Origin of the sequence: Streptomyces cellostaticus, assembly GCF_001513965.1 — a bacterium.
GTDB classification, from domain to species: domain Bacteria; phylum Actinomycetota; class Actinomycetes; order Streptomycetales; family Streptomycetaceae; genus Streptomyces; species Streptomyces cellostaticus.
In genome coordinates, this window is record NZ_KQ948021.1 from 78,562 (window position 1) to 306,364 (window position 227,803).

Sequence of the window (227,803 nt, forward strand, 5' to 3'; positions counted from 1 at the left end):
CTGGTTCTGCTGGTTCTGCTGGTGCTGGTTCTGCTGGTTCTGCTGCTGCTCGTGGTCGTGCTTGCCCGGATTCTGCGGGTTCTGCGGCTTCTGCGGATTCTGCGGCTCGCCCGGCTTCTGCTGCTGCTCGTGGTCGTGCGGCTTCCCGGGCTTGTGCGGCTCGCTCGGCTGCCACGGGGCCTGCGGCGGTTGGACGTGCTGGTCGTGGCGGCCGGTGTCGCCGGTGTGACGGTGGAACCAGTCGTCGCGGTGGGTGTCGTAGACCACGAAGACCTTGACAACGATGGGCGCGGGCACCACTACGACGAGCTTCGAGGGTTGGTACGACGCCCAGTGGTCCCCGGTCGGCTGCAGGGCGATGTGCTGGGCGACCGGCGGGGTGAGGGGGTTGCCGCAGGCGCAGCGGACCCGGGGCACGCCGTGCCCGTCGACCAGAACGGCGGTGCCCGCCTGGAGGACCGCCTGGTAGCTGGTGGGCGCGCCGTCGCGGTAGCCGTGGTTGGTGACACGGGTGTCCGAGCGCAGCTGAACAGAGGTCAGCGAGCGCAGATAGGCGGGAACGCCCGAGGCCCTGACGCCGGCCACGGTGGCGAACGCCCCGCTCTTGGCCGGGTCGGCCTGGAGTGCCTTGATCTGCTTCTCGACGTCGCAGCTGGATGTTTTCTGAGTGCCCCCGTACAGGCCCGGCGTCCCGCCGTCCACGCCTTGCACCTGGCTGATCGCCCCGGAGGAAGCGCCGGGTGTGGGGGACGTCCCTTGCGGGACTGAACCCTCCTTCACCGTCGAGTCCGTATAGGGGTCGGGGCCCTTGTTGGCCGCGGACTGGAGGAACACCTCGCCGCCCTTGGCCGTACCGCCGCCGCCGAAGCGGGTGAAGACCACCGCCAGCACCACGGCGGCGACCACGGCGACGGTGAGGACCGCCACGCGCGGCGCGGACCTCCACCATGGCAAGTGAGGCCCTCCCGCAGCGGAGCCGCCGAGGGGCGGCGGGGGCGGGCCGGAGGGCGGTTTGGACGGGCCTGACAGAGGGCCGGAGGGCGGCCCGCTGGGGTTGCCGGAGGACGGCGGTTCGACACTCACAAGCACTCCTTCCCGTCGCAATGCGCGGCTTCTGTCGATAAATGTGATATTGGAGGCTTTTTTTCCATTGTGCGCCCTGGCCCGGCCCCCCTGGCAAGCCGACGCCGGACGGCCCACCCAGCAGGCGGCGTGCCCGGATGCTGCCTAGCGTGGCTGGCGTGAGCCCTCCGACCGTCTCCGCGCGGCCCGTCGCCCGCCACGGCTGGGGGCAGGCCGTGGCGGCGGTGCTGACCGGGCTGGCCGTCATGGTGGTGCTCGCCGCGCTCGGGCTGTGGGCGGCCGGAGCGGCGGATCTGCCGGACGGGGCGTTCGCCCGGGTGGTGGTGGCGACCGTGGTGACCGCGGTCGGCGGCACGCTCGAACTCTCCGGGAACGCGGGCGAGCTGGCGCGGACCCGGGCCGGTCTCACCGTGCTGCCCCTGTCGGTGACCCTCGCCGGTGCCCTGGTGATCGGCGCGGGCTTCCTGCGGCCGCTGCGGCACCGGGCGGTCGCCTCGGCCGGGGAGCTGGCCGGCTGGGCCGCCCGGTTCGCGGTGCTGTGGCTGCTCGCGCTGATCGGTCTCGGCCTGGCCGCGCGGGACACGTTCGCCGTCGACGTGGGCAACGGCACGCTCAGCGATCTCAGCGACCTGTTCGGTCTGGCGCCGAAGGTCGGGTTCACCACAGACGTGCCGCTGACCGTGCTGTTCGGACTGCTGTGGCTGGCCGGGGTGCTGGTGCTGGCCCTGCTGGTCGCGCCCGGCGCACCGCTGCCGGGGCGGCTGCTGCGCTGTCATGAGTCGGTGCGCCCGGCGGCGCACGCCATGGTCGTGCTGCTGCTCGGTTACGTGGTCGCGGGACTCGTCGTCGCGCTGGTGTCGGCGGCGACGCGCGGGCAGCCCGCCCAGACCTTCGCACTGATCCTGCTCGGCCTGCCCAACCTGGTCTGGCTCGCCCTCACCCTCGGCCAGGGGGCCACCTGGCACGGGCGCGTGGACGGCCCGTTCGGCCTGCCGATGCCGCATGTGCTGGACGAGATCCTGCGCACCCCCGGCATCGCCACGCTGAACCTGCGCACGCTCACCGAGTACGACAGCGGGATGTGGTGGCTGGTGGTCACGGACGTGGTGCTGCTGACGGCCGTCGCCTTCGGGATGGCGGCGCGTTCCCCGGCGCGCGTGCGGGCCTGGCAGCACGCCGTGCACCTGGGCGTCGCCCTGGCCCTGACGGTGTTCATGGTCTGTCTGCTGTGCCGCATCTCGGCCCACTACGGCCTGCCCCTGCTCGGCATCGGCGATCTGGGCGGCGGCCTGTCCGGGGAACTGCTCCTCAGGCCCCGGCTGTGGCAGGCGGTGGGCCTGGGCGCCCTGTGGGGGCTGGCTGCCGGCTTCCTGGGCGCGCTGCTGGCCCGGCCGCTGCGGCGGCGGGGCGAGGCCGGGACGGCCTAGCCGAGGACGGGTCCGGCCCATCCCGGCGGCTGTGGGGGTGCGACCGCGTCCCTGGTGTCCGCCTCCGGGGGCGGTGGGCCGGCGCCGGGGCGGGCGGCCGGGGCGGAGCGCAGGGCGGCGACGAAGCCGAGGCAGGTGTCGTAGCGGGCGTCCGGACTCTTGGCGAGGGCCCTGGCGAAGACCGCGTCGACGGCCGGGGGCAGGTCGGGGCAGGACCCGCTCGGCGGGGGCGGCTCGTCGTACTGGTGGGCCCACAGCAGAGCCATGTCGTCCTCGCGCTGGAAGGGCGGGCGTCCGGCCAGGGTCTCGTACACGACGCAGGCGAGGCCGTAGACGTCGCAGCGGCCGTCGACGGGCCGGCCGGAGATCTGCTCCGGGGCCACGTAGTCGAGGGTGCCGACGAACTGGCCCACAGTGGTGAACCCGGTCAGGGACAGCGACTTCTTGGTCAGGCCGAAGTCGGTGAGGTAGACGTGCTCGGGGTGGTCGCTGTCGGTGCCCCGGGCGACCAGGACGTTGCCGGGCTTGACGTCGCGGTGGACCAGACCGTGCTCGTGGGCGGCGTCCAGCGCGGAGGCCACCTGCGCGGCGATGCGCACGGCGGCCTCGAAGGGCAACGGCCCGTGCTCGTCGAGGAGATGACGCAGATCGCTGCCGGAGACGTACCGCATGGCGATGTAGAGCACGTCGTCCGTCTCGCCGGCCTCGAAGACGGGCACGATGTGCGGATGGTCGATCGCGGCCGCCACCCGGGACTCGTGGATGAACCGCTGCCGGAAGGTGTCGTTGCGGGCGAGTTCCGGGGCGAGCAGCTTGAGGGCGACCGTGCGGTCCAGGCGCAGATCGCGGGCCCGGTAGACGACGGCCATGCCGCCGCGGCCGACCTCGCCCTCGACCAGGTAGTTCGCCACCTGGCACCCGATCAGTTGCGAGGGCCTGCCGGAGGACAGGCTGGTCCGGCGCGTCATGAGGGCTCACCCTTGGGGGCGGCGAGCCGGGTGGGGGCGTGCCCGATGTCCTCGCCCGCCGCTGTCCGGTCGGTGGCGTACGTGCTCAGGTGCCGCCCGTCGCCGTACAGCCAGCGTCCTTCCTCCGGGTCGTAGACCCACATGGACTCGCCGTCGACCACGAGGCCGATCCGCAGTTCACGGGTACGGTCCTGGAAGGACTCCCCGTCAAGGCCGCCCCCCGCCAGCTCCTCCACCGCCGAGCGGTAGTCGGCCAGGGCCTCCTCGACACTGGCCAGCAGGGGGCGCGGGTCGACAGCCGTGGCGGGCGCGGCGTCGGCGACGGGCGGGTCCTGGGGTACGGCGACCAGGTGCCGGCCGTCGACCCAGGCGGCCCAGCCGTTGGCGCAGCGGATGTGTCCCCAGTCGCCGAGCCGCTCCACCAGCTGTACGGGCAGCAGCGGATCGAGGGGCACCGTGGGCCGGGCGGGGTCCGGGGCCTCCCAGGCGGGCATGCCGTGGGGCGGGACGACGTGCGTGGGCCGGAAATCGGCGGTCCGCGGGTGCGTCAGTTTCGGCATCGCGCCGCCTCCTTCCGCATCACCACGGGTTCGTGCCGCCGCAGCAGCCGGGCGACCATCAGGCCGTAGCCGGCGGACAGCACCGGCAGCATGGCCAGGTTGAGCAGCCAGACGCCGGCCACGTGCCGGAACAGTGGGTCGGAGGTCAGGTCGCCGGGCACGAGCCGGGCGAGCCCGATGGTGCCGGCCATCGCGCCGAGCGCCCAGCGGGAGGGCACCAGCCAGGAGATCTGCTGGAGGACGGGCTCGCCGTGCAGCGGGAGCAGCGCGCCGCAGAAGACGACCTGGACGACGACGAGCAGCACCAGCAGCGGCATGGTCACCTCCTCCTTGCGTACGAGCGCCGAGATCAGCAGGCCGAGCGTCATGGCCGCGAACGCCAGCAGGGCGACGGCGACGGTGATCTCGGCCAGGGGAGGCAGCAGGACGCCGCCGGGCGTGTTGAGGTCGACGCCGACCAGGGCGACCAGGGTGAGGACGACGGCCTGGACGACCGTGACGGTGCCGAGCACCACGACCTTGGACATCAGGTACACCGCTCTGGACAGGCCGACGGCGCGTTCGCGCCGGTAGACCACGCGTTCCTTGACGAGTTCGCGCACCGCGCCCGCGGCACCGGTGAGCACGCCGCCGATGCACAGGATGAGCAGCGTGTTCAGCGCGGTGGTCTGGGTCAGCTTCCCGCGCGCGAGGGCCCGGGCCATGGCGCCCATCACGAACGGCAGGCCGACCATGACGGCGAGGAAGGTGCGGTCGGCGGCGAGGACGGCCGTGTAGCGGCGGATCAGGGTGCCGAGCTGGGCGCCAGGGCTGCGGGGGCGGGGCGGCGGCGCGGGGGCGGCCGGTGCGGAGTCCGGGCGGCGGGGCTGGGTGCCGGCCTCGGTGACGTAGCGCCGGCGGAACGGCGATGCCTGGTACTCCCCCGCCCAGTCCCGGTCCTGGTCGCGCTCGAAGGCCTCGAATGCCTCCGGCCACTGCTCGAAGCCGAAGAAGGCGAGGGCGTCGTCGGGCTGGCCGTAGAAAGCGATCCGACCGCCGGGCGCGAGAACCAGGAGGCGGTCGCAGACGCCGAGGCTGAGGACGCTGTGCGTGACGACGATGACGGTGCGGCCGTCGTCGGCGAGGCCGCGCAGCATGTGCATCACCGACCGTTCCATGCCGGGGTCGAGGCCGGAGGTCGGCTCGTCCAGGAAGAGCAGCGAGGGCTTGGTGAGCAGTTCCAGGGCGACGCTGACCCGTTTGCGCTGTCCTCCGGAGAGGCTGTGCACGGGCTGTCCGGCGCGGTGTTCGAGGCCCAGTTCCCGGATCACCTCGTCCACCCGGGCCCGCCGTTCGGTCTGGTCCGTGTCCTCGGGGAAGCGCAGCTCGGCGGCGTAGCAGAGGGCGGCGCGCACGGTGAGCTGGGGGTGCAGGATGTCGTCCTGCGGGACCAGGCCGATGCGGTGGCGCAGTTCGGCGTAGTCGCGGTACAGGTCGCGGCCGTCGTACAGCACGGTGCCGTGGTCGGCGGGCCGCTGTCCGGTCAGGGCGTTCAGCAGCGTGGACTTGCCGGCGCCGCTCGGTCCGACGACGGCGAGCAGGCACTTCTGCCCCACCGGGAAGGAGACGTGGTCGAGCAGGACCTTGCTGCCGCGGTCGACGGCGACCGTGAGGTCCTGTACGTCCAGGGAGATCTCGCCGGTGTCGACGTACTCCTGGAGTTCGTCGCCGACCAGGCAGTACGTGACGTGCCCGATGCCGACCAGGTCACCCGGGCCTGTCGGGGCGCGGGTGACGGGCCGGCCGTTGAGGTAGGTGCCGTTGTGGCTGCCGAGGTCGACGATCTCGTGGCCGCCGTCCGCGCGGGCGCGCAGCTCGGCGTGGTGGCGGGAGACGGTCAGGTCGTCCACGACGAGGTCGTTGTCGTCGGCCCGGCCGATGCGGATCGTGCGTGCGGGCAGCGGCCGTACGCTGCTCGGGGAGCGGTAGGTGCCGGTCAGCTCGGGATGCGCGACCGCCGAGGGGCGGCCGGGGGCGGGCGGGGGCCGCCCGGTGAGGACGGCGCAGGGGCCGTCGTCGGGGTTGCCGAAGCGGATGACGCTGCCGGGGCGGACCTTCCAGGCGTGGATGCGGCGGCCGTCGGCGTAGGTGCCGTTGGTGCTCCGCGCGTCTTCGAGGGTCCAGCGGTCGTGGTCGCTGCGCAGCACCGCGTGGTGCCACGAGACCCGGGCATCCTCGAACACGATGTCGCTCGACGGATCACGCCCTACGCGGTAGTCGTGGCCCGGGCTCATCACCGTGGAGCCCGTGTCGGTCTCCAGAACGAGTTCGCGCGCTGTCGGGGCGACCGGTCGCTCCGCCATGGCAAGAATTCTACCGATTTGCCCATATGCGTGCTCGCGCGGCTCGGGCGGTCCGGGCACGTGAGGTGCCCGCCGTGGCACGTGTCAGGCGACGGGTACGACGAGCGCCGGGAGGGTGCGCTGCATGCGCAGCGCGTCGACGGACTCGGCGAGCAGTTCGTACTCGGTGGTCTCGTCGCTGGCGGCGATCCGCACCAGCCTGCCGCCCGCCAGCTCCTCCGCGACCAGCTCCTGCCCGCCGGCGTCGGCACACCAGGCGCGCAGCAGTGCAGGGACGTCGGCCACCGTGTCCGCGACCGGGACGAGCGCACCGGCCGGGAAGGCGGGATCCTGCGGGCTCGGGTCGAGCCGCTCGGCGATCCAGGATGCCCGGTCCCGCAGCCACCACAGGGCCAGCGCCAGGGTCGGCGCGCGGTAGGTGCCGAGCGGTACGCCGATGCGCTGTCCGCCGCACACGCCGTACGCGGTGACATGGCACAGGAATTCGTCGTGCACGATCACTCCCCCGAACGCATCGCTGATGTGCCGGCCGTGGCCTCGCTTTCCGTGCGGCTCCTGTGCGGTGAAGTGCCCCTGGCGTTCGAGTATCGCCACTCCCGAAACACTGTCACCATGCCTTTCCGGCCAGTCTCTTGGCATATTCCGCGCCCGTTCTGGCCAAAAATGCGCGAGGTGTGCGACGCCCTGGCATTACCCGGGAGGTAATCGACCCGCCCCGCCTTTACCCGGCATGGTGTTCACACCGGATCGGCGAACACCCGGATCCGGCTCCTGACCAGCAGATACGACCTCGATGGAGGCTGATTCGCCATGACCGTGAACACCGAAGGTTACGAGAGCGCCGTCGCCCGTTACTTCGAGGCCTGGAACGCCACCGAGCCGGAGGCCCTGACGAAGGCGGTCGCCGCGGCCTGGACCGCGGACGGCAGCTACACCGACCCGCTCGCCGACGTCCGCGGGCACGAGCAGATCGCGGCCGTGATCGCCGCGGCCCACGAGCAGTTCCCGGGGTTCGCGTTCCGGCTCACCGGCGCGGTGGACGGGCACCACGACACCGCGCGCTTCTCCTGGGAACTGGTGAACGAGGCGGACGGCTCGGCGCCGGTGGCCGGGTTCGACGTGATCACGCTGGACGGCGAGGGCCGCATCCGCCAGGTGCTGGGCTTCCTGGACCGGCTGCCCGGGGCCTGAGGCCCGGGCCGCGACGGGTTTCCCCGCTCGCGGTGATCAGGCTGGGGAAAAGCCCGCGGCACGGATCCACGGGCCGCCCGGAAAAGATCACCGCGAGCGGCACCGCGGGGAAAGTGAACGAGGAATTCACCGCGGTGCTGGGCAAAAGCCCGGAGACGGGCGACTGGACGTATGTGGTCCGTCCGCGGTCCGCGGAATTCTTCGGCGCATGAAAGCCGAGGTGAGCGGCTCAGCTCCGGACCGTCTCCCGGTAACGGCGGGGTCGACGGTGCGTTTGAAGGCAATGCCGTTGACAGCTCAAGACCGTCCCGCACTAAGCGGCGGCCACCAGCTCACCGGGCAGCTCCGCCTGACGGCCTCTGGCCGCCGGGCGTTCTCAGCCCTTCACGATCGCGTCGATCCGCGCCATCTCCTCGGCGTCGAAGTCCAGGTTGCGGATCGCGCCGACGCTGTCCTCGATCTGCTGCGGGCTGCTCGCGCCGACCAGGGCGGAGGTGACCCGGCCGCCGCGCAGCACCCAGGCCAGCGCCAGCTGGGCCAGGGTCTGGCCGCGGGACTTGGCGATGTCGTCCAGGGCGCGCAGCCGGCCGACCAGGTCCTCGGTGACCGCGTCCGACTGGAGGAAGGGGCTGTCGCTCGCGGCCCGGGAGTCCTCCGGGATGCCGTCGAGGTAGCGGCCGGTGAGCAGGCCCTGCTCCAGCGGGGAGAAGACGATGGAGCCGACCTGGAGCTCGTCCAGGGCGTCCAGCAGGCCCTCGTCCTCGGGGCGCCGGTCGAGCATCGAGTAGCGCGGCTGGTGGATGAGGAGCGGGGTGCCGAGTTCGCCGAGGATGCGGGCGGCCTCGCGGGTCTCCTCCGCCGAGTAGTTGGAGACGCCGGCGTAGAGCGCCTTGCCCTGCTGCACCGCGGTGTGCAGGGCGCCCATCGTCTCCTCCAGCGGAGTGTCCGGGTCGGGGCGGTGCGAGTAGAAGATGTCGACGTAGTCCAGGCCCATCCGCGCAAGGCTCTGGTCGAGCGAGGACAGCAGGTACTTGCGCGAGCCCCATTCGCCGTACGGGCCGGGCCACATCAGATAGCCGGCCTTGGTCGAGATGACCAGCTCGTCGCGGTACGGCGTGAAGTCGGCCTTCAGAGCCTCGCCGAGCGCGGACTCGGCGGCGCCGGGCGGCGGCCCGTAGTTGTTGGCCAGGTCGAAGTGGGTGACACCGAGGTCGAAGGCGCGGCGCAGGATGGCACGCTGGGTCTCGACGGACCGGTCGGGCCCGAAGTTGTGCCACAGGCCGAGCGACAGCGCGGGAAGCTTCAGTCCGCTGCGCCCGGTGCGCCGGTAGGGCATGTCGGCGTAACGGTCGGGGTGTGCGGTGTACAACGCGACTCCAGAAGGGTTGGCACACGGTCTACCGGTGCCACTCTTCCGCGAGCCGCATGCAGCGGTCCAACAGAAGAATCCGATGGAATTGTGCGGCTAGGCTTCTCAATCATGGAACTGCGTCATCTCCAGCACTTCGTCGCGGTCGCCGAGGACCAGCACTTCACCCGGGCAGCCGAGCGCCTCATGGTGTCCCAGTCCGGCCTGTCCGCCTCCATCCGGGCCCTGGAGCGGGAGCTGCGGGCGCCGCTGTTCGTGCGCACCACCCGGCGGGTGACGCTCACCGAGGCGGGGCGCGCGCTGCGGGCGGAGGCCGAGCGGATCCTCGCACAGGTGCGTTCGGCGCACGAGGCGGTGGCCGCTGTGCAGGGCGTGCTGCGCGGCACGCTGGCGCTCGGCACCGAGCAGTGCATCGCCGGGGTGCATGTGGCGAGCCTGCTGGCCGCCTTCCGGCGGCGCCACCCGGACGTGGAGATCCGGCTGCGGCAGGCCGGCTCGGGCGCCCTGGCCGAGGAGGTCGCGGCCGGGCGGCTGGACATGGCCTTCGCCTACCGCACCCAGGCGGACAGCGACCAGCTGCGCTCGGTCTCGCTGACCAGCGAGCCGATGACCGTCCTGTGCCACCCGAGCCACCGGCTCGCCTCGCCGGGCGCGGCGCTCACGGCTCAGGATCTGGCCGGTGAGGTCTTCGTGGACTTCCACCCGGACTGGGGTCCGCGCCGCACCACTGACGCCGCCTTCACCGCGGCCGGCGTCCGGCGCACGGTCGCCCTGGAGGTCAACGACGTGCACAGCCTGCTCGATCTGGTCGACGAGAACCTCGGCATCGCCGTCGTACCGCGGCACTTCCGGCACAAGCGGCCCGCGCTCACGGCACTCCCGCTGAAGGGCACGGGCGAGGCGGAGTACGAGACCGTGGCCCTGCTGCCGCCGGAGCGGGCCACCAGCCCTGCCGCCCGCGCGCTGGTAACCCTCCTCGAAACAGGGGGGTTGGCACCACCCCAGGACGGTCCTCAGGCCTCCTGATTCCGGCCGCCCGCCGCCGCAGACTCGTACTCGTCGGCCACGTCAACGGCGAGCAGGAGGACGGAAGATGGCAGAGCACACACGGCGGACGGTGCTGCGGGGCGCGGCCGGGATCGCGGCGGCGGGCGCGCTCGTCGGGACGACCGGACCCCAGGCTGCGGCCCGGCAGGTGACGGGGCGTCACCATCCTTTCCTGGAGGGCGCATTCACGCCGGTCACCGAGGAGCTGACGGCCTTCGACCTGCCGGTCACCGGCCGCATCCCCCGCGAGCTGAACGGCCGCTTCCTGCGCAACGGCCCCAACGTCCTCGGCCTGGAGGACCCCCGCGCGCACCACTGGATGCTCGGCGAGGGCATGGTGCACGGCGTCCGGCTGCGCGACGGGAAGGCGGAGTGGTATCGCAACCGGTGGGTGCGGTCCTCCCAGGTGGCGAAGAAGCTCGGCGAGCCCTACCCGGGTCCGGTGCCACCGGACGACTTCCCGTGCAACACGCATGTGATCCCCTACCGGGGGCGGATCCTCGCGCTGCAGGAGAGTGGCCCGCTGCCGTACGAACTCGACGGCGAGCTGAACACGGTGGGCACCCACGACTTCCGGGGCACCCTGGAAGGGGCGTTCACCGCCCACACCAAGTACGACGCGCACGCCGGGGAACTCCACGCGATCGCCTACTACCCGGCCTGGGACCACGTCCGGCACCTGGTCGTGGACCCCGCCGGGCGCGTCTCCCGCACGACACGGATCCCGGTGGCGGACGCGCCGATGATGCACGACTTCGCGCTCACGGAGAAGCACGTCGTCGTCTTCGACCTCCCGATCACCTTCGACCCGGCCGCCGCCGAACGCGGCGACCCGGTGCCGTACGTCTGGAACCGCGAGCATCCGACCCGGGTGGGGGTCATGCGGCGGAGCGGCGGCCCGGTGCGCTGGTTCGGCATCGACCCGGTCTTCTCCTCGCACACCCTCAACGCCTACGACGAGGGCTCGTCCGTGGTCGTCGACCTGACGACCTATCCGGCGCCGTTCTACGTGGCCGGGCGGGGCTCCGACGGGCCGTACGGGGCGGGCACGGCGCAGCTCGAACGCTGGACGATCGACCTGCACCACGGGCGCGTACGGCAGCGGGTCCTGGACGACCGGCCGCAGGAATTCCCGCGTGTGAACGAGGCGTTGGTCTCCCGTCGGCACCGCTACGGCTACTCCGCCGCGGCCGCCGACATGACGCTCGCGTATCTGACCCCCGACGGCGGCAACCCGCCCGACCGGGCCTTCTCCAACGCGCTCATCAAGCACGATCTGCTGCGAGGTACGCCCCAGGTGCACCGGCTGCCCCGGGACGCGGCGGCGGGCGAGGCGGTGTTCGTACCGAGGGATCCGGGCAGCGGGAAGGCGGCAGAGGACGACGGATACGCGCTCGCGTACGTCCACAATCCCGACCGGGGTGCCGCCGATCTGGTGATCCTCTCCGCGCAGGACTTCACCGGCGAGCCGGTGGCGCGGGTGCAGCTGCCGGGACGGGTCCCGCTCGGCTTCCACGGGAGCTGGATTGCGGACGCATGACCGCACGCGATGCGCGATGGTGGACGCATGCATGCTAAGGACATCCTCATCGACGGCTACGGCCGCATCCAGGAAGAAGTCCATGCCGCCCTCGACGGCCTCGGACCGGACGGGCTGCACTTCCGTCCGGACCCCGGCGCCAACTCCATCGCCTGGCTGGTCTGGCACCTCACCCGGGTGCAGGACGACCACATCGCCGACGCCTTCGACCTCGACCAGGTGTGGCTGTCCCAGGACTGGCAGAAGCGCTTCGGCCTCGACCTGCCCCGCCACGACACCGGCTTCGGACACAGCCCCGCGAAGGTCGCGAAGGTGCGGGTCGAGTCGGCCGACCCGCTGACCGGGTACTACGACGCCGTCCACGAGCAGACGCTCGGGGCCCTGCGCGGCCTCGCCGCCAAGGATCTCGAACGCGTCGTGGACGAGCGCTGGGATCCCCCGGTCACCCTGGGCGTACGCCTGGTGAGCGTCCTGTCCGACGACCTACAGCACATCGGACAGGCCGCCTACCTGCGGGGGCTGTTTCAGAGCGCGGCCGCGTAACCCGGCAGGACCACGTCCTCGATGAGGGCCTTGCGCTCGTCGAACGGGATGAACGCGCTCTTGAGGGCGTTCACGGTGACGGTGCGCAGGTCCTCGACCGTCCAGCCGGCCTCCTCGACCAGCAGGGACATCTCCCGGGTCATCGTCGTCCCCGAGACCAGCCGGTTGTCCGTGTTGAGGGTGACCCGGAAGCCCAGGTCCTTCAGCGCGGTGATGGGGTGCTCGGCGATCGAGGTGGCGCAGCCCGTCTGGAGGTTGGAGGTCGGGCACATCTCCAGGGCGATGCGGCGGTCGCGCACCCAGCCGGCCAGGCGGCCGAGCTTGCCGTCCACGATGTCCTCGGTGAGGCGCACGCCGTGGCCGATGCGCTGGGCGCCGCACACCTGGAGGGCCTGGTGGATGCTGGGCAGGCCGTGCGCCTCGCCGGCATGGATGGTGAAGGGCACGCTCTCGCGGCGCAGGTGCTCGAAGGCGGCCAGGTGGTCGGCGGGCGGGAAGCCGTCCTCGGCACCGGCGATGTCGAAGCCGACGACACCGGCGTCGCGGTAGGCGACGGCCAGCTCGGCGGCCTCGCCGACGCGGTCGAACATCCGCATGCCGCAGAGCAGGGTGCCGACGCGGACGGGGGTACCGGCGGCGGCCGCCTTGGCCATACCGGCGGCGAGGCCCTCCTGCACGGTCTCCACGACCTCGTTCAGCGTCAGCCCGCCGTTGACGTTCAGCTCGGGGGCGTAGCGCACCTCGGCGTAGACGACACCGTCGGCGGCGAGGTCGAGGACGTACTCCTCGGCGACACGCAGCAGGCCTTCGCGGGTCTGCATGACGGCGAGGGTGTGCTCGAAGGTGGCTATGTAGCGGACCAGATCGCCGGAGTTGGCGGCCTCGAAGTACCAGGCGGCCAGCTCGTCGGGGTCGGTGGTGGGCAGGGTGTGCCCGACCGCGGCCGCGAGCTCGACGACGGTGGCGGGGCGCAGGCCGCCGTCGAGGTGGTCGTGCAGGACGGCCTTGGGCAGGCGGCGGATCACTTCGGCGTCTACGCGCGTAGCAGTCATGGCGGGTCTTTCTTTGAGCGGGCGGTTCGAAGCGGTGGTGGGAGCGTGCGGCGGGGAGAGGCTCAGTCGGCGGGCTGGAGCAGGTCCCAGCGGTTGCCGTAGAGGTCCTGGAAGACGGCGACCGCGCCGTACGGCTCGTGGCGCGGCTCCTCCAGGAAGGTCACGCCGGCGGCGGTCATGCGGGCGTGGTCGCGGGCGAAGTCGTCGGTGTGCAGGAAGAACCCGACCCGCCCTCCGGTCTGGTCCCCGATCCGGGCCTGCTGGTCCCCGCCCTTGGCGCGGGCGAGCAGCAGTCCGGTGCCGTTGCCTTCCGTGCCGGGTTCCACGACGACCCAGCGGGAGCCGTCCGGCCGGGGCGCGTCCTCGGCCAGCCGGAATCCGAGGGCCTCGGTGTAGAAGCGGATGGCCTTGTCGTAGTCGTCCACGACGAGGGTGACCAGGGCAACGCGTCGCATCGGGGCCTTCCGGTGGGGGTGGTTAGCGGGAGAGGTTATACGTAAAACCCCGCAGGCGCCAGTCATCTTCGCGGGCGTCTGCCGCAGGGCCTGAGCGAGGCGGTTCGGCTGTACCGGTGAGGGGCGTTTCGGCGCTCGCGGGTGTGGGTTCGCGCGGGTCCGGGCCCGTGCTGTCCCGGCGGCGCCGGTCAGGGCCTCTCGTCGCCCTGGGCGACCTCGACGCGGTGGTGGAAGTCGGCCATCCCGGTCACGGAAGCGACACAGGAGACGACGGTGCAGGCGAGCAGGAGGGCGGCGATGCGGCGGCCGGCCCGGTGGGGGGCGCGGGGTGCGGCCAGGAGGGCCTGGACGCGCTGCGGTACCGGGCCCGTCGTCGCGGCGGCGGCGAAGTCGGGGCGCTCGGAGCGGGCGGCCTGGCCGGCCAGGGCGGCCCGGGCGATGGCCCGGGCGGTCAGGCGCCGGTCGCCGACGCTGGCGGCGGCGGCCTCGTCGGCGGCGCGCTCGACGGCGAGGCGGATCGTCTCGCGGACCGGGCGCAGGGCGGGGTGGCAGTGGGCCGCGAGTTCGGCGGCGGCGAGGAAGTAGTGGTGGCCGCCTTCGTTGTGCGCCCGCTCGTGCGCGAACAGCGCCTCCCGCTCGGGGCCGTCGAGGCTGCGCAGCATGGCGGTGGTGACGACGATGCGGTGCGGGCGGCCGGGCAGCGCGTACGCGTCGGGACGCGGCGAGTCCACCACGCACAGGTCGCCCGCGACGGGTCCGCGCCCGGCTTCGGTGCGGGCGGCCCGGAAGGCGCGGGTCTGGTGCAGGACCGAGCGGACGAGGGTCCAGCCGCACACGGCGAGGGCGCCGACGGAGGTCGCGGCGGCGGGCAGGACGACGAGGTCGGAGGCGGTGTGCAGCGGGTGGACCAGTTCGCCGAGGGCGGCGAACAGCGGCAGTTTGAGCAGGCCGGTCAGGACGAACGCGCCGAGCGCGGCCAGCGAGCAGCCCGCGAGGACGACCGCACAGCCGGTGACCGCCCACAGCGCGGCCGCCGGGGCGAGCCGGGCGAGGGCCCGCCGGGCCAGTGCCGGGAGCGCGAACGGCAGCAGCAGCGGCAGCAGGAGCAGTGCGGTCATCAGGCGTCGGATTCGAGCAGGTCCCGCAGGATGCGCTCGTCGTCGGGGCTGAGCTGGGCGACGAAGCGGGCGAGGACGGTCTCGCGGTCGCTGTCCCGGTCGAGTTCGGTGTGCATCCGGCGGGCGGTGAGGCCCTGGGCGTCCTGGAGGGGGAAGTAGGCGTAGCCACGGCCCTGGCGCTGCCGCTCGACCATGCCCTTGTCGTGCAGGCGGGTGAGGATCGTGGTCACCGTCGTACGCGCGAGGTCCGCGCCGAGGCTCAGCTGGACCTGGCCGGCCGTCTGGGGCGCGCCGGCGGCCCAGAGAGCGGCCATGACGCTCGCTTCGAGTTCGCCGGCCGGCCGGCGTTCGTCCTTGTCGTCGGTCATGGGAACGTTCCTCACCCCGTCTTCGTCTACAGTTCGGAAGACCGTCTACACGATTGTAGTCAGCCGGGTGCCGTCCTTCGGCCGTGCGCCCGCACGCCCATTATGAAAGGGGCCGCCGACGATGTCCGAACGGCTGTGTGGAAACCGCCCGCTGCCTTCCCTCGACGGCTCCTGTCTGTCCCACGCGGCGCACGTCTTCGCGATACGCACCTTCCGTCTCAGCCCCGCCCCGACGACGGAAGAGCCCCTCCCCCATGCGCGCCCTGTTCCCTCACCCCTCGGTGCCGTCCGCGCACCAGGTCCACGGCCTGCTCAGGCACCGTCTCGGCCGGGCCGTGGCCGTGACGTACGCCGCCGCCGCGCTGCTGCCCGGCCCGGGACTGTGGCTGCGGCACCCCCATACGGCCGACTTCGCCGGCCTCGCTGAACTGCGGCTCGCCCTGCCGCAGCTTCTGCTGGCGCTGGTCCTGTTCAGCGCGGGGCTGCAGGTTCCGCTGCGGGAGCTGGGGCTCCTGGTGCGCCGTCCGGCCGCGCTGCTCGCCGGACTCGCGCTGCACGTCCTGGCGCCGCTGCTGATCGTGCCCGGGGTCGCGCTCGCGCTGCGGCAGTCGCCGGACCAGGACGGCGGCAGCGGCATGGTGACCGCGATGATCCTGGTCGTCGCCATGCCGGTGGCGGCCGGGGCGACGGTGTGGACCGCCAGAGGCGAGGGGGACCAGCCCACGGCCGTAGGAATGGTCCTCGCCTCCACCCTGGTCAGCCCGCTGACGGTGCCCCTGACACTGGCCACGCTGGGCCCGCTGCTGCACGGTTCCTACGCGGGCCGGCTGGCCGCCACCGCCTCGGCCGCCGGGAACTCCTTCGCGCTCACTTCGGTGGTCCTGCCCTGCGGACTCGGCCTGCTGGGCCGGCTCGCGCTGCCTGCGGGCGCCCGCGACCGGCTGCTCGGCGCGGTGGTGCCGACGGCGCTGCTGGGCTCGCTCCTGCTGACGTACCTCAATGCCAGCGGGGTCCTGGGCCCGTTCCTGCGGCATCCGCGTCCGGTCCTGCTCGTGGCCGCGCTCGCCGTGGCCGCCACCGTGTGCGGCCTGTCCTTCACCGTGGGCGGCCTCACCGCGCGGCTCCTGCGGCTGGACGCGCGGGCCGGCGCCTCGGTGACGCTGGCCTGCGGGATGAACAACAGCAGCGCGAGCGCCGTGCTGATCACGACGGCCCTGCCCGACCGCCCGCAGATCCTGCTGCCGGTGCTCGCCTACGGGCTGTTCCAGAAGGTGGCCGCCGACCGGGTCGTACGGAGCGCGGCGCCGAGTCGGCGCCGGGGAGTACCAGGGCTGCGGACCTAGGCCGAAGGCCTCAGGTGCGGTGCGGCGGCCGCCGGTAGCGTTCCGGGCATGAAGATCACCGCACCGGCCCGCACCGCAGGGCAGCGCAAGCACGACGTACTGGCCCGTCTGGAGCAGGAGGTCGACATCTGGGTGGCCACGGCGGACGCGCACGGGCTGCCGTGTCTCGTGCCGCTGTGGTTCGTCTGGGACGGCAAGTCGCTCTGGCTGTCCACCCGCGGCACCAACCCCACGGGCCGTAATCTGCGCGACGGCGGCCGGACCCGGCTGGCCCTCGGGCACACCCGCGACGTCGTGCTCGTCGACGGCGAGGTGCGGGCCTTCGGCGCGGCGGACGTGCCGGAGGCGGCCGCCGACGCGTTCGCGGCGAAGACCGGCTGGGATCCGCGCACGGACAGCCCGTCGTACGCCTACTTCCAGGTGCGGCCGCGCGCGATGCAGGCGTGGCGCGAGGAGCACGAACTGCGCGGCCGGCATCTGATGCGGGACGGTGTGTGGACCGTGTGAGGGCGAGGACTGCTCAGCCTGTCTGCGTCCGCGCCTTGTCGAGCCGTGCCAGTTCCTCGTCGGTGAGTCGCAGCGCGCCCGCGGCGACGTTCTCGACGAGATGGTCGGGGTTGCCGGTGCCGGGGATGGCGAGGACGTGCGGGCCCTGGTGCAGGGTCCAGGCGATGCGGATCCGGGCGGGGCTCACGCCGTGCGCGCGGGCGACGGCGAGCACCTCGTCCTCGTGCTGCGTCCCGGCGGCGCCGCGCTCGCCGCCCTCGCCGGCGACCGCGTAGAACGGTACGAAGGCGATGCCCAGCTCCCCGCACATCCGCAGCAGTTCGTCGGCCTCCGGATCCGGGGCGTCCACCGCGTACCGGTTCTGCACGGACACCACAGGGGCGATCTCGAGCGCCTCGGCCAGGTGCCGGGGTGCGACGGCGGAGATCCCGAGGTGGCGGATCAGGCCCGCCTCGCGCAGCTCGGCGAGGGCGCCGAAGTGTTCGGCGACGGAGTCCTGGCGCATCCGGCGCAGATAGACGACGTCGAGGTGGTCGCGGCCGAGCTGGCGCAGGTTCTCCTCGACGTGCCCGCGCAGTTGGTCGGGCCGGGCCGAGGTGGCCCACTGACCGGAGCAGTCGCGGAAGGGGCCGACCTTGGTGGCGATGACCAGGTCGTCGGCGTACGGCGCGAGGGCGGTGTTGATGAGTTCGTTGGCGGAACGCAGGGCGGAGAAGTAGAAGGCGGCCGTGTCGATGTGGTTCACACCGAGTTCGACGGCCCTGCGCAGGACGGCGATCGAGCGGGCGCGGTCGCTGGGGGTGCCGAGGTGGAAGGCGGCGCTGCCTGTCAGCCGCATCGCGCCGAAGCCGATGCGGTGGACGGGCAGGCCGCCGAGGTTCCAGGTGCCGGAGGCGTCCGCGGTGATCGTTTCAGCAGTCATCGGCGGAGTTTCGCACATCCCGCCCCCGGCACCAGGGAGTTCAGTTCATCGGCTTGGCCAGCACGGCCTTGCGGTGGCTGAACGTCTCGATCGAGTAGCGCCCGTGATAGCTGCCCATGCCACTCTCCCCCACGCCGCCGAACGGCAGGTCGGAGACGGTGAGATGGGCGAGCGGCAGGCCGTAGCCGAGTCCGCCGGAGGAGGTTTCGGCGGCGATGCGCCCGCGGGTCTCCTCGGACTCGGTGAAGACGTACAGCGCGAGCGGCTTGTCGCGGTCGTTGATGAAGGCGATCGCCTCGTCCAGGCCGGGCACGGTGACGATCGGCAGGATCGGGCCGAAGATCTCCTCCTGCATCACGGGCGAGGCGGGGTCGACGTCCGCGAGCACGGTCGGCGCGATGTACTTGACCGTGCGGTCGCCGGCGCCGCCGACCGCGACCCGGCCGGAGTCGAGCAGGGCGGAAAGCCGGTCGAAGTGGCGCTCGTTGACGATCCGGCCGTACTCCGGCGAGGCCTGCGGGTCGGTGCCGAAGAGGGCCTCGACGGCGCGGACCAGCGCGCCCTCCAGGGCGGCGGCGGTCGCCGGGTCGGTGAGGACGTAGTCGGGGGCGACGCAGGTCTGGCCGGCGTTGAGGAACTTGCCGCGCGCCAGCCGGTCGGCGACCACGTCGACGTCGGTGTCCCGGTCGACGAACACCGGGGACTTGCCGCCCAGTTCGAGGGCGACCGGGGTGAGGTGCTCGGCGGCGGCGCGCATCACGATGCGGCCGACGGTGCCGTTGCCGGTGTAGAAGATGTGGTCGAAGCGCTCGGCCAGCAGGGCCGTGGTCTCCGGGACACCGCCCTCGACCACGGCGACCGCGTCGGTGTCGAGGTGGGCGGGGATCAGCTTGGCCAGGGCGGCAGAAGTGGCCGGGGCCAGTTCGCTCGGCTTGGCCACGACCGCGTTGCCCGAGGCCAGCGCGCCGACCATGGGGGCAAGCAGCAGCTGGGCCGGATAGTTCCAGGGGGCGATGACGAGGACGACGCCGAGGGGGTCGTACTGCGTCCAGGCCGTCGCGTCACCGCCGAGGTGCGCCGGGACGGGCGCGGACTCCGGGCGCAGCCACTCGTCCAGGTGGTCGAGGGTGTGGTCGATCTCCCGGATGGTGAAGTCGATTTCCGTGCGGTAGGCCTCGGTGCTGCTCTTGCCCAGGTCGGCGTGGAGGGCGGCGGCGAGGTCGGCGCCGTTCTCCGTGAGCATCGTGCGCAGGCGCCGGAGCTGGCCGGTGCGCCACTCGACGGTCTTGGTGCGGCCGGTGCGGAAGGTGGCGCGCAGTCGGGCGACGACGTCGGCGGGCTGCTCGGGCGTGGAGTGGTTCACGGGTGCCTCGCTGGTGGTGCACGGGCTGGTCGGCCCGGGCCCAGGGTCTCGTAGAGTCAGATGTATATGCCAACCTTTCAGGTGCCCAAGTAAATTCCGGCGGTCGGCAGAGGTGACGAGGGTCACGTCGTCCGGTGGTCGAGGTCCCGTCGACACCGGTCCAGATACGCCCGCTCGGCTGCGCTCTCGGCCAGTTCGGCGGCCCTCGCGTACTCGCCCGCGGCCTCGGCGGGCCGGTCCAGGCGGCGCAGCAGGTCGGCGCGGATGGCGTGCAGAACGTGGTAGCGGGGCAGGTCGAGGGAGTCGACCAGGTCCAGGGCCTTGGCCGGGCCCGCCACCTCGGCCACCGCGACCGCCCGGTTCAGTGCGACGACCGGCGTCGGGGCGAGGGCCGTCAGCTGGTCGTACAGGCGCAGGATCTGGCCCCAGTCGGTGGCGGCGGCGGTCGGTGCGTCGCTGTGTACGGCGTTGATCGCGGCCTGGATCTGGTACGGACCCGGCCGGTCGCGGCGCAGGCAGCGGCGGACCAGGCCTTGGCCCTCGGCGATCAGGGAGCGGTCCCACAGGGCGCGGTCCTGCTCGGGCAGCGGCACCAGGACGCCGTCCGCGTCCTGCCGGGCCGGCCGGCGCGCCTCGATCAGCAGCATCAGCGCGAGCAGGCCGGTGACCTCGGGTTCGTCCGGCATCAGCTCGGCCAGCAGCCGGCCGAGGCGCACGGCTTCCGTGCACAGGGCGGGATCGCCGGTGTAGCCCTCGTTGAAGATCAGGTAGACGACGGCGAGGACGCCGCCGAGCCGGTCCGGCAGATCGGCGTCGCGCGGCACGCGGTACGGGATGCCCGCGTCGCGGATCTTGGCCTTGGCCCGCACCAGGCGCTGGGCGAGGGTCGGCTCGGGGACCAGGAAGGCGCGGGCGATCTGGGAGGTGTTCAGGCCGCCGAGCAGGCGCAGGGTGAGGGCGACCCGGGACTGGAGGGCGAGCGCGGGGTGGCAGCAGGTGAAGATCAGACGGAGCCGGTCGTCGCGCACGGGGCTCTCCTCGGGCGCTGCGTCGGGCGCGTACAGCCGGGCGGCCTCGGCGTGCCGGGCGTCCCGGGAGGACTCGCGGCGCAGCCGGTCGACGGCCCGGTTGCGTGCGGTGGTGATGATCCAGCCGGCCGGGCTCGGCGGTATGCCGGTCTCCGGCCACGTGCGTACAGCGGTGGCGAAGGCGTCCTGCACCGCTTCCTCGGCGAGGCCGATGTCACCGAGGAAGCGGACGAGGACGGAGACCGCGCGCCCGTACTCGGCGCGGAAGACGGCCTCGATGTCGGGCGCCTCGCCCATCAGTGCCGGTCCACGAACGGCCGTACCTCGATGGGGAGGGTGGTCGCCAGGGCGGCCTTGCGCCCCCACTCCAGCGCCTCGTCCAGGTCGGCGGCCCGGATCAGGCAGAGCCCGCCCAGGTACTCCTTGCCCTCGGCGTAGGGACCGTCGGTGATGAGGACGTCGCCGTCTTGGGGGCGGAGCACGGTGGCGGTCTCCGGGCCGTGCAGTCCGCCGGCGAAGACCCAGGCCCCGGCCGCGCGCAGTTCGTCGTTGAAGGCCTCGACGTTGCGCATGATCTCGGCGAGCGCGTCGGGGGCGGGGGGCTGTCCCCCGGTCGGCTGGACCACGCTGAGCAGGTAGTGCTTCATGACGTCCTCCTGGGCTTCCTCCCGGGCGTCTTCCCGGTGTCGGGGGTGTCTGTCACCTCCTACACGAACGGCCGAAGCCCGGATCGACACCCCGCCCCACCGATCCGGAAGAAAAAATCGGCGGCGATCTTCGGAAGAATCTCCCGCATGACCGACACCGCACATCCGCTCGTCACCCGCGCCCGGCGGCTCGCCGCCGAACTGCTCGTCCCCGAGGCCGAGCGGGTGGACCAGGAGGGCGTCCCCGCGAGCCACATCGAGGCGGTGAAGCGGTCCGGGCTGCTGGGCGTGGTGGCACCCGTCGAGTACGGCGGCTCCGGCGCGCCGCCGGCCGTGCTGCGACAGACCGCGGAGATCCTGGCCGGGGCGTGCTGCTCGACGTGGTTCGTGCAGACGCAGCACCACACGCCGGTGCAGACCCTGGCGCAGAGCGAACTGTCCGTGCGGGAACGGCTGTTGGGCCCGCTGTCGCGCGGTGAGCAGCTGTCCGGGGTGGCGTACGCGCACCTGCGCTCGCATCCGCGCGTCCCGGTGCGGGTCCGGCGGGCGGGCGACGGGTGGCGGTTCGACGGGACCGTCCCCTGGTACACCGGGTGGGGTCTGAACGACGTGATGCTGCTCGCCGGGGTGACCGACGCGGACGAGGTGCTGTTCGCCTTCGTCGAGGCACGCGACCAGCCGGGGATGCGGGCCTCGGCCCCGCTGCGCCTCGCGGCCCTCACCGCCGCCCGCACGGTGTCGCTGGAGCTGGCCGGCCTGCGGGTGCCCGACGAGGCGGTGGCCCTGCGGACGCCGTACGAGCGGTGGGCGCCCGGCGACCGGGCCAGGACGCTGAATGCCAACCCGGCGGTCTTCGGCATCGCCGAGGCCGCGCTGGCCCTGCTGGACGAGGAGCCGGCCGGCCCGCTCCGCGCCCGCCTCGCCGATGTCCGCCGCCGCGCCTACGCCCTGGCCGACCACCCGGTGCCGCACGAGCGGGCCGAGGAGCGGCTGGCCGCACGGGCGCAGGCGTTCGAGGTGCTGGGTGCGGCCACCACCGCGGCGGTGGTGGCCGGCGGCGGCCGCGCGATGGCCCTGACCAGCCGCGCCCAACGGCTGGCCCGCGAGGGCCTGTTCCTGCTGGTGCAGGGGCAGACGCCCGAGACCCGCCGGGCCCACCTGCGGGCACTGGCCGAGGGCGCGAGCGGCGCGTGAACCGCAAGCCGGTGCAGCGATCAGCGGCGATGGGCTACACGGCGCGCCAGCGCGTGCGTGCCCGCCGTGGCGGCCGCGGCGAAGGCAAGGCCCTGGAGTGCGTCGCGTGGGCGGGTGGGGCCGAGGACCCCGGCCCGGCGCAGGCGACCGCGGGCTCAGAGCACCAACGACACAACCACCCGCACAACCCGCGAACCGAAAACCCTGCCCCCCCTCACCAGCAGCACGCCAGCACATGCGTCCCCACCGCAGCAGCCACAGCGAAGCCAACGCCCCAGAACCCGTCCCGCACCCCGGCGGCACAGTGAACCCCGACCCAACCCAGGCAACCACCAGCCCAGAGCACCAACGACACAACCACCCGCACAGCTCGTGAACCGAAAACCCTGCCCCCCTCACCAACAGCGCCCCAACACATGCGCCCCCACCACGGCAACCGCAGCGAAGCCAACGCCCCAGAACCCGTCCCGCACCCCGGCGGCACAGTGAACCCCGACCCAACCCAGGCAACCACCAGCCCAGAGCACCAACGACACAACCACCAGCACAACCCGCGAACCGAAAACCCTGCCCCCCTCACCAACAGCGCGCAACACGGCGCGCCAGCGCGTGCGTGCCCGCCGTGGCGGCCGCGGCGAAGGCAAAGCCGTGGAGTGCGTCGCGTGGGCGGGTGGGGCCGAGGACCCCGGCCCGGCGCAGGCGACCGCGGGCCCAGAGCGTGAACGGAAGGACGACCAGCGGGGTGGTCACGGAGCCCGGCGTGTACCCGCGGAACGCGGCCGCCTGGGCCAGGTGCACCACGCCGTGCAGGCCGAAGGCGTTGAGCGCGGTCCGGTAGACGGCGGAGCGTCCGCCGGTCCGGTGTCCTTCGGCGGCGGCAGCCGCGACCACGACGGCCATCGCGCCGACGGCGGTGGTGAACTCGCGTCCGTCCACTGCCTCCAGTTGCCGCCACGCCCTCTCCGGCACCCGGGGAAACCTCTTGCGCAGCTCCGGGACTCGCGCCCGCACCCACCGCGGCACCATGACCACTTCCTCGGCGTCGTGCACGGCCCAGGCGGCCAGCAGCCCGAGGGTGACGGACGCCCCCACATCCAGCGGTTCTCGTGTCATGAACCCGCAGTCTGCCAGGCCGAGTTGCCGCTCAGCTCGCGAACGGCACCTGGGCCGAGGACGCGGCCGTCTCACCGTCGGGGTGCCGCCACAGCCCCTGCGCAGCCAGCCGGGGCAGTACGCCCTCGCCGAACCAGTACGCCTCCTCCAGGTGCGGATAGCCGGAGAGCACGAACTCGTCGATGCCGAGGGCGTGGTACTCCTTGATCCGCTCGGCGACCTCGTCGTGGCTGCCGACCAGGGCCGTGCCGGCGCCGCCGCGCACCAGGCCGATGCCGGCCCAGAGGTTGGGGTGGATCTCCAGGCCGTCGCGGCTGCCGCCGTGCAGGGCGAGCATGCGCTGCTGGCCCTCGGACTCGCTGCGGGCCAGGCCCTCCTGGACGGACCGTACGGTCTCCGCGTCGAAGCCGTCGAGCAGGCGGTTCGCCTCGGCCCAGGCCTGCTCGGAGGTGTCCCGGGTGATGACGTGCAGCCGGATGCCGAAGCGCAGGGTACGGCCGTGCCCTGCGGCCAGTGCCCTGAGCCGGGCGATTTTCCCGGCGACCTGCGCGGGCGGTTCTCCCCAGGTCAGGTACACGTCGACGTACCGGGCGGCGATCTCTTGAGCGATGGGCGAGGAGCCGCCGAAGTACACCTCGGGCACCGGATCGGGCACCCGGCTCAGCTTCGCGTCCTCCACCTGGAGGTGCTGCCCGTGCAGGTCGACGCTCTTGCCCTCCCACAAGTCCCGGACGATGTGCAGGAATTCTCCGGTGCGGCGGTAACGGTCGTCCTTGTCGAGGAAGTCGCCGTAGGCCCGCTGCTCCTGGCTCTCGCCGCCGGTGACCACGTTCAGCAGCAGCCGTCCGCCGGTCTGCCGCTGGAAGGTGGACGCCATCTGCGCGGCGAGCGTCGGCGAGACGAAGCCGGGCCGGAAGGCGACCAGGAACTTCAGCCGCTCGGAGTTCTGGCTGACCATGGCGGTGGTCAGCCACGCGTCCTCGCACCAGGCCCCGGTCGGGGTGAGCGCGCCGACGAACCCCAGATCCTCGGCGGCCCGGGCGATCTGGCTCAGATAGGCCACCGTCGGCGGCCGGTCCCGGCCGGAGGCGGTGGCTGGGGTGCCGTGACCGCCGCCGACGACGTGCCGGCTGTCACCGTTGGTGGGCAGGAACCAGTGGAAGGTGAGGGGCACGTGGGGTCTCCGATCAGAGCAGGCCGTGACGGGCGGCCGGGTGCGGCGCGAAGCGCCTGGTCGAGGGGTGGTGGTCGGGCGACGGACGAGCGGGTGCGGGCACGCGGAACTCCCGTTGCGGAATGACTCGGCGAGGCTTTCGGGTACGCCGAATTCAGTACGCGCCGAACGCCGGAGCATTCAGGCGGTACCGGAAGGGGGGAGAAACGCGGCGGATCGGAAGGCGAGTCGGGCGATCAGGCCGCGGCGCAACAGGAGGCGCTGGAGACGCGTGCGAGGTCGACATGGCGTCGCCGCGTGAGGTCCAGTCGCATCGTCATGCCGTCGATCGTGGCAGCCGCTCACCAGGGCCGTCAAGGAGAACCCGACCGGTCCCGTATCGCGGACCGTTGAATTCATACAGGTGTGACAGGGGTCAGGGCCGCCCGTCCTCCTCCGGCCCCTCGACCACGACGAGGAACGTGTCGGACATCAGGTCCATGACCACGGTCGCGGGCTCACCCTCCGCGCGACGGGCGGCCGCGTACTCCTCCGCGGGCCATGATCCACGCGGGGCTCCCGCAGGGAACCGCTCCAGCACCCTCGCACCCATGACGGCGGGTCACCTCCAGCGTTCACAGCCGAACGGGATGCACATCCCGTACGTCTCCGACTGCCCGGGATCGGCGCGGACATGTCACCCAGCAGGTGTTCCGCGTTCGATGCGCCGACCTCTACACATAAAGGACGAATAAGAGCAAACTGGGAAGGCGGCGCTTACCGCACACCGCACCAGACGCGGTCTGGCCTGGAAGTCACAAAGGAGACGAAACATGGCCAACGTCTCGCACAGGGGTGACATGGCGACCCACCCCGATGTCTCCGAAATGCGGGCACGCTACGCCCGCATGCTCGGCGGTCGTGATGTGGCGCTCGTGGACGGGCCGGTGTTCCTGCTCGGCCTGTACTGCTCGGCGTCCCCGTGGATCCTGCACTACACGACGAGCCAGCCGGCGCTGGTGACCCACAACCTGATCGTGGGCATCGCGATAGGCCTGCTGGCGCTGGGATTCACCACGGCTCCCGCGCGGATGTACGGCCTTAGCTGGGCCATGTGTGCCATGGGTGTCTGGATGATCATCGCGCCGTGGGTCGTGGGCAGCAGCCCGGACACCGGCGTGATCCTCAACAACATCATCATCGGCGCGCTGGCCATCGTCCTCGGGCTGATGTGCGCCGGTACGGCGGCGAAGAGCGTCCCCAAGCCATAGAGACAGGTCACGAGGTAAGGAGGACCACCTGAAGAAAGTGAAGGCCACGAAGAATGCGAGGCCGGTCCGCCCGGGCGGACCGGCCTCCCCCTGCCAGGCCCCCTCGGAAACCGAGGCGAGACGGCAGGATTCCCCGTCGATTCAATTGTTGAGAGGCGAATAATTCGACGATTCGAGCGGAACGCTACAAATATCTGTTACACGACGGATGGGCGACCTTGATGCACGGTCCGTAGCGTCGAAGACACGACGAACGAACCCGAACGAAGGACAGCTCACCGATGCGTGCACTTCGCACCCTGCGCACCACCCTCGTCGCCACCGGCGTCGCCGCCGCCCTGGGCGCGTCGGCCACCGGCGCCTTCGCCGCCACCGCCGCGCCGACCGCTCCCGCCGCCCACGCCTGGGCCCACGGCAAGGCCAAGCGTGCCCCCATCAAGACGGTGCGGCTCGCGGACAAGGTCTCCGTGGCGAAGGTCTACAAGACCGGCAAGCACCGCTACGAGGCGGAGATCTGGGCCAAGGGCGCACAGTTCGGGACCCTCGTCACCCAGGGCAAGCCCGCGCACGGCACGAACAACGGCCTGCACGTCACCCTGCACCCGAACGGCAAGGTCACCTCCTGGGTCGAGCAAGCCAAGCCGAAGCCCCGGCCGAAGCCCGCAGGCAAGCCTGTCCTCGTCGCCTCGGCGACGCTGGCCGACGGCGCCTCCACGGCGAAGGTCTACCGGATCAGCACCAACCACTACGTGGCCGACGTCTCCGCGAGCGGCGTCTGGCTCGACACCCTGGTGGCCAACGGCCGTGCCGCCTACGGCCAGAACAACGGCCTGCACGTCGTCCTGCAGCCGGACGGGCAGCTGAGGTCCTGGGTGGACGACGCCCGGTGACGGAGCCGGCACAGCAGCCGTCCGGCACTCCGCAGGCGGGCTGACCCGTCCCGGCGGACGTCAGGCCCGGGCCCGCACCGCGAACGAGATCCACAGGTCCGGGGGCACCTCCGGCCGGTCGGGCACCGGCCGGAGCTCACGGGTCCAGGCATCCCCTGCCAGTTCCCGGGCCACGCGCGGCCAGAAGCGCACGGCGGCCGGGTTGTCGTGCTGGAACGCGATCTCCCAGGGCCCGGGATGCCGGAGCAGCACCTCCCGCACGGCCTGCAGTCCGACCCCCTGCCGGCGGGCGCCGCGTACGACGAAGAAGCTGTTGAGCACCCGCACGGGGCGGTCGAGGCCGCGCACGAACGCGAAGCCGACGGGGCGATCACCGCAGGTCATCAGGTACGGCGCCCAGCCGGGCTCGGTGAAGGCGGAGGCGACCCACTCGCTGCGGAAGGTGCCGTCGGGAGCGGGCAGTGCGCCCCGGAACTCGGACAGGTCGTGGCGGAACATCGGCCACAGCCGTTCCACGGTGGGCCGGTCCTCGGGAGTGGCGGGACGGACGATCACGTCCGGCAGAAATGTTTCGGTCATAAATGAAGCCTCCCCGGCGGACTCGGGGTCCGGACCGGGGAGGCCTGCACAACTGGTCTTGATTCTAGCCCACTTCAAGGGCGGTGTACTCCTCGGCGATCTCCTTCGCCCCGAACGGCCACACCTTCTCCAGCCGCGCCCAGACCCAGAAGGCCGCGCAGCCGAGGGCGAGCCAGGCCAGGGACCACTCGATGGGGTGGCGCCCCGGGGAGTTCCTGTCGGCGTACCCGTAGATCACGCACCAGCCGGCGAAGGCGACGATGCCGGGCAGCGGGTACAGCCACATGCGGTACGGGCGGCGCAGGGCCGGCTGCCGCCTGCGCAGAACCGTGAGCGCGAGGATCTGGGCGAGCGCCTGGACGATCACCATCACGGTGGTGAGCAGCTGGATCAGGGTGGCGAGGTCGGTGTGCCGGCCGATCAGGAAGCCGATCGCGGTGATGACGCCCATGGTCGCCAGGCCCAGCGTCGGGAAGCGGTGCCTCGGGTGCAGTTTCTCGTAGGGGCGGAAGAAGACCCGGTCGCGGGCGGCGTCGTAGGGGACGCGGGAGCCGCCGAGCAGGCCGGTGAAGACCGAGGCGAAGGCCGTGATCAGGATGAGGACGGTGACCGTGTCGGCGGCGCCCTTGCCCCAGGTCTTCTCCAGCACGGCGGAGGCCACGGAGGTGGAGGCGATGTCGTGCGGGTCGCTCATGCGGTGCCAGTCGACGACGCCGAGGGTGCCGATCTGGAGCAGCAGGTAGATCGCCATGATGCCGAGGATCGAGAAGAGGATGGAGCGCGGCAGGGTCCGGCCGGGGTCCTTGATCTCGGCGCCCATGTAGGCGGTGGTGTTGTAGCCCAGGTAGTCGTAGATGCCGATGGTCAGGCCCGCGGCGAAGCCGGGCCAGAAGTGGCTGCTCGTCAGGTCGAAGGCCCGGGCGGGGTAGGTGAAGGCCAGGTGGGGGCTGAAGTCGGTGGCCGCGGCGACGATCACCAGGAGGACCGAGGCGATCATCACCGCCCACATCACGGCGGTGATGCGGGCGATGTGCTCGATGCCGCGCCACAGCAGGAGCACGACCAGCGCGATGACACCGAGGCCGGTCAGGTCACCCGAGGTCCTGCCGAGACCGGGGGCTAGATAGCCCAGGTACTGGACGAAGCCGACGACGCCGGTGGACATGATCAGCGGGATGAAGAGCATCGCCGTCCACACGAACAGGAACGGCATCAGACGGCCGGTGCGGTACTGGAAGGCCTGGCGGAGATAGACGTAACTGCCGCCGGAGCCGGGCAGGGCGGCGCCCAGCTCGGCCCACACCAGCCCGTCGCACAGCGCCAGCACGGCGCCCGCGACGAATCCGATGACCGCCTGGGGGCCGCCGAACGCGGCGACCATCAGCGGGATCGTCACGAACGGGCCGATGCCGCACATCTGGCTCATGTTGATGGCCGTGGCCTGGAACAGGCCGACACGGCGGACGAAACCACCCGCAGGTGGCGGACTACCGGACATGGGGACTCCTGACGCGACGGGCGCACGGACCGCGGACTCGGCGGCGAGCGGCCCGGCCGGGCTGACTGGCCGATAAAGTTAAGGAGCCTTACTAGAGGCGTCAAGTATGCGACGGGAATGCATGAGAATGGTGCGATGGCCGCCCGTGACGTCGTAGCGCAGCAGGACCAGCCCTGGAGCCGTCGGCGCCTGCGCAGCACCAACGAGCGGCTGCTGCTGGACCGGCTGCGCGGCCTCGGCGCCGCCTCGCGTGCCCAACTGGCCCGTGAGACGGGCCTGTCGAAGCCCACGGTGTCCAGCGCGCTGGCCTCGCTGGAGGCGGCCGGACTGGTCCACGAGGTCGGCACCCACGCCCCCGAACGGGGGCGCACCGCCGTGCTGTACGCCCCGGACCCGGCCGCCGGGTACGCACTCGGCGTGGACATCGGCCGCGGCTGGCTCAGGGTGGCGGTGGTCGATCTGGACGGCACGGTGGTCGCCCGGTCCGACGTGCGCAACCGGGCCCGCGCGTCCGCGGCCATGGCCGACCTGGTCGTGGGCACCGCGCGCCAGGTGATCGGCAACTCGGGTGTGGACCCGGCCGAGGTGGTGCACGGGGTGGTGGGCACACCGGGGGTGTACGACGAGAAGCAGCGGCGGGTGCGGTACGCGATGCACCTGCCGGGGTGGGGCCGCGCGGGGCTGTTCGACCGGATGCGCGAGGAACTGGGCGTCCCGCTGGAGGTGCACAACGACGCCAACCTGGCAGCGCTCGGCGAGTACACCTACGGTGTCGGCGCCGGCAGCCGGCTCTTCGCGTACATCCTCATCGGCACCGGCCTCGGTATGGGCGTCGTGAGCGAGGGGCGGCTGTTCACGGGGGCGCACGGGCTGGCCGGGGAGATCGGGTTCCTGCCCTGGCCGGGGCGGCAGAAGCCGGAGCGGCTGGAGGACGCGGTGTCGGGGGTGGCCGTGGTGGAGGCCGCCCGGCAGTTCGGGATGAGCGGACAGCTGACCGCGAAGGCCGTGTTCGACGCGGCCCGGCAGGGCAACCCGGCCGCGGTGCGGGCGGTGGAGCTGGAGGGCGAGCGGATCGCGCACACCGTGGCAGCCGCGGCCGCGGTGCTCGACCCGGACCTCGTCGTGCTCGGCGGCGGGGTCGGCCACAGCGTGGACCTGCTGCTGCGGCCGGTGGGCGAGCAGCTGCGCACCCTGACCCCGCTGCGGCCGCGGATCGCCCCGAGCCGGCTCGGCGAGGACGCGGTACTACTGGGGGCGGTGGCGACGGCGCTGGGCACGGCGCGGGACCTGGTGTTCGAACGCAGGACGGGCGAGGGCCGACCTGTGCGCGGATGACCTGTGCGCGCCCGACGCCAAGCTCCGTGGCGGCCATGGTCGTTGACACGGCCCGCACGGCCCCCTACCTTGAGGCGAGTTAGTAAAGTTTCCTAACTTTACGAGGCTGGAGACCATCGTGTTCCCTCGCCCCGCCTCCGGACACCGGCTCGCCACCGCGGCCGCGCTCCTGGGCCTGCTCGGCACGCTCACCACCAGCGCCTGGGCCGGATCCCGGGACCGGAACCCGGCGCCGCACGAACGGACGACGGTCACTCGTGTCCCGTCCGCCGCGGGCTCCGCGACCCCGCTCGCCGGGTACGCGATCCAGTCCACGGCGAAGGTGACCGACTCCGCGGCGGCCGTCTCCTCCCCCGGCTATCCGGCGGCCGGCTGGTACCCGGCGGGCCCCCGCTCCACGGTCCTGGCCGCTCTCCTGGCCGACGGCCGGTACGCCGATCCGTTCCACTCCACCGACCAGAAGAAGATCCCGAGGGCGGACTTCGAGGTGCCCTGGTGGTACCGCTCCGACTTCACGCTCGAGGACACCTCCCGCCGTACCCGGCTCGACTTCAGCGGTGTCGTCTCGGCGGCCGACGTCTACGTCAACGGCAGGCAGGCGGCGAAGGCCGCGGACGTGACCGGCGCCTACACCCACCACGAGCTGGACATCACCTCGCTGGTGAGGTCCGGCAGGAACACGGTCGCCTTCCGGATCCGGCCCAACGACCCGAACAAGAACCTGACCATGGGCTGGATCGACTGGCTCCAGCCGCCGCCCGACCGGAACATGGGCATCGTCCGTGACGTCCTGGTCCACCGGGACGGCCCGGTGACCCTGCACGACGCGCACGTGCTGACCAAGCTGGCGGTGCCGTCGCTCGCCACCGCCGACCTGACCGTCAGAGCCGAGGCCCGCAACGACACCGGCACGGCGGTCACGGCCCAGGTCACCGGCAGCATCGGCCGGACGGGCTTCACCAGGTCCGTGCCGCTCGCCGCGCACGAGAGGAAGACCGTCACCTTCTCCCCCGCCGACGTCCCCGGCCTGCATCTCAGCGACCCGCAGGTGTGGTGGCCGGCCGGCCTGGGCGGGCAGCCGCTGTACGGCCTCGACCTCACCGCGTCCGTGTCCGGTACGGCCTCGGACACCGCCCATGAGAGCTTCGGCATCCGCGACGTGCGGGCGCCCCTGAACTCCGACGGCGCCCGCCAGTACCGGATCAACGGCCGCAGGCTGCTGATCAAGGGCGGCGGCTGGTCCCCGGACGAGTTCCTGCGCTGGGACCCCGGCTATGTGGCGGACCGGCTGAAGTACGCCCTCGACCTCGGGCTGAACACCATCCGCCTGGAGGGCCACATCGAGCCGGACGAGTTCTTCGACCTCGCCGACCGCTACGGCGTGCTCACGCTGCCGGGCTGGGAGTGCTGCGACAAGTGGGAGGGCAACGTCAACGGCAAGGAGACCGTGGACAAGTGGACCGACGCCGACTACCCGGTCGCGAAGGCGTCCATGGCCGCCGAGGCCGCCCGGCTGCGCGACCACCCGAGCGTGATCTCCTTCCTGATCGGCAGCGACTTCGCGCCCGACGCGAGGATCGAGAAGACCTACCTGGGCGCCCTGAAGGCCGCCGACTGGCCCACCCCCGTGGTCTCCTCGGCCTCCGACAGCTCCTCGCCCCGGCTGGGCAGTTCGGGCTTGAAGATGTCCGGGCCCTACGACTGGGTCCCGCCGGGCTACTGGTACGCCAAACGCGAGGGCGGGGCCACCGGCTTCAACTCCGAGACCAGCGCGGGCCCCGACATCCCGACCCTCGACACCCTGCGCCGGATGATGAAACCCGCCGAGCTCGACACACTGTGGAAGAACCCGGACGCCCAGCAGTACCACCGCTCGCCCTCGGCCGTCTTCGGCACCCTCAAGATCTACGACGCCGCCCTCACCGGCCGCTACGGCGCCCCGACGAGCCTCACCGACTACGTGCGCAAGGCACAGCTGGCCCAGTACGAGAACGTCCGCGCCCAGTACGAGGCCTACGAGCGCAACGCGACGGACGCCGGCAAGCCCGCGACCGGGGTGATCTACTGGATGTTCAACAGCGGCTGGACGTCCCTGCACTGGCAGCTGACCGACCGCTATCTGGACCAGGGCGGCGCCTACTTCGGCGCGAAGAAGGCGAACGAGCCGCTGCACATCCAGTACTCCTACGACAACCGCTCGGTCGTCGTCGTGAACAACCGGCACACCCCCGTCGGCGGACTCACCGCGCGGGCCACGCTGTTCAACCCCGACGGCACCCAGAAGTACGACAGGACCGTCACCGGGGTGGCGGTGAACGGGGACGGCGCACACCGCACCGCACTCACCCTGCCGTCGTCGGTGGGCGGACTGTCGAGCACGTACCTGCTCCGGCTGACCCTGAGCGATGCGGACGGCAAGGAGGTGAGCCGGAACGTGTACTGGCTCTCCACCAGGGCCGACACGCTCGACTGGGCGCACACCGACTGGTACCACACGCCGACGACCGGCTACGCCGATCTGAAGGGGCTCGGCTCCATGGCCCAGGTGCCGGTGTCGGCGACGGCGTCGACCGAGTCGTCCGGCGGTACGTCGACCACGACGGTGACCGTGCGCAACACGGGCAGCGGCAGGACGCCGTCCTTGTTCACGGACGTCCACCTGGTCGACGCGCACGGGAAGCCGGTGCTGCCGGTGCGATGGTCGGACAACGAGGTCGGTCTCTGGCCGGGCGAGTCGGTGACGCTGACCGCCACCTACCGGACCGCCGAACTGCACGGCTCGGCGCCGGGTGTGCGGGTCTCCGGCTGGAACACCCCGGAGCGGACGGTCCCGGCCGCCTGAGGTGACGGGGGCGGGCCCGGCGGCCCGCCCCCGCACGGCTCAGCCGACGTTGAGCGCGGTGTCGTCGACGACGAACGACGTCTGGAGCTTGGAGCCCTCGGTGCCGGTGAACTTCAGGGTGACGGTCTGCCCGGCGTAGCTGCTCAGGTCGAAGCTGCGCTGGGTGTAGCCGGAGGCGGCGTTGAGGTTCGAGTACGTCGCCAGGGTGCCGAGCACGGTGCCGGAGCTGTTGAGGACCTGGACCTTCAGGGTGTCGTAGGCCGTGCTGGTCGTGGTCTCCGCGGTGTCGACGTGGAGAGAGAAGCTGAGCGTGGCACTCGTGCAGGCCGACGGGATGGTCACCGACTGGGAGAGGGTGTCGGTGGTGGCGGCTCCGTTGCCGTCGAGCCAGGCGTAGTACGAGCCGGAACGGGCGGACTCACCAGTGGTGTTGGTGATGACGCCGCTGGTGGCGCTCCAGGTGGAGTTGCCGGACTCGAAGCCGTTGTTGCCGAGGAGCTGGGCCGCGGTGCAGGTGCCGGTGCCGCCACCGCCCCCACCGCTGCTGCTGCCGGAACCGGCCAGCCAGGCCGTGGCGTTGAGGGCGAGGGCCGCGTTGGTGGCACTCGAGTCGTTCCAACCGTCGTACAGGGTGTTGCCGGACTGGCCGGTGCCGTCGTCGATCGGCGAGCTGTCGCCCCAGAAGGCGACGCGGCCGCTGCCGAAGGTGGACGTCAGGAAGAAGGCGCCGGTGTTGCCGGAGTAACCGGTGCGGTAGAGCAGGCCCTTGGCGGAGGAGTTGTCGGCGGGCTTGAGCGTGGCGGTCGTGCCGCTGGCGATCAGGCTCTTGGTGACGGTGCCGAAGGAGCCGTGCAGGACCGGGTCGCTGCTGTCGCTGATCGCCGACGGGTGGTCGGAGCTGATGCTCAGCGAGTCGATCGAGAAGCCGAACGGGTCGGTGGAGTCGACGCTGTTGTTCGTCATCAGGTCGTTCAGGATCTCGACCGCGTCCTCGCCGTCGTTGTTGCGGTCGGCGCCGGTGTGGTCGGAGATCATGAACAGGCCGCCGCCGTTCTTCACGAAGTTCATGATCGCCGTCTTCTCGGCGGTCGTGAACAGCGTGTTCGGCTCGGGCAGGACCAGCGTGTCGAAGTTCGACAGGTCGGTGGTCGACGAGCCGCCGTAGCTGAGGCTGGAGCCCGACGGCAGCGTCTTCAGGCTGTAGCTGCCGGTCTTCTGCAGGGCTACGCCCCAGGAGGACAGGGCGCCGGTCCAGTCCGTCTCGGCGGACGGGGAGGAGTCCTCGCCGAGCGGGTCGGGCTGGCTGGTGGAGACGATCCAGTCCGCGTTGCCGGCCGTCTCGGCGTGGGCGTTGTCGAACAGGATCCGGTGCGTGGTGGCCGCATGGGCGGGGGTGGCGCTGGTGCTGACCTGCAAGGCTGCCGAGGTGACGAGCAGCCCGAGTCCGGCCAGGGCGGTGGTGAATCTGCGGCGGGATCTTCTCGATCCGAGCATCCGGCGAACCTCCATGAGGGGTGGGGAGAGGCGGTGCGGGCGCCAAGTCTGCGCGCGTAGAACCCGCTTGAGGGTTCTACACGCGTCGATTGGTTGAAAGGTACATGGCATGTCGGCTCGGTGAACAGAAAGTCCCGGCAATAACCGGAACGGACCGGCTCCGGTGGGAGGGTGTCGCCGCCGCCCCTCAGCTCCCGTACAGATAGGGCGTCGTGGTGCTCAGTGCGTGGAAGCCGAGGCGTTCCAGGATCGGGCGGCTCATGGGTGAGGCGTCGACCTGGAGGTACGGGTAGCCGTGGGCGGAGGCGACGCGGGCCCGGTGGGCGACCAGGGCGCGGTAGATGCCCCGGCCCCGCCAGGCCTCGACGGTGCCGCCGCCCCACAGTCCGGCGAAGCGCGTGCCGGGCACCAACTCCATGCGGGCGGCGCTGACGGGCTCGTCACCGGCGAGCGCCACCACGGCGACGACGGTGCCGGGGTCGGAGGTCAACCGGTCGAGCAGCCGGTGGCGCAGCCGGGTGCCGTCGGTGCCGAAGGCCTTCTCGTGCACGTCCACGACGAGGTTGACGCCTGCCGCATCGGTGGCCTGCACGAAGCGGATCCCGGCGGGCGGCTCGGTGTCCAGGGCGAGCCGGCCGACCTCGCCGATCATGAGCGTCTCCTCGGGCTCGGCCCGGAATCCGGCGGCGGTGAGCCGGGAGGCGAGGTCCACCGGCCGGTCGTGCCCGTACAGCTTCCACTCGAAGTCGCGGCCCAGGCCGGTGAAGTACGCGATCTGTGCGCCGATCACCCGGTCCGCACTCGCCGCGTCCAGGGCGGACCACACGACGCCGTTCCAGCCCTGCGCACCCGCGACCTGGCGCACGACGGCGCCGTCCCGCTCGATGCGGGCCCCGGGCCCGTCGGGGCGGGCGCCCTCGCGCATGTCCTGGTCGTAGCGGGCGAGCACCGCGGCGTGATCCATGGCCTCACTCCAGCATCCGCACCCGGGCCGGGCAACCGGATTAGGGCCTGCCCGGCGGATCAGGCCGGCTCCGGGCAACGGTGCCTCATCAGCACAGGTGAGCGGAGCCTGGTGCGTGCAGACGGGCGTGCCAGGCCCCGCGATTCCGGCATGATCCGCCGGACCGGCCCTAGCTGTCGCCGGCCGGTCGCACGACGGACAGGTAGGTGGTGAGCCGGTCGCGGTTGCGGGCCAGGCAGTCGATGCGGGCCTGGATGCGGTCGATGTGCGCCCGCAGCAGGGCCGCCGTCTGCGGGGTGACGCACTCGGCGGGCGGATGCAGTTCGTCGGGCCCGGACAGGTACGGCAGGATCGCGCGGATCATCTCCGTGGTGAGGCCGGAGTCCAGCAGGCCGCGGATCTGCCGGACGTCCTGGACGGCGGAGTCGGCGTAGCTGCGGTAGCCATTGTCGGCGCGTTCGGGGTGGAGCAGGCCCTGCGCCTCGTAGTAGCGCAGCAGGCGGGTGGGCACGCCGGTGTGCCGGGACAGTTCGCCGATTCTCATCCCCGCCTCCAGGGTCCGCGCTTGCCTGCACACTGATGTCAACGTTCGACCATGGTCGCATGTCCCTGTCTTCCCAGGTCAAGGGCGGTCCGCTGCCGTGGTCGGGGCTGCTTGCCCTGTCCAGCGCCGCCTTCACGGCCGTCCTGACCGAACTCCTCCCGGCGGGTCTGCTGCCCGCGATGGCACCCCGGCTGGGGGTCGCCGAGTCCCGGATCGGCTTCCTCGTCACGGCGTACGCGGCAGCCTCCTTCCTGGCCGCCGTTCCGCTCACGACGGCGCTGCGCGGGCTGCCGCGGCGGCCGGTGCTGTGCGGTGCGCTGCTGGGGTTCGCGGTCAGCAACGCGCTGGTCGCGCTGTCGTCGTCGTACCTGCTCACCTTCGCGGCCCGGCTGCTGGCCGGGGCCATGGGCGGCACGCTGTGGGCGATGCTCGTCGGCTACGCGGCCCGTATGGTGCCGGCCGCCCGGCGCGGCCGGGCCATCGCGGTCGTGCTCGCCGGGATCACGCTCGCCCTGTCCCTGGGCGTGCCCGCCGGTACGGCGCTGGCGGGTGCGGTGGGCTGGCGGGCGGCCTTCGGGGCACTGTCCGTCCTGGCCGTGCTGCTCGTGGTGTGGGTGCGCCTGCGGGTGCCCGGTTTCCCCGGCGAACCCCCGCACGCGCGCGTGCCGCTCGGCCGGGTCGCCGTACGGCCCGGGATCCGCCCGGTGCTGTGTGTGACGCTGTTCCTGCTGCTGGGGCACCAGGTGATGTACACGTACGTCGCCCCGTTCGCCGCGGACGCCGGTTACGGCCGTACGGGCCTGCTGCTCGCGGTGTTCGGGTGCGCCACGGTGGCCGGGATCTGGCTGACCGGTGTGCTGGTCGACCGGCACCTGCGGCCCACCCTGCTCACGGCGCTCGCCCTGTTCGTGACGGTCCTGCTGGTGCTGGGCCTGGGCGCCGGTGCGCAGGCGCTGCTGTTCTGCGCCGTAGCCCTGTGGGGCGTGGCCTTCGGCGGGGCACCGACGCTGATCCAGACCGCGCTGGTCGATGTCTCCGGGCCGGGCGACGCCGACGTGGCGACCTCGCTGCAGACCACCGTGTACAACGCGGGGATCGCCGCGGGTTCGCTGAGCGGCGGTCTCGCCCTGGACGCCCTGGGCCCCGGCGCGCTGCCGTGGACGACACTGCCGCCCGCCGTGCTGGCGCTGGCGACGGTCCTCCTCGGGCGCCGGCACGCTTTCCCTGCCGTACGGCACGGTGCGGCCACGGACGGGGATCGGGTGGTCGCGGCGCCCTCGGCGGCCGTGGCCTGCGGGTCCGGGGACCATGCTGCGAGGAGGCCGGAAGGCCATGGTGAAGGGCAGTGAGCTGCGCCGTTCGAGTCGGCGGGTGGGGCTCGGCCGCATCGCGTACGTCGCCTCGTCGGATCAACTCGGTTCCTGCAAGGCCGAGTTGGCGGCACCCGCGCCTGCCGGAGGTGGTCGAGGAGGTGCGGGACCTGCACCTCCGCTGCCACGGCACCACGCGTCGGCCGGACGTCTCAGCCGAGTTCCAGCGTGGTGACGCCGAACACCCGCTCCCTGGCGTGGTCGCGGACCCGGCCGGTGTACATGCGGGCCGTCTCGAACGAGGCGCTGAATCCGGCCTCTTCGGCCAGCGCGACGCCGGCCGCGTTCGGTTCGGGGACGTCGATCGCGACCTCGCGGCCGGTAGCGTCGGCGGTGAGTGCGGCGAAGAGGGCTCGGGCGTCGTCGGCGGTGTCCGCGAAGAGGGGGCCGATGCGCAGGGTGTCGTGGCCGGGGCGGATCACGCCGTAGCCGGTGAGGCGGTCGCCGTCATGACGGACGAACGCGCGGTGGCCGGGGCCGGTCAGCCACTCGGCGAGGAACCGCGGGCGGTCGGCCGGGGTGCAGGCGCTGTCGTAGGCGGTGAGCGCGGCGAGGTCGGCGGGCCCGGCGGGGCGGACGCCGGCGGGTGCCGAGGTCTCGGCGGCCGTGCCGGTGAACCGGATGGTGCGGTGGGCGAGTTCGAAGCCGGACTGGCGGTAGTTGTCCTGCTGGGCGACGACTCCGTCCAGCCCGACGGTGCGGTTTCCGGCGTGGGCCAGGGCGGTCTTCCAGGTGGTGAGGCCGTGGCCGTGGCCGCGCAGATCGGGACGGACGAGGTAGCAGCCGAGGAAGGCGTAGTCGGAGCCGTAGGTGACGACGGAGATGGCCGATACGGGCTCCCCGCCGACCCGGCCGAGGAAGAAGCCGTCGGGGTCCTGGGCGAAGAAGGCCGGACCGTCGGACAGCCCGGGATTCCAGCCCTCCGCCGCCGCCCACCCGCTGATCACCGGCCAGTCGGCGAGGGTGGCCTGGGTGACGACGAGGTCCTGGGGGGCCGGAGAGGTCATCGGTGCGCTCCATTCCGTGGGGGGGTCGGACTGCCGGACGGCGCCGTGCGGCGGCCGCGCCCGCAGCATCCTTGCCGATCACACCCGGCCCGCGCCACGTCCGGATCAGCCGTTTCGTGCCTCAAACCGCCCGGCTCGAAGCGGTGTTGGGCATGCGTAGGGCATGAGCGCCCGCTGCCTCCGGGAAGCCGACCGCGCACAAGGCGACCCGGCGCATACCGAAGGCCCCACCGGGCCGGCGTCCGGTGGGGCCTGGCGGGTGGGGGGTCAGCGTCCTCGGCCGGGGCGGAAACGGCGGTACAGGACCGCGCCGGTGAGGAGGAGGGCGGCGCTGCCGGCGACCGCGGGGGCGGTCAGGTCCGTTCCCGTGTGGGCCAGTGTGGCCACGGACGGGTGCGGGGCGGGGCGCGGGGTGCGCGGGCCGGGGTGCCTCTTGACGGGGGCCGGCGCCTTCGGGGTGGCGGTGGAGGTGTTGGCGGAGCGGTTGTCCACGGCCGCGTTGCCCACACCGACCACGTCGACGCTGTTGCCGCTGACGTTCACCGGCAGGTGGACGGGCAGCTGGATGCCGTTGCCGGAGAGCACACCGGGCGAATCCTGCGCGTCGCCGTGCGCCGAGGCGCCGCCGGACGTGGCCGAGCGGCCTTCGTCGGCGCCGCCGCCGTTCGCGCAGGCGTTGCCGGCAGCGGGATTGAGCAGCCCCACGACGTTGACGGTGTTGCCGCACACGTTCACCGGAACGTGCACCGGCAACTGGACGGTGTTGCCGGAGATCAGTCCGGGCGAGCCGACCGCCGAGCCGTCGGCGGCGGCGCCGTCGGCCGCGGAGGCCGCGCACACCGGCATCGCCACGGCCATCGCGCCGGAGGCGGCCACGACGGCGAACACACCGTTTCGGGTAGCCCGTCTCATAGGTTTCCCTGCCTTCCAGACATCTCGCGGGCGCTCACCCGCATCGGATAAAACGCGGGCGACCCATATGAGTTATGCCTTTCCGGCGTTTCACCCCATCGGGTGTCATGATCACTCGAACCGCACGTAAAGTAATCGAATGATCACCAATCGCAAGGGAGTGCGCGAAGGATAGATCATCGGGCGCCGTCCCGCTCGTCCGGAGGCGGCCCCCACCGGGCCCGCTTATGGTGATCGAGGGCGCCGCCCCGGTCCGCAGCGGGTGCGCCCCGGGAGGCGATCCATGCTGGCCAAGTCGTCCACACGACCCGTCGTGCGGCGCTGCGCGGGTGCCGGGGCGCTCACCCTGGCGCTGCTCGGGGCCGGGCTGCCCGCGGCTGCGGCCGACCGGCCGCAGCCCGACCTGTCCCGCTTCTACCGGCAGAAGGCGGTGTGGGCTGCTTGCAAGAGCGCGGACACCCCCAAGGATCTCCAGTGCGCGAAGGTGACCGTCCCGCTCGACTACGCACGCCCCGGCGCGGGCACGCTCGACCTGGCGCTGGCCCGCTACCGGGCGACCGGCCCGTCGCGGGGCTCGGTCCTGCTGAACTTCGGCGGGCCCGGCGGCCCGGGCGTCAGTGAACTCACCACCGGCGGCGAGCAGTACATGGACCTGACCAACGGCTACGACGTGGTCACCTTCGACCCGCGCGGCATCGGCCAGTCCTCCCCCGTCAGCTGTGGCGACGGGGGGGACGGGATATCGGTGGCGACGCAGAGCAATGCCGACCTCAGCCGCCCGCAGGCGCTGCTGACGCATCTGCGGCAGGCCGCCGGCCAGTGCGCCAGACACTCCGGCCCGGTCCTGTCGCACATAGGCACCGTGAACGCGGCCCGGGACATGGACGTCATCCGCCAGGCCCTCGGCGACAAAAAGCTGAACTACCTCGGCTTCTCCTATGGCACGCGGCTCGGTGCCGTGTACGCGGCGCAGTTCCCGCATAAGGTGGGCCGGATGGTCCTGGACGGTGTGGACACCCTGACCGAGCCGCTGTCCGAGCAGGGGCTGGCGGGCGCCGAGGGACAGCAGACGGCGCTGGACGACTTCCTGGACTGGTGTACGGCGGACATCGCCTGCCCGTTCGGACAGGACGCGCGGGCGGCCGGGGACCAGGTCGTCCAGCTGGTGCGCTCGCTCGACGAGAACCCGGTGCCCACGGACTTCGGGGGCTCGTTCTCCGGGCAGGACCTGGTGGGCGCCATCGGGCAGGCCCTCTACAGCAAGGAGCTGTGGCCCTCCCTGGAGCGTGCGCTGGCCTTGCTGATCGAGGACGGCGACACACGGCGCCTGCTCAGCTTCTCCTCCGGCGGCGATTTCGCCGTGCCGGTGCGGCGGGACGGCGAGGGAAAGCGCCATGACGAGAAGAAGCAGGACGGCGGGGTCGTGGACGCCCAGGACGTCCCGACGGACAACCTGCCGGCCGCACTGATGGCCGTCAACTGCGCGGACGACCCCGACCGGCCCACCGCGGCACGGATCGCCAAGGATCTGAAGAATCTGCGGGCTGCCTACGACGAGGCGTCCCCGGTCTTCGGCCGCTTCCGGCTCACCCAGCTGCTGATGTGCTACGGCCGCCCCAAGGGCACGGACTTCATCCGCGACCGTGTGAAGAACGTCCACTCGGCCAAGATGCTGCTGGTGGGCACGCGCGGCGACCCGGCGACGCCGTACCGCTGGACCGAGGAGACGGCCCGCCGGCTCGGCCCGTCGGCCGTGGTGCTCGACAACAAGGGCGAGGGACACACCGGCTACTCCTCGTCCAAGTGCGTGCACCGCAAGATCAACGACTTCCTGCTGTACGGCTCCCTGCCGGCCAGCGGCAGCTCCTGCCCGGCCGACGCCTGGAGCTCCACCGCGAACACCACCAACTGATGACAGGAACGGCGCAAGCGGGTAACAGGGTCGATTCCGGCACAACCTCTCGGCCGTCCCTGACGTCACACCAGGCAGGCGCGCCTCGGCCCGCCGTGCCCGTACCCGACCGTGACAAGGGAACCCGCCATGCGCATCCGCGCCGCCATCTCCGTACCCGCCGTCTTCGCCGCTGCCGCGGCCCTGCTGCTGGCCGCGCCGCAGAGCCAGGCCGCCGCGGGGCACGCCAAGCCCGCCCGCTGTACGGAACAGGCGCTCACCCTGCGGGCGAAGGCCGCCGCCGGCGATCCGTCCGTGGTGCGGGTCAGCGTGACCAACCGGGGCGCCCGCGCCTGTGTCGTCGACCGCGTGCCCACGGTCACCTTCGCCGACCTGGACGGGGCCGCGCTGCCGGTGCCGCAGGGCGGCAGCGGCACGTACCTGCTCGGGGCGGGCCGGACCGCCTACGCGGCCATGCGCACCATCGCCGACCCGGCGGACCCGGAGGCCCGCCGGACGAACGCGATCACGGTGGCCGCATCGGCGTCGCAGTGGGGTCGCCCCTTCAGCGCCGCGCAGCTCGGCGCCGGACGGGAGGTCCGGGTGTGGGAGCCCGTGACGACGTGGTGGCAGCCGACGGCGGCGGCCGCGGACCGGGCCCTCGGCGTCAGCTGAGGATCACTTCCGGGGAGTAGAGGTCCAGCCACTGGGCGAGGTCCAGGGTGCGCTCCAGGCCGCGCCGGGCCACCTGGGTGCTGACCGGGGCATCACGTTCGGCGGCCTCCCGGACCCGCTCCCGGTCGACCAGGTCGAAGACCGGGTGGGAGGGCCGGCCCAGGAGGTCCTTGGCCTGGTCCTGGAGGGCGCGGCCGTACCGCGGGTCCTGCGTGGACGGGTACGGGCTCTTGACCCGCTCGTACACCGACCGCGGCAGGACGTCCGCGGTGGCCTCCCTGAGCAGGCTCTTCTCCCGGCCGTCGAAGGACTTCAGCGACCAGGGCGTGTTGTAGACGTACTCGACGAGCCGGTGGTCGCAGAACGGCACCCGGACCTCCAGGCCGACGGCCATGCTCATCCGGTCCTTGCGGTCGAGCAGGGCCCGGACGAAGCGGGTCAGGTGCAGATGGCAGATCTGCCGCATCCGGTACTCGAAGTCGCTCTCGCCGTCCAGGCGGTGGATGGCGGCGACGGCGGTGCGGTAGCCGTCGGCGATGTATCCCTCCAGGTCCAGCGCCTTGGCCAGGTCGGGCCGCAGGATGTCGGTGTCGTCGCCGAAGTGGCGGCCGAAGTGCAGCAGCCAGGGAAAGGTGTCGGCGCGGCGGACGTCCTCGTCGAAGAACTGGAGGTAGCCGCCGAAGACCTCGTCGGCGGACTCGCCGGACAGGGCGACCGTGGACTGGTCGCGGATGGCGCGGAAGAGCAGCAGCAGCGAGGCGTCCATGTCGCCGAAGCCGGCCGGCAGGTCGCGGGCGCGGATCACCTTCTCGCGCACGGCCGGGTCGGCGAGGGACTGGGCGTCGAGGACGATGTCCTGGTGGTCGGTGCGGGCGAGCCGGGCCACGTCGTGCACGAAGGGCGTGTCCGGGGTGCCGCGCAGCTCGTCGGCGACGAAGTTGTCGGCCTGGCCGACGAAGTCGACGGCGAAGCTGCGGACCTTCTCCCCGTGCCCGGCGAGCTGCCGGGCGGCGAGCGCGGTCATCGCGGAGGAGTCGAGGCCGCCGGAGAGCAGGGTGCAGCGCGGTACGTCGGCGACCAGCTGGCGGCGCACGATGTCGTCGAGGAGCGAGCGCACGGTGGCGATGGTGGTGTCGCGGTCGTCGGTGTGCGGGCGGGTCTCCAGGCGCCAGTAGACCCGGGTGCGCAGACCCGAGCGGTCGACGGTGACGACGGTGCCGGGCTCGACCTCGCGCATGCCGTCCCACACGGCGTGTCCGGGCGTCTTGACCAGGGTGAACAGCTCACGCAGGCCGTCCAGGGCCACGCGCGGGCGGGCCAGCGGGTTGGCGAGGATCGCCTTGGGCTCGGAGCCGAACAGAACACCGTCCGGGGTGGGGTGGTAGGAGAACGGCTTGATGCCCATGCGGTCGCGGATCATCACGAGCCGATCGTGGCGGCCGTCCCACACGGCGAAGGCGTACATGCCGTTCAGCCGCTCGGCGACGGCGTCGCCCCATTCGAGGTAGCCGTGCAGCACGACCTCGGTGTCGGAGTCGGTGGTGAACGTGTGGCCGCGGCCCACGAGTTCGCGGCGGAGTTCGGTGAAGTTGTACGTCTCTCCGGAGTAGACGAGGGCGACGGTGCCCTCGGGGGTGCGCACGGACATCGGCTGGCGGCCGCCGGGCAGGTCGATGATGGCGAGCCGGCGGTGTCCCAGGGCGGCCGGGCCCTCGGCCCAGGTCCCGCGGTCGTCCGGGCCGCGGCAGGCCATCGTCTCGGACATCGCATGCAAGGTGGCCGACTCGGTGGTCAGGTCACGGTCGAAGGAGACCCATCCGGTGATGCCGCACATGCGCTACCTCCTGCCTCCGGTCGGCGGCCGACCCCTCGCTCACCTGCGCATTCCTGGGTGGACGGAAGACGACCACAGAACCAGTTGTATCGAGCACCTATATGACGAAGCCTCCGTCAGGCACTCGCGGCGGTCAACGCGGACGTCACGCGGACGGCCCCCACTCCCCCGCTGTTTCGGCCGCGTTTTGCCGGCGCGAGATCCAGGGACCGCCGTACGACCGGGCCGGGTCGGCAGGAACCGGCCACGGGCAAAAACTTCACCAAGCGGCTCGGGCGCTACGGCTTCACGGTCAGGAACGCGTCGAGTGCCGCGGTCAGCTCGGCCGGCTTCTCCACGGGCAGCTCATGGCCCGCGTCGAGGATGCGGACGACCGCGTCCGGGTAGGCCTTGGCCATCCGGAGCATCTGCCGCACCGGCAGCTGGATGTCGTGGTAGCCGTGCACCATCAGGGTGGGCGTGCGGATCTCGCCGGCGCGGTCGAGGATGTCGAAGGCCCGCATGGCGCCGTACAGCGTCATGACGACCTCGCGCGGGGTGCCGGCGGAGGCGCGGATGTACTCCCGGACCTCCTCGCGCGGATGGCCGGGGGCGAAGGCCCGCTGGATGTTGGTCGCGATGAACAGCTTGTACGGCACCAGGGTGGAGGCCGCCATGAGCAGGCCCCGGCCGCGGCTGTACGCCATCTTGCCGATGGAGTTGACCAGCACCATGCGCTCCACCCGCTCGGGGTGCAAGAGGGCGATGGTCTGCGAGATCATCCCGCCCATGGAGTGCCCGACCAGCACGAACCGCTCGACCTTCAGATGATCGAGGAGGGCGAGGACGTCCCTCGCCAGCTCCGCGATGGTGCGCACCCCGGCCCCGCTGCTCTCGCCGTGCCCGCGCAGGTCCAGCCGGATCACCCGCCGGCCGGTGGAGAAGTGCGCCAGCTGGTGGTCCCAGCGGTGCCGGTCCGCCGTCCAGCCGTGGACGAACACCAGGGGCACGTCCTCGGCGTCGCGGGGGCCCTCGTCGTCGTAGGTGAGGGCCGCTCCGTCGACTTCGAGCTGCGGCATGGGGCCTCCTGGGGTGCGTTCCGGTTACTGACCGGTACGGTAACGGGCTGTACGGGCCGCCGTCACCGGCGTTCGCCGAGGAATTCTCACCGTCGGCCGCCGAGGAAGTCGAGGATGTGCCCGAACACGTCGAGGGCGGCGCCCCGGCCGAGGAAGGTGTCCAGGTGGCCGTAGCCCGGGATCTCGGCGTAGGAGACGTCCAGCTGCGGCTGCCGGTGGGCCAGCACCTCGTGGCAGAGCCGCTGCGAGTCCAGCCACAGCCCGTTCTCGCTGCCCGCGAGGAGCAGCACCGGGGTGTCGATGCGGGCGGCGGCGTCCAGCGCGTTGGGCGGCAGCGCCCGGTAGCGGTGGTCGGTGTCGTGCCAGCGCACCACGCTGCGGGCCAGCTCGATCCGGCGCAGATGGGGCAGGATCCACAGCGGTGCGGGGCCGAGGAGTTCGGCGAGCCGGTCGTGGGTGGCGCCGTCCAGGTTCTCGTGCACGAAGAGCGAAGCGCCCGTGCCCCAGGCCGAATTGTGCAGGATCTGGCAGGTCGGGTCCGGGCAGCTCGCCCTGCGGGAGGCCAGTGCGAACAGCGGCGTGTACTTCGACCACAGGCCCACCTTGCGGAAGTCCACCGGGATGTGGTCGATCCGGGTCTTCAGCAGCTCCCCGGCCACGGACATCCGCAGCGAGGTCCGGCCCCCCAGCTTCGGCGTGAGGAACACCCCTTGGGAGACCACACCGGCCAGGCCCGGGACCAGCCCGGCCGCCAGGCTCATCGAGAGGGTGAGCGAGCCGATGCAGTGCGCGACCACGAACAGCGGCCGTTCTCCGATGCGCCCACGGATGTGAGCCACGGCCTCGGGGATGTCGTACAGCGCCACGTCGTCGTACGTGTAGCGGCGGCCGGTCTCGTTGTACGGCAGCCGGCAGCTGCCCCGCCAGTCCAGCAGCCAGGGCTCGTAGCCCTCGTCGAGCAGGACGTCGACCAGGTTGCGGGTCTCGGGCAGCAGGAACATGTCGGCGGAGGCGGTGTGCCCGTGCAGGAGCAGGACGGCCGGGCGGGCCGGGTCGCCGGTGTCCACGCGGGTCAGGCCGAGGCGGACGCCGTCGCTCGTACCGAACGGGATCTCCTCCATGCGGGCCGGGTCCAGGCGGTGGCGCAGGGGGCGGAGGGCCGCGGCGGTGCGGACCCTGCGGAGCGCCGGCCGGGCCGTCCGGGAGGGAGTGGTCCTGAAGATCATCGGTGGTGCTCCGTGAGGGTGGGGGTGCGACGCAGGTCGAGCAGGTCCGCGGCGGCCCGGGCGAACGGGGCGACAAGGCCGCGGCCCATCTCCAGGCCGAACCAGGCGAGCCAGGTCAGCTTGGCGGCACGCTTCTCCTGGCCGGTCAGGCGCGGGTCGACCTGGATGCCGTCGATCTGGTCGCGGACGTAGGAGTCGGCGGGTACGACGACCTCGCCCAGCAGACTCGCAGCCTCGCCGTCGCGGCCGATCTCCACCGTGAGCGCACGGGTCTGCCGCCACAGGTCACGGCGGGCCCGGGCGTACTTGCGGCCCTCCAGCCACCACAGGCCGCCGTCCGCGTCCCGCAACGCCAGCCGGTAGCGCAGGAGTTGGTGTCGCAGGCCGTGCTGCTGCGGGATGCCCTCGTCGGGGCGGACCCAGACGTCGCCGCGTTCCACGGTCAGCGGATCGGGGTGGATCGCGGCACAGGTCACCTCGCCGGTGACGTCCACGCGGCGCTCCTTGACCAGCTGGTACATGCTCGCGATGGACAGGGTCAGCGCCATCGAGCAAGGGGTCTGTGCGGCGGTGCCGACCGGGCCGACCGCGCCCTCGGTCGTCTCGGCGAACCAGAGGTAGGGCTGGTCGTCCTTGTGCGGGAGGCGGGCGAGGCCGTCACCGGCGAGCTGCTCGAAGGTCTTCAGCTGGGCCTGGGCGTCGTAGCGGGCGGCGGGCGTGAGGCCGAGCGCGGCGACCAGGGCGTCGGTGCGTTCGGCGCCGGCGGCGGGGCCCTTGAGGGTGGCCTCGCACAGCTTCAGCGCGGTGGGACTCTGCAACACCCGGGAGAGGAAGGCGAGTTCGGGTACCGGCTCGGCCTCCAGGCGGGCGAGGGTGTCGGTGCGCCACTCGTCCCAGTCCTGGACGCGTACGTGCATACCGCCCAGGGCCATGTCCCGTACGACGTCGTCGAGGGTGTTGGGCACGCCGGTGAGGTTGTAGTCGAAGCCCCAGGCGTCGGGCTCGCAGATCGCGGCGACCGCGACCCGGCTGACCCAGTCCACCGGGGCCGCGTTGAGGTGGCGGAACGCCGGTACGGTGCGCAAGCGGCCGAAGGCGGAGATCAGGCCGCTGCTGAGGTCCTGCGGGTTGTACGCGCCTGTCCTGGTGTGGCCGCCGATACCGCCCGGGCGGAGTGCGGTGACGACGAGTCCGTGGTCGCGGGCGCGGCGCAGGGCGACCTCGGCGGCCCACTTGGACTGGTCGTAGCCGGAGATGAGCCGGTCGACGTGGGCGAGGGGGTCGTCCTCGCCCATCGAGGTGATGCCGACCTCGTTGAACACGGCGATGGACGAGATGTGGTGCAGCGGCTTGGGGCGGCCGGTGGCGGCGAGTTCGGCGAGGGTGAGCGCGCCGAGGACGTTGCTGCCGCGCAGCGACGGGTAGCCGCGCAGGAAGTCCACGGCGGCCGCCACGCCGACGACGCTGTCGAGTTCGTGCGCGAGGGTGTGCCACTGCTCGTCGGTGAGGCCGAGGCGGGGATGGCGGATGTCACCGGGGACGACGGTGATGCGGCGGCGCACCTCGGACGACCACGGCAGCTTGTAGCTGCGCAGCTGTGCGCCGAGCCGGGCGGTCGCGGCCTCCTCGTCGGCCGCGCGGACCAGGCAGTACACATGCGCGTCGCTGTGCCGCAGCAGGTCGAGCAGCATGTGGCTGCCGAGGAAGCCGGTCGCGCCGGTGAGCAGGACCCGCCGGGGCGGCAGCGGCTCGGGGACGTCGGTGAACGGCAGCCGGTCGGCGAGCGCGAGGTCGGCCAGGATCTGGTCGAGATCTTCTGGGCGGGCGCGGGTGTGGCGGGTGTCGGCGGAGGAAGAGTCGCCGGCTCGGGACGGGGTGGCCGGGACGGCGGGCGGGGTGTGCGGGGCCGGGGCGGGGAAGGTGCTCGGGGCAGGGGCAGAGGTGGGGGCGATGCCCGCCGCAGGTGCCGGGGCAGCAACGACGCTCGCTGCGGGCGCCGAGGCAGCGAACGTGCTTGACGCAGGGACGGGGCTGGGGGCGATGCCCGCCACAGGGACCGAGCCACCTTCGACGCTCGCTGCGGGCGCCGAGGCAGCAACGCCACTCGCCGCCGACGCCGAGGTAGCGAACGTGCTTGACGCAGGGACGGGGCTGGGGGCGATGCCCGCCACAGGGACCAAGGCACCTTCGACGCTCGCCGCGGGCGCCGAGGCCGCAACGGCGCTTACTGCGGGCGCCGAGGCAGGCGGGACACTCGCCGCCGACGCCGAGGTAGCGAACGTGCTTGACGCAGGGACGGGGCTGGGGGCGATGCCCGCCACAGGGACCGAGCCACCTTCGACGCTCGCCGCGGGCGCCGAGGCGGCAACGGCGCTTACTGCGGGTGCCGGGGCAGGAAGAGTGCTCATTGCGGGCAGCGGCGGCGATGGCGTAGCCGCCGGTGTCGTCCCGTCCCCCACCAGCGGCAGCCAGCGTCGGGCCAGGCTGGCCGGGCGGGCGTCCGCGAAGACCTCGTCGAGGTCGACCTCGATGCCCAGCTCGCGCTCCAGTTCGGCGACCAGCTCCACCGCGTCGACGGAGGTGCCGCCCGCGTCGAAGAAGTCGGCGTCGGGTGCCAGTCGGCCGGAGGGCAGGTGGCGCCCGGCCACGGCGGCGATGGTCGCTGCGAGAGAGTCCAGGTCCGGGGCCGGGTGCACCGGGGTCGGGGCGGGCTCGACCGCAGCGACGGTGGCGGTCGTCCGGCCCTCCCGGTCCGGGTCCGGCGCCGCGGCCGGGGTCGGGGCGGGCTCGACCGCGGCGGCCATGGTGCTCGTCAGGCCGTCCAGGTCCGGGGCCGGGGCAGGCTCGGTCGCCGTGCCCGCCGCCCGCACCTTGGCCAGCAGGCCGGCCACGTCGAGTCCGCCGCCGCCCCGTTCGATCGACTCGGCGACCGCCCGCCGGCCGTCGTAGGCCGGATCCTCGTTCACGTCACGCATGAGAGCCCTTCAGGTTGTGCTTGGTCGTGTTCCTCACTGCTGCTCCCAGGAGCGGAACGCCCGCAGGTCTTCGGGCGTGGCGACGACGTCCAGCCGTTCGTCGTCCGGGTCGCCGCCGCCGAGCGCGGCGAGCAGCCGGCGGGCGGGCGCGTTGCGCGAGGTGCGCTGCGCGGTGAGCCGGACCTTGGCACAGCCCAGCTCCTCGGCCCGGTCGGCGAGCCGGGCGAGCAGTCGTTCCTCGACGCCCCGGCCGAGGGCACGGCAGCTCATCAGCCAGGCGAGGACGTCGAGTTGGTCAGCGTCGGCACTGACCGCGAGCAGGGCGATCTGGCCGTAGTCGCCGAACCGGTCCCGGGCCGCCGCTGTCCACACCTCGCCCCGCTCCCGCCACCGGGCGAGGTCGCCGCCGTCGGCGGACCGGGCGCGCAGGGTGAACTGGTTGGTGCGGCGCACGAGTTGTTCGCCACGCTCGACGTCCTGTTCGCCCAGCTCCCTTATGTCGACTTCGAGGTTCAGCCGGGCCAGGAACTCCTCGAAGCCGGCGCCCGCACGGACCGCGTCCCGCTCCCGCTCCTCGGTGTAGAACCGGGCCCGCAGGGCGTCCTCGGCGGTCGCCGCCGCAGGGACCAGGGGCCACAACCGGCCGATGAACGCGGCTAGTTCGGCGCCGGGCGGGCAGGTCACGGACAGCACCTGCGGGAGCGCCGAGCGCATTTTGGCGATCTCGGCCGGGTTGTCGTCCAGGAACAGGAAGCTGTCCGGGCCGAGGTTGAGGGTGCGGGCGGCCTCGGCGAGACGGCCCGGCTTGGGGTCCCAGGCGGCGGACAGCACGCTGAAGTGCTCGGCCTTCAGCAGGCTGTCGGGTCGGTCCAGGACGGCACGGACCGTGGCCTCGTCGTTGTTGCTGACCAGCATGAGCAGTGCGCCCGCGTCCCGCCACTGGAGCAGCCTGCGGGCCAGCAGGGCGCGGGGGCCGGTCAGGTCCACCGTCTCCGGGCCGGTCTCCCCGGCCACTCCGCCCCACAGGGTCTCGTCGCCGTCGACGGCGATCACCTTGGGCGCGGGACGCCGCAGCGCCCGTACGATCTCGGCCAGGCGCAGTGCGACCGCCGCCTGAAAGGCCGGGGTGAAGGGCAGGTGGGCGAGGCGCTCGGTGCGCTCGTCGAAGCGGTCCCCGACAGGGTGGTGCCGGGTCCACTCGTCGGGGCCGAGCACCGCGATGCCGGGCAGTTCGGCCAGGTCGGCGGCGATCTGACGCTCCCAGGCGAGGAAGCGGTCCTCGGCCCGGGCGGTCGGCAGGATGCCGACGACCAGCGGCCTGCGGGTGCGCTCGGCGAGGGACTTCAGCGCGGCCGGGTAGGCGCTGCCCAGTTCGGCGAGGACCCTGTCGTCCACCGGTCCGAAGCGCTCCAGGTCGGCGGCCCGCAGCAGGACGACGCCCACCGCGGTGGCCGGGTCGGCGAGGACGCCGGACGGGTCCTGGAGGGCGGCGAGGACCTGGTGGTACGGCGCCTCGGTGACGGTCGCCCGGTCGTCCTCCAGGGCCGCCTCGCACAGCAGGGGCAGGTTGCCGAGCGCGAAGGTGGCGGCGAGGGCGAGGCGCGGTCCGTCCATGGGTGCCTGGTGTACGGCCGTCGGGTTCTCCCGTACGGCCCCGGTCGCGTCCTCGGCGGTCCGGGCGAGCAACCGCAGGAACTCCTCGCCGAGTTCGGTCGCGGTGTCCGCGTCCAGGATGTCGAGGTTGTGGTCGAGGCGGACGGTGCCCGCGTCCGGAGTCATGGTGATCATCAGGTCGAGGTCGGTGTGACCGGCCCCGGCGGGCAGCACCTCCAGATTCCGCAACCGGCCCGAGAAACGGACGTAGTTGAAGTACACCTCGACCAGGGGTGCGTTGGCGCGGTGCAGGCCCTGGCGGGCGAGGGTGGCGAGGACGTCGGAGAACATGGCGCCCTTCGCCAGGATCTGCCGCAGGCGGCTGTCGGTGCGGACCAGTACGTCGGCGACCCGCTCGCCCGCCGCCGCCTGGGCGGGGAAGGGCACGGGGACGCCGAAGAAGCCCACCGCGCCGTGGGCGTCGGCGTGGATGCGGGTGTCCACGGGCACGGCGAGCACGAACCGCTCCCGCTCCCGCTTCCTGGCCAGCAGCACGGTGAGGGTGCCGAGGCAGAAGGCGGCGGGCGTGACGGCCAGGCCGCTCGCCGCGGCCGAGATGCGTTCGACGAGCCCGTCGGGGACGGTCACGGTGACGCTCCCGGCCCGGTAGGAGCGGGTGTCGGGGCGCGGGCGGGCGAGGGTCAGGTCGAGCCGTTCACTGCCCTGGAAGGCCGCGCGCCAGTCGTCGCCGGGGCCGTCGCCGCCGCCTTGCTGGGCCTCGATCAGCAGGTCGATGTCCCGGTTGGTGACGGCGGCGTCCAGCGGGGTGCCGGAGAGTTCGGCGTCGATCTCCGCAGCCACCAGGAGCAGGGACTGCAGGTCGCTGACCGCGTGGTGGGCGCCGAAGACCAGGATCTGGCCCTGCGGGTCGCCGTCGACGAGTTCGAACCGCCACAGCGGCGGGGTGGCCAGGTCGAAGGGTGGTTCCAGGAGCAGGCGCAGCCGCTCGGCGGCGTTCACGTCCGTGGCGTCGGTCCACCGCAGCAGCGGCCGGGGCAGCGCGCGGTCCACGCGCAGCTGCCGTGCGCCGTCGGCGCCGGTGACGACGGCGGTGCGCAGGGCCGCGTGCCGGGCGGCGAGCCGGTCGAGGATGCCGGTGAGGGATTCCCGGGTGGCCGGGGTGGTCAGCCGTACGGCCAGGCCGACGCCGTGGGCCGCGTCGGGCATGTCCGGCTGGGCGCTGCGCAGGAGTCGTACGACGTCCCGGGTCGCGGGCCGCAGTTCGGTCTCGGGCACGTCCTGGGCGGGTGCCCTCTCGGCCCGCTCGGCCGGTGCGGCGCGCTCGGGCAGGGCCTCGCCGAGGGCGCGGGCGAGGCCGCGGATGTCGGCGGCGGCGAACATGTCGGCGGCCGGGAGTTCGACGCCCAGCTCGCGGGCGAAGGCATTGCGCAGCCGGACCAGCATCAGCGAGTCCAGGCCGAGTTCCTTCAGGGCGGTGGTGGCAAACACGTCCACGGCGCCGCCGGAGACCTCGCCGACGCGGGTCCGCACATAGGTGTCGAGCCATTCGGCGCGTTCCTGCTCGGTGGCGGCCGCGAACACCTTCTGCACGAGGTCGTCGGCGTCGCCGCCGCCCGCCGGGACGCTCACCAGGTCGGCCAGGAGGGGGCGGCTGCGCGCGGCGTCCGGGTCCAGGGCGAGCAGGTCCCGGTCGAGGGCGATCGGGGCGAGCTGGCGGCGGTCGGTGGCCAGCACCCGTTCGAACAGCTCGCCGCCGTCCTGCGGGGAGAAGGCGACCAGGCCCGAGCGGCCGGTCTCGGCGGCCCGGGTGCCGGACTCGGCGACCATGCCGACGCCGGCCCAGGCGCCCCAGTCCAGGCTCAGCGCCCGCCGGCCGGACCGGGAGAGGTGGTGCGCCCAGGCGTCGAGGAAGGCGTTCGCCGCCGAGTACGGGCTCTGCCCCGCCGAGCCCAGCAGTCCGGCCGCCGAGGCGAACAGGATCAGATTCCGGGCTTCCGGGACCAGCTCGGTGAGCAGGGCGGTGCCGAGCACCTTGGGTGCGAGGACGCGCCGCACGCGCTCGTCGGTGAGGTTGACCAGGGTGGCGTCGTCCAGGACACCGGCGGCGTGGACCACGGCGGCGATGGGGCCGGCCTCGCGGCGTACGGCGTCCAGGGCGGCGGCGAGTGCGGGGCGGTCGGCGACATCGGCGCGGGCCAGCTGGACGGTGACCCCCTGCTCTTCGAGGCCCCGGATCCAGGCGGTGGCGGCCGCGTCGGGCGTGCCGCGGCTCAGCAGGGCGAGCCGCCGGGCGCCCCGGCGCACCAGCCGTTCGGCGACGATGCGGCCGAGGCCGCCCAGGCCGCCGGTGATCAGGTGCACGCCGTCCGGCTGTGCGGGGTGGCCGCCCTCGTCGGGGCGGGTGCGGGCCAGGCGCGGGACGAGGCGGCCGGCGCCGCGCAGCGCGACCAGGCGTTCGTCGTCCGCGTGCCACAGCTGGGTCCACAGCGCCTCGGTGCCGCCGTCGGCGGGCAGGTCGACCAGGGTCGTGGCGAGTTCCGGGTGTTCCTGGGCCACGGCGAGCCCGAAGCCCCAGGCGAGGGCCTGCTGCGGATGTGTCACCGCCGTGCTGTCACCGGCGGCCTGGCTGCCGCGTACGACGACGAACAGGCGCGTTGCCCGGCTCGGCGGCCGCTCGCGCCCGGCGAGGGCGCGGACCAGGTGCAGGGTGGTCAGGCAGCACAGCCGGGCCGCTTCCTCGGCGCTGTGGTCGTCGGAGACCGGCGGGGCGTCGAGCGCGGACAGCTGGACCACCCGGGCGGGCGGCGCGTCCGTGAACGCGTCGTCCAGGAGCCGGGCCAGCTGGACCGGGTCGGCCGGGTCGAGGACATAGCGGCCGGGGCCCTCGGTGCCGTACGCGGTGCCTCGGCGGGCGACGACATGCGGCGCCGAGTCGCCGAGGCGGTCGGCCAGTTCGTCGGCGACCCCGCTCTCGTCGGCGAGGATGAGCCAGCCGCCCTCGGCGGACTGCTCCTGTGCCGCGGGGCGGGGCTGCCAGCGGGTCTCGAACAGGGCGCCGTCCAGCGGGGAGAGCGCGGCGAGCCGGAACTCGTCGGCGGCGAGGACGAGTTGGCCTTTGTCGTCCCACAGGCGCAGGTCGAGGAGGGCGCTGTCGCCGTCCACCGAGCGCAGGTCGCAGCTCACCCAGGCCGGTGGGGTGCCGAGGCCGGTGAGCCGTACGCGTCCGGCGCCAGCGGGCACGAAGGCCCGGCCGTCGGGTGCGTCGGCGGGCAGCGCGGCCGCGTGGAAGGAGGCGTCGAGCGTGGCGGGGTGCAGGAGGTGACCGGCGGCGGGCCGGGCGGTCAGGCGGGCCACCGCGGTCGCGCTGCCGTCCCGGTGGCCGTCCTCCAGGCCCCGGAAGGCGGGGCCGTAGTCGATGCCGAGGGCGGCGAGGCCGGCGTAGAGGGCGGGCAGGTCGACCTGCTCGGTGCAGCGCTCGCGCAGTGCGGCGAGCCCCGGCTCCGCTGCCGGGCCGGGCTCCGGCGGGCCCGCGATCCGCCCGGTCACGTGCCGTTGCCACTGCCGCTCACCGGCGGGCGCCGAGGCGATGGTGAAGTCCCGGAAGCCGTCCTCGGCGGGTTGCAGCACCAGTTGCAGCCGTACCGGCCGGTCGGCGTCCAGGCGCAGGGGCTGGACGAACCGGACGTCGGACAGGTGCACCTCGTCGCCGTCCGAGACGGTGGCCGCGGCCTCCAGCGCCAGGTCGAGGAAGGCGGCCCCCGGCAGCCACACCTCACCCGTGACCCGGTGGTCGGTCAGGTAGGCGAAGCGGCTGTCGGTCAGGTCGATCTCGCTCTGGAAGAGGTCCCGGCCGGGCTCGTCGCTGGCCTGGACGTGGGTGCCGAGCAGTGGTGAGCCGCCGGTGGAGGCAGCCCGGACGGGGGCGAGCCAGTGGCGTTCGCGGGCGAAGGCGTGGGTGGGCAGGGCGGCGCGGCGGCCGCGCGGGAAGAGCGCCGTCCAGTCGGGCGTGTGCCCGGCCGTGTACAACTCCCCCAGCCTGCCGAGGAGTACGTCGTGGCCGTCCCGTCCGCGGCGCAGTGAGCCGATACCGGCCGCGTCGATGCCGGCTTCGGCGGCGACCGCCTCGATCACCGGGGTGAGCGAGGGGTGCGGGCTGAGCTCCACGAAGTGGCGGAAGCCGTCGTCCAGCATCCGGCGGATCGTCTGCGCGAAGCGGACCGGCTGCCGGAGGTTCGCGAACCAGTAGGCGGCGTCCAGGCTGTCCCCGGGGACCGGTTCGGCCAGCACGGACGAGTACAGCGGGGTCTGGGTGCGGGTGCCGCGGATGCCGGAGAAGCGGTCGAGGAGTTCCGCGCGCAGGGGTTCCATGAGCGGGGTGTGCGAGGCGAACGGCGTCGACAGGACGCGGCTGGGGATGCCGCGCTCCTCCAGGTGGCTGCCCAGTGCGGCGAGCGCGTCGGCCTCGCCGGAGACGGCGGTGGCGCCGGGGCTGTTGACGGCGCCGACGAAGAGCCGCCCGGCGTAGGGGGTGAGCAGGTCCTCGACGTCCGCGGGTGGCAGTTCCACGGCGAGCATGCCGCCGTGCCCGACGAGCGGCACCACCGCCGCGGCCCGCCCGGTGACGGCCGTCACGGCCTCGTCCAGAGTGAGGGCTCCGGCGCTGTAGGCGGCAGCGATCTCGCCCAGGCTGTGGCCGACGACCGCGTCCGGGGTGACGCCGAGTTCCCGCCAGGCGGCGGCCAGGGCCGCGTTGACGGCGAAGAGGACCGGCTGGAGGTATTCGGTGCGGTCGAGCGGGGAGAACTCCTCGGGTGCGCGCAGCACGTTGAGCACCGACCAGCCGACGTGCCGTTCGACGGCCGCGTCGATCCGGGTCAGCTCGGTCCGGAAGGCCTCGCTCTGGGACAGCAGCTCAAGGCCCATGCCGGTCCACTGGCCGCCGTGCCCGGCGAACACGAAGGCCACCTTGCCGCCCTGGTCCTCGCGGGGCGCGGGCACGGGCTTGCGTCCGCTGCCCAACGCCTTGAGGGAGGAGAGCAGTTCGTCCCGGTCGCCCGCGACGAGTGCGGTACGCCACTCGAAGTGACTGCGGTGCCGCGCCAGGGTGTGGGCGACGTCCGGAAGGGCGGTGTCGGCGGTGACGTACCGGGCGAGCCGGGCCGCCTGCCCGCGCAGCCCGGCCTCACTGCGTCCGGAGAGCACGAACAGCCGCTTTCCGTCCGGGAGTTCTTCCTCCGCTGCGGGCGGCCCGGCCGGGGCCTCCTCGACGATGACGTGGGCGTTGGTCCCGCTGATGCCGAAGGCGCTGACCCCGGCCCGCCGCACCCGCCCCGCCGTCGCCGGCCAGGCGACCGGCTCCTGGAGCAGTTGCAGCCCGCTGCCCTCCCACTCGACGTGCCGGCTCGGCGTGTCGGCGTGCAGGGTGCGCGGGAGGCTCTGGTGGCGCAGCGACTGCACGACCTTGATCAGACCGGCGACGCCCGAAGCGGCCTGCACATGGCCGATACTGGACTTCAGGGAGCCCAGGTACAGCGGCCGGTCCTGGGGGCGGGAGGCCGCGAAGACCTGGGCCAGGGCATGGGCCTCGATCGGGTCGCCGAGGGTGGTCCCGGTGCCGTGCGCCTCGATGTGGTCGATGTCGGCGGGTGCCAGCCCGGACCGCTCCAGCGCGCGGCGGATCACCTCTTGCTGGGCCGGGCCGTTGGGCGCGGACAGGCCCTGGCTGCGGCCGTCCTGGTTGACGGCGGTACCGCGCAGCACGGCCAGCACCTCGTCGCCGTCCCGCTCGGCGTCGCTCAGCCGCTTGAGGACGAGCATGCCCGCGCCCTCGGCCCAGATGGCGCCGTCGGCGTCGTCGGAGAAGGAGCGGCAGCGGCCGGTCGGGGACAGTCCGCGCAGGCGGCTGAACTCCACGAAGGTCTGCGGGGTCACCATCAGCGTCACCCCGCCGGCCAGGGCCAGATCGCACTCTCCCAGGCGCAGTGCCTGGGCGGCCAGGTGTGTCGCCACCAGGGAGGACGAGCAGGCCGTGTCCACGGTCAGCGCCGGTCCGTGCAGGCCGAGCGCGTACGCCAGCCGTCCGGAGGCGACGCTGAGCGCCGAGCCGGTGCCGACGTAGCCGTCGAGCTGGTCGAGGCGGGAGCCCGCCAGGTAGTCGCTGCCGAACATGCCGACGTAGACGCCGGTGGTGCTGCCCGCGAGCCGGGCGGGCACGATGCCGGCGCGTTCCAGCGCCTCCCAGGACGTCTCCAGGAGCAGCCGCTGCTGCGGGTCCATGGCGGCGGCCTCCTTCGGGGTGATGCCGAAGAACCCCGCGTCGAAGGACTCGATGTCGTCCAGGAAGCCGCCCTCGCGGGCGTAGGACTTGCCCGGGGCGTCCGGGTCGGGGTCGTACAGCGCGTCCACGTCCCAGCGTGCGGCGGGGAACGGGCCGACGGCGTCCCGGCCCTCGGCGACCAGCCGCCACAGGCCGTCCGGGTCTTCGACTCCGCCGGGCAGCCGGCAGGCCATGGCCACGACGGCGATCGGTTCGTCGGTGGCGGGCGCGGTCGCATGAGCCCGCCGGCCCTTGCGTGATGGGTGACCCAGCACGTCGGCCAGCAGGTACCCGGCGAGCCGGTCAGCGGTGGGGTGGTCGAAGAGGAGGGTGGCGGGCAGGCGGGTGCCGAGCCGGGCGCCGATGCGGTTGCGCAGTTCGACGGCGGTGACGGAGTCCATGCCGAGGTCGCGCAGCGGCCGGCCGGGGCGTACGGACTCGGCCGAGCGCAGGCCGAGGGCGCGCGAGACCTCGTCGCGGACCAGGGCCAGGACACGCTCGGCCCGCTCGGCCTCGGGCAGCCGGGCCAGGCGGTCGGCGAGGGCCTCTCCTCCGGTGCTGCGCGGCGCGGGCAGCAGCGAACGCCACAGGGCGGCGTGGGCGGCGCCGGACCCGCGCAGGCGGGGCAGGTCGAGGGCCCAGGCGACCAGGTGCGGGGCGCCCTGCCGCAGGGTCAGCTCGACCAGGTCACGGCCCTGGTCCGGGGTGAGGGCGCGGTGGCCGAGCCGGGCCATGCGGTCCAGGTCGGCGTGGGCGGCGGCGAGGCCTTCGCCGGCCCAGGCGCCGAAGGAGACGGAACTGCCGGGCAGGCCCAGGGCCCGCCGGTGGTGGGCGAGTTGGTCGAGGAAGACGTTGGCGGCAGCGTAGTTGCCCTGGCCCGCGTTGCCGACGACTCCGGCGGCCGAGGACACCAGCAGGAAGAGGTCCAACGGGGCGTCCGCGGTGAGCCGGTGCAGATGGGCGGCCCCGTCGACCTTGGGCCTGAGCACCCGGGCCAGCCGCTCGGGCGTCAGCTCCGCGACCACGCCGTCGTCGAGGATCCCGGCGCAGTGCACGACACCGCGCAGGGGCAACTCCTCGCCGACACGGGCGAGTACGCGGGCGACCGCGGCCGGGTCGGTGACGTCACACGCGACGACCTCGGTCTCGGTGCCGAGCGCAGCCAGTTCGGAGACCGTCTCGGCCGTGCGGGGGTCTTCGGCACCTCGACGGGCCGTCAACAGGAGCCGGGGAACACCCCGTTGAGCGAAGAGGCCCGCGATCTGGCGGCCGACGGCTCCCAGACCACCGGTGATCAGAACGGTTCCGTCCGTGGGGATGTGTGCGGCCCCGCGGTGGTCGGGTCGGGCACGCACCAGCCGGGGTGCGAACAACTTGCCTTCACGGAGGGCGAGTTCAGGTTCGTCACCCAGGGCGGCGACCGCCCTGAGTGCCGCCGCGGGGTCGCCGTCATCGAGGTCCAGCAACGTCAGCCCGAGGTCCGGGTGTTCGGCACGGGCGCTACGGGCCAGGCCCCACAGCGCCGACTGGGCGTATCCGGGAACCGGGTCGCCGTCGGTGGCGGCGACCGCGCCACGGGTCACCCACACGGTCCGGGCGGGCGTCCGGTCCTCGGGGAGCGCAATGAGCCGCTGCAGCTCGGCGAGCGCGGTGGCCGCCGACTCGTGGGCGCCGGAGACCGGTTCGTCGGGGCGCGGCCAGAAGCGTACGGCGACGTCGGCGCCCGGCTCAGGACAGTCCGGGCCGCCCAGGGCAGCCGCGACCTGCGGGTCGGCCGGCTCTCCCGTCACGGCCCAGGTGAGGTCCGGCGCGGCGGCGGGCGGATCCTCGGTGACGGCGGTCCACGCCACCTCGTACAGGTGCCGCGCGGTCTCCGGCCCGGCGGCGAGGTCGGCCGGTTCGGCGGCGCGCAGCCGTACCGCCTCCAGGCGCCCGGCGGGCAGGTCGTCGGCGTCCCACAGGGTGATGTCCAGGGTGAGGTCCGTGGCGGATCCGCCGGTGCGCCGCACCTGCGCGGTCAGCTCGCCCGTGCCGCTGCGGGGCAGGACGCAGCGGCCCACGGCGACGGGGAGCAGGGCGCGCCCTTCGGCCGCTTCGAAGGCGGCGGTCACATGGAGGGCTGCGTCCAGCAGGGCCGGGTGGACCGGGTACGGGTCGGCGACGTCATGGGCGACGGGCGGCAGGCAGAGGCGGGCGAGGAGTTCTCCGTCGACGGTGGTGACCGCCGATCGTACGGCCCGGAAGGCGGGCCCGTAGCCGAGGCCGAGAGCGGCGAGACGGTCGTATGTCCCCCCGGTCCAGGCCTCTTCGGCGGTGTCGGGCCACGCCGGGGGGTGACCTGCGGTGGGCGGGGCCGGCTCGGCTGCCGAGGCGGTGGCGTGCAGGGTCCAGCCGAGGGCGTCGTGGCCGCGCGGGCGGCTGTGCACGGTGATCTCGGGTACGGCTCCTGCGGTGACGACCTCGACGGAGACCTCGACCGTGCCGGAGGCCGGCAGTACGAGGGGGCTGAGCAGGAGGAGGTCGCCGAGGTCGGCCGGACGGTCCGGGCGGGCCACGGCGAGCGCGGCGCGGCACAGCTCCATCAGGGTGGTGCCGGAGACCACGGTGCGGCCGAACACGGTGTGGTCGGTCAGCCAGTCGGCGGTGGCATGCGACCACTCGTTGCGGAAGGTCCAGCGGGTCTCGTCGGCGGACTGGAGCTGGATGCCCAGGAACGGGTGTGCGGCGCGGTCGAAGAGGGCGGGGCCGCCGGTGGCGGTCTCGGGTTCGGTCCAGTGGCGCTGCGGGTCCCAGGCGTAGGTCGGCAGGTCGGCGCTGTCGCCGTCGGGGACCAGGCGGCGCCAGTCGATCCGCCGTCCGTGGACGTGGAGTTCGGCGGCGGCCCGGTCCAGGCAGGCGGGCCCGTTCTCGTCCCGGTGCAGCGAGCCGACGGCGGTCAGGTCGTGGCCGGTGTCCTCGCCGATGGTGCGCAGTGCGGTGAGCAGGGCCGGGTGGGGGCCGAGTTCCACGAAGTGGCGGTAGCCGTCGGCGAGCATGCGCTCGACGGTGGGTGCGAAGCGGACGGTGTCGCGGAGGTTGGTGTACCAGTAGCCGGCCTCCAGTTCCCCGGTGACCGGTTCGGCGGTGACCGTGGAGTACCAGGCGATGTCCGTCGGGCAGGTGGTGACGCCGTCGAGTTCGTCGAGGATCCGTGCGCGGACCGGTTCGACCTGGGCGCTGTGGGAGGCGTAGTCGACGTCGAGCCGGCGGACGAACACCTGGCGCGCTTCGAGGCCGGCGAGCAGGGCCTGGAGCGGTTCCACCGCGCCCGCGACCACCGTGGCGCGACCGCTGTTGACGGCGGCGACCGAGACACTCCCGTCGAGCAGGGCCTCCACCTCGGCGTGGGGCAGCGCGACCAAAGCCATGGTGCCGGTGCCGGACAGTCCGGTCAGGGCCTGGCTGCGCAGGGCGACCACGGCGGCCGCGTCGTTGAGGCTGAGCGCCCCGGCCACACAGGCCGCGGCGACCTCGCCCTGGCTGTGCCCGATCACGGCGTCCGGGCGGACGCCCCGGGCCCGCCACACGGCGGCCAGCGACACCATCACGGCGAACAGGGCAGGCTGGACGACGTCCACCCGGTCCGGCGACGGGGCGCCGGCGTCGCCGCGCAGCACAGCCGCGACGGACCACTCGGTGAACGGGCGCAGCGCCGCGTCGCAGCGGTCGAGCTCGTCGGCGAACACGGGGTCCTGGTCCAGCAGGTCGCGGGCCATTCCGGCCCACTGGCTGCCCTGCCCGGGGAAGACGAATGCCAGTTTTCCGGCGGGGGCGCCCTGCTCGGGGCCCGCGGTGAGGTCCGGATCGGGATGCCCGTCGGCGAGGGCCCGCAGGGCGTCCAGGAGCCGGGCGCGGTCGGACGCCTGGACGACGGCCCGGTGGTCGAAGTGGGTGCGGTGGTGGGCGAGGGTCGCCGCGACCGCGGGGAGCGGCAGCTCCGGGCGCGTTTCGAGGGCGTCGAGCAGCCGGGCGGCCTGGCCGTGGAGGGAGGGGAGGCTGCGGGCGGAGAGGGGGAAGAGGGCGGGGGTGGGCTGCTCTTCGGGCGTGGGCTGCTCTTCAGGAGTGGGGGCGCCCGGGGGCTGCGGTGCCTCCTCCAGGACGACGTGGGCGTTGGTGCCGCTGATCCCGAATGCGCTGACCCCGGCCCGGCGCACCCGGTCCCCGCCGCGCGGCCAGGCCTGTCGGGCGCTCTGCACGTGCAGGCCGCTGCCGGTCCAGTCGATGTGGTCGGTGAGGCGCTCGGCGTGCAGGGACGCCGGGATGTGCTCGTGGCCGAGCGCGAGGACGGTCTTGATGACGCCGGCGATGCCCGCGGCCGCCTGGGTGTGGCCGATGCGGGACTTCAGGGAGCCGATGCCGAGCGGCCGGCCGGCGGGGCGGTCCGGCCCGAACACGTTCGCCAGTGCCCGGAGTTCGATCGGGTCGCCGAGCGGGGTGCCGGTGCCGTGGGCCTCGACGTGGTCCAGGTCGTGCGGGGCGAGCCGGGCCGCGTCCAGGGCGGCGCGCAACACCCGTTCCTGGGCCGGACCGTTGGGGGCGCTCAGACCCTGGCTGCGGCCGTCCTGGTTGATCGCCGAGCCCTTGACGACCGCCAGGATCCGGTCGCCGTCCCGGCGTGCGTCCGCGAGCCGCTTGAGCAGGACGAGACCGCAGCCCTCGGCCCATACGACACCGTCCGCGTCGGCGGAGAAGGGACTGCACCGCCCGGACGGGGACAGCCCGCGCAGCCTGCTGAACTCGACGTGCCCGCGCGGGGTGACCAGCAGCGTGGCCCCGCCGGCCAGGGCGAGATCGCACTCCCCGCCCGCCAGGGCGCGCGCCGCCAGGTGCAGGGCGACCAGCGAGGACGAGCAGGCGGTGTCGACGGTGACCGCGGGTCCCTGCAGGCCGAGGGTGTAGGCGATGCGTCCGGAGGCGACACTGGCCGCCGTGCCGGTGCCGACGTGCCCGTCGAGCTGGGCGAGCGAGGCGGAGGCGAGGTAGCCGCTGTCGTACAGGCCGAGGTAGACGCCGGTGGAGCTGCCGTTCAGGGACTGCGGGAGGATTCCGGCGCGTTCCAAGGTCTCCCAGGTGGTCTGGAGGAGCAGCCGCTGCTGGGGGTCCATGGCGGCGGCCTCGCGCGGGGAGATGCCGAAGAAGGCGGCGTCGAAGCGGTCGATACCGCCTTCGAGGAAGCCGCCGCGCAGGGTGTAGGCGAAGCCGGTGGCTTCGGGGTCGGGGTCGTACAGCCCGTTCGTGTCCCAACGGCCCGCCGGGGCTTCGCAGATGGCGTCCTCGGCGGTGGTCAGCAGCCGCCACAGGGCCTCGGGGTCGTCGGCTCCGCCGGGGAAGCGGCAGGCCATGGAGATGATCGCCACGTCGTCGCCGGGGTCGCCGGTCCGGTCCACGGCGGGACTCGGCGAGGGCACCTGTGCGGGCGGCTGTGGGAAGACGGCGTCCGCGACCGCGGCGATCGTGGGGTGGTTGAAGACGAGGGACGGTTCCAGGGGGCGGCCGGTCAGTGCGCCCAGTTCGGCGGCCAGGGTCACCAACTGGCGTGATCCCAGGCCGAATTCGGCCAGCGGCCGGTCCGGGTCGACGTGGGCCTGATCGGTCCCGGCCGCCTCGGCGACAGCCGATGCCAGCCAGGCCCGGACGCCCGCGGAGGTCGTCAGGGACGGCTCGGGGGTGTGCTTCGGGGTCTCGTGCGCAGGCATCTGGGCAGGTGTCCTCGTGAACTCGGGCTCAGGGTGGATTCCGCACCGGGCGAGGGGTGCGCGGTACGGCGAAAGGGAGGGGCCACGGCCCGCACCGGGGCCGCAGGGACCAAGAGGTGCCGGGCCGCCGGCTCCGACGAGCGCACCGGCGGCGGGGGTGTTTCACCCCACGGCGGCCGCGGCCGTCACCAGGGAGAGGGTGCCGTCGAGGTACGCGGTCCGGGTGGCGCGGCGCTGGATCTTCCCGCTGGAGGTCTTGGGGATGCTGCCGGGCCGGACGAGGACGACGTCGCGCACGGACAGGCCGTGCACGTCGCCGACCGCGCTGCGGATCAGGTCAGTGATCTTCTCGGACTCGCCGGCCGTGTCGGGGGTGATCTCGGCGACGAGGACGGGCTGTTCGCCCTCCGCTCCGGTGTCCACGGGGAAGGCCGCGGTGCAGCCGGGGCGCAGGGCGGGATGGGTCAGTTCGGCGGTCAGCTCCAGGTCCTGCGGGTAGTGGTTGCGGCCGTCGACGACGATGAGGTCCTTCAGCCGGCCGGTGACGAACAGTTCACCGTCCCGCAGGAAGCCGAGGTCGCCGGTGCGCAGGAACCGGCCCTCGCGGCCGGTTCGCGAGCCGCGGAACGTCTGGCGGGTGGCGAGGGTGTTGCGCCAGTAGCCCTTGGCGACACTCGCCCCGCCCACCCAGATCTCGCCGGCCTCCCCCTCGGGCAGTTCCTCCAGCCGCTCGGGGTGGACGATCGCCACGCTCACGCCCGCACCGGGGCGGCCGCAGCCCACGGCGGCCGCGTCGGCCTCGCCCGCGTTCGGGGCCCCGTCGGCGGCGGCGAGCAGCGTCGGCGGGGTGTCCGGCGTGCCGCCGGTGACCATCAAGGTGGCCTCAGCCAGGCCGTAGCAGGGGTAGAGGGCCTCGCGGCGGAATCCCGCGCGGCCGAAGGTGTCGGCGAAGCGGCGCAGCGTGGCCGCGCGCACCGGTTCGGCGCCGTTGAAGGCGACCTTCCACGCGCTGAGGTCGAGGCTGTCGAGGAGGTCCGGGCCGGCGTGCTTCAGGCACAGCTCGTAGGCGAAGTTGGGGCCGCCGCTGGTGTGCGGGCGGTAGCGGCTGACGGCGGTGAGCCAGCGGGCCGGCTGCTGGAGGAAGTGCAGGGGTGAGAACAGGGTGGCGGTGGCGCCGAGGTACACCGTGTTCAGGACCGGGCCGATGAGCCCCATGTCGTGGTAGACCGGCAGCCAGCTGACGAACATCTCGTTGTCGTGCGCGGCGATCGCCTCGGGTGTGTGGCCCATGCGCTCGGTGATGACCCGCTCGTTGGCCAGCAGGTTGCCGTGGGTGATCGCGACCCCGCGCGGGGCAGAGGTGGACCCGGAGGTGTACTGGAGGAACGCGACGGTGTCCGGGCCGAGTTCGGGTTCGCGCCAGGCGGCCGCCGCGTCGTCGGGGATGTCCTCGGTGGCGACGCGGGCGATCACGTCGAGTTCGGGCAGCTGCCCGGCCGTGCCGTCGAGCGCGGCGATCACGTCGCGCCCTCCGAGGACGACCTTGGCGTCCGCGTCGGCCAGCAGGCGCTTCATCCGGCTCAGCGCACGGTGGTTCTGCGCGCGGCCCTGCGGGGGCACGCCCGGTACGGCGACCACACCTGCCGAGAGGCAGCCCAGATAGGCGCAGATGAACTCCAGGCCGGGCGGGTACAGCAGCATGGCGCGCGAGCCGGCCAGTCCGCGCTCCTGCAACCAGGCGGCGACGGCCCGGGAGCGGGTGGCCAGCCGGTCGTAGGTGAGTTCCTGGATATCTCCGTCGCAGTCACCGGTCACGAGATGGCGGTACGCGGTGCGCTCGGGATGGTTCGAGGCGTGCACGGTCAATAAATCGACCAGGGAACGTGCCATAGGGCGAGTCTCACCTGTCTGCGTGGGTGGGCGAGGAAACGGGAGTGCGGGCGGCGCCGTGCGCGACCGGACGGAGCGTGGTCAACCCAGCTTCGTTGCAGGGTCGTTGGGCTCGGCTCCCCGCACTGGGAGCCATGGACCGGACGGCCGCTGGCGATCCCCCCGCAACAGCTTGCTACCGGTGAGTAACACCATAGCAGTCCGAGTGATCGAAGAGTCGAACACACGTAAACGCTTTGTAACCAAGCGAGTTGACGCACCCCATCCAGCAGGCCACGCAGCGTAACCGAATATTCCCTTTTGACCCCGAATGCCGGACGCGTGAATCCGCCCTATCGTGCTGTCATGGAGCACGCACTGAGTCCCGCAATCCTTGCCGAACTGCGGCGCCCGCGTCCCTACCCGGCGGTGTCGGTGCTGACGCCGACGCACCGCCGCGAACCCGAGAACGGCCAGGATCCGGTCCGGCTGCGCAATGTGGTGGCCGAGGCCAGAAAGCGGCTGGAATCCGACCCCTCGGTCACTCGGGAACGACGCGCCGAAGTCGTGGCACAGCTCGACCGCGCGCTGGCGGAGGTGGACCTGGCGCACGCCGAGGACGGCCTGGTGATCTTCGCCGCCCCCGGTGAACACCAGGTCTGGTCGCTGGCCCGCACCGTCCCCGAGCGGGTGGTACTCGCGGACACCTTCCTCACCCGCAACCTGGTCTCCGCGCAGGCCGCCGAGCGGCCCTGCTGGGTGCTGTCGGTCTCCGCCGACCGCGCCACCCTGTGGAGCGGCGGCCCCGACCGGGTCGTGGAGGACCGCTCCGGCGGCTTCCCGCTCCGCCACGGCCGGGAGAACTTCGACGCCGAGCGCCGGGAGCAGATCGGTGACATGCCGAGCACCTACGTCGACGAGGGCACGCGCCAGTTCCTGCGCGAGGTGGACACCGCCTTGAGCACGGTCCTGCGCGACCAGCCCCGCCCCCTGTACATCACCGGCGAGCAGGCAGCCCTGTCCCTGCTGGACGAGGTCGGCAGTGCCGCCAAGGCCGCCGTGCACGTCCCGCACGGGGGCCTCGCCCACGCCGGCCCGGAGGCCGTGTGGCAGGCCCTGCTGCCGGTCCTCGAGGCCGAGGCCCGCAAGGACGCCACGTCCGTCGTCCGGGAACTGACCTCGGCACTCGGGCACAAGACCTTCGCGGCCGGGGTGGACGAGCTGTGGCAGAACGCCCGCGACGGCCGCGTCCGGCTCCTGGCCGTCGAGGAGAACTACCGCGTGACCGTCCGGGACGACGGCGACCATCTCGTCCCGGCCGAGGCCGGTGACCTGGACGCCCGTGACGACATCGTGGACGAGATCGTCGAGCAGTGTCTGGAGACCGGCGCCGACGTCCGCTTCGTCCCCGACGGCACGCTGGGAGACGCGAACGGCATCGCGGGGGTGCTGCGGTACTGAGGCACCCCCCGGACCCCCCGGACAACGCCCGCGCCGCCTCTCGCCTCGGCGTACGCTACGCCGTGATCGTCGGCGAGAGGGAGCGCGGGCATGGGTGAGCTGCTGGGTGTGGCGGTACTGGGTGCCGGGCACATGGGAGCCGACCACATACGACGCCTCGATCAGGTGGTGAGCGGGGCCAGGGTGGCCGCCGTGGCCGATCCCGCTGCCGAGCGGGCCGAGGACGCGGTGGCCGGCCTGGACAGCGTCACCGTGCACACGGAGGCGGCGGCCGCGCTCGACGCGCCCGGGGTGGCGGCCGTGCTGATCGCCTCTCCTGGCCCCGCGCACGAGGAGGCCCTGCTCGCGGCCTTCGACCGCGGCCTGCCCGTGCTGTGCGAGAAGCCCATGGTGCCGGACTCCACAGGTGCGCTGCGGGTGGTGGAGGCCGAGGCGCGGCTCGGCCGCCGGCTGGCGCAGATCGGTTTCATGCGGCGCTACGACACCGAGTACCGGCGTCTGAAGGCCCTGCTGGACGGCGGCAGCCTCGGCCGCCCCCTGATGCTGCACTGCACCCACCGCAACGTCTCCTCCCCCGCCGGCTTCACCAGCGCCATGCTGATCAACAGCTCCGTCTCGCACGAGATCGACGCGGCCCGCTGGCTGCTCGGGCAGGAGCTGACGGCGGTCACCGTGCTGCGGCCGGCGTCCTCGGCGGGCGCGCCCGAGGGCCTGATCGATCCGCAGTTCGTGCTGTTCGAGACCGAGCGCGGCGCGCTGGTGGACGTGGAGGTCTTCGTCAACTGCGGCTTCGGCTACCAGGTGCGCTGCGAGGCCGTGTGCGAGGCCGGCAGCGCCCGGATCGGCGACGAGCACACCATGGTGGTCACCTCCCGGGGCAGCGCCGCCGAGGAGGTGGCGCAGGACTACCTCGTCCGCTTCGCCGACGCCTACGACCGCGAGGTGCAGGCGTGGGTCGACGCCACCCGGCGCGGCCAGGTCACCGGCCCGGGCGCCTGGGACGGCTATGCGGCCTCCGTCGTCGCCGAGGCGGGGGTCCGGGCGCTGGAGACCGGCGGGCGGGTGGCCGTCGAGCCGGCCCCGCGCCCGGACCTGTACGCCGAGGTCAGCCGCTGACGCTCGGGGCGCCCGTCTCCAGGTGCCCGGTGAACCGGCGTGACCAGGTCGCGTCGGAGCCGACGGTCACCGTGAAGTCGTACCAGCCGTCCTGGTACGCGACGGCGTTGAAGTAGTCCTCCGTCGAGGCGCCCGAGGCGACGGTGTAGGTCCAGGGACCGTCGGTGCGGTAGTGGTGGGAGGTGATGGTGAACGTCACCGACGACGACCCCGAGTTGGTCATCTTGAAGTAGATCGCGAGCTTGCCCGTGCCGGGCTCCACGGCGTAACGGGTGCTCACCTCCGCCGACCTGCCCGCCTTGGTGGCGTCGCCCTGGAAGCGGCGCAGGAAGCGGTTGGGGCCGACCATGGTCAGGTCGTACGTGCCGGAGCCGAAGCCCGTGCCGATGTTGAAGGAGTCGGAGGCGGTGGCGCCCGGGGCGACGGTGTACTGCCAGGGCGTGGTGTCGCGGTAGGCGTTGGGGTGGATCGAGAAGTGCGCCGCCCTGGCCGCCGGGCCGCCCTGGTTGGCCATGGTGAACCAGGCGAGGATCTTTCCGGCGGACCCGAACTCCAGGTGGTCCAGGTATCCGTTCGGCTGGTACGGCAGCGCGCGGGCCGGGCGGGTGCCGGGCTCCTGCGCGGGCAGGGCGTTGTCGGTCGGCACGGGGTTGGGCAGCGGGCCGCAGGTGCCGATGCCGAGGACGCTCGTCGCGGGCAGCGGGACGGGGCCGTGGACCGGGTTGGCGAAGTCGAAGACACCGGTCAGGTCGCCGCTCACCTTGCGCCGCCAGTCACTGATGTTGGGGCAGTCGGCACGCTTGCCGAGGGCCGCCGTCCAGGTCTCCAGGAAACGCAGCACCGACGTGTGCTCGAAGACCTCCGAAGAGACCCAGCCGCCGCGTGTCCAGGGCGAGATGACGATCATCGGGACGCGGAAGCCGAAGCCGTACGGCACGCCGTTGAGGAACTCGCCGGCGGTTCCGGTGGGCGGGGCCGGGGGCGGGACGTGGTCGAAGTAGCCGTCGTTCTCGTCGTAGTTGAGGAACAGGACGGTCGAGTCGAAGACGTCGCTGTCGGCGGCGAGGGCCTGGTACACCAGGTTGACGAAGTGGGCGCCGTCGCCGGGCGGGGCGTACGGGTGCTCGGAGAAGGCCTGGTTGGGCACCACCCAGGAGACCTGCGGGAGGGTGCCCGCGAGCACGTCGGCCTTGATGGCGGCGGCTATGTCGTCCGGGGTCGAGCCGGTCGCCTTCGGGACGGAGGACATACCGCGGTCGTAGAGCGGATCGCCCGCCTTGGCGTTCGCGAAGTTCTTGAAGTAGGCGCAGCCGTTGTCACCGTAGTTGTCGGCCGCGTTCTGGTAGACCTTCCAGGTCACCCCGGCGGCCTGCAGCGCCTCGGCGTAGTTCTGCCAGGTCAGGCCGGACTCGTCGCCGCCGTCGTAGCTGGAGGGGTCGACCTTGCCGCTCCACAGGTAGGTGCGGTTGGGTCCCGTCGCGCTGAGGGCGGAGCAGAAGTAGGCGTCACAGACGGTGTAGTTGTCGGCGAGCGCATAGTGGAAGGGGAGGTCGGAGCGGTCCAGGTAGCCGAGCGAGCGGACGTTGCCGACACCCGAGACCCAGTTGTCGAGGCGGCCCTTGTTCCACGCCGAGTGCTGCGAGGACCAGGAGTGCGGCAGGTCTCCGCTGCACTGGGCGAGGGTCTCGCCGTCCTTGCCGCCCGCGGCCGGGGTCGCGCTGAGCTTCCACGGGTACTGGCGGCCCGGTCCGTTCGGCTGGTTGAAGACCGAGGAGCCGCCGCTGAGGGTGAGGCCGCTGCGGTCGTCGAAGCCGCGGACGCCCTTCAGCCGCCCGAAGTAGTGGTCGAAGCTGCGGTTCTCCTGCATGAGGATCACCACGTGCTGCACGTCCTTGATCGTGCCGGTCGCCGCGGTCGCGGCCGCGGCCGCCGTGCGCGTGCCGGCGCTCAGTGCCACGCCCGCCGCCATGGAAGCGCCGAGCCCCACGAAGCCTCTTCGGCTGATCGGTGTCATTCGCCCCGTCCTCGTCACCGGAGTGCCCCTGCGGCACACCGCGCGCCAGGGTGCACGCGGTGACAGTCGAGATCCATAGCGGTGCGATGAGGCATGGGTGAACAAAAGTCAAAGTCGTTGCCCGGCAGGCCCGCCGCCGCTCAGACGCCACCGAACAGGGCGCTCAGCCCCTGCTCCACGACCGCCGCCACGTCCTCCTGCCCGGCCGCCACCACGGCGTAGGTGTTCAGCAGGAAGCGGCGCAACGCCGAGGTCGGGAACTGGATCAGGGCCAGGCCGCTCGGCGAATGGAACTCCAGAACCGTCCGGGTGCGGCCGTATGGCCATATCTGTACGTCCCCGTGTCCCGCCGGGGCGCGCAGCCCCTGGTCCAGCAGGGAGCGTGCGAAGGTCCAGGTGACCTCGTCGCCCGCCAGGGTGGCCTCGGGCGGGAAGTCCACGAAGACGGCCAGCGGATCGTCCCCGGTGTAGCGCAGGGTGGCCGACACCGGGACCTCCCGGTCCTCGGCGGTGATCAGACGGGCATGGGCGGGCTGTTCGATGATGACGTCCATGCCTATAAGGAGTCTGCGAAGGCCCTTCACAGGACGCTGAATCCGGACAGAGTTGACGAGCGGCGACCGGTCTACGGCACCATGGAACACCAGAGCGACGAACACCCGATGGAGCGCTACACCGAAGCGTCCCCAAGTCGGTCATCTCCCGTAGTACGCCTACGACTTGACGCCTCTCGCGCGTACGTCATCCGTGCCCTCGGATCACGCCAGGAAGACTCTGGCATATGCCGGAAGCACCACCGTATCGTGTGTTGCCAAATCCCTTACAGGGCGTCGCGGGCTGTGCGAGAGTCGTAACGGTCCCTCCGCCCCTCCCTGGCCGTACCGTCCCCATCGGAGTGCGTCATGCCGTCCCCAGTCTCCGCGGACCGCTCAGCCGCCCAGCCGCCCGGGCGCGGCTCGGTCGAGGCGTTGATAACGCAGACGCGGCGGCTCAAGGACGACGTGGACGCCGTACGACGGGACGCCCAGAACGAAGCCTCGGACCCTCAGGAGCGCTGGCAGCAGGCTCTGTACGACCTCGCGCTGCACCAACTCGACGACCTGGACATCCACTTGGCGCAGCTGCGGGACGGCCCGGAGCCCGTACCCGCCGAGCCCGTCGGCACCCCGGTCCTCCGACCGGCACCGGCCGCCTCCGCAGACGGGTCGCTGCTCAGCCGGGTCGGCAGCGCGGAGTGGAACCTGCTCACGGACGAGGCGAGCTGGTCCGGGGAGCTGTACCAGATCCTGGGCCTCGACCCGGCCGCCCCCGCGCTCACCCTGGACGAGCTGCCCTCCCTGGTCCTGGAGGAGGACCGGCCGAAGCTGACCGCGATGGTGACGGACTGCCTGGTCGACGCCAAGCCGATCGACGGCGAGTTCCGCATCGTACGGCCCGACGCCGCCGTGCGGACCGTACACATGATGGGCGAACCCGTGCTCGGCGCCGACGGCAGCACCGCCTCGATGTGGGCCGTGCTGCGGGACGTCAGCGAACTGCGGCACAGCCAGCGGACGGTGCACGAGACCCGTGACTCCTTGCACCACCACCGCCGGCAGGCGCAGACCGAGCACCGGCTCGCGGTCGAACTGCAGGAGGCCGTGCTGCCGCCATGGCGCGGCTCCCTGCGGCTCCCGCACCGGGGGCAGCAGACCCTCGACCTCGCCGCCCACTGTCTGCCGGCCGCGACCAGCGCACTGATCGGCGGCGACTGGTACGACGCGCTGGAGCTGTCCGACGGCGCGACCCTGCTCAGTGTCGGCGACCTCACCGGGCACGGCGTCGCCGTCGCCTCGGGTATGGCGATGCTGCTGGGGGCCGTGCGCGGGATGGCGATGGCCGGAACCGAACCCGGCCCGCTGCTCGCCATGCTGAACCAGTTACTCGACGCCACCGTACAGCCCGCCCTCGGCAGCGCCGTCTGCTGCCGCTACCGCCCCGAGACCCGCACCCTGGTATGGGCACAGGCAGGACACCCCGCCCCGCTGCTGTACCGCAACGGGACGGGGCGCGTGCTGAACGCACCGGACGGCGTCCTGCTCGGCGCGACGACGGGCGCCACCTACGGGCAGGCCGAGGTGACCCTGGAGCCGGGCGACCTCCTCCTGCTGTACACCGACGGACTGGTGTCCGGGCAGAGCGCGGCGACCGCCGTGGCCCCCCTGCTCGACCTCGCCCCGCGCTTCGGGGCGGCGCGCACCGCGCAGGACTGTGTGCGCACGGTCGTGGAGGAGTTCGGTGGAGCCGAGCGTGAGGACGACGCGTGCGTGCTCGTCGCCAAGGTCATCGCATGAGCTGACCTGTCGAGTTCACCACATGAGCTGACCTGCTCAGATACTGCAGCGCACAGGCCCCTACGCCTGTGCGCCGTTGTCGTCCCTGCCCTTGGTCTTCGGCAGGGCGAGCCTGATCTCCTCCCGCAGTTCATGGATCTTCGGGCAGCCGGAGTACTCGGCGGTGAGCCGGTACATCTGGCGCAGCCGGTCCCAGGTGCGGCGGGAGGAGTTCGAGCCCATCGACATCAGGGCCAGCCGTGCGTAGCGGTTGGCCTGTTCGGGGTCGTCGGCGATGAAGCAGGCCGAGGCCATGGAGAGATGGTCGAAGATCTTCGACCGCTCCCGTCCGTCGACGCGCAGGGCCAGGGCCTTGTCCGCGTAGTGCTGGGCGTGCACGGCCGCGCCCGGGTCGAACTCCGCGAGCGTGCGGTAGGCGAGGGCCTGCATGCCGTACAGATCCTCGTCCTTGAAGGTCTGCATCCAGTCCGGCGGTTCCAGGTCTCCGCGGTCGGAGACGAAGAGGTCCTCCGCCTGTCCGAGCGTGCGGCGCATCGCCTGGCCCTTGCCCATCGCCGCCTGTGCCCAGGCCTCGATGGTGTGGAACATCGCCTTGGTGCGCGGCTGGAGGCGCTCCCCCGAGCCGGAGTGGGCGAGCTTCATCAGGTCCAGCGCGTCGTCGGGCCGGCCGAGGTGGACCATCTGCCGGGCCGCCCGGGACAGGGCCTCTCCGGCCCGGGGCCGGTCACCGCCCTCGCGGGCGGCATGGGCGGCGATGACGAAGTACTTCTGGGCCGTGGGCTCCAGACCGACGTCGTGCGACATCCAGCCCGCGAGGACGGCGAGGTTGGCGGCGACGCCCCACAGGCGCCGCTGGAGATGGGGTGGATGGTGGTAGGCGAGCATGCCGCCCACCTCGTTGAGCTGTCCCACGACCGCCTTGCGCTGGAGCCCGCCGCCACGGGCCGCGTCCCAGGCGCGGAACACCTCGACCGAACGCTCCAGTTCCTCGATCTCCTGGGACCCGATGGGGGCGGCCTCATAGCGGTCGAACCCAGCGGGGTCGGCGTGCAGGGGGTCGTCGAGGACCGGGGCGTCGGTCTTCAGGGTCGGGTCGGAGTGCAGCCAGTCGTACATGGCTGCGCTGGTGAGTGTGGATCCCGCGGCGAGCGCGGCACCCGCGCCCACCAAGCCGCGTCGGTTGAGCATGAGGTCCATTCCCGTGAATTCGGTGAGGACCGCGGCGGTCCGTTCGGGCGCCCACGGCACTCCGTCGGGATGTTCCGCATTCCCGTCGCCCTGCCGTTTCCCTGTGCGCCCGTGCCGTACCAGACCGAGGTCCTCGATGGTCACGACACGGCCGAGACGCTCGGTGAACAGAGCCGCCAGCACCCGCGGTACGGGATCGCGCGGGATCTCTCCCATGTCGATCCAACGCCGCACCCGGGAGGTGTCGGTCGACAGCTGGGGGTGGCCCATGGCCGCCGCCTGCTTGTTGACCAGCCTCGCGAGTTCGCCCTTGGACCAGCCGGCCAGGCCGAACAGGTCCGCAAGGCGGGTGTTGGGTTGTCCGCTCACGTCAAGCCCCCAGGTTCTCGGCTGAGTTGACAGTAGCCCCGTGGAGGTTGCCGGGCGACTATTCGCCACGGTTCGCCAGGGTGCGCCAGATGGTGTGCCACTGGGCATCGGGTGTCAGGTAGGAAAGCGCCACCCCGACCCGGTCGCTGCTCTCAGCGTCACTGCTCCAGGTGTCACTGCTTGTTGTGTCACTGCTGTATGTGATGGGTGCATTCCCCAGGGTGCACCCAGGCGGCCGGGCCGGGTGGGCGTATGCAGGCGAAGCCACTCCTTCGGGCGGGGACTTCGAGCATGGACTTACAGGCAGGCACCGCAGGCACACGAAGGGATCTGTATCTCCCATGTACGCAGCATCATCCTCCGTGTCCGCTCCGCCCCGGCCGCTGCGTCCCCGCCCGGCGGGCGGCGGGCCGTATCTCGAACCGGCGGCGCGGCCGGGAGCCCCAGTGCTGGGCGGGGGCCGACCGCGGCGCGTTCCGGGACAGCCCGGTGGCCAACCGCTCAGCGGGAGACTCGACTTGTCCGGTCCCCAGGGAGCGCAGCTGCGCACCGCGATCGCCTCGGTGCACCGGATCTGTCCGGAGTTCGCGCCGGTGCAGGTGCTGCGCCGCAGCGGGCGGTCCGTCCTCCTCGTGGGGACGACGGGACGCAGCACGGCCGTGGCCAAGTGTCTCCTGGACCAGTCGCCCGCCTGGTCGGAGCGGATCCGCCACGAAATAGCCGCATACCGCTCGTTCGTCAGGCACCGGCCGCCGGTCCGGGTGCCCAGGCTGATCGCAGCGGACCCGGACAACTGCACCCTGGTGATCGAGCGCATGCCGGGCCGGGTGGCGGCGCTCCAGCGGCATCCGGTGGAGGCACCGCCCCGGCCGGACATCCGGACCGCGCTCGGCGCGATCTGCCGGCTGAACGCCTGGCGGCCCCCGGCGGGCACCTTCGACGCCCCCTTGGACTACGCGGCCCGCATCTCCCGGTACCACGAGCTGGGACTGCTGACCGACCGGGACCTCGGCGACCTGCAGAAGCTGCTGCACGGCATCGCGCACGCGGCAGGCCGCCAGGGGATGGGCCAGTTCTGCCACGGCGACGCCCTGCTCTCGAACATCCTGCTCTCACCGGCCGGTCCAGTGCTGGTGGACTGGGAGCACGCGGGCTGGTATCTGCCGGGGTACGACCTGGCGACGCTGTGGCTGGTCCTCGGGGACGCGCCGGTGGCCCGGCGTCAGATCAGCCAGATCGCCCAGTCGGCGGGCCCGGCATCGAGGGACGCCTTCCTGGTGAACCTGATGCTCCTGCTGACCCGGGAGATCCGTACCTACGAGACGGCCGTGCAGCGTTCGATGCACGACACGACCCCGGCGGCACCGGGCATGGCCCACCCGGGCGCTGCGCCGTCCGGCGAGGAACAGCGGCTGCTGCTCAGGCGGCTGCACGACGACTGCCAGCTGGCCCGCCGGGCCGTGCGCGCTGCGGTCGGCACTCGCTGACGGGGACGACGGTTCCGCGGTGTGCCCAGAGCGGCGGCGCACCGCGGACCTTCGTGTGTACGGCCCTGGCCGACGGGCGGCCAGTGGTGTACGCCACTGACGCCCCGCAGGCCCGCGCACCGCCGCCGCGAAACTCGCCGAAACCCGCCGTGACATGGGAAATCACTGGTGTGAGGGCATCATTGACGGATCGTCGGCAAGCCGGTACCACTGACCCAGCTCGGCGCCGCACTGCCCCGCCACGCCCGCCCGTCACAGGAGGCCGCATTGCGAGGTTCCGCCACCGACCCCACGTCCACGCCCGGCCACAGACACGTGCGGCGGACCGCCGGCACGCTCGCCTCCGCGGCCCTGCTGTTGCCGCTGCTCGGCGCGGCCCCCGCCCAGAGCACCCCCGCGCCCTCCGCCGACCGGCTCCAGCGTGCCTTCGCCACCGCGGCCGCCGAGTACCACGTGCCGCAGAGCGTCCTGCTGGCCGTCTCCTATCTCCAGTCCCGCTGGGACGCGCACGCCGGGGCGCCCAGCGTGACCGGCGGCTACGGCCCGATGCACCTCACCGACGCCCGCACCGCGCTCGCCACGACCGAGCACCTCGCCGAGGGCACCGAGGACGCCCGTGGCGATGCCGCCCGCGCGGCCCTGCACCCCGACATCAAGCTGCCGGCGAACCCGGCGCTTCCGGCCCGCCTCAGGACGCTGCCCAAGGCGGCCGAGCTGACCGGACTCCCGGCGCAAGAGCTGCGTTCCGACCCGGCCGCCAACATCGCGGGCGGCGCCGCCCTGCTCGCGGCCGCCCAGAAGCAACTGGGCGAGCCGCTGAGCGCCGACCCGGGCGACTGGTACGGGGCGGTGGCCCGCTTCTCCGGCGCGGACGACACGGCGACCGCGGCGGCGTACGCGAACGACGTGTACGACGTGCTGCGCACCGGCGAGGAGCGCGTCACGGACGACGGGCAGCTGGTCCTGCTCGCGGCACAGCCGCACCTCGCCGCCGTCACCGCCCAGCTGAAGCGGGCCGGTCTGCGCACGCTGCCGGCTGACGGTACCGAGTGCCCGCTGTCGGTGTCCTGCGAGTGGATCCCGGCGCCGTACGCCCAGTTCGGGAACGACGACTACGGCAACCACGACCTCGGCGACCGTCCGGTGTCGCAGGGCATCAAGTACATCGTCATCCATGACACGGAGGGCCACTGGGACGGGGTACTCAACCTGATCCAGGACCCCACCTATGTGTCCTGGAACTACACCATCCGGTCCACCGACGGTCTGATCGCCCAGCACGTCAAGGCGCAGGACGTGGCCTGGCACGCGGGCAACTGGTACCTCAACGCGAAGTCCGTCGGCATCGAACACGAGGGTTTCCTCGCCTCGCCGGACGCCTGGTACACGGAGGCGATGTACCGGTCCTCGGCGCGGCTGGTGCGGTATCTGGCCCGCAGGTACGACATCCCGCTGGACCGGCAGCACATCCTGGGCCACGACAACGTGCCCGGTCCGACCGCCTCCGTCATCCCCGGCATGCACACGGACCCGGGCCCGTACTGGGAGTGGCGACACTACTTCGAGCTGCTGGGCCACCCCTTCGAGCGCACGGGCGGCAGGCACTCCTCTCTGGTGACGATCATGCCGGACTACGCCGCCAACCAGCCGGTGTACACGGGCTGCACCGCCAAGGGCGAGCCCTGCGCGGCGCACGGATCGAGCGAGGTGCGGCTGTACTCCGATCACGACGAGAACGCACCGCTGCTCAAGGACATCGGCCTGAAGACGGATCCGACCGATGGGGTGAACGACCTCTCCTCCCGGGTCTCCACCGGTCAGCAGTACGCGGTCGCCGACCGCTGGGGCGAGTGGACGGCGATCTGGTACCTCGGGCAGAAGGCCTGGTTCGAGAACCCGCGCAAGGAGCCCACGGCGGTGCGGGCGTCCGGTCTTGTCGTCACTCCGAAGGACGGCGTGGCGAGCGTCCCGGTGTACGGCAGGGCGTACCCGGAGAAGGAGGCCTACCCGGCAGGGGTGCCCGCGCAGTCGGTGGTGGCGCTGCCGTACACGATTCCGGCGGGGCAGAAGTACGTGGTCGGTGACGTGGTGCCGGGCGAGTACTACTACGCGGTCACCTTCACCACCGACTCGCACCGGGTCGTGGTGGGCAAGGATCTGTACTACGAGATCCAGTACGGCCACCGGGTGGCGTTCGTGCGCGCCGCGGACGTCCGTCTGGAGGGATCCGCCCGCTAGCCCGGCCCCTGCTCAGCCCTGCTGGAACAGCTCCGCCGGGAGCGGCTTCAGCAGGGCGTACAGGTCGTCGGTGATGGGGCGGTCCCAGGCGGCGATGGTCACGAGGATGCCGTCGCTGCGGTCGAACTGGACGCAGGAGATACGGCTCTCGGAGAGCTTCAGACGGCGCACGATCAGCAGGTTGTCGCCCTGGAGGACCGGGGTGTCCTCGGTGCCGACGACAGTGACCTCCTCGTCGTTCTCCAGCGCCAGCAGCAGCTGGCCCACCTCGAAGGGGATCTCGCCCTCGACGACGTCCCGGGCCGGGGAGCCTTCGGGGAGATTGCCGATGATCATGGCGGGGCCCCGGCCGCCGAACAGGTCGTAGCGCAGGAAGACACCCTGGCAGGTGCCGTCGGGGGCGGGCAGCAGGCCCGCGCCGAGGTTGCCCGGCCAGTCGCCCGGGTCCATGGCCAGCACGTCGAAGTCGGGCCCGGCAGGAGTGGCGCTACGGCGGCGGAGGAACGACATGCGGCCATGGTACGTGTACGCGCGTGGTCGGCGACGTGCGGGCGCCCCAGGGGCGCCCTTCCCGCGTCGCCTCGCCCAGCGCCGCCGTCGGCCCCGACCAGTCGTCCCCACCTTCCGGTACAACGCCGAGAGCAGGCGTACGACGGCCTGCTGAGGCGGTCGGCGAGCCGGGTGAGGCGGCGGGAGCGGGATGGGTGGTCGGGCTCGTCGGCGCGGAAGGCGTCCCCCCATGAACTGCTCGGCGACCATGCACATCCTGACCCCGCGCGTCGCTGGTCGGACGGATCTCGCGGGCGAGCGTGTCGCAGGCCTCGGCGAGGTGGTCGCTGTGGGCGAGGACCGGGGAGAGGCGGTAGACGATGTTGTGCCGCAGCTCGGGTGCGGCGATGGGCTCTCGAGGGCGGCCCGCAGGTGGTGGCCGGTGGTGGCCGGTTCGGTGAGCACGGAGGCGCAGCCCAGCTCGTACAGGTCGGCCGCCGGGTCCCCGGGGGGGTGGTTCGCGCAGTGCACGGGCGAGGTGGCTGCGGGCGGCGGCGGGGACGCCGGCCCGCAGGGTCTCACCGGCGGCGGCACGCAGTTGCTGCACGACCCAGGGATCGCCGTCGGGGGGGGTCCTCCAGGAGGTGGCGGGCGGCGGCGGGGGGGGGACCCTGTCCCTCGTTGATCACGCACCAGGCGGCCCGGCCGTGCAGGGCGACGCGGACGCTGGTCGGGATGGCGCGGTGGACGGCGGTCGCGATCAGCGGGTGGACGAACTTCAGGGTGCCCGCGGCGGTCACGGTGCCGGTGAGGATGCGGGCGTCGCGCAGCGCGTTGGCGGTCTCCTCGGGGCCCAGTCCGGCGACGGCGGCGGCGAGGTCGCGCAGCAGGTGGGCCCCGGCCGCGTTGGGGGCGAGTCCACGGCCGCGCACCTTGGCGGTCAGCTCGACGGCCTCGAAGGGGTTGCCCGCGGTGACGGCCGGCACTCGCGGCAGAACTCGTCGCCGGCGTGCGTGCCGGGGACTCCCGTACGAGGCGGGCGATGGCGGCAACGCTGAGCGACTCCAGGCCGGCGGGGCGTCCGCCCGCGCGGCCGGGTAGTCCGCGGAACGACTCGACGTGGCGGCCGCCCTCGGTGGGGGCGCACAGACGGACAGCACGGTGCGCCCCAGGGCCGTGGCACGGTCGGCGGACTTCGGTGAGGAGGGTGGTCTGCCGATTCCGGCGCGGACGGCGAACGCGAGCAGGGCCCTTTTCGACGAGCCGATATCCCGGGGGCAACAACTGGACGCGACCAAGCATCGGGTGTGAACTATATATGGGTGACGGAGGTGGAAGATGAAAGGTCTACCATTCCGCCTGGAAATCATTGAAACCGACACCAGTTGGATCGTCACGTGCTCGTCCGAGTGCGGTGAAGCAATAATCCGGGTCCCTCCACCATATTCAGAAAGCGAACTTCAGAAAGCACTGGCCGACGTGGCGATTTCCCTGACCAAGTCGTACAGCCCGAGCATCACCCGCGGAGACGCTTCGACAGAGAGGCCTGTACTGGAATTCGGAAAACGTCTCGCCCACACACTGCTGCGCGACGAAATATCCATCCAGTTCGACAGGTGCAGGAATCTCGCCAAGTCGCAGGAAAAATCACTGCGCATACTGCTGCGGACGAACGGCCCACGCGTCGATCGAATCCCCTGGGAATACCTGGCCGATCCTTCCCGAGACGATTATCTCGCCCTTCGCGTTCCGGTCGTGCGGTACCTGCGAGTCATGAACCCGCCACCCCCACTGCCGCTCACCCCACCGCTCCGCGTCCTCGGTATCTCGGCGCGCCCGAGCGACCTGCCTCAACTGGATGAAAAGCGAGAAAGGGAAAAAATAGAAAGAGCCTTCCGCCAGAACAACTCCGCCAACGTGGATGTCCATTGGCTGGCCGGGGACCGCTGGCACGATCTCGCGAAGGAACTACGATCCGGTTCCTGGCATGTACTTCACTGCGTCTGCCACGGTGGATTCGACGAGGAACGAAATTCCGGATATATTCAGCTCTCCGGCGACGACGGGGCGGCACGGCGCCTCTACGCCAGTGATTTCGACAGACTGATCACGGACAGCCCAAACCTGCGTCTCATCGTACTGAACGCCTGTGAATCAGCGACGAGCAGGTCCGACGACATCTTCACGAGTACGGCCGCCAACCTCGTACGGGCCGGCGTTCCGGCCGTTGTCGCCATGCAATACGAGATCACTGACACGGCTGCCTTCACCTTTTCGTCCGCGTTCTACGAGCGGATCGCCGAAGGTTCACCTGTCGACAAGGCGATGACGCTGGCCCGCGAAGAAGTGAAGATGACTCTCGGCAGCCTGGAGTGGGCAACGCCCGTATTGATTCTCGCATCCGATCAGACCCGCATCTTTTCGTTGCGGAATTCGGAGACGACGCCCATACCGAGGCCGCCTGCCAAGAGGCTCGCCGAGGTGGGTCCGTGCAGTCATGTGGCGCTCGGGCCCTCCAACTTGCTGGCCACGGCGTGTGTCGACGGTGTGGTCCGGATCTTCGACGGGACCGACGGCAGACCTGTCTGCCAGTGCATGCCTGTCCAGCGCGAGGAACCTGTGCGGGTCGCCTGGAGCCCCTGGCGACGGCATGTGGCCAGTCGGCACCGGGACGGCACCGTCATCGTCTGGGACCTCCAGACCCGGGCACCTGTGCTCGTCATCGGAGCCGGAGGGCAGGACGACAGTCTCGCGTTCAGTGCGGACGGTCGCTGGCTCGCTCTGACCGCCGGGGATCACGTCCACGTCTATGACGTACGGGGTGCCCGAGTGCGGGATCTGCCCGTCTGGTCCCGGAAGGAGGTCTGTCGGCCAGGTCAGCCCAGAACCCTCGGCCCCATCGTCTTCGCGCCGGGCGACCGGCATGTCGTCGTCGCGTGCGGCGACGGACTCGTGCGGCAGTTGAACGTGCAGGGCAAGGTCGTCACAAGATGGCCGCACCCCCTGCCCGTCAGCTCCCTGGCCGTCACCGCTGATCGCCTTGCCACGGGCTGCTTGGACGGCCGAGTCCGCCTGTGGTCCTGGGAAGGCCGTCCCCTGCAGCACACCGACCCTGGGCGACACGCTGCCCACCTGGCTCTCTCGGCCGATCTCCCGCTGCTCGCCATGGCTGACGACGAGGGGAATGTCGTCATCCGCGATCTGGTCGGCTGGAACGCGACCACGGCCACAAGACTGACGAGCCCACCCGCGGGACTGGCCTTCCTCGACAGCCGTGGAGGACTGGTGACCGGTACCCGCGCGGGAGTTGTCGAACGTTGGTCACTGCCCGAATGGACGGCCGCGGAAGGAAGCGCGTCATGACGGATCCCGAGATCGAGATCTTCTGGCCCTCGTCGCTCCCGACCACGTCGGCCACGGAGGCGCAGGATTTTCTGCGCCAGGCCGGAATCGACAGCAGTTGCATGCTCGTGCCGCCCCGGAGAGGCGCGGTAGACGTCGTGCTGGTGCTGGTCTCGTCCGCGGTTCTGGAACCTTTCCTGAGCACCTTGTTTCAAAGAGTCGCCGAGGAGACCCATCAGGGGCTGAGGACGTTCGTGGACCGGCTGATCAGACGGCGCTCGGAAGACGCCCCGGCACCGAAGAGCGTGGTGTTCGAACTGCCGACAGGCGGTCGGGTCACCTTCACCCACAGTCTGCCGGAGGAGGCGTACAAACAGGCCATGGGTCTGGACGCCCGCGACGCACGGTGGACCTGGGATTCCCAGCGCGCCATCTGGACCCCCGCCTGAAATCCAGAACCGGAGGAAGGCGCCATGTCAGAAAAAAACCAACCGCCGCCGCCCGATGATGAGGACTGGGGACCGGCCACTCCTTGGCAGCCGCCTCCCGTCCCTCCGATTCAGCAGCAGCCCCCACCACCACCGCAGTGGCAGCCGCCGTTCCACCAACAGGGGTGGCAGAGCCCATATCCAAGCCCCACGACCACTCCCCAGACATACCTGGTGCCTGCCGTCCTCGTCACGCTCTTCTGCTTCCTGCCGACCGGAATCGCCGCCATCGTCTTCTCGTCGCAGGTCTCGTCCAAGAGCAGTGTGGGTGACTTCGCGGGAGCAGCCAAGGCATCGCAGAAAGCCCGGCTCTACGTTGTCGTGAGTCTGCTGGCCGGTGTGCTCTTCTGGGTGATCATGATCGCCATCGGCATGTCCACCTCTTCCACGACCACTTCCATGCCGGCGCCGTGAATGCACTCGATCGGCCCTGACCGGATGACGAACGCGCGCCCCGACGGCAGAATTCGCCGCGACGCCTGGCTCGCAGCCGGGCTCCTCGCTATCGGCGCCTGCGTCACGGCACTCGTGGATCCTGCCCGCCCCGGTCGATACCCTCGCTGTCCGTTCCGAGCCCTCACGGGTTTCGACTGTCCGGGTTGCGGCAGCCTGCGGGCGCTGCACCAGCTCACGCACGGCCATCTGATGGCCGCGATCGACTACAACCTGCTCTTCGTCGCTTTCCTGCCCTGTGCCGCCGTCGTATGGCTGCGCATCGTCACAGGGAGGACCCGTGGGCGGGTCCTCCCCGCTTGGCGGGCTCGCGCGGCCATCATCACGCTCATCGTCTGGACCGTCGTCCGCAATCTGCCTGTCTTCGGGGGGATGTTGCGGTCCTGACCACACCCCTGACCGCCGCTTTGACAGGAGGTCAGTGGGCGGATTCCCCGGCCTCTGCCGACGGCGCCGGCGGCACCACCGCAATCGGGCTCGCCGCGTGCAGCAGGACGGCCTGGGTGACCGAGCCCATCATGCGGGTGGGGGCGAGCAGGCGCCGCCGGTGGCGGCCGACGACGACCAGGTCGGCGTCCTTGGACGCGGCGACGAGGTGACCGGCCGCATCTCCCGGCAGGGCCTCCACGTCGGCGCGCACGTCGGGGTGTCGCTTGCGGTGCGGGGTGAGGAAGCCGTCGGCGAGGGACCGGGTCTCGTTCTCGACGGCGCCCTGGTCGGTCTGCGGCGGCACCAGCTGGCCGGGCGCGGACCAGGTCTGCACCGGCCAGGGGTAGGCGGCGATCACCTGGACGCGGGCCTCGCGCAGGGCGGCCTCGGTGAAGGCGAAGCCGAGGGCGGCCTCGTCGGGACTGTCGACGTGCACGCCGACGACCACCCGCGGCCCGGGCTCGGCGGGCCCGTCCCCCTGTACCTCGCGGTCGGGCCGGGGCACGACGACCACGGGGCAGGCGGCGTCGCGTGCGGCGGCCAGGCCGTTGGAGCCGAGGAGCAGGCTGGCGAAGCCGCCGCGGCCGCGTGAGCCGAGGACCAGCAGCTGGGCGTCCGCGCCGAGTTCGGGCAGCACCGCACCCGGTACGCCCTCCAGGGCGACGTACTCCACGGCCGGCGTGTCCCCGTGCTCGACGCGATCCCGCAGCAGTGCGCGCACCTCGTCGAGCACCGGGTCGCCCTCCGCGTCGGGCGGCCCGGCGACCAGCACGTCGGCCTGCCCCCAGGCGGCGTACTGCCGTACGTGCACCACCCGCAGCTCGGCCGCGCGACGGCGGGCGGCGTCCAGGGCCCATTCCAGGGCCCGCCGGCTGTCCTCGGAACCGTCGACCGCGGCGATGACCGGCGCACTGCTCATCTTCCTGACCTCCGGAACACGACCTTCCCTGTGCCGGGGCCAGCCTCGCTCAGGCGTGGGCCCCGGCAGGGCGCTGTTGATCGCGTGTCCGGAAATCCGCTCGGAACACCCCCGGATCGGCTCCCGATACCGGCCTGAGACACCCGGCGCGCCGGAGGCGAGGGCTCTCAGGTCAGGTCGAACTCGCCTTCCCGTGCGCCGGAGACGAAGGCGCCCCATTCCGCCGGGGTGAAGATCAGGGAAGGGCTTTGCGGGCTGCCGCTGTTGCGCATCGCGATGAATCCCTCGACAAAGGCGATCTGGACATCGCCCAGCCCTCGGCTGCTGGACTGCCACTCGGCCTTGCTGAGGTCCAGCTCCGGCTTGTCCCAGCCCACGAGCGGCTGCTGCTGGGTGGTGGTCTCGGCCACGTCCGTGCTCCTCCCGGTTCGTCGTCCGCGGTCAGCCTAGCGAGCGGTTCCGACGGCGGACAGGCCGTGTCAGGAGGACCTTTCAGCTCTCGGGGGGCTGTGATCCCACGAGCCACATGGAGAAGAACTGCGAACCGCCGCCGTAGGCGTGCCCGAGCACCTTCCGGGCGCCGTCCACCTGGTGTTCCCCGGCCTGGCCGCGCACCTGGAGGGCGGCCTCGGCGAAGCGGATCATGCCGGAGGCGCCGATGGGGTTGGCGGACAGCACACCGCCCGACATGTTGACGGGCAGGTCGCCGTACAGTTCGGTCACCCCGGACTCGGTGAGCTTCCAGCCCTCGCCCGCCTCGGCGAAGCCGAGGTTCTCCAGCCACATCGGCTCGTACCAGGAGAACGGCACGTACATCTCGACGGCGTCGATGTCCCGGCGCGGGTCGGCGATGCCGGCCTGGCGGTAGACGTCGGCGGCGCAGTCCTTGCCGGCCTGCGGGGAGACGAAGTCCTTGCCGGCGAAGAGGGTCGGTTCGCTGCGCATGGCGCCGCCGAGCATCCAGGCGGGCGGCCGGGGCGCGCGGGCGGCTCCGGCCCGGTCGGTGAGGACCATGGCGCAGGCGCCGTCGGAGGACGGGCAGGTCTCGGAGTAGCGGATCGGGTCCCACAGCATGGGCGAGGCCTGGACCTTCTCCAGGGTGATGTCGTGCTCGTGGAGGTGGGCGTAGGGGTTCTTCAGGGCGTTGCGCCGGTCCTTGTAGGCGACGAGGGAGCCGACGGTGTCGGGGGCGCCGCTGCGCCGCATGTAGGCGCGCACGTGCGGGGCGAAGAAGCCGCCCGCCCCGGCGAGCAGGGGCTGCTGGAAGGGGATCGGCAGGGACAGGCCCCACATGGCGTTGGACTCGGACTGTTTTTCGAAGGCGAGGGTGAGGACGGTGCCGTGGACGCGGGCGGCGACCAGGCCCGCGGCGACGAGGGCGGTGGAGCCGCCGACCGAGCCGGCGGTGTGCACCCGCAACATGGGTTTGCCCACCGCGCCGAGGGCGTCGGCGAGGTACAGCTCGGGCATCATCACGCCCTCGAAAAAGTCGGGCGCCTTGCCGATGACGACGGCGTCGACGTCGGCCCAGGTCAACTCGGCGTCCTGGAGGGCCCGCCCGGCGGCCTCACGGACGAGTCCGGCGATCGACACGTCCCGGCGGGCGGCCACGTGTTTGGTCTGGCCGATGCCTACGACGGCCACGGGCTCCTTGCTCATCGTGGATCCCCTTCGAGTACGGCGACCAGGTTCTGTTGCAGGCAGGGGCCGGAGGTGGCGTGGGCGAGGGCCCGGTCGGACGCGCCGCGGTGGATGCGGGCGGCGGCCTCGCCGATGCGGATGAGTCCGGCGGCCATGACCGGATGGGCGGCGAGGGCACCGCCGGAGGGGTTGACGCGGACGCTGCCGTCGAGCCGGAGCGCCTTGCGCAGCACGACCTCCTGCGCGGTGAAGGGGGCGTGCAACTCGGCGGTGTCGACGGGTCGTTCGAAGGCGCCGGCCTTCTCGGCGGCCAGCCGGGCGGACGGCGAGTCGGTGAGGTCGCGCACGCCCAGGGCGTGGGCCTCGATGCGGTGGTCGATGCCGCGGATCCAGGCGGGCCGCTCGCACAGTTCCCGGGCCCGCTCCCCCGCCGCGAGGATCACGGCGGCGGCGCCGTCGCCGATGGGCGGGCAGTCGCCGGTGCGCAGGGGGCGTACGACGTAGTCGCCCTGGGGCACCCGGCCGGTGAGCTGTGCGTGGGGGTTGGCGGTGGCATCGGCCCTGCTGCGGGCGCCGACGGCGGCGAGGGCGGCCTCGTCGGTGTCCCCGGCGTCGATGAGGGCCTGTGCCTGGAGGGCGGCCAGGGCCACGGAGTCGGGCCAGAGGGGCGCCACGTAGTACGGGTCGAGCTGCCGGGTCAGGACGTCCCGTACCGAGCCCGGTGAGCACTTGCCGTAGGAGTACACGAGCGCGGTGTCGGCGTCTCCCGTGAGCAGCTTGGTCCACGCCTCGTACAGCGCCCAGGCGCCGTCCATCTCCACGTGGGACTCGGCGATCGGCGGCCAGGCGCCGACGCCGTCGAGGGCGAGGGTGAAGGAGAAGGCGCGGCCGGCGAGGTAGTCGCTGGAGCCGGAGCAGGTGAAGCCGATGTCGGCGGTCTTGAGGCCGGTCCGGTCCAGGACATCGTGCAGCACCGGCATGAGCATCTCGACCTCGGAGGACTCCTCGGTGGAGCGCCGGTGGTCGGTCTGGGCGAAGGCGACGACCGCGATCTCCCGTGTCACAGCAGCTCCTTGTAGGTGTCGTAGTCGGCGTCGGGTTCGCCGGTGGGCCGGTAGTGATCGGGGTGGCGCGCTCCTTGCGTCCACACCGGCTCGACCCTCAGGCCCATGCGCACCTCGTCGTAGGGGATGCCGCCGATCCGGGCGTGCAGGGCGAGGTCCGCGCCGTCGAGGGCGATGTGTGCGTAGACGTACGGCACCTCGATGTCGAGATTCGCCGTATGCGCAGCCTTGATGTTGACGATGCAGTAGGTGGTCACTGTGCCCCGGGGGCCCACCTCGACCTGTTCCCATGTGGCCACGCCACATGTGGGGCAGGCACCCCTCGGCGGGACGTACACCTTGCGGCAGGAGGGGCAGCGCTCGCCGACGGTTCGCTGTGCGGAGAGGGCGTTGATGTAGTCGGACTGGGCTCGGCCGGGCGAGTAGGTGTAGTCGAGCCGGGCTGGGGCGACAATCCCGGTGAGAGGATTCTCGAACTCGCCCGTGTGGCCGCCCGGTTGGTCGGGTTCGCCGTCGTACGGTTCGAAGCAGGCGATGTCGGTGATGGCGCCGGTGCGTTCTTCGGCCCACCGGATCCGCACCCGCATGCCGGTGTGCACGGCGTCGGGGCCGGGCACGTCGAGGGCGTGCAGCAGGGCGGTGTCGGCGCCGTCGAGCCTGACCAGGACCCAGGCGAAGGGACCGGCGAGGGGCTGGCCGCGGCGGGGCTCGTGGTTCCAGGCCCAGGTGGTGACCGTGCCCGTGGGAGCGACCTCGACGAGGTCGCGGATCTCCTCGGCGGTGACGGGGTCGTACTCCACGGGCGGGACGAGGGTACGGCCGTCGGTGGTCTTCACCCCGAGGACGACGCGTTCGCGCAGACCGGTGAGAAAGGCGCTCTGGACGGGGCCGAGGGAGCGGGTGAAGGGGAACTCGACGACGAGCGGGGCTTTGAGGACTTCGGGCATCGGAAACTTGCCTCCTTCGAGCGAGGTCGGTGAGGTCGCGCCCCAAAGGGGCGCGGGGAACTGCGCGACCAGCCACGCACAGCCCGCAGGGTCCGAACCGCACCTCCAGCGGAGCGTTACGCGCGCTTGTAGACGGGGGGCCGCTTCTCCGCGAAGGCGCGGGCGCCCTCCTTGGCGTCGGCGGTGTCGAAGACCGGCCAGCCGCGGGTGAGTTCGGCGGCGAGTCCGTCGGTCTCGGTCAGCTCGGCGGTCTCGTACACCGACGCTTTGACGGCTTCCACGGCGAGCGGTCCGCAGGCGTTGATCAGCTCGGCGATCTCCAGTGCCTCGGCGAGCGCGGTGCCGTCGGGCACGACGTGTCCGATCAGCCCGATGGCGGCGGCCTCCGGAGCGCTGTACGGCCGCCCGGTGAGCAGCATCTCCAGGGCGTGGGTGCGCGGGATCTGGCGCTGGAGCCGAACGGTCGAGCCGCCGATCGGGAACAGGCCGCGCCTGACCTCGAACAGGCCGAAGGTCGCGGACTCGCCCGCGACCCGGATGTCGGTGCCCTGGAGGATCTCGGTGCCGCCGGCCACGCAGTACCCCTCGACAGCGGCGATCACCGGTTTGCGGGGGCGGTGGTGGCGCAGCATGGCCTTCCAGTGCAGGTCGGGATCGGCCTTGAGCCGGTCGCGGTAGTGCTGCCCTGCCATGCCGCCCCCGGCCAGCGCCTTGAGGTCCATGCCTGCGCAGAAGGCACCCCCGGCCCCGGTGAGCACGATCGAGCGGATCGCGTCATCCTCGTCGGCCTCGATCCAGCCGTCGTACAGGCCGACGAGCATGGGAAGCGAGAGCGCGTTCTTCGCTTCGGGCCTGTTGAGCGTCAGCACCGAAGTGGCGCCTACGCGCTGCACGGTGAGGTGTTCCGTCCCACCCATTGCCCATCTCCCCTCGGTAAGAACGAGAACAGGTTGCAGTAGGAGGTCGGCCACTTCAAGGGTTTTCTGACAGTCAGTCAGATTTCCTTGCGCGGACCCTTCACAGTTGCGGCGCCCTTTGCTCTGATGACCGGCGAACCGGTGGATCGCCAGGCCGCCAGAGGTCAGGAGGAACGGTGGAGTACAACCTTGCCGATCTGTTCGAGTCGGTCGTCGACGTGGTACCGGACCGCGAGGCCCTCGTGTACCTCGACCATCCCGGCACCGGCGCGGAACGCCGCCTGACGTACGCGGAGCTGGACGCGGCCGCCAACCGCATCGCCCACCACCTGATCGACAGCGGGATTCGGCCCGGGGAGCACCTGGGCCTCCACCTGTACAACGGTGTCGAATACCTGCAGACGGTCCTCGGCTGCCTCAAGGCGCGCATCGTGCCGGTCAACGTCAACTACCGCTATATCGAGGAGGAGTTGGTCTACCTCTATCAGGACGCGGATCTGGCCGCGCTCGTCTTCGACGCGGAGTTCGGCGACCGGGTGGCCGCGGCGCTGCCCCGCGCGCCGAAGCTGCGGCATCTGCTGCGGGTGGGCGGGCCGGCAGCGGTGCCCGGCGCCGTCCCGTTCGCTCAGGCCGAGGCGTCCGGGTCGGCCGAGCGGGGCTTCCCTGCCCGGTCGGGCGACGACCAGTTCATCATCTACACCGGCGGCACGACCGGCATGCCCAAGGGGGTGATGTGGCGTCAGGAGGATCTGTTCTTCGCGGGTCTGGGCGGCGGGGCGCCGACGGGCGAGCCGGTGAAGACGCCTCAGGAGCTGGCCGGGCGGGTCGCGGCGGGCGGGTCGGGGATCACCTTCTTCCCCACTCCCCCGCTGATGCACGGCACGTCCACCCTCACCGCGTTCATCGGCTTCAACTTCGGCCAGCGGGTCGTACTGCACCGCAGGTTCGTGCCGGAGGAGGTGCTGCGGACCGTCGAGCAGGAGAAGGTCACCAGCATGTCCCTGGTCGGCGACGCGATGCTCCGGCCGCTGATCGACGCGCTCGGCGGGCCGATGAAGGGCACGGACTGCTCGGCGCTGTTCAGCGTCTCCTCGTCGGGCGCGGTCATGTCGGAGACCGTAAGCCGGCAGTTCCGGGAGCTGGTCCCGAACGCCATGCTGCTGAACAACTTCGGCTCCTCCGAATCGGGCTTCAACGGGACGGCGACGCAGGACTCGGGACCCGAGCGGGGCTTCCGCATCCGGGTCAACTCCCGGACCCAGGTGGTGGATCCGGCGACCTACGAGCCGGTCGCCGTGGGCGACATCGGCCGGGTCGCCCAGTGCGGCCATGTGCCGCTCGGCTACTACAACGACGTGCGCAAGACCGCGGAAACGTTCTTCGAGAAGGACGGGCAGCGCTGGGTGCTGCTCGGCGACATGGCGACGGTGGACGAGGAGGGCGTGGTCACCGTCCTCGGCCGGGGCTCGCAGTGCATCAACACCGGGGGCGAGAAGGTGTACCCGGAGGAGGTCGAGCAGGCGCTCAAGGCACATCCGGACGTGTACGACGCGCTGGTCGCCGGGGTCCCGGACGCCACGTGGGGCAACCATGTGGCGGCCGTGGTGCAGCTGCGCGAGGGCGCGCGGCGGCCGTCGCTGACCGACATCCAGAACCATTGCCGTGCCCGGCTGGCCGGATACAAGATCCCGCGCCAGCTGGTGATCACGGACTCCATCCAGCGGTCCCCGAGCGGCAAGGCGGACTACCGGTGGGCGCGGGAGGTGGCGGTGGCCGCGGACCGGTAGACGCGGGGTTCACCGGTCGAGGAACGTCTCCAGTACGGCGAGGAACTCCTCCGGGCGGGTCTCGTGCACCAGGTGCCCGGCGTCGACGGTCACCAGCCGGGCGTCCGGGATCACCTCCGGCAGCTGTGCGATCAGGTGCTGGGGAATGTGGCTGGTGGGACCGCCCCCCATGACCAGTGCGGGCATGGTGATCCGGTCCATGTGGTCCCACCACACAGGATCGGGCGCGTTGCGCTGCTCGTCGGTGGCCCGCACCATCGCCCAGTCGAACGGCAGCTCCCCCTCGGGCCGTTCGGTGGGCGGCCGGGGCGGGTCGGGGGGCGCGGGCACGTACACGTCCTCCAGCACCAGACGTCGTACGACCCCGGGATGGCGCTGGGCCAGCAGGATCGCGACGATGCCGCCCAGGGAATGGCCCACGACATCGGCGCTGTCGACGCCCAGGACGGCCAGCAGGGCGCGGATGTCGTCACTCATCGCCTCGAACGAGTAGTCGCCGGGCCAGGCGCTGCGTCCGTGGCCGCGCAGGTCGGGGGCGTACACCCGGTGCGGGCCCGGGGGTGCGGCCAGCCTTTCGGCGATCGGGGTCCAGTCCGCGCCGTCGGCGCCCCGGCAGTGCAGCAGCAGGACGGGCGGGGCGTCCTCGGGACCCCAGGTGCGGCAGGCCAGGGTGATGCCGTTCGCCTCGACGGTGTGCAGGAGTGTGGTGTCCATGCCGGGCACGCTAACCGCGCAGCCCTGTCCCCGGCTGCCTACTCTGCCGACGGCAGAGCGGCGTCCGGGTCCCTGTCGAGGAAGGCGAGGGTGTGGCGGACGAAGTGTTCCGGGTCGTCCAGCCAGGGGTAGTGGCCGGCGCCGGGCTGGACGGTCGACTCGGCGTTCGGGAAGGCCTCGGCGACGCGGCGGGCGAGGTCGGGGCGGGGGCCGCCGTCGACTCCGCCCGCATACACCAGGACCGAGGCGGTGAGGGTGGCGAGCGCGGCGCGCGTGGCGTCCGGGGTGAAGGCGCCCTCGCCGAAGTACCGGTCGGCCGCCTCGTCGTTGGTCTGCTCGTCCGCGGCCGCGTCATGCGCGCGGGCGGCGGCGTCCCAACGGCCGTAGTAGAACGGCATGAAGACGTCGTCGAAGTCGGCCTCGCCCGCCAGCCACGCCTGGAAGGAGGCAAACGCCTCCGCGAACCACGGCTCGCCGGCCCGCAGCCGGGCCGCGGCCAGCCGGTCCTCGGGCGTCGTCCGCATGCCGAGGGCCGAGGGATTGGGGGTGATCAGCACCAGGCGCCGTACCCGGTGGGGATAGCGGGCCGCATAGAGCATCGCCAGACTGCCGGCCGCCGAGTGCGCGAGCAGGTCCATGTGCTCCAGGCCCATGTGGGCGCGCCACATCTCCACGTCGTCCACCAACCGGTCACAGCGGTACGTCTCCGGGTCGGCCGCCGGCGCGGAGTCCCCGGTGCCCCTCAGGTCGAGCAGGGCCAGGCGGCGGTGTGCGGTGAGCCCGCCCAGGTCGCCGAGGTAGGCGGAGGCCCGCATGGGCCCACCGGGCAGCACGGCAAGGGGCTCGCCCTCACCCCGGAGGTGGTAGGCGAGCCGGGTTCCGTCGACTGTGGTGAAGGTCGGCATGCGGTTGATCATCCGGGTCCGTCCCGCCGGGCCGCAACGCCTTTGCGCTCACAGGGCGATGGGCCGGTAGGCCGACAACTCCTCCACGATCCGCTCCGGCGGGGCGTCCACGAGGCGGGCGGGCGGGTGGAAGAGCAGGTCGGCGGCGCGGGGGTGGGCGACGTTGGTCCGCAACACCAGCAGGTAGTAGTCGGCGTCGGGATCTCCCGATGCGTATCCCGAAACGACCCGGCGGACGATCTCGGTCAGTTCCTCACGAGTGATGTCCGGGACGCGCGGCCACGCAGGCCGAGCGGCCTGGAGGGCGAACTCCTCCAGGTCGCACGCCGCGGCCCGGCTCAGGAAGGCCGACGGCTCGTACGCGTTCCCGGTCGCCGCGTTGAAGGCGTCGACCGCCCGACGCCCGGCCTCCCCGTCCTCGTACAGGAGCCTCTCGATCCGCAAGATCTCCTCGCCCAGCTCCGCCAGTCGCCCGGCCGGCACGGCCGGGGGCAGCAGTTCCCGTCGTAGCTCCATGGGCTCAGTCTGTGGGAGGCCGGACGGGAAAATCCGAGCAGCCCTCTTGCCTGGAGCCGGATGGACTGAATTACTGGCCACGAACAGAGCGACCGAATGATCGGTCGTCCGGAATGTGCGGCTGGCGAGGGAGAAGTCCCGATGGCGGATGCGACGGACCTGCTCGACGCGGGCGAGAAGCTCGGGCCCGAGGAGCTGCGGGCGCTCCAGCTGGAGCGGCTGCGTGCCTCGCTGCGGCACGCCTATGACCATGTGCCCTTCTACCGGGACTCCTTCGACAAGGCCGGTGTCCGCCCGCAGGACTGCCGTTCGCTCGCCGACCTGGTGCACTTCCCATTCACCACCAAGGCCGACCTGCGGGAGCACTACCCGTACGCCATGTTCGCCGTGCCCCGTGAACGCATCCGCCGTCTCCATGCCTCCAGCGGCACCACGGGCCTGCCCACGGTGGTCGGCTACACGGACAACGACCTTTCGATGTGGGCCGAGATGGTGGCCCGGTCGATCCGGGCGGCGGGCGGCCGACCCGGCGACACCGTCCATGTGGCCTACGGCTATGGGCTGTTCACCGGGGGGCTGGGCGCTCACTATGGTGCCGAGCGCCTGGGCTGTACGGTCATCCCCGCGTCCGGCGGTATGACGGCCCGCCAGGTCCAGCTGATCCGGGATCTCGAACCCGGCGTCATCATGGTCACGCCGTCGTACATGCTCACGCTGCTGGACGAGTTCGAACGGCAGGGCGTGGACCCGCGCGGCACCTCGCTGCGGGTGGGCATCTTCGGGGCCGAGCCCTGGACCGAGCAGATGCGGCGCGAGATCGAGGAGCGGTTCGCGATCGACGCCGTCGACATCTACGGGCTGTCCGAGGTGATCGGTCCGGGGGTCGCCCAGGAGTGTGTCGAGACCAAGGACGGTCTCCATGTGTGGGAGGACCACTTCTATCCGGAGGTGGTCGACCCGATCACGGGCGAGGTGCTGCCGGAGGGCGAGCGGGGCGAGCTGGTGTTCACCTCGCTCACCAAGGAGGCCATGCCGATCGTCCGGTACCGGACGCGGGACCTGACCCGGCTGCTGCCCGGCACGGCCCGCGTGTTCCGGCGGATGGAGAAGGTCACCGGGCGCAGTGACGACATGGTGATCCTGCGCGGGGTCAACCTGTTCCCGACCCAGATCGAGGAGATCGTGCTGCGCACCCCTGGCGTGGCCCCGCACTTCCAGCTGCGCCTCACCCGGGAGGGCCGCCTCGACGCACTCACGGTACGCGCCGAGGCCCGCCCCGGCGCCACGCCCGAGCAGCGGGAGGCGGCGGCCCTCTCCATCGCCGCGGCCGTGAAGGACGGCGTCGGCGTGTCGGTGAACGTGGAGATCGTGGAGCCGGAGACGCTGGAGCGGTCCGTGGGCAAGATCCGCCGGATCGTGGACCTGCGGCCACACTAGGTCTCACGGCACAGGCCTGGCCGGTACGGCGCCCTGGGGGGCTTCGGCATCCTCGGGCGCCGTACGGCCCCGGGTCAGGTGCCGGGCGAGGGCGATCACGGACGCCGGCGCCACCAGGCCGGTCACTCCGGGCCGGCCGAACCGGTCGTAGGCCCGCACCCCGAGCCACCAGGACCCCACGCTGCCCCCGATGAACGCGCACGTCATGTACGCGGTGTTGATCCGCGCCCGCACCTCGGGGCGGAGAGCGAAGTTGCGTGCCTGGTCGGCGACTTGGCCGCACTGCACCGCCACGTCGAGCAGCACCATGCCGCCGGCCGGCGCGACCAGCCCGGCCGCACCGCCCCACCCGCCGAGTGTCAGCACGCCCGCCGGGCCGGCGACCCCGAGCAGACACCAGAGGCTGACCGCGTCCGGTCCCCTGCGGTCGACGGCCCGCCCGGCGAACGGCGTGCCGAACATGCCGGCGAAGTTCCGCAGGCTCGGCTACACGGACGACGACTTCTCGGGCGGCGGCAGCGACCGGCTGGTGGACGACCTGGTGTTCTGGGGCGATCCGGACACCGTCGTGCGGAAGCTGCACGGCCACGCCGAGGCGGGCGCCGACCACGTGGCGGTGCAGGTGATCGGTGGAGAGCCGGGCGCATCGGCGCTGCCGCAGTGGCGGCTGCTCGCCGAGGCCCTGCTGCCTACCCGCTGAACCGGTCCCGCAGTTCGCGCTTGAGGATCTTCCCGCTGGCGTTGCGCGGCAGCTCGTCCACGAACAGCACCCGCTTGGGCGCCTTGAAGGAAGTGAGCTTCTCCCTCACGTGGGCGATGAGCTGATCCTCCGTCACCTCGCCGCGGGCGACGACGACCGCCGTGACAGCCTCGATCCACCGCTCGTCGGGCAGGCCGATCACGGCGGCCTCGGCGACGGACTCATGGGGGTAGAGAGCGTCCTCCACCTGACGGGAAGCCACCAGCACGCCACCGGAGTTGATGACGTCCTTCACCCGGTCCACGATCGTGAAGTAGCCGTCCGTGTCGCGCACCGCGAGGTCGCCCGAGTGGAACCAGCCGTCGCGGAACGCCTCGGCGGTCTCCTCGGGCTTGTTCCAGTAGCCCTCGCACAACTGCGGGGAGCGGTAGACGATTTCGCCGGGCGTCCCGTCGGGCACGTCCTCGCCCCGCTCGTCGACCACTCGCGCGTCCACGAACAGGACGGTCCGGCCGCAGGAGTCCAGCCGGCCCTCGTGCTCGTCGGGCCCGAGCACCGTGGCCAGGGGGCCGATCTCGCTCTGCCCGAAGCAGTTGAAGAAGGCCAGCTCGGGCAGGCGTTCGCGCAGCCGCTGGAGCACCGGCACGGGCATGATCGAGGCGCCGTAGTAGGCCTTGCGCAGGCCGTCCAGGTCCCGCGCGGCGAAGTCGGGCCGGTTGGCCAGGCCGATCCACACGGTGGGCGGCGCGAACAGACTGTCCACGCGGCCCGCTTCGATCAGGTCGAAGAGGCGGTCCCCGTCGGGCGCGTCCAGGATGATGTTGGTCGCGCCGACCGCGAGGTACGGCAGCAGGAACACGTGCATCTGTGCCGAGTGGTAGAGCGGCAGCGCGTGCACGGGCCGGTCGCCGGCGCTCAGGTCGAGGGCCGTGATCGCGCTCAAGTACTCGTGCACCAAGGCCCGGTGGGTCATCATCGCCCCCTTGGGCAGGGCGGTGGTGCCGGACGTGTACAGCAGCTGCACCAGGTCCTCGGTGCGCGGTTCGGGCCCGTCGTACGGCGGCGCCTGCGCGAGCCCGGCGAGGAAGGAGTCCTCGGTGTCCCGCAGCGGCAGCACCCGTACCTGCTCGGGCAGGCGACCGGCGAGGTCCGGGTCGGCGAGGACCAGCGCGCTGCCCGACTGGCCGACGATGTACGCCAGGTCGTCGCCGGTCAGGTTCTGGTTGACCGGCACATGGACCAGACCCGCGCGGGCGCAGGCGAGGAAGGCGATCAGGTAGGCGTCGGAGTTGTGGCCGTAGGTGCCGACGCGGTCGCCGGGGCTGAGCCCCTCGGTGAGGAGGAGGCCCGCCGCGTGGGAGACGGCGGCGTCGAGTTCTTCGTACGTCCAGGTGCGTTCGCCGTACTCCAGCGCCACGCGCGCCGGGGTTCGCCGGGCACTGCGCCGCAGCACCCCGTCGACCGTGCTGCCGTGTCCCTGCGTCATGACACATGATCCTCTGTCCGACGCCCACGGAGGTCAAGAAGGGCAGGCCGAGCGTCGCGGGTCGCCGCTCTCATGGACGCCCCGCCACAGCTCGGAATATCAACGGCTGTTCGCCAAATACTGCTTGTGCTTCTCTGTGCTCCCGTGCGCCCCCCTGCAGAAAGGATTCACGGCAACCAACACCGGGCCGAACTGGGCAGTACATGACTCAGACGCCAAGTCAGTGCATCATTCACCAAATTTCGAGTGTCGCATGAGGCAGGGGGATCCGATGAGTCGTGCTGTGCCTGAACAAGAACGCACTTGGCGGGTGGGTACTGCGCCAGGCATATTCCCATTAGTCGGCCACGGTATCGCCTTGTACCGTCGCCCGCTGGCTTTTCTGAATTCTTTACCCTCGTATGGGGATCTGGTCGAAATACGCCTGGGTCCACAGCGGGCCTGGATGGTGTGTCACCCGGAGTTGGTCTCCCGGATGCTCAAGGACACGCGCACCTTCGACAAAGGGGGTCCGCTGTTCGACAGGCTCCGGATCCTGATGGGCAACGGCCTTGTCACGTGCCCTCACCAGGACCACCGGCGGCAGCGCAGGCTGTTGCAGCCCGCCTTCCGCCCTTCCCGCCTCACCGAGCAGGCGGACCTGATGGGTGAGGAAGCCGAGGCGGTGTGCCGCGAGTGGCAGGCCGGCCGGCAGGTCGACATCAGCGCGGCCATGATGGCGTTGACGACGCGGGTGATCAGCCGCGTCCTCTTCTCCGACTCGCTGGACACCGAGACGGCCGCCGAGGTACGGCAGTGTCTCGCCGCCATCGTCCACGGCCTGTTCATCCGCACCGCCGTCCCGATCGACGCCCTGTTTCGTGTTCCCACGCGCGCGAACCGCCGTTACCGGTGGGCGGTCGAACGCACTCACGCGATCATCACCGCGGCCATAGCCGAGCGGCGTCGGGGCGTTCCCCGCGACGACCTGCTGGGGACTCTGCTCGAGGCGACGGACGGCAACGGCGCAGGACCGGCGCTCACGGAACAGGAGGTCCACGATCAGCTCGTCTCGCTCCTGCTCGCCGGAGCCGAGACCACCGCCCTGTGCCTGGCGTCCGCCTTCAGCCTGCTGGCACAGAACCCGGAGGCGGAGCGCCGCCTGCACGCCGAGGTCGATGCCGTTCTCGCCGGACGGCAGCGGCCCGGTCCCGACGACCTCTCGCGCCTCGTCCACACCCGAGCCGTCGTCACCGAGACATTACGCCACTCACCGCCGGGCTGGCTCTTCACCCGCGTGACCACCGAGGAAACGGAACTCGCCGGGTGCCGTCTCCCCCGGGGGGCCATCGTTCTGTACAGCCCCTACCTGCTGCACCACGATCCCGCGTGCTTCCCCGACGCCGATCGCTTCCTCCCCGACCGCTGGCTGCCGGGCCGGGTCGCCGCCGGACCACACGGTGCGCTGATCCCGTTCGCCGCGGGCAGCCGCAAATGCATCGGCGACACGTTCGCCATGGCCGAGGTCACCATCGCCCTCGCCACCGTCGCCGGCCGCTGGCGTCTGCGCCATGTGCCGGGTCCCGTCGAACCACCCCGTCCCGGGGCGACGCTGGGGCCCAGGTCACTCGTGATGATCTGCGAGCCGCGTGTGCGTGTGCCGGTCGGCACGCCTGGCACGGGTTCTCGCGCACCTGGAGCAACTCCGGCATCCCGCGTACAGCCTTCCCGAACGGCAGGTGAGAACGGTGTCGACGACGCATGAGGAAATCACGCTCGCCGCACAGGAGGGAACCCGGGCCTCCAGTCTGAAGGAACTGATCGAAGCCCACCTCTACATGCCCTTCGCCTTCCAGAGCAATCCGCACGAAGCCGAAGCGGTCGCCGGCGTCGACGCGTGGTTGCGCGCGCGAGGGCTGACCGACGAACCGGGTGTGGCGGCGATGATCGCCTATACCCGGCCGGCCGTGCTCGCGTCCTACAACAGCCCGACCGTGGACTCGGACATCCTCCAGATGGTGGCCAACCAAGTCGCCTACCAGTTCATCTTCGACGACCAGGCGGAAGAGTTCGGCCGACGGTCGCCGGGCCGGCTGCTGCCCATGCTGACCGAGAGCATCGCGATCCTGCGGGACGGCAAACCGCCCAGCACCCCGTTGGGGGCGGCCCTCGCCGATCTTCATCGGCAGGTCCAGGAACGATGCACACCGGCACAGGCCGCGCGATGGGCATGGCTGAGCCGCGAGTACGTCCACGGCCTGCTGTACGAGGCGGTGGCCCAGAGCGACCGCTTCCCCGTACCCATCGACCTGTCCAACTCGATACGTTCGCTCACCGCGGGCGTCGAGCCGTTCTGCCCGCTGTACGAGGCGGCGCAACACTGCGAACTGCCTCCCGAGGACCTCTATCACCCCGCGATGCGGCGGCTGATGCGTCTGTCGGCCGATGCAGCGGTTTGGACGGCAGACCTGTTTTCCGCGGTGAAGGAACAGCGGACGGGCGGGCTGATCAATCTGGCCCTCGCCCACCAGCGCACACACCGATGCTCGCTGCCGGTGGCGGTCATGCTGGCCATCCAGCAGATCAACGACACGATCCACGAGTTCCAGAGGCACTGTGCGGAGACCAAACCGCAGTTGAGCCCTGCCGGAGTCGGCTACGTGGACGGCATGATCAACTGGATCCGCGGGTGCTACCACTGGTCCCGTACGGTGCCGCGCTACGCGGACACGGCGGTGGCCCCCGCTCTTCTCTGAGCACGCTGTGCTCCCGCCCGTGCCGCGCGGCGGGCGCACAGCATTCGGGAACACCCGCTACCACTCCTTGTCGCAGCCCCGCTCCCGAGAGGGAGTCATTCGAGCCTCATTACCCAAAGGTCGGGCACACGAACCGATCCAGTGGATGTTTCCTTCTTCCGTGCGATGTTCGTATCTCATTACGGCCATCGGGTGTGCACCACGGGCGTACGCTCGCGCTGTCCTCCGAGGATCAACGACAGGAAGCGGTAGGGCACATGGCGCATGGGTCACGGCAATCGATCACCGAGTCCTGCCCCTTGCTCGAGCGTGACCGGGAACTCCAGGCGCTCGACGCTGCATTGTCGGACCTTCGCCACGCGACCGACGGCGTGCCGCGGACGTTGCCCGGCGGGCTGCTCGCCTTCACCGGGCCGGCCGGGCTGGGAAAGTCGGCGCTCATGGCCGAGGCGCGCACCCGCGCCACGGCCCACGGATTCACGGTGCTGTCGGGCCGGGGCGGCGAGAACGAACAGGAACTGGCGTTCCGCGTGGTGCGCCAGCTCGTCCAGCCCGCTCTGGCGTCGATGGGCGAAGAGGCACGTACCTTCCTGGGAAGTTGGTACGAGATCGTCGCCGTCGCGCTCGGTCTCGAGGCGTCGGACACCGCCCATGCCCCCGACCCGACGGGAGTGCGGGACGGCCTCGACTGGGTGATGACGCGCCTCGCGGTGCAGAAGGCGCCCGTCGTCCTGCTCCTGGACGATCTGCACTGGGCCGATGTCGAATCCCTCAGCTGGCTCACCTCCTTCGCGTCACGGGCCGCGGACCTTCCGCTCCTCATCGTGGTCGCCTACCGGCCCGACGAACTGCCGCCCGAGGCCGCCGCTTTCCGCGCTCTCGTGGCACGGCACGGGAACCGTCCGCACACTCTGGCGCCGCTGAGCGCCACCGCCGTGGCGCGGATCGTCAGAGATGAAGTGGGAGACCTAGCCGAGGACGACTTCTGCGAAGAATGCCGGACGGTCACCGGCGGGAACCCGTTCGAGGCGGTCGAACTCGCCATCGGGCTCGGCGAGCAGAATCTGAAGGGCAGGCAGGACGAGTTGCCCGCGATGCGGAACGTCGCCGCTGCCGTCAAAGGCCCCGGTCTGCTCGAGCGTCTTCGCCGGCTGGGCACGACCACGGTCCGCTTCGCGTACGCAACGGCCGTACTCGGTGCGCCCGCTTCACTGGAGCTCGCGGCCACCATCGCCGTGGTCGGCAGTGAGGAAGCCGCCGAGGCGGCCGAGCGGTTGCGTGTCGGCCGGTTCCTGGCCGACAGCCCCGGCCCCGGGGGCCTCGAGTTCGCTCACCCGCTGATCGCCACGACGATCTACCGCTCCATCCCTTCGCACCTGCGGGTCGGCATGCACGACGCAGCCGCTCAGGCCGTCCATGCGGCGGGGCTCGGCCCCACGGCGGCCGCCCGGCATCTGTTGGAGGTCCCCTGCGAGGGCCGGCCTGAGGTCGTCGAATGCCTGCGCGAGGCCGCCCGCGAGTACCTGCGCGCCGGGGCCCCGGAAGCCGCCCGGCGGGTCCTGGCCCGTGCGCTGCAGGAGCCCCCGGCGACGGAGGACCGTGCCGCGCTTCTCCACGAGCTCGCGGGTTCGACCTTTCTGATCGAACCCACCGCCACGGTCACCCATCTCCGGGAGGCGCTGGCTCAGCCCGGCGTCGATCCCGAACTTCGTGCCTCCATCGTCTACCGGCTGACGCAGGCGCTGGCCCACACCGACCAGCTGGCCGAGGCGGCGACCGTGGCCGGCGAGGAGGCGCACCAGACCGCCCATCCCCGCGTCCGACTGCGCATGCAGGCCGATCATTTCGTCTGGAGCGCGTTCCGCACCGACGAGCCCGACGCCCCCGCCCGCTCGCGCAGGCTTTCCCGGCTGGCCGAGCGACTGACCGGCCGCAGTCTGGAGGAGCGGTACATCCTGGGCCTGCGGGCCTGGGACGCCGTGGTGCGCGGCGAGCCGCGGCAGACCGTCCTCGCGTGTGCCGAGAAGGCCCTGCGCAGCGGAATGAGCTGGACCGAGGAGAACAGGGGCTTCGAGGTGCCCGTCTCCGTCGCCCTGGTCTTCATGTACTGCGACCAGCCACGACGGGCCGAGGAACTGTTCACCAAGGGTATGCGGGAGTGCGAGCGGAAGGGTTGGCGCGGCTCCCACCTGGCCCTCGGCCAGACCCTCTTCGGCTACATCCGCTACCGTCGCGGCTGCCTGGCCGACGCGGAGGACCTGGCACGGGAGGGCCTGCGCACCGCCGACAAGGTGGAAGGGGCGGTACCCGCCCAGTGGTTCGCCATCGGCATCCTCATCCAGACCCTGCTGGCCCGTGGGCGCACCACCGACGCGCGACAGCTCGCGGACACCTACCGCTACGGTGAAGTCGTCCCGAACGCCGTCATCTACCCCGATCCCCGCACCGTGTACGCCGAACTGCTTCTGGCGGAGGGGCGGCACGCCGAGGCGGAGCGCCTGTTGTCCGCCGTCGGGGACTGGCTGGAGGGCCGGGCCTGGCGCAATCCCGCCTGGTGCCGCTGGCAGCTGAGCCTCGCGTCCGCCGTCGCCTCCAGCGCCCCCGACCGGGCGGTCTCGCTCGCCCGGGAAGCCGTCAAGCGGGCCCGGGATTTCGGTGCGGCCTCCGCGATCGGCCAGGCGCTCCACACCGAGGCCGAGGTGACCGGCGGACCGGCCGCGCTCGACCTGTACACGGAGGCCGTGGAACACCTGGAACGGTCACCCGCCTCGTACGAGTTGGCCCGTGCCCTGGTCGGCCACGGCGCCGCGCTGTCGCGGCACGGCCGGCTCCAGGAGGCCGCGGACCGGCTCTACCAGGGTCTGGAAGGCGCCGTCCACTGCGGTGCCGAGGCCTTGGCCGGCCGGGCCCGGGAAGAGCTCTCGGCAGCCGGGCTGCGACCACTGCCCCTGCGCTACGCACAGACGGACACGCTCACGGCCCAGGAACGCCGGACCGCCGAACTGACGGCCCAGGGCCACCCGGTGGCTGTGGTCGCGAAGCAACTGCGCCTCACCGAACAAGGCGTGCGGCACCTGCTCGCCTCCGTCTACCGCAAGATCGGCACTGATGCGGCCGACCTCGCCAGAGCCCTGGAGACCTTCCCCCGCCCCCGGCCATGAGCGACGGCGCCCCCGTCACACGGGGCGCGTCCGTCCCTCCCAGTACGGCTCTCGCAGTCGTCGCTTGTACAGCTTCCCGTTGGGGTCGCGGGGCATGTCGGCGATGAAGTCGATGCTCTTGGGGCGCTTGTAGCCGGCGAGTTGTCCGGAGCAGTGGGCGAGGAGGACGGCGGCCAGGTCCGGTCCGGGTTCGTGGCCCGGGGCCGGTTCCACGACGGCCTTGACCTCCTCGCCCCAGTCGTCGTGCGGGATGCCGAAGGCGGCGGCGTCGGCGACGGCGGGGTGGGCGAGCAGCACGGACTCGATCTCGGCCGGGTAGATGTTGACCCCGCCGGAGATGATCATGTCGATCTTGCGGTCGCGGAGGAAGAGGTAGCCGTCCTCGTCCAGGTAGCCGAGGTCGCCGACGGTGAAGAAGTCGCCGATGCGGTTCTTGCGGGTCTTGGTCTCGTCCTTGTGGTACGAGAACCCGCCGGTGCTCATCTTCATGTAGACGGTGCCCAGGCGGCCGGGCGGGAGCCGGTTGCCGTCGTCGTCGAAGACCGCGAGTTCGCTGATGGGCCAGGCCTTGCCCACCGTGCCGGGCTTCTTCAGCCAGTCCTCGGCGGTGGCGAAGGCTCCGCCGCCCTCGCTGGCCGCGTAGTACTCCTCCACACAGTGCCCCCACCAGTCGATCATGGCTCGCTTCACATGGTCCGGGCAGGGGGCGGCGCCGTGGATGGCGTGCCGCATGGACGAGACGTCGTACCGGTCCCGTACCTCGCCCGGGAGCGCCAGCAGGCGGTGGAACTGGGTCGGGACCATATGGGTGTGGGTGCACCTGTGGGTGTCGATGAGGCGGAGCATCTCCTCGGGTGTCCACTTGTCCATGAGCACCAGGTGGTGGCCGAGGTGCAGGGACGCGCTCGCGAACTGGAGGACGGCCGTGTGGTAGAGCGGCGAGCAGACGAGGTGGACGTTGTCGTCGAAGGGCCGGATGCCGAAGATGACGAGGAAGCCGCCGAGGTAGGCCTCCTCGGGGGGCTTGCCGGGCAGCGGACGGCGGATGCCGCGCGGGCGTCCCGTCGTGCCGGAGGTGTAGTTCATGACCCAGCCGAGCGTGCGTTCGGCGGGCGCCGACTCGGGCTGTCCGTCGAGGAGTTCGGCGTACGGCCGGAAGCCCTCGACCGCGCCTACCGCATAGCGGTGGGCGGGCGGCAGACCGGCCTCGTCGGCGGCCTGGCGGGCCGATGCGGCGAAGCGCTCGTGGGCGATGAGCACCTTGGCGCCGGAGTCAGCGACGATCCAGGCTATCTCGGGCCCGACCAGGTGGTGGTTGACCGGGACGAGGTAGAACCCGGCCTGGGTGGCGGCCAGATGGGCGGTGAAGAACTCGACGCCGTTGGGCAGGACGACGGCGAAGGCGTCGCCGCGCTCGAGGCCCGCCGCGCGCAGCCCGTGAACGAGCCGGTTGGCGGCGGCGTGCAGCCGTCCGGCGGTCCACTGCTCGCCGTCGGGGGCGATCAGGACCGTGCGGTCGGGATCCTGGGCGGCCTGGGCCCAGAAGCCGGCGGGGGGTGTGCTCACGACGGGCCGCTCCTTCCGGCGATGCGGTTGATGCGGTCGACGGCCTGCTCGAAGCCGCGGGTGAGGTCGTCGAAGACGGCCTGGACGCTGCGCTCGCTGGTCATCCGGCCGACGATCTGGCCGACCGGCGTGCCGAGCAGAGACTCGACCTCGTACTTCTGGATGCGGGAGACCGCCTCGGCGACCAGCAGGCCCTGCAACGGCATGGGCAGCGTGCCGGGCCCGGCCGGGTCGTCCCAGGCTTCGGTCCACTCGGTCCGCAGCTGACGTGCGGGCTTGCCGGTCAGGGCGCGGGAGCGGATGGTGTCGCCGGACCCGGCGGCGAGGAGCTTGCGGGTCAGCGCGGGCGAGTGGAGGTCGGCTTCTGTGGTGGTCAGCCATATGGAGCCCAGCCACACACCCTGGGCTCCGAGGGTGAGGGCGGCCGCCACCTGCTGTCCGCTGCCGATGCCTCCGGCGGCCAGCACGGGCAGTGGATCGACCGCCTCGACGACCTCGGGGGTCAGCACCATGGAGGCGATCTCCCCCGTGTGTCCGCCGGCCTCGTAGCCCTGGGCCACGACGATGTCGATGCCCGCCTCCTGGTGCTTGCGGGCGTGCCGGGCGCTGCCCGCGAGCGCGGCGACCAGGACGTTCCGGTCGTGGGCGCGGGCGACGACGTCGGCGGGCGGGGAGCCGAGGGCGTTGGCGAGCAGCCTGATCGGGTAGTCGAAGGCGACGTCGAGCTGGGTGCGGGCGACCTGTTCCATCCACCCGGTGATGCGCCACCCGGAGGCCTCGCCCTCGGCCAGTTCGGGCACCCCGTACGTGGCGAGCGTGTCGCGCACGAACTGCCGGTGCCCCTCGGGGATCATCGCCTCGACCTCCGCCTCGGAGACGCCCGCCACCTTCTTCGCGGGCATCACCACGTCCAGCCCGTAGGGGCGGCCACCGACGTGCGCCTCGATCCAGTCGAGGTCCCGTTTGAGGTCGTCGGGGGCGGTGTAGCGGACCGCGCCGAGCACGCCGAAGCCGCCGGCCCGGCTGATGGCCGCGGCGACGGCGGGGAACGGCGTGAAGCCGAAGACGGCGTGCTCGACTCCCAGTTTCCTGCTCAGCTCCGTCTGCATGGGCGCAGGATGCCGCAGTCGCCCGGACGACGGAAGAGTCTTTCTGATGCTCCGTCAGATTCCGGTCGGATTCATGTTCACTCCGGGGGACCCGCACGCCTCATTGACACATCCCGCACCCGACAGGACAGTTTCACGATGACCGATGAGGTGGCCGTCAGACTCACCCGCCGTCAACTGGGCGCCCTGACCCTGGGCGGTGCCCTCGCCCTCGCCCTCTTACCCGCCGGCCCGGCCGAAGCCGCCGCCGCGCCCGGCGCTCACCACCCCACCCTGCACCACGGCTCCGCGGAACGCGCCGGCCTCGTCCCGGACCACCTGCGCCGGCTCGTCACCGATGCCGAAACGTTCCTCGGCCCCTCCCCCAAGCATCCCTGGTACGCGGGCGCCGTCCTGCTCGCCGGGCGCGGCGGGACCGTGGCCCTGCACCGGCCGATCGGCATGGCGGTGCGCTATGCGGGATACGACGAGAGGACCGACACCGGCATCGAGTTCCCGCTTGATCGGCAGATCCCGATGGCCGAGGACACCGTCTTCGACCTCGCCTCGGTCTCCAAGCTCTTCACCTCGCTGCTCGCCGTGCAGCAGCTGGAACGCGGCACGCTGGAGCTGGAGGCGACCGTCGCCTCGTACCTCCCTGACTTCGGACAGGCCGGCAAGCAGCGGATCACGATCCGTCAGCTCCTCACCCACACCTCGGGGTTCCGCGACTGGATCCCGCTCTACAGTGCGCCGACGTACGAGGAGAAGCTCCGCCTCATCTGGAACGAGGCGCCGCTCAACCCGCCCGGCACGGCCTACCTCTACTCGGACCTCAACCTGATCTCCCTCCAGCTCGTCCTGGAGAAGATCACCGGCCGGCCCCTCGACGCCCTGCTGCACGAGGAGGTCACCGCCCCGCTCGGCCTCACCCGCACCCGCTACAACCCGCCCGCGTCCTGGCAGCCGGAGATCGCCGCCACGGAGGACGCCCGCCCGCCCTGGTCGGGGCTGGACCGCGGGCTCGTGTGGGGCGAGGTGCACGACGAGAACGCCTACAGCCTCGGCGGGGTCGCGGGCCACGCGGGGGTGTTCTCCTGCGCCTGGGACCTCGCGGTCCTCGGCCGCACGCTGCTCAACGGCGGTGCCTACGGCCGTACGCGGATCCTGGAGCAGGAGTCGGTGGACCTGATGTTCACGAACTTCAACACCGCTTTCCCCGGCCACGAGCACGGTCTCGGCTTCGAGCTCTACCAGCACTGGTACATGGGCGCGATGGCCACCCCGCGCACCGCGGGCCACACCGGGTTCACCGGCACCTCGCTGGTGCTCGACCCGACGACCGACTCCTTCCTCGTCGTGCTGGGCAACTCCGTTCATCCGGTGCGCACGTGGCGGTCCGGGTCCGCGCCCCGGGTCGCCGCGGGCACCCACCTGGCCCGCGCCGTACCGGTCCGCCCGGCCCGCGGCCGTACCGCCTGGTTCTCCGGAACCGCCGACGCCACGACCGCGACCCTCACCCTGCCCGCGGTCGACACCTCGCCCGGTACCGCGCGGCTGCGCTGCGCCCTGTGGTGGGACACCGAGCCCTCCTCGGACGTTCTCGTCCTGGAGGCCGCCACGGACGGCGGCACCGCCTGGGAGCCGGTGCCGTTCACCACCGAGCGCCGCGGCGAGGAACCGCAGGAGCACCCCGCGGGTTCGGTGACCGGCTGGTCCGGTCGCGTCTGGCACCAGCTGACCGCCGCGCTGCCGGCCGCCCGGCAGCTCACGGTGCGCTGGCGGTACGCCACCGACGGGCGGTACGTCGGCCGCGGCGCCTACGTCGACGCAGCGCGCATCGAGTCGGACGGCGAAGTCGTCTTCGACGAGGCGCGGCCCGCGGACGCGGCACGGATCGAGGCGGTGGGGTGGACGGCTTCGGCCGACTGATGCCCTCCGCCGAGGCCGCTATGCCTCCAGCACCGCCATGGCCGCGTTGTGCCCCGGCACTCCGCTCACCCCTCCCCCGCGCACCGCGCCCGCGCCGCACAGCAGGACGTTGGCCTGCCGGGTCTCCACGCCCCAGCGCCCCGATTCCTCCTGGGCGTACGGCCAGGACAGGGCGCGGTGGAAGATGTTGCCGCCGGGCAGGCGCAGGTCGTGTTCGAGGTCCAGCGGGGTCTTCGCCTCGATGCAGGGGCGGCCGTCGGCGTCCGTGGCCAGGCAGTCCGTGAGGGGTTCGGCGAGGTGGGCGTCGAGCTGGGCGAGGGTGGACTTCAGCAGTTCCTCGCGTACGGCGTCGTTGTCCCGGGCGAACAGCCGGGCGGGGGTGTGCAGGCCGAAGAGGGTCAGCGTCTGGTAGCCGCGCCCGGCGAGGTCGGGGCCGAGGATGGTGGGGTCGGTCAGGGAGTGGCAGTAGATCTCCGAGGGCGGCGCGGCGGGGAGTTCGCCGGCGGCGGCCTGGGCGTGGGCGATGGCCAACTGGTCGTAGCCCTCGGCGATGTGGAAGGTGCCGGCGAAGGCCTCGCGCGGGTCGACGGAGGCGTCCCGGAGCCTGGGCAGCCGGGTGAGCAGCATGTTGACCTTGAGCTGGGCGCCCTCGGCGGGCTCGGGTGACGGGTCCCCCATGAGGGCAGCCAGCTCCTGCGGGGAGGCGTTCACCAGGACGTGCCGGGCGGCGGCCACTCCCTCGCCGTCGGCCGTGCGGTAGGTGACCTCGGCGGTGTGCCCGTCGGTGGCGATGCGGACCGCCTCGTGTCCGGTCGCGAGGACCGCGCCCGTCGTGCGCGCGGCGGTGGCCAGGGCGTCGGTGAGGGCGCCCATGCCGCCGACGGGCACGTCCCAGGCGCCGGTGCCGCCGCCGATGACGTGGTAGAGGAAGCAGCGGTTCTGGGCCAGGGAGGCGTCGTGGGCGTCGGCGAAGGTGCCGATCAGCGCGTCGGTGAGGACCACGCCCCGGACCAGGTCGTCGGCGAAGTTCTCCTCGACGGCGACGCCGATCGGTTCCTCGAACAGCGCCCGCCAGGCGGTCTCGTCGTCGATGCGGCGGCGCAGCTCGTCGCGGGTGGGCAGGGGTTCGGTGAGGGTCGGGAAGACGCGCTGGGCGACCTGTCCGGTCATACCGTAGAAGCGCTGCCAGGCCTCGTACTCGCGCTCGGAGCCGGTCAGCCGGGCGAAGGCCTCCCGGGTGCGCTGCTCCCCGCCGCCGACGAGGAGCCCGGTGGGCCGTCCGCCGCGCTCCACCGGGGTGTACGAGGAGATGGTGCGCCCGCGGACCTGGAAGTCGAGTCCGAGATCGCGCACGATCTTCGCCGGCAGCAGGCTGACCAGGTAGGAGTAGCGCGAGAGCCGGGCGTCCACCCCGGCGAACGGGCGGGTGGAGACGGCGGCGCCGCCGGTGTGGCCCAGTCGCTCCAGCACCAGTACGGAGCGGCCGGCGCGGGCCAGGTAGGCGGCGGCGACCAGGCCGTTGTGGCCGCCGCCGACGATGACGGCGTCGTACGTCCGGGTTCCCTCGTTGGCAGGCATGGTTCTTCGTAACACGTGATGATCTACGGCGGCCAGAGGCGTGCCGGTGCGCTCCGCTGGCAAGCGCCGTTCGAAAGTGCGAGCCGTATGTGGCTGGTCGCGCCCACGCGGCGGAGCCGCACATGAATACAGCCCCGCGCCCCTTGGGGGCGCGTTTCACAGCCGTCCGTCTGAAGCGTGCTGCTGCCGCAGAACCGCCACTCTTCGATAGAGCTCGACCGCCTCCGCCCCTCGGCCGAGCTGTTCCAGGCAGTGGGCCTCGTCGTTGCGGCTGGCGAGGGTGTCGGGGTGGTCGGGGCCGAGGACGCGCTCACGGGCCGTGGCGACCCGCCGGTACTCGGTGAGCGCGTCCGCCCAGCGGGCCAGCCAGCCCAGGGCAACGGCTACCTCGCGGCGGCTGACCAGCGTGTCCGGGTGCTCGGCACCGAGGACGCGCACACGCTGCGCGCACACGTCGCGGGCCTCGGCGAGGGCCTCCTCCCAGCGGCCGAGACGGCCGAGGTTGACGCCGAGGCCGTGGCGGGCGCGCAGGGTTTCGGGGTGGGCGGCGCCCTGGACGCGGGTGCGGTCCTCGATCAGGTCGCGGTACAGGAGGAGGGCGTCCGCGCTGCGGCCGAGGCGGCCCAGGCTGATACCGGCCTCGTAGCGGGCGGCGAGCGTGTCGGGATGGTCGGGGCCGAGGGTCCGGGCGCGCACCTCGGCGACCTCGCGGTAGGTGTGCAGCGCCTCCTCCCAGCGGCCCAGCTGGCCGAGTGCGTAGGCGACTTCGTAGCGGGTGACGAGGGTGTCGGGGTGCTCGGGGCCGAGCACCCGGGCGCGGGCGGCCGCCACGTCGTGGGCCATGCGGTACGAGTCCTCCAGCCGGCCGAGCCTGCTGAGGTTGAAGGCGAGGTTGTGGCGGCAGCGCAGGGTGTCCGGATGGTCGGGGCCGAGGACGCGCATCCTGGTGGCCAGCACCGAGGTGTAGCCCTGGTGGGCCTCGAAGTGGCGGCCCAACTGCCCCAGTACGTAGGCGGTTTCCTGACGGGCGGCGAGCGTGTCGGGGTGCTCGGGGCCAAGGACGCGCTCACGGGCCGCGGCGACGTCCGTGTAGGCGCTCAGTGCGTCGGCGGCGCGGCCGGTGCGGCTGAGGGTGAAGGCGACCTCGTAGCGGCTGGCGAGGGTGTCGGGGTGGTCGGGGCCGAGCAGTGCCGCCCGTTCGGCGGCGACGGCTTGGTGGACCTCGCCCGCCTGGGCCCAGTGGCCGCGCCGTGCGAGCCCGAGGCCTTCGTGGTGCCGTGCGGTGAGGACGGCGACGGCTGCCGGCGACGGCCGGGACAGGACGGCCACCCCGGCGCCCGCGGCGGCCGGGCGCGCGGTCCAGGCGCCGGTCAGGGCGGCTCCGGCGTCCGGCGGGACAGTGTGCAGTCCGGCACCGGCCGCCTTGTGACCGGTGGTCATGCCCCGGGTCCAGGACGGCAGGTGCCCTTCGCGGGGATCCGCCTCGTCGGGTCGCGGCCGTCCCGTCACGGCCGTCGGCACGGACCCGGAGGCCGTCCGCGCCGCGGCCAGGCGGTGCCCCAGCTCGCCGGCGTCGCAGGGCCGTTCCCCGGGTTGTTTGGCCAGCAGGTCGAGGACGATCCGCTCGAAGCCGACGGGCAGTTCGGGGCGGTGTTCGCACGGCGGGCGGGGCGGGGTGTCGCGGTGGCCGATGAGGATCGCCCAGGCGTCGTCCAGGTCGAACGGCGGTGCCCCGGTGGCGATTTCGTACAGGACGCAGCCCAGCGAGTACAGGTCGCTGCGCTCGTCGACCTCGGTGCCGCCGATCTGCTCCGGGGACATGTAGTGCGGGGTGCCCATCGCGACACCGGTGCCGGTCAGCCGGGCGGTGAAGCCGATGTCGTGGCCGAGGCGGGCGATGCCGAAGTCGCAGATCTTCACGGTGCCGTCGGTCAGCCGCACGATGTTGGCGGGCTTCAGGTCGCGGTGCACTATGCCCTGCCGGTGGGTGTAGGCGAGGGCGGCGGCGACCTGTTCCGCGATGTCGATCACGTCGTCCACGGGCAGTGGATGGCCTTTGTTGTCCTCCAGGAGCCGACTCAGGTCGCGTCCCTCCAGCAGCTCCATGACGAGGTAGAGCACGCCGTCGTACTCGCCGAAGTCGTGGACGACGGTCACTCCGCGGTGCGAGAGGGCGGCGGCCACTCTGGCCTCCCGGCGGAACCGTTCGCGCAGGACGCGGGTGAAGGACGGGTCGTGGTGCGGGGCGAGCGGCTTGAGGCACTTCACCGCGACCTGCCGGCCCAGGGACTCGTCGCGGGCCCGCCACACCTCGCCCATGCCGCCGCGCCCGATCAGATCGAGCAGCCGGTAGCGGCCCTGGATCAGCCTGGTCTCCCCCATCGCGCGCCGTCGCCCCCGTCGCTGTCCGCCCCGCCCCCTGGAGGGCATGGCCACGGCGCCGCGCCCGCGCGGAACGCGGCCCGATCCGTGACACACCCCCCTGCCAGGGCCTGTCCGGCGGATCATGCCGGACAGGCCCTGGTCCAGTATGGCGGCCTATCGCCCCACTTTGTACGGTGCCGGTCGCGCACTCGGGCCGAGCCTCGCCATGGCGCGCAGGATGTGTTTGGGCGGCAGCTGCCAGCGCAGACGTGCGGGAACGCAGCGCAGCAGGGCGCCCGTGGCCCGCAGCCGGCGGGTGACGACCACGGGTGCGGGGGCCGGTCTGCCGTACAGCTCGTGGGCGTACAGGGGCAGGGAGGCGTACGCCAGCTGCGCCACGCGCTGCCACAGCACCTCGCGCGCCGGGACGAGGAGGGGGTGCGTCGGCGGGCGGAGGAGGAAGTCGTCCACCTCGCGTGCCTCGGGTCCCGCCGTCAGTTCCGGCCGCACCTCGGCGAAGTACGCCGCCAGCTGCGCGCGGTCCTCGGGTACGGCGCCCGGGTCGAGGCCGACCAGGCGGGCGCTGACGCGGTGTTCGGCGATGTAGCGGTCGGCCTGGGCGTCGGTGAGCGGGAAGCCGGAGCGGCGCAGGACGTGCAGGTAGGAGTCGATCTCGGCGCAGTGCACCCACAGCAGCAGCGCGGGTTCGTCGATGCCGTAGCGCTCGCCGGTGCCGGGATCGGTGGCCGTCAGCATGCGGTGGATCTTCCGGACCCGGGCGCCCGCCCGCTCGGCCGCCGCCGTGGTGCCGTACGTCGTCGTGCCCACGAAGTTCGCGGTGCGCATCAGCCGGCCCCAGGCGTCGCGGCGGAAGTCGGAGTTCTGCATGACGCCCCGGACCGCGCGGGGGTGCAGCGCCTGGAGGTACAGCGCGCGGACGCCGGCGACCCACATCATCGGGTCGCCGTGCATCTGCCAGGTCACGGACTTCGGGGTGAACAGCCCGGGGTCGCCCATGCCCGCAGGCTAACGCCGTACCCGGGGCATCCCCAGGCCGATCCAGGAGATGATCTCCCGCTGGATCTCGTTGTTGCCGCCGCCGAAGGTGAAGATCACCGCCGAGCGGTAGCCGCGCTCCAGCTCGCCGTGCAGGACGGCGCCCGCCGAGCCCTCCTTGAGCGGACCGGCGGCGGCGACGGCCTCCATGAGCCAGGCGTAGGCGTCCCGGCGGGCCTCGGAGCCGTAGACCTTGACGGCGGAGGCGTCCTGCGGGGTCAGCGTGGCCTCCTGGACGGCCGTCACCATCTGCCAGTTGAGGAGCTTCATCGCATCCAGCCGGGTGTGGGTCCGGGCGAGCAGGCGGCGCACCCAGGGGAGGTCGATCACCCGGCGGCCGTCGGCGAGCTTGGTCTCCATCGCCCAGCGCTGCACGTCGTGCAGGGCGCGGATCGCCATGGTGCCGTGGGCGGCGAGGGTGACCCGCTCGTGGTTGAGCTGGTTGGTGATCAGCCGCCAGCCCTGGTTCTCCTCGCCCACCCGACGGGAGACGGGGACGCGGATGTCCTCGTAGTAGCTGGCCGTGGTGTCGTGCGAGGCGAGCGTGTTGATGAGGGTGCAGGAGTAGCCCGGGTCCGAGGTCGGCACCAGGAGCATGGTGATGCCCTTGTGCGGCGGCGCCGTGGGGTCGGTGCGCACGGCCAGCCACACCCAGTCCGCGGTGTCGCCGTTGGTGGTCCAGATCTTCTGCCCGTTGACGACGTACTCGTCGCCCTCGCGTACGGCCCGGGTCTTCAGCGCGGCGAGATCCGTGCCGGCGTCGGGCTCGCTGTAGCCGATCGCGAAGTCGATCTCGCCGGAGAGGACGCGGGGCAGGAAGTACGCCTTCTGCTCCTCGGTGCCGAACCGCATGAGGGTCGGGCCGACCGTGTTCAGCGCCATCAGGGGCAGCGGTACGCCCGCCTGCGCGGCCTCGTCGAAGAAGATGAACTGCTCCATCGCCGTCATCCCGCGCCCGCCGTACTCCTTCGGCCAGCCCACGCCGAGCCAGCCGTCCGCGCCGAGCTGCCGGATGGTCTCGCGGTAGAACCGCTTCTGCGCGGCGGGTTCGGCGTACCGGGCGTGGGCGCCCGCCGGCACCAGCTCCGCGAAGTAGGTGCGCAGTTCGCTGCGCAGTCGCTGCTGCTCGGGCGTGTGGTCGAGGTGCACGGCGCCTCCAGGGTCCCCAAGGGCGGTCCTGACGGCGCACACCGTAGAACGTGTTCCAGAAATTGGGAATGGCATGCAGCGGCTCAGTCAAGGCTCGCCATGAAGTCCGTGCACGCCCCGGCGCAGACCCGGCACACCCCCGCGGCCGATTCGGCGCCGGACTGCCCGTCGAAGGCGTGCGCGCACTCCAGGCAGACCGAGCGGCACCACTCCAGCTGGACCCTGATCCCCTCCTCGTCCTGACGGTCCTGCACGGACAGCAGGCGGCAGGTCGCCTCACAGACCTCGGCGCACATGATGCCCAGCCGGCGTACCCGGTCCCGGCGCTCGGTGCCGTCCGGGTCCAGGAGGCTCGCCCGCACCGCACACGCCCTGGCGCACTCCGTGCAGGCCTGGGCGCACAGGAAACGGTCCTCCAGGAACCGGTAGAGCTCCTGCTGCGAAGTAGACGGTGTCACGCCGTCCGGGTAGCCGGGCCGGGCCGGCCCAAACGCCCGCAGCGGGCACGGAGACGCCCCGTCGGAGGCCGAGTCGCCATGCGTGGAGATGCGGTCACACAAGGTGTCCGGTTCGTCCCGTTCCGGGCGGGGTATTCCTGTGCTATGAGTACCGCACAGATGCAGCTGGCCGCTGCGAGCGGCTTGATGGGCCTCTTCTTCGTCGTCGTGGCCGCGGGCCTCCTGGCGCTGCTCGCCGGCGGCTTCTGGATGAACTCCCGCATCAAGTACCGCGAGCCCCCTCGGCCGCGCCCCGAGGAACAGCCGCACCTGCCACCGGACGGCGCGGTGCACGAGATCCGGGAGAACAGGGAGCCAGACGAGATCCCGCACATCCCCAAGGGCGGTCGCCCGCTCACCCCGTACGAGCTGACCAACATGCACACCAGGCCGAGCGCCTCGAAGGATCGCCCGCGCTGGAGCAAGGGGTCGAGCGGGTCGTTCGGCGGCGGCGGACTGGGCGCCCACTGATTCCCGACCGGACACCGAACACGACCGGGCCTCGAACAACACAATCGCGCGAACGACCGGCCTTGGCCCGCGCCAGGCTGCCGTACGCCCCCTAGGAGACCTTCCTGGCGGCGTCGAGGCGGCCGACGCGGGCCACGTTCTGCACGTCGTCCGGGTCCCGGCTGGGCTCGGCCGCGAACCACGCGTCGAGGATCTCGGTCAGCACCGACGCGGAGGTGAGCCGCAGGCTGAGGGCCAGGACGTTGGCGTCGTTCCAGCGCCGCGCGCCCTCGGCCGTGACGGCGTCCGTGCACAGCGCCGCACGGACGCCCGGCACTTTGTTCGCCACGATGGAGGCACCGGTGCCGGTCCAGCAGCACACGACCGCCTGGTCGGCCGCGCCCTCGGCGACGTCACGGGCGGCCGCCTCCGAGCAGACCGCCCACTGCGGCTCGGCACCGGGCCGCAGCGCACCGTGCGCACGCACCTCGTGACCGCGATGACGCAGCTCCTCGACGAGGAGGCGGGCCACGGGTTCGTCCATGTCGGAGGAGACGGAGATCTTCATGCGCGGCTGTGTCCTCTCCAGATCAGGGAGCCTGGACGGCCCGGTGACATCCATTGTCGACATCAGTTTCGTCAGCTGTCAGCACGGCCGCACCCTGTCCAGCGGTTGCGATCGACCGCGTGAACGCCATGACGCCGCCTTGGTCATCGCACAGTCCAGCGTGGGCTTGCAGGCCAGGGCGGCCTGGGCATCACGGCAGCCCGGCGCCCTCGATCTTCAGCAGGTCGAGGAGCTGGGGCCGGTGCAGGCCGGCAACGGCTTCGAGCAGGTCGGGATGGCGCAGCAGACTCGCGGCTTCGGTGTCGCGGGCACTGGGGTCGGTCAGGCGTTGGAGGCCGCCGGCTTCGGCGTGGTGCTCAGTTGCGGCCAGGGCCTGGTGGGCGCGTGTGGCCAGGGCCGGGTCGGCCAGGAGGCAGGCGGCCCAGCTGACGACGGTTTCGTCGACCCAGGTCCGCCATGCGGTGTCGTCGGGATGCGGATCGTATCCGGCGCTCCAGTCCAGCCGGTGGGATCCGCTGGGGGCCAGCAGGTGGCTACAGCGCCGGCCAGGCCGTCCGGGTGGCCGCCGCGCTCGCCGACCAGGGCGTGACGTGGTTCGAGGAACCCGTCTCCTCCGACCATCTGTGCACGCTCGCCTCGATGCCTCGATACGCGGTCGGATCACCGCCGACGTCACAGCCGGGGAGTACGGCTACACCCTGCCCTACTTCCAGCACATGCTGGCCGCCGGCGCCGTCGACTGTCTCCAGGCCGACGTCACCGGCTGCGGCGGCATCACCGTACGGCCGCGCGTCGCAGCTCTCGCCCAGGCGCACGGCCTGGGCATCTCCGGACACTGCGCCCCGCACGCCCACGCCGCGGCCTGCGTCCCCAACCTGCGGCACCTGGAGTGGTTCCACGACCACGTCCGCATCGAACGCCTCCTCTTCGACGGCGCCCTCGATCCCAGCGGCGGCGCCATCACCCCGAGCAGCGACGGACCACCGGGACCGGGGCTGAGCCTCGACACCGAGCGCGGGCAGCCCTTCCGGACCCGGTGACAGTGAACGGAGACGCAAGCAGCAACGCCACCAGGTGTGCTGAACCCGAAGGAAGGACCATGCCTCAGACCATCGTCGTCACCGGTGCCAGCGCCGGGATCGGCCGCGCCACGGTTCGGCTCTTCGCCCGGCGTGGTGCCGACATCACCCTCGTCGCCCGCGGCCGCGCAGGGCTGGACGCAGCGGCCCACGAAGTGGAGGAACTCGGCGGACGCCCCCTCGTCCGGGAAGCCGACACCGCCGACCCGCAGCAGGTCGAGGACGTCGCCGCCGCGGCCGAGGAGACCTTCGGGCCCATCGACGTGTGGATCAACTGCGCGTTCACGAGCGTGTTCGCGCCCTTCGACGAGATCACACCCGAGGAATACCGGCGGGTGACCGAGGTGACCTGCCTCGGCTTCGTCAACGGCACCCGGGCGGCTCTGCGGCGCATGCTGCCCCGTGATCGGGGCACGATCGTGCAGGTGGGTTCCGCACTCGGCGAGCGCGCCATCCCCCTGCAATCGGCGTACTGCGGAGCCAAGCACGCCGTCGACGGCTTCACCTCGTCCGTGCGCGTCGAACTGCTGCACCGCCGCAGCAACGTCCACATCACGATCGCCCAGCTGCCTGCGGTCAACACCCCCGCAGTTCTCCTGGGTACGGTCACGCGTGCCCCGGCATCCGCAACCGGTCCCGCCGATCTGCCAGCCCGAGGTCGCCGCCCGCGGCATCCTGCGCGCCGCCGACCACCCGAAACGCAAGCAGTACTCCATCGGAGCCACGACCGTGGCGACCATCTGGGCCAACCGCCTCGCCCCCGCTGTGCTGGACCGGTACCTGGCCCGCACCGGGTTCGACGCGCAGCAGACGGACAGCCCGGCCCCGCAGAGCCTGGACAACCTGTTCTCTCCGGCCGATGCACCACAAGGTGACGACTACGGGAGCACACGGGGTGTTCGCCGATGCGGCCCACGCCCACTCCTGGCAAGCCGCCCTCAGCCGTCATCCGGCGGTGACCGCCGCTGCCGTGGGAGCCGGCTTGGTGGCCGCGGTAGCCGGCGCGCGGCAGAGGATCCACGCCCGAGGGCACGGGGCCTCGTAGGCCCCGCAGTGCACGTGCACATCCGCGTCCCTGTCAAGACGAAATGGGTACGAGCGAGGCGTACGGGAACTCGCAGGGTGTATCCCTACTCCCTGAGGAGCGTGCGCCTATGTCCACGGGAACGCTTCTGGCAATCATCATTGCGATCGTGGTGGTGGTCGCGCTGGCCGCCGTGGCGGTCTCGTTGATGATGCGCCGCCGTCACCTCCGTGAGCGTTTCGGCCCGGAGTACGAGCGGACCGTCGACGGTTCGGACAGCCGGCTCGCCGCCGAGCGTGAGCTCAGGGCTCGCGAGAAGCGGCATGACGAGCTGGAGATCAAACCCCTGTCCCCGGCCTCACGGGGCCGCTACACGCAGAAGTGGAACAGTGTCCAGCAGGAGTTCGTCGACCAGCCGGAGGCCGCCGTGCACGACGCGGACCGATTGGTGGCCTCCCTGATGCACGAGCGTGGGTACCCGACCGAGGGGTTCGAGCAACAGATGAAGGACCTTTCCGTGGAACACGGCCGCACCCTGGAGCACTACCGTGCCGCGCACGAGGTCGAGTCCCTCAGCACCCGCAGCCGGGCGACTACCGAGCAGTTGCGGGGTGCCATGGTGCACTACCGCGCCCTCTTCGACGAATTGCTCTCTGACGGCGGAGGCCGGGCGCGGCACGCGCGCGCCTGACGCCGACCACCCGCATGAAGGAACACACCAGGCACCGGAACGAGGAAGCGCATCGCACGACGGCCCTTTCCACCGAGGACCTGGCCGAACCCGTCGGCACCAGCGACGGGAAACCGGAAAAGTGGAGGAGGAATCCTCCTCGAGAGCCCCGATCTGCCCGGGTGAGAGCACCGCGACGGCTGAGACGGAACGCCCGGACCATGAATCCGCAGGTGCGCCGGACGCCGAGGCCGCAAGCTCGGCTCCGGTCACGTCGGACGCCTCAGGCACCGAGAGCGCCCGGGGCGGCACGGACGACGAGACTCCACCGCTGCTGACGGACGACGAGGAGCGCGGCTACCGCGACCGCTGGCAGGACATCCAGAGCAGGTTCGTGGACGACCCTCGCGAAGCTGTGCACGACGCCGATGCCCTCGCGGCGGACGTCATGCAGACCCTGGCGACTGCCTTCGCCCTCCACAAGAAGGACTTGGAAGGCACATGGAGCCAGGGTCAACGCGTTGACACGGAGGAGCTGCGCGGGGCCCTGCGCCGCTACCGCTCCTTCCTCAACCGGCTGCTCAGTACGTGAGGGTCCCGACATGGCAGACGACTGTGGAGACGTCGTCCGTCGGCACGAACCATCTCGATCCTCGTCGGCCCCTGGCATCCCGCGGCCAGCATGCGCTCAGCGCTCGGAGCGGACCTGCTCTACGAGGCCTGAACGCTCAGCCTCGTCCCTGACCAGCATCGACAGGAGCGAGGCCACGGTCAGACCGGCCTCGGCCGGGTGGCGCAGCACCCGGCTCGGATCGATCTCGTAGCTGTTGACGCGCCCTCGGCGGGTGTGGGAGAGGTAGCCGTCCCGCTCCAGGTCCGAAATGATCTTCTGGACAGCGCGTTCGGTGAGCCGGCAGCGCGCCGCGATGTCACGTATGCGCGCGTCGTGGTTGTCGGCGATGCTGGCCAGCACACGGGCATGGCTGGTGAGGAACGTCCACCCCGTATGCGGCTCCGACACTCCGTCCACTCCGACCATAAGGAAATCCTACGGCCGGGCGGGCAGGCGCGTCCTCAAAAGAGCGAAACAAAATTCATGTATGACTTGACGTGTCAGACAGGACGGGGCGAGCCTGGATCCAGGGATACGTGAGTACCCGCCGAGAGGCAGTCATGCCGGAGTCGCCCTACGAAGCCCAGCCGATGAACGGGGACGCTCGGCCGTTGGTCACCACGCACCGTGACAGTGGCCGTGTCCTCGTCACCATCGTCGGTGAGCTCTGCCTCGACGACAGTGAGATGCTCGGGCGCAAGCTGCGGGCCGCCCTCGACGGCCCGCAGCAGGGTGTGGACCTGGACCTCAGCGGCGTGAAGTTCTGGGACTGTGCCACGCTCAACGTGCTGCTGACTGCCCGTCGGCAGGCGCTCGCCGAGGGCAAGACGATCGCCGTCACCGCTGCCAGTCACATAGTGGAGCGGCTGCTGACTCTCACGGACACGCACAGCCTGCTCGTACCTTCGCGCCAGAAGGCAGATGTCGCTCCCGGCCGGTCCGAGGTGGCCCACCTTCACCGAGCCATGCAGACCCGTCCGGAGATCGACCTCGCCCGGATCAACGCCGCCGACGACCACCGTCCCCGGACTGCCATGGGCCGCGGTCGCTAGGCAATACACCGGTGTCAGATGTCCTGATCACCTTCCTGGCGGCGTTCAGTGGCCGGATCCCGCGCCAGGCAGCCCGCGTGAGCCCGTGAAACGCCCCGTTGAGCCGGCGCTGTGCACGGCAGGCATGGATGCCTGAAAGGGACGCGATGAGCATGGACGTCGAACTCCGTCACCTGCGGGCCTTCACCGCGGTGGCCCGCCACCGCTCGTTCTCCCGTGCCGCCGAGGAACTGCTGATCACACAGCCGACGCTGAGCCGTACGATCGCGCAACTGGAGGGCAACACCTGAACGTCCGCCTGCTCGACCGCTCCTCACGGCACGTCGAACTGACGGACACCGGCGCGGAGTTCCTCGTACACGTCGAGCGGGTCCTCGCGACGCTGGACCAGGCCCTCACGGTCGTGAGTCACCGCGTCACCCTCCGGCTCGGCTTCAGCTGGCTGCTGCCCGATCCCTGGGCACAGCGGACCGTCAGCCGCTTCGAGGAGAGCACGGGAGCGACGGTCGCCCTGACCCGGACCGACGATCCTCTCCAGGCGCTGCGTCAGCGCAGTCTCGACATCGCACTGGTCCGGGGTGAATTCGACGCGCCAAGAGAAGCGCGCACCTTGCCTCTGTTCGACGAGCCGCGCACCGCCGTATGCTCCGAGCGCTGCGATCTGACCCGCCTCGGTCATCTGGACTGGCTGGACGTCCAGTCCTGGCCGCTGGCCGTCAACACGGTCAGCGGTACTACCGGCCCCTGGTCGTGGCCCGTGGACCAGCACCCGGCCCGGATCATCGAGACGGCCGACTACGACGAGTGGCTGGAGACGGTGGCAGCCAACCGCGGCATCGGCATCGTCCCGGAGGTAGCGCAGCGCCGCACCCAGCACCCCGCAGTCCGCTTCGTTCCGCTCACCGACGCACCACCCAGCCCCGTCAGCCTCGTCCACCTGCCCGACGCCCAGCGGACGCTGATCCGCCGGTTCCTGGACGCCGCCGTACAGACGACATCGGAGTGACGCCCGACTGGGCTTCGAGCGAACCGACCGACTCGTGATGATCCAGATCTTCACCCAGTCGGGACGCACCACCGAGGTCGAACAACTCGTCTACGGACCATCGCCAGGCAGCTGGAACCCCTCGGCATCGCCGGCGAGGACATCTTCATCGGCATCACGGAGAACGGCCCTCAGGACTGGTCCTTCGGCCACGGGCGCGCCCCGTACACGGAGGGTCTCCTGGCCGTCGCGCCCACCCACGGCATCACCAAGAGCCGCTCGGGAACCGCATACTGCGCTCATGGAGCAGGACCACCCCCTCGTCCGCGATGTCTTCCCGGATCTCGTCGCAGAGCTGATCACCCTCCTGGAGAACGAAGGAGAACGTGAACTGGCCATCTGTGCGTGGGATCTTCGCCTGGTCGACGACTGCCGATGCAGCGATGACTTTTGCCAGAGCTTCCAGACCGCAGCTCATCCGGACGGGCAGCCGTACGGCGCCGGCCATCGATGCGTGCCGCTCCTGCCCTCGCAGGGCATGCTGTGCCTGGACGTCGTGGACGGCCGGATCATGTACGTCGAAGTTCTCGACCGGCCACCCATGCACCGCCGGAGTGAGCGGCCGTGAGGTCCGCCTGCTCCGCAGGCCGAGTTCGCCACGGTTCCGGAGCTGCTGGAACTCAGGTCCCGTCCGGCGGAGTCCAGGCCGCGACCAGGTCCAGCAGGCCGGGGAAGCGGGCGTTCAGGTCCGTGACGCGGACCTGACTGCGGCGCTCCAGCCCGTACTGACGCTGCCGGGTGACGCCCGCCTCGCGCAGCGCCTTGAAGTGGTGGGTGAGGGAGGACTTGGGGCGGTCAAGGCCGAACCAGCCGCACGTGTGGTCGAACTGCTCGGATTCCAGGAGGAGTTTGCGCACGATGAGCAGGCGCAGCGGATCGCTGAGCGCGGCCAGCACGTTCTCCAGGCGCAGGTCGCCCACCGCCGGTTCCGGCAGCGGTTCGGGCAGCCCTTCGGGCTCCGGCAGCACCTTGACGGCCGGTGCCTGCGCCCGCACGGTGCGCGCCGTCGATGGCATGAGCAGCTCCTCGTGACCTGAAATCCGCTGTACGACTTCGATCGTACAGGATGCTATGTTCGAGAAAACTCGTACTGCATTCACGGAGGGGATCTGTCATGCCCGAGAGCCGAACGGCACCCTTGACGGCGAGGAACGGGCTTCGCCCTGCCGCCGCTCCCACCTGGTGGGTGTGGCTGGCCGCCTGGCCGGTGACCGCGGTCTTCATCCTGTCCAACGCGGCGACGCCGCTGTACGTGCTGTGGCAGCGCGACATCGGGTTCTCCAAGGGCACCCTGACCGTCGTCTTCGCCTTCTACATCGTCGGTCTCATCGGATCCCTGCTCGTCTCCGGTGTGGTCTCCGACCGGCTCGGCCGCAAACCCGTCCTGCTGCCCGCCCTGGGGCTCGCCCTGGCCGCCTGCCTGGTCTTCGCGACCGCGTCCAGCGTGACGGCCCTGATCGTCGCCCGGCTGTTCACCGGCATCGCCGTGGGCGCCGTGGTCTCGGCGGGCATGGCGGCGGTGACCGACGTGGCCGGTCCCGCGCGCAGGCGGCTCGCGGCGCTGCTCGCCTCCTGCGCGATGGTCTTCGGAGCCGGCCTCGGACCACTCCTCGCGGGCATCCTGTCCGAGACCCTGCCCGCACCCACCGTGACCGTCTTCGTGGTCGAGACGGTGCTGCTCGCCACTGCGGTACTCGCCGTGCTGCGCATGCCCCTGCCGCGCCCCGCGGCGCCGGTGTCGGGCGCCTGGATCCGCATACCGGGTGTGCCGCGCGGCAACGGCCTGCAACTCGCCTTCGGCATCGCCGTGTTCGCCCCCGGCATCACCGCGACGTCCTTCGTGCTCTCGCTCGGTCCCTCCCTGCTCTCCGGGCTGCTCGGCACCACCAGCCGGATCGTCGCCGGCGCCATGGCGTTCGCCATGTTCCTGACCGCCACCGGAGTGCAGTTCGCCGCGCAGCGGCTGCGCAGGCGCACCATCCTGGCCGCCGGAGCGGTCGGCACGGCCCTCAGCATGGCCACGCTCATCACAGCCGTGCACAGCTCGTCCGCCCCCGCGCTCATCGCCTCCGCACTGCTGGCCGGCGCCGGTCAGGGCATGGGGCAGCTCGGCGGGCTCTCCCTGCTCAACTCCGCCGTTCCCGCGCAGCGGCTCGCCGAGGCCAACGCCGCGCTCAATGTGGGTGGTTACCTCCCCGCCGGTCTGCTGCCGGTCTCGGCGGGCTACCTCAGCGACACCATCGGCCTGACCGACGGCGCAACCGTCTTCGGGGCCGTCCTGCTGAGCCTCGCGGTCATCGGTGGCGCGGTGGTCGTCGCCTGCCGCAGCCGGGTCACCGAAGCCCTGTGACACGAACCGACCGTCACACGCGTACCCGCAGGTGCGGCAGGATGCGGGGCCGCCCTCCGGGATGGCGGTTCGCCGCGGACTCTCGGAACCGTCGGCCAGGCGCAGGCCGGGACGGCGTTCCCGATGACGGTTCACCGCGGGCTCTCGGAACCGTCGGCCAGGCACAGGCCAGGACGGCGTTCCCGATGACGGTTCACCGCGGGCTCTCGGAACCGTCGGCCAGGCACAGGCCAGGACGGCGTTCCCGATGACGGTTCGCCGCGGACTCTCGCAACCGTCGGCCAGGCGCAGGCCAGGACGGCGTTCCCGATGACGGTTCGCCGCGGACTCTCGCAACCGTCGGCCAGGCGCAGGCCAGGACGGCGTTCCCGATGGCGGTTCGCCGCGGGCTCTCGGTACCGTCGGCCAGGCGCAGGCCGGGACGGCGTTCCAGCAGGTCGCAGGCGCGGTCGCGCACCGCGGCCGGGACAGGGCGGCACCGAGGCAGCGGTGGGGACGCCGTGACCGAAGCCGCTGTGGCCCTCGGTGCCGTCCTGCGGGCGGCGGGGGACGCCGAGGCGGTCGGGGGCGTCGCGGCAGCGCGGGTTCCGGTTGGCGAAGGCCAGGATGCTGCCCGCGCCCGGCCCGCTGCGCACCCCGCCGTGACCTGCACGTGAGCGGGAGGCCCCGCTGCTGCACGGTCGGCGGGCACCGGTGCGCGTGCCGGTGCCCCGGGCCGTCCGGCTCGGGCAGGTCCACGCTCGCCCGGGCACTCGTCGGCCCGTGTCCGCCGTACGGCAGGTCGCCGATCACGTCGCCGACCTGCACCTGGGCCGCATCGTGGAACACGCCGCCGCCGAAGACCTGTTCCGTTCACCCCGCCACGCGTACACACGGCTCCTCCTGGACGCGGCACCGACTCGCGTCGGCCGCGGAGGATGACCTTCGCTGCCCCAAGGCCGATACTGAGGAACAGGACTCCCTTCGTCTGTCATCAAGCAGACCCCGAGATGCCTGATGACCCGTCAGTAAGGTCGGCGTTTGGTTCAGCATCAGTCGTACCGCCGGGGTCCATGACCGGCCGCACCCGTATCGACCAGGGAAAACACAGGCCAAAGACGCACTGCTAGGCTTCTTAGGAGATACAGATGAGGATGTTGATCAACGTCCCGGAGACCGTGGTGGCGGATGCGCTGCGGGGCATCGCGGCCGCTCATCCGGACCTGACCGTGGACGTGGAGAACCGGGTGATCATCCGCCGGGACGCTCCCGTGGCCGGGCAGGTCGCGCTCGTCTCCGGCGGTGGGTCGGGGCACGAGCCGCTGCACGGCGGATTCGTCGGTCCGGGCATGCTCTCGGCCGCCTGTCCCGGAGAGGTGTTCACCTCGCCGGTGCCGGACCAGATGGCGCGGGCCGCGGCCGCCGTCGACAGCGGGGCCGGCGTGCTGTTCGTCGTGAAGAACTACACCGGTGACGTGCTCAACTTCGACATGGCCGCCGAACTCGCCGAGGACGAGGGCATCCAGGTCGCGAAGGTACTGGTCAACGACGACGTGGCGGTCACCGACAGCCTGTACACGGCCGGGCGCCGTGGCACCGGCGCGACCCTGTTCGTGGAGAAGATCGCGGGAGCCGCCGCGGCCGAGGGACAGCCACTGGAGCGGGTGGAGGCCGTCGGGCGCCAGGTGAACGAGAACTCCCGCAGCTTCGGTGTCGCGCTGAGCGCCGTCACCACCCCGGCCAAGGGCACCCCGACCTTCGATCTGCCCTCCGGCGAGCTGGAGTTGGGCATCGGCATCCACGGCGAGCCGGGCCGGGAGCGGCGGGCGATGATGACCTCCGGCGAGATCGCCGACTTCGCGGTGCACGCCATCCTGGAGGACATGCCCCCGCGCAACCCCGTGCTCGTCCTGGTCAACGGCATGGGCGCCACCCCGCTGCTGGAGCTGTACGGCTTCAACGCCGAGGTGCAGCGGGTGCTCGGCGACCGGGGCGTGACCGTGGCCCGCACCCTCGTCGGCAACTACGTCACCTCCCTCGACATGGCGGGCGCCTCGGTCACCCTGTGCCAGGTCGACGAGGAACTGCTGCGGCTGTGGGACGCGCCGGTGAAGACCCCGGCGCTGCGCTGGGGGATGTGATACGGCGGACGAAGCGGTCAACACCTCTACCACGCAAGGAGATCCAGTGCTCGACGCCGATTTCTTCCGCCGTTGGCTGACGGCGACCGCCGCGTCCGTGAACCGGGAGGCGGAGCGGCTCACCGCCCTCGACTCGGCCATCGGGGACGCCGACCACGGCAGCAATATGCAGCGCGGGTTCACCGCCGTCCTGGCCGCTCTGGAGGAGGAGGCGCCGGACACGCCGGGTGCGGTGCTGACCCTGGCCGGGCGTCGGCTGATCTCGACGGTCGGCGGGGCGTCCGGGCCGCTCTACGGCACGCTGCTGCGCCGGGCCGGCAAGGCGCTCGGGGAGACTCCCGAGGTCAGCGAGAAGCAGCTGGCCGAGGCGTTGCGAGCGGGCGTGGACGGGGTGATGGCGCTGGGCGGTGCGGCACCCGGCGACAAGACCATGATCGACGCGCTGGTCCCGGCCGTGGACGCGCTCGCCGACGGCTTCGCCGCGGCGCGGGCGGCCGCCGAGGGGGGTGCGGTGGCCACCACACCGTTGCAGGCCCGCAAGGGCCGGGCCAGCTATCTCGGCGAGCGCAGCATCGGCCATCAGGATCCGGGAGCCACGTCCTCGGCCCTGTTGATCGCCGGACTCGCGGAAGCGGCTGCGGGGTCCTCGGGTGAGTGACGAGAAGCGCGTCGGGATCGTGCTGGTGTCGCACAGCGCGGAGGTCGCGGCCTCCGTCGCCGAGCTGGCGAAGGGGCTGGCGGGCGGGGCCACGGCGGTGCCGGTCGCCCCGGCGGGCGGCACCGAGGCCGGCGGGCTCGGCACCAGCGCCGAGCTGATCTCGGCGGCGGCGGCTTCCGTGGACCGGGGTGTCGGTGTCGCGCTGCTCACCGACCTCGGCAGCGCGGTGCTCACCGTGAAGGCGCTGCTCGCCGAGGGCGGGGAACTTCCGGAGGGCGCGCGGCTGCTGGATGCGCCGTTCGTCGAGGGTGCGGTGGCTGCGGTGGTCACGGCGGCCACGGGGGCGGATCTGGATACGGTGGAGGCGGCGGCCGTGGAGGCATACAGCTACCGGAAGGCGTGAGGGCTCCGCCCCTGGCCCTCGGCCTTTGCCTTCCCCCGCATCCGACTCGGCAGGCGGTAAGGACGCCCGGTCATCCCGACTCGGTACGGCGTCCGCGGCCCGGCCGGCCTCGGGCCCTGTGCCGGGAACGGCGGCGGCACGTCCGAGCCGGAGGACAGACGGCCGCGGTCGTGTTCCTGGCCTCGGACCCGGCGAGCAACGACCACGGGGCGGCACTGTCCGTGGACAACGGCCGGGCCGCCGTCCGAGACCATGCCTCCCGCATCCCATGCGGGCCCGCACCACCGGGTCCGTGGGCGCAGCGGTCCCAGGTCTCATTCGGGCCGTAGGAACAGCCGGGCCAGCCGTTCCCCCTCGGCCACCGCCGCCTGGCGGTCCTCGATGGGCGTGATCCGCGAGTCCTTGAAGACGATGTAGGTGACACCGGAGGCCACTCCGCCGAGGCGCGGGTCGGGGTGGATGCCGAGGCCCTCGGCGGTGGCGTAGGAGGCCTCGCCGATGAGTTCGCGGGGGCCGGTGTCGCCGACGACCGCGTACTGCACCCGGCCCTGGTAGATCACGGCCGCCACGGAGCCGCCCTCGATGCCGTACGCCCGGTGGTCCCAGATGTCGCTCGACGCCGGGATCACGATGTAGGGCAGGGACTCGGCCTTCAGGCGGTGGTCGTCGGACTGCTGGTAGGCGGTGGCGGCCGTGAAGAACGGGTCGGTGCGGCGGTTGCAGCGGGCGGTGGGCTGTCCGTCGCAGTCGACGTCCAGGTCGGCCTTCCAGAACACCGCCCCGGGGGTGCCGCAGACGGGGATGTCCGCGGGAGCGCCGTCGTCGGCGCGGTACCGGCCCCGGGAGACCTGGGTGCACGTGCGCACCCGGTCCAGCAGGTCGGCGGCGGTCACGGTGTCGTCGCTGTGGGCGACGTGCCCCTTCCGGGGCAGCTCTGTGGCGGCAGAAAGCGTCGTCGGGGCGAGCAGGGCGGCACTGGCCGCGACCAGCGTCAGCGACTGGACACGCACTCTGGGGGACCCTCTCCTTGGGGACATTCCGGACACGATGCCCAATGTGGTGCGGGCCTGCGTGTAGGGCCACCCCGATGGGGCCGGATGGAGCATCGTCCTGACGCCCTGTGAGAAGGCAACAGGGGCCGGGGGCCTGAGCCTGCGTCGGCCCAGGCGCCCCGGCCGCCCGCGTCGGCGCGGGTCCGGCGACGACAGCTTTTCCGCGCCTCGGGCATGAACTCCCTTGCCTTCCCGGGGAGTTCAGCCGCAGGGAGACCTCAGCATACGCAACTCTCCCCCGCGGTCACCCATACGACCCCCTTGCTACGGCCGTACCGGCCGGGCATATTGGTCCGGACCTTTGCCGTGGTGCCGTCCCCCGGGAGGCAGAACCGTGCGACGCGTTCCCCTGCTGCCCGTGCTGATCTGCGCAGCCCTGATGCTGGTCGTGTCCTGCGGCCGGAGCGGTGCGGCCGACGGCGACGGCGGCCGGGCACCCGGAGCCCCGACGGGCGTCACCGCGGCGGCCGGGAGCGCCACCACCGTGCACGTGATGTGGAACGCGGTGCCGGACGTACCCGGGGTCCGCACGTACGAGGTGTATCGCGGCTCCACGAAGGTCACGGAAGTACCGGGCTCGCAACACATGGTGGACGTCACCAGGCTCAGGCCGTCGACCATGTATGCCTTCTCCGTGCGGGCCCGGGACTCGGACGGCCGCCTCGGGCCGCCGAGCCGCGAGGTGCAGGCGCGGACGCCCGCCGAGACGGCGGCGGACCGCTCGGCCCCGACCCGCCCGCTGAGGCCGGCCGGGCGGGCGGTCGGCAGCCGGGCGGTCCAGCTGTCCTGGGCCGCCTCCCGGGACGACCGGGGCGTGGTGTCGTACGACGTCTGCCAGGGCGGTGCGAAGATTCACAGCGTCGGCGGGAACCAGACCGCGACCGTGGTCACCGGGTTGCGGCCCGGCACCCGGTACGTCTTCACGGTGCGGGCCCGGGATGCGGCCGACAACCTCTCGCCCGCGAGCGCGCCCGTCCGTCTCACCACGCCGGGCTCCGACGACGGCCGGGACACCGCGCCGACCGGGTTCACGGCGACGACCCACCGGTCGGCCGGGGCCTACTACCTCGATCTGTCCTGGGATCCGCCGCGCGTGGACGGGGTGATCACGGAGTACCAGATCCAGCTCGACGGCGCCGCGGCCACGTCCCTGGTGTGGGGCGGCGACCCGCCGCGCGGGTGGGCCCGCTACAGCTTCTACGTCGGGCAGGACGCGGGGGCCGCACACCGGGTGCGGCTGCGGGCGCGGCTGCCGGACGGCACCTGGGGTGGGTTCTCGGCGGAGCGGACGGTGACCACGGGCGCGGACGGCTGACGGCCGGCAGCCGGGTACGGGCCCGTCCGGCGGGCCGGCCTGCACCGGACGGAGCAATCCGTCACCTGGCCGGGTGCGTCCCGCGTGCGGCCGGGACCGGGGACGCTTTTGCTGCCCTTGAGGCAGCACGGACGTTTCCCGACCCTCGGCGGCGCATGGGACGTACCGCCAACCGTGCCGCCGGAGGCCAGCCAATGCGAAACTCCCGACTCCTCCTCCGCTCCGGCCTGACCCTGGCGGCCGCCGCCGCGCTCCCGGCCTCACTGGCCGGGCCGTCCGCCGCGGCCTCGGGAATCTCCGTGAGCACCACCGGGTCCACGGTCTCGGTCGTCACCAGCTCATGCACGCTGAACAACGGCAGCTGGGGCAATGCCTCGCTGCTCAGCAGCCGCCAGGCGAACTTCGCCCAGGGCCGGCAGGCGGCCCTGTCGGGTACGACCATCAGCCAGTCCGCGGCCTGGTCGGGAGTGAGCCCGGGGACGTACACGGTCGTCGTGGTCTGCTCCAACGGCTCCACCGCCGGCTCCCAGTCCGTCATCGTCTCCGCGCCGGCCGCCCCCGCGGTCCCCACGACCTCCTCGACGTCCAGATCCGCGCCCTCGCGGGGCGTGATGGGCGGCCTCGGCGGCGCGGCCCGGGACTACGGCCCGCTCACCCTGGGCATCGGCGCGGCCCTGGTGGGCTCCGGCGTCATCGCCACGGCCTGGTTCCTGCGCCGCCGCTCAAAGCCGTACCGCCTCTGAGCCGACGGCAGCCGCCGACCGGACCCACCACCCCCAACACCCCACCAGGCCGGAGCACAGGGCGACCGGCAGCCGAGCGCAGCAACCCGCCGCAGACGAGCGCAAGGCAGGCGAGAGCCGGGCGCGGCAACCCACCGCAGGTGGGTGGGGGCCGCGCGGTTGCAGGGCTGGGCGGGCCGCGGTTCTCAGGCGGATGTGCCGTTTGCCGGATCCGGAACCGGTTTCCGTGCTTCGTCGGGCAGTTCGGCGAACTCCTTCAGGGCGTGGGTGAGCCACTGGGTCCAGAAGGTCTCCAGGTCGATGCCCGCCCGCAGGACCAGGTGGCGCAGTCGGTCCTGCGGGGCGTCCCGGTCCGGCGGGAAGTCGCGCTGCTCGATCTCCTCGTACTCGGCCAACTGCCGCTGGTGCAGCTCCAGATGGCGGCGCAGGTCGGCCTCCAGGCCCGCCGTGCCGACGACCGCCGCGGCGCGCAGCCGCAGCAGCAGGATGTCGCGTTGCGGCTTGGGGTCCTGGGAGGCGGCGGTCCAGCGGGCCAGTTCGGCGCGGCCCGCGGGCAGGACCTCGTAACTCTTCTTCTGCCCGCGGGCCGGCTGCTCGGCCGGCAGGGTGCGGATGGAGCCCTCGGCCTCCAGTTTCGCCAGCTCGCGGTAGATCTGCTGGTGCGTCGCGGACCAGAAGTAGCCGATCGACTTGTCGAACCGGCGGGTCAGCTCCAGACCCGACGACGGCTTCTCCAGCAGGGCGGTGAGGATGGCGTGCGGGAGGGACATGGGCTCATCCTAAGGACCCGGCGTACGGCCCCTACAGGGCTGCGGCCAGTTCCGTGCCCTGCTTGATGGCCCGCTTGGCGTCCAGCTCGGCCGCGACATCGGCGCCGCCGATCAGGTGCACGCTGCGCCCGGCGGCGACCAGTTCCTCGTACAGGTCGCGGCGCGGCTCCTGGCCGGTGCAGAGCACCACGGTGTCGACCTCGAGGACCGTGCTCTCCTCGCCGACGGTGATGTGCAGCCCCGCGTCGTCGATGCGGTCGTAGCGCACGCCGGGGACCATGGTCACGCCACGGTGCTTCAGCTCGGTGCGGTGGATCCAGCCGGTGGTCTTGCCGAGTCCGGCGCCGACCTTGGTGGTCTTGCGCTGGAGCAGGTGGACCGTGCGCGGCGGGGCCGGCCGCTGCGGGGCCGCGAGGCCGCCCGGTGCCGTGTAGTCCATGTCGACGCCCCAGTTGCGGAAGTACGTCTCGGGGTCCTCGCTCGCCTTGTCGGCGCCGTCGGTGAGGTACTCGGCGACGTCGAAGCCGATGCCGCCGGCGCCGAGGACGGCCACGCGGTCGCCGACGGGGGCGCCGTCGCGCAGGACGTCGAGGTAGCCGAGGACGCGGGGGTGGTCGACGCCGGGGATGTCGGGGGTGCGCGGGGTGACGCCGGTGGCGACGACGACCTCGTCGTAGTCGGTGAGGTCCGCGGAGGTGATCCAGGTGTCGAGGCGTACGTCCACGCCGTGCGCGTCGAGCTGGTGGCGGAAGTAGCGCAGCGTCTCGTCGAACTCCTGCTTGCCGGGGACCTTGCGGGCCACGTTCAGCTGGCCGCCGATCTCGCTCGCGGCGTCGAACAGGGTGACCTCGTGGCCGCGTTCGGCCGCGCTGACGGCGCAGGCGAGTCCGGCCGGGCCGGCGCCCACGACGGCGACGCGCTTGCGCCGCCGGGTCGCGGAGAGCACCAGCTCCGTCTCGTGACAGGCGCGCGGGTTGACCAGGCAGGAGGTGATCTGCCCGCTGAAGGTGTGGTCGAGGCAGGCCTGGTTGCAGCCGATGCAGGTGTTGATCGCCTCGGGCGTGCCGGCCGCGGCCTTGTTGACGAAGTCGGGGTCGGCGAGCATCGGGCGGGCCATGGACACCATGTCCGCGTGGCCGTCGGCGAGCAGTTCCTCGGCCAGTTCGGGGGTGTTGATGCGGTTGGTGGTCACCAGCGGCACGGACACCTCGCCCATGAGCTTCTTGGTGACCCAGGTGTACGCGCCGCGCGGCACCGAGGTGGCGATGGTCGGGATACGGGCCTCGTGCCAGCCGATGCCGGTGTTGATGATCGTCGCTCCGGCGGCCTCGACGGCCTTGGCGAGGGTGACGACCTCCGCCAGGGAGGAGCCGCCCGGGACCAGGTCCAGCATGGAGAGCCGGTAGATGATGATGAAGTCCTCGCCGACGGCCTCGCGCACCCGCCGGACGATCTCCACCGGGAAGCGCATCCGGTTCTCGTACGAGCCGCCCCAGCGGTCCTCGCGGTGGTTGGTCTGCGCGGCGATGAACTCGTTGATGAGGTAGCCCTCGGAGCCCATGATCTCGACGCCGTCGTAGCCGGCCTGCCGGGCGAGGCGGGCGGCGCGGGCGTAGTCGTCGATGGTCCGCTCGATGTCGGCGTCACCGAGTTCGCGGGGCACGAAGGGGCTGATCGGGGCCTGCAGGGCGCTCGGGGCGACCAGGTCCCGGTGGTAGGCGTACCGGCCGAAGTGCAGGATCTGCATCGCGATCCGGCCGCCCTCGCGGTGCACGGCCTCGGTGACGGCCTTGTGCTGCTCGGCCTCCGCCTCGGTGGTGAGCTTGGCGCCGCCCTCGTACGGCCGGCCCTCGTCATTGGGCGCGATACCGCCGGTGACGATGAGCCCCACTCCCCCGCGGGCCCGGGCCGCGTAGAACGCCGCCATGCGCTCGAACCCGCGCTCGGCCTCCTCCAGACCGACGTGCATGGAGCCCATGAGCACGCGGTTGGGCAGCGTGGTGAAGCCCAGGTCGAGCGGGGACATCAGGTGCGGGTATCGGCTCATCGGGCCCTCCGTGCGCGGTGTCGTCGTCTCTGTTGTAGAGGACCCCGAGCCCATTGTGCAACTAGTTGCATAACCGCGCCGAGGTGAACCCGATCACCTTGTAACTACTAGTATGTACACTAACGGACGATCGCAGGACCGCTCCGGAGGGGAACACCGCCATGCCTTTCGTCCGCATCGACGCGCTGGGCGCCGACAGCGACCGCCTCGACGCTCTCGGCCGCGCCGTACAGGACGCCCTGGTGGAAACGATCGGCGTCCCGCCCGACGACCGCTTCCAGGTCCTGGTGGGGCACGACGGCGTCGGCAGCACCCTGCGCCACGGCGGCTACCTGGGCGTGCGCCGGGACGACGGGATCGTCTTCGTGGCGATCACGATGCGCTCAGGGCGCACGCCCGGCCAGAAGCGGGCGCTGTACCGGCGGATCGCCGAGCTCGCGCACGCGTACGCGGGCACCGAGCCGCGCAATGTGTTCGTCACCGTCACCGAGAACGAGTCGGTGGACTGGTCGCTCGGCAACGGCGAAGCGCAGTACGCCCCGGCCGACGGCGGCGATGCGCAGGCGGCCGGGGCGGTGTAGCCGGGCCGGTGTTACCGGCTTTCGAGCAGGACGTGCAGTTCCCTCTCCTGGTCCCCAGAGGCCGAGGAAAGGTTGCGCACCGCGAAGAGGGAGGCCAGCGTCATGTGGAGCCGGTTGATCGCCCAGTAGCCGCCCTGCGCGTCGGCCTCGACGGTGGACGAGAGCCGGGCGGGCGGCTTGCAGGTGTGGGCGTCGGTGACTTCGAACGTGCCGAGCCACACCATGGGACGTGTCTCGTGGAGCTGCTGCGGCACGTCGTCGGCGGACCGGTCGGACTCGAAGCACTCGCACAGCGCGTCGAACACGATCCGGGCGTCTTCCTTGCTGCATCCGCTGATCTCGAGGGAGACGGACTCCTCGTGCGATCGCTCACGGGCCATCGTGATCGCTCCTCTCATGGCGGTGGCGCGACAGCGCGGGTTCCCCGCACACCGCGCCACCTCCCAAGAAAACCACCACTTTCCGGAAATGCACCACCTGTCGCAGATCCGGAGGCGGGAGGCGGAGGCGGCCGGGGCTCAGCCGCGCGAGAATTTGTACGTCTTGCTGTCCGTGAGCACGCAGAACCCCGGCGATATGACGATCACGCGCAGAATGCCGGTCCGGCGGTCGTAGTCGATGCCCTCCGTCTCGAAGGTGCCCGAGCACGAGCTGCGCAGCGGGAGCTGGCGCAGGGCCGTGACGTGCCCGGAGACGTCCGCCGAGCCCGGGGCCGCGGACAGATCGATCCGGAGCAGCGGCTTGGTCATGCCGAACAGGGAGCCGTCCGGGTCGTCGGAGGAGCACAGCAGGGTCGTCGGGCCGGAGAAGTCGCAGCCCTGGACGTCGCGCACGGCATGGTCGAGGTTGACCTGGGAGGCCTGCGGGAGGTTCGCCGAGGGCGAGGTGCCCGGGTTGACGCCCGGGGTGGGGAAGACGAGCAGGCGGTTCATGGTGCCCCACTCGCCCGACAGCATCCACTGGCCGTCCGGCGAGATCGCGTCCCAGGAGTTGTTCAGGGCCTCGCCGGGACTCAGCGTGTGGACGTACTCCGACCAGGCGCCGCCCGGCGCCTGCACGCGGAACATCTTCGAGTTGCCGGAGTCCTGCTGGTAGGGCTCGATGTAGTAGCCGTTGTACGAGGCGTCGGGGTCGCCGACGTGGCTCCAGCCGCGGCTGGAGACGCCGAGCGGGATGGTGCCGATGCCGGTGTACCGGTTGGGGCTGTTCGCCGGGACCTCCACCGAGGTCAGACCCTGGCTCTCGGTCAGCGGGTCGGCACGGTCGGAGCCGGCCTCGATCCAGGTGTCGGCGGCAAAGGCCGGGGCGGGTGCGGCGAGGGACACGACGGCGGCGGTGGCCAGGGTGACGAGTCCGGTGAGGACTGCGTGACAACGCTGCCGGGCGGGCGCGGGCATGGCCGACTCCTCGGAACGGGCGGTGGGGGCACTCGGTCGGCGGACAGTCTGGCCCGACTGCGTGGTCATGTACAGACCAATGGAGCAACATGTGAACTCTCCTGCCCCCGGAGATACGGGTCCTGCGCGGTCACCCGATTCGGCGGCCGGACCGCGCGCGCCGCGCCGTGGTGACTTCGGCGGACGTCTGCCGCCGTGTTGAGAGATGGTGGAGGTTGACGGCGACGGCGTCGGAGAGTCGAGTGTGAGCGCGGTAGAACAAGGGGAGTCGGCACGGGGGACGACGTGCCGTTCGGACGGGCGAAGGCGGTGCGTGGCATGAGTGCAGCCGAGGCTCCGGTGGCGGAGGGCGACGAGCCCGCGCGCGGGCCGGTGCGGCCGAGCGGGCTGCTCGACGTCCTGGGCGTGGCCTCGGTGGTGCTGGACGCCGAGGGCCGCATCGTGCTGTGGAGCCCCCAGGCGGAGGAACTGTTCGGCTACTCGGCGCGGGAGGCGCTGGGGCAGTTCGCCGCCCGGCTGATGGTGCACGAGGAGCACGTCCACCTGGTCGGCAAGCTGTTCGCCGATGTGATGCGGACCGGTCAGAGCTGGGCCGGGGCGTTCCCCGTCCGGGTCAAGGACGGCGGCACGCGGCTGGTGGAGTTCCGCAACATGCGCCTGCTGGACGACCGGGGCGACGTGTACGCGCTGGGGCTCGCGGCCGACCGGTCCACGGTGCGCCGCCTCGAACAGGACGTGGCGCTGTCCGAGCGGATGGTGAAACAGTCGCCGATCGGGTTCGCCGTACTGGACATGGACCTGCGGTACGTCTCGGTCAACCCGGCCCTGGCGAAGATCAACGGCGTCCCCGCCGAGGAGCACGTCGGGCGGACGATCGGCGACGTGCTGCCGCTGCTGGACGTCGACGCCCTGGAAGCCGCGGTCCGCCGGGTCATGGAGACCGGGGTGCCGCTCGTCGACCAGTCCACCATCGGGCGGACCCCGGCGGACCCGGACCAGGACCACGCCTGGTCGGTGTCGTTCTACCGGCTGGAGGACGCCGGGGGCACGGTGCTGGGCGTCGCATGCTCCGTGGTGGACGTCACCGAGCAGTACCGGGGGCGCATCGAGACCGAGAGCGCGCGGCGCCGTCTCGCCGTCATCGCCGACGCCTCCGCCCGGATCGGTACGACGCTGGAGCTGGAACGCACCGCCTTCGAACTGGCGGAGGTCGCGGTGCCCGAGCTGGCCGACGTGGCCGCCGTGGACCTGCTGGACGCGGTCGTGGAGGGCCGGCCCAGCACGCTCGGCCCGTCGGAGCCCGCGGTGATCCGGGCCCTGGCGCTGCGCGCCGAGCAGGAGTCGGACGCCGTACGGGCCGCCGACACACCCGGCCAGATCGCCCGGTACGCGCCCGACCGCCTGGTCACCCAGTGCGTCCGTACGGGTGAGGCGGTGCTGGTGCAGCAGGTGAAGGACGAGGATCTGCCGCGCATCGCCCGCTCCGCCGAGGCGGCCGTGCTGCTGGGCCGGGCGGGCCTGCACTCGTATCTCGCCGTGCCGCTGATCGCCCGCGGCGAGGTGCTCGGCGCCCTCGACCTCAAACGCACCCGCAATCCGGCGCCCTTCGGCGAGGACGACGTCCTGCTGGCCCGTGAGCTGGCGGCGCGCGCGGCCGTGCAGATCGACAACGCCCGCTGGTACCAGAACGCCCGCAACACCGCGCTCACCCTCCAGCGCAGCCTGCTGCCCAGCCATCCGCCGGTGACGACCGGCCTGGAGGTGGCCTCCCGCTACCAGCCGGCGGGCGCCACCAGCGAGGTCGGCGGCGACTGGTTCGACGTCATCCCGCTGGAGGGCGGCAGGACGGCGCTGGTGGTCGGCGACGTGATGGGCAGCGGCATCAGCGCGGCCGCCACGATGGGCCGGCTGCGCACCGCGACCACCACGCTGGCCTCGCTCGGCCTCGACCCGGCGGTGCTGCTGGAGCACCTGGACAAGACGACCTCGGCCCTGGACCACTCCATCGCCACCTGCGTGTACGCCGTCCACGATCCGCATCTGCGCCAGTGCCGGATCGCCAACGCCGGCCACCTGCCCCCGGCCCGGGTCCGCCCCGGCCGCCCGCCGGAGCTGCTCGACCTGCCCACCGGGGTGCCGCTGGGTGTGGGCGGGGTCGAGTTCTCCACCGTGACCGTCGACTTCGAGCCGGGCGACGAGCTGGTCTTCTACACCGACGGACTGGTCGAGACCCGCTGCCATTCGCTGGACGAACGCCTGGACTTCATGCTGTCCCTGCTCGACGACCCCGCCCGTCCGCTGGAGGAGGTCTGTGACCTGCTCCTGCGGACGCTGCACCATCCCGACAACCACGACGACGTGGCCCTGCTCATCGCCCGGGCGCAGGAGCTGCCGTAGGTCAGCGCTCCCGGACGCCGATCACCACATGCGCGTACAGCTCCCCGGACACCGCCAGACGGGTCGTCAGACCGGCCTCGGTGAACGCCTCCACGGCGGCTTGGGCCTGGCGTTCGCCGGTCTCGGTCAGGAGGCAGCCGCCGGGCGCGAGCCACTCGGGTGCCCCGGCGGCCACCCGGCGCAGGACGTCGAGGCCGTCCGCGCCGCCGTCGAGGGCGGCCAGCGGCTCGTGGTCGCGGGCCTCCGCCGGGAGCAGGGCCACCTCGGCGCTGGGGACGTAGGGCACGTTGGCCGTGAGGATGCCGACCCGGCCCCGCAGGCCGGCGGGCAGGGCGTCGAACAGGTCGCCCGCATGGGCCCGGCCGTCGTAGGGGGCGAGGTTGCGTCGGGCGCAGCGCACGGCGGCCGGGTCGATGTCGGCGGCGTGCACCTCGACGGGACCGAGCGCGGCGGCCAGGGCCGCGCCGAGCGCACCGGAACCGCAGCACAGGTCGACGACGACGCGTGCGCCGGGCGCCTGGGCCAGGGCCTGGTCGATCAGGAACTCGGTACGGCGGCGGGGGACGAAGACGCCCGGCTCCACGGCGATGCGCAGGCCGTGGAACCCGGCCCAGCCGAGGACGTGTTCGAGCGGGAGTCCGGTGGTGCGCCGCTCCACCATGGCGGCCAGTTCGTCAGGGGTACGGGCGGCGGCGAGGATCAGCTCCGCCTCGTCCTCGGCGAAGACGCACCCGGCGGCGCGCAGCGCGGAGACGACGACGGAAGGGGAGAAAGGGGGCAGAGAGGGCAGGGAAGGCATGGAGGCCGAGAGCCTTTCGGGAACCTGGGGCCGAAGGGCGCTCTCGCGGTCACCGGTGCCGGTGTTCCGCGCTGTCACAACAAGCTGTCACAAGGAGAGAGCACCCCAGCTGACACAGCGGTAATGGGTCTCACCTCCTCGGCTGCGTGCGGCCGCGAACCGTCCGCGACCAGGCGGCCACCATACCCCAGCGCCCGGATCCGGCGCCGTCGGCGCCCTGTTCGCGGACTCTTCCTCGCGCGGCGCGGCGGGGGTCCGTTACGACCGCCGTGATGACCACTCACTCTGCTGTCGGATGGGGGGTCCCGTCCACGCAAGGTGAGTGCTGATGCCCACTCAGACCGCGTACGGGGATTTCCGGCTCTCCTTGTGACTGCGCGTGCGCGAGTTCGCCGTGCCGCCGTGCCGCCGTCCGTGATCGAGACCGCGCCCCCCGGCGCCGCGCCGGGGACCGGGCGGGGGTGTGCGCCGCCGCCGGTGTCGACGTCGACCTCGATCCGCGTTCCGTCGCCCGCACCCCTGGCCGGCAACTCGCGGCCCGGGCCCTGCCGGTACGGGTCCGGGAGGGGCGCCGCCCGTCGCCGGGCCGCGCTCTCCCTCTGGCGGTGACACGGCTTGCGGTGACCCGCTTGCCGTGTCCCGGTCTTCCGGTACGGCCGCTCCTCAGACGCCGACCGTCTCCTCGACCTCTTCCTCGACCTCTTCCGCTGCGTCCTCCTCGGCTCGCTGCTCCGGGCTGTGCCCGGCGGCCTCCGCGCCCGGCACGGTCTCGGGAAGAGCGGTCGTCGGCCGGGACGCCCGGGCCCGCTCGCAGGCGGCCGCGATCGCGGTCACCGCGAGGCCGACGAGCAGCCAGATCACGAGCGTCCACACGTTGCGCGCGAGGCCGTCGTTGCCGAAGTACAGCAAGCTGCGGATGCCCTCTACGAAGCCGGCGCCGTTCCAGAAGGCGTGCAGGGTGCCGAAGAACCCGTTCTGCAGCTCGGGCCGGAACAGACCGCCGGAGCTGGTGAAGTTGAGCATCACGAACAGCACCATCATGGTCAGCGTGGTCCACCGCTTGAGGAAGGTGTGCAGACCGACGCCGATGAAGAGGATGCCCGCGGAGTACAGCCACGCCATCCCCCACAGGCTCGCGAGCCCGTGGTGTGCGAGGTGGAACACCGGCCCGGCGAGCAGTGCGCCGATGCCGCTGACCACGGCGGAGACACCGAGCGCGAGCAGCGCCCGTACCCGCATCGGGAGCGTGGCGCCCGCGGCACCGAGGGCGGCGACCGAGGCGTAGGAACCGATGCTGAGCGCGATCAGCAGGAAGAACAGGCCCTGTCCGGTGGGGTCGTCGGCGACCGGCGCGGCCACGTCGGTGACCTTCAGCGGGACGCCTTCCTTGGCGGCGACCGGCGTGAAGACCTTCTCGACGGCCGTGGCGCCCATGTCGGACGCGGCGGTGGCCACCAGCAGCTCGGGCGCCTTGGCGCTCGGCACATAGGCGCCGGTCACATCGCGGGACTTCAGCAGGTCCACGGCGTCGGCGCGGGTGGTGACGGTGCGGACCTCGAGCTTGTCCCCCGCGGTGTCCTTGACGGTCTGGGCGAACACCTTCGCCTCGGGTCCGGCGCCGACGACGGCCACGGGCAGGTGGTTCGGCTCCGGGGTCACGAAGGCCCCCATGTACGCGAGCCCCATGCCTATGCACATCAGCAGCGGGGTGATCAGGTGCGTGAGCACATGGCGCAGTGCCGGTGACCTCATCGCGGGCGACCTCCAAAGGTTGGCTTATGCAACTTTCGCTTCAAGTTGTACTATACAACTAGATCGGCGGAGGAGGTATTCCCGTGAAGGAGCTCATGGAGGTGATCCCGTGACAGCGGCGGAAACGGCCGTGGAGACGATCCAGCGCGAGATGACGGTCTTCGCCCGCCGGGCCCGGGCCTCGGCGGGACGCATGCACCCCGAGCTGTCGCTGGTGTCGTACACCCTGCTCGGCCACCTGGAGGAGAGCGGCGGCTGCCGGGCGACCGACCTGGCCGCACACTACGCCCTCGACAAGTCGACGGTGAGCCGCCAGGTGGCCGCGCTGGAGCGGTCCGGACTGATCGAACGGCGCCTGGACCCGGAGGACCACCGGGTCCAGGTGCTGCACCTGACGGAAGCCGGCCAGGAGATCCTCGCCCAGGTCACCCGCAGCCGCCGGGCCGCCTTCCGGGAGCGGCTCACCGACTGGCCGGAGGAGGACCTGGTCCGCTTCGCGGCCTACCTGGAGCGGTACAACGCCGGACCGTCCGACGCCGACTCGCCCTGAGGGCCGGTCACGGCACCGCTACGGCGGCCCGGTCGTCCGTCAGACGTTCGGGGACCCGAGCCTCGAGGAACGCCGTACGCCGACGCAGCCGGAAGCCGAGGGACTCGTACAGCCGGATGGCGTCGGTGTTGCGGGCACCTGTGTGCAGGAACGGGGTCTCGCCGCGCTCCCGGATGCCGTGGGCGACCGCGAGGATCAGCCGAGTGGCCAGGCCCTCGCCTCGGAAGGCCGGGTCGGTGCAGACCGCGCTGATCTCGGTCCAGCCCGGCGGGTGCAACCGCTCCCCCGCCATGGCGATCAGCGTGCCCTCGCGGCGGATGCCCAGATAGGCGCCGAGTTCGATGGTGCGCGGCAGGAACGGGCCGGGCCGGGTGCGCGCCACCAGGTCCAGCATCTCGGGTACGTCCGCCGGGCCGAGGCGGAACGCCTCCGCGTCCGGTGCCGCGGCGAGGCCGTCGTCCACCAGCTGCACGCCCTCGATGTGGAAGGTCACCTCCCAGCCGTCCGGAACCTGCCCACGGAAGCCGGGCAGCGGCACCTCGGAGCCGGGCCCGGCCAGTGCGGCGAGGTCCGCCCAGTCGTCCGCGTCCGGCTCTGCAGGCAGGGCCAGCCACGGGGAGACGTCGACCGGGTAGCGCAGCACGCGGCCGCGGCGCTCGGCAAAGTGGGCGTGCGGGCCGGTCAGGGCAGCGAGGGCGGGGTTGTCGAGCACGTGCGGGGTCGCCGTTGCCTCGCGGGAGCCGGGCAGGTCGCTCATGCGGACACCTCGATCACGATCTTGCCCCGGGCGTGCCCGTCCTCGACAGTGCGCAGGGCCTCCTCGGCGCGGTCCAGCGGGAAGGTGCGGGTGACGTGCGGGTTCAGGGCGCCGCGCAGGACCAGGTCCGCCACCGCCTCCAGGACGGCGGCGGTGCGGGCGCGGGCGACCCGGGAGCCGCCCAGCTCGGCGACGGTCTCGGGCGGGGCCCCGGCAGTGACCAGCCTGGTCCGGTCGGTGAGCAGGGTGGCCGCCTCGGCGAGCGTCCGGTCGCCCACCAGGTCGTACACGGCGTCGATGCCCCCGGGTGCGGCGGCACGTACACGCTCGGCCAGACCGGGGCCGCTCGGCACGTGGACGGCGCCGAGTGACTCCACGAAGCCCTTCTTGCCCTCGCTCGCCACGCCCACGACCCGCACTCCGAAGGCACGGGCGATCTGCACGGCGGCGGCGCCGACTCCGCCGCCCGCGCCCGTCACCAGCAGGGTCGCACCCTCGGGCAGATCCAGCTGGCGGACGCCGTCGTAGGCGGTGGCCGCGGCGACCGGCAGGGTGGCGGCGTCGGTGAAGGACAGCCCGGCGGGCTTGTGCGCGCTCGCGTCGGCGCGCAGCAGGGCGTACTCGGCATACCCGCCGTCCACCGTGTTGCCGAACACCTCGTCGCCGACGTCGAACCCGGTCACGCCCTCGCCGGCCGCCACGACGACACCGGCGGCCTCGCTGCCGAAGACCGCGGGAAAGACGCGCTCGCCGCTCTCGCCGGGGCGGCGGTAACCGCCCCGCAGTTTCCAGTCGACGGGGTTCACTCCCGCCGCCCGCACCGCGACCAGGAGCTGGCCGGGGCCGGGACCCGGCCGTTCCACGTCGGTCAGCGTCTCGGTCTCCGGGCCGCCGTACCGCGTGAAGACGTAGGCCTTCGGCATCCTCTTCCCTCGCTTCCCCTCGCTTGCTTCCTGCTTGCACCGGCGCACCGGCGCACTCTGCGCCAAGGAGGAGCGCGGGGCGGCTATTCCCGGTCCCGCCCGGAGTTCATACGGCCGCAACGATCGGGGCACTGACCTGGGACGGAGCACCCGCAGCGACAGCGTACGGTTGAACCATGAACGTCACCCGAGGCTTCACGGGGCGCCCGCGCGTCGACAACCCGGGGCTGCCACCCGGGCAGTACGACGCGGGGGACGACTGGCCCGTCCTGTCCGCCGAGGTCACCCCCGACCTGTCACCCGCCGACTGGTCCTTCCGCATCGACGGACTCGTGGAGCGGCCGCACATCTGGGACTGGGACGCGGCGCGAGCCCTGCCCGGCTCCTCGTACGAGGGCGACATCCACTGTGTGACGAGCTGGTCGAAGTTCGGGGTGCGGTTCGGCGGTGTCTCGCTGGACGCGTTCTTCCAGGTGGTGCGGCCCCATGGGTCCGCCACCCATGCGATCGCCTACTCCCACACGGGCTACTCCACGAACCTGCCGCTCGCAGACCTCACCGGCGGACGGGCCTGGATCGCCTGGGAGTACGACGGCACGCCGCTCGCGCCCGAACACGGCGGCCCGGCGCGCCTGCTCGTGCCGCACCTGTACTTCTGGAAGAGCGCCAAGTGGATCGCCGGCATCACGCTCCTCGACCACGACGAGCCGGGTTTCTGGGAGCGCAACGGCTATCACGAGCGGGGCAATCCCTGGGAGGAGCAGCGGTACTCCGGTGACTGAGACGGTGACCACAACCTTCACTCCCCCGACGCGCTTCGCCGTGCCCGGGCGCATCGCGGTCAGCACCGGGGCGGCGGCGGTGTGGCAGACGGCCACGCTGACCGAGATCCGGCGCGAGACACCGCACGCGGCCACCTTCCGTCTCGCGGTGCCGGACTGGGCGGGGCACCTGCCCGGTCAGCATCTGATGCTGCGGCTGACCGCGGGGGACGGCTATGTGGCGCAGCGCCACTACTCGATCGCGTCCGCACCGGACGACTCCGGCCACATCGAGCTGACCCTGGACCATGTGCCGGACGGCGAGGTCTCGGGCTGGTTCCACACGGTGGCCAGGCCGGGTGACACGGTCGAGGTGCGCGGCCCGCTGAGCGGCTTCTTCGCCTGGCCGGGCGACCGGCCCGCCCTCCTGCTGGGGGCCGGCTCCGGGGTCGTACCGCTGATGTCGATGGTGCGCCACCACCGGGCGCAGGGCCTCCCCGTGCCGCTGCGGATGCTGGTGTCGGCGCGCAGCCCCGAGGAGCTGATCTACGCGCAGGAGCTGGGCGCCGAGACGACGGCCGTGTTCACGCGCAGCGCTCCCACAGGCGTACCGGTGGGCCGTATGACGGCCACACATGTGGCGCCACTCCTGGCCGAGCAGCCTCCGGGTGGGTGGGAGGCCTATGTGTGCGGCTCCAACGGGTTCGCCGAGCACGCTTCCCGTCTGCTGGTCGAGGCGGGCCAGCCGGTCGAGCACATCCGCATCGAACGCTTCGGCTGAGCGCGCGGGTCGCGCACGCGCGACCGTGGGGCGCGTGCCGCGTGCTGTGCTCCATGTGGGCTTGAAGTCGCGCCCGTACGGCGTGAGCGAGGTGCGCCGTACGGGGTACGAGACGGATGTGGACGCTCGTGTGCAGCGGGGGCGGACCACCGGAGACCCGGCTCGTCCGGTCCTCCGGCTCCGTCGGCGGCGAGGAGGTGGACATGCGTACCCAGGTGCGTGGCTGGCGCTGGCGGCGCAATCCGCTGCGGCGCCGGTCGGACGTCGTGGAGGGGTGGACCGTACTGATCGTCGCGGTCCTGCTGTTCGTGGTCGCACCCCTGGCCGGAGTGGCGGCCGGCCTGTACGCCCATGACCAGGCGCGTACGCTCGCGGCGGCACAGCGGGCCGAGCGGCGCCCGGTCCATGCCGTGGTGGCCGGCGACGCGCGCGAGCACCGGCCCACGGTACAGGGCGGCCATGGCCATCCCTATCGCGCCCGGGTCCGCTGGACCGAGCCGGGCAAGGGGACGCGTACCGCGTCGGCCCGCGTTCCCGCGGGGAGCCGGGCCGGTGACATGGTGACCGTGTGGTTCGACGCCCGGGGCCGCAGTGTCGCCCCGCCGCCGGACGACGTCGCCGTCTGGCAGCACACGGTGACCGTCGGCGTGTGCGCGGCGGGCGGCGCGGCGGCCGTGGTCCTTCTCGGCCACGCCGTGGAGCGCCGGATCGCGCTGCGCCACCGGCTGGCGGAGTGGGAGCGGGAATGGGCGCGCACCGGCCCGAAGTGGAACCAGCCGAGGACCTGACCGCCGGCTGGTGACCCCGCCGCCGGAATCCGGGGATCACTCCACCCGGCCCACACAGCAAGCGCTTTCACCACCCTGGTCGGCGGGTCGGCCCCCACGTACGGTGAGATCCCGCAGACTCCCTTCACAAAGGCGGTTGTTGATGGCCCTGTTCGACCTCCCCCTCGACGAACTCCGCGAGTACCACAGCGCGTCCACCGCGCCCGACGACTTCGACGGCTTCTGGGCCAAGACCCTGCAGGAGGCGCACGAGCACGACCTGGACGCCCGCTTCGAGCCGGTGGACACGGGGCTGTCCACGGTGCAGGTGTACGACGTGACGTTCGCCGGGTTCGGCGGTCACCCGGTCAAGGGCTGGCTGCGGCTGCCGGCCGCCGCCACGCACCCGCTCCCGCTGGTGGTGGAGTTCATCGGCTACGGAGGCGGGCGCGGGCTGCCGCACGAGCATCTGCTGTGGGCGTCGACGGGCCGGGCGCACTTCGTGATGGACACCCGCGGGCAGGGCAGCGCCTGGGGCGGTGGAGGCGGCACGGCGGACCCGGTGGGCGGGGCGCCCGCGTACCCGGGGTTCATGACGCGGGGCATCGACGCACCCGAGAACTACTACTACCGCCGTGTGTTCACGGACGCCGTGCGCGCGGTGGAGGCGGCCCGTGCCCACCCGCTGACCGACGCGGCGCGGACCGTCGCGATCGGCGCGAGTCAGGGCGGCGGCATCGCCCTCGCCGTCGGCGGGCTGGTCCCCGATCTGGTCGCGGTCGCCCCGGACGTGCCGTTCCTGTGCGACTTCCCGCGTGCGGCCACTCTGACGGACCGTCACCCGTACCGGGAGATAGGCCTGTTCCTGAAGACGCATCGCGGCCGTGCGGCCGACGTGCTGCGCACCCTCTCCTACTTCGACGGGGTGCACTTCGCGGCCCGCGGCCGGGCCCCGGCGCTCTTCTCGGCGGGCCTGGAGGACCAGACCTGCCCGCCGTCGACCGTGGTCGCGGCGTTCAACGCCTGGGCGTACGAGGACAAGGCGATCGAGGTGTACGACTTCAACGACCACGAGGGCGGCGGACCGTTCCAGGAGGCGCACAAGCTGCGCTGGCTGCGGTCGTACGCCTGAGGAGCCCGCCCGCCCTTCCCGCCGGTCCGACCAGTCGGTACGTTCGGAGCACCCGGATCGCGGCGTCGCGGCCCGGGTTCCGGCGACGACGGAGGTCCGATGTCCGCACACGAGGCACAGGTTCACGGCCACTGCGACCCGCGTTTCGCCGCGGTGCGGGAGGCGTTCGAGGAGAACTTCCGGGAGCGGGACGAGCTGGGCGCGTCGGTGGCGGTGACCGCCGACGGCGAGACGGTGGTGGACCTGTGGGGCGGCTGGGCGGATGCGGCCCGCACCCGGCCGTGGCAGCGGGACACCCTGGTCAACGTGTGGTCGACCACCAAGGGCCCGGTGGCGCTGTGCGCGCACCTCCTCGCCGACCGGGGCCTGCTCGACTTCGACCGCCCGGTGGCCGCGTACTGGCCGGAATTCGCGGCGGCGGGGAAGGAAGAGGTACTCGTCCGGCATCTGCTGTCGCACCGCGCCGGGCTGTCCGGTCTGCGGGAGCCGCACACGCTCGGGCAGCTCTACGACTGGGAGCTGACGACCGCCCGGCTGGCGGCGACCGAGCCGTGGTGGGAGCCGGGTACGCGGTCCGGGTATCACGCACTGACCTACGGCTTCCTGGTCGGCGAGGTCGTACGGCGCGTCTCGGGACTGCGGCCGGGAGCGTTCCTGGAGCGCGAGGTGACCGGGCCGCTCGGGATCGACTTCACCATCGGCCTGCCGGAGAAGGAGTCCGGGCGCGCGGCCGAGCTGGTGCATCCACGGGGCTCGGACACCGGCGAACAGGCCGCGGTTTTCCGCCAGTTGTCACCCGCCGCGCTCGCCGCTCTGGCCAATCCGCTGGTGGGCGCGGCGGAGGCGAACACGCCCGAGTGGCGGGCGGCGGAGATCCCGGCGGCCAACGGGCACGGCACCGCGCGGGCGGTGGCCGGGCTGTACGGCGTCTTCGCCGGGCGCGGCCGCCACGGCGGCCGGCGGGTCCTGTCCCCGCAGGCGGCGGAACGGGTGCGCGAGGGGCAGGGCCACTGCCGCGATCTGGTCCTGGGTGCGGGCTTCGAGCGCGAGACGGAGATCGGGCTCGGCTTGTGGCTCAGTGGCCCCCATGGTTCTTACGGCCCCAATCCGCGGGCTTTCGGACACGACGGGTTCGGCGGTTCCTGTGGGCTCGCCGACCCTGAGGCGGGGCTCTCGCTGGGCTATGCGATGAACCGGATGGGCCCGCACATCGCCGATGACCCACGCAAGACGGCGCTCGTGGACGCCCTCTACAGCGCCGTGTGACCACCCGGTCGTGCGGGCGGGTTTCGGCCGAACCGGCAGGCCGGTCTTCCCTCATGGTTTAGACCAATGCTAGATGTGGTCGCGCAATGAGCCCGTACGGCTACGTTTTGTCACCAACAGGAGGCGCGGCATGGCCCGCACCACCCCGCACGATCCCCCGCAGACCGACGGCCGGCCCCGGTACTGGCAGGTCGCGTCGCTGCTGCTCGACGAATTGCGCGACGGCACCATTCCGCCCGGTGAGCGACTGCCGGGCGAGCGGCATCTGGCCCGGCACTTCGGCGTCAGCCGGGAGACCGTCCGGCAGGCGCTGGAGGTGCTGCGCCGCACCGGTCTGGTCGCCACCGACCGGCGGGGCAGCCATGCCACGCTGGACGGCCGTCCGGTCGAGGAGCCGGTCTCTCTCACCTTCCCGGTCGGCGCCCGGCCAGCGGACCCGTGCGCGGTGGACCGGGCGACGGTGACCTGGGAGGCGCCGTCGCCCGAGCACGCCGAGGCACTGGGCCTGGCCCCGCACCGGCCGACGCTGGTGCACCGCTACCAGTCGGCCACGCCCGACGGGCGGTCGCTGCGTACGGCGGTGACGTCGTTCTCGGCCGTGGCGCTGGCCGAGGTCGCGGAGCTGGGCCGCTACCGCGACCGGGCCGACGGGGCCACTCCCGCGCAGCTGCGCCGGGCCTACGACTGGATGCGCAAGGCCGGTCTGACCCTGCACCACCGGGACGCCATCACCCAGGTCGGCGACGCCCCCTCGGTCCGGGTGACCCGGCGGGTGCACGACCAGTACGCCCGCCCGCTGGAGATCACCGACCTGCTGGTGAACGCCGAACGGGACGCGCTGGTCTACGAGTTCACGCTGCCGGCGGCGGGGTAGCGCCGTCCGGCCTGCGCGCCACGACCAGCCGGGCGCGGGGACTGCCGTCGGCTCGCCACCCGAACTCGGGCAGGGCCCGGAGGCCGACCGTGAACCCGGCGCGCGTCAGCTCGTCCAGCACCAGGCCGAGCCGGAAGGCCCGGTAGTACATGACGAACGGCGGCCGCCACACGGTGTTGCGCACCCGCATCACCGCGTCGAAGCCGAGCAGCATCCAGAACGCGGGGCTCGACGGGCGGGGCGGGGCGAGGACCGGGAAGGCGAACCGGCCGCCCGGCCGCAGCACCGAGTGGACCTGGGTGAACAGCCCGGGCAGTTCCCGGGGCAGGAAGTGACCGAACGCCCCGAAGCTGACCACCAGGTCGAACGCGGCCGTGAACGGCAGGGCCCGGGCGTCACCGCGCACCCAGGCGACGCCCGGACCCTCGGCCCCCGCCGGGGGCCGCTCGCCCGCAACCGCCGCCCGGCGCCGGGCGACGTCGAGCATGCCCGCGCTGAAGTCGACGCCGGTGACGCTCCGGTGACACAGTCCGGCCAGCACGTCCGTCCCGGCGCCGGTGCCGCAGCACAGGTCGAGGCCGTCCTCGAACGGGCCGAGCGGGTCGAGCGCCTTCGCCACGGCCTCCAGCACCGCGCCCGGGGTCCGGAAGGGCGTGTGGTCGAACTTCGGGGCCAGCAGGTCGTATCCGCGCTCGACGGACGACAGTGCCTGCACGGCGAGTTCGCGCAGCGTGGGGCCTTCGGGGCTGAACATCCCGTCAGCCTAGGGGGATCCGCTGCTTCAGGACCCCGAGCACGCGCTCGCACCAGCGCAGGTTCTCCTCCTCGAAGGCGATTCCGGCCATGAGGGTGAGGTAGGGGCCGATCCGGTCGGCCGTGCGCAGGTACTCCTCCTCGGTCCGGCCGTCGAGGAGGCGTGCGCGCGTCCGCTCGTAGCGATCGAGTTTGCCACGCGCCCAGCCACTGCGCTCCTCGATCAGCGCCCGGGTCACCTCCGGGTCGCCGCCGTCCATGGCCTGGATCTTGATGAGGAGTTCGTCGCGGACGGCGGTGGGCCGCGTCGGCGGCTGGGCGGCGAAGGCGGCGAGCTGGGTCCGGCCGGTCTCGGTGAGGGTGAACATCCGCTTGGTGGGCCGGCGTTCCTGCGGCACCGTCCGGGCCTCGACCAGCCCGTCCTGAGCGAGGCGCTCCAGCTCCCGGTAGAGCTGCTGGGGAGTGGCGGGCCAGAAGTTCGCGAGCGAGACGTCGAACAGCTTCGACAGCTCGTAGCCCGAGGCCTCACCCTCCAGCAGGGCGGCCAGGACGGCGTACTTGAGCGACATGTGGACACGCTAGCAGCAGCTGACTACTCTCATCCGCACCTATTCAATTAATTGACTATGCGAGGTGATCGGATGCGCGCGTTCCGCGAGGCGGTCGAGGCGGGCGACCTGGATGCCGTCGAGGCGCTGCTGGCCGAGGACGTCGTCTTCAGCAGCCCGGTCGTCTTCAAGCCCTATCCGGGCAAGGCGATCACCGCGGCGATCCTGCGCGCGGTCTCCCAGGTCTTCGAGGACTTCCGGTACGAGCGTGCGCTCACCGGCGCCGACGGCCGCGACCACGCGCTGGTCTTCCGCGCACGCGTGGGCGACCGGGAACTGACCGGCTGCGACTTCCTGCACGTGAACGAGGAGGGACTGATCGACGAGTTCACGGTCATGGTGCGCCCGCTCTCGGGCGCCCAGGCACTGGCCGAGGCCATGGGCGCCCGGTTCGACCGGATCGTCGAGGACGCCGAGGCCCGCTCGACCGGGACGGGCGTCAGCCCTTGAGCTGCCTCAGCGTGGCCTTGGTGTCCGTCTTCAGCCAGTCGGACACATCGGTGAGCGCGGGCGGCGTCTTGTCCCGGTCGTAGGAGGTGAGATAGGCGCTGTAGCTCATCGTGTACGTCACCCAGCCGTCGCGCACGGCGAGCGTGGCGTAGCGGGAGCCGCTGGACGAGCCGCTCGTGGTGTCCTGGCTGACCAGGTAGGCCTCGTCGCCGATGCCCTTGACCGGGTTGACGTCGTAACCCGAGTGGCTGTCGCCGTAGTTCTTCCAGGTGGCGGTGAACTCCGGCCCCGGGTCGGTCTTCTGGTGCAGGTCCACCTGGACGGACAGATAGGCGTCCGCGTACGAGGACCCCGTCTTCTTCAGGCTCAGGCTGCAGTAACTCTCGTCCAGCGCCTTGTCCTTGAGGGAGCTGTGCGTCGGCGAGGAGTCACCCTGCGGGTACTCGTCCTTGAACGACGAGTAGTCCACGCTCGAGCACATGTTGGACGGCGCCGCATAGCCGCGCAGGTCCGCGCTGTCCCCCTTGCCGCCGATCAGGAACACCCCGGCTGCCCACGCCCCGGAGGCGACGACCGCGCCGACCACGGCCCACAGCACCGCCCGTCCGGCACCACCGCCGCCGCCGGAGGGCGGGACCGGCACGGCACCGTACTGGGGCGGCTGCGCGTAGGGGTTGCCCGGCGGGGGCTGGGCGGGCAGGCCCACCTGGGTGGGCTGCGCGTAGAAGTTCCCCGGCGGAGGAGACTGCGGGCTCGGGTAGGGGTAGGCCGTCGGCTGCGGCGGGACCGCCGGTTGCTGCGCGGGCTGGCCGGCCGGCTGCTGAGGCTGCGGTGGCGTGGACATGTCGTGACGATAGTGGATGGTTGGCGGGCAAGTCCCCTGACGTCCGGAATCGTTATGGTTTGGGGACGGCTGATACGAAGCCAAGACGGACGGCTCAGTCGCCCACGTGGAACGAGCCCGACCGTAGGCGCCGGTGGGAGCCGACCGGCGAGGCCTCCCGCCTCAACTCACGTCCAGGACCGCCTTTCCCCGCAGATTCCGGCTCGCCAGCGCCTCGGCCGCGTCGGCGATCTTCTCCCAGGGCCCGCGCCAGCCGACGGGCACCCGCAGCTTCCCGGCGGCCACCAGGGCGAGCAGTCGCCGCAACTGCGCCCGCCGGTCGGTGAGTCCGCCGCCGTTGTAGACCGACACGATGGCCTTCGGGGTGACGGAGCCCAGCGTGGATCCCACGGGCAGCACGGCCGCACGCCCGGCGGCCCAGCCGACACTCTGCAGGTTGCCGTCGGGCGCCAACAGGGTGTATCCGGCGGCGAGTTGCTCTCCGCCCACGGTGTCGATCACGACGTCGACCTGTTCCGTCACGGCGTCGGCCGCGGCTACGACCTCGTCGGCCCCCAGCCCGGCGACCCACTGTGCGCCCGGCCCGGAGGCGGCGACGCCGATGACGTACGCCCCGCCGAGGGCGGCGAGTTGGACGGCGAACCCGCCGACGCCGCCGGACGCCCCGGTCACCAGGACGCGGCGGCCGAGCAACGGCCCCGCCTGTTCGAGCGCGCGCAGCGCGGTGCCCGCTGCCACCGGCAGGGTGGCGGCCTCGCCGAGATCGACACCGCCCGGCACCCCGGCCACGTCGATGACGTCCATGGCGCGCAGCGCCCCGAACCCGCCGCCCTCCGCGAACCCCACGACCCGGCTGCCCACCGCCGGTCCGCTCCCGTCGGCCGCGGCGGCCACCACGACACCGGCGGCGTCGAAGCCGAGCACCGCACCGGGTTCGGCCGAACGGGCGAAGTACAGCTCGGCCGCGTTGAGGGACGTGTGCCGTACCTCCACCACAACCTGGCCGGGACCGGGGACGGGATCCGGCGCCTGCCCGAGCCGCAGCCCGCCCGGTGCCCCGGGGTCGACGATCAGTGCGCGCATGGGCCTGCCTGCCTCTCTTCCCGGCACGGGAATAGGTCACGCACACGACGTGTTGACGTGATCGCAGCGGTAGCCTTCCATCGAGTGGTACCGTGCCGTCAGCACTTGAGTACGCCCCCTTGTGGGCGCCGGTGCCAGTTTCTCCTCTCCGCGCTGATCTGTCCGTCGTTTTCCGACACAGGCGCGTCAGTTTTTCAGCACCGCCCCGGCTCGGTCCGAGGTGACGTTTCCGCCGCCCGGAGGCACGTACGCCCTCCCGTTTCCGCGGCTCCTTCCCCCCTTCCTCAGGTCTTCCGTCCGCGAAAGGACCATCGATGACCACCACACTCGAACCCCCTCACGTACAGCAGCAGGTCCCGGCCGCCCGCCTCGTCACCGGTGTCCTCGACATCGACGGGCACGGGAAGGGGCACCTGCGAGCCATGGACTGCCTGCCCTCCCCCGCCGACCCCCAGGTTTCCCCGGCGCTGATCCGCCGTCACGGCCTGCGCAAGGGCGACCTCGTCGAAGGCGTCCGCGGGGCGCAGCGCGCCCTGACCGAGGTCACCCGTGTCAACGGGCGCGACCCGGAGGGTCTCCGGGACCGCCGCCGCTTCCGGGACCTGACCCCGCTCCACCCGCACGAGCGGATCCGCCTCGAACACCCGGCGGCCGGCCTGGCCGGACGCGTCACCGACCTGTTCGCGCCGGTCGGCAAGGGCCAGCGTGGGCTGATCGTGGCCCCGCCGAAGAGCGGCAAGACCGTGCTGCTCCAGCAACTCGCCGCGGCCGTGGCCGGCAACCACCCCGAATGCCGGCTGATGGTCCTCCTGCTGGACGAGCGTCCCGAGGAGGTCACCGAGATGCGCCGCTCGGTGCGCGGCGAGGTGTACGCCTCCACCTTCGACCGGACGCCCAAGGAGCACATCGCCCTCGCGGAACTGGTCGTCGAGCGGGCCAAGCGGCTCGTCGAGGACGGCGAGGACGTCGTCATCCTCCTGGACTCCCTGACCCGGCTGTGCCGGGCCCACAACAACGCCGCGGCCGCCGGCGGACGCACGCTGAGCGGCGGTGTCGACGCGGGCGCGCTGATCGGCCCCAAGCGGTTCTTCGGCGCCGCCCGCCAGGCCGAGGAGGGCGGCTCGCTCACCGTCCTCGCCACCGTGCTGGTGGACACCGGCTCCCGTGCCGACGGCTACTTCTTCGAGGAGCTGAAGAGCACGGGCAACATGGAACTCCGCATGGACCGGGAACTCGCCGCCCGCCGCCTCTTCCCGGCCGTGGACATCGACCCCACCGGCACCCGCCGCGAGGAACTCCTGCTCACCCCGGCCGAGTTGACGGCCACCCGGGGCCTGCGCCGGGCGCTGCGCTCCCGGGAGGGCGGACCGGCCGCCCTGGAGACGCTGCTGGAGCGGATGCGGGAGACTCCCGACAACGCCACGTTCCTGCGCCGCGTCCAGCCGACCCTGCCCACGGAGTGAACGGCGCCGTGCCGCTGCGGAGTGCGGCATCCGGGTTGCTCCCGTGGGCCGTCCGGCCCGGGCAGCGAGCCGCGCACCCCCTCCCCTTCCTACGTTGCTCGTATGATCACCGGATTCTCTCGTCGGGCGGCCGTGTCAGCCTGTTCCCTGTGTGTGGCGAGCGCGCTGGCGCTCGCCCCGGCCGCGGCGGCGACCGGACACCGTGCGGGGGATCCCGCACCGCCCGGGCCGCGGGCGGCGGTGCCGCAGCCGTCCCTGCTCTACCGCTCCGGCACGCAGGTGCGGCCACATCGCGGTGCGCCCGGGCTGCCGGACGTCTCCGCGCTGTCCTGGCTGGTCGCCGACGCCGGCAGCGGCGAGGTGCTGGCCGCGGGCGACGCACACCGCAGGCTGCCGCCGGCGAGCACCCTGAAGACGCTGTTCGCCCTCACCGTGCTGCCCTCCCTGCCCGCGGACCGGCGGCACACCGTCCGGTACGAGGAGTTGGAGGACGTCGGCGAGGGCAGCAGTCTGGTCGGCGTCGAGGAGGGCCACACCTACCAGGTGTCCGATCTGTGGCGCGGGGTCTTCCTCAGCTCCGGCAACGACGCCGTGCATGTGCTCGCCTCTCTCGGCGGGGGCTGGCACGCCACGGCCGCCCGGATGCAGTCCAAGGCCCGTTCGCTCGGCGCCCTGGACACCCACGTCGTCTCTCCCGACGGCTACGACACCCCCGGCCAGGTGTCCTCGGCGTACGACCTGGCGGTGTTCGGCCGGGCCGGGCTGCACAACCCGGACTTCGCCCGGTACTGCTCCACGGCCGTGGCCCGGTTCCCCGGTGACGGGTCGTCGTACCCGATCGAGAACACCAACCGGCTGCTGACCGGCGAGGACGGCGTGGACCCGTACCCGGGGCTGATCGGCATCAAGAACGGCTACACCAGCAACGCGGGCAACACCCTCGTCGCCGCGGCACGCCGGGGCGGCCGCACCCTCGTGGTGACGGTGATGAACCCTCAGGCGGGCGGCGGGTTCACCGTGTACGACGAGGCCCGCGAGCTGCTCGACTGGGGTTTCGAGGCGGCCGGTCTGGTGGATCCGGTGGGCTCCCTGGACGCGCTGCGCGCCCGGTCGAAGTCCGCATCGGCCGGCGTACCCGTCGCGGCGGCCGCCTCCCCGGCACCGGACGACGACTCGGACTGGTCGCGGACCGCCACCGTCGCGGGTCTCGCCGCACTCGGCGCGGGAGCCGTGTCGTTGGCGCTGCGGGCCAAGGGCGGCCGGGCCGCGGACGACTGACCGGCCGGCAGGCCCAGCAGCAGGCCCAGTGTGATCCAGGTGTAGATGTTGCTGCCGAGGAAGCCGTCGATGCCGGAGGCGTCGTCGAACCAGAGCCACACCACGCTGGTGCACAGCACCGCGTACAGGGCGCCCGCGATCCGGGGGTGACCGGCGCGCGCCAGCACCGCGAAGGACGGCAGCAGCCACACCAGGTGGTGCACCCAGGTGATCGGGCTGATCAGGCAGGCCGTCGCCCCGGTGAGGGCGAAGGCCGCCGCCCGGTCGCCCGCCGTCAGCGCCCGGCGGGTCCGTGCCGCCCACACGCACAGCACCAGCAGGGCCGCCACGGCCCACAGCGCGCGGCCCGGCTCGCCGAGCCGGGCGAGGACGCCCTGCAGCGACTGGTTCGAGACGTAGTCGAGGCGGCCGACCCGGCCGGTGTCCCACAGCGCCTCGGTCCAGTAGAAGCGGGACGCGCCCGGGTCGGCCCAGGCGGCAAGCCCGGTCGCCGCGAGGGCCACCGCGGTCGCCACCCCGGCCGACCGCCGGCGTCCGGCGAGCAGCAGCAGGCCGATGAAGAGGGCGGGCGTGAGCTTCACCGCGGCGGCGAGCCCGATGCCGGCGCCCGCCCAGCGGCCCCTTCCGGTCGCCAGCAGCCAGGAGTCGCCGAGGACCAGGGCGAGCAGCACCAGGTTCACCTGGCCGAAGCTGAAGGTGTCCCGCAGCGGCTCGAACAGTGCGAGCCCACACAGGGCCAGCGACCAGCGGTACCAGCCGTGACGCTGCCGGCCGGGCCCGGCCAGGATCCGCAGGACCACCGCGAGCGCGGCCAGGTTCACCAGCAGGGAGGCCGCGATCGCGGTGTGCCGTCCCATGCCCGCCAGCGGCAGCATGGCGAGCGCGGCGAACGGCGGATACGTGAAGCCGTACGCCGTCCCCGGCACGTGGTAGTCGTAGATCCGGCCGCCGTGGTGCACCCAGGTGTGCACGGTCCCGTAGTAGACGCGCAGGTCGAAGAAGTCCCGCAGCAGCGGCACGGTCGCCGTGAACGCGGTCACCGCGGCGGCCAGGGTCAGTACGAGCAGGGCCCGGCCCCGGTCCGTGCGCGGCGGCGACAGGTTGGTCATGCCGTACGTCCCGGTGCCGGGGTCTGGGCCGCGAGGTGCGCCTGCCACAGGACGACCACGCCGAGCACCCCGCCGCAGACCGCGAGGACCAGCTGGCCGAGGTCCGCGGGGCCGCCGCTGGGCAGTACGGCGAGGGCGAGGACGCCGGCCAGGGCGGCCACCCGGTGCCGTACCGAGGTGCTGGGCGCTGCGGCCGCTATGAGGAACAGGCCCCACAGCACGTACCAGGGGCGGATCGCCGGGCCGAAGACGGCCACCACCAGCAGGCTCAGGCCGAGGGCGTACACCGGCCGCGGGCGCAGCCGGAGCCATATCAGCAGCACGGCCAGGGCGGTGACCGCGAGGCCGAGCAGGTGCCAGGCCGGTACGGCCAGCGGGGCCAGACCGCTGCCGAGGTGGTCGAGGAGGGCGCCGGTGGCGCGGCCCAGCAGGCTGGTCAGGGCCCAGTTGTGCGGGGAGACGGGCGTGTCCAGGGCGCGGATCCAGCCGTATCCCGTGCCCGCCAGGGCGGTCGCGGTGACCGTGGTCGCGGCGGAGGCGGCCGCCGTCGTCACGGTGGCCCGCAGCGGGCGGCGGCCGGAGCGGACCTGCAGGGCCACGACCGCGAGCAGGCCGAGCGCGGCGGGCGCCTTGACCAGGGCGGCCAGCGTGACGAGCACCGCCCCGAGGACGGGCCACCGGCCGAGTGCGGCGACCAGCCCGAGCCCCAGCAGACCGAGCATGATCGCGTCGTTGTGGGCGCCCGCGACCAGGTGCAGCAGGACGAGCGGGTTGAGTGCGCCGAGCCACAGCGCGGCGGCCGGGTCGGCGCCGCTGTGCCGGGCCAGGCGGGGCAGCGCCGCCGCCATCAGGGCCACGCCGAGCAGGGCGAGCAGGCGCATGCCGAGGAGACCGGCGGGGAGCTGACCGCGGGTCAGGCCCGACAGAGCGGAGGCCAGGGCCAGAAAGGCGGGGCCGTACGGGGCTGCCGTGTGCTGCCACACCGGGGCCACCTCGTCGGCCAGCGGGCCGCCGAGCCGGTCGGGACCGTGGGTGTATACGTCCATGTGGGCGTCGACCATGGCGCCCTGGGCGAGGTAGCTGTAGACGTCCCGGCTGAACAGCGGGGGCGCGAGCAGCAGCGGGGTCGCCCAGACGGCCAGGACCAGCAGCAGGGCGCGCGGGGTCGGCGGGTGCGGACCGCGCACCAGACGGCCGAGCAGCACCCAGGCCGCTATCAGCAGCACCACACCGCAGTAGACCCCGACCAGCCCGAGCGCGGCCTGCGCGGAGGCGGGGGCGAGGAGGTCCTGTACGGGCAGCGCACCGGCCGTCTCACCGCCCAGCGCGAGGAAGGCGGTACCGGCCAGCCCGAGCACCTGGCAGCGGCGGAGATCGACGGGAAAAGCCATGGCCAACACTGGGTCAGCGTGGCAACGAGGGGTGTCTATCTGGCGACGTGGGGCCCTCCTGGCGGGGGCCGATGTGTGACTGGTGAGTGGTCGGTGGCGGTGGTTTGCACACGGCGGGTGCGTGGGGGCTTGTCGCGCCCGCGCGGCGGAGCCGCATGTCGACACAGCCCCGCGCCCCTGTTGTGCGCATCCCTTGTTTCGAAGTGCCCTAGAACACCGAAAGGCCCGTCAGCGTCGTGAACCTGTCCAGAGCCGCCACCCCCGCCACCGAGTTGCCGCGCTCGTCCAGCCCCGGGCTCCACACGCACAGCGTGCAGCGGCCCGGGACGACCGCGATGATGCCGCCGCCGACACCGCTCTTGCCGGGCAGGCCGACACGGTAGGCGAAGTCGCCGGCCGCGTCGTAGGTGCCGCAGGTCAGCATCACGGCGTTGACCTGCTTGGCCTGGCTGCGGGTGAGCAGCCGGGTGCCGTCGGCGCGGATGCCGTGCCGGGCCAGGAAGGACGTGGCGAGCGCCAGGTCGGCGCAGGAGGCCGCGATGGAGCACTGCCGGAAGTACTGGTCGAGCAGGACCGGCACGGGGTTGTCGATGTTGCCGTAGGACGCCATGAAATGGGCGAGGGCGGCGTTGCGGTCGCCGTGTGCGGTCTCGGAGGCGGCGACCTCCTTGTCGAAGCCCAGGGACGGGTTGCCGCTCTCGGCGCGCAGGAAGGCCAGCAGTTCCCCGGCCGCGTCCCCGGTACGGGTCTGGAGACGGTCGGTGACCACGAGCGCGCCCGCGTTGATGAAAGGATTCCGCGGAATGCCGTTCTCGTACTCCAGCTGCACCAGGGAGTTGAACGGGTTGCCGGAGGGCTCACGCCCCACGTGCTCCCAGAGTTCGTCGCCCTCGCGGGCCAGGTCCAGGGCGAGCGTGAAGACCTTGGTGATGGACTGCGTGGAGAAGGGCTGCCGCCAGTCCCCCACCCCGTACACCGTGCCGTCCAGCTCGGCCACGGCCATGCCGAAGCTGCGCGGATCACGCGCCGCGAGCGCCGGGATGTAGTCGGCGGACCGGCCGCGTCCCGGGGTGCGGTCGAGCTCCGCCATGATGCGGTCGAGGACCGGTTGGAACTGCGAGGACATGAGCGTCATCATGCCGCACCCCTGTCTTCCGGGCGCCCCGGGGTCGTCGTTCGGCCCCCGTTCGCGGCAGCGGCAGGACGCCAATCAGGCATGTCTTGAACCGAACTCCGCGTGCTGGCCCGACGATCACCGCTGCGCGCGTCAGGGTGACTTCCACGGTCTCCGCGGACCGGAGGCCGTGCGGTCATCGAGAGACAGGAGCGATCTTGCGCCGGCGGATCGACTACCGGGTGGGCCTGAGCGCAACGGCGTTGCTGCTGGTCGCATGCAGCATGCCCGCCCCGCATGTTCCCGTGCTGGAGAACCGGCAGGGAGGACGTACGTTCTATCTCAGTCCGGACGGTGCCGACAAGGACGACGGCCGCACCCCGCAGACCGCCTGGCGCACGCTGCGACGGGCCGACGCCGTGCGGCTGAAGCCGGGCGACCGTCTGCTGCTGAAGGGCGGCGCGCGGTTCCCCGGCACCCTGAGCATCGGCCCGGGCGACGCCGGGAACGCCCGCAGTCCCGTCGTGATCGATTCCTACGGAGCGGGTCGTGCGGTGATCACGGCCGAAGGCACCCGTGGCATCGAGGTGTACAACACGAGCGGGATCGTCATCCGCAATCTGGTCCTCGCGGGGAACGGCACGTCCTACCGGTCGCAGGACGGCATCGGCATCGTCAGCGACCTGCCCGGGAAGCGGAAACTGCCGTACGTCCGGGTCACCGGCGTCGACGTGTCGGGCTTCCGCAACGGCATCCGGCTGCACGGCGGCCGCGAGGGGTCCGGCTTCCGGGACGTGGTGATCGACGACTGTGCGGTGCACGGCAACAGGGACGCCGGTCTCGTGTCTGACGGCCCCGCCTTCCACCCGGGGGCGCCCGTGTACGCGCACGAGCAGGTGAAGGTCTCGAAGGTGGCGGCGTTCAGGAACGACGGGGACCCGAAGGCATCCGGCCACAACACCGGCAGCGGCATCGTCCTCGGCAGCGTCCGCGGCGGTGTGGTGGAGGGATCGGACGCCCACGACAACGGGGCGTCGTCCTCGCCGGACGCCATGGAGGGCCCGGAGGGCATCTGGACGTACGACTCGACGCGGATCGTCCTGCAGCGCAACGTCGCCCACGACAACCACACCGGGTCCCGTGCAGACGGCGGCGGGTTCGATCTGGACAACAACGTGTCCTACTCGCTGATGCAGTACAACCTGTCCTACGGCAACGACGGCGCGGGCTTCCTGGCGTTCTCCGCCGTCCCGAACAAGGCCCACACGGACAACACGATCCGCTACAACATCAGCCGGGACAACGCCCGCAAGCTCCAGGACTACGGCGGCATCGTGCTGATCGGATCGCGGATCAGCAACCTCGCGATCTACCAGAACACGGTGCTGGCCAGGGCGAACGGCACCGTCCGGGCCCCCGCGCTGCGGCTGCGGCCCCACCTCGGCGCGGTCTCGGTGCGCAACAACGTGTTCGTCACCGACGGCTCCCCCGTGGTGGTGGCCCAGGACGCCTTCGGCACCTCACAGGTGGAGATGCAGGGCAACGACTACCACAGCCCGAGGAGTCTGAGCCTGCAGTGGGGCGAGAGCTGGTACTCCGAGCTGGCCGCCTGGCGGAACGCGACGGGCCAGGAGACGCAGGGCCCGCGGGCCACCGGAACCAGTGCCGACCCGTGCCTGGCCGACGTCCCGCCGCCCGCGAACGGTCCCGGTCCGCACGGGAGCGGCCCGGCGCGGGGCGCACTGGCCTCCCAGTGCGCCCAGGCGCTGGCCGGGGCCGCGGTGGACCTGCGGACCGTGGGCATCGACCCCGGTCCGGTGGACTACTTCGGAAGACCGCTGAGCGGGTCCCCGGGCTTGGGTGCCGTGCAGGTCGCGCCGAAGGCCTGAGGGACCGTCACCCGGAAGGCGTCGCCCTGACCCGGCTGCGGCACATGCACGGGTCGTCCGAGGGCGCGGACGTGCCAGCCGGCCGCATGCCAGGCCGTCCGGTCCAGGGCGTTGCGCGCGTCGAGCACGCGTGGCGTGCGGACCACCTCCGCCAGCTCCGCCGGGTCGAGTGCGCGGTACTGACGCCACTCGGTCAGGTGCAGCACCAGCTCCGCGTCCCGGCATGCCGCCATGACGTCGGTGCAGTACACGGGGCCGGGCAGCGCGGTCCGCGCGTTGTCGATGCCCTCCGGGTCGTGCACCCGGACGTCGGCGCCCTCGGCGGCGATCTGCGCGGTGACGGCCAGCGCCGGGGAGTCCCGCACGTCGTCGCTGTCCGGCTTGAAGGTGGCACCAAGCACGGCGACCTGCCGTCCGGCGAAGGTGCCGCCCACGAGATGACGGGCGAGGTCGACCGTCCGCCGGCGCTGCCGGTCGTTGATCCGGTCGATCTGGCGCAGGAACGACACGGCCTCCCCGACGTCCAGTTCCTCGGCCCGGGCGAGGAAGGCACGGATGTCCTTGGGCAAGCAGCCACCGCCGAACCCGAGGCCGGCCGACAGGAACCGGCGTCCGATGCGCGCATCGTGACCGAGGGCGTCGGCGAGCGTCACCACATCGGCACCCGAGGCGTCGCACACCTCGGCCATCGCGTTGATGAACGAGATCTTCGTCGCCAGGAAGGAGTTGGCGGCGACCTTCACCAGTTCCGCGGTGGCCGGATCGGTGCCGACGTAGGTGACACCGGCCCGCAGCATCGGCTCGTACACGCTGCGCAGCAGCTGATCGGCGTGGGGCGCGGCGGTCCCCACCACCAGCCGGTCGGGGCGCAGCGTGTCCTGGACGGCGAATCCCTCCCGCAGGAACTCCGGGTTCCAGGCGACCTGGGCCTCGACGCCGGGCCGGACCCGCGCGGCCACCCTGCGGCTGAGCGACCGCGTGGTGCCGACCGGCACGGTCGACTTGCCGACGATCAGGCTGTCGCGGGTCAGGAGCGGTGCCAGGCCGTCGACAACTGCCTCGACATGGCTCAGGTCGGCGGCGAGGGAGTCGGGGCGCTGCGGTGTGCCGACACACACGAAGTGCAGGTCGGCGAAGTCGGCCGCCTCCTTCAGGGAGGTGGTGAAGCGCAATCGGCCGGCCTCGGTGTTCCTGGCGAGGATCTCCGGCAGGCCCGGTTCGAAGAACGGTGCCCGGCCCGCCGCCAGGGCTGCGATCTTCCCGGCGTCGGTGTCGACGCCGAGGACCTCGTGTCCGATGTCCGCCATGCACGCGGCGTGCACGGCTCCGAGGTATCCCGTACCGATGACGGTCAGCCGCATGGGGATTCTCCTGTCGTGGGCCCGCCGACGTCACGAGGCCGGCGGGAGTAGCCGTCGGGGTTGAGTTCCTGGAACCGCCAGGCGTCACGGCACATGGCGGTGAGGTCACGGGTGGTGGTCCAGTCCCAGGCCGCGGCCACCGCGCTCGCGTCGGCGACGAGCGCGGCAACGTCACCCGCTCTGCGGTCGACGACCCGGTAGGGCACCGGGCGCCCGCTCACCTCGCCGAAGGCGGAGACGAGCTGGAGCACGGAGGTGCCGGTGCCCGTGCCGAGGTTGAACACCTGCATTCCGGCGCGGTCGTCCAGATGCCCGACGGCCACCCGGTGTCCCTCGGCGACGTCCATGACGTGGAGGTAGTCCCGCACTCCGGTGCCGTCGGGCGTGGGGTAGTCGTCGCCGAAGACGCTCAGCTGCTCGCGGCGGCCCACGGCGACCTGCGCGACGTACGGCATGAGGTTGCCGGGGACGCCGCGCGGGTCCTCGCCGAGCAGACCGCTCGGGTGGGCTCCGACCGGGTTGAAGTAGCGCAGGGCGAGCACCTTCATCTCCGCGAGGTGGGTGCACACGTCCTGGAGGATCCGCTCGCACATCAGCTTGGTGTGGGCGTACGGGTTCGTGGGCGCCACCGGGCTCTGCTCGGTCAGCGGAACCGTCCTTGCGTCGCCGTAGACGGAGCAGGACGAGGAGAACACCAGGCGGTGGACCTGGTGCTCGTGCATGACCGACAGCAGGGCGCAGGTGCCGCCGACGTTCGTGTCGTAGTACTCGACGGGCCGGGCCACCGACTCCCCGACCGCCTTGTGCGCCGCGAAGTGGATGACCGCGTCCACCGGGTGGGAGGCGAACACCTCGGAGAGGGCCTTCCGGTCGCGCACGTCGATCTGGTGGGCGGCGGCGAGCGGCCGTCCCGCGATCTTGGCGATGCGGTCCAGTGCCCGGGGAGAGCTGTTGACGTGGTTGTCCACGACGACGACCTCATAGCCGTGGTCGAGCAGTTCGACGCAGGTGTGGCTGCCGATGAAACCGGCGCCGCCGGTCACCAGGACCGTTTCGGGCATGGGGATACCTCGCTTCGTCAGACAGCGCGGGGGTCAGCCCGCGATGAATCCGCGTACATAGGTGGGGAACAGCAGCAGCGCCCAGGCCAGTGGAAGGAGCGCGACGAGCCCGGTGGTCAGCGGCAGGGCGGCGGTTCGCAGGGCCCGGCGAAGGCCGACGCCCGCGGACCGGGAGGTCTCGCGGATGTGCAGGGCACCCACCGCGAGCGTCACCATCGCGTAGGACAGGGACCCCAGGAGGCAGAGGAACACATAGCCGACCGCGGGTCCGGTCAGTTCCCCGATGACGGCCGCGCCGGACAGTACGACCGTGATCAGGAGGTAGGGGAGCATCAGGCGCAGCGGCAGCGGCTCCATGCCGTCACGGGTCTTGGGCGTCACCTTGAAGACGACCTTCTTCGGCCGCAGGCGCTGCACCAGTGCGGCCGTGACTCCCCATGCCACATACGGCCAGCGGGTCAGCCCGAACAGCCACCCCTCCCAGCTCAGCAGCGGCGCGTCGGCGGGCCGCAGCAGTCCGCGCCGCCGCAGCAGCATCGTGAGCAGGACCAGGAAGAACGACATGGACCAGAAGTGCAGGAGGAACGCCGCATAGTTGACGTTGATCCACGGGATGCCCGTGATCGCGGCCACCGGGGGCAGCAGCAGTCCGCCGGTCGTGGTCAGGGCCAGCAGGGGGTAGTACGAGAGGGCGAAGGCGAACCGCAGCCGCAGTCGGCCGGGCATCCGCCGCAGATGCTTGGGGAGCATGCCGAGCAGCATCGCCATCAGGCTCCGCGACCACTGGAACTCCTGGGTGACCATCGCGGCGAAGGTGAGCGGGCCGTCGCCGTGCGCCTCGGCGTCGATGGCGAACGCGCCCTGCCATCCGGCCGAGTTCAGCAGGAAGGTGGTCGAGAAGTCCTCGGCCAGCTCGGGTCCGAGCCCGCCGATGTCCCGCAGGGCATGGGTCCGCACGGTGTAGTGGGAACCGATGCACAGCGGGGCCAGGCCGTCGCAGTGGCCGAGCTGCATCGGGCCGTGAAAGGTGGCCTCGCGGTGCAGCCGTCCGCGGGCCGACCACGACGTGCGGGCGTTGGCGTCGCACACGCTGGGGGCGGCCACATAGCCGACCGCCGGATCGGCGAACGGCCGGACCATTTCCCTCAGGTAGCCGGGCCGGGGCACGTGGTCGACGTCGAGCTGGGCCACCACGTCGTAGTCGCGGTAACCCCAGTGGTCGTAGAAGTGCGCGAGGTTGCCCTCCTTGCACCGGGTGCGGCGGGGCCAGACGTCCCGGTGGTAGGCGGCGACACCGCGCCGGCAGGAGACACGCACGCCGTGGGCCGCGCACCAGTCCAGGAGCTCCCGGTCCGGGTCCTCGTCGCACAGCCAGACGTCGTAGGGGTGCGGGAAATCCTGGCGCAGCATCGCGCTCAGGGTGGTGCGCGCGACCTCGGCGGGCTCGGAGGGGGCCCGGGTCACCACGAACGCCGTGCGCAGCCAGGGCACTTCGACGGCGGGGTCGAAGACTCGCAGGCGCAGCACCACGACGACGAAGTACATCGGCAGCAGGGACAGATACAGCAGCAGCGCGCTGTTCACCGCGAAGCCCGTCCAGCCGGCCCGGTGCTCCGGACGCACCCACCACTCCCAGAACCACACGAGAGCGGCCAGCCAGCACACCGCGAGCAGCGCCACGGTGACCCGGTCCGCCGTGCGCAGCCGGGGAATCCAGGAGGTGGGCGCCGGTGCGAGCGATCTGCGCGGAAGGCCGAACACGGGTCCGTCGGCCGGCGCGTCGATGACGTTGCCCGACGACAGGGTCCACAGGTGGGTTCTCAGCTCCGCTTCGGTGTCCGGCGGCGGACCCGTGTCGAGGGCGGCGGGTGTCGCGAGGCGGGGATCCGTCTGGGTCACGATGCCACGGGGGTCGCACCGGACCGGCGGGGCCGCGCGGCGACCACGCCGTCCTGCTGCCCGCCCCGGATCGCCGCGAGCGCGGCGGCGACATCACCGGGCCGGTCGTCGAACCAGCGCACCGTGCGGCGCAGTCCGTCCTCGATGTCCACCTCGGGGACCCAGCCGAGACGTTCCGAGGCCCGGGCGATCGCCGGCCGACGGCGGGTGGGGTCGTCCACGGGCAGCGGATGGAACTCGACCTCGGCCCGGGAGCCCGTCAGGCCGAGAACGAGGTGGGCCAGTTCGAGTACCGTCAGTTCGACGGGATTTCCGAGATTCACCGGTCCGGGTTCGTCACGGTCCAGCATGGCGACGATTCCGCGCACCAGGTCGTCCACATAGCAGAAACTGCGTGTCTGCTTTCCGTCGCCGTAGACGGTCAAGGGCTCACCGGCCAGGGCCTGGACCACGAAACTGGAGACGACCCGCCCGTCGTGCGGACGCATGCGCGGACCATAGGTGTTGAAGATCCGGACGATTCCGGTGTTCGTTCCGCGATGTGTCCGGTAGGCCTGCGTCAGTGCCTCGGCGAACCTCTTCGCCTCGTCGTAGACGCTGCGCGGTCCGATCGGATTCACATGCCCCCAGTACGTCTCCTCCTGAGGATGCACCTCGGGGTCCCCGTACACCTCGCTCGTGGAGGCGAGTACGAAGCGCGCGTCGTGCCGGGTGGCGAGCCGGAGCGCGTTCTCCGTGCCGCGGCTGCCCACGGCCAGCGTCTGAAGCGGACGTCCGAGGTAGTCGGGGGGCGAGGCGGGGCTGGCCAGGTGAGCCACCGCGTCCACGGTGCCCCGCACATCGGCTGAACGGCTGACGTCCCCGCGGACGAGTTCGAAGGCCGGATTCCCGAGAAAGGCGGCGATGTTCGCAGGGTCGCCGGTGGAGAAGTCGTCCAGACAGACGACCTCGTCACCGCGCCGAAGGAGGGCCTCGCAGAGATGCGAGCCGAGAAACCCACCGCCACCTGTAACGGCCACACGCATGAATTCTCCCGGATTCACCGAAGGGACTCCGTCACTCCGCCCGGCACAGGGCGGGGAGGGCCGTTTGCCAGGACAGGAGGCGGCCTTTGCCGAGGCCGCGAATTCACCATATGTGCGTTAGTAGCACTGTCCGGAGAATGGCGAGTTGTACTGCGCCGATCAGCCGGTAGCGCCCGACGGGTAAAACGCGTTGTGCGGTCCCGCCACAGCCGGGATGCGCCGGGTGCGGGGGCGTCCGCGGGGTTTCATCCCTGGGTATGACGGCACCCGCGTGTCGGCCCGGTCCGGAGCACCGGACCGGGCGGCACGCGGGTGCCGTTCCGTCAGATCGCGGGCGCCGCTCCGCTGCCCGCGAGCACCTCCGGTCGGAGCAGGTCCGTCAGCCGTTCGGCGGGCAGCAGACCCTTCTCCAGGACCAGTTCGGCCACGCCCCGGCCGGTGGCGAGGGCCTCCTTGGCGATATCGGTGGCGGCCGTGTACCCGATGTGCGGGTTCAGCGCGGTGACCAGGCCGATGGAGTTCTCGACAGTGGCGCGCAGCCGCTCGGTGTTGGCGGTGATGCCGTCCACGCACCGCGCGGCGAGCGTGAGGCAGGCGCGCTGCAGGTGCGTGATGCTCTCCGACAAGGAGTGCAGGATGATCGGCTCGAAGGCGTTGAGCTGGAGCTGTCCGGCCTCGGCCGCCATGGTGATGGCGACGTCGTTGCCGATCACCTCGAAGGCGACCTGGTTGACGACCTCGGGGATCACCGGGTTCACCTTGCCCGGCATGATCGACGAACCGGCCTGCACCGGCGGCAGGTTGATCTCGCCGAGACCGGCACGCGGACCGGAGGAGAGCAGCCGCAGGTCGTTGCAGCTCTTGGAGAGCTTGACCGCGATCCGCTTGAGCACGCCGGACATCTGGACGAAGGCACCGCAGTCCTGGGTGGCCTCGACCAGGTTGGCCGCGGTGACCAGGGGCAGCCCGGTGATGTCGGCGAGGTGCCGGCGGGCGGCCTCGGTGTAACCGGCCGGGGCGTTGAGGCCGGTGCCGATGGCCGTGGCGCCCAGGTTGATCTCGTGGATCAGCTCGACGGCCTCGGCGAGACGGCTGCGGTCCTCGTCCAGCATCACGGCGAACGTCGAGAACTCCTGGCCAAGGGTCATCGGCACGGCGTCCTGGAGCTGGGTGCGGCCCATCTTCAGCACGTCGCGGAACTCGACGGCCTTGCGGGCGAAGGCGTCCTGGAGGACGGCCATCGCCTTGAGCAGGCCGCGCACCGCGAACACCGTCGCGACCTTGACGGCGGTCGGGTAGACGTCGTTGGTGGACTGGCCGAGGTTGACGTCCTCGTTGGGGTGCAGGTGCGCGTACTGCCCCTTGGCGTACCCGAGCAGCTCCAGCGCGCGGTTGGCCACGACCTCGTTGGCGTTCATGTTGGTGGACGTGCCGGCGCCGCCCTGAATGACGTCCACGACGAACTGGTCGTGCAGCTCGCCGGCGCGAATCTCCCGGCACGCGGCGACGATCGCGTCCGCCTTCTCCGGCGCCAGCAGGCCGAGTTCCGCGTTGGCGAGAGCGGCGGCTTCCTTGACGGCGGCCAGGGCGTCGATCAGGTGCGGGTAGGCGGAGATCGGGGTGCCGGTGATGGGGAAGTTCTCCGTCGCGCGCAGGGTGTGGACACCCCAGTACGCGTCGGCGGGGACGTCGCGGTCCCCGAGCAGGTCGTGTTCGCTTCGGGTGGCGGCGGTCATGAGGGTGCGGCCTCTTTCTGAGGTACGGAGGTGAAAGCGCCCCGAAAGGGGCGCGGGGCATTGTCGATATGCGGCTACCGCCGCGTGGGCGCGATCAACCACGAACGGCCCGCGGACCGGCGACGACCAGCAGTCCCCCAACGGCATGCGGCGAAGCGCTACGCGCAAGCGGTGAGCGGCACCGGGTCCAGCGCACGTACCGGCCGCACGCAGCCCACCGGCTCCCCGCCGCCGAGCAGCGGCTCTCCGGCGAACTCGGTCAGCAGCTCGGGGTCCACGCCCGCGCGAGCGAGCGCGGCCGCGGCAACCGGAACACGCGCCCGGTTCGCACCGTCGGCGATCTTGACGGCGATCGCACGGCCGTCGGGCAGCGCGGCCACCTGGACACCCTCGAAGCCGTCCTTGGCGAGCAGCCCGGGCACGGCCAGCATCAGCGCGGCGACATCGCGGCCGGATCCGGAGGCCATCTCGGCGTGCGAGCGCATGGCGTCGGCCACCCGGGCCTCGGGCGTGCCCGGTGCGGCCGTGGTGATGCGGGCGGCGGCGCGGGCGAGGCCGTGCAGGGAGATGGAGAACAGCGGCGCACCGCAGCCGTCCACGGTCACGCGGGCGATCTGCTGGCCGGTCAGGTCCTCCGCGATCTCGGCGACGGCCTGCTGAAGCGGGTGCGCCGGGTCGAGGTAGTCCGCCAGGGACCAGCCGTTGAGCCGGGCGGTCCACAGCATCGCCGCGTGCTTGCCGGAACAGTTCTGGGCGAGGCGGGAGGGCAGCCGGCCCTCGCGCACCCAGGCGTCCCGGACGACCGGGTCGAACGGCATGTCCGGGACGTTGCGCAGATCGTCCTCGGTGAGCCCGGCGAGTTCGAGGATCCGCCGGGTGCCGGCGAGGTGGCGCTCCTCGCCGGAGTGGCTCGCGGCGGCCAGCGAGAGCAGCTCGCCGTCGAGCGGCAGCCCGGCCCGCAGCATGGCCACGGCCTGGACGGGCTTGAGGGCCGAGCGCGGGTAGAAAGCAGCCTCGATGTCGCCGAGCTGGAACTGGACCTGGCCGTCGGCGCCGAGGACGACGACGGAGCCGTAGTGGATGCCCTCGACGACCCCGCCGCGGATGAGGTGGGCGACGGGGGCGTGGAGGGGCTCACGGACGATGGGTGCGGCCGCGGGGGAGCTGCTGTACATCACTGCCTGCTTGTCAGGGAGCGCTGCGTGGGTCACGCGTCGGCTCCGGTGGTGGACGTGCGCGCTATTCGCCCGCGGATGGCGTACCAGCCCGCGACCAGCGCTGCGACGATCAGCGGCAGGCACAGCACGGTGGTGCGTCCGGCGCCGCCGTCGGCGTACATGAGGACCAGGACGGAGGCGAGGAACGCCAGCGTCACGAGTTCGGTCCAGGGGGAACCCGGCAGCCGGTAGGAGGGCCGGGCCAGTTCGCCCTTCTGGGTCTTCTGCCAGAAGAGCAGGTGACAGAGCATGATCATGCCCCAGGTGGCGAGGATGCCGATCGCCGCGAAGTTCAGGACGATCTCGAAGGCGTCCGCCGGGACGACGAAGTTCAGGCCGACACCGAGGACACACATACCGCTGGTGAGCAGGATCCCGCCGTACGGGACCTGGCTGCGGCTCATCCGCGCGGTGAACTTCGGGGCCGAGCCGTTCACCGCCATGGAGCGCAGGATGCGGCCGGTGGAGTACAGGCCGGAGTTGAGCGAGGACATGGCCGCGGTGAGCACGACCAGGTTCATCACGCCGCCGGCGGCCGGGACGCCGATGTGGGACAGGACCGTCACGAAGGGGCTCTGACCGGCCGTGTACTTGTTCCACGGGAGCAGCATCGACAGCAGGACGACCGAGCCGACGTAGAACAGGCCCACGCGCCACATGATCGAGTTGATCGCCTTCGGCATGATCTTCTCGGGGTTCTCGGTCTCCCCCGCCGCGACGCCGACCAGCTCGACGGAGGCGTAGGCGAAGACGACGCCCTGGATGATCAGCAGCATGGGCAGCAGGCCGTTCGGGAAGACGCCGCCGTTGTCGGTGATCAGGGACGGGCCGGGGGTGGCGCCGTCGACGGGGTGCTGGGTGACCAGCAGGAAGATGCCGATACACATGAAGATCACCAGCGCGCTGACCTTCACGATCGCGAACCAGAACTCCAGTTCGCCGAAGATCTTCACGGAGATCAGGTTCACGGTGAGGACCACGCCCAGGGCTATCAGCGCGATCACCCACTGCGGGATGTCGGAGAACATGCCCCAGTAGTGGGTGTAGGTGGCCACCGCCGTGATGTCGGCGATGCCGGTGGTCGCCCAGTTGAGGAAGTACATCCAGCCCGCGGTGTAGGCGCCCTTCTCGCCGAGGAACTCCCGGGCGTACGACACGAAGGCGCCGGAGGAGGGGCGGTACAGGACGAGTTCGCCGAGGGCTCGCACGACGAGGAAGGCGAAGACGCCGCAGACGGCGTACGCCACGAACAGGGAGGGTCCGGCGTCGGCGAGCCTGCCGCCCGCGCCGAGGAAGAGGCCGGTGCCGATGGCACCGCCGATGGCGATCATGTTGACGTGCCGGGACTTCAGCGACTTGCTATAGCCGGCGTCTCCGGCGTCGACATGGCCGGACGAGGGGCGCGTCTCGTCTTTGAGGTGCTGCTCGCTCACGCCTCGGGTCCGCCTTCCGTGGGGAGGTCCGTGCGCCCGGGGCGCACGATGTCGGTGAGGGTCGTCTCGACGCGGTCGAGGTGATGGCTCATGGCCTCGACGGCGTCGTGCTCGGAACCGTCGATCAGCGCTTCGACGATGGCACGGTGCTCGCGGTTGGACTGCTCGCGGCGCCCGCCCAGTTCGTTGAGGAAAGCCGACTGACGCGCCAGTGCGTCGCGGATCTCCTCGATGACCCGGCGGAAGACGGGGTTCTGGGCGGCCTCGGCCACGGCGAGATGGAAGAGGGTGTCCATCGCGACCCACGCGGTGGTGTCCGTCTCCCCTTCCATGCGGTCCAGGAGGTGGGCCATGTGGTCCAGGTTCTCCGGGGTGCGGCGTACGGCCGCGTATCCGGCGACCGGGATCTCGATGTGACGGCGCACTTCGAGCAGGTCGCTGGCCGCGTAGTCGCCGAAGGTGGGGTCCTCGACGGCGCTCGCCACGACGAAGGTGCCCTTGCCGGTCCGGGAGACCGTCAGGCCCATCGTCTGCAGCGCGCGCAGCGCCTCGCGGAGCACGGGCCGGGACACCTCGAGGGTGCGGCACAGCTCGGCCTCGGAGGGGAGCTTGTCGCCGATCGCGTACTCGCCGCGTTCTATGGCGCCGCGGAGGTGGCCGAGGACCGCTTCCATGGCGCTGACGCGCCGCGGGGCCGAGCCACCTGTCTGGCTGTCTGACAGGTTCACGGAGCGATCCTGCGGGTTGCGGGAGGAAACTGTCAAGGCATCGCGTAAGGAAACATTCACGGGGTGCGGCGCCTGAATGCAGGCATCCGCACCCCGTGGGTGATCAGAGGCTTCGCTCAGCTGCTGAGCGTGCCGCTGGAGAGCAGGGCGATCAGGCCCGCGCCGATGACGATCCGGTAGATCACGAAGGCGTTGAAGGAGTGCTTGGCGACGAACTTCAGCAGCCAGGCGATGGAGGCGTAGGCGACCACGAAGGACACGATCGTGCCGACGGCCAGCGGGGCGGCGCCGACGCCCGCGCCGAGGGCGTCCTTCAGCTCGTAGATGCCCGCGCCGGTCAGGGCCGGGATGCCGAGGAAGAAGGAGAGGCGGGTGGCGGCGACGCGGTCCAGGTCCAGGATGAGCGCGGTGGACATGGTGGCGCCGGAGCGGGAGAAGCCGGGAAAGAGCAGGGCGAGGATCTGCGAGCAGCCGACCAGCATCGCGTCCTTGAAGGAGGTGTCGTCCTCACCGCGCTTGTGCCGGCCCATCTGGTCCGCGCACCACATGACGACGGAGCCGGCGATCAGGGAGCCGGCGACCACCCAGAGCGAGGCGAGCGGGCCGTCGATCAGCGGCTTGGCGGCCAGGCCGACCAGGACGATCGGGATGGTCGCGTAGATCACCCACCAGGCGAACTTGTAGTCGTGGTGGTAGCGCTCCTCACGGTTGGTCAGACCGCGGAACCAGGCGGAGACGATCCGCTTGATGTCCTTGAAGAAGTACACGAGCACGGCGGCGATGGCGCCGACCTGGATGACGGCGGAGAACCCGACGACGGACTTGTCGTCGACGGGGATGTTCATGAGCCCCTCGGCGATCTTGAGGTGGCCGGTGGAGGACACGGGGAGGAACTCGGTCACCCCCTCGACCACTCCGAGGACGACCGCTTGACCGACGGTGATGGCGCTCATGGGATCCAGTTCTGAGGAAAGTTGGTCGACAGTGTTGTAGACAGTACTTGCTGCGTCCAGCCGTGCGCCACGCAGCTAGGCCCACAGGGCCCCGGCCAGGGAAACCCCGGCGAAGGCCGCTCCGAGCCCCGCCGTCACGCTCGCGACGGCGTTGACGGCAGCGTAGAGCCCGGCGCCGGCCTCGGTAAGCCGCAGGGTCTCGTAGGAGAAGGTCGAGTAGGTCGTCAGGGCGCCGCACAGTCCGGTGCCGAGCAGCAGCTGGAGGTGCGGGCCGGCGGTGCCGGCCGAGACGGCACCGGTCAGCAGGCCCAGGATCAGCGAGCCGGTGACGTTCACCACGAAGGTGCCCCAGGGGAAGAGGGAGTCGTGGCGGGCCTGGATCGCACGGTCGGTGAGATAGCGCAGGGGTGCGCCGACCATGGCCCCCAGGACGACGAGCAGCCAGTTCACAACGACTTCTCACCCTTCGGGTCCGCTTCGTCCGGGCCGGCCGCGCGGCCCACGTACCGCACGACCTCGCACTCCTCCAGGGTCACGAGGCCCTCGCCGACGAGTTCGTCCAGCTGCGGCAGGAAGGCCCGGACCCGCTCCTCGGTGTCCACGACGACGATCGCCACGGGCAGGTCCTCGCTCAGGGACAGCAGCCGGGAGGTGTGGATACGAGAGGAGGCGCCGAAGCCCTCGATGCCCCGGAAGACGCTGGCCCCGGCGAGTCCGGCGGTGTGCGCGCGGTGCACGATCTCGGAGTAGAGGGGCTTGTGGTGCCAGGTGTCGTCCTCGCCGATGTAGACGGTCAGCCTGAGGGCCCGGCCGGTGAGTGCCGTCATCGCTGCCTCCGGGTGAGCACCAGGCGGGCGGCGACCGAGGCCAGCCACACCGCCGCGAGGGCCGCGAGAAGGGTCGCGGCGAGGTAGGCCAGCCCCGTGCGGGGGTGGCCGGCGTCGACCAGTGTGCGGATGTCGACGGCGTAGGTCGAGAAGGTGGTGAAGCCGCCGAGCACTCCGGTGCCGAAGAACGGGCGGACGAGGCGGTGGGCGGCCCACACGTCGGTGATCAGCACCATGAACACGCCGATCACGGCGCAGCCGATGACATTGGTGCAGAAGGTCGCCCAGGGGAAGGTGCCCGCCGGGGTGGGCCACGCAAGGGCAAGCGCGTAGCGGGCCACGGCTCCCAGGGCGCCGCCCGCGGCGACCACCGCGACGACGGGGGCCTGGGTACGCCACTCGGGCCGCCGCGGTGGTCCGGGGCGGACGCGGAGGCTCTCGGCTTCCGGGGCTGTCATGCTCGCACGTCTCCTGTTCGGCCCTGCCCCGACGGGTGATCACGGCCGGGCACCAGGGTACCGCTCGGCGTGTCGGGCGCGCGGGCCGGTGGGGACGGCAGCGGGTGAGATGGCAGTCGGGCCGCCGTTCACCAGCCCTTCTCGAACATGCGGGCCACCTCGGCGATGCGGATCTCGTCACGCCGGTAGTGGGTGCGGCAGCGGATCCGGCGGGCGTGCAGCAGGCCGAGGCGGCTGAGGAAGTCGAGGTGGGCGGCGGCCGTCCGGCGGGAGACGCCCAGCTTGTCCGCCACCGCGCGCGCGGTGACTCCGGTCTCGGCGGGATCGCCTTGGCGCCGCGCTGCCGGGAAGTGGGCCGCCGGATCCTTGAGCCAGTCCAGGATGTCCTGTCGTGTGCGGCCCGAGGGGTTCCTCATCATTCGCCTCGCCTCCGTTCCCGGCCTCCTCGTCCGCCGTATTCCCACTCTCGCGCAGCCGACGCCGTCCAGTACCGGACTCCGCCACGCTTGTCCGGTATCGAACGGCCGTTCCCGCCAGCCCCGTTCAAGGGAACGGGAAGGGGCCCAGCCGTCCCCTTACGGCTGGGCCCCCGTCAGCGGTGGTTCAGCGGTGGCTGAACCACGTCATGGAGGAGAGCGCCTTGTCGTCGTAGCCGAACAGAGCCTGGTTCTCCCAGCCGTTGCCGGAGGTGGCGTCGGTCGGGTCCCAGCCGTTGCCGGCGACGGCGGTCCAGGTCGCCTCCCAGTAGAAGACGCCGAGGCCGCGGCCGTTCGGGACGGCCTCCACGATGCTCGCCACGTCGTTCATCCACTTGGTCTGCCCGGCCGCGGTCGCGGGGTAGCCGGAGACCAGCTCGCCGGTGGTGTCGATCTGGTTCTCCAGCGAGTCGTCCTGGGCCAGGGTGAACGGGTAGGCCGTCTCGGCGACGAACACGGGCTTGCCGTAGCGGGAGGCCGCGTCGTCCAGGGTGGTCTGGAAGTCGGAGAGCGGGCCGTGCCAGTAGCCGTAGTACGACAGGCCGATCGCGTCGAACTTCACGCCGTTGGCGACGGCCTTGTCGAACCACGCCTCGGTGCCCGTCTTGTCGCCGCCCTTGGCGAGGTGCAGGGCCACAGCCGCGGACGAGTCGACCGCCTTGACAGCGTTGTAGCCCGAGTTGAGCAGCCCGGCGAGCTGGCTCCAGTTGTCCGTCGATCCCTCGGACCACAGCATGCCGCCGTTGATCTCGTTGCCCACCTGGACCATGTCGGCGGTGGTGCCTTGAGCCTTCAACGCGTTCAACACGTCGTACGTGTGGTTGTACACGTCCGTCTTGAGCTGGCTGTACGAGTGGCCCGCCCACGCGGCCGGCTTGGTCTGCTTGCCGGGGTCGGCCCAGCTGTCCGAGTAGTGGAAGTCGACCAGCAGCTTCATGCCCTGCGCCTTGATGCGCTTGGCCATGGCCAGGACGTGCGCCTTGTCGTTGAAGCCGTCGGCCGGGTTCACCCAGACCTTCAGGCGCGCGTAGTTCATGCCGGAGGACTTCAGGATGGACAGCGCGTCACCGGTGGTGCCGGAACTCGTCTTGTAGACACCGCCCTTGGCCTCGCTCTTGGCGAGGGAGGAGATGTCGGCACCGTGGATGGATGTACTCGTCGTACCGGATGTGAAGGTGAGATCGTCAACGTTGATCCAGTTGCCGGCATTCGCATCACTGTTGATGCTGATGGTGCACTGGTTGTTGGTCACCTTGACCGGGGTGACGATACGGATCCACCCGCTGGACGAGATCGGCAGATCGGTGCGCTGCTCGGAACCTCCGCAGTTCTTGAGGGCTATGTAGGCGGCGTTCTGGCCCCCGCTGGACCGGACCCACGCGGTCAGCGTGTAGCTGCCGTTGGTCAGCCCCGACAGGTACTGGTACGTCTCCACCTTGTAGGCGGACGACGCGTAGTGGGTGAGGCGGTAACTCCCGCTGTGGCCACCGGACTCGGTGTAGGAGGCGCCGGTGTCGCCGTACTCGGACCAGCCGGTGGGCGCGGCCACGCCGGAACCGTCCGACTCGAAGCCGCCGTTGGCCAGGGTGCTCGCGGCCTGGGCACTCTGGGCGGGCAGGGCGGTGAGGGCGAGCCCGGCTGCGAGCGGCAGCAGCAGGACCCTGATGGTGCGTCCGGGATGGAACTTCATCGTCCGTCGTCCCTTCGACGTAACTGGGTTGGGGGTGTCCTCCGGTGGGGGCCGGAGGAGAACCCCTCCGCCCGCGGCTCTCGTGGCACTCGCGGGCGGAGGGGAGCCGGCTCAGCCGTCGAGTCGTACGACCCGCACGGCCCCCGCCGGGACCGCCAGGCGGCCCGCGGCGCGTTCGCCCGTCAGCAACTCGGTGCCGGGCGCGTCCAGCGGCACCTTGGCGTCGCCGCCGGTGTGGTTGATCACGAAGAGGTAGGTCCCCGACTCGCCGCCGCGGCGCACGACTTCGACGTCCCGGGGCAGGTCGGCGCGCGAGGCGATCCGGGCGTCGTCGGCGGCCCAGCCGATCAGCGCGTCCAGGCCGTGGGCGTCGAGGCGGGTGGAGACGTACCAGGCGGTGCCCTCGCCGAGGCGGTGCCGGGTGAGAGCCGGGTGGCCCGCGGTGAGCCCGTCGGCGTACGTCCACACGGTCTCGGCGCCGCGCGGCACCACGAACTCCGTCCACACGTCGCCGGTCAGCTCGGAGCCGTCGGGACCGGTCAGGCGGACCCGCTCGTCCTTCAGCAGTGGGGAGAACTCCTCCACGGTCAGGCCGAGGACGTCGCGCAGGGTGCCCGGGTAGGCGCCGTCGTGCACGGCGTCGTGCTCGTCGACGATGCCGGAGAAGTACGACACGACGAGCGTGCCGCCGTTTTCGACGTACTCCCTGATGTTGTTCCCGGCCGCTTCCGTCATCAGGTACAGGGCCGGTACGACGACCAGGGGATAAGCCGACAAGTCGGCTTCCGGGTGGGCGAAGTCGACCGTGAGGTGGCGGTCGTAGAGGGCCTCGTAGAAGGAGTCGGCGCGTTCGCGCGGGTCGTGGTCCTCGCTGGGCCGCCAGGCGAGGTTCTGCGCCCACCAGGACTGCCAGTCCCACAGCACGGCCACGTCGGCCTCGGTGCGGGTGTCGCGGATCGTGCTCAACGAGTCGAGTGACGCGCCGAGTTCCACGACCTCGCGCCACACGCGGGTCTCGGTGCCGCCGTGCGGAAGCATCGAGGAGTGGAACTTCTCGGCGCCGCGCCGGGACTGGCGCCACTGGAAGAACATCGCCCCCTCGGAGCCGCGGGCCACGTGCGCGAGGGAGTTGCGAGCCATCTGGCGGGGAGCCTTGGCGGGGTTGCGGGGCTGCCAGTTGACGCCCGAGGTGGAGTGCTCCAGCAGCAGCCAGGGGGCGCCGCCCGCGACGGAGCGGGTGAGGTCGGCGGCCATCGCCAGGTTGACGTGGGTGCGGCGGCCGTCGGTGATCAGGTAGTGGTCGTTGGTGACGAGGTCGACCTCGCGGCCCCAGGCCCAGTAGTCCAGGGAGTCGCACTGGCTGAGCGCGGTCATGAAGTTGGTCGTCACCGGGACGCCGGGCGAGAGGCGGTGCAGGATGTCCCGCTCGGCGCGGAAGTTCTCGCGGATGGTGGCGTCGGCGAACCGCTTGTAGTCGAGGGCCTGGCCCGGGTTGCCGACGGTCGGGGTGGCCCGGGGTGGGTTGATCTGCTCCAGGTCCGTGTAGCGCTGGCCCCAGAAGGCCGTGCCCCAGGCCTCGTTGACCGCCTCCACCTTGCCGTAGGTGCCGGCGAGCCAGCAGCGGAAGTGGGCGGCGCAGGAGTCGCAGTAGCAGGCCGAGACGGGGACGCCGTACTCGTTGTGCACGTGCCACATCGCGAGCGCCGGGTGGTCGCCGTAGCGCTCGGCGAGCTCGGTGGTGATGCTCGCGGCGGCGGCGCGGTAGTCGGCGTTGCTGTGGCAGATCGCGCCGCGCGAGCCGAACTCGTAGCGCACGCCCTCCGCGGTGACCGGCAGGGCCTCGGGGTGCGCCCGGTAGAACCAGGCGGGCGGCACCACGGTGGGCGTGCCGAGGTCGACGCGGATGCCGTTCTCGTGCAGCAGCGCGAGGATCCGGTCCAGCCAGCCGAAGTCGTACTCCCCGGGGGCGGGCTCCAGCAGGGCCCAGGAGAAGATCCCGACGCTGACCATCGTGACGCCGGCCTCCCGCATCAGCCGGACGTCCTCCTGCCAGACGCTTTCCGGCCACTGCTCGGGGTTGTAGTCCCCACCGAAGGCGAGCCTGGTGAGGCCCCTGGGGGTGGTCTCCGGCATGGATCTCTCCCGATGAATCGATCATTTGGGAACGTGCACACACAACGGAGGCGGTGCGAGCCCAACATAACCGCACAGCAACAACCATTGACAAGTGTCCGGGATGTTTCTCTACTGTGAACGCTCACAGAAGCATGGCAGGGCCATCCGACGCCGGAGGAGCCGGGTCATGTGAACGGTCACATCTGCATGGCAGGTCCCCGCAGCGGGCGGGGACCCAGGTCAGGGGAGAGATCCATGCCGCACACGAAGCGCAGCCGCCTCGTGACATCCGCCGTCGCCGTCGTGCTCGGCGCCACCGCCCTCACCGCCTGCGGCTCCGGGGACGACAGCAAGGCCGAGTCCGGCCCGGTTTCGCTGACGTACTGGACCTGGACGCCCGGCATGGACAAGGTCGTCGACCTGTGGAACAAGGGGCCGGGCAAGAAGGACAAGATCACCGTCACGGCGAAGAAGCAGGCGGGTGGCGACACGCTGATCACCAAGATCCTCACCGCGCACAAGGCGAAGAAGGCGCCCGACCTGGTGCAGGCCGAGTACCAGGCGCTGCCCACGCTGGTCAGCAATGACGCGCTGGCCGACATATCCAAGGAGGTCGGCGACGCGAAGAGCAAGTTCGCCGACGGCGTCTGGCAGCAGACCACGCTGGGCACGGACGCGGTGTACGCGGTGCCGCAGGACATCGGACCGATGATGTTCTACTACCGCGCGGACCTGTTCAAGAAGTACGGCCTGAAGGTCCCCACCACCTGGGAACAGTTCGCCGAGACCGCCCGCGCACTGAAGAAGAAGGCACCGGACAAGGCCCTGACCACTTTCTCCGCCAACGACTCCGGTCTGTTCGCGGGGCTCGCCCAGCAGGCCGGTGCCAAGTGGTGGACCACCTCCGGCGACAAGTGGAAGGTCGCCATCAACGACGCGGCCACCCAGAAGGTCGCCAAGTTCTGGGGCGGGCTGGTCAAGGAAGGTGCCATCGACAACCAGCCGATGTACCAGCCGGCCTGGAACAAGGCCCTCAACACGGGCAGGGAGATCGCCTGGGTCAGCGCCGTGTGGGCGCCGGGCACGCTCACCACGGCCGCGCCGGACACCAAGGGCAAGTGGGCCATGGCCCCGCTCCCCCAGTGGTCGCTCGACCAGGACGTCACCGGCAGCTGGGGCGGCTCCTCCACCGCGGTCACCACCGACTCCCCGCACCAGGCCGCCGCCGCCAAGTTCGCGGCGTGGCTGAACACCGACGGCGACGCCCTCAGCGCGCTGGCGAAGGAGGGGGGCATCTACCCGGCCTCCACCTCCGCCCAGCTCAGCGGCGCCTTCTCCAACCCGCCGGCGTTCTTCTCCGACCAGGCGGACTTCTACACGAAGGCCGCCGACATCGCGAAGACCACGGCGCCGTCCGCGTGGGGCCCGAACGTGAACGTCGCCTACGCGACCTTCAACGACGCGTTCGGTGCCGCCGCCAAGAACAAGTCGGACTTCGTCGCCGCTCTGAACAAGATGCAGGACGACACGGTCGCCGACATGAAGAAGCAGGGCTTCGGGGTTTCTCAGTGACCAGCACCGCACGCCGGAGGTCGTACGGGGTCAAGGGGGCCCCGTACGCCTTCCTCCTCCCCGCCACGATCCTCTTCACCGTGTTCTTCGCGCTGCCCATCGGCTACGCGCTCTGGCTCAGCTTCCGCAAGGTCCACGTCTCCGGCCTCGGCCTGGGGGCGGGCGCCCGCAGCGAGGTCTGGGCCGGCTTCGAGAACTACACCGAGGCCTTCCAGGACAGCGAATTCCTGCACGGCGCGCTGCGCGTGCTGGGCTACGGCTGCATCGTCGTCCCGGTGATGCTCGGCCTCGCGCTGCTGTTCGCGCTGATGCTGGACTCGGACAAGGTGCGGCTCACCTCGTTCACCCGGCTCGCGATCTTCCTGCCGTACGCCATCCCCGGCGTGGTGGCCGCGCTGATGTGGGGCTTTCTGTACCTGCCGGACGTCAGCCCGTTCTACTACGTGCTCGAGAAGCTGGGCCTGCCGCAGCCGAACCTGCTGGACGGCGGCCCGCTGTACCTCGCCCTGTCGAACATCGCGGTCTGGGGCGGCACCGGCTTCAACATGATCGTCATCTACACCTCGCTCAGGTCGATCCCGGCCGAGGTGTACGAGGCGGCGAAGCTGGACGGCGCCACCCCGCTGCAGATCGCACTGAAGATCAAGATCCCGATGGTGGCGCCCTCGCTGGTGCTGACCTTCTTCTTCTCGATCATCGCGACGCTCCAGGTGTTCAACGAGCCGACCACCCTCAAGCCGCTCACCAACTCCGTCAACACGAGCTGGAGTCCGCTGATGAAGGTGTACCAGGACGCCTTCCACCGGGGCGACATCTACTCGGCCGCCGCCGAGGCGACCCTGATCGCGCTGGCAACGCTGGTCCTGTCGTTCGGTTTCCTGCGGGCCGCGAACCGCCGTAACAAGCAGGAGGAAGCGGCATGAGTTCTCTTGCCATCCGCAAGGCGCAGCCCGCGGCGGGCACCACGCCCGGAACCGCCCAGGGCCCGCCGCTGCGCCGCAGGATCGCCCTGGTGCCCACGGTCACCCTGCTGATCGGCGCGATCTACACCCTGCTGCCGGTGGCCTGGGTGGTGATCGCGTCCACCAAGTCCGGGCACGAGCTGTTCTCCACCTTCACCTTCCTGCCCGGCACCGGTTTCACCGGCAACATCAAGGACCTCAACGCCTACCGCGGCGGCATCTACTGGAAGTGGATGGGCAACTCCGCCTTGTACGCCGGTCTCGGCGCCCTGCTGTCGACCGCCGTCTCGGCGTTCAGCGGCTACGCGATCGCGACCTACCGCTTCCGGGGCCGCGAGACGATGTTCAACGTCCTGCTCGCGGGCGTCCTGATGCCCCCGGTGATCCTTGCCATCCCGCAGTACCTGCTGCTGGCGAAGGCGAACCTCACGGACTCCTACCTGTCCGTGCTGCTGCCGCAGATCCTCTCCCCGTACGGCGTCTACCTGTCCCGGATCTACGCGGCCGCCGCCGTCCCCGCCGACGTGGTGGAGGCCGGGCGGACGGACGGGGCCGGCGAGTGGCGGATCTTCACCCGGATCGCACTGCCGATGATGATCCCCGGCATGGTCACGGTGTTCCTGTTCCAGTTCGTGGCCGTGTGGAACAACTTCCTGCTGCCTTACATCATGCTCAGTGACGACGAGAAGTTCCCGCTCACACTGGGTCTGTACACACTGCTGGAGCAGGGCTCCAACACCCCGGCGCTGTACACGCTGGTGATCACGGGCGCGTTCCTCGCGGTCCTCCCGCTGATCGCGCTGTTCCTGGTCATCCAGCGATTCTGGAGCCTTGATCTCCTCTCCGGAGCCGTAAAGTCATGACCATGAGCAATTCGGGGGGCCGGCGCAAACCGCCGACGATCCACGACGTGGCGCGCGAGGCAGGAGTCTCACGGGGCACCGTCTCGCGCGTGCTCAACGGCGGGCACTACGTCAGCCCCACCGCGCAGGAGGCGGTCAACGCCGCCATCCGCAGGACCGGGTACGTCGTGAACCGGCACGCCCGCTCGTTGATCACTGGACGCTCCGACTCGGTCGGCTTCCTGCTGACCGAGCCGCAGGAGCGGTTCTTCGAGGATCCCAACTTCAATGTGCTGCTGAGCGGTTGCACCCAGGCGCTGGCCGCGCACGACATCCCGCTGCTGCTGATGCTGGCGGGGACGAAGGACGAACGGCGGCGCATAACGCGCTACATCACGGCCGGCCACGTCGACGGAGTACTGCTGGTCTCCAGCCACTCCGGTGATCCGGTCGCCGAGGAACTGCGGGAGGCGGGCGTGCCGCTGGTCGCCTGCGGCAAGCCGATCGGCCTCGGCTCCAAGGTGAGTTATGTGGCCGCCGACGACCGCGACGGCGCCCGGGACATGGTCCGGCACCTGCTCTCGCTCGGCCGGCGCCGGATCGGCGTGGTCACTGGTCCGCTGGACACCCCGGGCGGTGTGGAGCGGCTCGCCGGGTACAAGGAGGTGCTCGCCGAGGCGGGCGTCGAGGTGGACGAGCGGCTGATCGTCTCCGGCGACTACAGCCGGGCCAGCGGGGAGGCGGGCGCGGAGCAGCTGCTCGCCCGGGCCCCGGACATGGACGCCGTGTTCGTCGCTTCCGACCTGATGGCGCAGGGCGTACTGGCGGCCCTGCACCGGGCGGGCAAGCGGGTGCCGGACGACATCGCTGTCGGCGGTTTCGACGACTCCCCCGCGGCGACCGCCGCCTCCCCGGCGCTCACCACCATCCGTCAGCCGTGGGACCGGATCAGCGCCGAGATGGTGCGGGTGCTGCTCGCGCAGATCGGCGGGGAGGACCCGGCCGCGGTGATCCTTCCGACGTTGCTGGTCCGCCGCGAGTCGACGTGAGCGGAAGCGCCCACTGGGGTGCCGCGCCGTGCCGTCGTGCGTCTGCTGCGCCCTTGTGGCTGGTCGCCCACACGGCGGAGCCGCATATCAGTCACAGCCCCGCGCCCCTTTGGGCGCTACCGCGCCCGCGCTCTGACCAGCCCCGTCTCATAGGCGAGGACGACCGCCTGGGCGCGGTCGCGCAGGCCCAGCTTGGCGAAGATACGGGCCACATGGGACTTGACCGTGGCCTCGCTGAGGGTCAGCTCGGCGGCCAGTTCGGTGTTGGACAGGCCGCGTCCCATCAGGGTCAGCACCTCCCGCTCGCGGGGTGTGAGGGCGGCCAGGTCGGCGGGGACGGCCTGGGCCGTCCGCTCGGCCTCGGCCGCGTACCGCTCCACCAGGCGCCGGGTGATCTGCGGCGCCAGCAGGGCGTCGCCGGTGCCGACGAGTCGTACGGCCGCTGCCAGGTGCTCGGGGGTGACGTCCTTGAGCAGGAAGCCGCTGGCACCGAGCGAGAGGGCCGTGTACACGTACCGGTCCAGGTCGAAGGTGGTCAGCATCAGCACCCGGCAGCCCGGGGTCTGCTCCAGGATGCGCCGGGTGGCCTCCAGGCCGTCCATGGTCGGCATCCGGATGTCCATGAGCACGACGTCCGGCGCCAGTTCACGGGCGGCGGCCACCGCCTCGACGCCGTCGGCGGCCTCACCCACCACCTCGATGCCCCGGGCGGTGAGGATCAGCCGGAAGCCGGTCCGGATGAGCGTCTGGTCGTCGGCGATCAGGACGCGGGGCGCCCGCTCGGGCGCGTCCGCGGTCACGGGCGGTCCAGGGGTATGCGGGCGCGGACGCGGTAGCCGCCGCCGAGCCTGCGCCGGGCGTCGAGGTCACCGCCGTAGACGGCGATTCGTTCGCGCAGCCCCAGAAGACCGCGTCCGGTGCCCGGGTGATGCTGCGCCCGCTCCGGTGGGGTGCCCGTGAGCACGCTGGGGCCGGTGTTGAGGATCTCGACGCGCAGGGCGTGGTCGGCGTAGCGCACGCTCACCTCCGCCTGGCCGCCGTCGCCGTGCCGGAGCGCATTGGTCAGGGCCTCCTGGATGATGCGGTAGGCGGTCACGTCGATGCCCTGCGGGAGCGGGCGCGGCACGCCGGAGACGCGGACCTCGACGGGCAGCCCGGCGAACGATATCCGGTCCACGAGCGGGCCGAGCCGGTCGAGACCGGGCTGCGGCGCGAGGGCCGTGCTCGCCGCGTCGGCGGCCGGGCCGGGGTCGGTGTCCGTGCCGTCCGGTGCGGGGGCCAGCAGCCCCAGCAGATGTCTGAGGTCGGTCATCGCGCCCCGCCCGGCGTCCTCCACGGCCCGCAGCGCGGTCGCCGCCTCGTGAGGCATCGTCCCGAGCACCTCGCGGGCGGCGCTCGCCTGGACGACCATGAGACTGACGTTGTGACTGACGATGTCGTGCAACTCGCGAGCGATCCGGTCCCGTTCGGCCGCGATCGCGGCTTCGGCCGCGCTCTCCCGCTCACGCTCCAGCAGCCAGCCCCGCTCCCCCACCGCCGCCTGCCAGCGGCGCCGGGTGCGCACCAGCACCACGGTCAGCCCCAGGACGGCCGCGCACGCCACCGCGAGCGCCGTCGCCATCACGTCGTACTCCCCCATGCCGTTCATGGTCGCAGACCGCACTGACATCGGCATCGACCTGGGGATTCAGCGTGCTCCATCCCTGGAATGAGTCCGCGCCGCAGTGCCATCCGGAGAGGGATGCAGAGGGCGCCGCCCCACGTCTAGCGTCCTGCCCATGGTCACCGAGGTGAGAACGGGAGACACCGTCGTACGACTCGACGGTGTGCGCAAGGAGTACGGCGAGACGGTCGCACTCGACGGGGTGTCACTGGAGATCCGGGCCGGGGAGGCGGTCGCGGTGATGGGCCCCTCGGGGTGCGGCAAGTCCACGCTGCTCAGCATGATCGCCGGTCTCGACCGGCCGTCGGCCGGCACGGTCGTCGTACACGGCGAGAAGGTCGGGGAGTTGAGCGAGAAGGGCCTCGCGCTGTACCGACGGCGCCGGATCGGCATGATCTTCCAGTTCTTCAACCTCATCGACGATCTGTCGGCCCTGGACAACGTCGCGCTGGCCGCCCAGTTGACGGGGACTGCGGCCCGGCAGGCGCGCCGTCGGGCGCTGGAGCTGTTCGAGGAGCTCGGCATCGCAGACCGCCGCAACGCCTACCCCGCCGTACTCAGCGGTGGTGAACGGCAACGGGTCGCGGTGGCCCGGGCGTTGATGAACCGCCCGGCGCTGCTGCTGGCCGACGAGCCGACCGGTGCGCTGGACAGCCGGGCCGGGGAGCAGGTGATGGACCTGCTGCTGGACCTCAACCAGATCGGCCAGACGCTGATCATCGTCACGCACGACGAGCATCTCGCGCAGCGCTGTGCGAGCCGGCTGGTGCAGTTGGCCGACGGCCGGGTCACCGGTGAGCACACCCTGGAGCCGTCGGCATGAGCGCGGTGTGGAAGGCCGCGCGGGCGGCGGTGCGCAGGCGGAGACTGCAGACGCTGGTGATCTGGCTGGTCACCCTGGTGTCGACGGGGTCGATGGTGGTGGCGCTGGGGCTGGTGGACGCGGCGTCGGCGCCGTTCGACCGGGTCTTCGGCAAGCAGCACGGGCCGCACGTGGTCGCCGAGTTCGATGCGGGCAAGGTGACGGACGCCCAGCTGAGGGACACCGCGCGGACGTCCGGTGTCGAGGCGGTGGCCGGGCCGTTCCCGCAGGCCACGGTGGAGATTCCGCGCGGCGCGCAGGATCTGGGTCTCGGCGGAGACATCAGGGTGGTGGGTCGTTCCGGGCCCGGCGGTTCGGTGGATCGCGTGCATCTGTGGGCGGGCCGGTGGCCGACGCGGCCCGGTGAGATGGTCATGAACCGGCAGTCGGACTGGACCGCGAACGCCCTCGGCAAGAAGTTCCACATGCCGTCCGGCCCGACCCTGACCATCGTCGGGTTCGCCTTCGACCTGAGTGACACGGCGGACGTGTGGGTCGCCCCGGATCAGATCGCCGCCCTGCACCCGAACGCCACGCAGATGCTGTACCGGTTCCGGGACGCCTCCTCGCAGAACGCACTGCGCGCGGGGCTGGCGGGGGTGACCGAGGGGCTGCCCCGGGGCGCCCTCGCCGGTTCACGCACCTATCTGTCGATCAAGCACCAGGTGGGCAGCGCCGCGCGCGCCTACGCCCCGTATCTGCTGGCGTTCGGTGTCCTGGGGATTCTGGTGGCGGTGCTGATCGTCGCGAATGTGGTCGGCGGCGCGGTGGTGTCGGGCTTCCGGCACATCGGCATCCTCAAGGCCCTCGGGTTCAGCCCGGGGCAAGTGCTGAGCGTGTACCTGGTCATGATCTCCGTTCCGGCCGTCGTGGGCTGTGCGCTCGGCACGCTCACCGGGAACCTGCTGGCCCATCCGTTCTTCCGGTTCGTGTTCACCGGCCCGGACTCGGGAGTGCTGCGGGACAGCGTCGGTATCGCCCCCCGGGTGAATGCCCTGGCCCTCATCGGCATGCCGCTCGTGTGTGTGCTGGCCGCGCTCGGCCCCTCGGTGCGTGCCCGGCGGTTGTCGGCGGCGCGGGCGATCAGCGCGGGCAGCGCACCCCGTGCCGGGCGGGCGCTCGGCATCCAACGACGGCTCGCGGGGCTGCGGTTGCCCAGGTCGGTGAGTCTCGGGGCGGGGCTGCCGTTCGCCCGGCCCGCGCGCAGCGCACTCACTCTGGCCGCGGTGGTCCTCGGCGTGACCACAGTGACGTTCGCGTCGGGTCTCGCGACGACAATGACCCTCTTCGGGGACGGCGGCAAGGGTGCGTACGACGTCACGGTGTATGCCGACAACTACGTCAAGGGCAAGGTGGTGCTGCCGGTCCACGGCGACCGGGACCTCCAGTCGCTGCTGGGCTCGTTGCCGGGCGCGGCCCGGGTGACGGCCCGGGCGGACGAGGACGCGCAGTTCGTGGGCTCTACGAAGAGGGTCTGGATCGAGGGCAGGCGCGGGGCGGACCTGCCCCTGGACGACGTGCTCGTCCGGGGCCGCTGGATGCACCGTCCGGGAGAGGTCGTGGTCGGCTCGGCCTTCCTGCGCCGCAACGGGGTGGACATCGGCGACCACCTCCGGCTACGCAGGAGTGGCCGCGAGGAGGAGGTCACCGTGGTCGGCGAGATCCTGCAGGACAACGACCAGGTGGTCACCGGCACCTGGCCGACGTTCACCGCGCTGCTCCCGGACGGAAAAGCGTTCTCCTATCACGTCAAACTGCGCAAGGGCGCGGACCCGACGGCGTACGCGCGCGCCGCCCGAGCCGTCGACAAGGGGCTCAGTACCCAGCTGACCGGCCCGAACAGCGGCGCCGAGACCATCATCGGCTCGGCGACCGCGCTCACCCTGATGCTGGCCCTGGTCTCCTCCCTCGGGGTGTTCAACACGGCCGTGCTGAACACCCATGACCGGCGCCGCGACCTCGGCATGCTGAAGTCGATCGGCATGACCCCGCGCCAGGTGACGGTGATGACGGTGACGTCGATGGCGGTGCTCGGCGCGATCGGGTCGGTGCTGGGCATCCCGCTGGGCATCGCCGCCTACGAGGTGGTCGTCCCGCGGATGGCCGCGGGGGTCGACCTCACCCTGCCGTCGTACATGACGGACGTCTGGCACGCGCCGAAGCTGGCCGCACTGGCTCTCGCGGGACTCGTGATCGCCGTCCTCGGTGCCCTGGTCCCCGCCCGGCGGGCCGCCCGTCTCACCGTCGCGGAGGTGCTGCACAGCGAGTGATCCACGGGGAGCCCGCAACCGGTCAGGATCGGAGAAGCCGCGGCGGGCTCCCCGGCCGTAGCGTGAAGTGCACCGGCGGAGAACACCGCCGGGCCATGCAGCTCAGAAGGAGAGTCCCATGACCGCCGGCCTGCAGACGATCATCTACCCCGTCAAGGACAAGGACCGGGCCAAGGCCCTGTTCACCGTCCTGCTGGGCGCCGAGCCGTACGTGGACGAGCCCTACTACGTCGGTTTCAAGGCCGAGGGGCAGGACGTCGGTCTCGACCCGAACGGACACGCTCAGGGCATGACCGGACCGGTGCCGTTCTGGCATGTCACCGATCTGCGAGAGCGGCTCGCGGGCCTCCTGGAGGCGGGCGCCGAACTGCTCCAGGACGTACGGGACGTCGGCAACGGCAGGCTGATCGCCTCGGTGAAGGACGCCGACGGCAACCTGATCGGGCTGCTCCAGGATCCGGCCGCCTGAGCCGCGTGCGACCACTTGCACCCGCACTAGATGCACACTCAACGATTGGCTGAATCGGTGCTACGGTGCGGGTATGGCAGTCAAGACGGCCGACACCCGGCTCGAGGAACGCTGGCGGGACATCCTCACGGTGCACGCGCACACGATGTGCGAGATCGACCGCGCCCTGCACCCGCACGGGCTGGGTGCCAGCGACTTCGAGGTGCTCGACCTACTGGCCACCGAGTCGCCCGAGACGGGCGACCAGTGCCGGGTGCAGAACCTGGTCGGACGGGTCCATCTCAGCCAGAGCGCGCTGTCCCGGCTGATCGGTCGGCTGGAGAAGGAGGGCCTGGTCGAGCGCTCGGTGTGCGCGGAGGACCGGCGCGGAGTGTGGGTCGCCCTCACCCGCAAGGGCCGCGACCTGTACGCCGAGGTACTGCCGCTGCAGCGAGCGGTGCTGGAGCGCATGCTGGCCGAACGGGCCGGCTAGAGGACCAGCTCCGTCCCGTCCGGCAGGATTTCCACCCCCTGCTCGGCCACCTGCGCCCGTGCCGGTGAGGCCGGGTCGAGCAGCGGGTTGGTGTTGTTGAGGTGGGTGTAGATCCGGCGCGGGCCGAGGTGCCGGGCCAGGGCCGCCAGTGAGCCGCGGGGGCCCATGACCGGCAGGTGCCCCATCGCGGCCTGCCCGGCGCCGGTGCGCACCGCCGTGCCCATCTCGTCGGCGGCGAAGAACGTGCCGTCCAGCAGCACGCAGTCGGCCGACGCGCACAGGTCGTCCAGGACGGGACTCCAGACGCCGACGCAGGGCGCGTACACCAGCACTCCCCCGCTGGCCAGGTCCTCCACGCGGTACGCCGTCACCCACGCGGCCTCGGGCCGCGGCGCCTGGGCCGGTACGTACTTCGGGATCTTGGTACCCATGGGGTGGGCCGTGACGACGAGTCCGCCGGCCAGCACGAAGCCGCCGACGGCCAGGCTGTCGGCCCACTCCCAGGGCGCGTAGCGGTCCAGTGCGGCGCGTGCGGGGGCGAGGACGGCACGGACCGGCGGGGCCGCGTAGACCTTCAGGCCCGCCGCTCCGCGCAGCTCGGTCAGGCCGGTGACGTGGTCGGCCTCCGCGTCGGTGAGCAGCACGCCGCGCAGCGGGGTGTCCCGGGGCCCGGGTCCGGGCCACAGGGCGGGGGTCTCGGTGAGCTGGGTGCGCAGGTCGGGCGAGGCGTTGAGCAGCCACCAGTCGCGCCCGTTGCCGGTGACGGCGGCGCACTCCTGGGTACGGGAGGGCAGTTTGCCGTCCCGGGCGGCCGCGCACAGCGCGCAGGCGCAGTTCCACTGCGGGAAGCCGCCTCCGGCGGCGGTGCCCAGCAGGACGATCCTCACGACCATCGGCTCCTTCGCGCGCTCCGGACCTTCCGCTGGGATCTTCCCGCCGGAGGGCGGGGTGATTACCCGGAGACGGGAGCAGTTCCGGCCGTCCTGAGCCGGGCCGAAGTGCGGCTCACCTTGCCAGGAGCGTGCGGACTCCTTGGGACGTCAGTGTCAGGCCGTGCTGCGAGCTGCCGTCTATCGCCAGGGAGAGGTCGTCGTCGGGCCACTGTGCGGCCAGTGCGCCCAGCGGTATCAGGCGGTAGCGGGAGATGAACGGGAGTTGTTCGGCCATCGTCCCTTCGGAGGTGAAAACGGGGACGACCGGATCGCCGCCGGTCCGTTCGAGGACGGGCAGGGCGACCGTCGAGGAGTCGGCGCCCTCGCCGTCCACCGCGTCGTCCGGCACCGGAACGAGCACGTCGCTGTGGGCGAGGGTGTCCAGGGCCGACTGGTCCTCGGCGTTCACGGCCAGGGCGTCGAGCGCCCGCTGGGCCGGCGTCGGAAGGTGGTCGTCGTATGCGGGTGTCTCCATGGCAGATCCCCAGGTAGCGGCGGTCGTACGGCCGCACGGACGGGCAGGCGCCCGGCGTGCTCCCGCCTCGCGTACCCGGTGGGGTCCGGGGCATGCATATCCGGTCGAACTCGGCGGAAGCCGGTCGTGTGGCCGGTCAGCCGAAGGTGAGGGTCAGCTGGAAGTGGTCGGGGTCGAGCAGGCTGACGGCGTGCTCGACGAAGGAGCCGTCGGCGGCCCGGCTGGTGCGCCGGGTGTCGAGGAACCAGTCACCCGGTGTCCGGTGCAGCAGTTCCGCCTCGTGGGCGTCGATCCGCCGCCCGCGGACCCGCTGCTCGCCGTGGTCGGGCCGCAGTCCGGCGCGCAGCAGCACCTCGGTGAGCGGCTCCTGGCCGAGCCCCCGGGCGGGCAGTTCCCGGATCACGGGCACGGGCGGCAGGAAGCTGCGCTCGTACGCCACCACGGTGCCGTCCGCGACCAGCTCGCGGGTCCGCTCCACGCAGACGAACGCGTCCTTCTCCAGGCCGAGTTCGGCGGCGAGGCCGTGGTCGTGCGTCTCGCGTACGGCGAGGGTCCGCAGCCTGCTCTCGACGCCTTGGAGGGGCAGGGCGCGGGCCCGGCCGGGCCGGTCGTCCGGCGGGCGTCCGTCGAAGAGGACGTAGGACCCCTTGCCGGTGCGGGTGGTGATCAGGCCTTCCTCGCACAGTTCGGCGAGGGCCGCGCGGACGGTCGTACGGCTGACGCCGAACCGCTGGGCGAGGGTGTGTTCGCCGGGCAGCCGCTCCCCTGCCGGGCGGCGTCCGCTGCGGATCTCCTCGGCGAGGATCCTGCTGATCCGCTGGTGCTTGAGCGGGACGCCGGTCACGGCCGGGCTTCCGCGAGCAGGTCGTCGATGGTGGTGACCCGGATCAGCGGCCGGTAGAGGTCCAGCACCTGGAGGGTCTTGATGTGGGAGTCGTCGTCCGCGCCCGCGCACGCGTCCGCCACGACCAGGACCTCGGCGCCGGCGTCGGCGGCGGCCAGCGCCGTGGACAGTACGCAGCAGTCGGTGCTGACCCCGGCCAGGACCAGGCGGCCGTCCGGGCCGACGCGCTCGACCAGTTCCGGTGTCCATTTGCTGAAGGTGGTGGCTTCCACGACGTGGCCGGCCCGGGCGGCGAACTCGTCCGTCAGCTCCCACAGTTCCGCCTCCCGAGGCTGGAGCGCGAAGGGCCACCGGGCGTAGTAGGCGCGCCAGGCTCCGGTGGGTTTCCCGGGTGCCAGGAAGCGGGTGAAGGCGACGCGGCCGCCGAACGCCGGCAGCAGGCGTCGTACGCCCGCGGCCGCGTCGGCGAAACGGGGGGTGGCCCAGGGGCTCGCGGGGTCGGCGAAGACGCGCTGCATGTCGATGACGGCCAGCAGCCCGGGGGCGGAGAGGGCAGGGGTCATGCGCTGTACACCCCCTCGTTCGGTGACGGGCTGGGTGCCTGTGCCTCCTGCTCGCGCACCCGGCCCCGGCCCAGCAGCAGCGTGCCGAGGAAGGCGAGCGCGAGGGCGGCCAGGACGCCGAGGTTGGCGTACGCCCAGGCGCCGCTCTTGCCGCCGAGACCGAACGGCTCCAGGAGGTAACCCTGCCAGGTGAGCCAGCTGGCCGCGGTGTTGGTGACCAGGCCCCAGCCGACGGCGGTGGCGCCGAGGGTGAGCAGGAGCGGCAGGAGGGGTACGTCGCCGTAGCGGCCGCGCGGGCGGTACAGGTCACCCTCGTCGTAGTCGCGGCGGCGCAGGGCGAGGTCGGCGAGCATGACCCCGCACCAGGCGGCGATGGGGACGCCGAGGGTGGTGAGGAAGCCCATGAACTGGGCGAGGAAGTCGCCGGCGAAGAAGACGATGTAGACGGATCCCGCGATCATCAGGACGCCGTCGAAGAGTGCGGCGAGGTAGCGGGGCACGCGCACGCCCGCGGAGAGCAGGGCCAGGCCGGAGGAGTAGATGTCGAGGACGGCGCCGCCGACCAGGCCGAGGACGGCGACCACGGCGAACGGCACCAGGAACCAGGTGGGCAGGAGCGTGGTCAGGGCGCCGATCGGGTCGGCCGCGATCGCCTTGCTCAGGGTCGCGGAGGAACCGGCCAGCAGGAGGCCGAAGACCAGCAGGAGCAGCGGGGCCGCGGAGGCGCCGAAGGTGGTCCAGCCGATCACGCCCCGGCTGGAGGAACCGCGGGGCAGATAGCGGGAATAGTCGGCGGCGGCGTTGACCCAGCCGAGGCCGAAGCCGGTCATCAGGAACACCAGCGCGCCGATGAACTGCTGCGCGGAGCCCGCCGGGATGGCGCTGACCGTGCTCCAGTGGATGTGGTCGGCGACCAGGGCGACGTAGACGACGGTGAGCACGCCCGTGATCACGGTGATCCAGGTCTGCAGGCGCATGATCAGGTCGAAGCCCATGACCCCGCCCACCACGGTCAGCGCGGCCACCACCATGAGGGCGACCACCTTGGTCTCCGTGCCGCCGCCCCAGCCCAGCCGGCTGAAGACGGTCGCGGTGGCCAGGGTGGCGAGCGAGGTGAGGACCGTCTCCCAGCCGACGGTGAGCATCCACGAGATCACCGACGGCAGCCGGTTGCCGCGCACGCCGTACGCGGCCCGGCTGAGCACCATCGTGGGCGCCGAGCCGCGTTTTCCGGCGACCGCGATGAAGCCGCACAGCAGGAAGGAGACGATGATGCCGAGCACGCCGGCGGCGAGGGCCTGCCAGAAGGAGATGCCGAAGCCCAGGGCGAAGGCGCCGTAGCTGAGGCCGAGGACGGAGACGTTCGCCCCGAACCAGGGCCAGAACAGGGTGCGCGGGGTGCCCTTGCGCTCCGCGTCCCCGATCACGTCGAGGCCGTGCGTCTCCAGCTGGATCTGACGGCCGGTGGATCTGCTGCCGGGGGATTCCTGCGGATGCGTCATCGCCGACCTACCTGCCTACCTGTCCAGACGTGTCCGGTCGAGGCGAGGCTAGGCCGGTGCACAGGGGGCGTCAAGGAAGACGCACGGCCGGTGCGCCCCCCGCCGTGCATCTTCGTCACGGCCCCGGTGACCTGCGGGGCTTCAGCCCCTGAGCAGCTCGGTGAACCGTTCGGCGCTCACGTTGCCGCCGGACAGGATGACGCCGACCCGGCGCGGGAGCGGATCGACCCGGTGGGCCAGGAGGGCGGCCAGGGCGCTGGCGCCGCTCGGTTCCACCACCGTCTTCAGGCGCTCGAAGGCGAACCGCATGGCGTCCCGGATCTGGTCGTCGCTGACCAGTGAAATGCCGTCCAGCAGGCGCTTGTTGAGGGAGAAGGTGAGTTCGCCGGGGATGTCGGCGGCCTGTCCGTCGGCGATGGTGCGCGGCACGGGGATGGCGACCCGGTGGCCCGCTTCCAGGGACCGCTTGGTGTCGTCACCGGCCTCCGGTTCGACGCCGATGACACGGACGCCCGGCAGCAGCCCCTTGGCGGCGACCGCGCTGCCGGCGATCAACCCGCCGCCCCCGACAGGCACGACCAGGGCGTCCAGCTCGCCCGCCTCCTCGATGAGTTCCAGGGCGGCCGTGCCCTGTCCCGCGATGACATGCGGGTGCTCGTACGGGGGCACGAGGGCGAGACCCCGGTCGGCAGCGAGCGCCTCGCCGATCGCGACCCGGTCGCCGGTGTAGCGGTCGTAGGTGACGATCTCGGCCCCGTAGTCGGCCGTGGCCTCCAGCTTGGAGCGCGGGGTGTCCTCCGGCATCACGATCACGGCGGTGGTGCCGAGTTCGCGGGCGGCGAGGGCGACGGCCTGCGCGTGGTTGCCGGAGGAGTAGGCGGCGATGCCCTTGGCCAGCTGCTCGGCGGACAGCCGGGACGCGGCGTTGTAAGCGCCGCGGAACTTGAACGCGCCGATGCGTTGCAGGTTCTCGCACTTGATGTGGACCTCGGCACCGACCAGCTCGTCGAGGGTGCGCGAGCGCAGGACGGGGGTGCGGTGGGCGACACCCTTGATGCGCTGCGCGGCCTCCTGGACGTCCTGGAGCGTGACGGGCTGGCTGTGAGGCATGTACCTACTCCGTTCTGGGCACGACCGGCCGCCGGCGGGTACCGCCGGACGCGGGACCACCGGGACCTTTCTGGAATCATTGTCTAACATGTAGACGAGAAGTCCAGAGCACCTGATCGAGAGGGGAGACGAGCGGATGACGGACGCGCGGGCAGCGGCGGCTGCACGGGCCCGGACCGGCGGGGCCACCGACGAGCAGGACGCGGTGATCGCCGCTCTCACGCCGGTGATCGACGGGATCGCCGCCACCTTCGGGTCCTGCTGTGAGGTGGTGATCCACGACTTCCGCCGCCCGGAGCACTCCGTCGTGGCCCTCGCCGGGTCGGTGACCGGGCGCGGGGTCGGCGGGTCGATGAGCGAGATCGGCATGAAGCTCCTGGCGCGCGGTGACGAGGCACGCGACGAGCTGAACTACCTCACGCGCACGCAGGACGGAAAGCTGGTCAAGTCCTCCACGATGCCGCTGCGCGATTCCACCGGCGCGGTGTTCGGCGCCCTGTGCGTCAACCTCGACGTCACCGCGATCAGTCAAGTACACGCGCTGGTCGGGGAGTTGGCCGGGGTCGCCGGGGCCCCGGCGGGTCTGCCGACCACCACGTTCGGCGACGACATCGGTGCGGTCGTCGACTCCATCGTGGACGCCCGCCAGCTCAGCAGCACCAAGACGTGGACGCACCTGGGCCGCGCCGAACGGCTGGACCTGTTCCGCGACCTGGACCGGCGCGGTGTGTTCGCGGTGCGCGGCGCGGTCCAGCAGGTCGCCGCCCGGCTCGGCATCTCACGGGCCTCGGCCTACAACTACCTGGCAGCCGCCAGGAACACCGACGCCACCGGCTGACCTGGGCGGGCCCGGCGGGCGGGCCTCCCGCTCCGGCCGACGCACGGCGCGTCAACCGTTCGGTGGAACGGACGCCGACGGATGGCACCAAGGCGGCCTTCGAGGAGCGCTTCCCGGGCATCGGCCTGACGCTGGTCGTGGACCACAGCAAGTACCACGACGCCTTCAAGGACCCGCAGGGTGCCTGGCTCCGGTTCATGACGGACCGCGCCGCGATCGCCGCGGCGAACCGGCCGGCCCGCGCGGCCGACCGGGTCAGTCCCGCGTCCCGAAGGTCTGCCGAAGCCGTGCGAAGGCGGTGGGCCGCGGCCGGCCGGGCAGGAAGTCCCGGATACGGAGGGCGCACTCCTGCGGGGAGAGCAGGCTGGTGTCCACGTCGAGGTCGTGCGGCCCGTGGGAGTGCACCTGACCGTACTGCAGGGCGGCCAGCCCCGGTTGCCGGTCGCCCCGCTCACGCTCACGGCGTTCCAGCTCGGACAGCGGACAGCGGACCGCGACCAGGACCACGTCGTCGGGCACGAGCAGGTCGAGGAGGTCCAGCAGCCGCCAGCGGCGACTGAGCGGATGGTCCACGACGAGGTTGTTGCCGGCAGCGGCCATCCCGGCGACCGCGCGGTGGAAGCCCTTGGCGGTGCGGTCGATCTCGGCCTGGAGGTCCTCGTCGGCGAGGGGACGGCCACCGCGCATGGCGTGAAAGGCGTCGACCGGCAGGTGGAACCAGGTGCCGTCGAGCACGTCGAGCAACTCCCGGGCGATGCTGGACTTGCCGGAACTGGACGTGCCGTTGAGCAGGATGACCGTGCCCCTCGCGGCGGTGTCGGGGATGCGCGCGTGGTCCGGGTCGGCCGTTTCCGGGAGCGTCTGGGTCGCCATGGCGTGATCCTTCCGTCCGCAAGGGTCCTGAGCCGGTGCAGGTTCCGCGATCATCGCATGGGGCGCGTCGGCTGAACTCTCCCTACTGCGGGCGGGCCGGGCCGGGCCGGCGCCGCGGTCGCGTCGTCCGTGGCCGGTTCGGGCAGGGTTCGGAACAGCAACCAGCTCAGCGCCGGCATCAGGACCAGCGGTGCCAGGGCGGTTCGCAGGGAGGTCGCGTCGGCGATGTGGCCGATGAGGGGGCTCACCAGACCGCCGACGCTGACGGTCAGACCGAGGGTGATGCCGCTGGCCGTGCCGACCCGCGAGGGGAGGTAGTCCTGGCCGAGCGTGACCTGGAGCGAGAACGGGACGTACAGGCCGGCCGAGGTCAGCGCCACGCACCCGTACAGGGCCGGCCCGGGGACGAACACCACGCCCGCGACTGCCGCCACCGTGCCGAGGTACGCCCAGCGGGAGACCGCGACCCGGCCCCAGCGCTGGGCCAGCGCGCCGCCCAGCACGGAGCCCACCGCGCCACCGAGGTAGAGGACGAACAGCGCCGCGGTGCCCGCCGCCGTGCTGCCGCCCATGCGCTCCTTGGCATACAGCGAGACGAAGGTGCTCAGTCCGACGAACACGACCGAGCGGCACACCACGGCCAGCGACAGTTTCACGAACGACGCCCGGTCGTCTCCCCCGGCGATCAACGCCGTACCGGTCCCGGCGCCCGGCCGCCGACCCAGTGCGCGCAGCACGGGCAGGCACAGCGCGGTGCCGACGAGCGCCGGCAGCACCAGAAGCGGCGTCAGACGCAGTCCGCCGGTGCCCACCACGGCGGCCACCATGAGCGGGGCCAGCGCGAAGCCGATGTTGCCGCCCAGCGAGAACCAGCTCATGGCGCCGTGACTGCCCCCGCCGGCGAGCCGGGCGACGCGCGCGGACTCGGGGTGGTAGGCGGCCACGCCGACGCCGGACACCGCCACGAACAGCAGGGTGAGCCCGTAGGAGCCGCTCAGTCCGCTCAGGGCGATGCCCCCACCGCCCAGCAGCGTGCTGACCGGGAGCAGCCAGGGCATCGCCCAGCGGTCGGTGAGGGCGCCGAACACCGGCTGCGCCACCGACGAGAGCAGGGAAGCGGCCAGGACGATCCCCGACACGGCCGCGTACCCGTAGGCGCGCTCGGCGACGAAGAACGGGACGAGGGACGCCACAGCGCCCTGGTAGATGTCGACGCAGGCGTGCCCGACGGACAGCAGAGTGATCGATGCATTCCTTCGCACCCCGTCATGATCCGGAGCCGAAGCCGTGTCGTGCTTCCGATATCCTGCCAACCGATGCCGCAGATCCGCCATGAGCCGATCGCTCCGACCCGCACCCGGCAGCTGGCGTCCGGCGCAGCGATAGACGCCCACCGGCACGACGACCACCAGATCGTCTACGCCGGCCGGGGGGTGCTGGCCGTCACCACGAGCGCGGCATCCTGGGTCGCCCCCGGCACGCGCGCCATCTGGGTGCCGGCCGGCACCGTGCACGCCCACCAGGCCCATGGTGAGCTCGAACTCCATCTGGTGGGACTGCCCGCGACCGAGAACCCGCTCGCCCTGGACACGCCGACCGTGCTCGCCGTGGGCCCGCTGCTGCGCGAGCTGATCGTCGCCTACACCCGCTCCCCCGACGACGACAGCCCCGAACGGTCCCGTCTGCGGGCGGTGTTGCTCGACCAGCTGCGGGCCTCGCCCCAGCAGCCGCTGCATCTGCCGACGCCGGCCTCGCCCCTGCTGCGGACGCTGTGCGACATCCTGCGCGCCGACCCGGCCGACGGCCGCACCCTGGCCGAGCTGGGCCGGGTGGTTGGGGCGAGCGACCGTACCCTGTCCCGGCTGTTCCGCAGCGACCTCGGCATGACGTTCCCCCAGTGGCGCACCCAGCTGCGGCTGCACCACGCGCTGGTCCTGCTGGCCGAGAAGACGCCGGTGACGGCGGTGGCGCACCTGTGCGGCTGGTCGTCGGCCAGCGCGTTCATCGATGTCTTCCGGCGCACCTTCGGCCACACACCGGGTTCCCGTCATCAACGTGCTTCCCCGGCTGATCACTTCACCATGTGACGAAGCATCCCGCCTGCCACGACCACGCCCAACCGGCCAACGCCGACGCGTCAGGGCATGAGCGGTCCGCACACCTCGGCGACCAGCCCATCAGCGGCATCGAGCGCGGCCGCGAGCACATCCGGGTCCGTGCCGGGCACGGCGAACAACTCGTGTGCGCGTGCGGCGAAGTCCGCCGGGGCACCGGGAAGCTCTCCCGCTGCCCGAACAGCCCCCTTCTCGTTCAGCACCCAGCAGCGGGCCTGGGCATGCAGGGCGTGCACCAGCAGCCCGACGGCACGGAAGAGGCAGCCGGCGACATAGAAGGCGTCGCCGCGTGCCGCTCCCTTGCGGGCGCAGGCCAGGATGAACGGCGCCTCCCACCGGGCGTTGGCGATCAGCGCCTCGCGCAGCGGTTCCGGATAGCGGCGTGTCTCCTGCTGCAGAGCATGGAGTTCGCCACCGGGATCTGCCAGGACACGCCCGAGGGCGACCTCACCGACGTACGCGTGCGCATACACCCCGAGCGGGTGGCCGGCCTGTGTGCCCACCTCGAAGCGGCCCGCCCGGCACTGTTCCCAGATCCCGTGCACCCGGTCGAGATCGCGGTAGAGCCAGTCGACGCGGTCGCCGTCCACCGTCAGCCATGCACCGCCGTTCACCCATGGCCCCCAGCCACCCGGTTCGGTCACGTCCACCGCTTCGCCGGTCAGCTCGGTCGCCAGGGAGCGCAGTGCTGCGGTGTCCAGCGGCGGCCGGTAGTACAGGCCCAGATCGAAATCGGAGTCGGGACGATGTGCTCCCCTCGCCCGACTGCCGCCCAGACACACTCCGACGATGCCGCCGACGCCGGTCAGCCGATCCGCGATCTCCTGCAAACGCTCCACGACCCGAAGTCTGCAGAACCGACCGACCGACTGCGACCGGATTTCCCCGTCCGGTCCCGGTACGAGCATCCGGTCACGGCCTGCTTCTGCTGCTTCGGCCCTGGGACGGGCTGGTCAGTGCCTCGCCGGATGTGCCGGCCGATGTGTCTGGGGCATCGGTGAGCGGTGCGCCGGCCGGATCTGCTGTCCTTCTCCGCCGATTCGGTCGGTGCCGCCCGGTGACGGTTGCCGGGAGAGCGAGCGCGGAGACCGCTGAGATCAGGCCGCCGAGGATCAGGGTGGAGCGGGCGCCGAGGGCGTCGGAGACTACGCCGACGAGGGGGGCTCCGATGGGGGTGCCGCCGAGGAGCACGAGGAAGTAGACGGACAGGACACGGCTGCGCAGGTGGGGGTCGACGTGCAGCTGTGTCAGGGCGTTGGCCGTCGTGGTGACGGTCACCGAGGCGAGGCCGGCCGGGATCAGCAGGGCCATGAAGGTGCCGTAGCCGGGCATCAGGCCGAGCGCGGCTTCCAGCACGCCGAAGGCGACGGTGGCGGTGATCAGACGTCGCGCGGTGGGCGGTTGCTTCCCGTTGGCTGCGAGGATCGCGCCGATGAGGCTGCCCGCAGCGTAGGCGGTCGAGAGGTAGCCGAAGGCCGCGGCGCCGGAGTGGAAGACCGTGATGGCCATGAGGGAGATGGTGACCTGGAAGTTGAGTCCGAAGGTGCCGACGAAGGCGACCAGCGTGATCGGCAGGAGGAGTTCCGGGGTGGTGGCGATGTGGCGGAAGGCGTCGGTCAGCCGCATGTCGCCGGGCCGGCGCCGACCGGGGTGGCGGAGTTCACCGGCGGGGATCGTGATCAGCCCGTACAGGACTGCCAGGTAGGAGACCGCATTGATCAGGAACACCGGGCCGGTACCGACAGCGGCCACGGTCAGGCCCGCGGCGGCGGGCCCGAGGATGCGTGCGACGTTGAACTGGGCGGAGTTCAGGCTGACCGCGGTGGCCACCTGGTCACGGCTGACCAGTTCGGAGACGAGGGCGTTGCGGGCGGGGCTGTCCACGGCGGTGGCGGTGCCGAGGGCGAAGGCCAGGGCGTAGACGGAGGGCAGGCTCACCGTGCCGGTGCCGGTCAGGATACCGAGCAGCAGGGACTGTGCCGCCATGGCGGTCTGGGTGATCAGCAGCAGCCGGCGTTTGGGGTAGCGGTCGGCGAGGGCTCCCCCGGTGAGGCCGAACAGGGTCTGGGGCAGGAACTGCAGTGCGGTCACGATGCCCACCGCACTGCCGCTGTTGCCGGTGAGCTGCAGCACCAGCAGATCCTGGGCGGCACGCTGCATCCAGGTGCCGATGTTGGAGGTCAGTTGGCCGAGGAGGTAGCGGCGGAAGGCCCGGACCGTGAGGGTGGCGGGCACCGGACCCGGTTTTCTTCCTCGTGGCGGGTACGAGGGGCGGTTCGCGCTCATGTCGGTCGGCCGACGTACGCGTCCGTGACGGGTGTGCCCACGTCGTCGACGTGGTGGAAGGTCGGGTGGGGGTGCATGAGGAACGCGTGGTGGGAGATGTTCCATGCGTAGGCGCCGGCCATGGCGAACGCGATCCGGTCGCCGATCCGCAGCCGGCCGACCATCACGCGGCGGGCCAGGACGTCCTTGGGGGTGCAGAGCTGCCCGACCAGTGTCACCGGCTCGCCGCGGACTTCGGGACGGTCCCAGGGGTGGTGCCAGGAGTCGTCGGGGATGACCTCGAAGGGCTGGTCGTGCTGTTTCGCGGCGGGTGTGCGCAGGTGGTGGGTTCCGCCGCGCAGGACGGCGAACGCCTCGCCGCGGCTGTGTTTGATGTCCAGGACCTGGGTGACGTACCAGCCGCAGTAGGCCGTGACCGAGCGCCCCGGTTCGATCCGCAGCGTGAGGCGGGGGTGGCGCTCCAGCGTCCGGCACAGCCCGATGCCGAAGGCGGGCCAGTCGAAGACTTCGCGGGGACGGGTGTAGTCGACGCCCATCCCGCCGCCGATGTTGACCTCGGTCAGTTCGATCCCCTGTTGGTGCGCCCAGCGGTCCGCCCAGCCCATGACGTGGCCGACGAGGGCCAGGTGAGCCCGCGCGTCGAGCCCGCTGGCCAGGTGGACGTGCAGCCCGTGCAGCCGGATGCGCCCGTCGGTCGCGATGATCTGCAGGCATCGATCCAGCTGAGCGGGGTCCAGCCCGAAGGGGCTGGGCCGGCCGCCCATGGCCAGGGCGACCGAACGGAGCACCACAGGTACGTTGACACGCAGCAGTACGTCGGCCGTGCGGTCGCCCAGCACGGTCGTCAGGGTGCGCAGCTCGTGTTCGCCTTCGACATGCAGGCGCTCTACGCCCGCGTCCAGGGCCTCGGCCAGTTCCACCGGGGTCTTGCCGGGACCGCCGAAGGCGATCCGCGCTTCGGGGAAGAGCCCGCGGATGTGGCGGATTTCGCCGCCGGAGGCGACCTCGAAGCCGTCGACGTGCCCTGCCAGGGCCCGCAGCAGGCGGGGATCGGAGTTGGCCTTCGCCGCGTACAGCAGCTCGACGCGGTGTGGCAGCGCGGCCCGGATGGCGCGTACGTGCTCGCGCAGGCCGGGCAGGTCGTAGACGTAGGCGGGCAGGTCGTCGTCGGCCAGCCGGTGGGCGTGGTGGAGGAGTGCGGGCCTCACAGCATCACCTCGCGGGGGAAGTCCGCGCCGAGCGGGCTGGGCAGGGGAACGTAGTGGGCGTGCCGGTCGGCCTGGCGGGCCCAGCGCAGCAGGAGGTTGGCCTTGGCGGGCAGCGGGACGCCGGAGAGCAGGGCACGCAGGCGGGGCGGTTCACCGGCGGTGCGCGCATACGCGTCGATGCGGTCGCGGACCAGACCCCACAGCGCCGGTTCCAGCGCGGGCCGGTGGTCGGCCAGGGCGCCGAGCACCTCAGCGACGTGATTGACCAGCAGGCAGTACGCGACCCGGTTCCAGCCGCGTTCGGCGTCGTAGGTCATGGGGCCGCGGACGTCCTCGGGCAGAGCGGCGAGGAAGCGCGCATGGGGGCGGGGCAGGAGCTTGGTGCCCTCCAGGTCGCGGAACAGCATCTGCGCGGGCATGCCGTCCGCGCTCACGCCGACGACGACGTTCTGCAGATGGGGTTCCAGGACGATGCCGTGTTCGAAGTAGGCGGCCAGTACGGGTGGCAGCAGCAATCCGAGATACGCCTCCCACCAGGCCAGGACGTCCCCGCTGCCTCGGGAGAGCAGGTGGGAGACGTGGGCCGGGCTGGTGGGGTACTCGTCCGCGATCGCGGCGGCGAGCACAGGGGTCACCCCCGGACGGAGATGGGGACGTAGGCCGGAGCGGACGATGACGCCGAAGCCCTCGATCAGGTCGGTGTCGCCGTCGGCGGCGAGCGTGCGGTAGCCGGTCTCGGCGAGCAGCGCACAGCCGGGGAAGCGGTCGGCGAGCCGGTCCATGACGGGCTGGACCAGCCGGTTCAGGGCGACGGCACCCGACAGCTCGTAACTGGCGTTTTTGCGCAGGCAGTTGGTGATGCGGACGTTCAGGCTGAACTTCAGGAAGGTGTCGGTGTCCGGCTGGTAGAGCGTGCGCACCGACGCGGTGGGCACCCATTCCGGCCCGCTCACGCCGGTGTCCACGACCGCGCCTTCTGCCATCGCCGCACGCAGGCCCTCGTGGTCACGCAACAGCCGGAACTGCCAGGGGTGGACCGGGAGCATCACGTGTTCCGGATCGGCCGGCGGACACAGCGCGTTCAGCTCGGCCGGCTCCCCCTCTTCCCGTACCAGATCGCGGCGTACGGCCAGGTGGCGCAGGCGGATGCGGGCTCCGGTCTCCGGTCCGTACGCCAGCCAGTCCGCCGGGTCCCCGCTCCGGGCCTTGGGCGTGGGGTGGAAGCGGTGTCCGAACACCAGCGCCTGCTCCGAAGCCAGATAGAGGTCCGGCGGCGGTGCAGGACGGGCCCGGTGTTCCAGGGCGGCGCGGATGGTCTCGCGGCTGTCGGCGACCTGGTCCAGGAACTCCTCGTTGGCCGTGCCCGTGCGCAGTTCGAGTTCCTCCTGGACGTAGCCGGCCAGCTCCCGCCAGCCGACCGTGGCCCAGGCGGCGGCGTCGAGTCGTTGCACGGGGCCCTGGAAGCGGTGTGCGCCGATCATCGATACCCGGCGGAGTCGGGCCCGTAGCAGAAGGTCGCGGCGTGGCAGGCGCAGCAGGAGGTGGTCGCGGTCGACGGTCACCTGGTGTTCGGGGGCGGACACCTCGCGGACGAGGCAGTTGAGCAGGGTGTGGGCGGTGACGGCGTCGGCGGTCTGCCCCGGCTGACCGGTCTGTGCTGCGGCTGGGGTGCCGGGCGCGGTGGCGGAGGTGGTCATGCGGTGGCTCCAGTGCGTCAGAAGTGGCGTATCGGCTGTCCGTGGGGCGGCTTTCCGGCGGCTACGGACCGGCCGTCGGGCGTGTTCCTGTCCGACCGCATGGGAGTCAGCGGTACCGAGTGAGGGGATTGGGGACGGGAGTCCACTGTGCTGTGCCGGGGTTGTCGGCCAGACGCATCGCGATGGTCGCCTTCAAGGGCAGCGCGTCACCGAAGAAGGCCGCCTCGTCCCCGTCGTCGGGAAGTCCGGCGTACACACGGAGCCCGGCCTCGGCCACCGTCTCCCACAGCGTTCCGGGATCGATCGCGCCGGTGCGGGCGAGGACGTCGACCAGCTCGCTGAAGACGCCGCTCAGAAGTGCGCCGAACAGCTTGGTGCGCAGCGCGTCCATGTCGTCGCCCGCCCGGGTGCCGACCAGGGGCGGGAGGGTGAATCCCCAGGCTGCCAGCCTGCGTGGGCTGACCCGTACCCCGTCCAGGTCCCGGTAGAGCACGCGTGCCGGCGTCCCGTCCCTGAGGACGACCAAGGTGTTCTGGCCGTGGGCCTCCAGCGCCACTCCCATGGACAGCAGGGTCAATGCGGGTGGCAGCACCAGCGCGGCGAAGTCCGCCAGCCAGCGCACCGGATCGCCTGTCACGACGGCGGCGCCGGTCGCGTGCACTGCCGTCAGCGGGACTGCGATCTCGTCGTCGCCGAGGTGGGAGTCGGTGGACTCCCTGAGCATCGTGGCCAGGCTCTCGGAGGCTCGCTCACCGATGCGTACCGCGCCGCCGCCCAGCTCGCGCAGCACCCGCAGGCTCTCGCCGTACCCGGCCTTGTCCACGGCTGCCGTGACCAGATCCGACAGGGGCGGGCCGTCGGCCGCCTCCGCCGGTGAGATGGTCCGCCGGTAGTTGGTGACCTGCACGTCGAGGGCGGTCTTGATGTGGCAGCCGGGCAGATCGGCCACCGGTGCGAGCGTGCGCAGCGACAGCAGCGGGCGAGCCGGGATCGTCCGCCCTGCCACGGCGAGGTCGGGGTGGCGCGCCAGTACGTGGTCCCGCTGCCAGGGGTGGACCGGAAGCAGGTAGCTGTCGCCGTCACGCAGCTCCGCCGGCCAGGTGCCGGTGCCCTGCCAGCGGTCGGCCCGGACGGGCAGCAGGGCCAGTTCGGTCACCGGGTGGTGTTCGGGCGCGTAGGCGAGCACCTCGGCGACGGACATGCCGGTACGGGTACGGCAGCAGGGGTGCTGGGGGTGGCCGTCGACCACCGCCTGCTCGGCATCGGCCGAGTCGCGCAGCGGACCCGGTCCTTCGGTGTTCGCGGCGCGGGCCAGCGCGAGGTTGTCGACGCTGTTGTCCAGCTCGGCGGCGAGCCGGCTCGCCGCCGAGCTGGACAGCCCCAGCCGGGCGAGGAGTTCTGCCGGCCCACGCACCGGTCCGTCGGGCCCGGCCACGGTGAAGTCCTCGGGCACCTGGGCAAACCGCCGGGCCCACACGTCGGGCGCCGCGAGCCGACCACCCTGCCGCAGAGTGACGACCAGGGTGTCCGCCGCCCGCTGCCGCGCGGTGACGCCGGGCAGCGGCTCCCGCCCGAAGGCGCCCCACAGCCGCCCCAGTACGGTGGCCCGCGCTCCGGGGAAGGCGGCCATGAACGGCTCCACCAGATCCGGGCGCACCCGCCGCAGTTCCTCGATCGTCGCCTCGGGCGTTCCATCGCCCCTTCCCCGCAGGAGGGGTGGGCTCATGGACGTGTGGGGGGTTCCTGAGGGCATGGCGGATTCCCGGAAGTCGAGGGTATTTCCATCACGCGGCGCACCTGACGCAGACCCGCGCTTCGGACACTACGGGAAGGCGTGCAAACGCGAATCAAGTGGGAATACAGGCCGTTCCGAGAAACCTCGCGACGAATACCCGAACCACGAGTGAATTCGGGCGGAGCAGGGGACTTGCCGAGACCTCGTGACGACCTCGAGCCCAGGACCCACCGTGCAGAACAGCGATGCGCGCCATGCGACAAGTCGCAGGTCATGAGCCACTTTCACCTACCGGCAACGCGGACTTCCACAGAAGCAGGGCACACCTGGTTTTCTGTTTCTTAACCATCTCCTAACTGCGGGCTAACGGTGCATTGGATGTCGCTCGTGCCGCCGTCACAAGAGAACCCCGAAGGATCACCGGGACGAGGGAATGGTACGGCGGTTGTGCCGCACGGTGGGGCTGCCGTTTGTGAGCCTGTCGGCATGCATCTGCTGCTGATCGAGGACGACGACCGGGTGGCCGAACCCCTGATGGAGGGACTGGGCCGCTTCGGGTTCACCGTGGAACACGCACGAACGGGTGCCGGCGGCCTGTCCGCCGCAGAGCCGGCGATAGTGCTGCTGGACCTGGGGCTCCCCGACATGGACGGCATCGACGTCTGCCGGGAGCTACGAGCCCGTTCCTCGGTCCCGATCATCATGATCACTGCCCGGGACTCCGAGACGGACCGGGTGCTCGGCCTGGAACTGGGCGCGGACGACTATGTGTCGAAGCCGTTCGGGGTCCGGGAACTTGTGGCACGCATCCGGGCCGTGGCTCGCCGAACCCGAACCGTGCCCCTCGACACGGGCGGTACGGGCACGGCAGCCGCCGGCAGCCGGGACCCGGAGGGCGCATCCGGCGCCCAGCGGATCGGTCCGCTGAGCATCGACCGCCGAACCCGTCAGGTTCACGTGCACGAGGGGTCGATCGCGCTGGCTCCCAAGGAGTTCGACCTGCTCCTGTGCCTGGCCGAAGATCCGGGAGCCGTCTGTTCACGCCAGCAGATTCTCGACACGGTCTGGGAGCCGGACTACTTCGGCCCCACGAAGACCCTCGATGTGCACATCGCCGCCCTGCGCCGCAAACTCGGTGCCCCGTCGTGGATCGAGAACATCCGCGGCATCGGATTCCGCCTCGTCCCGCCCAGAGGCCGTGACGCCACCTCGCCCCCACCGCATCAGGCCCGCAGAGGCGCCCGATGACCCGCCGTCTGCTGCTCAGCTATCTCAGCCTCATGATGCTCGTCCTGCTGGCCCTGGAAGTGCCTTTCGGCTTCGTCTACGCGCGCAACGAGCTGAACCGCTTCTCCCACACCGCGGAGCTGGGCGCGGTGACGCTCGCCTCCGTGTGCGAGGAGAAGCTCGAACACGGACGGGCGTCGGACCTGCCGGAATTCGCCCGCGACTACGCTCGGCGCACCGGCAGCAGAGTGGTCATCACCGACCAGGGCGGCACGGTCCTCACCGACTCCGCCACCGCCGCCACCGTCGGCAGCGACCTCTCCGCCCAGCCGGACATCGCGACCGCCCTGCGTGATCGGCCCGCCACCGGGATCCGCGACGACCTCGTCCCGGACGGCAAGGTCCTGTTCGCAACCGTGCCGGGCAGATCCAGCGACACCGTCCCCTGCGTCGTACGGACCCTCTACCCGCTCGCGCCACTCGCCGAGAAGGTCCATGCCACCTGGGTCGCCCTTGCCGTCGTCGGCCTGTGCGTACTGGCGATGGTCGCGCTGATCGGTTTCGCGCTCGCCCGCTGGATCACCCGCCCCCTACGGGCCCTGGAACGTGCCACCGCACAACTCGCCGACGGCCGCCTGACCGACCCTCCGGCCACCGACCGCGGGCCGCCCGAGCTGCGCCGAGTGACCGCCTCGTTCACCCGCACGGCAACCCGGCTCCAGCACCTGCTCCACGCCCAGCAGGCCTTCGCCTCCGAAGCGTCGCACCAGCTCAAGACCCCCTTGACCTCCCTGCGCCTGCGTCTGGAGAACTTCGAGCCCCACCTCGCCTCCTGCGCGCAGGACAGTCTCAGCGACGCGATCGACGAGGTCGCCCGCCTCAGCCGCATGGTCCAGGGGCTGCTCGCCCTCGCCCGGCTGGAGAACTCGGCGATCACCCCCGAGACCGTCGACCTCGACGCCGTCGTCACCGACCGCGCGGCCATCTGGACGGCCTTCGCCGGCGAACAGAGCGTCGGCATCACCGTGGCCGGCACGCAGGCCGGAGAGGTGTGGGCGGTAGCGGGCGCACTCGAACAGATCCTCGACAACCTGCTGTCCAACGCACTGCGCGTCTCCCCTCCCGGCACCACCATCACCCTGGCGACCGCCACCGCACCCGGCGACGGCGGCCGTACGGTCGAACTGCATGTGACCGACCAGGGCCCAGGCATGACCGAAACCGACCGACAACGGGCCTTCGACCGGTTCTGGCGTGCCGCTGACGCCCACCACGACGGCACCGGCCTGGGCCTGTCCATGGTCCAGCGGCTCACCCACGCCAGCGGTGGCGACGTCTCCCTGAACGCGGCGCCCGGCGGCGGTCTGGACGCCGTCGTCAGGCTACGGCCCGTGCAGACGGCCCGCGCCCGGAGCTGTACAACGGCCCATCGCAAGATCCCACCGCTGCGCAACCACAGCGCGACCGACAACCGGCCGGCCACCGAGACAGTCCCGGGACGAGACCAATGATTCCCGGTGGCGCGGCCGAAGGGATCGTCCCTGTCGGCACGGGCTGTCCGGCTCGGGAACGTGACGGTTGAGGGCACGCACGTCCAACGTCACCCGGCCGCCGTCAGTCAGGTCCACCGTGACGCGGTCACCGACGGTGGGGAACCGGCCGAGCCGGTCCACGATCAGGCCGGCCACGGTGTCGTAGTCGTCCTCTTCCGGCAGCTCGATGCCGGTGGCCTCGGCCATCTCGTCCAGGCGGCGCCCGGCGTCCACCAGCCAGCCCTCGCCGTCGGCCACGGCCGGCTCCGTGACGGTGTCGTTCTCGTCGGCGATGTCACCGACGAGTTCCCCGGCGATGTCCTCGTAGGTGACGATGCCGGCGACACCGCCGTGTTCGTCCAGGACGACGGCGAACTCGTCGCCCTGTCGGCGCATCTGCTTCACCGCGTCGGGCAGGGGGAGCGTGTCCGGGAGCAGCAGGGGCCGCCGGGACATCGCTCCGACGCTCGTACCGGCGAGCCGGTCCGCGGCAAGTCCCCTCAGCTCCCGTACGCCGAGGACGCCGGTGACGTCGTACGGGTGGTCGCCGAGGACCGGGTAGTGGGAGTGGCCGTGCTTGCCGATGAGATCGACCGCCTCGGCGGCTGAGGCGTCCTTGCGGACGAAGACGGCGTCCGCGCGCGGCACCATCACCTCGTCCAGCGTGCGCTCGGTGAACTCCAGGGCGTGGTCGAGCAGCTCGGCGGTGGCCTTGGGCAGCTCGCCCTGCTCGTGGGACTCGCCGATCAGCTGGCTGAGCTCCTCCAGCGTCGCCCCGTGGTGCAGCTCCTCCACCGGCTCGATGCCCACCCTGCGCAGCAGCCTGTTCGCCGCGCCGTCGAAGACGTGCACAACGGGACCGACCACCTTCAGGTACGCCGGCGTGGAGCCGGCCGGCGCCTTGGCCAGCCGCTCGGGCACGGCGATGGCCAGGTTCTTCGGGGCCGGCTCGCCCAGCACCATCTGCACCACCGTGGCCCCCACGAAGGCGAGCAGCACGGAGATGCCGCTCACGGCCGCGTCCGGGATGCCGAGCCCGGACAGAGCGGGCTTGAGCAGCGCCGAGACCGACGGCTCGGCGAAGAAGCCGACGACCAGGCCGGTGACGGTGATGCCGAGCTGGGCGCCGGACAGCATGAACGACAGGCGTTCGAGGACCTTCAGGGCGCGGGCGGCCTTCTTGTCGCCGGCCTCGGCCTGCCGGGCGAGGGCGAGCCGGTCGGCGGAGACACAGGCGAATTCCTGGGCGACGAAATAGCCGGTGGCGGCGGTCAGCACGAAGACGGCCAGCAGGCCCGAGGCGGCACTCGTGGCGCTCATCGAACACCACCCCGCCGCGTGCCGTACTCAGGAAGAATCCGGCGGGGTGGTCGTTGCCCCGAGGGGTCCGTCGATCTGGCGCACAAGGCGTGCGCTCCTCATAGCAGTGGCGATCGGAAAACGATTCTGGCCACATACGGGTTCCCGGCGCCTCCGGAGCCTCGCACAGCCGCGGAAGGTCCCGTGCGTTCCGGCTCGAGTGGTGCGCCGGCACGCCTCACGGGTGGCCCGGCGTCCTGCACCGAGGCCGCGGCGGTCTCAGCCGGCGGTCCCGCGCAGCTCGCGCACCGGAGCGAGGGCTTGCTGCGAACGTGCGGTCAGCTGTCCGACCATCACCCGCACCACGGTGACGACATCCGGGTCATCGACGTAGTAGACCTGCCGTCGGCCCTCGCGCCGGGAACGCACGAGCCCGGCGAGCTTCAGCTTGGCCAGGTGCTGGCTGACCGCGGGCAGCGCGCCGCCCACCCGGTCGGCGAGATGCGTGACATCGCTCTCGCCCTGCGACAGAGCCCACATCAGATGCAGCCGGGCCGACGAGGCGAGCAGTCCGAAGGCAGCGGCCGCCTCGGCAAGGACTTCGGCGGGCGGATCCTCGAAACCACCCACGTTCCCTGTCACAGTCCTCTCCCGTCCCGCCCACTGCACAGCCGACGCCCATGCGCCCACCCAGTGTAGGCGTCCGCATGCTCGGCGTCCGCGCGCCGAGGACACGCCCGGCCGGCCTCACCGGAGGCCGGCCGGGGCAACGGCCCGAGGGCTCAGTCCTCGTAGTAGTTGTTGACCACCACGTCCGGTTCGTCGTCGTCGAACGCCTCGTTCAGCAGCGCGCCACCGATGAGACCGGCCGCACCGGCACCGATGAGCGCGCCGGTACCGAATCGACGGCCCCCTCCTTGCTGCTGGTGGTCGTGGTGGTCCCCGTAGGGCTGTCCGTACCCCTGCTGCGGATAGCCCTGCTGTGGATAGCCCTGCTGGGGCGGCGTGTAGAACGGCGGCGCGGTGGTCTGCACCCGCTGGGCGCAGCCGACGCACACCTGTACCGGCCGGGGCACACCCCACTGCGGGGACCACGTCACGGTCGTCGTGCCGGGGCCGTGGTTGGGGTCGAAGAAGCACGTCACGGAAGAACTCCCTGTGGGTTGCGGTGATCCTGCGAACGCCGGGGCGGGCGAGGAGAGGACGGTCGGCGGCGGTGCTGTGGGCATCGGCGGCGCGTACGTACGGGTGCCGGACGGTGGCGGGGTGGCCGGGGCCGGGCTCGGGGCCGTTTCCCGCAGGACGTCCACGCCGTAGTCGGTGGCGATGCCGGCGAGTCCCGAGGCGTAGCCCTGGCCGACCGCGCGGAACTTCCAGTCCGCGCCGTGCCGGTACAGCTCGCCGAAGACCAGCGCGGTTTCGCTCGACAGGCCCCCGGGCGCGAGATCGTAGCGGGCCAGCTCCGTGCCGCTGTCCCGGTCGAGGACGCGGATGTGGGCGCGGTGCACCTGTCCGAAGGCCTGGCCGCGGGAAGCGCCCTCGTAGAGGGACACCGGGAAGACGATCTTCTCGACGTGGGCGGGGACCCGGGTGAGGTCGACCTGGATCTGCTGGTCGTCTCCGCCGGCGGGGCTGCCGTCGGCGGAGTGGCGCACCGAACCGTCGGGACTGGTCGGGTTGTTGAAGAAGACGAAGTGCTCGTCGGACGGCACCTTGCCGGTCCGGTCGCACAGCAGGGCGCCGGCGTCCGGTTCGCAGCCGGTGTTCGCCTGCCAGCCCAGCCCGACCGTCACCGCAGTCAGGCCGGGGGCCTGCTTGCTCAGCGACACGTTGCCGCCCTTGGCCAGGGACACACTCATGCACGTCCTCCGCAGTTGTTTCCGCTTCCCGGCTTCATCGCGATCAACTCGACTCTAACCCCTTCCAGTTCCCGACTTGCGCAATGTCATGAATAAGTGACAACACCTCAACGACTCATCACCAGTGGTCACGGGCGCTGGCCACACCCGCGATCTGTCCATAGGCTTGCGCAATCAAGCAATCCGAGACACCGGCGTCCGGCGGACCCCGCCCGGCCCGGACCGACTGGAGGACAACCAAGTGGGCATCATCGGCTGGATCATCCTCGGCCTGCTCGCCGGAGCCATCGCCAAGATCCTGCTTCCCGGCCGCGATCCGGGCGGCTTCATCGGCACCACCCTCATCGGCATCGCGGGCGCCTTCGTCGGCGGCTGGCTCTCCGCCCGCTTCCTCGACCGCCCCGTGGAGAAGCACTTCTTCGACCTGTACACCTGGGGCGCGGCGATCGGCGGCTCCCTGGTGCTGCTCATCGGTTACCGCATTCTGTTCGGCAACTCGCGCGACTGATCCGAACGCCGAGCGTCCCGGTCACCGATGGCCGGCGGCAGCGGCGTGCGACGTCAGCCGAGGCAGGGCGCGTGGCTGACCGCTCGGCAGAGTCACTCACTGGGGTGCTCCTCCGGCCCTCCAAGGCTCGTTCCGGATACCGGCGGAGCCCATGCCGCAAGCGCACCATCGGACGGGCGGCGTATGACGTCCGGCGCCGGGCGCGCCGGACGAGGCGCGCATGTCAGTTGTCGGATTCGGCAAGGGAGGGGCGGGCGGAAGCCGCGCCGTCAGCGGTGACCGGGGCCTTCGTGGTGCTGCCGCCGGGCAGGAATGCGCCCACCGCTGCGGCGCCCAGCAAGGTAACGCCGGCCGCGACCAGCGAAGAGACGCGTACCGCCGAGACGAAGGCATCGATCGCGTGGGAGGCGAGGGGCAGCCCACGGGGGCCGAGGCCGGCGGCAACGGTGAGGGTGCCGGTGATGGACTGCTCGGCGGCCGGGTGCAGGGAAGCGGGCAACGCGGCGAGGTGAGGGCGGATGCCGTCGCGGTAGTGGGCGGACAGGACCGAGCCGAGCACCGCGACGCCCAGGGCGCCACCCACCTGGCGCAGCGCGTTGATCAAGGCGGCGCCCGCACCCGCCGTCCGCTCGGGCATCGCGGCCATCGCGACGGCGGTCCCGGCGGGCATCACGTAACCCATGGCACTGCCCATGAAAAAGAAGAGCAGTTCGACCTGCCAGAGCGGTGAATGCTGGTCCAGCACGCTGACGCCGAGAAAGGTGAGCGCGGTGAGCCCCAGCCCGGCCGTGCACACCGCGCGCGCACCGAAGCGGCGGGCCAGCACGGTGCTGTGCGGTGAGCAGGCGAGTTGGGCGACGGCGAGCGGGAGCAGGCAGCATCCGGCCTGCAGGGGCGAGTACCCGCGCACGCTCTGCAAATAGAAGACCAGGTAGAAGGACGAGCCGAGCAGGCCGAAGAAGATCACGCCGATCGCGCCGACCGCTCCGGTGAACCGGGCGTCGCGGAAACAGCCCAGGTCCATCGCGGGGTGTGGGCTGCGCCGCTCCCACCAGACGAAGCCCGCCATCAGGGCCAGGCCGGCCAGGACGTTCCCCCAGACCGGCGCGGCACCCCAATCGGCGAGTTCACCGCCCTTGATGACGCCGAACACCAGCAGGCCGAGGCCCGCGACACAGAGCAGGACGCCGACCGGGTCGAAGCGGCCGGGCGCCGGGTCGGCGGACTCCGGTACGACGGTGGTGATGGCCGTCGTGCCGAGCAGCACGACGGGGAGGTTGATCAGGAAGATCGAGCCCCACCAGAAGTGCTCCAGCAGCAGTCCGCCGGTGACCGGGCCGACCGCCACCGCGAGTCCCGCCGAGGCGGCCCACAGGCCGATCGCCTTCGGGCGTTCCTCGGCACGGAACACCTGGGTGATGATCGCCAGGGTGGCCGGGACCACCAGGGCCGCGCCGATGCCCATGCCGGCGCGCGCGGCGATCAGCTCGGCGGTGCTGTGCGCGTAGGCGGAGGCCGCCGAGAAGAGGCCGAAGACAAGCAGGCCGGCCAGCAGCGTCCGCTTCCGGCCGAACCTGTCCGCGACGAGGCCGGCCGTGATCAACAGCGTGGCGAAGACAAGCGTGTAGGAGTCGACTGCCCACTGGAGAGAGCTGGGCGAGGCACCGAGGCCGTCGGGCGCGGGCAGAGCGAGCACCCGCAGCGCCACGCTGACGATGGAGGTGTCGAGGACGACCAGGACCAGGCTCACGACCAGCGCGGCGAGGATCCACCAACGGCGCGGATCGGAGCCGGTCTCGCGCGGTTTTGGCGGCAGGGATTCTCGCTCGTCTTCCAGCACGTGAGCTCCGTATCTCGTTGGGCCTCAACTCGGGCCGTGGTCAGGCTATTTCACGGGCGAGCTGCGCAGAGCACCAGTGCCACCATCGAGTGATCGGAAAAGAGCCATGGAATACGGACGGGCGATATTTATAATCCGTTCATCCTATGAAACGACCATGACATCGCCAATTGTGTTCATTTGACATTGCATTGTCGACGTTGGAACCATTGGCATCGCGGTCGCCAGCCGTCGATCGACACGGCAAACCGCCATCCACGGACATCGATCCGGCCGTCTGGCATTCCTGTGCCGCTTTCACGACCCTGTTGCGCCAAGCACCCGCGCCGATCGGAGACGATCCTGAATCGCCCGCCCACCACAGCGAGTCCGCAGGCAGGGCCGTCGCTGGAAGACATCCGTACGGCCGTCAACGACCTGGTGCCTTTCCAAAGCTTCGTCGGCACCGAACTCATGGAACTCACTGCCGAACGCGCCGTGGCCCGGCTACGGGAAACATCCCAGACCCTCAACCATGTCGGGACACAGCACGCTGCCGCGCTGTTCCTGGTCGCCGAGTCCGCCGCCGGAGCCGCTCTCGCCGCTGCTCTGCGCGAACGCGTACTCGAAACGGTCTTCGTGCTCCGCGATTCCCGGATTGACTACCATCGCAAAGCCCGCGGTGAAATCAGGGCAGTGGCCACCGTCCCGGACGGCAAAGTGACGGCCGGGTTCACCGAGTTCGCGGACGGCGAGCGATTCGAGGCGGTGGTGACATCCACGCTGTACGACGTCGAAGAGCAGCAAGTGGCCGAGGCCACGTTCAGCTACCACTGCCGGATCCGCACCACCCACTGACAAGTGCGCCGAAGCGAAAGGAACAGCACCTCCCGTGACTTCCCTGGAGAGGTACGACCTCCCGGTCTCGGCGATCCCGAAGCGCTGGTACAACGTACTCCCCGATCTGCCGCGCGGCCTCGATGACTACCTGCACCCGGTGACCCGGGAACCGGTCGACCAGGAGTTCATGGAACGGCTGCTGCCCAAGGCGCTGGTCGCTCAGGAGACCTCCACGGACCGGTGGATCACCATCCCCGAGGAGGTCCGCGCGGCCTACCGGCTCTGGCGGCCGACGCCGTTGTTCCGGGCCACCGCACTGGAGCGGCACCTGGACACCCCGGCGGAGATCTACTTCAAGTACGAGGGCTCCAGCCCCTCCGGCTCGCACAAGCTCAACTCCGCGCTGGCGCAGGCGTACTACGCCCGTCTGGAAGGCGTCGACCGGCTGGTGACGGACACCGGGGCCGGCCAATGGGGAAGCGCGCTCTCCCTGGCGTGCAGCCTGTTCGGGATCAAGGCGCTGGTCTACATGGTCCGGGCCAGTTTCCAGGGCAAACCGTACCGGCGGCACCTGATGGAGACCTTCGGGCAGCAGGTGCTGCCGAGCCCCGGGCCGCACACCGACTTCGGCAGCGCGCTGCTGGCTGCCGCACCCGACCACCCCGGCTCCGAGGCCACCGCCGTGAGCGAGGCGCTGGAGACCGTGCGACGCAACCCCGGCGACCGGTTCTCGATGGGCGCCTTCGCCAACCACGTGCTGCTGCATCAGACGGTGATCGGCCTGGAGACCCGCGAGCAGTTGGAGGAGATCGGCAAGCAGCCCGACTTCCTGGTCGCGTCGGTGGGCTGCGGCAGCAACCTGGGCGGCTTCGCGTTCCCGTTCGTCGGTGACAAACTGGCGGGGGCGCAGATCGGCATCCTGGCCGCCGAGCCGGCCGCCTGCCCGACCCTGACCGCGGGCGAGTACCGCTACGACTTCGCGGACGCCAGCGGCCTCGGCCCGCTGACGCGCACGTACACGCTGGGGCACGAGTTCGTCCCGCCGCCGATCCACGCCGGCGGCCTGCGCTACCACGGCGCGGCTCCGCTCGTCGGGCTCGCGCGCCACGAGGATCTGCTGGACGCCCGCGCCTACACCCAGAAGGAGGTCTTCGAGGCCGGCACACTCTTCGCCCGGCTGCACGGGCTGCTGCCCGCCCCGGAGACCGCGCACGCCGTCCGGGCCACGATCGAGCTGGCCGAGGACTGCCGCCGACAGCGGCGCCGGGCCGTGATCGTCTTCTGCTACAGCGGGCACGGGCTGCTCGACCTGGGCGCCTACGGCTCGTACAACGCCGGCGAGATGGCGGAGCCGGAGCCGTACGAGTGCACGCTCGCCGCGGGCGATCCGGCACTCGCCCACCTGGCCGGACGGTGACCGCGATGTACTCCTACCCGCAGTACATCGGCGGCCAGGACCGCTCCGGCACCGGCTGGACCTACTGCCTGGACGCCGGCGCCTTCCTGGCCGATCCGCGCGCCTCGTTCACCCGCAAACGCAAGCTGGAGCTGGCGGGCGGCGACACCCCCGAGGGCGACACCACCGGGATCGTCGGCCGGGTCGCGCTCAGCAGCCCGCAGGACGTGACCGACGCGCTGCAGGCGGCACACACGGCCCGCCGCGCATGGGCCCGCACCGATCTGGACACCCGGATGAAGCTCGGCCCGCGGCTGCACACGGCGTTGACCGCCCGCTACGACGACCTGCTCGACATCCTGGTCCGGGAAGGCCACCCGCGCCGGCTGGCCGAGTGGGAGATCGCCGGCATGCTGACGGCCACCAGCGCCGAGACGGTGGCGTTCTACCGCAGCCAGCTGGAGCAACGCTTCGACAGCCCCGGCCACTCCTTGGCCCTGCTGCGCAAGCCCGACGGAGTGGTCTGCCTCAACCCGCCGCAGAACGCGGCGGCCGCCAACTCCTTCCTGGGCACCGGCGCACTCGGCGCAGGGAACACGCTGGTGGTGAAGGCACCGCGCACCGCACCGCTGGGCGTCGCCTTCATCTACCGGGAGCTGGTCGCCCCGATCCTGGACGAGCTGGGCGCGCCGCCGGGAACCGTCAACCTGGTCTCCGGCGCGACCCGGCCGATGCTGCGCCAGTGGCTGACGAGCCCGCACGTCGACGACATCATGTTCTTCGGCGACAGCGACGTAGGCCTGGAGCTCGGCGACAAGTGCGTCACCCACGGCAAGAAGCCGGTGCTCGAACTGTCCGGCAACGACTGCCTGGTGGTGTGGAACGACGCCGATCCGGACGGCGCCGTGGAGGCGCTGCTGGAGTGCTTCTACGGCTCCGGGCAGATCTGCATGGTGCCCAAGTGCGCGATCATCCACCCGGACATCGCCGAGCAGCTGCTGGACCGGCTCACCGCCCGGTGCCGCGCACTGCGGCCCGGCTACCCCGATGACCCGGAGGTCCTGCTGAGCCCGGTGCTCAAGAGCGACCGGTTCCACGAGGTGCTGGCCGACGCCCGGCAGCACGGCTGCCGAGTCCTGTGCGGCGGCGAGCGGTTGGACGTCACCGGGCGCCCCTCGCTGACCGGGACGTTCCTCGAACCCACGGTGGTACGGGTGGACGGGCTGCGCGACGCGCGCCGGGTCCGGGCCGTGCGCGAGGAGACCTTCTTCCCGCTGCTCGCCGTGGTGGTCCCCGATGAACGGGACGAGGGCGAACTGCTGGACACCGTCATCGAGTTCATCAACGAGAACGACTACGGACTACGCAACTCGCTCTGGTCCGCCGACGACAAGGTGATCGACGCGTTCACCCGCGAGGTCGTGGGCGCCGGGCTGCTGAAAGTCAACGATTCGCACATCGGGTTCGTCCCCTACCTCGGTACGCATGGCGGCACCGGCCGCACCGGCGGCCCGTTCGGCGAGCTCAACTACCCCATCCTGCGCACCTCCCACCTGCAAGGCGTGGCCGTGGCCAAGAGCGCACCAGGCACGGCCCCGGGCTCGCCGTGCGGGGGCTGAGCGCACGGGTCGGCGGCCGCCGGGTGCTGGTCACCGGCGCCTCCGGCGCGATCGGCCGCCGGCTGGCCGTCCTGCTCGGCGCGGCCGGCGCCGAACTGTCGCTGCTCGGCCGCGACCGCCAGGCGTTGGAGGAGACCGCGCGCGCCGTCCCGCCCGGCACTCCGGTCCGGATCTTCCCGACAGACCTCACCGAAGGCGACGAACTCACCTCCCTCACCGACGAGTTGGCGGCGCACGGCGGGATCGACATCCTGGTCAACAATGCGGGTCGGTCGATCCGGCGCGGCGCCGCCCTCGCGGTCGACCGGCCGCACGACTACCGCCGGACGATGGCCGTCAACTACTTCGGCGCGGTCAATCTGACGCTGCGGCTGCTCCCCGGGATGCGCGAGCGCGGGGGCGGCCACATCGTCAACATCGCCACGATCGGGCTGCAGCTCGGCATGTCACGGTTCACCGCCTACAACCCGTCGAAGGCCGCGATCGAGGCGTTCGGGCAGTCACTGGCCCCCGAACTGAGACGCGAGGGAATCGCGGTGAGCACGGTCCACCTGCCGCTGGTGCGCACCCGGATGAGCGCCCCCACCACGGCGTTCGCCAAGCTGCCCGCGCTCACCCCGGAGCAGGCCGCGCGGATGATCTGCACGGCCCTGGTGACCCGCAAGCCCCGCGTCTCCACGCCGCTCGGCACGCTCGGCGAGCTGCTGGGCGTGGCGGCGCCCCGGCTGCGACTGGCGCTCGCCGCCCTGGAGTACCGCTACCTGCCCGAGTCCCCCAGCGCCCTGGGAGCGCCCCGATGACAGCGACCACAGCCGCCGGCGTCCCCGCAGGGCACCTGGCCCGGGCGCTGGACGCGCCGACCGTGGTGGACGCGTTCGAGCTGACGGCCGAAGCCTGCGCCGAGCTGCCGGCCCTGCGCACGACGGGCGGCGAGGCGTACAGCTGGGCACGGTACCGGGCCGCCGCTCGCGGCTGCGCCGCCGGACTGGCCCGCCTCGGGCTGCGGGCCGGCGACACGATCGGCCTGCTGCTCGGCAACCGGCCGGAGTTCCACGTCGTGGACGCGGCCGCCATGACGCTCGGGGTGACCACCTGCTCCTTCCACCTCACCTCCCCCGACGAGGAGTTGCGCTACCTGGTCACCGACTCCCGGGCAGCGGTGCTGGTCTGCGCGGAGGCCGAGCGCGGCCGGGCCGAGCGGCTGCTGGCCGAGTGCAAGGGGCTGCGGGAGCTGGTCGTGGTGGGCGACACCGACGGGCTCGCCGCACTGCTCGGCTCAGGCGCGGCTCCGCAGCGACACCGGCCCCGTCCGCAGGATCTGCTGACCGTCGTCTACACCTCGGGAACCAGCGGTCCGCCCAAGGGGGTCGAGCTCAGCCACGCGGCCGTCCGGGCGGCCGGCCGTGCCTTCCTGGAGCGGGTGCCCCTGCCGGCCGGCGCCCGGCTGGTCTCGTACCTGCCGATGGCGCACATCGCCGAGCGCTGCTGCTCGCACTACCTGCCGATGGTGCTGGGCGCCGATGTCACCTGCTGCGAGACGCCGGATCGGCTCTTCGAGGTACTGCCGGAGGTCCGACCGCACTGGCTGTTCTCCGTACCCCGCATCTGGGAGAAGCTGCGCACCCGGCTGCTCGCCGAACTCGACCGGGCACCGTCGGAATTCCGGCGCGGCGCGCTGCGGGCGCTGGAGCTCGGCGAGGCTCTGACCACGGGCGTGCACGACGTGACGGACGAGTACCGGCGCCTGGATCAGACCCATCTCGCCCCGGTGCGGGCCCTGCTCGGGCTGGACGCGGCACGCTTCGTCCACGTCGGCGCGGCTCCGGTGCGCGAGGAGACGATGCGCTTCCTGCGTGCACTCGGCCTGCCGATGGGCGAGATCTGGGGCATGACCGAACTGTGCGCGGCAGCATGCGTGACCGTACCGGGCAGGCACCGGCCCGGCTGGATCGGCCCGCCGCTGCCGGAGGTGGAGGTGCGCACCGCATCCGACGGCGAGGTGCTGGTCCGCGGCCGTACCTTGATGACCGGCTACCGGGGCCGGCCGCGGGAGACCGCGGCCGCGCTCGACCCGCAGGGGTGGCTGCGCACCGGTGACCTCGGGGAGCTGGACGCCGACGGTTCGCTGCGGATCACCGGCCGCAAGAAGGACCTGATCGTCACCGGCTACGGCAGGAATCTGTCACCGTCCCGGATCGAGGCGCGGATCGCGGCGGAGGAGCCGCTGATCGACCAGATCTGCGTCATCGGCGACGGCCGCCCGCACCTCGTCGCGCTGGTCACGCTGAGCGCCGTGGGCGAGGGGGATCCGGCGGGCCGCATCGAGCGGGTCCGCGAGGGCCTGGCGCGGGCGAACCGCGGGCTGTCGCGGCCGGAGCGGGTCCGGCGGTTCGCCGTGGTGGACGAGGACTGGACACCCCGGTCCGGCCTGGTGACCCCGACGCTGAAGCCACGGCGCCGGCAGATTCTGGCGCGGTACCGGGACCTGGTCGACGACCTGTACGCCGGCGGCGGCCGGACCCCTCGGGAGGACGGCGACGAGAACTCCGGTGAGGACTGATCGATGACGCCCCTGACGAGCCAGGTCCGGTCGGCGCCGCCGGTCGGGACAGCCGCCCGTCTCGCCGCGCAGCTGTCCGGCAGCGGACCGGAACTCCGCCCCCGCGCGCCGTTCACGCTGGACGTGATCGCCCGCCTGCCGGGCAGCACGGCTGCGGACGTGGCCCGGGCCTTCGAGCGGGCCCGCGCGGCCCAGCCCGACTGGGCCGCGCGACCGGCCACCCACCGCGCCCGGATCGCCGGCCGGCTGCACGGCCTGCTGCTCGACCGGCGGCACGAGGCTCTCGACCTGCTCCAGTGGGAGACCGGCAAGGCCCGGCTGCACGCCTTCGACGAGGTGATCGACGCCGCCGGTGTGTGCCGCTACTACGCCCGCCGCGCCCCCGGACTGCTGGCCCCGCGCCGCCGGGCCGGGATCCTGCCGCTGCTGACTTCCGTCCGCGAGCTGCGCCACCCCAAGGGCGTGGTCGCCGTGATCACCCCATGGAACTACCCGCTCAGCCTGACCGTGACCGACGTCGTCCCGGCGCTGCTGGCGGGCAACGCGGTCGTCCAGAAGGCCGATACCCAGACCGCCTGCACCACGCTGTGGGCGCGCGAGCAGTGTGTGCGGGCGGGGCTGCCCGCCGAGCTGTGGCAGATCGTGGTCGGCGAACCCGCCGAACTGGGCCCCGCTCTGCTGACCCGGGCCAACCACCTGGCCTTCACCGGATCCACCGCGGCAGGGCGGACGCTGGGCGGCCTGGCAGCGGAGCGGCTGATCGGCTGCATGCTGGAGCTGGGCGGCAAGAACCCGCTGCTGGTGCTGGCGGACGCCGACCTCGACCGGGCCGCAGCCGGCGCCGTGCGCGCCTGCTTCTCCAGTGCCGGACAGCTGTGCATGTCGGCGGAGCGGATCCTGGTCGACCAGCGGGTGCACGACCGCTTCGTGGCCCGCTTCCTCGGGCGGGTCGCCGCCCTGCGACTGTCCGCCGGCTTCGACTTCGGCGCCGACCTGGGCTCGCTCACCTCGCGCCGCCAGCTCGACCGGGTGCACACCCATGTCACGGACGCGCTGGCCCAGGGCGCCCGGCTGCTGTGCGGCGGGCGCGAACGCCCGGACATCGGCCCGCTGTTCTACGAACCGACCGTGCTGGCCGGGGTGACCCCGGAGATGGCCGTGCACCGGGAGGAGACTTTCGGCCCGGTGGTCTGCGTACGCGCCTTTCGGGACGAGGAGGAAGCGGTGGCGCTCGCCAACGACAGCCCGTACGGCCTGAACGCCTCGGTGTGGAGCCGGAGCCCGGCCCGGGCGCATGCGCTCGGCACCCGCCTGCGGGTCGGCGCGGTCAACGTCAACGAGGGATTCCGCGCGGCCTATGTCTCGTACGACGCACCCAGCGGCGGCCGACAGGAGTCCGGCATCGGTCATCGGCACGGCGCCACGGGCCTGCTGCAGTACACCGACTGCCAGGTGGTGGCCCGGGCGCGGACGAACGTCTTCGACCCGCGGCCGGGAACCGGCGCCGAGCGCCACACCGAGCTGCTGACCACACTGGCCAGGACGATGACGAGGCTGGGGCTGGGATGACCGACGTCAGGAACGCACCCGTGCCGCCCCCCACACGCTTCGGCTGCGTGCTGGTCGGCGAGAGTGCCATGGTGGCCGCCTGCACCGAACTGCTGCTGGAGCGCGGTCACCGGGTGCGCGGCGTGGTGTCGCCCGATCCCGAGATCCGGACCTGGGCGGAGCGTACCGGCCTGGCCTCCACCGGGTTCGGCCCGGAACTGGTGCCGTGGCTGACGGCGCAGCCGTTCGACCATCTGTTCAGCGTCGTCAACCTGCGGCTGCTGCCGTCCGAGGTGCTCGCACTGCCGCAGGGACTGGCGGTCAACTTCCACGACGGTCCGCTGCCGCGGCATGCCGGCCGGTACGCCACCACCTGGGCGATCCTGGAAGGCGAGCGCATGCACGGCGTCAGCTGGCATCTGATGACGGACCAGGCCGACCGGGGAGACGTGCTGGTGAGCCGCGAGGTGCCCGTCGCGGCGGCCGAAACGAGTGCGACGCTCAACCTGAAGTGCCTGGCGGCGGGGATCGACACCTTCGGTGAACTGGTCCAGGCTCTGGAACAGGGCACGGTCCGCCGCCGTGCGCAGGACCCGGCCGGACGGAGCTACCACGGCCGGTTCGACCGGCCGCCCGGCGCGGGATTCCTGTGCTGGGACCGGCCGGCCGGGCAGTTGGCCGCGGCGGTGCGGGCGGCGGACTTCGGGCCGCATCCCAATGGCTTCGGCACTGCGAAGGCGCTGCTGGGCGGCGAAGCGGTGGTGGTGCGGGAGTTGACACCGCTGTCAAAGCCGACGCGAGCCGTGTGCGGCACGGTCCTGGCGGTCGGCCCGGATGCCGGTTCCGAGGAGGGAACGGACGCAGCGGCCGAGGGCACGGTCACGCTCACGGTCGTCGCGGACGGGCGGCCGGTGCGACTGTCCGGTCTGCACACCGTGCACGGGGAACCGCTCACCGCAGCCGAGTTGTCGGCCCGCGGGGTGCGGCCCGGCAGCCGCCTCACACCCGCCGAGAGGCGGATACTGGCGGCCGCTGAGCGGGCCGAGGCGGCGAGCCTGCGCGCCGAGCCGTTCTGGCTCCGGCGACTGGCGGGCCTGGACCCGGCCGACCTGCCGTTTCGCGCGCCGGGCCCGGTGACCCCCACCGTGGTGCCGGTGCCGCCCCGGCTGTCCGGTGCCGAGGACGAGCGACGGACATGGCTGCTGACCGCGCTGCTCGCGTTCCTGGTCCGGCTCGGTGCGGCGCCCGGCACCGACGTCCGGTTGCGCCTGCGGGGCCCGGGCACCGGCCACCCCGTGGTCGACGCACTGTACGCCGACTGGATCCCCCTGCGGCTGCCGCAGCTCGGCGTCCGGAGCGACACGGAGCTGCACGCCGAGACGACCAACCTCCTTCGGGCGGCGCATGAGCGCGGCCCCTTCCCTTACGACCTGTGGCTCCGCTGCCCGCAGTTGCGTGGCCGGCTCCCCCGGCTGCCCATCGCCCTGGAGTTCGCCGACGACGGACCACTGGAGCTGCCGGTCGGCAGCTCCCTGCTGATCCGGGTGGGAACGGACCGCTGCGTGTGGCTGGGTGCAGACGAAGCGCTCGCCGGGTACGCGGCCGCGTTCCTGCGCGAGCTGACGGCGTTGGCGCAGGCGCGTCCTGCCGAACTCCCGTTGGGCACCGAGGAGATCCGGCGCTCTGCGGCGCGCTGGAACGAAACGGCGACCGACGTCCCGCCCGACACCGGTGTGCACCGCCTGATCGCCCGGCAGGCCCGGCTGCGGGCCGATGCCCCGTCCGTGATCTGCGGCGAACAGAGCGTCACCTACGGCGACTTGGACCGCCGGTCGAGCGAGCTGGCCGGCCGGCTGCGCTCGCGCGGCGCCGGTCCGGGGCGGCGGGTCGGGGTGTACCTCGCTCGAACGCCCGAACTCGTCGTGGCGCTGCTCGCGGTGTTGAAGTCCGGCGCCGCGTACGTGCCGCTGGACCCGTTGTATCCGCCTGCCCGCATCGCCGGGATGATCGAGGACGCGGCGCCGGTCCTGCTCGTCACCGACCCCGGCCTGGCGCCCGGCTTGCCGGCGACGGGAGTCGAGCTGGTGGTGGCGCAGCCGCCCCGGCCGGCCGACGACGAGGGCGGCACCCCCGAGGGCGGCACCCCCGAGGACGGCACCCCCGAGGACGGCGCCAGTGTGCCGGGTGACAGCGACGCCTACGTCATCTACACCTCCGGTTCCACCGGCCGGCCCAAGGGCGTACGGATCACTCACCGCTCGCTCACCAACCTGGTCTGCGCGATGGCAGTGAACCCCGGCTTCACCTCGCGGGACCGGCTGCTGGCGGTCACCACGGTCTGCTTCGACATCGCGGCTCTCGAGCTGTTCGTCCCCCTGGCCACCGGCGGACAGGTCGAGCTGGCCCCGGACGAGGTCGCGGCGGACGGCTTCCAACTGCGCGAGCTGCTCGAGCGCAGCCGCCCGACCGTCCTGCAGGCCACCCCCGCCACCTGGCGGATGCTGCTGGAGGCAGGCTGGCCCGGACAGCCGCTGCGGATGCTCTGCGGCGGCGAGGCGCTGCCGGCCGACCTCGCCGAGAAGCTGCTCCGCCGAGGTGACGGGCTGTGGAACCTGTACGGGCCCACCGAGACGACGATCTGGTCCTCCGTCACGCGGGTACAACCCGGTGAACGGCCCCTGCTCGGACCGCCGATCGCCAACACCACGTTCCATGTGCTGGACGCCGACCAGCGGCCGTTGCCGCCGGGCGTGGCGGGCGAGCTGTACATCGGCGGTGACGGTGTCGCGGCCGGCTACCTCGGCCGGCCGGAGCTGACGGCCGAGCGGTTCGTTCAGGTGCCGCACGTGCCGTACCGGCTCTACCGCACCGGCGACCTGGTACGGCAGCTGACGGACGGCCGCCTCGCCTACCTCGGCCGCGCCGACCACCAGTTCAAGCTGCACGGCTACCGGATCGAGCCGGCCGAGATCGAGGCCGCGCTGCGCGATCACCCCAGCGTGTCCGAGGCGGTGGCCGTGCTGCGCGAGGAGCGGCTGGTGGCCTACCTGGTTCCGCACGGCACTCCCGCCCCGGCCGGACAGTTGCGCGCCCACCTGGCCACCGCCGGCCTGCCGGACTACCTGATCCCCTCGGCCTTCGTGGCGCTGGACCGGATTCCGCGCACCGCCAACGGAAAGACCGACCGCGCAGCGCTGCCGTCCCCGTCCGCGCCGGCGGTCGCCGCACCCGACCGTGCCGACCGCACGGAGCGGGCGATCGCCGAGGTCTGGCAGCAAGTGCTGGGGCTGGACCGGGTCGGGCTCGACGACAACTTCTTCGAAGTGGGCGGCACTTCGTTGCTGCTCATGCGCGTCATGGCCCGGCTGCGGACGCAGGTGCTGCTCCCGCTGACCCGAGTGGAGATGTTCGCCTACCCGACGGTCCGCTCGCTGGCCAGACGTCTGGCCCCACCTGCCGCGCCACGGCCGGCGCCCGAGGCACCACGGCCGGCGGCCACGCGCTCCGTGCTCGGCGAGCTGCGTCGGCGCCGCGGCCGCTGACCGGCTCCAGACAGACAGGCTGCTTGCGGCGTCGCCGCCCACGAAAGGACTTCGACCATGGCCCTGTGCACGATCTGCGCATTGAAGGACAGCCATCCCGGCGTCGCGCTCGGCGACGACGGCGTGTGCAGCCTGTGCCGGCTCGATGTCGCCGGCGATCTCCTGGCCAACTTCGCCTACACCAACCGGGTGTTCGAGGAGTTCGCCCGCAGCGGCCCGAATCCGCACGGCGACTACGACTGCCTGTTCATGTACAGCGGCGGCAAGGACAGCACCTACCTGCTGGACAAGTTCGTCAACGAGGACGGCAGGCGCGTCCTCTCCTACACCTTCGACGTGCCGTTCGAGAGCACGCACGCCGCTGAGAACATCCGGCTGGCCCGGGAGCGGATTCCGGCGACCTTCGTCATCGACTCGGACGACGCAGGCATCAAGACGGTGCTCCGGGAGGTCCTCAACCGGCCGGCCGTGAAGCCCGGCACATACCTGGACGAGAAGCTGCCGTGCGTCTCCTGCCGCAGCTTCTTCGTGATCCGGGCGATCCGCTATGCCTTCCTGCACCGGATCCCGTACATCGTGCTGTGCGCGGACCCGCAGCAGATCCTGACCATGGAGTCCGACGTGCGCGAGGTGGTGCGCGGCTTCTACCGGGCCTTCGGCGAACGACTGCTCTCCGCCGAGTTCCGCGCCGACCTGGAAACGCTGCTCTTCGCCGAGGACGACGAACTGCCGCGGATCATCTTCCCGTTCGTCGCGAACCGCTACGCGTACGACCCCGAACGGATGGTGGCCGAACTCACCGCGAAGGGACTGTACGCCTCCTCGCCACTGGAGACGCACTGCACGCTCTTCCCCCTGCTCAACTACTACTCGTACCTGAACTGGGACTGCATGTTCTACAAGCTCAACGCGGCCAGCCACCGGCGCTCGGTGCGGCGCAACGAGAACCACGAGCGCTCGACCTTCAGCATCGCCTTTCCCCGGGCCGCCGACCTGCCGGGGATCGAGGAGCGGTTGAAATCCGTGGTCCTGGACCTTGCCGCAGGGCGCGGCGACGCAGCCGTGCAGCAGCGTGAACTCGTCGGAATCTTCGAAGAGTTGGGGGCCGGCGCCGAGGCCGCCCGGTTTCTCGCGGCGAGTTTCCTCGACATGCGCAGGACCGCGGCCGAACTCGGCGTCAGGCTGCGGACTGCCGAGGCAGCGGCATGACCGACCACGACCTGCCGGAGCATGACCCGGCGGACTGCGATGTCGCTGTCATCGGCATGGCCTGCCGATTCCCCGGCGCCGACAGTGTGGCGGCCTTCTGGCGGCTGCTGCGGGACGGCCGGGAGGCCACCGTCTTCCTCACCGACGAGCAGCTCATCGCTGCCGGCGCCGACCCGGCCCGGCCGGGATTCGTGCGGGCTGCTCAGCTGCTGCCGGGCGTGGACCTGTTCGACGCCGAGCACTTCCGGATCCCTCCCGAGGAGGCCGAGCTTCTCGACCCGCAGCACCGGCACTTCCTGGAGTGCGCGCTGGCCGCGCTGGAGGACTCCGGCTACGACCCGGTCGGCCATCCCGGGGAGATCGGCGTCTTCGGCGGTGCGGGCCTGAACACCTACCTGCTCGCCAACCTCGCGGACCGCTACCGCGGCGGCTCGGCCCTGGGCCGGTACCGGCTGATGCTCGCCAACGACAAGGACTTCCTGACCACCCGGGTCTCCTACAAGCTGGACCTGCGCGGGCCCAGCGTCACCGTCAACACCGCCTGTTCCACCTCGCTGGTCGCCGTGCACCAGGCATGCCTGAGCCTGCTCGCCGGAGAGTGCGAGATGGCGTTGGCCGGCGCGGTCCACGTCCGGCTGCCGCAGGACGAAGGGTATGTGCACCAGGACGGGATGATCTTCTCGCCCGACGGCCGCTGCCGGGCCTTCGACGCCGCTGCACGGGGCACCGTCCTCGGCAGTGGTGTCGGCCTCGTGGTGCTCAAACCGCTGGCCGCCGCGCTGGCGGACGGCGACACCGTGCACGCCGTGATCAAGGGCACGGCCGTCAACAACGACGGCTCGGCCAAGACGGGGTTCACCGCCCCCAGCGTCGAGCGTCAGGCCGCGGTGATCCGGGAGGCGCAGCGGGCGGCCGACTGCCCGCCGGAGACCATCGGCTACGTCGAGGCACACGGCACCGGCACGGCACTGGGCGACCCCATCGAGGTGGCGGCGCTCAACCGGGCCTTCGGGCCGACCGGCGCCGGGCGTACGGTGCTCGGGTCGGTGAAGACCAATGTGGGCCATCTGGACGCGGCGGCCGGCATGGCCGGGCTGATCAAGACGGTGCTGATGCTGCGTCACCGCACGCTGGTGCCCAGCCTGCACTTCCGCACCCCCAACCCGGACATCGACTTCGCGGCCGGTCCGTTCCGGGTCGGCACCGAGCCGGCCGAGTGGCCGGACGCGGGCGGACCGCGGCGGGCGGGGGTGAGCTCCTTCGGGGTCGGCGGCACGAACGCACACGTGGTCCTGGAGGAGCCGCCCGCCGGGCCGGCGGCTGCCGCGCCGCGCGAGGCCGAGCTGCTGCTGGTCTCGGCCCGGACGCCGCAGGCCCTGGAGCGCGCCACCGGCGCACTGGCCCGGCAGTTGCGGCAGGCGCCCGGTGTGGACCTCGCCGCCGTCGCGCACACGCTGGCCGTGGGGCGCCGACCGCACCGGCACCGGCGGGCAGTGGTCTGCACGGACGGCCGCGACGCGGCACTGGCCCTCGCGCTGCTCGGGGGTTCGGCCGAGTGCGCTGGTCGGCCCGGGCCGCAGCGGGCTGGTCGCGGGCTGTCTGGCCGGGGTGTTCGGGCTGGAGCAGGCGCTCGCCCTGGCGGCCGGACGCGGCGGCACGGTGTCCTGCGTCGAGCCGGGGCTGCCGGTCAGTCTCGGCGCGGGCTGGCTGCGGAGCGACCAGGCAGTGGATCCGGACTGCTGGCTGCGGCCGGGCGCGGCGGCCGGTGACCGGCAGGCGGTCGCCGCGATGCTCAAGGAAGCCGAACTGCTCCCGCTCGGGTTCGAGTCGTCCGCGGCCGCCCGGTCGGCCGGCCAGGTGCTGCTGGACGTGCTCGGGCTGGCCTGGACGTGCGGCGCCGAGGTCGACTGGTCCGGCTGCTACGGCCCGGAGCAGCGCCGTCGGGTGCCGCTGCCGACCTACCCGTACCAGCGTCGTCGGCACTGGGTGGAGTCGCCGTCCGGTCACATCGAGCCGGGTGGTCCGGCCGAGCCGAGCCTGCGGCGGCGGGTCGAGGAGGCCGACTCGGGTGAACGGAGCGACATCCTGCGGGAGTTCCTGCGTCGGCACCTTGCCGGTCTGCTCGAGTCCGACGCTCTGCCCGGGGTGGACCAGAACCTCTTCGACCTCGGTGCCGACTCGCTGATGCTCCTTGACGCCGTCGCCACCCTGGGCATCGCACTGGACCGCGCCGTCCCGTCCGCGTTGGAGCACCCTCCGACGATCCGCGCGCTGGCCGACCGGGCCGCCGCCACCTGGGAGGACGGATGAGCGCCGGTGCCCAGAGTCCGTCGGCCGTGTGCCGGCGGACGTCACGGCAACGCAGCCGGGCCTCGACGGTGCGGAACGCACCCGACCACCGCCGCCGCCACCTGGGAGGACGGATGAGCGCCGGTGCCCAGAGTCCGTCGGCCGTGTGCCGGCGGACGTCACGGCAACGCAGCCGGGCCTCGACGGTGCGGAACGCACCCGACCACCCCCTACGGCAACCACGCGAGGGAGAACGATGACGCAGGTCCTGATCACCGGCGCGGGCGCCGTCTGCTGCCTTGGCACCGGTGTGCCCGCCATCTGGCAGGCCCTGCGTGCCGCACCGGCCGGCCGCCCCCAGTGGGCGCCCGACCCCGGCGCCCGGATGCAGCTGCCGCTGATCCATCTCGCCCCGGTCGCGCCCGGCCCGGAGGGGCGCGCCACCCGGTTCGCCCTCGCCGCCGCTCGCGAGGCCGTGGCCGACGCCGGGCTGACAGCCGACCAGCTGGCGGGTGCCGCGGTCGTCGTCGGCACCGGAGGCGGCGATGCCGACCACTGGGAGCGGCCGCTGAACCCCGGCCGGCCGTACGCCCCCGCCTTCACCGTGGCCTCGACCGTCGCGAGCGCGCTCGGCGCGCACGGCGCCGCAACCTGCGTGAGCAACGCCTGCGCGGCCGGGGGCTTCGGCCTCGGTATCGCGGCGGACCTGATCCAGGCCGGCGAGGCCGAGCTGGTGGTCGTCGGCGGCGCCGAGGCGTACAGCAGGGTGGCTCTCGGGTGCTTCAACCGCCTGGGCGCCGTCGACCCGTACGCCTGCCGACCGTTCCACCGGGAACGGGCCGGCACGGTCTTCGGCGAGGGGGCGGCCGTACTGGTCCTGGAGTCGGCCGACCACGCTCGGCGGCGCGGCGCCGTGCGCCACTACGCCACGCTGGCCGGCTCCGGCTGGAGCTGCGACGCGCACCACCTCACCGCGCCGGCCCCGGACGGTACGCAGATCCAGCGGGCGATGAGCGAGGCGCTCGCCGAGGCCGGTGTGCCGGCCTCGGCGGTGGGCTGTGTCGTGCCGCACGGCACCGGCACCCCGCAGGGCGACCTGGTGGAGAGCCAGGCGCTCGGTGCGGTCTTCGGCGATCGACTGGCCCGGTTGCCCGTATACAGCCTCAAGGCGCTGATCGGCCATACGGCTGGGGCCGCAGGTGCTCTGGGCGCGCTCGCCGCCGCCCTCATCCTCGACCGCCGGACCGTGCCGCCCAACCCGGCGCTCGGCGCGGATCAGGACCCGGCCTGTGCGGTCCACCTGGCGCAGGGCGACTGCGTGCCGCTGACCGGCCGTCATGTGATGGTCAACGCCTTCGCGTTCGGCGGCAACAACGTGTCGCTGCTGCTGGCGGGCCGCGAAGCGGAAGGACTAGTCGCATGAGCGCCGTCGACCTCGTGGTGACCGGTATCGGTGTGGTCTCGCCCTGGGGCTGCGAGCCGGCCAAGCTGCGCCTGGACGGCGAGCCGGCGACCGGAGCGGAGGAGTCCTGGTTCGACCTGACCGCGGAACTCGGCGCTCGCGGCTACAAGTACGTGCCGTCTGCGGCCCGTTACCTGCTCGCCGCCACGCGTCGGGCCCTTGCGGACGCCGGTCCGGTGCTCTCCGGGGTCCCGGAGGCCCGGCGTGGCCTGGCGCTCGGCACCAACAGCGGGATCGCGAGCGTGATCGATGCCATGGACGAGACGGTCACCGGCTCCGGCGCGGACCTGCTGAGCCCGGCGCGGGCCCCGTACTTCTCCATCAACACACTCGCCGGCCGGGTCGCGATGGAGCATGGCGTCAAGGGGTGGAACCTCACCCTCACCTCCCCGCGCACCGCGGGCATGGAGGCGCTGCTCGCGGGAGACCGGGCGGTCCGCGCCGGCCGGTCGGACCTGCTGCTCGCCGGCTCGGCCGAGGCTCCGCTGCCGGTGCACACGCCAGGCCACGATCGATCCGAGGCGGGCGCGGCCGTGCTCGTCCTCGAACCGCACGCCGCTGCCGTCGCCCGGGGCGCCACCGGATACGGCAGCTGCCGGACGGTCGCATTCTTCCTGCCTCCGTCCGAGGCAGCGTCACCCGCCGCCGGGCGGACGGTCACCGCGGCCGTCACCCGGCTCCTCGGTGAGCCTTCCGCCCTCCCTCCGGTCATCCGTCTGGTGACCGATCCCAGTCCCGTCGGAACGGCGCTCGCCGCCCGGCTCGGGCAGTCGGGGTCCCGCCTCGACGTCGTCCCGGCCGGAGCCGGCACCCTGCAGCCCGTCCTGCACGTCGCCCACGGCCTCGCTCGCCCGGGCACCGTCCATCTGGTGGTCACCGCCAGTCCGGACGGCGCTTGTGCCATGACGCTCCTGCGGCCCCACCACCTACCCGACCAGAAAAGGGACTCCGTATGACCGACACCAGCAACAGCACCGTCGTCGACCTTGAGCAACTGCGCGCCACGATCGCGGATGTCCTCGAACTCAGCCTGGACGAACTCACGGATGACGCCCGTTTCGTCGAAGACCTGGGCGTCGACTCCCTGATCGGCCTGGAGCTGCAGATCACCCTGGAGGTGCAGTACGGCGTCCGCCTCACCGAGGCCGACCTGCGCCGGGCCACCTCCCTGCACAGCGCTCACCGATTGTTGACGGCGTTGCTCACCGAGACGGACCTGCCGGCTCCGGAACGGTTGTGACCTCGCCCCGCGAGCTCTCCATGCGCGGCTGACATCAGTCGGCCGGCCAGGCTCCGCCGAGCTGGCTGAGCCTGGCAGCCGCCGTGATGGTGGCATAGATGTAGTGCTGGGGAGCTTCCGGCATGACGTCCATGGGCTTGAGCATCAGGACCGCGCCCCAGATCGCGCCGTCCCAGATGACGGGGGCGGCGACGGAGTTCCACTTCGCCATGCACTCCTGGTATCCCAGGGCGTAACCCTGGTCACGGATGTCGGCCAGGGAGGCGAGCAGCTCGTCGCCGTCACGGATGACGCCGGGACCGGCCTCCTCGGGGACCGGATCGGCGGCCACCCGCTGCTGGATCTGCTCGGGCAGGTAGGCGAGGATCGTCCGGCCCGAGGCGCCGGTGCGCAGCGACCGCGTGACCGAGAGGACGTCACGCGGCGTCATTCCGAGCTCCACGAGGTCGGAATCCCCCACCGCCATGTCCAGGCACTGTCTGCCCGCTATGCCGAACGGGGCCCTCATGTAGAGGAAGACCAGGCCGCTGTCGGTCGCCTTGCGCAGGCCTTGCAGGACATGTGCGGCCTCGCCGCCGGAGAGGTTGTCTTCGGAGAGCGCGTGGAGCCCCAGGTCGGCGACCGTACTGCCGAGCTGGTACAGGCCTCGGTCGATGCGGACGAAGGTGCTGTTGTAGGTTCCGGCGGTGAGCATGCGGCCGGTGGTGGAGTCGTCGAGATCGGCGGTTTTGGCGATCTCCGACAGCCGGTGGGCACCGGGGCCCAAGGTGATGAACGCCTGCTGCACCCGCATGAAGCGGTCGGCGTAGCTGGTCCCGGTTCCACGCTGTCCACTCATCAGCCGTACCTCCTTCATCGTGCCCGCGCCCCTCCTCCTGGAGCACGGTGGTACACGGCCCTGGTGCCACCGCGTACGGTACGGCACTAGATTATTACTCGGAGGTATCGAGACTGAACTTGCCCATGCCGGTGCGGTTGTTGAGGACGTGGTGCACCTTGGCCGCGTCGGCAAGCGGATAGGTCCCGCCGGTCACGATCTTCAGCGTGCCGTTGCCGACGGCGTCGAAGAGCTGCCTCATGGACGCTGCCAGCGGGAGCGTCCGGTCGGTGTACAGGTGCGGGAGCCAGAAGCCGGCGACAGTGACGGACTTCTGGAGCAGCGTGTGCACGGGGACGTCGGCGAGCTGCCCGCCGGCGAAGCCGTACACCACGAGCCTGCCGCGCGGGCCGACCGCGTCGAGGGTCCCCCGCAGTGTCTTGCCGCCGGTCATCTCCAACGCGGCGTGAACGGGCCCTCCTGCCGCGTCGAGGATCCGCTCCGTCAGGCCGTCCTCGTCGGAGGAGTCGACGGCTGCGTCCGCCCCGAGTTCCAAGGCCAGCCGACGCTTCTCGTCCGTGCCGGCGAGAGCGATGACCCGGGCTCCTGCCCGGTGTGCCAGCTGAACGGCCAGCGAGCCGACGCCGCCGGCCGCGGCGGGAATGACGACGGTCTGCCCCTTGATGATCTGGGCGACGGTGAAGAGGAGGTGGTAGGCGCTGTTCCCCTGCAGAGCCAGCGGCACCGCCTGTTCGTCGCTGACCTCGTCGGGGATCTCCCATTGCAGTCTGCGGTGAACGGCCACCTTCTGCGCGTAGCCGCCGCCCTGGGTCAGCGCCACGACGCGCTTGCCGTCCACGGTGGTGCCGACGACCTCGTTGCCGGGGATGTACGGCAGTTCCACCGGCGCCAGGTAGGTATTTCCGCGAACATGGACATCTGCATAGTTAACACCCGCCAGCCGCACGTCCAGCAGGATTTGTCCGCGCGCGGGCTCGGGGTCGGGAACGTCTTCCAGCCGCAAAACCTCGGGGCCGCCGAATTCCCTCATGACAATGGCGCGCACAGTACTCCTATCGACGCGGGACGGATGTGTACCACGACAGGCTAGGGCATCCCCCGCAACGGCCCCCACCTGGGCACCTTGCCTCATACATCTTTCTCACGAGGTGAGAAATGACTGCCCATTTCTCACTCGACGAGAAGCTTTAATCTTGAACTTCTCGCGAGATGAGAATTGAAAT

At 71.9% G+C, this 227,803-nt stretch carries 194 protein-coding genes and 3 pseudogenes; 88 read left to right on the forward strand and 109 right to left on the reverse strand.

Features of this window, described 5'->3' with window-relative positions:
• On the reverse strand, positions 1-927 hold a 927-nt coding region (locus AQI88_RS43085; protein ID WP_208615792.1), incomplete at its 3' end, for a DUF6777 domain-containing protein.
• 293 nt (positions 928-1,220) lie between these two features.
• Between AQI88_RS43085 and AQI88_RS15400 the strand changes: the two genes are divergently transcribed.
• Entirely contained in the window at positions 1,221-2,510 is a 1,290-nt protein-coding gene (locus AQI88_RS15400) for a streptophobe family protein (RefSeq protein ID WP_107118566.1), read from the forward strand.
• Here the strand turns inward: AQI88_RS15400 and AQI88_RS15405 are convergent.
• The 4 genes from AQI88_RS15405 to AQI88_RS15420 all read right to left on the reverse strand — a co-directional run bounded on the left by AQI88_RS15405 (position 2,507) and on the right by AQI88_RS15420 (position 6,875).
• Positions 2,507-3,478 carry a serine/threonine-protein kinase gene (locus AQI88_RS15405; RefSeq protein ID WP_066998391.1) on the reverse strand — a complete coding sequence of 324 codons (972 nt, stop codon included), beginning with the start codon at positions 3,476-3,478 and terminating at the stop codon, positions 2,507-2,509. The two genes, AQI88_RS15400 and AQI88_RS15405, sit on opposite strands and share 4 nt — an antisense overlap.
• Positions 3,475-4,038, reverse strand: a complete 564-nt coding sequence (locus AQI88_RS15410) for an SH3 domain-containing protein (protein WP_066998394.1) — start codon at positions 4,036-4,038, stop codon at positions 3,475-3,477. The genes AQI88_RS15405 and AQI88_RS15410 overlap by 4 nt, the downstream gene beginning before the upstream one ends.
• Positions 4,026-6,380 (reverse strand): FHA domain-containing protein, encoded by a 2,355-nt coding sequence (locus AQI88_RS15415; RefSeq protein WP_066998397.1) that lies wholly within the window; start codon positions 6,378-6,380, stop codon positions 4,026-4,028. Before AQI88_RS15415 ends, AQI88_RS15410 begins: the two co-directional genes overlap by 13 nt.
• Positions 6,381-6,464: 84 nt before the next feature.
• Positions 6,465-6,875 (reverse strand): hypothetical protein, encoded by a 411-nt coding sequence (locus AQI88_RS15420; protein WP_066999140.1) that lies wholly within the window; start codon positions 6,873-6,875, stop codon positions 6,465-6,467.
• A 315-nt stretch (positions 6,876-7,190) separates the two neighbouring features.
• Between AQI88_RS15420 and AQI88_RS15425 the strand changes: the two genes are divergently transcribed.
• The gene (locus AQI88_RS15425; protein WP_066998400.1) at positions 7,191-7,571 is read left to right on the forward strand and encodes a nuclear transport factor 2 family protein; all 381 of its coding nucleotides are present in this window, start codon (positions 7,191-7,193) and stop codon (positions 7,569-7,571) included.
• Positions 7,572-7,947: 376 nt separating this feature from the next.
• On the opposite strand, the gene mgrA is transcribed toward AQI88_RS15425, so the two are convergent.
• Positions 7,948-8,940, reverse strand: coding sequence for an L-glyceraldehyde 3-phosphate reductase (gene mgrA / locus AQI88_RS15435; RefSeq protein WP_066998407.1), 993 nt, complete (start codon positions 8,938-8,940; stop codon positions 7,948-7,950).
• A 111-nt stretch (positions 8,941-9,051) separates the two neighbouring features.
• Between mgrA and AQI88_RS15440 the strand changes: the two genes are divergently transcribed.
• The 3 genes from AQI88_RS15440 to AQI88_RS15450 all read left to right on the forward strand — a co-directional run bounded on the left by AQI88_RS15440 (position 9,052) and on the right by AQI88_RS15450 (position 12,070).
• The gene (locus AQI88_RS15440) at positions 9,052-9,966 is read left to right on the forward strand and encodes a LysR family transcriptional regulator (protein ID WP_066998414.1); all 915 of its coding nucleotides are present in this window, start codon (positions 9,052-9,054) and stop codon (positions 9,964-9,966) included.
• Between the two features lie 67 nt (positions 9,967-10,033).
• Positions 10,034-11,527: a carotenoid oxygenase family protein gene (locus AQI88_RS15445; RefSeq protein ID WP_066998417.1), complete on the forward strand. Its 1,494-nt coding sequence runs from the start codon at positions 10,034-10,036 to the stop codon at positions 11,525-11,527.
• Between the two features lie 27 nt (positions 11,528-11,554).
• Positions 11,555-12,070: a mycothiol transferase gene (locus AQI88_RS15450; protein WP_107118567.1), complete on the forward strand. Its 516-nt coding sequence runs from the start codon at positions 11,555-11,557 to the stop codon at positions 12,068-12,070.
• Here the strand turns inward: AQI88_RS15450 and AQI88_RS15455 are convergent.
• From AQI88_RS15455 to AQI88_RS15470, 4 genes are all read right to left on the reverse strand, one after another.
• The gene (locus AQI88_RS15455) at positions 12,052-13,122 is read right to left on the reverse strand and encodes an adenosine deaminase (protein WP_066998422.1); all 1,071 of its coding nucleotides are present in this window, start codon (positions 13,120-13,122) and stop codon (positions 12,052-12,054) included. The two genes, AQI88_RS15450 and AQI88_RS15455, sit on opposite strands and share 19 nt — an antisense overlap.
• A gap of 62 nt (positions 13,123-13,184) precedes the next feature.
• Complete coding sequence (locus AQI88_RS15460; protein ID WP_066998424.1) at positions 13,185-13,577, reverse strand: VOC family protein; 393 nt, start codon at positions 13,575-13,577, stop codon at positions 13,185-13,187.
• Between the two features lie 188 nt (positions 13,578-13,765).
• Entirely contained in the window at positions 13,766-14,695 is a 930-nt protein-coding gene (locus AQI88_RS15465) for a M48 family metalloprotease (RefSeq protein WP_066998425.1), read from the reverse strand.
• Entirely contained in the window at positions 14,695-15,063 is a 369-nt protein-coding gene (locus tag AQI88_RS15470) for a BlaI/MecI/CopY family transcriptional regulator (protein ID WP_066998427.1), read from the reverse strand. Before AQI88_RS15470 ends, AQI88_RS15465 begins: the two co-directional genes overlap by 1 nt.
• Positions 15,064-15,317: 254 nt before the next feature.
• Between AQI88_RS15470 and AQI88_RS15475 the strand changes: the two genes are divergently transcribed.
• Positions 15,318-16,406 carry a bile acid:sodium symporter family protein gene (locus tag AQI88_RS15475; protein WP_066998430.1) on the forward strand — a complete coding sequence of 363 codons (1,089 nt, stop codon included), beginning with the start codon at positions 15,318-15,320 and terminating at the stop codon, positions 16,404-16,406.
• Between the two features lie 48 nt (positions 16,407-16,454).
• Positions 16,455-16,913 carry a pyridoxamine 5'-phosphate oxidase family protein gene (locus AQI88_RS15480; RefSeq protein WP_066998432.1) on the forward strand — a complete coding sequence of 153 codons (459 nt, stop codon included), beginning with the start codon at positions 16,455-16,457 and terminating at the stop codon, positions 16,911-16,913.
• A gap of 13 nt (positions 16,914-16,926) precedes the next feature.
• On the opposite strand, the gene AQI88_RS15485 is transcribed toward AQI88_RS15480, so the two are convergent.
• From AQI88_RS15485 to AQI88_RS15500, 4 genes are all read right to left on the reverse strand, one after another.
• A complete protein-coding gene (locus AQI88_RS15485) occupies positions 16,927-17,835 on the reverse strand; it encodes an aldo/keto reductase (protein WP_066998434.1) in 909 nt (302 codons plus the stop codon).
• Between the two features lie 40 nt (positions 17,836-17,875).
• Entirely contained in the window at positions 17,876-19,198 is a 1,323-nt protein-coding gene (locus tag AQI88_RS15490) for an aldehyde dehydrogenase family protein (protein WP_066998435.1), read from the reverse strand.
• Positions 19,199-19,320: 122 nt separating this feature from the next.
• Positions 19,321-20,523: an RNA polymerase sigma factor gene (locus AQI88_RS15495; RefSeq protein ID WP_066998436.1), complete on the reverse strand. Its 1,203-nt coding sequence runs from the start codon at positions 20,521-20,523 to the stop codon at positions 19,321-19,323.
• Positions 20,523-20,873, reverse strand: a complete 351-nt coding sequence (locus AQI88_RS15500) for a YciI family protein (protein ID WP_066998449.1) — start codon at positions 20,871-20,873, stop codon at positions 20,523-20,525. The genes AQI88_RS15495 and AQI88_RS15500 overlap by 1 nt, the downstream gene beginning before the upstream one ends.
• 147 nt (positions 20,874-21,020) lie before the next feature.
• On the opposite strand from AQI88_RS15500, the gene AQI88_RS15505 reads away from it, so the two are divergent.
• Positions 21,021-22,067, forward strand: a complete 1,047-nt coding sequence (locus tag AQI88_RS15505; protein WP_066998454.1) for an acyl-CoA dehydrogenase family protein — start codon at positions 21,021-21,023, stop codon at positions 22,065-22,067.
• A 576-nt stretch (positions 22,068-22,643) separates the two neighbouring features.
• Here the strand turns inward: AQI88_RS15505 and AQI88_RS15510 are convergent.
• The 4 genes from AQI88_RS15510 to AQI88_RS46625 all read right to left on the reverse strand — a co-directional run bounded on the left by AQI88_RS15510 (position 22,644) and on the right by AQI88_RS46625 (position 24,946).
• Complete coding sequence (locus AQI88_RS15510) at positions 22,644-23,180, reverse strand: HXXEE domain-containing protein (RefSeq protein ID WP_066998457.1); 537 nt, start codon at positions 23,178-23,180, stop codon at positions 22,644-22,646.
• Between the two features lie 31 nt (positions 23,181-23,211).
• On the reverse strand, positions 23,212-24,354 hold the full coding sequence (locus AQI88_RS15515) for an LLM class flavin-dependent oxidoreductase (RefSeq protein WP_066998460.1): 1,143 nt from the start codon (positions 24,352-24,354) through the stop codon (positions 23,212-23,214).
• Between the two features lie 236 nt (positions 24,355-24,590).
• Complete coding sequence (locus tag AQI88_RS49075; protein ID WP_356032329.1) at positions 24,591-24,674, reverse strand: putative leader peptide; 84 nt, start codon at positions 24,672-24,674, stop codon at positions 24,591-24,593.
• A 95-nt stretch (positions 24,675-24,769) separates the two neighbouring features.
• A complete protein-coding gene (locus tag AQI88_RS46625) occupies positions 24,770-24,946 on the reverse strand; it encodes a hypothetical protein (RefSeq protein WP_167357459.1) in 177 nt (58 codons plus the stop codon).
• Positions 24,947-25,166: 220 nt separating this feature from the next.
• Between AQI88_RS46625 and AQI88_RS15520 the strand changes: the two genes are divergently transcribed.
• Both AQI88_RS15520 and AQI88_RS15525 read left to right on the forward strand, forming a co-directional pair.
• Positions 25,167-25,604, forward strand: coding sequence for an SPW repeat protein (locus AQI88_RS15520; RefSeq protein ID WP_066998463.1), 438 nt, complete (start codon positions 25,167-25,169; stop codon positions 25,602-25,604).
• Between the two features lie 281 nt (positions 25,605-25,885).
• On the forward strand, positions 25,886-26,494 hold the full coding sequence (locus AQI88_RS15525; RefSeq protein ID WP_066998465.1) for a hypothetical protein: 609 nt from the start codon (positions 25,886-25,888) through the stop codon (positions 26,492-26,494).
• A 60-nt stretch (positions 26,495-26,554) separates the two neighbouring features.
• Here AQI88_RS15525 and AQI88_RS15530 read toward each other — a convergent pair whose 3' ends face one another.
• Together AQI88_RS15530 and AQI88_RS15535 are read right to left on the reverse strand one after the other, a co-directional pair.
• Complete coding sequence (locus AQI88_RS15530) at positions 26,555-27,058, reverse strand: GNAT family N-acetyltransferase (RefSeq protein ID WP_208615808.1); 504 nt, start codon at positions 27,056-27,058, stop codon at positions 26,555-26,557.
• Between the two features lie 79 nt (positions 27,059-27,137).
• On the reverse strand, positions 27,138-28,571 hold the full coding sequence (locus tag AQI88_RS15535) for an APC family permease (protein ID WP_107118569.1): 1,434 nt from the start codon (positions 28,569-28,571) through the stop codon (positions 27,138-27,140).
• A 135-nt stretch (positions 28,572-28,706) separates the two neighbouring features.
• On the opposite strand from AQI88_RS15535, the gene AQI88_RS15540 reads away from it, so the two are divergent.
• Together AQI88_RS15540 and AQI88_RS15545 are read left to right on the forward strand one after the other, a co-directional pair.
• Positions 28,707-29,906: an ROK family transcriptional regulator gene (locus AQI88_RS15540; protein ID WP_066998469.1), complete on the forward strand. Its 1,200-nt coding sequence runs from the start codon at positions 28,707-28,709 to the stop codon at positions 29,904-29,906.
• A gap of 118 nt (positions 29,907-30,024) precedes the next feature.
• The gene (locus AQI88_RS15545; protein ID WP_066998472.1) at positions 30,025-32,748 is read left to right on the forward strand and encodes a glycoside hydrolase family 2 protein; all 2,724 of its coding nucleotides are present in this window, start codon (positions 30,025-30,027) and stop codon (positions 32,746-32,748) included.
• 39 nt (positions 32,749-32,787) lie between these two features.
• On the opposite strand, the gene AQI88_RS15550 is transcribed toward AQI88_RS15545, so the two are convergent.
• From AQI88_RS15550 to AQI88_RS15560, 3 genes are all read right to left on the reverse strand, one after another.
• The gene (locus AQI88_RS15550) at positions 32,788-34,242 is read right to left on the reverse strand and encodes a M6 family metallopeptidase (protein WP_066998475.1); all 1,455 of its coding nucleotides are present in this window, start codon (positions 34,240-34,242) and stop codon (positions 32,788-32,790) included.
• Positions 34,243-34,429: 187 nt separating this feature from the next.
• Positions 34,430-35,206: a GNAT family N-acetyltransferase gene (locus tag AQI88_RS15555; RefSeq protein WP_066998478.1), complete on the reverse strand. Its 777-nt coding sequence runs from the start codon at positions 35,204-35,206 to the stop codon at positions 34,430-34,432.
• 169 nt (positions 35,207-35,375) lie between these two features.
• Positions 35,376-35,750 carry a MerR family transcriptional regulator gene (locus AQI88_RS15560; RefSeq protein WP_066998480.1) on the reverse strand — a complete coding sequence of 125 codons (375 nt, stop codon included), beginning with the start codon at positions 35,748-35,750 and terminating at the stop codon, positions 35,376-35,378.
• A 59-nt stretch (positions 35,751-35,809) separates the two neighbouring features.
• On the opposite strand from AQI88_RS15560, the gene AQI88_RS15565 reads away from it, so the two are divergent.
• Positions 35,810-37,099, forward strand: a complete 1,290-nt coding sequence (locus AQI88_RS15565) for an MFS transporter (RefSeq protein WP_066998483.1) — start codon at positions 35,810-35,812, stop codon at positions 37,097-37,099.
• A gap of 173 nt (positions 37,100-37,272) precedes the next feature.
• Here the strand turns inward: AQI88_RS15565 and AQI88_RS15570 are convergent, their stop codons facing one another.
• Positions 37,273-38,127, reverse strand: a complete 855-nt coding sequence (locus AQI88_RS15570) for a GNAT family N-acetyltransferase (RefSeq protein WP_066998486.1) — start codon at positions 38,125-38,127, stop codon at positions 37,273-37,275.
• Positions 38,128-38,394: 267 nt separating this feature from the next.
• Positions 38,395-39,039, reverse strand: a complete 645-nt coding sequence (locus AQI88_RS15575) for a chaplin (protein ID WP_208615793.1) — start codon at positions 39,037-39,039, stop codon at positions 38,395-38,397.
• A gap of 283 nt (positions 39,040-39,322) precedes the next feature.
• Between AQI88_RS15575 and AQI88_RS15580 the strand changes: the two genes are divergently transcribed.
• The gene (locus AQI88_RS15580) at positions 39,323-40,951 is read left to right on the forward strand and encodes an alpha/beta hydrolase (protein ID WP_066998493.1); all 1,629 of its coding nucleotides are present in this window, start codon (positions 39,323-39,325) and stop codon (positions 40,949-40,951) included.
• 129 nt (positions 40,952-41,080) lie between these two features.
• Complete coding sequence (locus AQI88_RS15585; protein ID WP_066998496.1) at positions 41,081-41,605, forward strand: DUF4232 domain-containing protein; 525 nt, start codon at positions 41,081-41,083, stop codon at positions 41,603-41,605.
• Here AQI88_RS15585 and asnB read toward each other — a convergent pair.
• The 6 genes from asnB to AQI88_RS15615 form a co-directional block, all read right to left on the reverse strand.
• Positions 41,598-43,439, reverse strand: a complete 1,842-nt coding sequence (gene asnB / locus AQI88_RS15590) for an asparagine synthase (glutamine-hydrolyzing) (protein WP_066998504.1) — start codon at positions 43,437-43,439, stop codon at positions 41,598-41,600. The two genes, AQI88_RS15585 and asnB, sit on opposite strands and share 8 nt — an antisense overlap.
• 278 nt (positions 43,440-43,717) lie before the next feature.
• On the reverse strand, positions 43,718-44,497 hold the full coding sequence (locus AQI88_RS15595; RefSeq protein WP_066998507.1) for an alpha/beta fold hydrolase: 780 nt from the start codon (positions 44,495-44,497) through the stop codon (positions 43,718-43,720).
• Positions 44,498-44,583: 86 nt separating this feature from the next.
• Entirely contained in the window at positions 44,584-45,723 is a 1,140-nt protein-coding gene (locus tag AQI88_RS15600; RefSeq protein ID WP_066998510.1) for an alpha/beta hydrolase, read from the reverse strand.
• Positions 45,720-48,698, reverse strand: a complete 2,979-nt coding sequence (locus AQI88_RS15605; RefSeq protein ID WP_208615794.1) for a thioester reductase domain-containing protein — start codon at positions 48,696-48,698, stop codon at positions 45,720-45,722. The genes AQI88_RS15600 and AQI88_RS15605 overlap by 4 nt, the downstream gene beginning before the upstream one ends.
• 33 nt (positions 48,699-48,731) lie before the next feature.
• Positions 48,732-62,363 carry a type I polyketide synthase gene (locus AQI88_RS15610; protein WP_066998513.1) on the reverse strand — a complete coding sequence of 4,544 codons (13,632 nt, stop codon included), beginning with the start codon at positions 62,361-62,363 and terminating at the stop codon, positions 48,732-48,734.
• A gap of 162 nt (positions 62,364-62,525) precedes the next feature.
• The gene (locus tag AQI88_RS15615; RefSeq protein ID WP_066998516.1) at positions 62,526-64,253 is read right to left on the reverse strand and encodes a fatty acyl-AMP ligase; all 1,728 of its coding nucleotides are present in this window, start codon (positions 64,251-64,253) and stop codon (positions 62,526-62,528) included.
• Positions 64,254-64,598: 345 nt separating this feature from the next.
• Between AQI88_RS15615 and AQI88_RS15620 the strand changes: the two genes are divergently transcribed.
• Entirely contained in the window at positions 64,599-65,693 is a 1,095-nt protein-coding gene (locus tag AQI88_RS15620; protein WP_066998518.1) for a baeRF3 domain-containing protein, read from the forward strand.
• A gap of 90 nt (positions 65,694-65,783) precedes the next feature.
• Positions 65,784-66,809 (forward strand): Gfo/Idh/MocA family protein, encoded by a 1,026-nt coding sequence (locus AQI88_RS15625; protein ID WP_079057588.1) that lies wholly within the window; start codon positions 65,784-65,786, stop codon positions 66,807-66,809.
• Here the strand turns inward: AQI88_RS15625 and AQI88_RS15630 are convergent.
• Positions 66,799-68,823 carry a phosphocholine-specific phospholipase C gene (locus AQI88_RS15630; RefSeq protein ID WP_066998520.1) on the reverse strand — a complete coding sequence of 675 codons (2,025 nt, stop codon included), beginning with the start codon at positions 68,821-68,823 and terminating at the stop codon, positions 66,799-66,801. The genes AQI88_RS15625 and AQI88_RS15630 overlap by 11 nt on opposite strands.
• A gap of 140 nt (positions 68,824-68,963) precedes the next feature.
• Positions 68,964-69,377: a spore wall synthesis regulator SsgD gene (gene ssgD / locus AQI88_RS15635; RefSeq protein ID WP_066998522.1), complete on the reverse strand. Its 414-nt coding sequence runs from the start codon at positions 69,375-69,377 to the stop codon at positions 68,964-68,966.
• Between the two features lie 348 nt (positions 69,378-69,725).
• Here ssgD and AQI88_RS15640 point away from each other — a divergent pair, with 348 nt between their 5' ends.
• Positions 69,726-71,156 (forward strand): PP2C family protein-serine/threonine phosphatase, encoded by a 1,431-nt coding sequence (locus AQI88_RS15640; protein ID WP_066998526.1) that lies wholly within the window; start codon positions 69,726-69,728, stop codon positions 71,154-71,156.
• Between the two features lie 60 nt (positions 71,157-71,216).
• Here the strand turns inward: AQI88_RS15640 and AQI88_RS15645 are convergent, their stop codons facing one another.
• Complete coding sequence (locus tag AQI88_RS15645; RefSeq protein ID WP_066998534.1) at positions 71,217-72,713, reverse strand: DNA-binding protein NsdB; 1,497 nt, start codon at positions 72,711-72,713, stop codon at positions 71,217-71,219.
• Between the two features lie 341 nt (positions 72,714-73,054).
• Here AQI88_RS15645 and AQI88_RS15650 point away from each other — a divergent pair, with 341 nt between their 5' ends.
• Together AQI88_RS15650 and AQI88_RS15655 are read left to right on the forward strand one after the other, a co-directional pair.
• Entirely contained in the window at positions 73,055-74,200 is a 1,146-nt protein-coding gene (locus AQI88_RS15650) for an aminoglycoside phosphotransferase family protein (protein WP_066998536.1), read from the forward strand.
• A 267-nt stretch (positions 74,201-74,467) separates the two neighbouring features.
• Positions 74,468-76,438 (forward strand): N-acetylmuramoyl-L-alanine amidase, encoded by a 1,971-nt coding sequence (locus AQI88_RS15655; RefSeq protein ID WP_066998538.1) that lies wholly within the window; start codon positions 74,468-74,470, stop codon positions 76,436-76,438.
• Positions 76,439-76,450: 12 nt separating this feature from the next.
• Here AQI88_RS15655 and AQI88_RS15660 read toward each other — a convergent pair whose 3' ends face one another.
• Together AQI88_RS15660 and AQI88_RS48800 are read right to left on the reverse strand one after the other, a co-directional pair.
• Positions 76,451-76,948, reverse strand: coding sequence for a glycosyltransferase family protein (locus tag AQI88_RS15660; RefSeq protein ID WP_066998541.1), 498 nt, complete (start codon positions 76,946-76,948; stop codon positions 76,451-76,453).
• Between the two features lie 557 nt (positions 76,949-77,505).
• Entirely contained in the window at positions 77,506-77,913 is a 408-nt protein-coding gene (locus tag AQI88_RS48800; protein ID WP_066998544.1) for a hypothetical protein, read from the reverse strand.
• Positions 77,914-78,265: 352 nt separating this feature from the next.
• Between AQI88_RS48800 and AQI88_RS43095 the strand changes: the two genes are divergently transcribed.
• Genes AQI88_RS43095 through AQI88_RS15695 form a run of 4 tightly spaced genes read left to right on the forward strand, consistent with a single transcriptional unit; the run spans position 78,266 to position 81,597 of the window.
• Complete coding sequence (locus AQI88_RS43095) at positions 78,266-80,290, forward strand: CHAT domain-containing protein (RefSeq protein ID WP_079057589.1); 2,025 nt, start codon at positions 78,266-78,268, stop codon at positions 80,288-80,290.
• Positions 80,287-80,718 (forward strand): hypothetical protein, encoded by a 432-nt coding sequence (locus AQI88_RS15685; RefSeq protein ID WP_066998555.1) that lies wholly within the window; start codon positions 80,287-80,289, stop codon positions 80,716-80,718. The genes AQI88_RS43095 and AQI88_RS15685 overlap by 4 nt, the downstream gene beginning before the upstream one ends.
• A 24-nt stretch (positions 80,719-80,742) precedes the next feature.
• On the forward strand, positions 80,743-81,171 hold the full coding sequence (locus tag AQI88_RS48475) for a CD225/dispanin family protein (RefSeq protein WP_079057590.1): 429 nt from the start codon (positions 80,743-80,745) through the stop codon (positions 81,169-81,171).
• A 24-nt stretch (positions 81,172-81,195) separates the two neighbouring features.
• Complete coding sequence (locus AQI88_RS15695; RefSeq protein ID WP_107118577.1) at positions 81,196-81,597, forward strand: DUF2752 domain-containing protein; 402 nt, start codon at positions 81,196-81,198, stop codon at positions 81,595-81,597.
• A 31-nt stretch (positions 81,598-81,628) separates the two neighbouring features.
• Here the strand turns inward: AQI88_RS15695 and AQI88_RS15700 are convergent, their stop codons facing one another.
• The 6 genes from AQI88_RS15700 to AQI88_RS15725 form a co-directional block, all read right to left on the reverse strand.
• The gene (locus tag AQI88_RS15700) at positions 81,629-82,558 is read right to left on the reverse strand and encodes a universal stress protein (RefSeq protein WP_066998561.1); all 930 of its coding nucleotides are present in this window, start codon (positions 82,556-82,558) and stop codon (positions 81,629-81,631) included.
• A gap of 167 nt (positions 82,559-82,725) precedes the next feature.
• Positions 82,726-82,968 (reverse strand): DUF397 domain-containing protein, encoded by a 243-nt coding sequence (locus tag AQI88_RS15705; RefSeq protein WP_066998564.1) that lies wholly within the window; start codon positions 82,966-82,968, stop codon positions 82,726-82,728.
• 82 nt (positions 82,969-83,050) lie between these two features.
• A complete protein-coding gene (locus AQI88_RS15710; RefSeq protein WP_066998567.1) occupies positions 83,051-84,217 on the reverse strand; it encodes a thiolase domain-containing protein in 1,167 nt (388 codons plus the stop codon).
• The gene (locus AQI88_RS15715) at positions 84,214-85,263 is read right to left on the reverse strand and encodes a thiolase domain-containing protein (protein ID WP_066998570.1); all 1,050 of its coding nucleotides are present in this window, start codon (positions 85,261-85,263) and stop codon (positions 84,214-84,216) included. Before AQI88_RS15715 ends, AQI88_RS15710 begins: the two co-directional genes overlap by 4 nt.
• Positions 85,260-86,210 carry a Zn-ribbon domain-containing OB-fold protein gene (locus tag AQI88_RS15720; RefSeq protein WP_066998573.1) on the reverse strand — a complete coding sequence of 317 codons (951 nt, stop codon included), beginning with the start codon at positions 86,208-86,210 and terminating at the stop codon, positions 85,260-85,262. The genes AQI88_RS15715 and AQI88_RS15720 overlap by 4 nt, the downstream gene beginning before the upstream one ends.
• Positions 86,211-86,326: 116 nt before the next feature.
• Positions 86,327-87,127 carry a crotonase/enoyl-CoA hydratase family protein gene (locus tag AQI88_RS15725; protein WP_066998576.1) on the reverse strand — a complete coding sequence of 267 codons (801 nt, stop codon included), beginning with the start codon at positions 87,125-87,127 and terminating at the stop codon, positions 86,327-86,329.
• A gap of 176 nt (positions 87,128-87,303) precedes the next feature.
• On the opposite strand from AQI88_RS15725, the gene AQI88_RS15730 reads away from it, so the two are divergent.
• Complete coding sequence (locus tag AQI88_RS15730; RefSeq protein ID WP_066998579.1) at positions 87,304-88,914, forward strand: acyl-CoA synthetase; 1,611 nt, start codon at positions 87,304-87,306, stop codon at positions 88,912-88,914.
• Positions 88,915-88,923: 9 nt separating this feature from the next.
• Here AQI88_RS15730 and AQI88_RS15735 read toward each other — a convergent pair whose 3' ends face one another.
• The 3 genes from AQI88_RS15735 to AQI88_RS15745 are packed head-to-tail and all read right to left on the reverse strand — an operon-like array spanning position 88,924 to position 91,049.
• Complete coding sequence (locus tag AQI88_RS15735; RefSeq protein ID WP_066998582.1) at positions 88,924-89,628, reverse strand: alpha/beta fold hydrolase; 705 nt, start codon at positions 89,626-89,628, stop codon at positions 88,924-88,926.
• Between the two features lie 38 nt (positions 89,629-89,666).
• Positions 89,667-90,533, reverse strand: coding sequence for an alpha/beta fold hydrolase (locus tag AQI88_RS15740; RefSeq protein ID WP_208615795.1), 867 nt, complete (start codon positions 90,531-90,533; stop codon positions 89,667-89,669).
• A gap of 48 nt (positions 90,534-90,581) precedes the next feature.
• Positions 90,582-91,049, reverse strand: a complete 468-nt coding sequence (locus AQI88_RS15745; protein WP_066998588.1) for a bacteriocin immunity protein — start codon at positions 91,047-91,049, stop codon at positions 90,582-90,584.
• Positions 91,050-91,190: 141 nt separating this feature from the next.
• Between AQI88_RS15745 and paaK the strand changes: the two genes are divergently transcribed.
• On the forward strand, positions 91,191-92,486 hold the full coding sequence (paaK, locus tag AQI88_RS15750; protein WP_066998591.1) for a phenylacetate--CoA ligase PaaK: 1,296 nt from the start codon (positions 91,191-91,193) through the stop codon (positions 92,484-92,486).
• A gap of 3 nt (positions 92,487-92,489) precedes the next feature.
• Here the strand turns inward: paaK and AQI88_RS15755 are convergent, their stop codons facing one another.
• The gene (locus AQI88_RS15755; RefSeq protein ID WP_066998594.1) at positions 92,490-92,948 is read right to left on the reverse strand and encodes an MFS transporter; all 459 of its coding nucleotides are present in this window, start codon (positions 92,946-92,948) and stop codon (positions 92,490-92,492) included.
• On the opposite strand from AQI88_RS15755, the gene AQI88_RS15760 reads away from it, so the two are divergent.
• On the forward strand, positions 92,947-93,186 hold the full coding sequence (locus AQI88_RS15760) for an LLM class oxidoreductase (RefSeq protein ID WP_066998597.1): 240 nt from the start codon (positions 92,947-92,949) through the stop codon (positions 93,184-93,186). The genes AQI88_RS15755 and AQI88_RS15760 overlap by 2 nt on opposite strands.
• On the opposite strand, the gene AQI88_RS15765 is transcribed toward AQI88_RS15760, so the two are convergent.
• Entirely contained in the window at positions 93,176-94,672 is a 1,497-nt protein-coding gene (locus AQI88_RS15765; protein ID WP_066998600.1) for an acyl-CoA synthetase, read from the reverse strand. The two genes, AQI88_RS15760 and AQI88_RS15765, sit on opposite strands and share 11 nt — an antisense overlap.
• Before the next feature lie 271 nt (positions 94,673-94,943).
• Here AQI88_RS15765 and AQI88_RS15770 point away from each other — a divergent pair, with 271 nt between their 5' ends.
• The 3 genes from AQI88_RS15770 to AQI88_RS15780 all read left to right on the forward strand — a co-directional run bounded on the left by AQI88_RS15770 (position 94,944) and on the right by AQI88_RS15780 (position 100,568).
• Positions 94,944-96,416: a cytochrome P450 gene (locus AQI88_RS15770; protein WP_079057591.1), complete on the forward strand. Its 1,473-nt coding sequence runs from the start codon at positions 94,944-94,946 to the stop codon at positions 96,414-96,416.
• On the forward strand, positions 96,400-97,407 hold the full coding sequence (locus AQI88_RS15775; protein WP_066998606.1) for a (-)-alpha-amorphene synthase: 1,008 nt from the start codon (positions 96,400-96,402) through the stop codon (positions 97,405-97,407). Before AQI88_RS15770 ends, AQI88_RS15775 begins: the two co-directional genes overlap by 17 nt.
• A 257-nt stretch (positions 97,408-97,664) precedes the next feature.
• Positions 97,665-100,568, forward strand: a complete 2,904-nt coding sequence (locus AQI88_RS15780; protein ID WP_066998609.1) for an ATP-binding protein — start codon at positions 97,665-97,667, stop codon at positions 100,566-100,568.
• A gap of 15 nt (positions 100,569-100,583) precedes the next feature.
• Here the strand turns inward: AQI88_RS15780 and AQI88_RS15785 are convergent, their stop codons facing one another.
• Together AQI88_RS15785 and AQI88_RS15790 are read right to left on the reverse strand one after the other, a co-directional pair.
• Positions 100,584-102,134 carry an acyl-CoA synthetase gene (locus tag AQI88_RS15785; protein WP_066998612.1) on the reverse strand — a complete coding sequence of 517 codons (1,551 nt, stop codon included), beginning with the start codon at positions 102,132-102,134 and terminating at the stop codon, positions 100,584-100,586.
• Entirely contained in the window at positions 102,131-103,243 is a 1,113-nt protein-coding gene (locus tag AQI88_RS15790) for an NAD(P)H-dependent flavin oxidoreductase (protein ID WP_066998615.1), read from the reverse strand. The genes AQI88_RS15785 and AQI88_RS15790 overlap by 4 nt, the downstream gene beginning before the upstream one ends.
• Positions 103,244-103,381: 138 nt before the next feature.
• Here AQI88_RS15790 and AQI88_RS15795 point away from each other — a divergent pair, with 138 nt between their 5' ends.
• Positions 103,382-105,154 carry a serine hydrolase domain-containing protein gene (locus AQI88_RS15795; RefSeq protein ID WP_066998618.1) on the forward strand — a complete coding sequence of 591 codons (1,773 nt, stop codon included), beginning with the start codon at positions 103,382-103,384 and terminating at the stop codon, positions 105,152-105,154.
• An 18-nt stretch (positions 105,155-105,172) separates the two neighbouring features.
• Here the strand turns inward: AQI88_RS15795 and AQI88_RS15800 are convergent, their stop codons facing one another.
• The 5 genes from AQI88_RS15800 to AQI88_RS15820 form a co-directional block, all read right to left on the reverse strand.
• On the reverse strand, positions 105,173-106,732 hold the full coding sequence (locus AQI88_RS15800; protein ID WP_066998621.1) for a phytoene desaturase family protein: 1,560 nt from the start codon (positions 106,730-106,732) through the stop codon (positions 105,173-105,175).
• Between the two features lie 156 nt (positions 106,733-106,888).
• Positions 106,889-109,114: a serine/threonine-protein kinase gene (locus AQI88_RS15805; protein ID WP_066998623.1), complete on the reverse strand. Its 2,226-nt coding sequence runs from the start codon at positions 109,112-109,114 to the stop codon at positions 106,889-106,891.
• Positions 109,115-109,270: 156 nt separating this feature from the next.
• Positions 109,271-110,113 (reverse strand): oxygenase MpaB family protein, encoded by an 843-nt coding sequence (locus AQI88_RS15810; protein ID WP_066998626.1) that lies wholly within the window; start codon positions 110,111-110,113, stop codon positions 109,271-109,273.
• A 9-nt stretch (positions 110,114-110,122) separates the two neighbouring features.
• Positions 110,123-111,301, reverse strand: a complete 1,179-nt coding sequence (locus AQI88_RS15815) for an acyl-CoA dehydrogenase family protein (protein WP_066998630.1) — start codon at positions 111,299-111,301, stop codon at positions 110,123-110,125.
• An 83-nt stretch (positions 111,302-111,384) separates the two neighbouring features.
• Positions 111,385-111,759, reverse strand: a complete 375-nt coding sequence (locus AQI88_RS15820; RefSeq protein WP_066999150.1) for a four-helix bundle copper-binding protein — start codon at positions 111,757-111,759, stop codon at positions 111,385-111,387.
• Between the two features lie 144 nt (positions 111,760-111,903).
• Between AQI88_RS15820 and AQI88_RS15825 the strand changes: the two genes are divergently transcribed.
• Positions 111,904-112,269 (forward strand): DUF6479 family protein, encoded by a 366-nt coding sequence (locus AQI88_RS15825; RefSeq protein WP_208615796.1) that lies wholly within the window; start codon positions 111,904-111,906, stop codon positions 112,267-112,269.
• A gap of 91 nt (positions 112,270-112,360) precedes the next feature.
• Here AQI88_RS15825 and AQI88_RS15830 read toward each other — a convergent pair whose 3' ends face one another.
• Entirely contained in the window at positions 112,361-112,816 is a 456-nt protein-coding gene (locus tag AQI88_RS15830; RefSeq protein WP_066998655.1) for an RpiB/LacA/LacB family sugar-phosphate isomerase, read from the reverse strand.
• Between AQI88_RS15830 and AQI88_RS48805 the strand changes: the two genes are divergently transcribed.
• The 5 genes and pseudogenes from AQI88_RS48805 to AQI88_RS15855 all read left to right on the forward strand — a co-directional run bounded on the left by AQI88_RS48805 (position 112,791) and on the right by AQI88_RS15855 (position 116,181).
• Positions 112,791-113,405 carry a hypothetical protein gene (locus AQI88_RS48805; RefSeq protein ID WP_317936684.1) on the forward strand — a complete coding sequence of 205 codons (615 nt, stop codon included), beginning with the start codon at positions 112,791-112,793 and terminating at the stop codon, positions 113,403-113,405. The genes AQI88_RS15830 and AQI88_RS48805 overlap by 26 nt on opposite strands.
• 34 nt (positions 113,406-113,439) lie before the next feature.
• Positions 113,440-113,856: an enolase C-terminal domain-like protein gene (locus AQI88_RS15840; protein WP_066998661.1), complete on the forward strand. Its 417-nt coding sequence runs from the start codon at positions 113,440-113,442 to the stop codon at positions 113,854-113,856.
• A 59-nt stretch (positions 113,857-113,915) separates the two neighbouring features.
• Positions 113,916-114,940: pseudogene (locus tag AQI88_RS15845) on the forward strand (SDR family oxidoreductase).
• 109 nt (positions 114,941-115,049) lie between these two features.
• Positions 115,050-115,610 (forward strand): hypothetical protein, encoded by a 561-nt coding sequence (locus AQI88_RS15850; protein ID WP_066998664.1) that lies wholly within the window; start codon positions 115,050-115,052, stop codon positions 115,608-115,610.
• A 121-nt stretch (positions 115,611-115,731) separates the two neighbouring features.
• Positions 115,732-116,181 carry a hypothetical protein gene (locus tag AQI88_RS15855; protein ID WP_244184147.1) on the forward strand — a complete coding sequence of 150 codons (450 nt, stop codon included), beginning with the start codon at positions 115,732-115,734 and terminating at the stop codon, positions 116,179-116,181.
• Positions 116,182-116,277: 96 nt separating this feature from the next.
• Here AQI88_RS15855 and AQI88_RS15860 read toward each other — a convergent pair whose 3' ends face one another.
• Positions 116,278-116,619 (reverse strand): MarR family transcriptional regulator, encoded by a 342-nt coding sequence (locus AQI88_RS15860; protein ID WP_107118578.1) that lies wholly within the window; start codon positions 116,617-116,619, stop codon positions 116,278-116,280.
• Positions 116,620-116,738: 119 nt separating this feature from the next.
• Here AQI88_RS15860 and AQI88_RS15865 point away from each other — a divergent pair, with 119 nt between their 5' ends.
• The 5 genes from AQI88_RS15865 (at position 116,739) to AQI88_RS15875 (ending at position 118,867) form a co-directional block, all read left to right on the forward strand.
• Entirely contained in the window at positions 116,739-117,254 is a 516-nt protein-coding gene (locus tag AQI88_RS15865; RefSeq protein WP_208615797.1) for an STAS domain-containing protein, read from the forward strand.
• 146 nt (positions 117,255-117,400) lie between these two features.
• Entirely contained in the window at positions 117,401-117,544 is a 144-nt protein-coding gene (locus tag AQI88_RS48480) for a helix-turn-helix domain-containing protein (protein WP_279616546.1), read from the forward strand.
• Positions 117,545-117,657: 113 nt separating this feature from the next.
• Positions 117,658-118,260, forward strand: a complete 603-nt coding sequence (locus AQI88_RS15870; protein WP_279616547.1) for a substrate-binding domain-containing protein — start codon at positions 117,658-117,660, stop codon at positions 118,258-118,260.
• 126 nt (positions 118,261-118,386) lie between these two features.
• A complete protein-coding gene (locus AQI88_RS45025) occupies positions 118,387-118,629 on the forward strand; it encodes a tautomerase family protein (RefSeq protein ID WP_244184167.1) in 243 nt (80 codons plus the stop codon).
• Positions 118,541-118,867, forward strand: a complete 327-nt coding sequence (locus AQI88_RS15875; RefSeq protein ID WP_066998672.1) for a hypothetical protein — start codon at positions 118,541-118,543, stop codon at positions 118,865-118,867. The genes AQI88_RS45025 and AQI88_RS15875 overlap by 89 nt, the downstream gene beginning before the upstream one ends.
• A 52-nt stretch (positions 118,868-118,919) precedes the next feature.
• Here the strand turns inward: AQI88_RS15875 and AQI88_RS15880 are convergent, their stop codons facing one another.
• Positions 118,920-119,315, reverse strand: coding sequence for an ArsR/SmtB family transcription factor (locus AQI88_RS15880; protein WP_066998675.1), 396 nt, complete (start codon positions 119,313-119,315; stop codon positions 118,920-118,922).
• Positions 119,316-119,413: 98 nt separating this feature from the next.
• Between AQI88_RS15880 and AQI88_RS15885 the strand changes: the two genes are divergently transcribed.
• From AQI88_RS15885 to AQI88_RS15900, 5 genes are all read left to right on the forward strand, one after another.
• Complete coding sequence (locus AQI88_RS15885; protein WP_066998678.1) at positions 119,414-120,649, forward strand: MFS transporter; 1,236 nt, start codon at positions 119,414-119,416, stop codon at positions 120,647-120,649.
• A 762-nt stretch (positions 120,650-121,411) separates the two neighbouring features.
• Entirely contained in the window at positions 121,412-121,570 is a 159-nt protein-coding gene (locus AQI88_RS45930; protein ID WP_159050341.1) for an ABC transporter ATP-binding protein, read from the forward strand.
• A 206-nt stretch (positions 121,571-121,776) separates the two neighbouring features.
• Positions 121,777-122,769 (forward strand): dihydroxyacetone kinase subunit DhaK, encoded by a 993-nt coding sequence (gene dhaK, locus AQI88_RS15890; protein WP_066998680.1) that lies wholly within the window; start codon positions 121,777-121,779, stop codon positions 122,767-122,769.
• Positions 122,770-122,815: 46 nt separating this feature from the next.
• Complete coding sequence (dhaL, locus tag AQI88_RS15895; protein WP_066998683.1) at positions 122,816-123,427, forward strand: dihydroxyacetone kinase subunit DhaL; 612 nt, start codon at positions 122,816-122,818, stop codon at positions 123,425-123,427.
• Positions 123,420-123,830, forward strand: coding sequence for a PTS-dependent dihydroxyacetone kinase phosphotransferase subunit DhaM (locus tag AQI88_RS15900; protein WP_066998686.1), 411 nt, complete (start codon positions 123,420-123,422; stop codon positions 123,828-123,830). The genes dhaL and AQI88_RS15900 overlap by 8 nt, the downstream gene beginning before the upstream one ends.
• Positions 123,831-124,144: 314 nt before the next feature.
• On the opposite strand, the gene AQI88_RS15905 is transcribed toward AQI88_RS15900, so the two are convergent.
• A complete protein-coding gene (locus AQI88_RS15905; RefSeq protein ID WP_066998690.1) occupies positions 124,145-124,840 on the reverse strand; it encodes a glycoside hydrolase family 75 protein in 696 nt (231 codons plus the stop codon).
• Between the two features lie 421 nt (positions 124,841-125,261).
• Between AQI88_RS15905 and AQI88_RS15910 the strand changes: the two genes are divergently transcribed.
• Together AQI88_RS15910 and AQI88_RS15915 are read left to right on the forward strand one after the other, a co-directional pair.
• Positions 125,262-126,197, forward strand: coding sequence for a fibronectin type III domain-containing protein (locus AQI88_RS15910; protein WP_208615809.1), 936 nt, complete (start codon positions 125,262-125,264; stop codon positions 126,195-126,197).
• Between the two features lie 194 nt (positions 126,198-126,391).
• Complete coding sequence (locus AQI88_RS15915) at positions 126,392-126,940, forward strand: hypothetical protein (protein ID WP_066998697.1); 549 nt, start codon at positions 126,392-126,394, stop codon at positions 126,938-126,940.
• A gap of 185 nt (positions 126,941-127,125) precedes the next feature.
• Here AQI88_RS15915 and AQI88_RS15920 read toward each other — a convergent pair whose 3' ends face one another.
• Complete coding sequence (locus AQI88_RS15920) at positions 127,126-127,710, reverse strand: PadR family transcriptional regulator (RefSeq protein ID WP_066998701.1); 585 nt, start codon at positions 127,708-127,710, stop codon at positions 127,126-127,128.
• A 31-nt stretch (positions 127,711-127,741) separates the two neighbouring features.
• Positions 127,742-129,757: an NADPH-dependent 2,4-dienoyl-CoA reductase gene (locus AQI88_RS15925; protein ID WP_066998704.1), complete on the reverse strand. Its 2,016-nt coding sequence runs from the start codon at positions 129,755-129,757 to the stop codon at positions 127,742-127,744.
• Between the two features lie 161 nt (positions 129,758-129,918).
• Here AQI88_RS15925 and AQI88_RS15930 point away from each other — a divergent pair, with 161 nt between their 5' ends.
• Positions 129,919-130,338, forward strand: a complete 420-nt coding sequence (locus tag AQI88_RS15930; RefSeq protein WP_066998707.1) for a tautomerase family protein — start codon at positions 129,919-129,921, stop codon at positions 130,336-130,338.
• Between the two features lie 11 nt (positions 130,339-130,349).
• Here the strand turns inward: AQI88_RS15930 and AQI88_RS15935 are convergent, their stop codons facing one another.
• Positions 130,350-130,718, reverse strand: a complete 369-nt coding sequence (locus AQI88_RS15935; RefSeq protein ID WP_066998710.1) for a hypothetical protein — start codon at positions 130,716-130,718, stop codon at positions 130,350-130,352.
• Positions 130,719-130,856: 138 nt separating this feature from the next.
• On the reverse strand, positions 130,857-131,735 hold the full coding sequence (locus AQI88_RS15940) for a hypothetical protein (protein ID WP_066998713.1): 879 nt from the start codon (positions 131,733-131,735) through the stop codon (positions 130,857-130,859).
• Positions 131,736-132,053: 318 nt separating this feature from the next.
• Between AQI88_RS15940 and AQI88_RS15945 the strand changes: the two genes are divergently transcribed.
• On the forward strand, positions 132,054-134,132 hold the full coding sequence (locus AQI88_RS15945; RefSeq protein ID WP_208615798.1) for a SpoIIE family protein phosphatase: 2,079 nt from the start codon (positions 132,054-132,056) through the stop codon (positions 134,130-134,132).
• Position 134,133: 1 nt separating this feature from the next.
• Here the strand turns inward: AQI88_RS15945 and AQI88_RS15950 are convergent, their stop codons facing one another.
• Both AQI88_RS15950 and AQI88_RS15955 read right to left on the reverse strand, forming a co-directional pair.
• Positions 134,134-134,931 (reverse strand): putative protein N(5)-glutamine methyltransferase, encoded by a 798-nt coding sequence (locus tag AQI88_RS15950; RefSeq protein WP_107118570.1) that lies wholly within the window; start codon positions 134,929-134,931, stop codon positions 134,134-134,136.
• A gap of 663 nt (positions 134,932-135,594) precedes the next feature.
• Positions 135,595-136,683: a hypothetical protein gene (locus AQI88_RS15955; protein WP_066998716.1), complete on the reverse strand. Its 1,089-nt coding sequence runs from the start codon at positions 136,681-136,683 to the stop codon at positions 135,595-135,597.
• A 151-nt stretch (positions 136,684-136,834) separates the two neighbouring features.
• On the opposite strand from AQI88_RS15955, the gene AQI88_RS15960 reads away from it, so the two are divergent.
• Positions 136,835-137,233, forward strand: a complete 399-nt coding sequence (locus tag AQI88_RS15960) for a MarR family winged helix-turn-helix transcriptional regulator (protein ID WP_244184168.1) — start codon at positions 136,835-136,837, stop codon at positions 137,231-137,233.
• A gap of 7 nt (positions 137,234-137,240) precedes the next feature.
• Here AQI88_RS15960 and AQI88_RS15965 read toward each other — a convergent pair whose 3' ends face one another.
• Together AQI88_RS15965 and AQI88_RS15970 are read right to left on the reverse strand one after the other, a co-directional pair.
• Positions 137,241-137,990, reverse strand: coding sequence for a GNAT family N-acetyltransferase (locus AQI88_RS15965; RefSeq protein WP_066998723.1), 750 nt, complete (start codon positions 137,988-137,990; stop codon positions 137,241-137,243).
• Positions 137,987-138,913, reverse strand: coding sequence for an NADP-dependent oxidoreductase (locus AQI88_RS15970; protein WP_066998726.1), 927 nt, complete (start codon positions 138,911-138,913; stop codon positions 137,987-137,989). Before AQI88_RS15970 ends, AQI88_RS15965 begins: the two co-directional genes overlap by 4 nt.
• Positions 138,914-139,089: 176 nt before the next feature.
• Here AQI88_RS15970 and AQI88_RS15975 point away from each other — a divergent pair, with 176 nt between their 5' ends.
• The 6 genes from AQI88_RS15975 to AQI88_RS16000 all read left to right on the forward strand — a co-directional run bounded on the left by AQI88_RS15975 (position 139,090) and on the right by AQI88_RS16000 (position 144,494).
• On the forward strand, positions 139,090-139,695 hold the full coding sequence (locus tag AQI88_RS15975) for a sulfite oxidase-like oxidoreductase (protein ID WP_066998729.1): 606 nt from the start codon (positions 139,090-139,092) through the stop codon (positions 139,693-139,695).
• 4 nt (positions 139,696-139,699) lie between these two features.
• Entirely contained in the window at positions 139,700-140,455 is a 756-nt protein-coding gene (locus AQI88_RS15980) for a ferredoxin reductase (RefSeq protein ID WP_066999159.1), read from the forward strand.
• Positions 140,456-140,658: 203 nt separating this feature from the next.
• Positions 140,659-141,243 carry an Rv1733c family protein gene (locus AQI88_RS15985; protein ID WP_066999162.1) on the forward strand — a complete coding sequence of 195 codons (585 nt, stop codon included), beginning with the start codon at positions 140,659-140,661 and terminating at the stop codon, positions 141,241-141,243.
• A 142-nt stretch (positions 141,244-141,385) separates the two neighbouring features.
• Positions 141,386-142,354 (forward strand): acetylxylan esterase, encoded by a 969-nt coding sequence (locus tag AQI88_RS15990; RefSeq protein WP_066998732.1) that lies wholly within the window; start codon positions 141,386-141,388, stop codon positions 142,352-142,354.
• Between the two features lie 99 nt (positions 142,355-142,453).
• Positions 142,454-143,620: a serine hydrolase domain-containing protein gene (locus AQI88_RS15995; RefSeq protein ID WP_066998735.1), complete on the forward strand. Its 1,167-nt coding sequence runs from the start codon at positions 142,454-142,456 to the stop codon at positions 143,618-143,620.
• 130 nt (positions 143,621-143,750) lie between these two features.
• Entirely contained in the window at positions 143,751-144,494 is a 744-nt protein-coding gene (locus tag AQI88_RS16000; RefSeq protein WP_066998737.1) for a GntR family transcriptional regulator, read from the forward strand.
• On the opposite strand, the gene AQI88_RS16005 is transcribed toward AQI88_RS16000, so the two are convergent.
• Positions 144,472-145,248 (reverse strand): class I SAM-dependent methyltransferase, encoded by a 777-nt coding sequence (locus tag AQI88_RS16005; RefSeq protein WP_066998740.1) that lies wholly within the window; start codon positions 145,246-145,248, stop codon positions 144,472-144,474. The two genes, AQI88_RS16000 and AQI88_RS16005, sit on opposite strands and share 23 nt — an antisense overlap.
• Positions 145,249-145,252: 4 nt before the next feature.
• Complete coding sequence (locus AQI88_RS16010) at positions 145,253-145,816, reverse strand: PadR family transcriptional regulator (protein ID WP_066998743.1); 564 nt, start codon at positions 145,814-145,816, stop codon at positions 145,253-145,255.
• Between the two features lie 72 nt (positions 145,817-145,888).
• Between AQI88_RS16010 and AQI88_RS16015 the strand changes: the two genes are divergently transcribed.
• The gene (locus AQI88_RS16015; RefSeq protein WP_066998746.1) at positions 145,889-146,305 is read left to right on the forward strand and encodes a nuclear transport factor 2 family protein; all 417 of its coding nucleotides are present in this window, start codon (positions 145,889-145,891) and stop codon (positions 146,303-146,305) included.
• On the opposite strand, the gene AQI88_RS16020 is transcribed toward AQI88_RS16015, so the two are convergent.
• On the reverse strand, positions 146,295-147,149 hold the full coding sequence (locus AQI88_RS16020; RefSeq protein ID WP_244184149.1) for a hypothetical protein: 855 nt from the start codon (positions 147,147-147,149) through the stop codon (positions 146,295-146,297). The two genes, AQI88_RS16015 and AQI88_RS16020, sit on opposite strands and share 11 nt — an antisense overlap.
• A 162-nt stretch (positions 147,150-147,311) precedes the next feature.
• A complete protein-coding gene (locus AQI88_RS16025) occupies positions 147,312-148,232 on the reverse strand; it encodes a zinc-binding dehydrogenase (protein WP_066998748.1) in 921 nt (306 codons plus the stop codon).
• A 314-nt stretch (positions 148,233-148,546) separates the two neighbouring features.
• Between AQI88_RS16025 and rho the strand changes: the two genes are divergently transcribed.
• Positions 148,547-149,695, forward strand: a complete 1,149-nt coding sequence (gene rho / locus AQI88_RS16030; protein WP_066998751.1) for a transcription termination factor Rho — start codon at positions 148,547-148,549, stop codon at positions 149,693-149,695.
• Positions 149,696-149,797: 102 nt separating this feature from the next.
• Positions 149,798-150,631 (forward strand): annotated as a pseudogene (locus tag AQI88_RS43110) (D-alanyl-D-alanine carboxypeptidase family protein); the annotation flags it as partial.
• Between the two features lie 59 nt (positions 150,632-150,690).
• Here AQI88_RS43110 and AQI88_RS48810 read toward each other — a convergent pair.
• The 3 genes from AQI88_RS48810 to AQI88_RS16055 all read right to left on the reverse strand — a co-directional run bounded on the left by AQI88_RS48810 (position 150,691) and on the right by AQI88_RS16055 (position 154,611).
• Positions 150,691-152,073 carry a glycosyltransferase family 87 protein gene (locus tag AQI88_RS48810; protein WP_317936667.1) on the reverse strand — a complete coding sequence of 461 codons (1,383 nt, stop codon included), beginning with the start codon at positions 152,071-152,073 and terminating at the stop codon, positions 150,691-150,693.
• 5 nt (positions 152,074-152,078) lie between these two features.
• Positions 152,079-153,473 (reverse strand): polyprenol phosphomannose-dependent alpha 1,6 mannosyltransferase MptB, encoded by a 1,395-nt coding sequence (gene mptB, locus AQI88_RS16050; protein ID WP_066998764.1) that lies wholly within the window; start codon positions 153,471-153,473, stop codon positions 152,079-152,081.
• Positions 153,474-153,681: 208 nt separating this feature from the next.
• Entirely contained in the window at positions 153,682-154,611 is a 930-nt protein-coding gene (locus AQI88_RS16055; RefSeq protein WP_398698695.1) for a glutaminase, read from the reverse strand.
• Between the two features lie 194 nt (positions 154,612-154,805).
• Between AQI88_RS16055 and AQI88_RS16060 the strand changes: the two genes are divergently transcribed.
• Positions 154,806-156,476, forward strand: a complete 1,671-nt coding sequence (locus AQI88_RS16060; protein WP_244184150.1) for a right-handed parallel beta-helix repeat-containing protein — start codon at positions 154,806-154,808, stop codon at positions 156,474-156,476.
• Here the strand turns inward: AQI88_RS16060 and AQI88_RS16065 are convergent.
• The 15 genes from AQI88_RS16065 to AQI88_RS16135 form a co-directional block, all read right to left on the reverse strand.
• On the reverse strand, positions 156,410-157,837 hold the full coding sequence (locus AQI88_RS16065; protein ID WP_066998767.1) for a UDP-glucose dehydrogenase family protein: 1,428 nt from the start codon (positions 157,835-157,837) through the stop codon (positions 156,410-156,412). The genes AQI88_RS16060 and AQI88_RS16065 overlap by 67 nt on opposite strands.
• Complete coding sequence (gene galE / locus AQI88_RS16070; protein ID WP_066998770.1) at positions 157,828-158,898, reverse strand: UDP-glucose 4-epimerase GalE; 1,071 nt, start codon at positions 158,896-158,898, stop codon at positions 157,828-157,830. Before galE ends, AQI88_RS16065 begins: the two co-directional genes overlap by 10 nt.
• Before the next feature lie 33 nt (positions 158,899-158,931).
• Positions 158,932-160,797 carry a glycosyltransferase gene (locus AQI88_RS16075; RefSeq protein WP_066998773.1) on the reverse strand — a complete coding sequence of 622 codons (1,866 nt, stop codon included), beginning with the start codon at positions 160,795-160,797 and terminating at the stop codon, positions 158,932-158,934.
• Positions 160,794-161,822, reverse strand: a complete 1,029-nt coding sequence (locus AQI88_RS16080; protein ID WP_079057593.1) for a UDP-glucuronic acid decarboxylase family protein — start codon at positions 161,820-161,822, stop codon at positions 160,794-160,796. The genes AQI88_RS16075 and AQI88_RS16080 overlap by 4 nt, the downstream gene beginning before the upstream one ends.
• A 323-nt stretch (positions 161,823-162,145) precedes the next feature.
• Positions 162,146-163,558 carry an aspartate ammonia-lyase gene (gene aspA / locus AQI88_RS16085; RefSeq protein ID WP_066998776.1) on the reverse strand — a complete coding sequence of 471 codons (1,413 nt, stop codon included), beginning with the start codon at positions 163,556-163,558 and terminating at the stop codon, positions 162,146-162,148.
• A gap of 158 nt (positions 163,559-163,716) precedes the next feature.
• Positions 163,717-164,733, reverse strand: coding sequence for an asparaginase (locus AQI88_RS16090; protein WP_066999177.1), 1,017 nt, complete (start codon positions 164,731-164,733; stop codon positions 163,717-163,719).
• A gap of 32 nt (positions 164,734-164,765) precedes the next feature.
• Positions 164,766-166,208 (reverse strand): amino acid permease, encoded by a 1,443-nt coding sequence (locus AQI88_RS16095; RefSeq protein WP_066998778.1) that lies wholly within the window; start codon positions 166,206-166,208, stop codon positions 164,766-164,768.
• On the reverse strand, positions 166,205-166,882 hold the full coding sequence (locus AQI88_RS16100; protein WP_066998781.1) for a FadR/GntR family transcriptional regulator: 678 nt from the start codon (positions 166,880-166,882) through the stop codon (positions 166,205-166,207). The genes AQI88_RS16095 and AQI88_RS16100 overlap by 4 nt, the downstream gene beginning before the upstream one ends.
• A 170-nt stretch (positions 166,883-167,052) precedes the next feature.
• Entirely contained in the window at positions 167,053-167,889 is an 837-nt protein-coding gene (locus AQI88_RS16105; RefSeq protein ID WP_066998783.1) for an undecaprenyl-diphosphate phosphatase, read from the reverse strand.
• A 75-nt stretch (positions 167,890-167,964) separates the two neighbouring features.
• Positions 167,965-168,339 (reverse strand): fluoride efflux transporter CrcB, encoded by a 375-nt coding sequence (gene crcB / locus AQI88_RS16110; protein ID WP_066998786.1) that lies wholly within the window; start codon positions 168,337-168,339, stop codon positions 167,965-167,967.
• Positions 168,336-168,716, reverse strand: coding sequence for a DUF190 domain-containing protein (locus AQI88_RS16115; RefSeq protein ID WP_066998789.1), 381 nt, complete (start codon positions 168,714-168,716; stop codon positions 168,336-168,338). The genes crcB (AQI88_RS16110) and AQI88_RS16115 overlap by 4 nt, the downstream gene beginning before the upstream one ends.
• Positions 168,713-169,174 carry a fluoride efflux transporter CrcB gene (gene crcB / locus AQI88_RS16120; RefSeq protein ID WP_066998792.1) on the reverse strand — a complete coding sequence of 154 codons (462 nt, stop codon included), beginning with the start codon at positions 169,172-169,174 and terminating at the stop codon, positions 168,713-168,715. The genes AQI88_RS16115 and crcB (AQI88_RS16120) overlap by 4 nt, the downstream gene beginning before the upstream one ends.
• 128 nt (positions 169,175-169,302) lie before the next feature.
• Entirely contained in the window at positions 169,303-169,593 is a 291-nt protein-coding gene (locus AQI88_RS16125; RefSeq protein ID WP_066998795.1) for a helix-turn-helix domain-containing protein, read from the reverse strand.
• Between the two features lie 184 nt (positions 169,594-169,777).
• Positions 169,778-171,340, reverse strand: a complete 1,563-nt coding sequence (locus AQI88_RS16130; RefSeq protein WP_066998798.1) for a glycosyl hydrolase 53 family protein — start codon at positions 171,338-171,340, stop codon at positions 169,778-169,780.
• Between the two features lie 111 nt (positions 171,341-171,451).
• The gene (locus tag AQI88_RS16135; RefSeq protein ID WP_066998801.1) at positions 171,452-173,473 is read right to left on the reverse strand and encodes a beta-galactosidase; all 2,022 of its coding nucleotides are present in this window, start codon (positions 173,471-173,473) and stop codon (positions 171,452-171,454) included.
• 237 nt (positions 173,474-173,710) lie between these two features.
• Between AQI88_RS16135 and AQI88_RS16140 the strand changes: the two genes are divergently transcribed.
• Genes AQI88_RS16140 through AQI88_RS16155 form a run of 4 tightly spaced genes read left to right on the forward strand, consistent with a single transcriptional unit; the run spans position 173,711 to position 177,880 of the window.
• Positions 173,711-175,027 (forward strand): ABC transporter substrate-binding protein, encoded by a 1,317-nt coding sequence (locus AQI88_RS16140; RefSeq protein WP_066998804.1) that lies wholly within the window; start codon positions 173,711-173,713, stop codon positions 175,025-175,027.
• Entirely contained in the window at positions 175,024-175,950 is a 927-nt protein-coding gene (locus AQI88_RS16145) for a carbohydrate ABC transporter permease (protein ID WP_066998807.1), read from the forward strand. Before AQI88_RS16140 ends, AQI88_RS16145 begins: the two co-directional genes overlap by 4 nt.
• Positions 175,947-176,852: a carbohydrate ABC transporter permease gene (locus AQI88_RS16150; protein ID WP_066998810.1), complete on the forward strand. Its 906-nt coding sequence runs from the start codon at positions 175,947-175,949 to the stop codon at positions 176,850-176,852. The genes AQI88_RS16145 and AQI88_RS16150 overlap by 4 nt, the downstream gene beginning before the upstream one ends.
• Positions 176,849-177,880 carry a LacI family DNA-binding transcriptional regulator gene (locus AQI88_RS16155; protein WP_066998813.1) on the forward strand — a complete coding sequence of 344 codons (1,032 nt, stop codon included), beginning with the start codon at positions 176,849-176,851 and terminating at the stop codon, positions 177,878-177,880. Before AQI88_RS16150 ends, AQI88_RS16155 begins: the two co-directional genes overlap by 4 nt.
• A gap of 116 nt (positions 177,881-177,996) precedes the next feature.
• Here the strand turns inward: AQI88_RS16155 and AQI88_RS16160 are convergent, their stop codons facing one another.
• A complete protein-coding gene (locus tag AQI88_RS16160; protein WP_066998816.1) occupies positions 177,997-178,680 on the reverse strand; it encodes a response regulator in 684 nt (227 codons plus the stop codon).
• Positions 178,677-179,519, reverse strand: coding sequence for a sensor histidine kinase (locus AQI88_RS16165; protein ID WP_066998819.1), 843 nt, complete (start codon positions 179,517-179,519; stop codon positions 178,677-178,679). Before AQI88_RS16165 ends, AQI88_RS16160 begins: the two co-directional genes overlap by 4 nt.
• 139 nt (positions 179,520-179,658) lie before the next feature.
• Here AQI88_RS16165 and AQI88_RS16170 point away from each other — a divergent pair, with 139 nt between their 5' ends.
• From AQI88_RS16170 to AQI88_RS16185, 4 genes are all read left to right on the forward strand, one after another.
• On the forward strand, positions 179,659-180,366 hold the full coding sequence (locus tag AQI88_RS16170) for an ABC transporter ATP-binding protein (protein WP_066998821.1): 708 nt from the start codon (positions 179,659-179,661) through the stop codon (positions 180,364-180,366).
• Positions 180,363-182,675: an ABC transporter permease gene (locus AQI88_RS16175; RefSeq protein ID WP_066998824.1), complete on the forward strand. Its 2,313-nt coding sequence runs from the start codon at positions 180,363-180,365 to the stop codon at positions 182,673-182,675. Before AQI88_RS16170 ends, AQI88_RS16175 begins: the two co-directional genes overlap by 4 nt.
• 118 nt (positions 182,676-182,793) lie before the next feature.
• The gene (locus AQI88_RS16180) at positions 182,794-183,144 is read left to right on the forward strand and encodes a VOC family protein (protein WP_066998827.1); all 351 of its coding nucleotides are present in this window, start codon (positions 182,794-182,796) and stop codon (positions 183,142-183,144) included.
• A gap of 73 nt (positions 183,145-183,217) precedes the next feature.
• A complete protein-coding gene (locus AQI88_RS16185; RefSeq protein ID WP_066998830.1) occupies positions 183,218-183,616 on the forward strand; it encodes a MarR family winged helix-turn-helix transcriptional regulator in 399 nt (132 codons plus the stop codon).
• Here the strand turns inward: AQI88_RS16185 and pqqB are convergent.
• The 6 genes from pqqB to AQI88_RS16215 all read right to left on the reverse strand — a co-directional run bounded on the left by pqqB (position 183,613) and on the right by AQI88_RS16215 (position 189,042).
• Complete coding sequence (gene pqqB, locus AQI88_RS16190; RefSeq protein WP_244184152.1) at positions 183,613-184,509, reverse strand: pyrroloquinoline quinone biosynthesis protein PqqB; 897 nt, start codon at positions 184,507-184,509, stop codon at positions 183,613-183,615. The genes AQI88_RS16185 and pqqB overlap by 4 nt on opposite strands.
• A gap of 112 nt (positions 184,510-184,621) precedes the next feature.
• Positions 184,622-185,023 carry an SseB family protein gene (locus AQI88_RS16195; protein WP_066998833.1) on the reverse strand — a complete coding sequence of 134 codons (402 nt, stop codon included), beginning with the start codon at positions 185,021-185,023 and terminating at the stop codon, positions 184,622-184,624.
• 136 nt (positions 185,024-185,159) lie between these two features.
• Entirely contained in the window at positions 185,160-185,867 is a 708-nt protein-coding gene (locus AQI88_RS16200) for a GntR family transcriptional regulator (RefSeq protein WP_066998837.1), read from the reverse strand.
• A complete protein-coding gene (locus tag AQI88_RS16205; RefSeq protein ID WP_066998840.1) occupies positions 185,864-186,430 on the reverse strand; it encodes an isochorismatase family protein in 567 nt (188 codons plus the stop codon). The genes AQI88_RS16200 and AQI88_RS16205 overlap by 4 nt, the downstream gene beginning before the upstream one ends.
• Positions 186,427-187,932 carry a purine-cytosine permease family protein gene (locus AQI88_RS16210; protein WP_066998841.1) on the reverse strand — a complete coding sequence of 502 codons (1,506 nt, stop codon included), beginning with the start codon at positions 187,930-187,932 and terminating at the stop codon, positions 186,427-186,429. Before AQI88_RS16210 ends, AQI88_RS16205 begins: the two co-directional genes overlap by 4 nt.
• Before the next feature lie 141 nt (positions 187,933-188,073).
• Complete coding sequence (locus tag AQI88_RS16215) at positions 188,074-189,042, reverse strand: pyridoxal-phosphate dependent enzyme (protein WP_066998844.1); 969 nt, start codon at positions 189,040-189,042, stop codon at positions 188,074-188,076.
• Positions 189,043-189,178: 136 nt separating this feature from the next.
• Here AQI88_RS16215 and AQI88_RS16220 point away from each other — a divergent pair, with 136 nt between their 5' ends.
• Positions 189,179-189,880: a helix-turn-helix transcriptional regulator gene (locus tag AQI88_RS16220; protein WP_066998846.1), complete on the forward strand. Its 702-nt coding sequence runs from the start codon at positions 189,179-189,181 to the stop codon at positions 189,878-189,880.
• 255 nt (positions 189,881-190,135) lie between these two features.
• On the opposite strand, the gene AQI88_RS16225 is transcribed toward AQI88_RS16220, so the two are convergent.
• A complete protein-coding gene (locus AQI88_RS16225) occupies positions 190,136-190,753 on the reverse strand; it encodes a phosphotransferase-like protein (RefSeq protein WP_079057594.1) in 618 nt (205 codons plus the stop codon).
• 50 nt (positions 190,754-190,803) lie between these two features.
• Positions 190,804-192,015, reverse strand: a complete 1,212-nt coding sequence (locus tag AQI88_RS16230; protein WP_066998849.1) for an MFS transporter — start codon at positions 192,013-192,015, stop codon at positions 190,804-190,806.
• Positions 192,016-192,069: 54 nt separating this feature from the next.
• Between AQI88_RS16230 and AQI88_RS16235 the strand changes: the two genes are divergently transcribed.
• Positions 192,070-192,840 (forward strand): AraC family transcriptional regulator, encoded by a 771-nt coding sequence (locus AQI88_RS16235; protein WP_066998852.1) that lies wholly within the window; start codon positions 192,070-192,072, stop codon positions 192,838-192,840.
• A gap of 50 nt (positions 192,841-192,890) precedes the next feature.
• On the opposite strand, the gene AQI88_RS16240 is transcribed toward AQI88_RS16235, so the two are convergent.
• The 5 genes from AQI88_RS16240 to AQI88_RS16260 all read right to left on the reverse strand — a co-directional run bounded on the left by AQI88_RS16240 (position 192,891) and on the right by AQI88_RS16260 (position 199,784).
• On the reverse strand, positions 192,891-193,697 hold the full coding sequence (locus tag AQI88_RS16240) for a nucleotidyltransferase domain-containing protein (protein WP_398698708.1): 807 nt from the start codon (positions 193,695-193,697) through the stop codon (positions 192,891-192,893).
• An 82-nt stretch (positions 193,698-193,779) separates the two neighbouring features.
• Positions 193,780-195,102: an MFS transporter gene (locus AQI88_RS16245; protein WP_079057596.1), complete on the reverse strand. Its 1,323-nt coding sequence runs from the start codon at positions 195,100-195,102 to the stop codon at positions 193,780-193,782.
• Positions 195,103-195,149: 47 nt separating this feature from the next.
• Positions 195,150-196,361, reverse strand: coding sequence for a type III PLP-dependent enzyme (locus AQI88_RS16250; RefSeq protein WP_066998858.1), 1,212 nt, complete (start codon positions 196,359-196,361; stop codon positions 195,150-195,152).
• Complete coding sequence (locus AQI88_RS16255; RefSeq protein WP_066998861.1) at positions 196,358-198,058, reverse strand: IucA/IucC family protein; 1,701 nt, start codon at positions 198,056-198,058, stop codon at positions 196,358-196,360. The genes AQI88_RS16250 and AQI88_RS16255 overlap by 4 nt, the downstream gene beginning before the upstream one ends.
• Before the next feature lie 106 nt (positions 198,059-198,164).
• Positions 198,165-199,784 (reverse strand): IucA/IucC family protein, encoded by a 1,620-nt coding sequence (locus tag AQI88_RS16260; RefSeq protein ID WP_066998864.1) that lies wholly within the window; start codon positions 199,782-199,784, stop codon positions 198,165-198,167.
• Between the two features lie 495 nt (positions 199,785-200,279).
• Between AQI88_RS16260 and AQI88_RS16265 the strand changes: the two genes are divergently transcribed.
• Entirely contained in the window at positions 200,280-201,041 is a 762-nt protein-coding gene (locus tag AQI88_RS16265; protein WP_066998867.1) for a response regulator transcription factor, read from the forward strand.
• Positions 201,042-201,562: 521 nt separating this feature from the next.
• Positions 201,563-202,348 (forward strand): annotated as a pseudogene (locus AQI88_RS49080) (sensor histidine kinase); the annotation flags it as partial.
• A 54-nt stretch (positions 202,349-202,402) separates the two neighbouring features.
• Here AQI88_RS49080 and AQI88_RS47680 read toward each other — a convergent pair.
• The 3 genes from AQI88_RS47680 to AQI88_RS48485 all read right to left on the reverse strand — a co-directional run bounded on the left by AQI88_RS47680 (position 202,403) and on the right by AQI88_RS48485 (position 205,710).
• Complete coding sequence (locus AQI88_RS47680; protein ID WP_079057597.1) at positions 202,403-203,872, reverse strand: hemolysin family protein; 1,470 nt, start codon at positions 203,870-203,872, stop codon at positions 202,403-202,405.
• Positions 203,873-204,130: 258 nt separating this feature from the next.
• Entirely contained in the window at positions 204,131-204,493 is a 363-nt protein-coding gene (locus tag AQI88_RS16285; protein ID WP_066998882.1) for an ArsR/SmtB family transcription factor, read from the reverse strand.
• 140 nt (positions 204,494-204,633) lie between these two features.
• Positions 204,634-205,710 carry a TerD family protein gene (locus AQI88_RS48485; protein WP_066998885.1) on the reverse strand — a complete coding sequence of 359 codons (1,077 nt, stop codon included), beginning with the start codon at positions 205,708-205,710 and terminating at the stop codon, positions 204,634-204,636.
• Between the two features lie 241 nt (positions 205,711-205,951).
• Here AQI88_RS48485 and AQI88_RS16295 point away from each other — a divergent pair, with 241 nt between their 5' ends.
• On the forward strand, positions 205,952-206,218 hold the full coding sequence (locus tag AQI88_RS16295; protein ID WP_066998887.1) for a GlsB/YeaQ/YmgE family stress response membrane protein: 267 nt from the start codon (positions 205,952-205,954) through the stop codon (positions 206,216-206,218).
• Positions 206,219-206,441: 223 nt separating this feature from the next.
• On the opposite strand, the gene AQI88_RS16300 is transcribed toward AQI88_RS16295, so the two are convergent.
• Entirely contained in the window at positions 206,442-208,058 is a 1,617-nt protein-coding gene (locus AQI88_RS16300) for an MFS transporter (protein ID WP_244184153.1), read from the reverse strand.
• A gap of 288 nt (positions 208,059-208,346) precedes the next feature.
• On the opposite strand from AQI88_RS16300, the gene AQI88_RS43120 reads away from it, so the two are divergent.
• The 13 genes from AQI88_RS43120 (at position 208,347) to AQI88_RS16365 (ending at position 225,742) form a co-directional block, all read left to right on the forward strand.
• Positions 208,347-208,895 carry a YiiD C-terminal domain-containing protein gene (locus tag AQI88_RS43120; protein WP_159050342.1) on the forward strand — a complete coding sequence of 183 codons (549 nt, stop codon included), beginning with the start codon at positions 208,347-208,349 and terminating at the stop codon, positions 208,893-208,895.
• 34 nt (positions 208,896-208,929) lie between these two features.
• Positions 208,930-210,294, forward strand: a complete 1,365-nt coding sequence (locus AQI88_RS16310) for a TrpB-like pyridoxal phosphate-dependent enzyme (RefSeq protein WP_066998893.1) — start codon at positions 208,930-208,932, stop codon at positions 210,292-210,294.
• Positions 210,295-210,299: 5 nt separating this feature from the next.
• Positions 210,300-211,892 carry an aldehyde dehydrogenase family protein gene (locus tag AQI88_RS16315; RefSeq protein ID WP_066998896.1) on the forward strand — a complete coding sequence of 531 codons (1,593 nt, stop codon included), beginning with the start codon at positions 210,300-210,302 and terminating at the stop codon, positions 211,890-211,892.
• A complete protein-coding gene (locus AQI88_RS16320; RefSeq protein WP_066998899.1) occupies positions 211,880-212,692 on the forward strand; it encodes an SDR family NAD(P)-dependent oxidoreductase in 813 nt (270 codons plus the stop codon). The genes AQI88_RS16315 and AQI88_RS16320 overlap by 13 nt, the downstream gene beginning before the upstream one ends.
• Positions 212,689-214,452, forward strand: coding sequence for an AMP-dependent synthetase/ligase (locus tag AQI88_RS16325; protein WP_066998901.1), 1,764 nt, complete (start codon positions 212,689-212,691; stop codon positions 214,450-214,452). The genes AQI88_RS16320 and AQI88_RS16325 overlap by 4 nt, the downstream gene beginning before the upstream one ends.
• Before the next feature lie 3 nt (positions 214,453-214,455).
• Positions 214,456-216,021 (forward strand): succinic semialdehyde dehydrogenase, encoded by a 1,566-nt coding sequence (locus tag AQI88_RS16330; protein ID WP_079057599.1) that lies wholly within the window; start codon positions 214,456-214,458, stop codon positions 216,019-216,021.
• 20 nt (positions 216,022-216,041) lie between these two features.
• On the forward strand, positions 216,042-219,542 hold the full coding sequence (locus AQI88_RS16335; RefSeq protein WP_208615799.1) for an amino acid adenylation domain-containing protein: 3,501 nt from the start codon (positions 216,042-216,044) through the stop codon (positions 219,540-219,542).
• Positions 219,543-219,599: 57 nt separating this feature from the next.
• Positions 219,600-220,751, forward strand: coding sequence for an adenine nucleotide alpha hydrolase family protein (locus AQI88_RS16340; RefSeq protein WP_066998907.1), 1,152 nt, complete (start codon positions 219,600-219,602; stop codon positions 220,749-220,751).
• Positions 220,748-222,520 (forward strand): type I polyketide synthase, encoded by a 1,773-nt coding sequence (locus tag AQI88_RS16345; RefSeq protein ID WP_066998910.1) that lies wholly within the window; start codon positions 220,748-220,750, stop codon positions 222,518-222,520. Before AQI88_RS16340 ends, AQI88_RS16345 begins: the two co-directional genes overlap by 4 nt.
• Positions 222,477-223,061, forward strand: a complete 585-nt coding sequence (locus AQI88_RS47040; protein WP_066998912.1) for a phosphopantetheine-binding protein — start codon at positions 222,477-222,479, stop codon at positions 223,059-223,061. Before AQI88_RS16345 ends, AQI88_RS47040 begins: the two co-directional genes overlap by 44 nt.
• A gap of 235 nt (positions 223,062-223,296) precedes the next feature.
• Entirely contained in the window at positions 223,297-224,463 is a 1,167-nt protein-coding gene (locus AQI88_RS16355) for a beta-ketoacyl-[acyl-carrier-protein] synthase family protein (protein WP_066998915.1), read from the forward strand.
• The gene (locus tag AQI88_RS16360; RefSeq protein ID WP_079057600.1) at positions 224,460-225,458 is read left to right on the forward strand and encodes a beta-ketoacyl synthase N-terminal-like domain-containing protein; all 999 of its coding nucleotides are present in this window, start codon (positions 224,460-224,462) and stop codon (positions 225,456-225,458) included. The genes AQI88_RS16355 and AQI88_RS16360 overlap by 4 nt, the downstream gene beginning before the upstream one ends.
• Complete coding sequence (locus tag AQI88_RS16365; RefSeq protein ID WP_066998918.1) at positions 225,455-225,742, forward strand: acyl carrier protein; 288 nt, start codon at positions 225,455-225,457, stop codon at positions 225,740-225,742. Before AQI88_RS16360 ends, AQI88_RS16365 begins: the two co-directional genes overlap by 4 nt.
• Positions 225,743-225,776: 34 nt before the next feature.
• On the opposite strand, the gene AQI88_RS16370 is transcribed toward AQI88_RS16365, so the two are convergent.
• Together AQI88_RS16370 and AQI88_RS16375 are read right to left on the reverse strand one after the other, a co-directional pair.
• On the reverse strand, positions 225,777-226,580 hold the full coding sequence (locus tag AQI88_RS16370; protein WP_066999195.1) for an IclR family transcriptional regulator domain-containing protein: 804 nt from the start codon (positions 226,578-226,580) through the stop codon (positions 225,777-225,779).
• Between the two features lie 94 nt (positions 226,581-226,674).
• A complete protein-coding gene (locus AQI88_RS16375) occupies positions 226,675-227,610 on the reverse strand; it encodes a quinone oxidoreductase family protein (RefSeq protein ID WP_244184155.1) in 936 nt (311 codons plus the stop codon).
• Positions 227,611-227,803 lie beyond the last annotated feature (193 nt).

What these genes read in the sequence shown, in the direction of transcription:
- AQI88_RS15995 (WP_066998735.1), top strand. Translation starts at nt 142,454, where the DNA reads ATGTCCGCACACGAGGCACAGGTTCACGGCCACTGCGACCCGCGTTTC.
- AQI88_RS16090 (WP_066999177.1), bottom strand. Translation starts at nt 164,733, where the DNA reads ATGTACAGCAGCTCCCCCGCGGCCGCACCCATCGTCCGTGAGCCCCTC.
- AQI88_RS15720 (WP_066998573.1), bottom strand. Translation starts at nt 86,210, where the DNA reads ATGCCCGAAGTCCTCAAAGCCCCGCTCGTCGTCGAGTTCCCCTTCACC.
- AQI88_RS15410 (WP_066998394.1), bottom strand. Translation starts at nt 4,038, where the DNA reads ATGCCGAAACTGACGCACCCGCGGACCGCCGATTTCCGGCCCACGCAC.
- AQI88_RS16155 (WP_066998813.1), top strand. Translation starts at nt 176,849, where the DNA reads ATGACCATGAGCAATTCGGGGGGCCGGCGCAAACCGCCGACGATCCAC.
- dhaK (WP_066998680.1), top strand. Translation starts at nt 121,777, where the DNA reads ATGAGGATGTTGATCAACGTCCCGGAGACCGTGGTGGCGGATGCGCTG.
- AQI88_RS48485 (WP_066998885.1), bottom strand. Translation starts at nt 205,710, where the DNA reads ATGAGTGTGTCCCTGGCCAAGGGCGGCAACGTGTCGCTGAGCAAGCAG.
- AQI88_RS15805 (WP_066998623.1), bottom strand. Translation starts at nt 109,114, where the DNA reads ATGGGGGAGACCAGGCTGATCCAGGGCCGCTACCGGCTGCTCGATCTG.
- AQI88_RS15625 (WP_079057588.1), top strand. Translation starts at nt 65,784, where the DNA reads ATGGGTGAGCTGCTGGGTGTGGCGGTACTGGGTGCCGGGCACATGGGA.
- AQI88_RS15755 (WP_066998594.1), bottom strand. Translation starts at nt 92,948, where the DNA reads ATGTTCGGCACGCCGTTCGCCGGGCGGGCCGTCGACCGCAGGGGACCG.
- AQI88_RS16175 (WP_066998824.1), top strand. Translation starts at nt 180,363, where the DNA reads ATGAGCGCGGTGTGGAAGGCCGCGCGGGCGGCGGTGCGCAGGCGGAGA.
- AQI88_RS15935 (WP_066998710.1), bottom strand. Translation starts at nt 130,718, where the DNA reads ATGGCCCGTGAGCGATCGCACGAGGAGTCCGTCTCCCTCGAGATCAGC.
- AQI88_RS16135 (WP_066998801.1), bottom strand. Translation starts at nt 173,473, where the DNA reads ATGCCGGAGACCACCCCCAGGGGCCTCACCAGGCTCGCCTTCGGTGGG.
- AQI88_RS15440 (WP_066998414.1), top strand. Translation starts at nt 9,052, where the DNA reads ATGGAACTGCGTCATCTCCAGCACTTCGTCGCGGTCGCCGAGGACCAG.
- AQI88_RS15795 (WP_066998618.1), top strand. Translation starts at nt 103,382, where the DNA reads ATGACCGATGAGGTGGCCGTCAGACTCACCCGCCGTCAACTGGGCGCC.
- AQI88_RS15765 (WP_066998600.1), bottom strand. Translation starts at nt 94,672, where the DNA reads ATGACGCAGGGACACGGCAGCACGGTCGACGGGGTGCTGCGGCGCAGT.
- AQI88_RS15480 (WP_066998432.1), top strand. Translation starts at nt 16,455, where the DNA reads ATGAAGATCACCGCACCGGCCCGCACCGCAGGGCAGCGCAAGCACGAC.
- AQI88_RS16255 (WP_066998861.1), bottom strand. Translation starts at nt 198,058, where the DNA reads ATGACCACCTCCGCCACCGCGCCCGGCACCCCAGCCGCAGCACAGACC.
- AQI88_RS16105 (WP_066998783.1), bottom strand. Translation starts at nt 167,889, where the DNA reads ATGAGCGCCATCACCGTCGGTCAAGCGGTCGTCCTCGGAGTGGTCGAG.
- AQI88_RS15600 (WP_066998510.1), bottom strand. Translation starts at nt 45,723, where the DNA reads ATGATCTTCAGGACCACTCCCTCCCGGACGGCCCGGCCGGCGCTCCGC.
- AQI88_RS15685 (WP_066998555.1), top strand. Translation starts at nt 80,287, where the DNA reads ATGACGGATCCCGAGATCGAGATCTTCTGGCCCTCGTCGCTCCCGACC.
- AQI88_RS15610 (WP_066998513.1), bottom strand. Translation starts at nt 62,363, where the DNA reads ATGCCTGCGCACGAGACCCCGAAGCACACCCCCGAGCCGTCCCTGACG.
- AQI88_RS15580 (WP_066998493.1), top strand. Translation starts at nt 39,323, where the DNA reads ATGCTGGCCAAGTCGTCCACACGACCCGTCGTGCGGCGCTGCGCGGGT.
- AQI88_RS15525 (WP_066998465.1), top strand. Translation starts at nt 25,886, where the DNA reads ATGCGTGCACTTCGCACCCTGCGCACCACCCTCGTCGCCACCGGCGTC.
- AQI88_RS16125 (WP_066998795.1), bottom strand. Translation starts at nt 169,593, where the DNA reads ATGATGAGGAACCCCTCGGGCCGCACACGACAGGACATCCTGGACTGG.
- ssgD (WP_066998522.1), bottom strand. Translation starts at nt 69,377, where the DNA reads ATGGACGTCATCATCGAACAGCCCGCCCATGCCCGTCTGATCACCGCC.
- AQI88_RS16375 (WP_244184155.1), bottom strand. Translation starts at nt 227,610, where the DNA reads ATGAGGGAATTCGGCGGCCCCGAGGTTTTGCGGCTGGAAGACGTTCCC.
- AQI88_RS16265 (WP_066998867.1), top strand. Translation starts at nt 200,280, where the DNA reads ATGCATCTGCTGCTGATCGAGGACGACGACCGGGTGGCCGAACCCCTG.
- AQI88_RS16260 (WP_066998864.1), bottom strand. Translation starts at nt 199,784, where the DNA reads ATGAGCCCACCCCTCCTGCGGGGAAGGGGCGATGGAACGCCCGAGGCG.
- AQI88_RS15725 (WP_066998576.1), bottom strand. Translation starts at nt 87,127, where the DNA reads ATGGGTGGGACGGAACACCTCACCGTGCAGCGCGTAGGCGCCACTTCG.
- AQI88_RS15885 (WP_066998678.1), top strand. Translation starts at nt 119,414, where the DNA reads ATGCCCGAGAGCCGAACGGCACCCTTGACGGCGAGGAACGGGCTTCGC.
- AQI88_RS48805 (WP_317936684.1), top strand. Translation starts at nt 112,791, where the DNA reads ATGTCGGAGGAGACGGAGATCTTCATGCGCGGCTGTGTCCTCTCCAGA.
- AQI88_RS15985 (WP_066999162.1), top strand. Translation starts at nt 140,659, where the DNA reads ATGCGTACCCAGGTGCGTGGCTGGCGCTGGCGGCGCAATCCGCTGCGG.
- AQI88_RS16325 (WP_066998901.1), top strand. Translation starts at nt 212,689, where the DNA reads ATGACAGCGACCACAGCCGCCGGCGTCCCCGCAGGGCACCTGGCCCGG.
- galE (WP_066998770.1), bottom strand. Translation starts at nt 158,898, where the DNA reads ATGCCCGAAACGGTCCTGGTGACCGGCGGCGCCGGTTTCATCGGCAGC.
- AQI88_RS16000 (WP_066998737.1), top strand. Translation starts at nt 143,751, where the DNA reads ATGGCCCGCACCACCCCGCACGATCCCCCGCAGACCGACGGCCGGCCC.
- AQI88_RS15640 (WP_066998526.1), top strand. Translation starts at nt 69,726, where the DNA reads ATGCCGTCCCCAGTCTCCGCGGACCGCTCAGCCGCCCAGCCGCCCGGG.
- AQI88_RS15460 (WP_066998424.1), bottom strand. Translation starts at nt 13,577, where the DNA reads ATGCGACGCGTTGCCCTGGTCACCCTCGTCGTGGACGACTACGACAAG.
- AQI88_RS16205 (WP_066998840.1), bottom strand. Translation starts at nt 186,430, where the DNA reads ATGACCCCTGCCCTCTCCGCCCCCGGGCTGCTGGCCGTCATCGACATG.
- AQI88_RS15550 (WP_066998475.1), bottom strand. Translation starts at nt 34,242, where the DNA reads ATGCTCGGATCGAGAAGATCCCGCCGCAGATTCACCACCGCCCTGGCC.
- AQI88_RS16100 (WP_066998781.1), bottom strand. Translation starts at nt 166,882, where the DNA reads ATGGAAGCGGTCCTCGGCCACCTCCGCGGCGCCATAGAACGCGGCGAG.
- AQI88_RS16340 (WP_066998907.1), top strand. Translation starts at nt 219,600, where the DNA reads ATGGCCCTGTGCACGATCTGCGCATTGAAGGACAGCCATCCCGGCGTC.
- AQI88_RS15810 (WP_066998626.1), bottom strand. Translation starts at nt 110,113, where the DNA reads ATGGGCGACCCCGGGCTGTTCACCCCGAAGTCCGTGACCTGGCAGATG.
- AQI88_RS15400 (WP_107118566.1), top strand. Translation starts at nt 1,221, where the DNA reads ATGCTGCCTAGCGTGGCTGGCGTGAGCCCTCCGACCGTCTCCGCGCGG.
- AQI88_RS16010 (WP_066998743.1), bottom strand. Translation starts at nt 145,816, where the DNA reads ATGTCGCTCAAGTACGCCGTCCTGGCCGCCCTGCTGGAGGGTGAGGCC.
- AQI88_RS15540 (WP_066998469.1), top strand. Translation starts at nt 28,707, where the DNA reads ATGGCCGCCCGTGACGTCGTAGCGCAGCAGGACCAGCCCTGGAGCCGT.
- AQI88_RS46625 (WP_167357459.1), bottom strand. Translation starts at nt 24,946, where the DNA reads ATGGGTGCGAGGGTGCTGGAGCGGTTCCCTGCGGGAGCCCCGCGTGGA.
- AQI88_RS16130 (WP_066998798.1), bottom strand. Translation starts at nt 171,340, where the DNA reads ATGAAGTTCCATCCCGGACGCACCATCAGGGTCCTGCTGCTGCCGCTC.
- AQI88_RS15920 (WP_066998701.1), bottom strand. Translation starts at nt 127,710, where the DNA reads ATGTCCCTCCCGCACGCCATCCTCACCGCCCTGCTGGAGAAGCCGTCG.
- AQI88_RS16165 (WP_066998819.1), bottom strand. Translation starts at nt 179,519, where the DNA reads ATGGGGGAGTACGACGTGATGGCGACGGCGCTCGCGGTGGCGTGCGCG.
- AQI88_RS15780 (WP_066998609.1), top strand. Translation starts at nt 97,665, where the DNA reads ATGGCGCATGGGTCACGGCAATCGATCACCGAGTCCTGCCCCTTGCTC.
- AQI88_RS15495 (WP_066998436.1), bottom strand. Translation starts at nt 20,523, where the DNA reads ATGGGCGAGGCGCCCGACATCGAGGCCGTCTTCCGCGCCGAGTACGGG.
- AQI88_RS15875 (WP_066998672.1), top strand. Translation starts at nt 118,541, where the DNA reads ATGGAGCAGGACCACCCCCTCGTCCGCGATGTCTTCCCGGATCTCGTC.
- AQI88_RS15880 (WP_066998675.1), bottom strand. Translation starts at nt 119,315, where the DNA reads ATGCCATCGACGGCGCGCACCGTGCGGGCGCAGGCACCGGCCGTCAAG.
- AQI88_RS15910 (WP_208615809.1), top strand. Translation starts at nt 125,262, where the DNA reads ATGCTGGTCGTGTCCTGCGGCCGGAGCGGTGCGGCCGACGGCGACGGC.
- AQI88_RS15925 (WP_066998704.1), bottom strand. Translation starts at nt 129,757, where the DNA reads ATGAGCCGATACCCGCACCTGATGTCCCCGCTCGACCTGGGCTTCACC.
- AQI88_RS15520 (WP_066998463.1), top strand. Translation starts at nt 25,167, where the DNA reads ATGGCCAACGTCTCGCACAGGGGTGACATGGCGACCCACCCCGATGTC.
- AQI88_RS15605 (WP_208615794.1), bottom strand. Translation starts at nt 48,698, where the DNA reads ATGCGTGACGTGAACGAGGATCCGGCCTACGACGGCCGGCGGGCGGTC.
- AQI88_RS15650 (WP_066998536.1), top strand. Translation starts at nt 73,055, where the DNA reads ATGTACGCAGCATCATCCTCCGTGTCCGCTCCGCCCCGGCCGCTGCGT.
- AQI88_RS15915 (WP_066998697.1), top strand. Translation starts at nt 126,392, where the DNA reads ATGCGAAACTCCCGACTCCTCCTCCGCTCCGGCCTGACCCTGGCGGCC.
- crcB (WP_066998792.1), bottom strand. Translation starts at nt 169,174, where the DNA reads ATGACAGCCCCGGAAGCCGAGAGCCTCCGCGTCCGCCCCGGACCACCG.
- AQI88_RS15950 (WP_107118570.1), bottom strand. Translation starts at nt 134,931, where the DNA reads ATGCCTTCCCTGCCCTCTCTGCCCCCTTTCTCCCCTTCCGTCGTCGTC.
- AQI88_RS16005 (WP_066998740.1), bottom strand. Translation starts at nt 145,248, where the DNA reads ATGTTCAGCCCCGAAGGCCCCACGCTGCGCGAACTCGCCGTGCAGGCA.
- asnB (WP_066998504.1), bottom strand. Translation starts at nt 43,439, where the DNA reads ATGTGCGGCATCACCGGATGGGTCTCCTTCGACCGTGACCTGACCACC.
- AQI88_RS15555 (WP_066998478.1), bottom strand. Translation starts at nt 35,206, where the DNA reads ATGGATCACGCCGCGGTGCTCGCCCGCTACGACCAGGACATGCGCGAG.
- AQI88_RS16170 (WP_066998821.1), top strand. Translation starts at nt 179,659, where the DNA reads ATGGTCACCGAGGTGAGAACGGGAGACACCGTCGTACGACTCGACGGT.
- AQI88_RS15500 (WP_066998449.1), bottom strand. Translation starts at nt 20,873, where the DNA reads ATGAAGCACTACCTGCTCAGCGTGGTCCAGCCGACCGGGGGACAGCCC.
- AQI88_RS15660 (WP_066998541.1), bottom strand. Translation starts at nt 76,948, where the DNA reads ATGTCGTTCCTCCGCCGCCGTAGCGCCACTCCTGCCGGGCCCGACTTC.
- AQI88_RS15770 (WP_079057591.1), top strand. Translation starts at nt 94,944, where the DNA reads ATGAGTCGTGCTGTGCCTGAACAAGAACGCACTTGGCGGGTGGGTACT.
- AQI88_RS15620 (WP_066998518.1), top strand. Translation starts at nt 64,599, where the DNA reads ATGGAGCACGCACTGAGTCCCGCAATCCTTGCCGAACTGCGGCGCCCG.
- AQI88_RS15990 (WP_066998732.1), top strand. Translation starts at nt 141,386, where the DNA reads ATGGCCCTGTTCGACCTCCCCCTCGACGAACTCCGCGAGTACCACAGC.
- AQI88_RS15595 (WP_066998507.1), bottom strand. Translation starts at nt 44,497, where the DNA reads ATGCCGCAGCTCGAAGTCGACGGAGCGGCCCTCACCTACGACGACGAG.
- AQI88_RS16195 (WP_066998833.1), bottom strand. Translation starts at nt 185,023, where the DNA reads ATGGAGACACCCGCATACGACGACCACCTTCCGACGCCGGCCCAGCGG.
- AQI88_RS16360 (WP_079057600.1), top strand. Translation starts at nt 224,460, where the DNA reads ATGAGCGCCGTCGACCTCGTGGTGACCGGTATCGGTGTGGTCTCGCCC.
- AQI88_RS16220 (WP_066998846.1), top strand. Translation starts at nt 189,179, where the DNA reads ATGACGGACGCGCGGGCAGCGGCGGCTGCACGGGCCCGGACCGGCGGG.
- AQI88_RS15585 (WP_066998496.1), top strand. Translation starts at nt 41,081, where the DNA reads ATGCGCATCCGCGCCGCCATCTCCGTACCCGCCGTCTTCGCCGCTGCC.
- AQI88_RS15975 (WP_066998729.1), top strand. Translation starts at nt 139,090, where the DNA reads ATGAACGTCACCCGAGGCTTCACGGGGCGCCCGCGCGTCGACAACCCG.
- AQI88_RS15415 (WP_066998397.1), bottom strand. Translation starts at nt 6,380, where the DNA reads ATGGCGGAGCGACCGGTCGCCCCGACAGCGCGCGAACTCGTTCTGGAG.
- AQI88_RS16185 (WP_066998830.1), top strand. Translation starts at nt 183,218, where the DNA reads ATGGCAGTCAAGACGGCCGACACCCGGCTCGAGGAACGCTGGCGGGAC.
- AQI88_RS16330 (WP_079057599.1), top strand. Translation starts at nt 214,456, where the DNA reads ATGACGCCCCTGACGAGCCAGGTCCGGTCGGCGCCGCCGGTCGGGACA.
- AQI88_RS15630 (WP_066998520.1), bottom strand. Translation starts at nt 68,823, where the DNA reads ATGACACCGATCAGCCGAAGAGGCTTCGTGGGGCTCGGCGCTTCCATG.
- aspA (WP_066998776.1), bottom strand. Translation starts at nt 163,558, where the DNA reads ATGACCGCCGCCACCCGAAGCGAACACGACCTGCTCGGGGACCGCGAC.
- AQI88_RS16140 (WP_066998804.1), top strand. Translation starts at nt 173,711, where the DNA reads ATGCCGCACACGAAGCGCAGCCGCCTCGTGACATCCGCCGTCGCCGTC.
- AQI88_RS15830 (WP_066998655.1), bottom strand. Translation starts at nt 112,816, where the DNA reads ATGAAGATCTCCGTCTCCTCCGACATGGACGAACCCGTGGCCCGCCTC.
- AQI88_RS16115 (WP_066998789.1), bottom strand. Translation starts at nt 168,716, where the DNA reads ATGACGGCACTCACCGGCCGGGCCCTCAGGCTGACCGTCTACATCGGC.
- AQI88_RS15790 (WP_066998615.1), bottom strand. Translation starts at nt 103,243, where the DNA reads ATGCAGACGGAGCTGAGCAGGAAACTGGGAGTCGAGCACGCCGTCTTC.
- AQI88_RS49075 (WP_356032329.1), bottom strand. Translation starts at nt 24,674, where the DNA reads ATGACGATGCGACTGGACCTCACGCGGCGACGCCATGTCGACCTCGCA.
- AQI88_RS15965 (WP_066998723.1), bottom strand. Translation starts at nt 137,990, where the DNA reads ATGAGCGACCTGCCCGGCTCCCGCGAGGCAACGGCGACCCCGCACGTG.
- AQI88_RS15850 (WP_066998664.1), top strand. Translation starts at nt 115,050, where the DNA reads ATGTCCACGGGAACGCTTCTGGCAATCATCATTGCGATCGTGGTGGTG.
- AQI88_RS15565 (WP_066998483.1), top strand. Translation starts at nt 35,810, where the DNA reads ATGTCCCTGTCTTCCCAGGTCAAGGGCGGTCCGCTGCCGTGGTCGGGG.
- AQI88_RS15535 (WP_107118569.1), bottom strand. Translation starts at nt 28,571, where the DNA reads ATGTCCGGTAGTCCGCCACCTGCGGGTGGTTTCGTCCGCCGTGTCGGC.
- AQI88_RS15425 (WP_066998400.1), top strand. Translation starts at nt 7,191, where the DNA reads ATGACCGTGAACACCGAAGGTTACGAGAGCGCCGTCGCCCGTTACTTC.
- AQI88_RS15970 (WP_066998726.1), bottom strand. Translation starts at nt 138,913, where the DNA reads ATGCCGAAGGCCTACGTCTTCACGCGGTACGGCGGCCCGGAGACCGAG.
- AQI88_RS16355 (WP_066998915.1), top strand. Translation starts at nt 223,297, where the DNA reads ATGACGCAGGTCCTGATCACCGGCGCGGGCGCCGTCTGCTGCCTTGGC.
- AQI88_RS15560 (WP_066998480.1), bottom strand. Translation starts at nt 35,750, where the DNA reads ATGAGAATCGGCGAACTGTCCCGGCACACCGGCGTGCCCACCCGCCTG.
- AQI88_RS48475 (WP_079057590.1), top strand. Translation starts at nt 80,743, where the DNA reads ATGTCAGAAAAAAACCAACCGCCGCCGCCCGATGATGAGGACTGGGGA.
- AQI88_RS16370 (WP_066999195.1), bottom strand. Translation starts at nt 226,580, where the DNA reads ATGAGTGGACAGCGTGGAACCGGGACCAGCTACGCCGACCGCTTCATG.
- AQI88_RS15710 (WP_066998567.1), bottom strand. Translation starts at nt 84,217, where the DNA reads ATGAGCAAGGAGCCCGTGGCCGTCGTAGGCATCGGCCAGACCAAACAC.
- AQI88_RS16150 (WP_066998810.1), top strand. Translation starts at nt 175,947, where the DNA reads ATGAGTTCTCTTGCCATCCGCAAGGCGCAGCCCGCGGCGGGCACCACG.
- AQI88_RS48480 (WP_279616546.1), top strand. Translation starts at nt 117,401, where the DNA reads ATGAGCATGGACGTCGAACTCCGTCACCTGCGGGCCTTCACCGCGGTG.
- AQI88_RS15745 (WP_066998588.1), bottom strand. Translation starts at nt 91,049, where the DNA reads ATGGAGCTACGACGGGAACTGCTGCCCCCGGCCGTGCCGGCCGGGCGA.
- AQI88_RS16225 (WP_079057594.1), bottom strand. Translation starts at nt 190,753, where the DNA reads ATGGCGACCCAGACGCTCCCGGAAACGGCCGACCCGGACCACGCGCGC.
- AQI88_RS15615 (WP_066998516.1), bottom strand. Translation starts at nt 64,253, where the DNA reads ATGGCACGTTCCCTGGTCGATTTATTGACCGTGCACGCCTCGAACCAT.
- AQI88_RS15800 (WP_066998621.1), bottom strand. Translation starts at nt 106,732, where the DNA reads ATGCCTGCCAACGAGGGAACCCGGACGTACGACGCCGTCATCGTCGGC.
- AQI88_RS16080 (WP_079057593.1), bottom strand. Translation starts at nt 161,822, where the DNA reads ATGCGTGTGGCCGTTACAGGTGGCGGTGGGTTTCTCGGCTCGCATCTC.
- rho (WP_066998751.1), top strand. Translation starts at nt 148,547, where the DNA reads ATGACCACCACACTCGAACCCCCTCACGTACAGCAGCAGGTCCCGGCC.
- AQI88_RS15735 (WP_066998582.1), bottom strand. Translation starts at nt 89,628, where the DNA reads ATGGACACCACACTCCTGCACACCGTCGAGGCGAACGGCATCACCCTG.
- AQI88_RS15940 (WP_066998713.1), bottom strand. Translation starts at nt 131,735, where the DNA reads ATGCCCGCGCCCGCCCGGCAGCGTTGTCACGCAGTCCTCACCGGACTC.
- AQI88_RS15445 (WP_066998417.1), top strand. Translation starts at nt 10,034, where the DNA reads ATGGCAGAGCACACACGGCGGACGGTGCTGCGGGGCGCGGCCGGGATC.
- AQI88_RS16210 (WP_066998841.1), bottom strand. Translation starts at nt 187,932, where the DNA reads ATGACGCATCCGCAGGAATCCCCCGGCAGCAGATCCACCGGCCGTCAG.
- AQI88_RS16215 (WP_066998844.1), bottom strand. Translation starts at nt 189,042, where the DNA reads ATGCCTCACAGCCAGCCCGTCACGCTCCAGGACGTCCAGGAGGCCGCG.
- AQI88_RS16345 (WP_066998910.1), top strand. Translation starts at nt 220,748, where the DNA reads ATGACCGACCACGACCTGCCGGAGCATGACCCGGCGGACTGCGATGTC.
- AQI88_RS15510 (WP_066998457.1), bottom strand. Translation starts at nt 23,180, where the DNA reads ATGACACGAGAACCGCTGGATGTGGGGGCGTCCGTCACCCTCGGGCTG.
- AQI88_RS16315 (WP_066998896.1), top strand. Translation starts at nt 210,300, where the DNA reads ATGTACTCCTACCCGCAGTACATCGGCGGCCAGGACCGCTCCGGCACC.
- mptB (WP_066998764.1), bottom strand. Translation starts at nt 153,473, where the DNA reads ATGGCTTTTCCCGTCGATCTCCGCCGCTGCCAGGTGCTCGGGCTGGCC.
- AQI88_RS15960 (WP_244184168.1), top strand. Translation starts at nt 136,835, where the DNA reads ATGACGGTCTTCGCCCGCCGGGCCCGGGCCTCGGCGGGACGCATGCAC.
- AQI88_RS15575 (WP_208615793.1), bottom strand. Translation starts at nt 39,039, where the DNA reads ATGAGACGGGCTACCCGAAACGGTGTGTTCGCCGTCGTGGCCGCCTCC.
- AQI88_RS15405 (WP_066998391.1), bottom strand. Translation starts at nt 3,478, where the DNA reads ATGACGCGCCGGACCAGCCTGTCCTCCGGCAGGCCCTCGCAACTGATC.
- AQI88_RS16020 (WP_244184149.1), bottom strand. Translation starts at nt 147,149, where the DNA reads ATGTCCACGCCACCGCAGCCTCAGCAGCCGGCCGGCCAGCCCGCGCAG.
- AQI88_RS15700 (WP_066998561.1), bottom strand. Translation starts at nt 82,558, where the DNA reads ATGAGCAGTGCGCCGGTCATCGCCGCGGTCGACGGTTCCGAGGACAGC.
- AQI88_RS43095 (WP_079057589.1), top strand. Translation starts at nt 78,266, where the DNA reads ATGAAAGGTCTACCATTCCGCCTGGAAATCATTGAAACCGACACCAGT.
- AQI88_RS15485 (WP_066998434.1), bottom strand. Translation starts at nt 17,835, where the DNA reads ATGACTGCTGAAACGATCACCGCGGACGCCTCCGGCACCTGGAACCTC.
- AQI88_RS15475 (WP_066998430.1), top strand. Translation starts at nt 15,318, where the DNA reads ATGCGCGCCCTGTTCCCTCACCCCTCGGTGCCGTCCGCGCACCAGGTC.
- AQI88_RS47680 (WP_079057597.1), bottom strand. Translation starts at nt 203,872, where the DNA reads ATGAGCGCCACGAGTGCCGCCTCGGGCCTGCTGGCCGTCTTCGTGCTG.
- AQI88_RS15760 (WP_066998597.1), top strand. Translation starts at nt 92,947, where the DNA reads ATGCCGGCGAAGTTCCGCAGGCTCGGCTACACGGACGACGACTTCTCG.
- AQI88_RS15450 (WP_107118567.1), top strand. Translation starts at nt 11,555, where the DNA reads ATGCATGCTAAGGACATCCTCATCGACGGCTACGGCCGCATCCAGGAA.
- AQI88_RS15945 (WP_208615798.1), top strand. Translation starts at nt 132,054, where the DNA reads ATGAGTGCAGCCGAGGCTCCGGTGGCGGAGGGCGACGAGCCCGCGCGC.
- AQI88_RS16015 (WP_066998746.1), top strand. Translation starts at nt 145,889, where the DNA reads ATGCGCGCGTTCCGCGAGGCGGTCGAGGCGGGCGACCTGGATGCCGTC.
- AQI88_RS15825 (WP_208615796.1), top strand. Translation starts at nt 111,904, where the DNA reads ATGAGTACCGCACAGATGCAGCTGGCCGCTGCGAGCGGCTTGATGGGC.
- AQI88_RS15470 (WP_066998427.1), bottom strand. Translation starts at nt 15,063, where the DNA reads ATGACCGACGACAAGGACGAACGCCGGCCGGCCGGCGAACTCGAAGCG.
- AQI88_RS15955 (WP_066998716.1), bottom strand. Translation starts at nt 136,683, where the DNA reads ATGAGGTCACCGGCACTGCGCCATGTGCTCACGCACCTGATCACCCCG.
- AQI88_RS15505 (WP_066998454.1), top strand. Translation starts at nt 21,021, where the DNA reads ATGACCGACACCGCACATCCGCTCGTCACCCGCGCCCGGCGGCTCGCC.
- paaK (WP_066998591.1), top strand. Translation starts at nt 91,191, where the DNA reads ATGGCGGATGCGACGGACCTGCTCGACGCGGGCGAGAAGCTCGGGCCC.
- AQI88_RS15695 (WP_107118577.1), top strand. Translation starts at nt 81,196, where the DNA reads ATGACGAACGCGCGCCCCGACGGCAGAATTCGCCGCGACGCCTGGCTC.
- AQI88_RS16180 (WP_066998827.1), top strand. Translation starts at nt 182,794, where the DNA reads ATGACCGCCGGCCTGCAGACGATCATCTACCCCGTCAAGGACAAGGAC.
- AQI88_RS15570 (WP_066998486.1), bottom strand. Translation starts at nt 38,127, where the DNA reads ATGACCTCTCCGGCCCCCCAGGACCTCGTCGTCACCCAGGCCACCCTC.
- AQI88_RS15930 (WP_066998707.1), top strand. Translation starts at nt 129,919, where the DNA reads ATGCCTTTCGTCCGCATCGACGCGCTGGGCGCCGACAGCGACCGCCTC.
- AQI88_RS16055 (WP_398698695.1), bottom strand. Translation starts at nt 154,611, where the DNA reads ATGATGACGCTCATGTCCTCGCAGTTCCAACCGGTCCTCGACCGCATC.
- AQI88_RS16235 (WP_066998852.1), top strand. Translation starts at nt 192,070, where the DNA reads ATGCCGCAGATCCGCCATGAGCCGATCGCTCCGACCCGCACCCGGCAG.
- AQI88_RS16065 (WP_066998767.1), bottom strand. Translation starts at nt 157,837, where the DNA reads ATGCGGCTGACCGTCATCGGTACGGGATACCTCGGAGCCGTGCACGCC.
- pqqB (WP_244184152.1), bottom strand. Translation starts at nt 184,509, where the DNA reads ATGGTCGTGAGGATCGTCCTGCTGGGCACCGCCGCCGGAGGCGGCTTC.
- AQI88_RS16025 (WP_066998748.1), bottom strand. Translation starts at nt 148,232, where the DNA reads ATGCGCGCACTGATCGTCGACCCCGGGGCACCGGGCGGGCTGCGGCTC.
- AQI88_RS15455 (WP_066998422.1), bottom strand. Translation starts at nt 13,122, where the DNA reads ATGACTGCTACGCGCGTAGACGCCGAAGTGATCCGCCGCCTGCCCAAG.
- AQI88_RS16365 (WP_066998918.1), top strand. Translation starts at nt 225,455, where the DNA reads ATGACCGACACCAGCAACAGCACCGTCGTCGACCTTGAGCAACTGCGC.
- AQI88_RS15465 (WP_066998425.1), bottom strand. Translation starts at nt 14,695, where the DNA reads ATGACCGCACTGCTCCTGCTGCCGCTGCTGCTGCCGTTCGCGCTCCCG.
- AQI88_RS15740 (WP_208615795.1), bottom strand. Translation starts at nt 90,533, where the DNA reads ATGCCGACCTTCACCACAGTCGACGGAACCCGGCTCGCCTACCACCTC.